Source organism: Sphingobium sp. RC1, from assembly GCF_059738765.1.
In genome coordinates, this window is record NZ_AP027306.1 from 187501 (window position 1) to 413627 (window position 226127).

General features: G+C 62.6%; 226 protein-coding genes, 1 tRNA gene and 1 pseudogene (1 of these 228 running past the window's edge). 118 read left to right on the forward strand and 110 right to left on the reverse strand.

Going from position 1 to position 226127, the window contains the following annotated elements:
- Positions 1–550, forward strand: the final stretch of a protein-coding gene (locus AC6JBC_RS00935; RefSeq protein WP_498024875.1) for a lipopolysaccharide biosynthesis protein. The gene continues 938 nt to the left of window position 1, outside the view; 550 of the gene's 1488 nt are visible here — the last part of the coding sequence; its start codon lies off the left edge, out of view; its stop codon occupies positions 548–550.
- Position 551: 1 nt separating this feature from the next.
- On the opposite strand, the gene AC6JBC_RS00940 is transcribed toward AC6JBC_RS00935, so the two are convergent.
- Positions 552–980 carry a CBS domain-containing protein gene (locus AC6JBC_RS00940; protein ID WP_498024876.1) on the reverse strand — a complete coding sequence of 143 codons (429 nt, stop codon included), beginning with the start codon at positions 978–980 and terminating at the stop codon, positions 552–554.
- A gap of 75 nt (positions 981–1055) precedes the next feature.
- Between AC6JBC_RS00940 and AC6JBC_RS00945 the strand changes: the two genes are divergently transcribed.
- Together AC6JBC_RS00945 and AC6JBC_RS00950 are read left to right on the forward strand one after the other, a co-directional pair.
- On the forward strand, positions 1056–1355 hold the full coding sequence (locus AC6JBC_RS00945) for a hypothetical protein (RefSeq protein ID WP_464801836.1): 300 nt from the start codon (positions 1056–1058) through the stop codon (positions 1353–1355).
- Entirely contained in the window at positions 1348–1725 is a 378-nt protein-coding gene (locus AC6JBC_RS00950) for an acyl-CoA thioesterase (protein WP_498024878.1), read from the forward strand. The genes AC6JBC_RS00945 and AC6JBC_RS00950 overlap by 8 nt, the downstream gene beginning before the upstream one ends.
- 91 nt (positions 1726–1816) lie before the next feature.
- Here the strand turns inward: AC6JBC_RS00950 and AC6JBC_RS00955 are convergent, their stop codons facing one another.
- From AC6JBC_RS00955 to hisS, 4 genes are all read right to left on the reverse strand, one after another.
- Positions 1817–2599 carry a DUF4167 domain-containing protein gene (locus AC6JBC_RS00955; RefSeq protein ID WP_498024880.1) on the reverse strand — a complete coding sequence of 261 codons (783 nt, stop codon included), beginning with the start codon at positions 2597–2599 and terminating at the stop codon, positions 1817–1819.
- 351 nt (positions 2600–2950) lie between these two features.
- A complete protein-coding gene (prmC, locus tag AC6JBC_RS00960; protein ID WP_498024882.1) occupies positions 2951–3778 on the reverse strand; it encodes a peptide chain release factor N(5)-glutamine methyltransferase in 828 nt (275 codons plus the stop codon).
- Positions 3775–4866, reverse strand: coding sequence for a peptide chain release factor 1 (gene prfA, locus AC6JBC_RS00965; protein WP_498024883.1), 1092 nt, complete (start codon positions 4864–4866; stop codon positions 3775–3777). Before prfA ends, prmC begins: the two co-directional genes overlap by 4 nt.
- The gene (gene hisS, locus AC6JBC_RS00970) at positions 4866–6167 is read right to left on the reverse strand and encodes a histidine--tRNA ligase (protein WP_498024884.1); all 1302 of its coding nucleotides are present in this window, start codon (positions 6165–6167) and stop codon (positions 4866–4868) included. The genes prfA and hisS overlap by 1 nt, the downstream gene beginning before the upstream one ends.
- A 152-nt stretch (positions 6168–6319) precedes the next feature.
- On the opposite strand from hisS, the gene AC6JBC_RS00975 reads away from it, so the two are divergent.
- Positions 6320–8233, forward strand: coding sequence for a M61 family metallopeptidase (locus AC6JBC_RS00975; protein ID WP_498024886.1), 1914 nt, complete (start codon positions 6320–6322; stop codon positions 8231–8233).
- A 39-nt stretch (positions 8234–8272) separates the two neighbouring features.
- On the forward strand, positions 8273–8815 hold the full coding sequence (gene ppa / locus AC6JBC_RS00980) for an inorganic diphosphatase (protein WP_449474486.1): 543 nt from the start codon (positions 8273–8275) through the stop codon (positions 8813–8815).
- 181 nt (positions 8816–8996) lie between these two features.
- On the opposite strand, the gene yczR is transcribed toward ppa, so the two are convergent.
- Positions 8997–10460, reverse strand: coding sequence for a MocR-like transcription factor YczR (gene yczR / locus AC6JBC_RS00985; protein WP_498024887.1), 1464 nt, complete (start codon positions 10458–10460; stop codon positions 8997–8999).
- A gap of 84 nt (positions 10461–10544) precedes the next feature.
- Positions 10545–11006, reverse strand: coding sequence for a hypothetical protein (locus AC6JBC_RS00990; protein WP_498024888.1), 462 nt, complete (start codon positions 11004–11006; stop codon positions 10545–10547).
- Between the two features lie 86 nt (positions 11007–11092).
- On the opposite strand from AC6JBC_RS00990, the gene gyrB reads away from it, so the two are divergent.
- Positions 11093–13600: a DNA topoisomerase (ATP-hydrolyzing) subunit B gene (gyrB, locus tag AC6JBC_RS00995; protein WP_498024890.1), complete on the forward strand. Its 2508-nt coding sequence runs from the start codon at positions 11093–11095 to the stop codon at positions 13598–13600.
- A gap of 33 nt (positions 13601–13633) precedes the next feature.
- Here gyrB and AC6JBC_RS01000 read toward each other — a convergent pair whose 3' ends face one another.
- The 3 genes from AC6JBC_RS01000 to AC6JBC_RS01010 form a co-directional block, all read right to left on the reverse strand.
- Entirely contained in the window at positions 13634–14944 is a 1311-nt protein-coding gene (locus AC6JBC_RS01000) for a pilus assembly protein TadG-related protein (RefSeq protein ID WP_498024891.1), read from the reverse strand.
- Positions 14945–15080: 136 nt separating this feature from the next.
- Positions 15081–15488 (reverse strand): TadE/TadG family type IV pilus assembly protein, encoded by a 408-nt coding sequence (locus tag AC6JBC_RS01005; RefSeq protein ID WP_449474491.1) that lies wholly within the window; start codon positions 15486–15488, stop codon positions 15081–15083.
- Positions 15485–15940 carry a TadE/TadG family type IV pilus assembly protein gene (locus tag AC6JBC_RS01010; RefSeq protein WP_498024892.1) on the reverse strand — a complete coding sequence of 152 codons (456 nt, stop codon included), beginning with the start codon at positions 15938–15940 and terminating at the stop codon, positions 15485–15487. Before AC6JBC_RS01010 ends, AC6JBC_RS01005 begins: the two co-directional genes overlap by 4 nt.
- Before the next feature lie 249 nt (positions 15941–16189).
- On the opposite strand from AC6JBC_RS01010, the gene AC6JBC_RS01015 reads away from it, so the two are divergent.
- Positions 16190–16681 (forward strand): membrane-like protein, encoded by a 492-nt coding sequence (locus tag AC6JBC_RS01015; protein ID WP_498024893.1) that lies wholly within the window; start codon positions 16190–16192, stop codon positions 16679–16681.
- On the opposite strand, the gene AC6JBC_RS01020 is transcribed toward AC6JBC_RS01015, so the two are convergent.
- Positions 16678–19089, reverse strand: a complete 2412-nt coding sequence (locus AC6JBC_RS01020) for a ligase-associated DNA damage response DEXH box helicase (RefSeq protein WP_498024894.1) — start codon at positions 19087–19089, stop codon at positions 16678–16680. The two genes, AC6JBC_RS01015 and AC6JBC_RS01020, sit on opposite strands and share 4 nt — an antisense overlap.
- A 161-nt stretch (positions 19090–19250) precedes the next feature.
- Between AC6JBC_RS01020 and AC6JBC_RS01025 the strand changes: the two genes are divergently transcribed.
- Together AC6JBC_RS01025 and AC6JBC_RS01030 are read left to right on the forward strand one after the other, a co-directional pair.
- Positions 19251–20576, forward strand: a complete 1326-nt coding sequence (locus AC6JBC_RS01025) for a cystathionine gamma-synthase family protein (protein WP_498024895.1) — start codon at positions 19251–19253, stop codon at positions 20574–20576.
- Positions 20573–21511: a 2-hydroxyacid dehydrogenase gene (locus tag AC6JBC_RS01030; RefSeq protein ID WP_498024896.1), complete on the forward strand. Its 939-nt coding sequence runs from the start codon at positions 20573–20575 to the stop codon at positions 21509–21511. The genes AC6JBC_RS01025 and AC6JBC_RS01030 overlap by 4 nt, the downstream gene beginning before the upstream one ends.
- Before the next feature lie 6 nt (positions 21512–21517).
- Here AC6JBC_RS01030 and AC6JBC_RS01035 read toward each other — a convergent pair whose 3' ends face one another.
- Complete coding sequence (locus AC6JBC_RS01035) at positions 21518–22192, reverse strand: HAD family hydrolase (protein ID WP_464801849.1); 675 nt, start codon at positions 22190–22192, stop codon at positions 21518–21520.
- A gap of 98 nt (positions 22193–22290) precedes the next feature.
- Here AC6JBC_RS01035 and AC6JBC_RS01040 point away from each other — a divergent pair, with 98 nt between their 5' ends.
- From AC6JBC_RS01040 to AC6JBC_RS01055, 4 genes are read left to right on the forward strand one after another with little or no spacing between them, the layout of a single operon-like run.
- Positions 22291–23400 carry an MlaE family lipid ABC transporter permease subunit gene (locus tag AC6JBC_RS01040; RefSeq protein ID WP_460988132.1) on the forward strand — a complete coding sequence of 370 codons (1110 nt, stop codon included), beginning with the start codon at positions 22291–22293 and terminating at the stop codon, positions 23398–23400.
- Positions 23400–24272: an ABC transporter ATP-binding protein gene (locus tag AC6JBC_RS01045; protein ID WP_196224883.1), complete on the forward strand. Its 873-nt coding sequence runs from the start codon at positions 23400–23402 to the stop codon at positions 24270–24272. Before AC6JBC_RS01040 ends, AC6JBC_RS01045 begins: the two co-directional genes overlap by 1 nt.
- 4 nt (positions 24273–24276) lie before the next feature.
- Positions 24277–25239, forward strand: a complete 963-nt coding sequence (locus AC6JBC_RS01050) for an MlaD family protein (RefSeq protein WP_449474499.1) — start codon at positions 24277–24279, stop codon at positions 25237–25239.
- Between the two features lie 11 nt (positions 25240–25250).
- On the forward strand, positions 25251–25865 hold the full coding sequence (locus tag AC6JBC_RS01055; RefSeq protein ID WP_464787735.1) for an ABC-type transport auxiliary lipoprotein family protein: 615 nt from the start codon (positions 25251–25253) through the stop codon (positions 25863–25865).
- 47 nt (positions 25866–25912) lie between these two features.
- Here AC6JBC_RS01055 and pepN read toward each other — a convergent pair whose 3' ends face one another.
- From pepN to AC6JBC_RS01090, 7 genes are all read right to left on the reverse strand, one after another.
- Positions 25913–28513 (reverse strand): aminopeptidase N, encoded by a 2601-nt coding sequence (gene pepN, locus AC6JBC_RS01060; protein WP_498024899.1) that lies wholly within the window; start codon positions 28511–28513, stop codon positions 25913–25915.
- Positions 28514–28746: 233 nt separating this feature from the next.
- Positions 28747–29673, reverse strand: coding sequence for a ParB/RepB/Spo0J family partition protein (locus AC6JBC_RS01065; protein ID WP_464787737.1), 927 nt, complete (start codon positions 29671–29673; stop codon positions 28747–28749).
- The gene (locus AC6JBC_RS01070) at positions 29670–30452 is read right to left on the reverse strand and encodes a ParA family protein (RefSeq protein ID WP_464787738.1); all 783 of its coding nucleotides are present in this window, start codon (positions 30450–30452) and stop codon (positions 29670–29672) included. The genes AC6JBC_RS01065 and AC6JBC_RS01070 overlap by 4 nt, the downstream gene beginning before the upstream one ends.
- Positions 30449–31090 (reverse strand): 16S rRNA (guanine(527)-N(7))-methyltransferase RsmG, encoded by a 642-nt coding sequence (gene rsmG, locus AC6JBC_RS01075; RefSeq protein WP_498024900.1) that lies wholly within the window; start codon positions 31088–31090, stop codon positions 30449–30451. Before rsmG ends, AC6JBC_RS01070 begins: the two co-directional genes overlap by 4 nt.
- Positions 31087–32937 carry a tRNA uridine-5-carboxymethylaminomethyl(34) synthesis enzyme MnmG gene (gene mnmG, locus AC6JBC_RS01080; protein WP_498024902.1) on the reverse strand — a complete coding sequence of 617 codons (1851 nt, stop codon included), beginning with the start codon at positions 32935–32937 and terminating at the stop codon, positions 31087–31089. Before mnmG ends, rsmG begins: the two co-directional genes overlap by 4 nt.
- A 60-nt stretch (positions 32938–32997) precedes the next feature.
- The gene (gene mnmE / locus AC6JBC_RS01085) at positions 32998–34275 is read right to left on the reverse strand and encodes a tRNA uridine-5-carboxymethylaminomethyl(34) synthesis GTPase MnmE (RefSeq protein WP_498024904.1); all 1278 of its coding nucleotides are present in this window, start codon (positions 34273–34275) and stop codon (positions 32998–33000) included.
- A gap of 7 nt (positions 34276–34282) precedes the next feature.
- A complete protein-coding gene (locus AC6JBC_RS01090; protein ID WP_196226641.1) occupies positions 34283–34537 on the reverse strand; it encodes a DUF6489 family protein in 255 nt (84 codons plus the stop codon).
- Positions 34538–34680: 143 nt separating this feature from the next.
- On the opposite strand from AC6JBC_RS01090, the gene AC6JBC_RS01095 reads away from it, so the two are divergent.
- Both AC6JBC_RS01095 and AC6JBC_RS01100 read left to right on the forward strand, forming a co-directional pair.
- Positions 34681–35379, forward strand: coding sequence for a dienelactone hydrolase family protein (locus AC6JBC_RS01095; RefSeq protein WP_498024905.1), 699 nt, complete (start codon positions 34681–34683; stop codon positions 35377–35379).
- A gap of 14 nt (positions 35380–35393) precedes the next feature.
- The gene (locus AC6JBC_RS01100; RefSeq protein WP_498024906.1) at positions 35394–36362 is read left to right on the forward strand and encodes a quinone oxidoreductase family protein; all 969 of its coding nucleotides are present in this window, start codon (positions 35394–35396) and stop codon (positions 36360–36362) included.
- A gap of 170 nt (positions 36363–36532) precedes the next feature.
- Here the strand turns inward: AC6JBC_RS01100 and AC6JBC_RS01105 are convergent, their stop codons facing one another.
- Both AC6JBC_RS01105 and rho read right to left on the reverse strand, forming a co-directional pair.
- Positions 36533–37255, reverse strand: a complete 723-nt coding sequence (locus AC6JBC_RS01105) for a YjbE family putative metal transport protein (RefSeq protein WP_498024907.1) — start codon at positions 37253–37255, stop codon at positions 36533–36535.
- A gap of 21 nt (positions 37256–37276) precedes the next feature.
- Entirely contained in the window at positions 37277–38533 is a 1257-nt protein-coding gene (gene rho / locus AC6JBC_RS01110; RefSeq protein WP_498024909.1) for a transcription termination factor Rho, read from the reverse strand.
- A 277-nt stretch (positions 38534–38810) separates the two neighbouring features.
- On the opposite strand from rho, the gene AC6JBC_RS01115 reads away from it, so the two are divergent.
- Positions 38811–39758, forward strand: a complete 948-nt coding sequence (locus AC6JBC_RS01115; RefSeq protein ID WP_498024911.1) for an aspartyl protease family protein — start codon at positions 38811–38813, stop codon at positions 39756–39758.
- Positions 39759–39762: 4 nt separating this feature from the next.
- Here the strand turns inward: AC6JBC_RS01115 and AC6JBC_RS01120 are convergent, their stop codons facing one another.
- From AC6JBC_RS01120 to AC6JBC_RS01145, 6 genes are all read right to left on the reverse strand, one after another.
- Entirely contained in the window at positions 39763–41838 is a 2076-nt protein-coding gene (locus AC6JBC_RS01120; protein ID WP_498024912.1) for a transglycosylase domain-containing protein, read from the reverse strand.
- 111 nt (positions 41839–41949) lie between these two features.
- Entirely contained in the window at positions 41950–42354 is a 405-nt protein-coding gene (msrB, locus tag AC6JBC_RS01125; protein WP_498024914.1) for a peptide-methionine (R)-S-oxide reductase MsrB, read from the reverse strand.
- Between the two features lie 39 nt (positions 42355–42393).
- Positions 42394–43419 carry a DNA polymerase III subunit delta gene (gene holA, locus AC6JBC_RS01130; protein WP_498024916.1) on the reverse strand — a complete coding sequence of 342 codons (1026 nt, stop codon included), beginning with the start codon at positions 43417–43419 and terminating at the stop codon, positions 42394–42396.
- Positions 43416–43913 (reverse strand): LPS assembly lipoprotein LptE, encoded by a 498-nt coding sequence (gene lptE / locus AC6JBC_RS01135; protein ID WP_498024917.1) that lies wholly within the window; start codon positions 43911–43913, stop codon positions 43416–43418. The genes holA and lptE overlap by 4 nt, the downstream gene beginning before the upstream one ends.
- A 99-nt stretch (positions 43914–44012) precedes the next feature.
- Positions 44013–46529 carry a leucine--tRNA ligase gene (gene leuS / locus AC6JBC_RS01140; RefSeq protein WP_498024918.1) on the reverse strand — a complete coding sequence of 839 codons (2517 nt, stop codon included), beginning with the start codon at positions 46527–46529 and terminating at the stop codon, positions 44013–44015.
- An 86-nt stretch (positions 46530–46615) separates the two neighbouring features.
- The gene (locus AC6JBC_RS01145; protein WP_498024919.1) at positions 46616–47065 is read right to left on the reverse strand and encodes a DUF3576 domain-containing protein; all 450 of its coding nucleotides are present in this window, start codon (positions 47063–47065) and stop codon (positions 46616–46618) included.
- Between the two features lie 226 nt (positions 47066–47291).
- Here AC6JBC_RS01145 and AC6JBC_RS01150 point away from each other — a divergent pair, with 226 nt between their 5' ends.
- Together AC6JBC_RS01150 and AC6JBC_RS01155 are read left to right on the forward strand one after the other, a co-directional pair.
- Positions 47292–48023 (forward strand): hypothetical protein, encoded by a 732-nt coding sequence (locus tag AC6JBC_RS01150; protein ID WP_498024921.1) that lies wholly within the window; start codon positions 47292–47294, stop codon positions 48021–48023.
- A gap of 350 nt (positions 48024–48373) precedes the next feature.
- A complete protein-coding gene (locus AC6JBC_RS01155; protein WP_498024923.1) occupies positions 48374–48892 on the forward strand; it encodes a DinB family protein in 519 nt (172 codons plus the stop codon).
- A 235-nt stretch (positions 48893–49127) separates the two neighbouring features.
- On the opposite strand, the pseudogene AC6JBC_RS01160 reads toward AC6JBC_RS01155, so the two are convergent.
- A pseudogene (locus AC6JBC_RS01160) lies at positions 49128–49676 on the reverse strand (thiamine phosphate synthase); the annotation flags it as partial.
- A gap of 23 nt (positions 49677–49699) precedes the next feature.
- On the opposite strand from AC6JBC_RS01160, the gene AC6JBC_RS01165 reads away from it, so the two are divergent.
- Positions 49700–50434 (forward strand): YggS family pyridoxal phosphate-dependent enzyme, encoded by a 735-nt coding sequence (locus AC6JBC_RS01165; RefSeq protein WP_498024924.1) that lies wholly within the window; start codon positions 49700–49702, stop codon positions 50432–50434.
- On the opposite strand, the gene AC6JBC_RS01170 is transcribed toward AC6JBC_RS01165, so the two are convergent.
- Complete coding sequence (locus AC6JBC_RS01170; protein WP_498024926.1) at positions 50412–53201, reverse strand: TonB-dependent receptor; 2790 nt, start codon at positions 53199–53201, stop codon at positions 50412–50414. The genes AC6JBC_RS01165 and AC6JBC_RS01170 overlap by 23 nt on opposite strands.
- A 185-nt stretch (positions 53202–53386) precedes the next feature.
- On the reverse strand, positions 53387–54046 hold the full coding sequence (gene pdeM, locus AC6JBC_RS01175) for a ligase-associated DNA damage response endonuclease PdeM (RefSeq protein WP_498024927.1): 660 nt from the start codon (positions 54044–54046) through the stop codon (positions 53387–53389).
- 65 nt (positions 54047–54111) lie between these two features.
- Here pdeM and trhO point away from each other — a divergent pair, with 65 nt between their 5' ends.
- On the forward strand, positions 54112–54927 hold the full coding sequence (trhO, locus tag AC6JBC_RS01180; RefSeq protein WP_498024929.1) for an oxygen-dependent tRNA uridine(34) hydroxylase TrhO: 816 nt from the start codon (positions 54112–54114) through the stop codon (positions 54925–54927).
- On the opposite strand, the gene AC6JBC_RS01185 is transcribed toward trhO, so the two are convergent.
- The 3 genes from AC6JBC_RS01185 to AC6JBC_RS01195 are packed head-to-tail and all read right to left on the reverse strand — an operon-like array spanning position 54924 to position 56701.
- Complete coding sequence (locus tag AC6JBC_RS01185) at positions 54924–55634, reverse strand: M48 family metallopeptidase (RefSeq protein WP_498024930.1); 711 nt, start codon at positions 55632–55634, stop codon at positions 54924–54926. The genes trhO and AC6JBC_RS01185 overlap by 4 nt on opposite strands.
- The gene (locus AC6JBC_RS01190; RefSeq protein ID WP_464787760.1) at positions 55615–56040 is read right to left on the reverse strand and encodes a YcgN family cysteine cluster protein; all 426 of its coding nucleotides are present in this window, start codon (positions 56038–56040) and stop codon (positions 55615–55617) included. Before AC6JBC_RS01190 ends, AC6JBC_RS01185 begins: the two co-directional genes overlap by 20 nt.
- A 4-nt stretch (positions 56041–56044) precedes the next feature.
- A complete protein-coding gene (locus AC6JBC_RS01195; protein ID WP_498024932.1) occupies positions 56045–56701 on the reverse strand; it encodes an SCO family protein in 657 nt (218 codons plus the stop codon).
- A 70-nt stretch (positions 56702–56771) separates the two neighbouring features.
- On the opposite strand from AC6JBC_RS01195, the gene AC6JBC_RS01200 reads away from it, so the two are divergent.
- Together AC6JBC_RS01200 and AC6JBC_RS01205 are read left to right on the forward strand one after the other, a co-directional pair.
- Complete coding sequence (locus AC6JBC_RS01200) at positions 56772–57371, forward strand: ankyrin repeat domain-containing protein (protein ID WP_498025970.1); 600 nt, start codon at positions 56772–56774, stop codon at positions 57369–57371.
- 142 nt (positions 57372–57513) lie between these two features.
- Positions 57514–57747, forward strand: coding sequence for a hypothetical protein (locus AC6JBC_RS01205; protein ID WP_498024933.1), 234 nt, complete (start codon positions 57514–57516; stop codon positions 57745–57747).
- Between the two features lie 24 nt (positions 57748–57771).
- Here AC6JBC_RS01205 and AC6JBC_RS01210 read toward each other — a convergent pair whose 3' ends face one another.
- The 11 genes from AC6JBC_RS01210 to AC6JBC_RS01260 all read right to left on the reverse strand — a co-directional run bounded on the left by AC6JBC_RS01210 (position 57772) and on the right by AC6JBC_RS01260 (position 64841).
- Positions 57772–58263, reverse strand: coding sequence for an MmcB family DNA repair protein (locus AC6JBC_RS01210; RefSeq protein WP_464787763.1), 492 nt, complete (start codon positions 58261–58263; stop codon positions 57772–57774).
- 110 nt (positions 58264–58373) lie between these two features.
- Positions 58374–59021, reverse strand: a complete 648-nt coding sequence (locus AC6JBC_RS01215; protein WP_498024935.1) for a cell wall hydrolase — start codon at positions 59019–59021, stop codon at positions 58374–58376.
- Positions 59022–59202: 181 nt separating this feature from the next.
- Positions 59203–59541 carry a DUF1491 family protein gene (locus tag AC6JBC_RS01220; protein ID WP_498024937.1) on the reverse strand — a complete coding sequence of 113 codons (339 nt, stop codon included), beginning with the start codon at positions 59539–59541 and terminating at the stop codon, positions 59203–59205.
- The gene (locus AC6JBC_RS01225) at positions 59531–59986 is read right to left on the reverse strand and encodes a PaaI family thioesterase (protein WP_464789212.1); all 456 of its coding nucleotides are present in this window, start codon (positions 59984–59986) and stop codon (positions 59531–59533) included. Before AC6JBC_RS01225 ends, AC6JBC_RS01220 begins: the two co-directional genes overlap by 11 nt.
- A 1-nt stretch (position 59987) precedes the next feature.
- Positions 59988–60455: a PTS sugar transporter subunit IIA gene (locus tag AC6JBC_RS01230; RefSeq protein WP_498024938.1), complete on the reverse strand. Its 468-nt coding sequence runs from the start codon at positions 60453–60455 to the stop codon at positions 59988–59990.
- A gap of 138 nt (positions 60456–60593) precedes the next feature.
- A complete protein-coding gene (gene hpf, locus AC6JBC_RS01235; RefSeq protein WP_449474533.1) occupies positions 60594–61199 on the reverse strand; it encodes a ribosome hibernation-promoting factor, HPF/YfiA family in 606 nt (201 codons plus the stop codon).
- 80 nt (positions 61200–61279) lie between these two features.
- Positions 61280–61972: a DNA polymerase III subunit epsilon gene (gene dnaQ, locus AC6JBC_RS01240; protein ID WP_498024939.1), complete on the reverse strand. Its 693-nt coding sequence runs from the start codon at positions 61970–61972 to the stop codon at positions 61280–61282.
- 34 nt (positions 61973–62006) lie between these two features.
- Positions 62007–62600: a dephospho-CoA kinase gene (coaE, locus tag AC6JBC_RS01245; protein WP_498024940.1), complete on the reverse strand. Its 594-nt coding sequence runs from the start codon at positions 62598–62600 to the stop codon at positions 62007–62009.
- Between the two features lie 5 nt (positions 62601–62605).
- The gene (gene aroE, locus AC6JBC_RS01250; protein ID WP_498024942.1) at positions 62606–63427 is read right to left on the reverse strand and encodes a shikimate dehydrogenase; all 822 of its coding nucleotides are present in this window, start codon (positions 63425–63427) and stop codon (positions 62606–62608) included.
- On the reverse strand, positions 63424–64017 hold the full coding sequence (locus AC6JBC_RS01255; RefSeq protein WP_498024943.1) for a Maf family protein: 594 nt from the start codon (positions 64015–64017) through the stop codon (positions 63424–63426). The genes aroE and AC6JBC_RS01255 overlap by 4 nt, the downstream gene beginning before the upstream one ends.
- Complete coding sequence (locus tag AC6JBC_RS01260) at positions 64014–64841, reverse strand: pyruvate, water dikinase regulatory protein (RefSeq protein ID WP_196224922.1); 828 nt, start codon at positions 64839–64841, stop codon at positions 64014–64016. The genes AC6JBC_RS01255 and AC6JBC_RS01260 overlap by 4 nt, the downstream gene beginning before the upstream one ends.
- Positions 64842–65129: 288 nt before the next feature.
- Between AC6JBC_RS01260 and hemE the strand changes: the two genes are divergently transcribed.
- The 3 genes from hemE to AC6JBC_RS01275 all read left to right on the forward strand — a co-directional run bounded on the left by hemE (position 65130) and on the right by AC6JBC_RS01275 (position 67108).
- Complete coding sequence (gene hemE / locus AC6JBC_RS01265; protein ID WP_498024944.1) at positions 65130–66191, forward strand: uroporphyrinogen decarboxylase; 1062 nt, start codon at positions 65130–65132, stop codon at positions 66189–66191.
- A complete protein-coding gene (locus AC6JBC_RS01270; protein ID WP_460987066.1) occupies positions 66191–66631 on the forward strand; it encodes a CopD family protein in 441 nt (146 codons plus the stop codon). Before hemE ends, AC6JBC_RS01270 begins: the two co-directional genes overlap by 1 nt.
- A 351-nt stretch (positions 66632–66982) precedes the next feature.
- Positions 66983–67108 (forward strand): hypothetical protein, encoded by a 126-nt coding sequence (locus AC6JBC_RS01275; protein WP_498024946.1) that lies wholly within the window; start codon positions 66983–66985, stop codon positions 67106–67108.
- Positions 67109–67133: 25 nt separating this feature from the next.
- Here the strand turns inward: AC6JBC_RS01275 and panC are convergent, their stop codons facing one another.
- On the reverse strand, positions 67134–67979 hold the full coding sequence (panC, locus tag AC6JBC_RS01280; protein ID WP_498024947.1) for a pantoate--beta-alanine ligase: 846 nt from the start codon (positions 67977–67979) through the stop codon (positions 67134–67136).
- Positions 67980–68081: 102 nt separating this feature from the next.
- On the opposite strand from panC, the gene AC6JBC_RS01285 reads away from it, so the two are divergent.
- The 11 genes from AC6JBC_RS01285 to AC6JBC_RS01335 all read left to right on the forward strand — a co-directional run bounded on the left by AC6JBC_RS01285 (position 68082) and on the right by AC6JBC_RS01335 (position 80683).
- On the forward strand, positions 68082–68891 hold the full coding sequence (locus AC6JBC_RS01285) for a division plane positioning ATPase MipZ (protein ID WP_498024949.1): 810 nt from the start codon (positions 68082–68084) through the stop codon (positions 68889–68891).
- Positions 68891–69334, forward strand: coding sequence for a DnaJ domain-containing protein (locus tag AC6JBC_RS01290; protein ID WP_498024950.1), 444 nt, complete (start codon positions 68891–68893; stop codon positions 69332–69334). Before AC6JBC_RS01285 ends, AC6JBC_RS01290 begins: the two co-directional genes overlap by 1 nt.
- A gap of 18 nt (positions 69335–69352) precedes the next feature.
- Positions 69353–70723 carry a phosphoglucomutase/phosphomannomutase PgmG gene (gene pgmG, locus AC6JBC_RS01295; protein WP_498024951.1) on the forward strand — a complete coding sequence of 457 codons (1371 nt, stop codon included), beginning with the start codon at positions 69353–69355 and terminating at the stop codon, positions 70721–70723.
- Between the two features lie 323 nt (positions 70724–71046).
- On the forward strand, positions 71047–72354 hold the full coding sequence (locus tag AC6JBC_RS01300) for an OmpP1/FadL family transporter (protein ID WP_498024952.1): 1308 nt from the start codon (positions 71047–71049) through the stop codon (positions 72352–72354).
- Between the two features lie 51 nt (positions 72355–72405).
- On the forward strand, positions 72406–73566 hold the full coding sequence (gene ispG, locus AC6JBC_RS01305) for a flavodoxin-dependent (E)-4-hydroxy-3-methylbut-2-enyl-diphosphate synthase (protein ID WP_498024953.1): 1161 nt from the start codon (positions 72406–72408) through the stop codon (positions 73564–73566).
- 182 nt (positions 73567–73748) lie between these two features.
- Entirely contained in the window at positions 73749–74672 is a 924-nt protein-coding gene (locus AC6JBC_RS01310; protein WP_498024954.1) for a DMT family transporter, read from the forward strand.
- Between the two features lie 143 nt (positions 74673–74815).
- A complete protein-coding gene (locus tag AC6JBC_RS01315; RefSeq protein WP_498024955.1) occupies positions 74816–77143 on the forward strand; it encodes an FtsK/SpoIIIE family DNA translocase in 2328 nt (775 codons plus the stop codon).
- A gap of 266 nt (positions 77144–77409) precedes the next feature.
- Positions 77410–78048: a LolA family protein gene (locus AC6JBC_RS01320; RefSeq protein WP_498024956.1), complete on the forward strand. Its 639-nt coding sequence runs from the start codon at positions 77410–77412 to the stop codon at positions 78046–78048.
- A gap of 268 nt (positions 78049–78316) precedes the next feature.
- The gene (locus AC6JBC_RS01325) at positions 78317–79114 is read left to right on the forward strand and encodes an exodeoxyribonuclease III (protein WP_498024958.1); all 798 of its coding nucleotides are present in this window, start codon (positions 78317–78319) and stop codon (positions 79112–79114) included.
- A gap of 13 nt (positions 79115–79127) precedes the next feature.
- Entirely contained in the window at positions 79128–80186 is a 1059-nt protein-coding gene (gene ribA / locus AC6JBC_RS01330; protein ID WP_498024960.1) for a GTP cyclohydrolase II, read from the forward strand.
- Positions 80183–80683 (forward strand): L,D-transpeptidase family protein, encoded by a 501-nt coding sequence (locus AC6JBC_RS01335; protein ID WP_498024961.1) that lies wholly within the window; start codon positions 80183–80185, stop codon positions 80681–80683. The genes ribA and AC6JBC_RS01335 overlap by 4 nt, the downstream gene beginning before the upstream one ends.
- A gap of 2 nt (positions 80684–80685) precedes the next feature.
- On the opposite strand, the gene AC6JBC_RS01340 is transcribed toward AC6JBC_RS01335, so the two are convergent.
- Together AC6JBC_RS01340 and mutS are read right to left on the reverse strand one after the other, a co-directional pair.
- Positions 80686–83448 carry a [protein-PII] uridylyltransferase gene (locus AC6JBC_RS01340; protein WP_498024962.1) on the reverse strand — a complete coding sequence of 921 codons (2763 nt, stop codon included), beginning with the start codon at positions 83446–83448 and terminating at the stop codon, positions 80686–80688.
- 15 nt (positions 83449–83463) lie between these two features.
- Positions 83464–86109 carry a DNA mismatch repair protein MutS gene (mutS, locus tag AC6JBC_RS01345; protein WP_498024964.1) on the reverse strand — a complete coding sequence of 882 codons (2646 nt, stop codon included), beginning with the start codon at positions 86107–86109 and terminating at the stop codon, positions 83464–83466.
- A gap of 127 nt (positions 86110–86236) precedes the next feature.
- On the opposite strand from mutS, the gene AC6JBC_RS01350 reads away from it, so the two are divergent.
- Positions 86237–88498, forward strand: a complete 2262-nt coding sequence (locus tag AC6JBC_RS01350) for an NADP-dependent malic enzyme (protein WP_498024966.1) — start codon at positions 86237–86239, stop codon at positions 88496–88498.
- Positions 88499–88510: 12 nt separating this feature from the next.
- Here AC6JBC_RS01350 and cofC read toward each other — a convergent pair whose 3' ends face one another.
- Genes cofC through cofE form a run of 3 tightly spaced genes read right to left on the reverse strand, consistent with a single transcriptional unit; the run spans position 88511 to position 90777 of the window.
- Complete coding sequence (gene cofC / locus AC6JBC_RS01355) at positions 88511–89089, reverse strand: 2-phospho-L-lactate guanylyltransferase (RefSeq protein WP_498024967.1); 579 nt, start codon at positions 89087–89089, stop codon at positions 88511–88513.
- A gap of 3 nt (positions 89090–89092) precedes the next feature.
- Entirely contained in the window at positions 89093–90025 is a 933-nt protein-coding gene (gene cofD / locus AC6JBC_RS01360; protein WP_498024968.1) for a 2-phospho-L-lactate transferase, read from the reverse strand.
- Complete coding sequence (gene cofE, locus AC6JBC_RS01365; RefSeq protein ID WP_498024969.1) at positions 90022–90777, reverse strand: coenzyme F420-0:L-glutamate ligase; 756 nt, start codon at positions 90775–90777, stop codon at positions 90022–90024. Before cofE ends, cofD begins: the two co-directional genes overlap by 4 nt.
- Positions 90778–90879: 102 nt before the next feature.
- Between cofE and AC6JBC_RS01370 the strand changes: the two genes are divergently transcribed.
- The 14 genes from AC6JBC_RS01370 (at position 90880) to AC6JBC_RS01435 (ending at position 108938) form a co-directional block, all read left to right on the forward strand.
- Positions 90880–91860, forward strand: coding sequence for a polysaccharide deacetylase family protein (locus tag AC6JBC_RS01370; protein ID WP_498024971.1), 981 nt, complete (start codon positions 90880–90882; stop codon positions 91858–91860).
- 1197 nt (positions 91861–93057) lie between these two features.
- Positions 93058–94065 carry a bifunctional Delta(1)-pyrroline-2-carboxylate/Delta(1)-piperideine-2-carboxylate reductase gene (gene lhpI / locus AC6JBC_RS01375; RefSeq protein ID WP_498024973.1) on the forward strand — a complete coding sequence of 336 codons (1008 nt, stop codon included), beginning with the start codon at positions 93058–93060 and terminating at the stop codon, positions 94063–94065.
- A gap of 294 nt (positions 94066–94359) precedes the next feature.
- Positions 94360–95517: a zinc-binding dehydrogenase gene (locus AC6JBC_RS01380; RefSeq protein WP_498024974.1), complete on the forward strand. Its 1158-nt coding sequence runs from the start codon at positions 94360–94362 to the stop codon at positions 95515–95517.
- A gap of 275 nt (positions 95518–95792) precedes the next feature.
- Entirely contained in the window at positions 95793–98330 is a 2538-nt protein-coding gene (locus AC6JBC_RS01385; protein WP_498024976.1) for a TonB-dependent receptor, read from the forward strand.
- A 182-nt stretch (positions 98331–98512) separates the two neighbouring features.
- Positions 98513–99769: an MFS transporter gene (locus tag AC6JBC_RS01390; protein WP_498024977.1), complete on the forward strand. Its 1257-nt coding sequence runs from the start codon at positions 98513–98515 to the stop codon at positions 99767–99769.
- Between the two features lie 44 nt (positions 99770–99813).
- Entirely contained in the window at positions 99814–101760 is a 1947-nt protein-coding gene (locus AC6JBC_RS01395) for a flavin-containing monooxygenase (protein ID WP_498024978.1), read from the forward strand.
- Positions 101761–101815: 55 nt separating this feature from the next.
- Positions 101816–102979: an NAD(P)/FAD-dependent oxidoreductase gene (locus AC6JBC_RS01400; protein WP_498024980.1), complete on the forward strand. Its 1164-nt coding sequence runs from the start codon at positions 101816–101818 to the stop codon at positions 102977–102979.
- A 14-nt stretch (positions 102980–102993) separates the two neighbouring features.
- On the forward strand, positions 102994–103776 hold the full coding sequence (locus tag AC6JBC_RS01405; protein ID WP_498024981.1) for an SDR family NAD(P)-dependent oxidoreductase: 783 nt from the start codon (positions 102994–102996) through the stop codon (positions 103774–103776).
- On the forward strand, positions 103773–104564 hold the full coding sequence (locus AC6JBC_RS01410) for a LamB/YcsF family protein (RefSeq protein WP_498024983.1): 792 nt from the start codon (positions 103773–103775) through the stop codon (positions 104562–104564). The genes AC6JBC_RS01405 and AC6JBC_RS01410 overlap by 4 nt, the downstream gene beginning before the upstream one ends.
- Positions 104561–105241 (forward strand): 5-oxoprolinase subunit B family protein, encoded by a 681-nt coding sequence (locus AC6JBC_RS01415; protein WP_498024984.1) that lies wholly within the window; start codon positions 104561–104563, stop codon positions 105239–105241. The genes AC6JBC_RS01410 and AC6JBC_RS01415 overlap by 4 nt, the downstream gene beginning before the upstream one ends.
- Positions 105238–106260, forward strand: a complete 1023-nt coding sequence (locus AC6JBC_RS01420; RefSeq protein ID WP_498024986.1) for a 5-oxoprolinase subunit C family protein — start codon at positions 105238–105240, stop codon at positions 106258–106260. The genes AC6JBC_RS01415 and AC6JBC_RS01420 overlap by 4 nt, the downstream gene beginning before the upstream one ends.
- 279 nt (positions 106261–106539) lie before the next feature.
- Positions 106540–107586 (forward strand): hypothetical protein, encoded by a 1047-nt coding sequence (locus tag AC6JBC_RS01425; RefSeq protein WP_498024988.1) that lies wholly within the window; start codon positions 106540–106542, stop codon positions 107584–107586.
- Between the two features lie 56 nt (positions 107587–107642).
- Positions 107643–107990, forward strand: coding sequence for a VOC family protein (locus tag AC6JBC_RS01430; RefSeq protein WP_498024989.1), 348 nt, complete (start codon positions 107643–107645; stop codon positions 107988–107990).
- A 207-nt stretch (positions 107991–108197) separates the two neighbouring features.
- Positions 108198–108938 (forward strand): GntR family transcriptional regulator, encoded by a 741-nt coding sequence (locus AC6JBC_RS01435; RefSeq protein WP_498024990.1) that lies wholly within the window; start codon positions 108198–108200, stop codon positions 108936–108938.
- A gap of 316 nt (positions 108939–109254) precedes the next feature.
- Here AC6JBC_RS01435 and AC6JBC_RS01440 read toward each other — a convergent pair whose 3' ends face one another.
- A complete protein-coding gene (locus AC6JBC_RS01440; protein WP_498024991.1) occupies positions 109255–109809 on the reverse strand; it encodes an FMN-dependent NADH-azoreductase in 555 nt (184 codons plus the stop codon).
- 135 nt (positions 109810–109944) lie between these two features.
- On the opposite strand from AC6JBC_RS01440, the gene AC6JBC_RS01445 reads away from it, so the two are divergent.
- The 3 genes from AC6JBC_RS01445 to AC6JBC_RS01455 all read left to right on the forward strand — a co-directional run bounded on the left by AC6JBC_RS01445 (position 109945) and on the right by AC6JBC_RS01455 (position 112556).
- Positions 109945–110376 carry a winged helix-turn-helix transcriptional regulator gene (locus tag AC6JBC_RS01445; RefSeq protein ID WP_498024992.1) on the forward strand — a complete coding sequence of 144 codons (432 nt, stop codon included), beginning with the start codon at positions 109945–109947 and terminating at the stop codon, positions 110374–110376.
- A 707-nt stretch (positions 110377–111083) separates the two neighbouring features.
- A complete protein-coding gene (locus AC6JBC_RS01450) occupies positions 111084–111443 on the forward strand; it encodes a hypothetical protein (protein ID WP_498025971.1) in 360 nt (119 codons plus the stop codon).
- Positions 111430–112556, forward strand: a protein-coding gene (locus AC6JBC_RS01455; RefSeq protein ID WP_498024994.1) for an IS3 family transposase whose coding sequence is annotated in 2 segments (ribosomal slippage) — positions 111430–111661 and positions 111661–112556 — 1128 coding nt in all. Because the reading frame shifts where the segments join, the coding sequence is not laid out codon by codon here. Before AC6JBC_RS01450 ends, AC6JBC_RS01455 begins: the two co-directional genes overlap by 14 nt.
- 285 nt (positions 112557–112841) lie before the next feature.
- Here AC6JBC_RS01455 and AC6JBC_RS01460 read toward each other — a convergent pair.
- The 5 genes from AC6JBC_RS01460 to AC6JBC_RS01480 are packed head-to-tail and all read right to left on the reverse strand — an operon-like array spanning position 112842 to position 115339.
- Entirely contained in the window at positions 112842–113873 is a 1032-nt protein-coding gene (locus tag AC6JBC_RS01460; protein ID WP_498024874.1) for an IS110 family RNA-guided transposase, read from the reverse strand.
- 33 nt (positions 113874–113906) lie between these two features.
- Positions 113907–114068 (reverse strand): hypothetical protein, encoded by a 162-nt coding sequence (locus tag AC6JBC_RS01465; RefSeq protein WP_498024995.1) that lies wholly within the window; start codon positions 114066–114068, stop codon positions 113907–113909.
- Positions 114049–114393: a hypothetical protein gene (locus AC6JBC_RS01470; protein WP_498024997.1), complete on the reverse strand. Its 345-nt coding sequence runs from the start codon at positions 114391–114393 to the stop codon at positions 114049–114051. Before AC6JBC_RS01470 ends, AC6JBC_RS01465 begins: the two co-directional genes overlap by 20 nt.
- Positions 114294–114593 carry a recombinase zinc ribbon domain-containing protein gene (locus tag AC6JBC_RS01475; RefSeq protein WP_498024998.1) on the reverse strand — a complete coding sequence of 100 codons (300 nt, stop codon included), beginning with the start codon at positions 114591–114593 and terminating at the stop codon, positions 114294–114296. The genes AC6JBC_RS01470 and AC6JBC_RS01475 overlap by 100 nt, the downstream gene beginning before the upstream one ends.
- Entirely contained in the window at positions 114533–115339 is an 807-nt protein-coding gene (locus tag AC6JBC_RS01480; RefSeq protein WP_498024999.1) for a recombinase family protein, read from the reverse strand. Before AC6JBC_RS01480 ends, AC6JBC_RS01475 begins: the two co-directional genes overlap by 61 nt.
- Positions 115340–115486: 147 nt before the next feature.
- On the opposite strand from AC6JBC_RS01480, the gene AC6JBC_RS01485 reads away from it, so the two are divergent.
- Positions 115487–115678, forward strand: a complete 192-nt coding sequence (locus AC6JBC_RS01485; RefSeq protein ID WP_498025000.1) for a hypothetical protein — start codon at positions 115487–115489, stop codon at positions 115676–115678.
- Between the two features lie 169 nt (positions 115679–115847).
- On the opposite strand, the gene AC6JBC_RS01490 is transcribed toward AC6JBC_RS01485, so the two are convergent.
- A complete protein-coding gene (locus AC6JBC_RS01490; RefSeq protein WP_498025002.1) occupies positions 115848–117029 on the reverse strand; it encodes an alpha/beta hydrolase in 1182 nt (393 codons plus the stop codon).
- A gap of 345 nt (positions 117030–117374) precedes the next feature.
- Here AC6JBC_RS01490 and AC6JBC_RS01495 point away from each other — a divergent pair, with 345 nt between their 5' ends.
- The 4 genes from AC6JBC_RS01495 to AC6JBC_RS01510 all read left to right on the forward strand — a co-directional run bounded on the left by AC6JBC_RS01495 (position 117375) and on the right by AC6JBC_RS01510 (position 120623).
- Positions 117375–118574, forward strand: a complete 1200-nt coding sequence (locus tag AC6JBC_RS01495) for an MFS transporter (RefSeq protein WP_498025003.1) — start codon at positions 117375–117377, stop codon at positions 118572–118574.
- Positions 118571–118906 (forward strand): alpha/beta fold hydrolase, encoded by a 336-nt coding sequence (locus tag AC6JBC_RS01500; protein ID WP_498025004.1) that lies wholly within the window; start codon positions 118571–118573, stop codon positions 118904–118906. The genes AC6JBC_RS01495 and AC6JBC_RS01500 overlap by 4 nt, the downstream gene beginning before the upstream one ends.
- A 62-nt stretch (positions 118907–118968) precedes the next feature.
- Positions 118969–119421, forward strand: a complete 453-nt coding sequence (locus AC6JBC_RS01505) for an alpha/beta fold hydrolase (RefSeq protein ID WP_498025005.1) — start codon at positions 118969–118971, stop codon at positions 119419–119421.
- 290 nt (positions 119422–119711) lie between these two features.
- Positions 119712–120623, forward strand: coding sequence for an oxidoreductase (locus tag AC6JBC_RS01510; RefSeq protein WP_498025006.1), 912 nt, complete (start codon positions 119712–119714; stop codon positions 120621–120623).
- 23 nt (positions 120624–120646) lie between these two features.
- Here the strand turns inward: AC6JBC_RS01510 and pgeF are convergent, their stop codons facing one another.
- On the reverse strand, positions 120647–121405 hold the full coding sequence (pgeF, locus tag AC6JBC_RS01515) for a peptidoglycan editing factor PgeF (protein WP_498025007.1): 759 nt from the start codon (positions 121403–121405) through the stop codon (positions 120647–120649).
- Positions 121406–121545: 140 nt separating this feature from the next.
- Here pgeF and AC6JBC_RS01520 point away from each other — a divergent pair, with 140 nt between their 5' ends.
- On the forward strand, positions 121546–123162 hold the full coding sequence (locus AC6JBC_RS01520; RefSeq protein ID WP_498025008.1) for an amino acid permease: 1617 nt from the start codon (positions 121546–121548) through the stop codon (positions 123160–123162).
- Positions 123163–123203: 41 nt separating this feature from the next.
- Here AC6JBC_RS01520 and AC6JBC_RS01525 read toward each other — a convergent pair whose 3' ends face one another.
- Positions 123204–124481, reverse strand: a complete 1278-nt coding sequence (locus tag AC6JBC_RS01525) for a multidrug effflux MFS transporter (protein WP_498025009.1) — start codon at positions 124479–124481, stop codon at positions 123204–123206.
- A gap of 198 nt (positions 124482–124679) precedes the next feature.
- Between AC6JBC_RS01525 and AC6JBC_RS01530 the strand changes: the two genes are divergently transcribed.
- Entirely contained in the window at positions 124680–124976 is a 297-nt protein-coding gene (locus AC6JBC_RS01530; RefSeq protein WP_460987013.1) for an SEL1-like repeat protein, read from the forward strand.
- A 3-nt stretch (positions 124977–124979) separates the two neighbouring features.
- On the opposite strand, the gene AC6JBC_RS01535 is transcribed toward AC6JBC_RS01530, so the two are convergent.
- The 5 genes from AC6JBC_RS01535 to AC6JBC_RS01555 are packed head-to-tail and all read right to left on the reverse strand — an operon-like array spanning position 124980 to position 128221.
- The gene (locus tag AC6JBC_RS01535; protein WP_498025972.1) at positions 124980–126101 is read right to left on the reverse strand and encodes a GNAT family N-acetyltransferase; all 1122 of its coding nucleotides are present in this window, start codon (positions 126099–126101) and stop codon (positions 124980–124982) included.
- A gap of 4 nt (positions 126102–126105) precedes the next feature.
- Positions 126106–126831, reverse strand: coding sequence for a glycerophosphodiester phosphodiesterase family protein (locus AC6JBC_RS01540; RefSeq protein WP_498025010.1), 726 nt, complete (start codon positions 126829–126831; stop codon positions 126106–126108).
- The gene (locus tag AC6JBC_RS01545) at positions 126812–127276 is read right to left on the reverse strand and encodes a RidA family protein (RefSeq protein ID WP_498025011.1); all 465 of its coding nucleotides are present in this window, start codon (positions 127274–127276) and stop codon (positions 126812–126814) included. Before AC6JBC_RS01545 ends, AC6JBC_RS01540 begins: the two co-directional genes overlap by 20 nt.
- The gene (locus AC6JBC_RS01550) at positions 127266–127928 is read right to left on the reverse strand and encodes an HAD family hydrolase (RefSeq protein ID WP_498025012.1); all 663 of its coding nucleotides are present in this window, start codon (positions 127926–127928) and stop codon (positions 127266–127268) included. Before AC6JBC_RS01550 ends, AC6JBC_RS01545 begins: the two co-directional genes overlap by 11 nt.
- On the reverse strand, positions 127925–128221 hold the full coding sequence (locus AC6JBC_RS01555) for a DUF3572 family protein (RefSeq protein WP_498025013.1): 297 nt from the start codon (positions 128219–128221) through the stop codon (positions 127925–127927). The genes AC6JBC_RS01550 and AC6JBC_RS01555 overlap by 4 nt, the downstream gene beginning before the upstream one ends.
- A gap of 71 nt (positions 128222–128292) precedes the next feature.
- On the opposite strand from AC6JBC_RS01555, the gene AC6JBC_RS01560 reads away from it, so the two are divergent.
- Together AC6JBC_RS01560 and AC6JBC_RS01565 are read left to right on the forward strand one after the other, a co-directional pair.
- On the forward strand, positions 128293–128655 hold the full coding sequence (locus AC6JBC_RS01560) for a response regulator (protein ID WP_196224854.1): 363 nt from the start codon (positions 128293–128295) through the stop codon (positions 128653–128655).
- A 247-nt stretch (positions 128656–128902) separates the two neighbouring features.
- Entirely contained in the window at positions 128903–130771 is a 1869-nt protein-coding gene (locus AC6JBC_RS01565; RefSeq protein ID WP_498025014.1) for a PhoX family protein, read from the forward strand.
- A gap of 196 nt (positions 130772–130967) precedes the next feature.
- On the opposite strand, the gene rpmG is transcribed toward AC6JBC_RS01565, so the two are convergent.
- A complete protein-coding gene (rpmG, locus tag AC6JBC_RS01570; protein WP_007687342.1) occupies positions 130968–131135 on the reverse strand; it encodes a 50S ribosomal protein L33 in 168 nt (55 codons plus the stop codon).
- A 207-nt stretch (positions 131136–131342) separates the two neighbouring features.
- On the opposite strand from rpmG, the gene AC6JBC_RS01575 reads away from it, so the two are divergent.
- The 3 genes from AC6JBC_RS01575 (at position 131343) to AC6JBC_RS01585 (ending at position 132881) form a co-directional block, all read left to right on the forward strand.
- Positions 131343–131675 (forward strand): hypothetical protein, encoded by a 333-nt coding sequence (locus tag AC6JBC_RS01575; protein ID WP_498025017.1) that lies wholly within the window; start codon positions 131343–131345, stop codon positions 131673–131675.
- Positions 131676–131690: 15 nt separating this feature from the next.
- The gene (locus tag AC6JBC_RS01580) at positions 131691–132257 is read left to right on the forward strand and encodes a TMEM165/GDT1 family protein (protein ID WP_498025019.1); all 567 of its coding nucleotides are present in this window, start codon (positions 131691–131693) and stop codon (positions 132255–132257) included.
- A 132-nt stretch (positions 132258–132389) separates the two neighbouring features.
- On the forward strand, positions 132390–132881 hold the full coding sequence (locus AC6JBC_RS01585) for a Dps family protein (protein ID WP_196224850.1): 492 nt from the start codon (positions 132390–132392) through the stop codon (positions 132879–132881).
- A gap of 66 nt (positions 132882–132947) precedes the next feature.
- On the opposite strand, the gene AC6JBC_RS01590 is transcribed toward AC6JBC_RS01585, so the two are convergent.
- The 5 genes from AC6JBC_RS01590 to cobS all read right to left on the reverse strand — a co-directional run bounded on the left by AC6JBC_RS01590 (position 132948) and on the right by cobS (position 137568).
- On the reverse strand, positions 132948–133418 hold the full coding sequence (locus tag AC6JBC_RS01590; RefSeq protein ID WP_498025021.1) for a GreA/GreB family elongation factor: 471 nt from the start codon (positions 133416–133418) through the stop codon (positions 132948–132950).
- 110 nt (positions 133419–133528) lie between these two features.
- Complete coding sequence (gene cobT / locus AC6JBC_RS01595) at positions 133529–135355, reverse strand: cobaltochelatase subunit CobT (RefSeq protein WP_498025023.1); 1827 nt, start codon at positions 135353–135355, stop codon at positions 133529–133531.
- Complete coding sequence (locus tag AC6JBC_RS01600; RefSeq protein ID WP_498025024.1) at positions 135355–136140, reverse strand: tyrosine-protein phosphatase; 786 nt, start codon at positions 136138–136140, stop codon at positions 135355–135357. Before AC6JBC_RS01600 ends, cobT begins: the two co-directional genes overlap by 1 nt.
- Entirely contained in the window at positions 136137–136556 is a 420-nt protein-coding gene (locus AC6JBC_RS01605; protein WP_196224846.1) for an OsmC family protein, read from the reverse strand. The genes AC6JBC_RS01600 and AC6JBC_RS01605 overlap by 4 nt, the downstream gene beginning before the upstream one ends.
- A gap of 4 nt (positions 136557–136560) precedes the next feature.
- Positions 136561–137568, reverse strand: coding sequence for a cobaltochelatase subunit CobS (gene cobS, locus AC6JBC_RS01610; RefSeq protein ID WP_464787698.1), 1008 nt, complete (start codon positions 137566–137568; stop codon positions 136561–136563).
- A gap of 177 nt (positions 137569–137745) precedes the next feature.
- On the opposite strand from cobS, the gene AC6JBC_RS01615 reads away from it, so the two are divergent.
- A complete protein-coding gene (locus AC6JBC_RS01615; RefSeq protein ID WP_498025026.1) occupies positions 137746–138015 on the forward strand; it encodes a DUF1294 domain-containing protein in 270 nt (89 codons plus the stop codon).
- Between the two features lie 10 nt (positions 138016–138025).
- Here the strand turns inward: AC6JBC_RS01615 and AC6JBC_RS01620 are convergent, their stop codons facing one another.
- Entirely contained in the window at positions 138026–138643 is a 618-nt protein-coding gene (locus tag AC6JBC_RS01620) for a DnaJ domain-containing protein (RefSeq protein WP_498025028.1), read from the reverse strand.
- 44 nt (positions 138644–138687) lie between these two features.
- Here AC6JBC_RS01620 and AC6JBC_RS01625 point away from each other — a divergent pair, with 44 nt between their 5' ends.
- Together AC6JBC_RS01625 and AC6JBC_RS01630 are read left to right on the forward strand one after the other, a co-directional pair.
- Positions 138688–138975: a BolA family protein gene (locus tag AC6JBC_RS01625; RefSeq protein ID WP_498025029.1), complete on the forward strand. Its 288-nt coding sequence runs from the start codon at positions 138688–138690 to the stop codon at positions 138973–138975.
- Between the two features lie 10 nt (positions 138976–138985).
- Positions 138986–139891 (forward strand): pirin family protein, encoded by a 906-nt coding sequence (locus tag AC6JBC_RS01630; RefSeq protein ID WP_498025030.1) that lies wholly within the window; start codon positions 138986–138988, stop codon positions 139889–139891.
- A gap of 119 nt (positions 139892–140010) precedes the next feature.
- Here the strand turns inward: AC6JBC_RS01630 and AC6JBC_RS01635 are convergent, their stop codons facing one another.
- Positions 140011–140829, reverse strand: a complete 819-nt coding sequence (locus AC6JBC_RS01635; protein WP_498025031.1) for an MJ0042-type zinc finger domain-containing protein — start codon at positions 140827–140829, stop codon at positions 140011–140013.
- A 169-nt stretch (positions 140830–140998) separates the two neighbouring features.
- On the opposite strand from AC6JBC_RS01635, the gene ftsE reads away from it, so the two are divergent.
- The 4 genes from ftsE to AC6JBC_RS01655 are packed head-to-tail and all read left to right on the forward strand — an operon-like array spanning position 140999 to position 143875.
- Positions 140999–141715, forward strand: coding sequence for a cell division ATP-binding protein FtsE (gene ftsE / locus AC6JBC_RS01640; RefSeq protein ID WP_498025033.1), 717 nt, complete (start codon positions 140999–141001; stop codon positions 141713–141715).
- On the forward strand, positions 141712–142614 hold the full coding sequence (locus AC6JBC_RS01645; RefSeq protein WP_498025035.1) for a cell division protein FtsX: 903 nt from the start codon (positions 141712–141714) through the stop codon (positions 142612–142614). The genes ftsE and AC6JBC_RS01645 overlap by 4 nt, the downstream gene beginning before the upstream one ends.
- Positions 142611–143141: a YdcF family protein gene (locus AC6JBC_RS01650; protein ID WP_460986996.1), complete on the forward strand. Its 531-nt coding sequence runs from the start codon at positions 142611–142613 to the stop codon at positions 143139–143141. Before AC6JBC_RS01645 ends, AC6JBC_RS01650 begins: the two co-directional genes overlap by 4 nt.
- A gap of 11 nt (positions 143142–143152) precedes the next feature.
- On the forward strand, positions 143153–143875 hold the full coding sequence (locus AC6JBC_RS01655; protein ID WP_498025037.1) for a lysophospholipid acyltransferase family protein: 723 nt from the start codon (positions 143153–143155) through the stop codon (positions 143873–143875).
- Between the two features lie 69 nt (positions 143876–143944).
- Here the strand turns inward: AC6JBC_RS01655 and AC6JBC_RS01660 are convergent, their stop codons facing one another.
- From AC6JBC_RS01660 to AC6JBC_RS01670, 3 genes are read right to left on the reverse strand one after another with little or no spacing between them, the layout of a single operon-like run.
- The gene (locus tag AC6JBC_RS01660; protein WP_498025039.1) at positions 143945–144850 is read right to left on the reverse strand and encodes a prephenate/arogenate dehydrogenase family protein; all 906 of its coding nucleotides are present in this window, start codon (positions 144848–144850) and stop codon (positions 143945–143947) included.
- Positions 144851–144852: 2 nt separating this feature from the next.
- Positions 144853–145950: a histidinol-phosphate transaminase gene (gene hisC / locus AC6JBC_RS01665; protein WP_498025041.1), complete on the reverse strand. Its 1098-nt coding sequence runs from the start codon at positions 145948–145950 to the stop codon at positions 144853–144855.
- Positions 145951–145991: 41 nt separating this feature from the next.
- Positions 145992–146939, reverse strand: coding sequence for a 2-hydroxyacid dehydrogenase (locus AC6JBC_RS01670; protein ID WP_498025042.1), 948 nt, complete (start codon positions 146937–146939; stop codon positions 145992–145994).
- Positions 146940–147005: 66 nt separating this feature from the next.
- On the opposite strand from AC6JBC_RS01670, the gene metX reads away from it, so the two are divergent.
- Both metX and metW read left to right on the forward strand, forming a co-directional pair.
- Positions 147006–148142 carry a homoserine O-acetyltransferase MetX gene (gene metX / locus AC6JBC_RS01675; RefSeq protein ID WP_498025044.1) on the forward strand — a complete coding sequence of 379 codons (1137 nt, stop codon included), beginning with the start codon at positions 147006–147008 and terminating at the stop codon, positions 148140–148142.
- Positions 148139–148732, forward strand: a complete 594-nt coding sequence (gene metW / locus AC6JBC_RS01680) for a methionine biosynthesis protein MetW (RefSeq protein WP_498025045.1) — start codon at positions 148139–148141, stop codon at positions 148730–148732. The genes metX and metW overlap by 4 nt, the downstream gene beginning before the upstream one ends.
- A 6-nt stretch (positions 148733–148738) precedes the next feature.
- Here metW and AC6JBC_RS01685 read toward each other — a convergent pair whose 3' ends face one another.
- The 7 genes from AC6JBC_RS01685 to rpmI form a co-directional block, all read right to left on the reverse strand.
- Entirely contained in the window at positions 148739–149356 is a 618-nt protein-coding gene (locus tag AC6JBC_RS01685; RefSeq protein WP_498025046.1) for a glutathione S-transferase, read from the reverse strand.
- Between the two features lie 19 nt (positions 149357–149375).
- Positions 149376–150941 (reverse strand): peptide chain release factor 3, encoded by a 1566-nt coding sequence (locus AC6JBC_RS01690; RefSeq protein WP_498025047.1) that lies wholly within the window; start codon positions 150939–150941, stop codon positions 149376–149378.
- 171 nt (positions 150942–151112) lie between these two features.
- A complete protein-coding gene (locus AC6JBC_RS01695; RefSeq protein WP_498025048.1) occupies positions 151113–151991 on the reverse strand; it encodes an aldose 1-epimerase family protein in 879 nt (292 codons plus the stop codon).
- A gap of 211 nt (positions 151992–152202) precedes the next feature.
- On the reverse strand, positions 152203–154617 hold the full coding sequence (gene pheT, locus AC6JBC_RS01700; RefSeq protein ID WP_498025049.1) for a phenylalanine--tRNA ligase subunit beta: 2415 nt from the start codon (positions 154615–154617) through the stop codon (positions 152203–152205).
- Complete coding sequence (gene pheS, locus AC6JBC_RS01705) at positions 154614–155702, reverse strand: phenylalanine--tRNA ligase subunit alpha (protein ID WP_498025050.1); 1089 nt, start codon at positions 155700–155702, stop codon at positions 154614–154616. The genes pheT and pheS overlap by 4 nt, the downstream gene beginning before the upstream one ends.
- Positions 155703–155949: 247 nt before the next feature.
- Positions 155950–156312, reverse strand: coding sequence for a 50S ribosomal protein L20 (gene rplT, locus AC6JBC_RS01710; RefSeq protein WP_022682430.1), 363 nt, complete (start codon positions 156310–156312; stop codon positions 155950–155952).
- A gap of 13 nt (positions 156313–156325) precedes the next feature.
- A complete protein-coding gene (gene rpmI / locus AC6JBC_RS01715; protein ID WP_183955972.1) occupies positions 156326–156529 on the reverse strand; it encodes a 50S ribosomal protein L35 in 204 nt (67 codons plus the stop codon).
- Between the two features lie 158 nt (positions 156530–156687).
- Here rpmI and AC6JBC_RS01720 point away from each other — a divergent pair, with 158 nt between their 5' ends.
- A complete protein-coding gene (locus AC6JBC_RS01720; RefSeq protein ID WP_498025053.1) occupies positions 156688–158868 on the forward strand; it encodes an AsmA family protein in 2181 nt (726 codons plus the stop codon).
- 40 nt (positions 158869–158908) lie between these two features.
- Positions 158909–159439, forward strand: a complete 531-nt coding sequence (locus tag AC6JBC_RS01725) for an O-acetyl-ADP-ribose deacetylase (RefSeq protein ID WP_498025054.1) — start codon at positions 158909–158911, stop codon at positions 159437–159439.
- Between the two features lie 19 nt (positions 159440–159458).
- Here the strand turns inward: AC6JBC_RS01725 and hisN are convergent, their stop codons facing one another.
- On the reverse strand, positions 159459–160244 hold the full coding sequence (gene hisN, locus AC6JBC_RS01730) for a histidinol-phosphatase (protein WP_498025055.1): 786 nt from the start codon (positions 160242–160244) through the stop codon (positions 159459–159461).
- 79 nt (positions 160245–160323) lie between these two features.
- On the opposite strand from hisN, the gene AC6JBC_RS01735 reads away from it, so the two are divergent.
- The gene (locus AC6JBC_RS01735) at positions 160324–160752 is read left to right on the forward strand and encodes a VOC family protein (RefSeq protein WP_498025057.1); all 429 of its coding nucleotides are present in this window, start codon (positions 160324–160326) and stop codon (positions 160750–160752) included.
- Between the two features lie 49 nt (positions 160753–160801).
- Entirely contained in the window at positions 160802–161041 is a 240-nt protein-coding gene (locus AC6JBC_RS01740; protein WP_498025058.1) for a hypothetical protein, read from the forward strand.
- A 27-nt stretch (positions 161042–161068) separates the two neighbouring features.
- Here AC6JBC_RS01740 and AC6JBC_RS01745 read toward each other — a convergent pair whose 3' ends face one another.
- Positions 161069–162004 (reverse strand): ribose-phosphate pyrophosphokinase, encoded by a 936-nt coding sequence (locus AC6JBC_RS01745; RefSeq protein ID WP_498025059.1) that lies wholly within the window; start codon positions 162002–162004, stop codon positions 161069–161071.
- 117 nt (positions 162005–162121) lie between these two features.
- Between AC6JBC_RS01745 and AC6JBC_RS01750 the strand changes: the two genes are divergently transcribed.
- Positions 162122–163777 (forward strand): NAD+ synthase, encoded by a 1656-nt coding sequence (locus tag AC6JBC_RS01750; RefSeq protein ID WP_498025061.1) that lies wholly within the window; start codon positions 162122–162124, stop codon positions 163775–163777.
- Between the two features lie 4 nt (positions 163778–163781).
- Positions 163782–165107 carry a glutamate--tRNA ligase gene (gene gltX / locus AC6JBC_RS01755; RefSeq protein WP_498025062.1) on the forward strand — a complete coding sequence of 442 codons (1326 nt, stop codon included), beginning with the start codon at positions 163782–163784 and terminating at the stop codon, positions 165105–165107.
- Between the two features lie 22 nt (positions 165108–165129).
- Here gltX and AC6JBC_RS01760 read toward each other — a convergent pair whose 3' ends face one another.
- The 4 genes from AC6JBC_RS01760 to hemC form a co-directional block, all read right to left on the reverse strand.
- Positions 165130–165879 carry an esterase/lipase family protein gene (locus AC6JBC_RS01760; protein ID WP_498025064.1) on the reverse strand — a complete coding sequence of 250 codons (750 nt, stop codon included), beginning with the start codon at positions 165877–165879 and terminating at the stop codon, positions 165130–165132.
- A gap of 115 nt (positions 165880–165994) precedes the next feature.
- Complete coding sequence (locus AC6JBC_RS01765) at positions 165995–166882, reverse strand: hypothetical protein (protein ID WP_498025065.1); 888 nt, start codon at positions 166880–166882, stop codon at positions 165995–165997.
- 10 nt (positions 166883–166892) lie between these two features.
- On the reverse strand, positions 166893–167561 hold the full coding sequence (locus AC6JBC_RS01770) for a uroporphyrinogen-III synthase (RefSeq protein WP_498025067.1): 669 nt from the start codon (positions 167559–167561) through the stop codon (positions 166893–166895).
- Positions 167558–168415 (reverse strand): hydroxymethylbilane synthase, encoded by an 858-nt coding sequence (gene hemC / locus AC6JBC_RS01775; RefSeq protein WP_498025069.1) that lies wholly within the window; start codon positions 168413–168415, stop codon positions 167558–167560. The genes AC6JBC_RS01770 and hemC overlap by 4 nt, the downstream gene beginning before the upstream one ends.
- Before the next feature lie 125 nt (positions 168416–168540).
- Here hemC and tsaD point away from each other — a divergent pair, with 125 nt between their 5' ends.
- Genes tsaD through AC6JBC_RS01790 form a run of 3 tightly spaced genes read left to right on the forward strand, consistent with a single transcriptional unit; the run spans position 168541 to position 172115 of the window.
- A complete protein-coding gene (tsaD, locus tag AC6JBC_RS01780; RefSeq protein ID WP_498025071.1) occupies positions 168541–169575 on the forward strand; it encodes a tRNA (adenosine(37)-N6)-threonylcarbamoyltransferase complex transferase subunit TsaD in 1035 nt (344 codons plus the stop codon).
- The gene (locus AC6JBC_RS01785; protein ID WP_498025072.1) at positions 169572–170543 is read left to right on the forward strand and encodes an NAD(P)H-dependent glycerol-3-phosphate dehydrogenase; all 972 of its coding nucleotides are present in this window, start codon (positions 169572–169574) and stop codon (positions 170541–170543) included. Before tsaD ends, AC6JBC_RS01785 begins: the two co-directional genes overlap by 4 nt.
- 48 nt (positions 170544–170591) lie before the next feature.
- A complete protein-coding gene (locus tag AC6JBC_RS01790; protein WP_498025073.1) occupies positions 170592–172115 on the forward strand; it encodes a lipopolysaccharide biosynthesis protein in 1524 nt (507 codons plus the stop codon).
- Positions 172116–172176: 61 nt separating this feature from the next.
- Here AC6JBC_RS01790 and AC6JBC_RS01795 read toward each other — a convergent pair whose 3' ends face one another.
- Positions 172177–173181, reverse strand: coding sequence for an adenosine kinase (locus AC6JBC_RS01795; RefSeq protein ID WP_498025074.1), 1005 nt, complete (start codon positions 173179–173181; stop codon positions 172177–172179).
- A 108-nt stretch (positions 173182–173289) separates the two neighbouring features.
- Between AC6JBC_RS01795 and AC6JBC_RS01800 the strand changes: the two genes are divergently transcribed.
- Both AC6JBC_RS01800 and AC6JBC_RS01805 read left to right on the forward strand, forming a co-directional pair.
- On the forward strand, positions 173290–173958 hold the full coding sequence (locus tag AC6JBC_RS01800; RefSeq protein ID WP_498025075.1) for an EI24 domain-containing protein: 669 nt from the start codon (positions 173290–173292) through the stop codon (positions 173956–173958).
- Positions 173955–174323 carry a hypothetical protein gene (locus AC6JBC_RS01805; RefSeq protein WP_464787662.1) on the forward strand — a complete coding sequence of 123 codons (369 nt, stop codon included), beginning with the start codon at positions 173955–173957 and terminating at the stop codon, positions 174321–174323. The genes AC6JBC_RS01800 and AC6JBC_RS01805 overlap by 4 nt, the downstream gene beginning before the upstream one ends.
- Before the next feature lies 1 nt (position 174324).
- Here the strand turns inward: AC6JBC_RS01805 and queG are convergent, their stop codons facing one another.
- On the reverse strand, positions 174325–175374 hold the full coding sequence (gene queG / locus AC6JBC_RS01810; RefSeq protein ID WP_498025076.1) for a tRNA epoxyqueuosine(34) reductase QueG: 1050 nt from the start codon (positions 175372–175374) through the stop codon (positions 174325–174327).
- Positions 175375–175396: 22 nt separating this feature from the next.
- Between queG and AC6JBC_RS01815 the strand changes: the two genes are divergently transcribed.
- Genes AC6JBC_RS01815 through msrB (AC6JBC_RS01825) form a run of 3 tightly spaced genes read left to right on the forward strand, consistent with a single transcriptional unit; the run spans position 175397 to position 178038 of the window.
- Positions 175397–176356 (forward strand): ABC transporter ATP-binding protein, encoded by a 960-nt coding sequence (locus AC6JBC_RS01815; RefSeq protein WP_498025973.1) that lies wholly within the window; start codon positions 175397–175399, stop codon positions 176354–176356.
- The gene (locus AC6JBC_RS01820; RefSeq protein ID WP_498025078.1) at positions 176356–177552 is read left to right on the forward strand and encodes an ABC transporter permease; all 1197 of its coding nucleotides are present in this window, start codon (positions 176356–176358) and stop codon (positions 177550–177552) included. The genes AC6JBC_RS01815 and AC6JBC_RS01820 overlap by 1 nt, the downstream gene beginning before the upstream one ends.
- 9 nt (positions 177553–177561) lie before the next feature.
- Positions 177562–178038, forward strand: a complete 477-nt coding sequence (gene msrB, locus AC6JBC_RS01825) for a peptide-methionine (R)-S-oxide reductase MsrB (RefSeq protein WP_498025079.1) — start codon at positions 177562–177564, stop codon at positions 178036–178038.
- Here msrB (AC6JBC_RS01825) and AC6JBC_RS01830 read toward each other — a convergent pair.
- The 9 genes from AC6JBC_RS01830 to htpX all read right to left on the reverse strand — a co-directional run bounded on the left by AC6JBC_RS01830 (position 178019) and on the right by htpX (position 188918).
- A complete protein-coding gene (locus AC6JBC_RS01830; protein ID WP_498025080.1) occupies positions 178019–179848 on the reverse strand; it encodes a hypothetical protein in 1830 nt (609 codons plus the stop codon). The genes msrB (AC6JBC_RS01825) and AC6JBC_RS01830 overlap by 20 nt on opposite strands.
- Positions 179826–180239: a GtrA family protein gene (locus AC6JBC_RS01835; protein ID WP_498025082.1), complete on the reverse strand. Its 414-nt coding sequence runs from the start codon at positions 180237–180239 to the stop codon at positions 179826–179828. Before AC6JBC_RS01835 ends, AC6JBC_RS01830 begins: the two co-directional genes overlap by 23 nt.
- Positions 180240–180249: 10 nt before the next feature.
- Complete coding sequence (locus AC6JBC_RS01840; RefSeq protein ID WP_498025083.1) at positions 180250–181776, reverse strand: NAD(P)/FAD-dependent oxidoreductase; 1527 nt, start codon at positions 181774–181776, stop codon at positions 180250–180252.
- 114 nt (positions 181777–181890) lie between these two features.
- Positions 181891–183480: a bifunctional phosphoribosylaminoimidazolecarboxamide formyltransferase/IMP cyclohydrolase gene (purH, locus tag AC6JBC_RS01845; protein WP_498025085.1), complete on the reverse strand. Its 1590-nt coding sequence runs from the start codon at positions 183478–183480 to the stop codon at positions 181891–181893.
- A gap of 96 nt (positions 183481–183576) precedes the next feature.
- Positions 183577–185346 carry a heparinase II/III family protein gene (locus tag AC6JBC_RS01850; protein ID WP_498025087.1) on the reverse strand — a complete coding sequence of 590 codons (1770 nt, stop codon included), beginning with the start codon at positions 185344–185346 and terminating at the stop codon, positions 183577–183579.
- Positions 185343–186005, reverse strand: a complete 663-nt coding sequence (gene rpe / locus AC6JBC_RS01855; protein ID WP_498025088.1) for a ribulose-phosphate 3-epimerase — start codon at positions 186003–186005, stop codon at positions 185343–185345. The genes AC6JBC_RS01850 and rpe overlap by 4 nt, the downstream gene beginning before the upstream one ends.
- A 91-nt stretch (positions 186006–186096) precedes the next feature.
- Positions 186097–186582, reverse strand: a complete 486-nt coding sequence (locus AC6JBC_RS01860; RefSeq protein WP_498025090.1) for a diguanylate cyclase — start codon at positions 186580–186582, stop codon at positions 186097–186099.
- Positions 186583–186615: 33 nt separating this feature from the next.
- Positions 186616–187902 carry an RsmB/NOP family class I SAM-dependent RNA methyltransferase gene (locus tag AC6JBC_RS01865; RefSeq protein WP_498025092.1) on the reverse strand — a complete coding sequence of 429 codons (1287 nt, stop codon included), beginning with the start codon at positions 187900–187902 and terminating at the stop codon, positions 186616–186618.
- 104 nt (positions 187903–188006) lie between these two features.
- Complete coding sequence (gene htpX, locus AC6JBC_RS01870; RefSeq protein ID WP_498025974.1) at positions 188007–188918, reverse strand: zinc metalloprotease HtpX; 912 nt, start codon at positions 188916–188918, stop codon at positions 188007–188009.
- A 109-nt stretch (positions 188919–189027) separates the two neighbouring features.
- Here htpX and AC6JBC_RS01875 point away from each other — a divergent pair, with 109 nt between their 5' ends.
- The 3 genes from AC6JBC_RS01875 to AC6JBC_RS01885 all read left to right on the forward strand — a co-directional run bounded on the left by AC6JBC_RS01875 (position 189028) and on the right by AC6JBC_RS01885 (position 190811).
- Entirely contained in the window at positions 189028–189201 is a 174-nt protein-coding gene (locus AC6JBC_RS01875) for a DUF1674 domain-containing protein (protein ID WP_449474410.1), read from the forward strand.
- 195 nt (positions 189202–189396) lie between these two features.
- A complete protein-coding gene (locus AC6JBC_RS01880) occupies positions 189397–189825 on the forward strand; it encodes a hypothetical protein (RefSeq protein ID WP_196224798.1) in 429 nt (142 codons plus the stop codon).
- A gap of 86 nt (positions 189826–189911) precedes the next feature.
- Positions 189912–190811, forward strand: coding sequence for a UTP--glucose-1-phosphate uridylyltransferase (locus AC6JBC_RS01885; protein ID WP_464787650.1), 900 nt, complete (start codon positions 189912–189914; stop codon positions 190809–190811).
- Positions 190812–191061: 250 nt separating this feature from the next.
- Here AC6JBC_RS01885 and ssb read toward each other — a convergent pair whose 3' ends face one another.
- The 4 genes from ssb to AC6JBC_RS01905 form a co-directional block, all read right to left on the reverse strand.
- Positions 191062–191628, reverse strand: coding sequence for a single-stranded DNA-binding protein (gene ssb / locus AC6JBC_RS01890; protein WP_464771473.1), 567 nt, complete (start codon positions 191626–191628; stop codon positions 191062–191064).
- A gap of 49 nt (positions 191629–191677) precedes the next feature.
- The gene (gene feoB, locus AC6JBC_RS01895) at positions 191678–193537 is read right to left on the reverse strand and encodes a ferrous iron transporter B (protein ID WP_498025094.1); all 1860 of its coding nucleotides are present in this window, start codon (positions 193535–193537) and stop codon (positions 191678–191680) included.
- On the reverse strand, positions 193534–193788 hold the full coding sequence (locus AC6JBC_RS01900) for a FeoA family protein (protein ID WP_464787647.1): 255 nt from the start codon (positions 193786–193788) through the stop codon (positions 193534–193536). The genes feoB and AC6JBC_RS01900 overlap by 4 nt, the downstream gene beginning before the upstream one ends.
- Positions 193789–193875: 87 nt before the next feature.
- Positions 193876–194541, reverse strand: coding sequence for a COQ9 family protein (locus tag AC6JBC_RS01905; RefSeq protein ID WP_498025096.1), 666 nt, complete (start codon positions 194539–194541; stop codon positions 193876–193878).
- Between the two features lie 151 nt (positions 194542–194692).
- On the opposite strand from AC6JBC_RS01905, the gene AC6JBC_RS01910 reads away from it, so the two are divergent.
- The 6 genes from AC6JBC_RS01910 (at position 194693) to ribH (ending at position 199319) form a co-directional block, all read left to right on the forward strand.
- Positions 194693–195367 carry an energy transducer TonB gene (locus tag AC6JBC_RS01910; RefSeq protein ID WP_498025097.1) on the forward strand — a complete coding sequence of 225 codons (675 nt, stop codon included), beginning with the start codon at positions 194693–194695 and terminating at the stop codon, positions 195365–195367.
- Between the two features lie 8 nt (positions 195368–195375).
- Positions 195376–195888 (forward strand): hypothetical protein, encoded by a 513-nt coding sequence (locus tag AC6JBC_RS01915; RefSeq protein WP_498025099.1) that lies wholly within the window; start codon positions 195376–195378, stop codon positions 195886–195888.
- A 38-nt stretch (positions 195889–195926) separates the two neighbouring features.
- Entirely contained in the window at positions 195927–196880 is a 954-nt protein-coding gene (gene ribD, locus AC6JBC_RS01920; RefSeq protein ID WP_498025975.1) for a bifunctional diaminohydroxyphosphoribosylaminopyrimidine deaminase/5-amino-6-(5-phosphoribosylamino)uracil reductase RibD, read from the forward strand.
- A gap of 32 nt (positions 196881–196912) precedes the next feature.
- Positions 196913–197524 (forward strand): riboflavin synthase, encoded by a 612-nt coding sequence (locus AC6JBC_RS01925; RefSeq protein ID WP_498025100.1) that lies wholly within the window; start codon positions 196913–196915, stop codon positions 197522–197524.
- 73 nt (positions 197525–197597) lie between these two features.
- The gene (gene ribB / locus AC6JBC_RS01930; RefSeq protein ID WP_498025102.1) at positions 197598–198881 is read left to right on the forward strand and encodes a 3,4-dihydroxy-2-butanone-4-phosphate synthase; all 1284 of its coding nucleotides are present in this window, start codon (positions 197598–197600) and stop codon (positions 198879–198881) included.
- A 15-nt stretch (positions 198882–198896) separates the two neighbouring features.
- Entirely contained in the window at positions 198897–199319 is a 423-nt protein-coding gene (ribH, locus tag AC6JBC_RS01935; protein ID WP_196224790.1) for a 6,7-dimethyl-8-ribityllumazine synthase, read from the forward strand.
- Between the two features lie 119 nt (positions 199320–199438).
- Here ribH and AC6JBC_RS01940 read toward each other — a convergent pair whose 3' ends face one another.
- From AC6JBC_RS01940 to AC6JBC_RS01955, 4 genes are all read right to left on the reverse strand, one after another.
- Positions 199439–200521: an alkene reductase gene (locus AC6JBC_RS01940; RefSeq protein WP_498025103.1), complete on the reverse strand. Its 1083-nt coding sequence runs from the start codon at positions 200519–200521 to the stop codon at positions 199439–199441.
- A gap of 99 nt (positions 200522–200620) precedes the next feature.
- Entirely contained in the window at positions 200621–201886 is a 1266-nt protein-coding gene (locus tag AC6JBC_RS01945; protein WP_498025976.1) for a DUF445 domain-containing protein, read from the reverse strand.
- A 67-nt stretch (positions 201887–201953) separates the two neighbouring features.
- Complete coding sequence (locus AC6JBC_RS01950) at positions 201954–205115, reverse strand: efflux RND transporter permease subunit (RefSeq protein ID WP_498025104.1); 3162 nt, start codon at positions 205113–205115, stop codon at positions 201954–201956.
- A gap of 24 nt (positions 205116–205139) precedes the next feature.
- On the reverse strand, positions 205140–206309 hold the full coding sequence (locus AC6JBC_RS01955; RefSeq protein WP_498025105.1) for an efflux RND transporter periplasmic adaptor subunit: 1170 nt from the start codon (positions 206307–206309) through the stop codon (positions 205140–205142).
- Positions 206310–206484: 175 nt separating this feature from the next.
- Here AC6JBC_RS01955 and AC6JBC_RS01960 point away from each other — a divergent pair, with 175 nt between their 5' ends.
- Positions 206485–206733, forward strand: coding sequence for a GlsB/YeaQ/YmgE family stress response membrane protein (locus AC6JBC_RS01960; protein WP_460986944.1), 249 nt, complete (start codon positions 206485–206487; stop codon positions 206731–206733).
- Positions 206734–206800: 67 nt separating this feature from the next.
- Here the strand turns inward: AC6JBC_RS01960 and AC6JBC_RS01965 are convergent, their stop codons facing one another.
- From AC6JBC_RS01965 to AC6JBC_RS01975, 3 genes are all read right to left on the reverse strand, one after another.
- Positions 206801–207055: a GlsB/YeaQ/YmgE family stress response membrane protein gene (locus AC6JBC_RS01965; RefSeq protein WP_449474394.1), complete on the reverse strand. Its 255-nt coding sequence runs from the start codon at positions 207053–207055 to the stop codon at positions 206801–206803.
- 210 nt (positions 207056–207265) lie between these two features.
- The gene (gene sciP / locus AC6JBC_RS01970; RefSeq protein ID WP_097092542.1) at positions 207266–207565 is read right to left on the reverse strand and encodes a CtrA inhibitor SciP; all 300 of its coding nucleotides are present in this window, start codon (positions 207563–207565) and stop codon (positions 207266–207268) included.
- A gap of 107 nt (positions 207566–207672) precedes the next feature.
- On the reverse strand, positions 207673–207969 hold the full coding sequence (locus AC6JBC_RS01975; RefSeq protein ID WP_196224785.1) for a hypothetical protein: 297 nt from the start codon (positions 207967–207969) through the stop codon (positions 207673–207675).
- 123 nt (positions 207970–208092) lie between these two features.
- On the opposite strand from AC6JBC_RS01975, the gene mnmA reads away from it, so the two are divergent.
- The 19 genes from mnmA to AC6JBC_RS02070 all read left to right on the forward strand — a co-directional run bounded on the left by mnmA (position 208093) and on the right by AC6JBC_RS02070 (position 225913).
- On the forward strand, positions 208093–209199 hold the full coding sequence (gene mnmA / locus AC6JBC_RS01980; RefSeq protein WP_498025106.1) for a tRNA 2-thiouridine(34) synthase MnmA: 1107 nt from the start codon (positions 208093–208095) through the stop codon (positions 209197–209199).
- A gap of 41 nt (positions 209200–209240) precedes the next feature.
- Positions 209241–209903 carry an ATP phosphoribosyltransferase gene (gene hisG / locus AC6JBC_RS01985; RefSeq protein ID WP_449474392.1) on the forward strand — a complete coding sequence of 221 codons (663 nt, stop codon included), beginning with the start codon at positions 209241–209243 and terminating at the stop codon, positions 209901–209903.
- Positions 209893–211215 (forward strand): histidinol dehydrogenase, encoded by a 1323-nt coding sequence (gene hisD, locus AC6JBC_RS01990; RefSeq protein WP_498025108.1) that lies wholly within the window; start codon positions 209893–209895, stop codon positions 211213–211215. Before hisG ends, hisD begins: the two co-directional genes overlap by 11 nt.
- 166 nt (positions 211216–211381) lie before the next feature.
- Positions 211382–211828 (forward strand): transcription antitermination factor NusB, encoded by a 447-nt coding sequence (gene nusB / locus AC6JBC_RS01995; RefSeq protein ID WP_460986942.1) that lies wholly within the window; start codon positions 211382–211384, stop codon positions 211826–211828.
- A gap of 9 nt (positions 211829–211837) precedes the next feature.
- Positions 211838–212752 carry a thiamine-phosphate kinase gene (thiL, locus tag AC6JBC_RS02000; protein ID WP_498025109.1) on the forward strand — a complete coding sequence of 305 codons (915 nt, stop codon included), beginning with the start codon at positions 211838–211840 and terminating at the stop codon, positions 212750–212752.
- Between the two features lie 252 nt (positions 212753–213004).
- Positions 213005–215128 carry a sodium-translocating pyrophosphatase gene (locus AC6JBC_RS02005; RefSeq protein ID WP_498025111.1) on the forward strand — a complete coding sequence of 708 codons (2124 nt, stop codon included), beginning with the start codon at positions 213005–213007 and terminating at the stop codon, positions 215126–215128.
- A gap of 216 nt (positions 215129–215344) precedes the next feature.
- On the forward strand, positions 215345–216025 hold the full coding sequence (locus AC6JBC_RS02010) for a DUF2490 domain-containing protein (protein ID WP_498025977.1): 681 nt from the start codon (positions 215345–215347) through the stop codon (positions 216023–216025).
- Between the two features lie 106 nt (positions 216026–216131).
- A complete protein-coding gene (locus AC6JBC_RS02015; protein ID WP_498025112.1) occupies positions 216132–217256 on the forward strand; it encodes an 8-amino-7-oxononanoate synthase in 1125 nt (374 codons plus the stop codon).
- Positions 217253–217867 (forward strand): dethiobiotin synthase, encoded by a 615-nt coding sequence (gene bioD / locus AC6JBC_RS02020; RefSeq protein WP_498025114.1) that lies wholly within the window; start codon positions 217253–217255, stop codon positions 217865–217867. Before AC6JBC_RS02015 ends, bioD begins: the two co-directional genes overlap by 4 nt.
- Before the next feature lie 102 nt (positions 217868–217969).
- Positions 217970–219991 carry a M13 family metallopeptidase gene (locus tag AC6JBC_RS02025; RefSeq protein ID WP_498025116.1) on the forward strand — a complete coding sequence of 674 codons (2022 nt, stop codon included), beginning with the start codon at positions 217970–217972 and terminating at the stop codon, positions 219989–219991.
- Between the two features lie 209 nt (positions 219992–220200).
- Entirely contained in the window at positions 220201–220575 is a 375-nt protein-coding gene (locus tag AC6JBC_RS02030) for a DUF4168 domain-containing protein (protein WP_498025117.1), read from the forward strand.
- Positions 220576–220639: 64 nt separating this feature from the next.
- Positions 220640–221929, forward strand: a complete 1290-nt coding sequence (locus AC6JBC_RS02035; protein ID WP_498025119.1) for an adenosylmethionine--8-amino-7-oxononanoate transaminase — start codon at positions 220640–220642, stop codon at positions 221927–221929.
- 58 nt (positions 221930–221987) lie between these two features.
- The gene (gene infA, locus AC6JBC_RS02040; protein ID WP_003049127.1) at positions 221988–222206 is read left to right on the forward strand and encodes a translation initiation factor IF-1; all 219 of its coding nucleotides are present in this window, start codon (positions 221988–221990) and stop codon (positions 222204–222206) included.
- 12 nt (positions 222207–222218) lie between these two features.
- Complete coding sequence (locus AC6JBC_RS02045) at positions 222219–222791, forward strand: Maf family protein (protein WP_498025121.1); 573 nt, start codon at positions 222219–222221, stop codon at positions 222789–222791.
- A gap of 5 nt (positions 222792–222796) precedes the next feature.
- A complete protein-coding gene (locus AC6JBC_RS02050; protein ID WP_498025123.1) occupies positions 222797–223786 on the forward strand; it encodes a ribonuclease in 990 nt (329 codons plus the stop codon).
- The gene (locus AC6JBC_RS02055) at positions 223776–223970 is read left to right on the forward strand and encodes a DNA gyrase inhibitor YacG (RefSeq protein ID WP_498025124.1); all 195 of its coding nucleotides are present in this window, start codon (positions 223776–223778) and stop codon (positions 223968–223970) included. The genes AC6JBC_RS02050 and AC6JBC_RS02055 overlap by 11 nt, the downstream gene beginning before the upstream one ends.
- Before the next feature lie 51 nt (positions 223971–224021).
- Positions 224022–224097: transfer RNA gene (locus AC6JBC_RS02060), tRNA-Phe, on the forward strand.
- A gap of 174 nt (positions 224098–224271) precedes the next feature.
- Positions 224272–225498, forward strand: coding sequence for a tyrosine-type recombinase/integrase (locus tag AC6JBC_RS02065; protein ID WP_498025126.1), 1227 nt, complete (start codon positions 224272–224274; stop codon positions 225496–225498).
- A gap of 223 nt (positions 225499–225721) precedes the next feature.
- Positions 225722–225913, forward strand: a complete 192-nt coding sequence (locus AC6JBC_RS02070) for a helix-turn-helix domain-containing protein (protein ID WP_498025127.1) — start codon at positions 225722–225724, stop codon at positions 225911–225913.
- Positions 225914–226127: the final 214 nt, after the last annotated feature.

The following is a 226127-nucleotide window of genomic DNA, read 5'->3' on the forward strand; positions in this document are numbered from 1 at the left end:
GGTGACGGCCGAGCCTCTGGTGGAAACGCTTTTCGGAACGAAATGGCTGGAGATGGCGCCCTTCGTTTCAGTGCTGGCGCTCGCCATGCCGTTCATGACGCTACAGGTGATGTTCGCGCCCGTCAGCAATGCGCTGGGACGGCCCGGCACGACCGCGCGAATCGCAGCGGTAGGAGCGATTCTCATGCCTGCGGCTTTCCTGATCGGCATTCAGTTTGGAGCGATTGGTCTGGCATGGGCGTGGCTGGGCGCCTTCCCCGTCCTGACGGTGGTTACGGCGCGCCTCGCCGGGGGGCCGATGGGGCTCCGGCTGTCCGACCTGATTCGGGCAGCGGCGCCGGGGCTGGGTTGTTCGATCCTGATGGCAGGTGCGGTCATGGCGATCGATTCGCAGCTTCCCCCCATGGCAGCGCTGGCGCGGCTGAGCCTGCTGGTCCCGGCGGGCGGTCTCGCTTTTCTGGCCGCCTTGATGCTGTGCGCGCGCGGCACGCTGATGGAACTGGTCAGCCTGGTGATTCGGCGAGCGCCGCCACTACCCGCAGCCGCCTGAATCAGGCCGACTGTATATAGTCGCGTAGCGACGCCGCTTCCGATTCGATGCTGTCGATCCGGAACTTGACGAGGTCGCCGATGGACACGAGCCCGATCAGAGTTCCATCGACAACGACAGGCAGATGACGCACCCGCTTCTTGGTCATCAGCGAAAGACAGTGGATCACCGGCGTCTTGTCGTCCGTGGTGATGGCAGGCGCCGTCATCACCTCACTCACTTTGCGTTGCAGCACGGCAGCCCCATCTCGCGCGATTTGATGGACGAGGTCCCGTTCCGAAAATATGCCCAGCACTTCCCCGTCACCGACGACAGGCACGCAGCCGATCCGCCGTTCCGACAATAATTGAACCACGGAAAGAACGCTGTCGTCGGGCCGGACTTGAGTGACTTCGCGTCCCTTGCCCTGCAGAATCGCGGTGATCGTCATGCCCCGTCTCCTTGCCGTTCAGACATTATGTCTCAGTCCCTTGATGATCCCACTTTCGTTCCCCAAAGAAAAGAGATGAGAGATAAACAGGGCCTCGATGATCCTCTGATTGCCGCAACCGCATGGGGGCGGTTCCGCCGCATCATGTTGTGGATGGCAGTCGGTGGCGCGCTGTGCGTCGGCGTTGCGCTTGTCTGCTTGCGGATATGGGCTGGACCGATGCCCTTCCACATGATCCTTGCCACCATCATCGGGGTCTGGTTGACCTTCATGCTGGGGACCGGATTGATGGCGCTCGTGTTCCTGTCGAGCGGGACAGGACATGACGATCAGGTCATGGACCCGCTGAAGGACGAGGTATCGATCGATGACTGAAAAAAGGGGCGAACTGGTTCTGCGGGTGGTTCCCGGCATCACCCAGATCAATACCAACGGCCATATTTTTGGTGGGTGGATATTAAGCCAGATGGATATCGCGGGTGGCATCGTGGCGGGCCGACTGGCCGAAGGAGCGGTGGCGACCGTCGCGATCGATGGGATGAAATTCATATCGCCCATGCTGCTGGGCGATATTGTGACGGTCTATGCGCATGAGGAACGCCGCGGGCGGACCTCGATGGGCATTCGTGTCGATGTGGTGGCAACGCGCGGGGCGGATCAGCAGCAGATCGACCTTACCAGCGGGCTCTTCACCTTCGTCGCTCTGGACGACCAGCATCGGCCCCGGGTTTTGCCCTCGCGCTGAATTGCCATTGGTCAAATATGAAAAAAGGGAGCGGCGCTAACGCCACTCCCTTTATTTCTGTTCCGCCGCCTGTCTCAAGCAGCAACTTAGATCATTCCGCCGCTTCGGCAGCCGGGCGCGCACGGCGAGTGCGCTTGCGCGGCGCTTCCTCTGCGGCTGGCTCGCTGTCATTGTCGGCACGCGCGATCGATGGCGGCAGGACGGAAAGATCCAGCCCTTCGCTGCCCTCAGACTTCGCTGTGTCGGCCTTGCGGGGGCGGCCCCGGCGGGCGCGGGGCGCTTCAGGCGCTGCCGCAGCTTCTACTTCGGGCTGAGGCTCGGGCGAACGTTCCGCCACAGGCGCGGGGGCTTCCGGCGCTTCCATTTCCTGTCGCTCGGCTGCTTCATAAGCAGGGCGGTCCCGGCGCGGCCGATCCCGACGATTCCGGTCGCGATTGTCCTGCTGGTCGCGCGGCTGATCCCGGCGACGATCGCCTTCATAGCCACGCTCGTAATGCTGCTGCTGCTGCGGCTCACCACGATTATCGTCGCCCGCATATTCCGGAGCGTCGAAATCATCGCCTTCATAATCGCCATTGTCTTCCGGACGGCGGTAGCGCTGCTGCTGCTCCTCCTGCCGGGCGCGATTGTCGGCAAGCACGCGGAAATAATGATCGGCAAACTGCAGATAATATTCCGCATTCACCCGGTCGCCCGCCATCTGGGCGTCACGAGCCATATTCTTGTATTTTTCCAGAAGCTGGACCGCATTGCCGCGTGCGCGGTTGTCAATCCGGTTGCCGTTGTCGCCACCACCCCGGTTACCGCCGCTGGGACGTCCGTTATTGTTGTTCCGGCCGCGATTCCGGCGACCGGCCTGCCTGTTGTTGATCAAGACCTGGTCCTTGCGTTCACTTTGCCATCATTCACTGAAATCATCGGTCAGTCGCTATCCTAAAGCACGGCCTGCTTATCAGGCCGGGTAGGGCTCCGCCGGACAGGGGCTGCGCGACAGCCCTTGCCCTTACGCTGCCAGAGGCGCCTGCGCAGCAGCGCCGTCGTGACTTTGAAGGAGCGGGAAAACGGCCTTTTCTCGGTTAAGCCCCACAGAGCAGATCCTCAGGATAATGCCGTCCCTGCTCCTCATGTAGTGTCTTTGGCGGGATAAACCAAGCGAATTTCACTTGCGCCCGAGCAATTCCGGCGCGTTCGGTTCGTAGGCTGATCAGCACGAGGATTGGAGCGCTCAAAGTTGTGGAGCACAAGTAACGACCAGGCAACGTTCATGTCCCGCCATGTCCTTGCGCGTGGCCACGCCAAGCCCCTGTTCCTGAAGCAGGGCGGACACACTTTCTCTTTGATCATGACCGATCTCGATCGCTGCCATGCCGCCCTCGGTCAGTAGCCGGGCGATCATGGGCGCGATACGTCGATAGTCGTCCAGACCGTCGACACCGGAGAAGAGGGCGCTTGCGGGTTCATGCAACACATCGCCCGCAAGGTCGGCATCGCTTTCAATATAGGGCGGGTTAGCCAGAATGAGGTCGAACCGTTCAGCTATCCCCTCAGCCCAGTCCCCCAGTTGAAAGGATGCGCGCCCGGCAAGCCCGAGATGTTGGGCATTGGCCCGGGCAACGGCGAGCGCGGCGGCGGAGCTGTCCACACCGATGCCGGTCGCCTGCGGCCAATGATCCAAGGCCGCGAGCAGCAGCGCGCCCGATCCGGTGCCAAGGTCCAGGACTCGTGCCGGTGCGCGCCCTTGGAAATGGTCAATCGCGGCCTCGATCAGCGTTTCGGTGTCCGGACGCGGGATCAGGACATCGGGCGTCACCCGCAGGCTGATCGTCCAGAAGTCACGCACGCCGGTAATATAGGCGATGGGTTCGCCTTCGACCCGCCGGTCAACCAGCGCGCCAAAGCCGGAAGGCACCGTGAGATCTTGCTGGCGAAGCAGCAACTCGTTGCGGCTGATGCCGAGCGCGTGGGCGAGAAGCAGTTCCGCGTCGAGACGCGCTGTACCGCTGACATTCTGGAGCCGGGCAGCCGCATCGCGAAGCGCCTGGGCGATGCTCACCCGATGCCATCCAGTTGCGCGAGGCGCGCCGCCTCATCCTCGGCGATCAGCGCGTCGATGATTTCGGCAAGTCCCGGCCCTTCCAATATTTCCGGCAGGCGGTGCAGGGTCAGGTTGATGCGATGATCGGTGACGCGGCCCTGCGGGAAATTATAGGTGCGGATGCGCTCCGATCGATCGCCGGAGCCCACCATCGCCTTGCGCGCGCCAGCCTGCTCGCTCTGCGTGCGCTCCCGTTCCGCCTCATAAAGGCGCGCGCGCAAAACCTGCATCGCCTTCGCCTTGTTCTTGTGCTGCGACCGTTCGTCCTGCTGCGTCACCACGATGCCGCTGGGCAAATGGGTGATGCGCACGGCGCTGTCGGTCGTGTTCACATGCTGGCCGCCCGCGCCGGAGGCCCGGTAAATGTCGATCTTGAGGTCGCCGTCGGCGATTTGCACATCGACTTCCTCCGGCTCGGGCAGCACCGCGACGGTCGCGGCGGAGGTATGGATACGCCCGCCGCTTTCGGTGGCGGGGACCCGCTGGACGCGGTGAACGCCGCTTTCGAACTTGAGCTTGGCAAAGACGCCGATGCCCGTGATGCTGGCGACGACTTCCTTGAAGCCGCCAACTTCGGACGCGTTGGCGGAGATCAGTTCCATCTTCCAGCCCTGCGCATCGGCATAGCGCTGATACATGCGGAACAGGTCACCGGCGAACAGCGCGGCTTCATCACCGCCCGTCCCTGCGCGGATTTCCAGCATGGCCGGGCGCGCGTCGGCGGCGTCCCGGGGAAGCAGTTGAAGCGCCAGGGCACGTTCGGCGTCCGGCAGCTGACTCTTGATCAGCTGCATTTCCTCCTGCGCCATCTCACGCATGGCAGCATCCGCCTCGGCATCCACGCCGCCCGCCATATATTCGAGCGCCTGAAGCTCCTGCCGAAGCCGCCGCACCTCATGCGCGGCGCGGGCTACGGGCTCGATCTCCGCATATTCCTTGGACAGCCGCACGAACTCCTCCGGCGCGAGGTCGGCACGCGTCATCGACGCCTGCACCTCATCCCGGCGCGCCTCGATCTGCGCGATACGTTCGGCGGAAATCTGCATTAGCTCTGCGTGACTTCCCGAATACGCTCAACTGCGGCCTCAAACGACAGGGCCGACTGCTCACCGGACAGCATATCCTTCAATTGCACCTCGCCATGCAGAGCACTCAAATTGCCCACGTCGGCCTCGAAATCACGTTCGCCAAATTCCACCGGAAACAAGACAAAGCGACTGTTTTGCGCTCGCTGCATTCGCTTCTTCGTGTTTCCGCGAAACGCCATGTCGCTTGGGATGCCTGCCCTACGCAGGTCGGCAAGGTACTTTGTAGATCGACTTTCCGTCGCAGGGCTTAGAGGAACGACCGTTACAACGGTTTGGGAAAGTGCGGGCGCATCCACCAACATCGCCAGCCGCTCAATCCCCGCAGCCCAGCCGACCGCAGGCGTCGAAGGCCCGCCCAGATTCTCGATCAGGCCATCATAGCGTCCGCCGCCCAGCACCGTCCCCTGCGCGCCCAGCCGGTCGGTAATGAACTCGAACGCGGTGTGGCGATAATAATCAAGGCCGCGCACCAGTCGCGCATTGCGCTGCCACGCCACGCCCGCCGCATCGAGGCCCGCCGTCACCTTGTCGAAGAAGCTGCGCGCTTCGTCGGTCAGATAGGCGTCAATATCCGGCGCGCTGTCCGCCACGGGGCGGTCGCGCGGGTCCTTGCTGTCGAGGATACGGAGCGGATTGCGGTTCAGCCGGTCGAGGCTGTCCTCGGACAGCTGTTCGCGGTGCGCTTCGAAATGCGCAACCAGCGCCGCCCGCCAGGCATCGCGGCTTTGCGCGTCGCCCAGCGTGTTGAGGTTCAGCGTCACGCCTTCCGATATGCCAAGCTCGCGCAGCAATTGATCGGCGAAGACCAGCAATTCGATATCCGCGCCCGGCTCGCCCGCGCCGATGATCTCGGCATCGAGCTGGTGAAACTGGCGGAAGCGGCCCTTTTGCGGCCGTTCATAGCGGAACAGCGGCCCATGGGTCGCTACTTTCAGCGGCGAATATTGCTGCCAGCCTTCAGTGACATAAGCGCGGGCGATGCCAGCGGTGAATTCGGGACGCAGGGTGATGCTGTCGCCGCCGCGATCGTCGAACGTGTACATTTCCTTGGAAACGACATCGGTGCTTTCGCCCAGCGACCGGGCGAATACCGCCGTGGCTTCGAAGACCGGCACTTCGACCCGGTGGAATCCATAGAGCCTGCGGACCTTGTCAAAGGTCGCGACCACATGGGCGAAACGTTCCTGAAACGCTTCTGTCGTGCCCCCCAGCATGTCTTGCGTGCCGCGCACCGGGCGCGGCGTTTCAATTTTCGCCATGGGGATGCGCCTTTAGCGGTAAAGAAGGCGCAAGGAAACGCGCTTTTTTGTCACATAATTTCTTAGCTCTTCTTACGGGTGGACGCGGACTTTGCCATTCGTCATGCTGACTTCATAAGGCATTCCTGCCTCGTCTTTTTTCGGAGACAGCCATGATCCGCAGCTTCGCTGCCGCCCTCCTGCTTTCCACCGCCATCATCAGCCCGCTCGCCGCCCAGAATGCCGTAAGGTCAAAGCCCGCCGCATTGCCCGTGAATCAGGCGAGCCCCGCGCCGCGCGACGTCCCCTACCCCGGCGGCACCATCCGGCTGGAGGTCGATGCCAGCGACACGACCCAACGTATCTTCCGCGTGAAAGAACATATTCCGGTCGTGTCGAGCGGCCCCATGACGCTGCTGGTCCCGGAATGGTTGCCGGGCAATCACGCACCGCGCGGACAGATTGAAAAGATCAGTGGCATGACCTTCACCGCCGATGGCAAATCGATCGGCTGGAAACGCGATCCGCTCAACGTCTATGCTTTCGTCATCGACGTTCCAGCAGGGACGCGCGAGATCACCGCTTCCTTTCAGTTCCTCTCGGCAACCCAGTCCAATCAGGGACGCGTGGTCGTCACGCCCAAGATGCTGAATATTCAGTGGGAGTCGGTCTCGCTCTATCCTGCGGGCTATTATACCCGGCAGATTCCGGTGCAGGCGACCGTGACCTATCCCGATGGTTGGCAGGCGGCGACCGCGCTGCGCGGACGGAAGAACGGATCGACCGTCGCTTATGAGACGATCGATTATGAAGCGTTGCAGGATTCGCCGGTGTTCGCCGGGCGTTACTTCAAGCCGGTGGACCTGGGCCATAACGTCACGCTGAACATCATCGCCGACGAAGCGGATGAACTCGACGCGAAACCAGACCAGATCGCCCGGCACAAGAAGCTGGTCGATGAAGCAGGCGCGCTGTTCGGCACCTATCATTTCGACCATTATGACTTTCTGTTCGCCATTACCGATGAGATGGGCGGCATAGGCCTGGAGCATCACCGATCTTCTGAGAATCAGGTCGAGCCGGGCTATTTCAAGAAATGGGGGGATGGCGAGGCCCTGCTGGACCGCAACCTTCTGCCCCATGAATTCACCCATAGCTGGGACGGCAAGTTCCGCCGCCCGGACCTGCTCTGGACGCCGGACTTCAACGTGCCGATGCAGGACAATCTGCTTTGGATCTATGAAGGGCAGACGCAATTCTGGGGCTATGTGCTGGGCGCGCGGTCGGGCCTGTTCACAAAACAGGAGACGCTGGACGCCTACGCCCATATCGCGGCCAAGCTGGACACGGCGCGCGGCCGTGAGTGGCGGCCGATGGAGGATACGACCCACGATCCGATCATTTCGGCCCGCCGACCCAAGGGATGGACAAGCTGGCAGCGGTCGGAGGACTATTATAATGAAGGGCTGATGATCTGGCTGGAGGCCGACGCAATCATCCGCAAGCAGACGCGCGGTGCAAAGGGCCTCGATGATTTCGCCAAGGCCTTCTTCGGCATCAACCCCGGTGACTGGGGTCAGGTCATCTATAATCGCGACGATGTCATAAAGACGCTCAACGGAGTGGCGCCCTATGACTGGGCCGGTTTCTTCGCCCGATATGTGGACGGCACGACGCGCGAGACGCCCAAGGGCGGCTTTGCCATGGGTGGCTACAAGCTGGTCTATGGCGACACGCCCAACGCCTTCACCAAGGCGGCCGAGGGCAAGAATATCGACCAGAGCTTTGGCATCGGCCTGATCGTGAAGGGCGATGGCGAAATCTCCAACGTCGTCTGGGATAGCGCCGCCTTCAAGGCTGGGCTGGCGGTCGGGACCAAGATCGTCGCGATCAATGGCGATGAATATTCAGGAGAGGTGTTCAAGGCCGCGCTGAAGGCCGCCAAGCCGATGCAGATCATCGTCAAGCAGGACAGATATTACCGCACTTTGACGCTCGCTTATTCCGGCGGCCTGCGCTATCCGCGCCTCGAAAAATCAGGAGAGGGTGAAGGCAGCCTCGATCGGCTGCTCAAACCAAGGACATAATCACCCGCAACGCCAATTTGCATTAAAAGGCTTAGTCCCATGAATATCGAACTGATCCCGGTCGGCGACGATCCGCCCAACAGCCTGAACGTCATCATCGAAGTGCCGATTGGCGGCGAGCCTGTGAAATATGAATTCGACAAGGCGTCGGGCGCGCTGTTCGTCGATCGCATCCTGCATACCCCGATGCGTTATCCGGCCAACTATGGCTTCGTTCCGCACACCCTGTCGCCCGATGGCGATCCGCTGGACGCGCTGGTCATTGCCCGTTCGCCCTTCGTGCCGGGATCGGTCGTGCGCGCTCGTCCGATCGCCGTGCTTAATCTGGAAGATGAAGCGGGTGGCGACGAAAAGCTGGTCTGCGTTCCCGACAACAAGACCTTCCCCTATTATAGCGACGTCGATGAAAAGGACGACCTGCCCGGCATCGTGATGGAGCAGATCGAACATTTCTTCACCCACTATAAGGATCTGGAAAAGCAGAAGTGGGTGCGCATCGGCACATGGGGCGGCGCAGAAGACGCGCGCCGCATCACATTGGAAGCGATCGAGCGCTATCAGGCTGACAAGAAGGCCGCGTAAGCGCTTTGCTTGAATGAGGGGCCGCGCGGGATATGTCCTGCGCGGCCCTTTTTTTGTTCATCCCTCAACAGCAAAGCCGTCATGCCAGCGAACGCTGGCATCTCAGGAGAGCGCGCGCGAGCAAGCCCGAGATCCCAGCTTCCGCTGGGATGACGTTTCGAGCAGAGGGAGTCTGCCCCCCCTAAATCAGCCGATCCGCCTCCAGCGCCGCCGCCAGCGAATCACGCCCGCGCGGCAGACGGGCGTGGAGCCGCGCATCCGCTTCCGCCAGCCGCTTCACCCCCACAGTCAGCTGCTCCTCAGGCAATGTAAAGGGCAGGCGCAGGAAGCGCTCGAACGCGCCACTCACGCCAAAACGCGGACCCGGCGCAACCCGCACACCGTGACTTTCGGCAATCGCGGCCAAGGCAGTCGCTTCGGCGCGCGGTAGCTCGGCCCAGAGCGACAGGCCTCCCGCAGGCGATTCGACCCGCCAGTGCGGCAGATGCCTGTCGATCTCGCTGATCAGATGGTCCCGGCGGGAACGCAGCAGGTCTCCGCGCGGGCCAAGACCTTCATCGCTGTCGACCAACTGCGCGACGGCAAGCTGCTCCACCACCGGACTGGCCATATCCATTGTCGTGCGCAGGCGGCCGAGCGCTGCGATCATTTGCGGATCAGCGCGAATCCACCCCACACGCAACCCGCCCCAGAAGATCTTGCTCGCCGATCCCATGGTGATGACCTGACGCCCCGACGGATCATGAATCGCCACCGGCGGCGGGGCGGGAAAGTCGAGTCCCATCGCCACCATGGTTTCATCAATAATCAATGGCGTGTGCGTACGCGTGGCCGCTGCGACCAAGGCGCGCCGCGTCGCCGGGTCCATGCTGCGCCCGGTCGGGTTGTGAAAATCCGCGATGACATAGGCAAAGCGCGGGCTTGTCTGGCGGAACGCCGCTTCCATGGCGTCAATGTCCCACCCTTGCGCGGGAAGGCCGACGGGCACCGGCACGACATGCGCGCGCTGCAACGCCTGAATGACATTATGATAGGTCGGGTGGTCGATCACGGCCCGGTCGCCTGGTCCAGTCAGCCATTGCAGCAACAAGGCAAAGCCCTGCTGGGCGCCGTTGGTGACGATGATCTGGTCGGGGCTGGTGGGGCAGCCGCGCCGTTCGAACTGCGCGGCAATCGCGCGGCGCAGCGGCGGCAGGCCGAGCGGATCATAACCAAGATCCCCCAGAAAGGCCGGCAGGGCTTCTACCGCCGCCTGGCAGGCGCGCCCCACCCCCGGCGCGGCGGGCAGTGCGGCATGAGTCCAGTTGAGGATATTCCCGCCAGTGGACATGTCCAATTCAGGCGGTTCGGGATGTATCCGACCGGGCGGCAGGCGCGTGACGCTGCCCGAACCCTGACGGCTTTCCAGATAGCCTTCATCGCGCAACCGGTCGAACGCAGCCGCGATCGTCGTGCGGCTGAGGCCCAGCGCGGCGGCCAGTTCCCGTTCGCCCGGCAGGCGCACGTTCAGCCCGACCCGCCCGTCCAGCACCAACATGCGCAGTGCATCGGCCAGTTGGCGATAGGCGGGTTCGGCGCTCTCCGCGACCCGCCAAGCGCCCAGCAATCGAAGCAGCGAGGGTGGACGAAGAGCAGAATTGGACATGGAAGCGACTCTTTCTGATCACAAACAGAAGTCCACTTAGAAAACACAGGTTATTTTGTAAAAGGCCAATATATCTTCAGCGTCTCAACCGGCCACCAACCGGATCGACGCGCTCGACACCCAGCCGCTAAGGCACGGCCCGGCATAGGCTTGCTTCCGGTCAACTGGCTCAGACAGGCCGCAGTCGGTCGGTGGCTGCGGCACGACGACCACCCCAAGCCACTTCTGGTCCAGACTGCGGGTGCATACCAGCGCTCTCGCTCCTTCCGCCAGACGTCCGACCTCCTGCGCCTCGGCAAAAGGCGCGGCACGGATAGCCAGACCCTGAGCGCCGACGCGAACCGCCTGCCCCATCGCGGCACAGGCATCCAGTCGCGGGCCATCCTCGCCAATGGTGACAGGGCGCGTAATCTTCGCTTCCAGCCGGGTTTCGGGCATGTCGTCGCGCGATGCTCCAGCGATGGAGCTGTTGGGCAACTGCTCCAGCACGTCGCTGCTGTCGGAACAGGCGCCAAGCATCAGAAACAGGGGGATGATAGCGCGCATGCGCCCCTGATAGACCGGCCCATCCTCAAGCGGAAGCAGGCATGTTTCGCTTTAGTTTCTTTGGGGCTTTCCCTATATGCTCGGGCATGAGCGAGGAAAGTCAAAACACCCCCAACGCCAACGCCTATGGCGCCGACAGCATCAAGGTCCTGAAAGGCCTGGATGCCGTGCGCAAACGGCCCGGCATGTATATCGGCGACACCGATGATGGTTCGGGTCTGCACCATATGGTGTTCGAGGTCAGCGACAATGCGATCGACGAGGCGCTGGCCGGACATTGCGATCGCATCCTGATCACGCTCAATCCCGATGGGTCGGTCAGTGTCGAGGACAATGGCCGCGGTATCCCTACCGATATCCACAAGGAAGAAGGCGTCTCTGCGGCGGAGGTCATCATGACCCAGCTGCACGCGGGCGGTAAGTTCGAGAACACATCGGACGACAATGCCTACAAAGTGTCCGGCGGCCTGCACGGCGTGGGCGTGTCTGTCGTGAACGCGCTCAGCGAATATCTGGACCTCAACATCTGGCGGGACGGCAAGGAGCATTATATGCGCTTCGCCTATGGCGATGCCGTCGCGCCGCTCAAGGTCATTGGGGACGCTCCCGCAGGTAAGAAGGGCACGAAGGTCACCTTCCTTCCCTCGACCGAAAAGGCCCCCGGCGACGGCGGCACCTTCAAGAACCACACCGAGTTCGACTTTGAAAAGCTGGAGCATCGCTACCGCGAACTGGCCTTCCTGAACTCCGGCGTACGGCTGTTTCTGGCCGATGCCCGGCATGAGGAGAAGAAGGAAGTCGAACTGTTCTATGAGGGCGGCATCGCGGCCTTCGTCAAATATCTTGATCGCAACAAGACGCCGCTGATGCCCGATCCGATCGCGATTTCGGGCAGTCGCGACGACGTGACCATCGATGTCGCTCTGGAGTGGAACGATTCTTATTATGAGAACGTCCTCTGCTTCACGAACAACATCCCGCAGCGTGATGGCGGCACGCACCTGGCTGCCTTCCGCGCGGCGCTGACTCGCACGCTCAATAATTATGCCGACAAGTCGGGCATGCTGAAGAAGGAGAAGGTGTCCCTGACCGGCGAGGACATGCGCGAAGGCCTGACCGCTATTGTATCGGTCAAGCTGCCTGATCCCAAATTCTCGTCGCAGACCAAGGACAAGCTGGTCAGTTCCGAAGTCCGCCAGCCGCTGGAAAGCCTGATGGCCGACAAGATGGCGGAATGGCTGGAAGAGAATCCGGGCCATGGCAAGATGATCATCCAGAAGGTGATCGACGCCGCCGCCGCCCGCGAGGCGGCGAAGAAGGCGCGCGAACTGACCCGGCGCAAGGGCGTGATGGACATCGCCTCCCTGCCCGGCAAGCTCGCCGACTGTCAGGAGCGCGACCCCGCCAAGTCCGAACTTTTCCTGGTCGAGGGTGATTCGGCAGGCGGTTCGGCCAAGCAGGGGCGCAACCGGCATAATCAGGCGATCCTGCCGCTGAAGGGCAAGATCCTGAACGTCGAGCGCGCACGCTTCGACCGGATGCTCTCATCGAAGGAAGTCGGCACCCTCATCCAGGCGATGGGCACCGGCATCCGCGACGATTTTAATCTGGAAAAGCTGCGCTACCACAAGATCGTCATCATGACCGACGCCGACGTCGATGGCGCGCATATTCGCACGCTGCTGCTGACCTTCTTCTACCGCCAGATGCCGCAGATCATAGAGGCCGGGCACCTCTACATCGCCCAGCCGCCGCTTTACAAGGCGACGCGCGGGCGTTCAGAAGTCTACCTCAAGAATGAAGCGGCGCTGGAACAATATCTGGTCGATAATGGCGTCGATTCCATGGCGCTGGAAACGACCGGCGGCATGCGTTCGGGCGAAGATCTGCGTTCGCTGATCGAGCATGGTCGACGGATGCGCGCAGTGATGCGTTATGTGCCGCGCCGCTACAATCCCGCCATCATCGAGGCGCTGGCCATCAACGGCGCGCTTGACCCGGAACTGGACCATGAGCGCCAAGCGGAACGGCTGACGGCGACCGTCAAGTGGATGGACGCGCAGGATGACGAGGGCCGCTGGAGCGGCCGCATCGCCGAAGAGGGCGGCTTCCATTTCGAGCGGCTCTGGCGCGGCGTAACCGATCACCACATGATCGAACATGGCTTCATCGGCTCCGCCGAAGCGCGCAAGTTGCACTCCATCGCTGCCGAGGAAGCCGACAGCTATCGCACCACCAGCCGCCTGGTCACCGCAAAGGCTGCGGCCGCTGCCGAAGAGGCGGGGGAAGACGATCTGCCCGTGCTATCCAAGGGCGCGGTGGTCGTCACCCGGCCCAGCGAATTGCTGGAAGCGGTGCTGACGGCGGGTCGCAAGGGCCTCGCCATTCAGCGTTACAAAGGCCTTGGCGAGATGAATGCCGAGCAGCTGTGGGAAACCACGCTGGACCCGGACAACCGCTCGATGCTGCGCGTCGAGGTTGAGCAGGCGGACGTCGCCGACGAGATCTTCACCCGTCTGATGGGCGATGTCGTCGAACCACGGCGCGAGTTCATTCAGGACAATGCGCTGAACGTCGCCAATCTGGACGTTTGATCCTGGTAGAGTGAAGCGGCTCTCCCAGCCGCTTCAACTTATCAGCCGGACAGCGGTCAATGACCATTTGGCCGCTCCACCCGGGGGGTCGCACGTGTTCGTGATCGTCGCGTTTCCGCTGAAGGACAGACGCAGCGCGACCATCTGAAAGCAGGTGAGCGACATGCCCGATGTGCCGTTGAATGTCAGCGTATCGTTCGGGAAATAGAATGCGCCACTGAGCGTCGAATTGGAATTGCCGTTGACCTTGCAACACTGATTGCTCGCCGCGGCCCTGCTGTCCCGATAGATGGTGATGCCGCTATAGGTGCCGCTGGTGGATTGAGAAAGATCGACCTCCGCCCCGCCGTTGATGTCCATCGTCGCGAAACTGTTCGCGTTGTTGGGCGTGGTGCTGGTCAGCACGAAAGTACAGCCCATGCAGGTAAGATGCCCCTGAGCGCCAACTTGCAGGCCCGCATTATTCGCTCCGTTGGCCAGATAGTAGACGCCCGGCTTCAGCGTCAGGGTGCCTTGGACATTGATCGTTCCATAGCAACCCGGTGCATAAGGACTTCCGCCGCTGCTATCGACCGTCGTCCCCGAAGAGACATTGATTTCATTCCAATTGCTTCCGTTCTTGCACTTCCCATTGGAAACGTCGTTGGTGCTAGGATCCAAGCTCATATCGGCAAAGGGATCGGTCAGCGCTGCATGATTGGGCATGAGCATGGTGCCAGCGGCATAGGCGGTGGATGACGGGATGCCGCCCATCGCGACGATCGGTGATACCTTCACGGTCGGCTGGCCGTTCACGTTGACCGCACTGCTACTGATCGAGTTGGTGCCCGCACCGCATCCCAGATCGAGTGTCGAGTTGCCTGCAAAGGTGATCCCGGTGTTGTTGCCATTCTCCTTGGCAAGGAAACAAACCTTGCCATCGGAAACGACTGCAGCCCGGGCCTCAGCGGCCACGGTGGACGTGGACATGCCAAGCAGGGCCATCAAGGCCGTGGGCTGAGTGCTGGTCAAACGGACATACATTGCCGAGGTGTAAGTGGTGCCACCACTGGTAGTATAAGCCCCCGGCGTGATCGTAGACGTGGCTCCGGGGACAAGAGCATTCTGTGTCAGCGCCTTGTTCGCCTGAGCCGTGGCCGCGCTATTGCCCTGGCTCTGGTAAAGCGAATAGGCGCCTGCCATCGCCGCGGAGTCAGCCTCCCGCTGCAATTCCCGCTTCACATGCGAAAGCTGCATGGTGTGGACGCCAAGCCCCGCCGCGCCGATCATGACGGGAAGCGCCAGCGCCGTCAGCATGAGCGCATTGCCCCGCGCGTCGGACCAAAGCGTGCGAAGACGGGACAAGCAATTGAGCAATGGCATCGTCAGCTCCTCGGCTTTAGAGCATTTTCGAAGCAGATGGCATCATCTGCTGGCTCGGAAAATGCGGAAACAAAAGACAAATGGAGCATGATTCGATTCAGTCTGATCGGATCATGCTCTAGCTCGTGACATAGGCTCTGCGCGTTTCGGACAGCGCGATCGTCTTGCTTCCAAGCAGGAAGTTGATGGTGACATTGTAGCCCATCGTTATGGTGACATAGTTGGGCTTCGAACTGGTCGTGAACGTAACGGTCGGCGCCACGATGTTGGCCGAGTTCATCCCGAACTGCTTCGACGCTATTCTTGCCTGTATGTCGGCCTCACTCGGCTTAGGCCACGTCGTTGCATAACGCGCCGCATCCTCAACGGTGCTCCTGAGCCCCGCCTGCGCATAGAAAAGTATCCCGAGCGCCGGGATCCCGATCAGCATGCCCAGCAGGACAGGCGCTACCAGCGCGAATTCGAGCACACCGGCGCCACGGCAATCGCACGCAAGCTGATGGAGAAGGCGAAAAAGCCGTGTCATTGGATTCTCAGAACCCCCGTCGCGGAAATCGGCACGACGCCATTCGAGTTGGCCAGCATCTTCGCCAGCGACCCCAGCGCAAAGGATGGCGTGAAGGTCGTTGAAATCTGAATCTGCGTGTAGCGAGCGGTTTCGCCGGAGGCGCAGGGATTGGCATTGGTGGTCCAGGTGGTCGCCGTGCCCCCGCACTCAAGTGTCTGGGTGACCGTCACGGCACTGGTCGGCACATTCGCCTGCGCTGCCGCCTGCGCCTGAATGTCGGTTGCGACAACGTCCGTGCCGCCCATCCATGACATCTCCAGACCGCGATTGACGGCTTGTTGGATTTTCATCTTGGCCGCGCCGTAACGGGCCGCATCGACCGTGCCCATGAGGATGATGGCCAGGAATGGCGCGACCAGCGCCGTTTCAACAAGCGCGATGCCTGATGCGTCGGCCCTGAACCTGGTCAAAAACGCCCGGAGAGACGCCCGGTCGACGGCAGACTTGGAACAACGCGGCGAATCAACGCTCGCCTCGCTGCACGACAATCGGCCAAACATAGAAGGACGCATCGAAAATCCCCTTCGCTCGGGAATTTTCTACTCAACACATGCTGTTCATTTGCCTAAACAACGTGGTTAATCATCTGCTAAGATGCTGTTTATTCTTCGGTATATATCCGACGCTATATTAATTAACGGTAAAGAGGCGAGGGAAATATGAAGGCATGGCTGGTCGTTGCAGGCGCCCTTTTGCTCGCGGGTTGCGGCCGGAAGGAAGACATGGGTGAACATCGTGCGAAAGACACGCCAGTCGCGGAGACGCCCATTTTAAATCAGCAGGCGGATCATGACGAACCAGCAAATGTCACTGACGCGCCAGCCCCGCAACCTGCGCCGGAAAGAGTAAGCACCGCACCTCTCAGCAACGAAACGCGTTATCGCGCTCTGGGGACCGAACCCTTTTGGGCGGTAACGGTCAAAGGTTCGGTTGCCACGCTGGAGCGCCCGGACAAGGCTCCCGTTCATGTCTCCGTCAACCGGACAGATGACGGCCGGGCCGTGCGGTATCTGGCGGACGGATTTTCGATGACCGTGACGGACGGACCATGCAACGACGGCATGAGCGACGCACATTGGGCCGATCGCGTCGCGCTGTCTTTTGGCGAAGGGACGTTGAAGGGCTGCGGCGGAGTGCGCGAAGACTTTTAATCCGTCCGCATCGCCTCTGCCACCAGCGCTTCGGCCTCCATCAGCAGGGCATCTTCGGCCGCCGCCTGCGCGACCTGTTCGCGGCCGATCAGGATCAGCACCGGCACCGCCAGCGGGCTTACCCTGTCCAGATCAATATGCAGCATCGTTTCCGAAGCGCGATCGATCAGGTCGCCCAGCCGCCCGACATCGGTCATGCGCGCGCGGGCATCGGCCCAGGCCGCCTTCAGCAGCAAATGATCCGGCTGATATTTGCGCAGCACGTCATAGATGAGGTCGGTCGAGAAAGTGACCTGTCGCCCGGTCTTTCGCTTGCCGGGATGCTGACGCTCGATCAGTCCAGCTATGACCGCAACGTCCCGGAAGGCGCGCTTCAACAAGCTCGATTGTTCGACCCATTCGACGAATTCATGATCCAGAATGTCGGCGGAAAACAGGCTCTGCGGGTCCGTCACAGGTTTGAGCCCATAGACGGCGAGCGCATAATCGTTGGACACGAAACCCAGCGGCATCAAACCCTGGGCATCCATGCGGCGGGTGAGCAGCATGCCAAGCGATTGATGCGCATTCCACCCCTCAAAACTGTAGCAGATCAGATAATGCCGCCCCTCATGCGGGAAGGTCTCGATCAGCAGCTGCCCCGGCTCCGGCAGGGCTGAGCGATATTTCTGCACCTCCAGCCACTCCCGAACATCGTCGGGGAAGCGGTGCCATTCTTCCGGTTCGGCCAGGAAGTGCCGCACCCGGTCGGCTAGGCGGGTGGACATTGCCATCCGCGTGCCACCCCAAGCGGGGACCCGCGCCTGCTTCGACGTCGCGCGCACGACCAGGTCGGTGACGTCCATCCGCACCACCTCCAGCGCCAGGCCTGAAAAGAAGAAGCTGTCGCCGGGCCGCAGCGTCGCGGCGAAGCCCTCCTCCACCGTCCCGAGCTTGCGGCCGTTGGCAAACCGAACATCCAGCACCGGCTGATCAACGATGATCCCGGCGTTCATGCGATGCTGCTGGATGAACCGGGGATGAGACACGCGCCATATCCCATCCGCATCACGGGTCAGCCGCTTGAACCGATCATAGGCGCGCAGGGCATAGCCGCCCCCCTCGATGAAGTGCAGGACGTTGGCAAAGCCCTCTTCGGTGAGCGCACTATAGGGCGTGGCCGATCGGATTTCCTCCAGCAACTCCTGTTCCGCAAACGGCGCGGCGCAGGCGAGCGCCATCACATGCTGCGCCAGAACGTCGAGGCTGCCGGTGCGAAAGTCGTCGGCGTCCCGCTCCCCTGCCTCCACCGCGTCGAGCGCGGCGCGCGCCTCAAGATATTCAAAACGATTGCCGGGAATGATGATGGCTTCGCTCGGCTGGTCCAGCCGGTGGTTGGCGCGGCCGATGCGCTGGAGCAGGCGGGACGATCCCTTGGGCGCGCCCATCTGGATCACGCAATCGACATTGCCCCAATCGACGCCCAGGTCGAGGCTCGCGGTCGCGACGAGCGCGCGCAGCCTGCCATCGGCCATCGCATTTTCCACCTTGCGCCGGGCCTCTACGGACAGGCTGCCATGATGAATGCCGATCGGAAGATTCGCCTCATTCGCGGTCCAAAGCTCCTGAAAGATGAGTTCCGCAAGTCCACGCGTGTTGCAGAAGACCAGCGTGGTCTGCCGCCGCTCGATTTCGGCCATGACCTGCTTTGCGGCATATTTACCGGAATGGCCGGACCAGGGGATGCGCCCCTCCGGAATCAGGATCGCGACCTCGGGATCAGCGCCCTGCTCCCCCATGACCGGCGTCACGCTGTTGATGTCGCCGTCAGGCGCAAGCCAGGCGCGATAGGCGTCGACATCCGCCACGGTCGCGGATAGCGCGACGCGACGCAGTCCGGGGTTGATCCTCTGCAAACGCGCCAGAGACAGGCTGAGCAGATCGCCGCGCTTCTGGGTGGCGAAGGCATGAACCTCATCGATGATCACCGTCCTCAACTGCGCGAACATCAGGAAACTGTCGGGATAGCTGAGCAGCAGCGATAGCGATTCGGGCGTGGTCAGCAGTATCTGAGGCGGCCGCGCCCGCTGCCGCGCCTTGCGATTCGAAGGCGTGTCGCCCGTGCGCGTCTCAACCCGGATCGGCAGGTCCATCTCCTCGATCGGGGTGAGCAGATTGCGGCGCACATCGACCGCCAGCGCCTTCAGCGGCGACACATAGAGGGTATGGAGACCCTCGGCCGGTTCTTCGATCAGATCGGCAAGGGTCGGCAGGAATCCCGCCAATGTCTTCCCCGCGCCCGTCGGCGCGACGAGCAGGGCATGATCCCCTGCCCGTGCGGCTGCCAGCATGTCGATCTGATGGCTGCGCGGCGACCACCCGCGCGCGGTGAACCATTGCTCCAGCGGTTCGGGAAGGCGTTGGTCCATATCGATAGATGTAGGAACGCGCGCAGGCCCTGTCACGATCCCGGCGCGATGTCATGGCGATAACATAATTGCCGGAATGGCTGGTCTCTTTCCCTTCGAAAGGCGTTACACTCCTGGCACCATAAGAGGCGGCAAAGGCCGCAAACGCAGGAGAAACAGCGATGACCGGCGAGACAGAGGCCGACCTTTCCGGGGCTGAGCCCCCGCGCAAGCGCCGCCGTGCCAAGCCAGCCATCATGGAGATCGGCGGACGCAAACTAAAGCCCGCGACGCTGATGATGGGCCATGGCTACGACCCGATGCTGTCGGAAGGATCGCTCAAGCCTCCGATCTTCCTGACATCGACCTTCGCCTTTGAAAGCGCCGCCGCAGGCAAGCGGCACTTCGAAGGCGTCACCGGGATCAGGCCGGGCGGCGCGGAGGGTTTGGTCTACTCCCGCTTCAACGGTCCCAATCAGGAAATCGCCGAAGACCGACTGGCCGTGTGGGAAGAAGCGGAAGACGCCCTGCTGTTTTCCAGCGGCATGTCGGCGATCGCGACCACGCTGCTCGCCCTCGTCCAGCCCGGCGATGTCATCGTCCATTCCGCGCCGCTTTATGCTGCCACCGAATCTCTGATCGGCCGCATTCTCGGCAAGTTCGGCGTGCAATGGCTCGATTTCCCCGCCGGTTCGACGGAGGAGGAAATCAGCGCCGTCATCGAACGGGCAAAGTCGCTCGGCCGCGTCGCCCTCATCTATCTGGAGAGCCCGGCCAACCCCACCAACGTGCTCGTCGATGTCGAAGCGGTCGTGGCCCGCCGCGACCATCTCTTCGCTGGAGAGGCGCATTTGCCCCCGGTCGCGATCGATAACACCTTCCTCGGCCCGCTCTGGCATCATCCACTCGCCCATGGCGCGGACCTCGTCATCTACAGCCTCACCAAATATGCGGGCGGCCATAGCGACCTTGTCGCGGGCGGGGTTCTGGGGCCAAAGGACCTCATCAACACCATCCGGCTGATGCGCAATACGATCGGCACGATCCTCGACCCGCACAGTGCCTGGATGCTCCTGCGCAGTCTCGAAACGCTGGAGTTGCGGATGAGCCGGGCTGGCGAAAATGCGGCGAAGGTCTGCACCTGGCTGAAAGACCAGCCGCAGGTTGAGAAGGTCGTCTATCTCGGCTTCCCCGAAACGGATCGCCAGGCCGATATCTACCACCGCCACTGCACGGGCGCGGGATCGACCTTCTCGCTTTATCTGAAGGGTGGTGAGGCTGAGGCTTTCGCCTTCCTCGATGCGCTGAAGATCGCCAAGCTGGCCGTCAGCCTTGGCGGCACGGAGACGCTCGCCAGCCACCCGGCGGCTATGACGCACCTGTCCGTGCCCGCCGATCGCAAGAAAGCTCTGGCGATCACCGACAATATGGTGCGCATCTCGATCGGCTGCGAGGATGCCGACGACCTGATCGCAGACTTCGCACAGGCGCTGCAGGCCGTTGGATGAGCGGCAGTCGCCCTGTCGTCCTGGTTGGACAGCCACTGCTGGCGCCGTTGCTGAAAATCCTTTCACCCTTCTATGACGCGCGGCCGCTGTGGGAAGATGAAGGTGCCCAGCGGCGAGCCGATGCCAAGGCCATAGTCTGGGCTGGCGAATTTCCACTTTCCGTTGCTTTGCTCGACGCGATGCCACAGCTCGGCCTCATCGCCTGCTTCACCGTCGGCTATGACGGCATCGATCTGGAGGAAGCGGAGAGGCGCGGCATAGCGGTCACGCATGGCGCTGATGCCAATGCGGAGGACGTCGCTGACCATGCCATCGGCCTGATGCTAGCGCATCGCCGCGCGATCGTCGAAGGCCACCGACGACTGCGCGCGGGCCTTTGGACAGCCGAGTCAGACAGGCTTACCCGTTCCATGAATCAGGCCCGGCTTGGCATCGTCGGCATGGGCCATATCGGGCAGGCCGTCACCCGGCGGGCGGAAGCGATGCGGATGCAGATCGGCTGGTGGGGTCCGCGGGAGAAGCCCGGCTTGCCCTGGCCGCGATCCGAAAGCCTGAAGGCTCTGGCACAGGACAGCGACATATTGCTGGTCGCCGCCCGCGCCGACAGCAGCAATTGCGGGATGATCAGTGCCGACGTCATGGATGCACTCGGCCCGGACGGTCTGCTCGTTAATGTCGCGCGCGGGCAACTGGTGGATGAAGAGGCCTTGAGACGGGCCTTGCGCCAAGGAAGACTGGGTGGAGCGGCGCTTGATGTATTCCAGCAGGAACCTACCCCCGCTGACCTCTGGAAGGATGTACCCAACTGCGTCCTGACGCCACATATCGGCGGCGCCACGCAGGAAGCAGTCGCGCGCATGGCCGCGATGGTGTTGTCGAATCTGGAAGCCTTTTTCGGCGGAAAAGCTCTGCCGAACCGGGTCACTTCTCGCTGAACCGGCCTACGCCCAATCCACCCGCGTCCACCCGCGCTTCGCCGCCAGCCTGGCGAGCGGCTTATGCGGATTGGAGGCGAAGGGCATGTCGGCGAATTCCAGCATCGGAGCATCGGACACATGGTCGGAATAGGCGCGGATCTGCGCATGGTCGCGGTCAATCGCTTCCGCCGCCATCCACGCCTTGATCATCCTCAGCTTGCCGGTGTCGTAGCAATTCTCGCCCGCGATCTTGGCGCGCACATAGCGCAGGTCCTGGCTCAGATGGTCGGTCGCGATCACCGCGTCGAACCCCAGCCTGCGGGCGATCGGTTCCACATAAAGGCGGTAGGATGCGGTGGCGAGCACCAGCCGGTATCCATCAGCCCTGTCCCGTGCGATCTGGTCGAGGGCGCCCGCGCGGACATTGGTCGCGACGACTTTGGCCGCATAGCTTTCGACATGCGGCATAAGCCTGGCGCGCTCGACATTGAAACCGATCATCAGCGCCTGATTCAGCTCCTTCAGCCGCTGCCGACTGATGAGCCTCATCACATAGGCGAGCATCAACAGGATGACGCAGGGCAGCAGCACCAGCCGCCATGGCGCCAGCCCCTTGGATACATGTATCAGGAAGCCAGTATAGGTGCCCGAAAAGGTCACCGTGCGGTCCATATCGTATATTGCCAGACGGTGCGTCATGCCGTTTCCGAAACTTTTGCGCCTTGCTATCGTTCTACCGTGCGGATGGGCCGTTTCGGCTTGCCGTGCAACCGATAATGGACCACTAAACCGCCTTGATGAACAAAGCCGCCGATCTTGCCGAAGAAACGCGCGATGGCGGTGCTGTCATTCGACTTCTCGGGCATTTTTCCATTGCCTGCCTGGGCGATCTGCCCGCCCGCCTCGACGCGGTGGCGGGTCCGGTCGCTGCCATCGACCTGTCCGGCATCGACCATATGGACACGATCGGCGCCTGGACCGTCCACCGTACCGCGAAAAGGCTGAGTTGCGAGCTTACCGGCAGCAATGAAGATGCGCGACGCCTGATCGAGGCCGTGGGCAAGCTGGACGAGCCGGTCAACATCAGGCCCGACTATGTTCCCCCGTTGCAGCGCGTGGTCGGCCAGATCGGCGAAGCGGTGGTCAACTCCTTCACCACGCTTCTCGGCCTCCTCGGCTTTTTCGGCGCGACCTTGGTGGCGAGCTGGAACGTTATCCGGCATCCCAGCAAATTCCGCGTCAACGCCGTCGTGCAGCGGTTCGAGGTTGTCGGCGTCTCCGCGCTCGGCATCATCGGCCTCATGAGCTTCCTGATCGGGATCGTCATCGCCCAACAGGGATCGGTGCAGTTGCGCCAGTTCGGCATGGAGATGTTGACGATCAACCTCGTCGGCCGCCTGACCTTCCGCGAACTGGGTGTGCTGATGACCGCAATCATGGTCGCGGGCCGATCCGGCTCGGCCTTCGCGGCGCAGCTCGGCACCATGAAGCTGACCGAAGAAGTGGACGCGATGCGCACCATCGGCGTGTCGCCCATGGAGGCACTGGTGCTGCCCCGGACGCTGGCGGTTGTCATCATGATGCCGCTGCTCGGCTTCTATTCCTCCATCGTCGCGGTGATCGGCGGCGGGTTCCTGTGCGCCGTCTCGCTCGACATCCCGCCGATCACCTTCATCCAACGGTTGCGAGAGGTGGTGCCGATCACAGACCTTTGGGTTGGCCTGCTGAAGGCCCCTGTCTTCGGTATCATCATCGCGCTGTCCGGCTGCTTCCAGGGAATGCAGGTGAAGGGTAATGCGGAGGAAGTCGGGCTGCGAACCACCGCTGCCGTTGTCCAGGCGATTTTCCTGGTGATCGTGATCGATGCGTTTTTCGCGGTCTTCTTCACTTGGCTAGGGTGGAACTGATGGCCGAGGAGGAAGAAGCCGCCGCCGAAGAGGCGCGCGTCGACAAGGCTGTTGAAAAAAGCGAGATCGCCATCTCCGTCCGGGGTCTAAAGAATAGCTTCGGCGATCAGGTCGTGCATGAAAATCTCGACCTCGACGTGCGCAAGGGCGAGATATTGGGCGTCGTCGGCGGCTCGGGCACCGGCAAGTCGGTATTGATGCGCTCGATCATCGGCCTTCAGACACCCGATGAGGGCGAAATCCACGTCTTCGGCGAATCAATGATCGGCCGCCTGGACGACGAGGCGCTGGCCATCCGCAAGCGCTGGGGCGTTCTGTTCCAGGGCGGCGCCCTCTTCTCCACCCTTACCGTGGCCGAAAATGTCGAGGTGCCGATCCGCGAATATTATCCCAATATCGGGCCGCAACTGCGCGACGAGATTGCCGCCTACAAGATCCGGCTGACGGGCCTCCCCGCAGAAGCTGGTCCCAAATATCCCGCCGAGCTTTCGGGCGGCATGAAGAAGCGGGCGGGCCTCGCCCGCGCGCTTGCGCTCGACCCCGATCTGCTGTTTCTTGACGAACCGACTGCCGGGCTCGATCCGATCGGTGCTGCCGCTTTCGATGATCAGACGCGCAAGCTTCAACGGACGCTCGGCCTCACCGTCTTCCTCATTACCCATGACCTCGACACGCTATATTCCATCTGCGACCGCGTGGCGGTGCTGGCGGACAGGAAGGTCATCGCGGTCGGCACCATTGATGAGCTATTGGCGACCGATCACCCCTGGATTCAGGAATATTTCAACGGTCCTCGCGGCCGCGCCGCAACGGCGGCCGTGACCCGCGAACGGGAAAAGACGGCGGCACAGCCATCGGACGGAAGGCGATAATATAATGGAAACCCGCTCCAACCATGTGCTGGTGGGCACGGTCACATTGCTGCTGCTGGCGGCGATCATGGTCGCCGCCTTCTGGTTCTCGCGCCTCTCCGAAGGCGACAACATGGAATATGACATCTTCTTCAAACAGTCGGTGAATGGCCTCGCCAAGGGGTCGAGCGTCAATTACTCCGGCGTTCCCTCCGGACAGGTCGAAAAGATCGAGCTGTGGAAACGCGACCCCAGCTTCGTAAAGGTGCGCATTTCGGTGAAGGAAGGCACGCCCGTCCTTCAAGGCACCACCGCCACCATCGCAGGCGTGGGCTTTACCGGCGTCAGCGAGATCGTGCTGGACGGCGCCGTAAAGGGCGCGCCGCCCATCGGCTGCCCCGAGGAAAATCCCCTGTCCGCCTGCCCCGACGGTATCCCGGTCATTCCGACCAAGCCAGGGGCGCTTGGCGAACTGTTGAACAACGCGCCGCAACTGCTGGAGCGACTCTCGACGCTGACGGAGCGGCTGACCGAACTGTTGAACGACAAGAACCAGCAATCGATCGCGGGCATCCTCGCCAATGTCGAGCGCGTGTCGGGCGCCCTCGCCGATCGCAGCCCGGAGATTGCAGCCACGCTCGCCGAAGCGCGGATCGCGGTCCAGCGCACGGGCATAGCGGCGGAACAGATCGGCAAGCTCGCCGCCACCACGGACTCGATGCTGACCGACGAGGGCAAGCCGCTGATGGCTGACTTGCGCAAGAGCGTGCAGTCCGCGACCCGCAGCATCGAAACGCTCGACAAGACGATTGCTGAGGCGCAGCCGGGCGTGCGCGCGTTCAGCAACCAGACCATGCCGGAAGTTAATCAGCTGGTGCGCGACCTGCGCGAAATGTCGCGCGCCTTCCGCGGCGTTGCCGAAAAACTCGATCAACAGGGCGCGGGGTCGATCGTTGGATCGCCCAAACTGCCCGATTACAAGCGATGAGAGGGACCGCGATGACGTTCCACAAGAAACCTGCCGCCCTTCCCCTCATGCTGGCGCTCGCCGCGGCACTGTCAGGCTGCGTTTCCTTCGGCGGGAAGCCGCCCGAACGGCTGCTGTCACTCGACGCGGCGCAGAAGGTCGCTCCCGGTACGCTCCGCAGCGCCACCGCAGGGACCACCCTCACGGTCGCCGATCCCGAAGCGCCCAAGCTCCTCGACACGGTGCGCGTGCCGGTGCGCACGTCGCCCACATCGCTCGCCTATGTCACCAAGGTGCAGTGGGCCGACACGCCGCGTCATCTATTTCAGAAGCTGCTGTCCGAAACCATCGCCGCTAGCAGCAACCGTATCGTGCTCGATCCCGGTCAATATTCGGCCGATGCGGGCCAGCGCCTGATGGGTGACTTGGTCGATTTCGGCCTGGATGAAGCAAGCAACAGCGCCGTGGTCACCTATGACGCTATCCTTGCCGGACCCGGCGGCACCGCGATCGCGCGCCAGCGGTTCACGGCAAGCGCCCCCATAGGCGGTAAGATCGATGCGACGACCATCGGCGCTCCGCTCAACAGCGCCGCGAACAAGGTCGCTGCCGACGTCGCGGCATGGGTGGCGGCCAGCGGGCGCTGAGGGACAGCACGCCATGCCGAACCTGTATCGGCATGGCGAATGCCGCCTTAATCCAGGCTTTTGCTCGCCTGCTCGGTAACGTCCTTCGACAGGCCCGGCTGACCCAAAATCCTCTGTAACTCGCTGCGCATCAGGCCAGCCCTTCCCTCATCGAAGCGCCGCCACCGCCCCAGTGGCGGAACCAGCCGCGCGGCGGTCTGCGGATTGAGCTTGTCGAGCGCAATGATGCAGTCGGCCACAAGTCGATAGCCCTTGCCCGACCTATGATGGAACGCCCATTGGTTTCCGGCGAACGCACCAAAAAGGGAGCGGACCCGGTTTGGATTGGCCAGCGTGAAATCGGGGTGCCGCCCCAGTTCCTCCACCAGATCGACGGTATCAGGGTGGGAAGCAAAAGCCTGCGTCTGGAACCATTTGTCCAGCGTCAGCGGATCATCCCGATAGCGGTTATAGAAGATGTCGAGCGCCGCCTCCCGCTCGTCACTGCGACCGTTGGCAAGGGTCGCAAGAGCCGATTGCCGCTCCGTCATGTTATCGGCTTCGTCAAATTGGGAAAAGGCCAACGCCGCCCCGTCCGCCGCGCCTGAAGCCGCCAGATAGACCAGGGCGCCGTTACGCAGCTTGCGCGCGCCCTTGGCTGCAGGAGAAAGCGAAAAGCCGTTCGCCCTATTTCGCGCGTGCACGTCGCGCCAGAGGGGCTCCAACTCGCGGCCGACCCGGCGTTGCAACGCATCGCGAGCCTCATGGATGGCATCCGGATCGACCTGCGCCATCTGATCGCCTAGATAGGCTTCGCTCGGCAGGCGAATGGCTTCCGCAATGAATGCCCCATCAAGATGCGGGTCGGTCACGGTATCCCGGATCGCCGTGATGATTGCAGCTGCGTCCAGCGCCTGCCCGGCCACATGGCCGACCAAGGCATTCACCATCAACTGCTGCATCGCTTCATAGCGGGCGAAGGGATCATCATCATGCGCGGACAGGAAAGCCAGATCGGCCTGACTCCTATCTGTTTCAACGATCACCGGCGCTGAGAAGCCACGATTGATGGACAGAATCGGCGCAACAGCAAAGCCCTTGAAGGTGAAGCGCTGCTGCTTCTGTGTCAGCATCAACAGCATCTCGCCCGCACTTCCGCCACTGCCGCGATCGAACAAGGCTGTACGAAGCGGCAGGGCGAACGGAAGCTTTTCCGGCTGGCCCGGTGTCGGCGGCGTGTTCTGCTCCAACAGCAGCTCAGCGGTCTGGGTGACGGGATCATGCGTCAGGCTGGCCCGGACATGCGGCGTTCCGGCCTGCTCATACCAGCGGCGGAACTGGGTAAGGTCCACCCCACCCCCCTCTTCCATCGCCCGGACGAAATCCTCGCAAGTCGCCGCCTCGCCATCGTGCCGCTTAAAATAAAGGTCGGTCGCGGCGCGGAAGCGGTCCGGCCCCAGCATCAGCGCGATCATCCTGATCAGTTCAGCGCCCTTGTTGTAGATGGTCGCCGTATAGAAGTTACTGATTTCCATATAGGATTCCGGCCTGACCGGATGGGCTAGCGGGCCTGCATCTTCCTGAAACTGCGCCGCACGCAGCACCCGCACATCCTCAATGCGCTTGACCGCCTCGCTACCCATATCGGCCGAGAAGTTCTGATCGCGAAAGACGGTGAACCCTTCCTTCAACGAGAGCTGGAACCAGTCCCGGCAAGTGACGCGATTTCCAGACCAGTTGTGGAAATATTCATGCGCCACCACGCCTTCGACGCCGTCATAGTCGGCATCCGTCGCAGTCTCGGGATCGGCCAGAATGTAGCGCGAATTGAATATGTTAAGGCCCTTATTCTCCATCGCCCCGAAGTTGAAGTCCGCCACGGCGACGATGTTGAAGACGTCCAGATCATATTCGCGGCCATAGACGCGCTCATCCCAGGCCATGCTGTTCTTCAACGCCTGCATGGCATGGCCCGTGCGCGTCAGGTCGGCTTCCTTCACCCAGATGCCCAGCTTCAGCTCGCGCCCGCTCATCGTCACGAAACTGTCGCTGTTGCAGGCAAGGTCCCCCGCCACGAGCGCGAAGAGATAGCAGGGTTTGGGGTACGGATCGGTCCATCGTGCCCAATGCCGCCCGCCGGAAAGTTCCCCCTGCTCGACCGGGTCGCCATTGGAAAGCAGGATTGGATAGCATCCCTTGTCCGCTTCCATACGGACGGAATAGCGTGACAGGATGTCCGGTCGATCCGGAAAGAAGGTGATCCGACGAAACCCTTCCGCTTCGCATTGGGTGCAAAGCAACCCGCCGCTGGCATAAAGACCCATCAGCTTGCTGTTATGCTCAGGAGCAAGCTCCACCAGCGTTTCCACCTGATGAACCTCGCCCGAAAGCAGGATAATCAAGGCGCCGCCATCCATCTTCCACTCGCCCGAGCCTAGGGCGCGGCCGTCCACCTTTACCTCGACGGGCGTTAGTTCATCTCCGTCCAGCCTCAGCGCGCGATCATGCGCACCATTGCGGCTGACGCTCAGCCTTGCCCTTACCGTCGTGCGCGCGGGGTCCAAAAGGAAGTCCAGCTCAATCTCGGGGATGAGCCAGTCGGGCGGCCTATAGTCCTGACGTTGAACGACAATGGGCGCGGAAGCATTTGCGGATTGAATGTCAGCCATTGCGGCAATCTAGAGCATTTTCCAGGCAGGTGGTATCACCCGCTGGCCCGGAAAATGCGGAAAACAAGAGTTAAATCGACCATTTTCAAGGCAGGGCGGCGGCGCCCGCTGACTTAGACAGCGCCGCAACAAAATAGAGCATGATCCCATGCAGTTTCGATCGGGTCATGCTCTGGGCAAGGCCCCTCGTCAGATGCCAGTGGCGCGCGGCGGATCATGCCGCGCTTGCCTTTTCAGATGCGCTCGCCGGACAGACGCTGGCACAGCATGTCAAGCTGGTCGAGGGTCGAATAGCGCAACGACAGCGTGCCGCCCGCACCCTCCCCATGTCCAATGTCCACTTTGACGCCCAGAATATCGGCAAGATGCTGTTCGAGCGCCGCAATATCGGGGTCTTTGCTGACCATCCCCGACGGAGTCCGGCCTCGGGGCGCCGCCCCTTCCCCCTTTTTCGAGCGGCGCACCAGGTCTTCGGTATCGCGCACCGACAGGCCCTTGGCTTCAATGGTCTTCGCCAGCGTCTCACAATCCGGCGCGCCGATCAGCGCTCGGGCGTGGCCCATGGACAGCTTCTGCTCAACGACCTGTTGCTGCACAGAGGCCGGAAGATCGAGCAGCCGGATAAGATTGGCGATGTGGCTGCGCGATTTCCCAACGATCCGCCCCAGCGCTTCCTGGCTGTGATTGAAGTCCGCGATCAACTTGCGATAGGCTTCCGCTTCTTCGATCGGGTTTAGGTCTTCGCGCTGGATATTCTCGACCAGCGCGATTTCCAGCGTTTCGGCTTCGTCAAAATCGCGGACGATCGCCGGAATACGGTGCAATTGCGCGCGCTGCGCCGCCCGCCAGCGTCGCTCCCCCGCAACGATTTGAAAGCCGCCGCCATGGGGGCGCACGATGATGGGCTGAATCACGCCGCGCTTGCCAATGCTATCCGCCAACTCGGCCAAGGCACCTTCGTCAAAATGACGGCGGGGTTGCTCCGGATGCGGCTGAATCAGCGCGACTTCGATGCTCTGGATAGCCTTGGTCGAAGCGGAAACCGCCTGTGGTGCGACCGGCTCTTCTCTCGTTACGTCGCCCAATAAAGCCGAAAGGCCCCGTCCCAGTCCATGAGGACGCTTAATGACCTTAAGCTTTTCATCATTCTCGTTGCTCAAGCCGCAACCTCCTGTGGGGGCAGACGCGAAATCAGTTCACGGGCGAGGCGCATATAGGCCTCCGAACCAGAACAGCGGAAGTCGTAGATGAGCGCCGGAACGCCATGGCTTGGTGCTTCCGAAAGCCGGACATTCCGCGGAATAACCGTTGAGAACACCAAATCGCCCAGACATGCCCGCACATCATCCGCGACTTGATCGGTAAGGCGATTACGCCGGTCATACATGGTGAGCGCCACCCCCATGATCGAAAGACCCGGATTGAAACGGCCGCGAATGCGCTCGACCGTCTGCAACAGCTGAGACAGGCCTTCCAGCGCGAAGAATTCACACTGAAGCGGAACGAGCAGCGATTGGGCAGCGACCATCGCATTGATGGTCAGAAGGCCGAGCGAAGGTGGACAATCGATGAGGCAGATATCCCACCTGCCCGCCTGCGCTTCACTCAGCACCCGCTCCAGTCGGTGGGTCCGTTCCTCATATTCGATCAGCTCGATCTCGGCCCCTGACAAATCCTGCGTCGCCGCGATGATGTCGAGTTTCGGCACACGCGTCGGAAGTATCGCATCCTCAATGCCGCAATTCCCGACGAGCAAGTCGTAGCTTGACCAGGTGCGATCGGATTGATGGACCCCCAATCCTGTGGAAGCATTTCCCTGGGGATCAAGGTCGATCAACAACACCCTCAGGCCAGTAGCGGCGAGCCCGGTTGCCAAGTTAATCGCAGTTGTGGTCTTCCCCACCCCACCCTTTTGATTCGCAATGGCGATACGGATCATTTGCGACCTTTCTTGCCCCTCGGCGCTACCGACTGCGCTATAATGATTGCGCTTTCCGGGTCGGTGATGCTGCGTTCCACGTGAAACACACCTTGCCACGAGGATCGCGCCGCCTCCAGTTCATTCTGCGCATTACGCCCCTTTGGCAACACCCAAAGGGTTCGTTTATCGGACAAGTGGAGCGCCGATGGGAAGAGGCGCTCCAATGGCGCATAGGCGCGCGCACTGATTACCGCCGCTACCTCTGAGGAAGCACCTTCCACCCGTCCGCCGTGAACTTGGGCATTCTTGATGCCGATCCTGTCGATCACCCCATTCAGGAAATCTATTCTCTTACGCCGGGATTCTATCATCAGCACAGGTCGGTCGCTCAAAATAGCGATCACGATAGCGGGCAAACCTGCTCCCGATCCGAGGTCAACCCAAAGACCATCACTCGCACTGTTGGCCAATGTGAGAAGCTGAGCCGAGTCCGCGATATGCCTCGCCCAGACATGATCACGCGTGGACTCTGCAATCAAATTCTGCTGATCCATCGCGGACAGCAGCATCTCAACATAGCTGTCCAGCTTCTCCCATGTTTCACGTGAAACGGGGAAATGCTGCTCCAGCCATAGCTTCGCTTCATCCTCCGTCATGCGGCTTGACGCCGAACATGTACCAGCAACGCCGCCAAGGCTGCCGGAGTGATGCCCCGAATACGGCCCGCCGCCGCCAACGTATCGGGTCGAGCCTTATCAAGCCTTTCGATCATCTCGCTCGACAGTCCACCAATTGTCCCAAAATCAAAGTCAGCCGGGATCGACACCCGCTCGTCGCGGCGCAAGGCAGCAATCTCTGTCGCCTGGCGTTCGAGATAAGGGGCGTAATGAGCGTCCTCCAGAATTTCGTCCCGCAGACTCCCGTCTACTGATGTGAGCGACGGCGCCAGAGCGAACAGCAATTCCCGCTGGACCTCCGGAAACCGCGCCCATTCAAACAGGGTTCGCCGCGAGCCATCCTGTCGAACATTCGCACCGGCGCGTGCAAGCTGAGTAGCGCTCAACTGCTGCCCCAACTCCTTATCCACACTGGCGCGCTGCGAAGCCCGCCGATCATAATGAGCCAGCCGCTTCTCGCCCAATATACCATGCACCCGGCCAACTTCTTCCAGCCTGCTTCCCGCGTTGTCCGCCCGCAGCCGCAACCGATACTCCGCCCGCGCGGTCAGCATGCGGTACGGCTCAGTCACGCCTTGCAGCACCAAGTCATCGACCATGACACCGATATAGCTGCTCGCCCGATCGAGTATCATCGGCGCATCCCCCTTGGCCCGCGCCGCCGCATTCACACCGGCAACCAGCCCTTGCGCCGCTGCCTCCTCATATCCCGTGGTGCCATTTATCTGCCCCGCACAAAACAGGCCGGGGACGTCTCGCATCTCCAGACTGTGGTCCAGCGCACGCGGATCGATATGATCATATTCCACCGCATAGCCGGGCACTACGATCTCGGCGCGTTCCAGCCCCGCCATCGACCTGACCATCTGCTCCTGCACATCGGTCGGCAGAGAGGTGCTGATGCCATTGGGATAAACCAGATGGCTTCCCAGCCCTTCCGGCTCCAGAAAAATCTGATGCCCATCGCGATCACCGAAGCGGATCACCTTGTCCTCGATCGAAGGACAGTATCGAGGGCCGCGCCCCTCGATCGCTCCGCTAAACAACGGCGAGCGCCCCAGCCCTCCACGGATGATCGCGTGGGTTGCCTCATTGGTACGCGTGATCGCACAACTCAACTGCGGAAGCTGCCGTCCTGCGGAGATGGCTGACATGGTCCAATCGCCATCGTCAGATGGCTGCTCTTCCAGCCCCCCCCAATTTATCGATCGCCCATCCAGCCTCGGCGGGGTTCCGGTCTTCAGCCGCGCGATTGGCAGGCCCAAACCACGAAGCTGGACACCCAGTGCCGTTGCCGCCTGTTCCCCGGTTCGCCCGCCTGTTAAGATTTCCTCGCCTCGGAACAATTTACCGCCCAGAAACGTGCCCGTTGCCAACACGATGGCTGGCGCGGATAAGCGGTGTCCGTCTGCCAGTTCCAGCCCTTCTACCGCGCCATTCTTCAGCAGCAGCGCCGCAGCCTCCCCCTCGATGATTTCGATCCCGCGCTGCGCGTCGATCATGCGGTGAATGGCGGCCCGATAATGGGATCGATCGGCCTGCACGCGCGGCCCCTGAACGGCCGCACCTTTGCTGCTGTTCAACATCCGGTAATGTATCGCAGCAGCGTCGGCGGCACGCGCTATCAAGCCATCCAGCGCATCAACCTCGCGCACCAGATGGCCTTTGCCCAACCCGCCGATCGCCGGGTTGCATGACATTGCTCCCACCGTTGCCTTTTCGAAAGTGAGCAGCGCGACCCGCGTACCCTTGCGAGCAGCCGCTGCCGCTGCCTCACATCCGGCATGGCCGCCGCCAACCACGATCACGTCAAAAGCTGTCTGCATGTCGGCGCCCTTATCAGAATTGGGGCCTCGCGGTCAAAACTGTTCCACGTGGAACAGCGCTCATTTGCCGATGCAAAATCCTGCAAAGAGCCGGTCGAGCATATGCTCTGTACTTGCCCGCCCCGTCAGCGCATCGATCGCCGCACGTGCATTCCGAAGTTCTTCCGCGACAATAAGAAGGTCTGACTGCGGCAAAGCATTTTCCAAATGGGCGAGCAGCAGCGCAACGCCCTCCCGCTGCCTTACATGCAATGCATAATCGCTCACTCCCGGCAGCAATGCAGCAGCTCGCTCCAGGAGCAAAGCGATGAGCGTCTCCATCCCCTCGCCTGTGACCGCCGATATGGGCAACCCTCTAGTCACCGCGTGCCGGTCACATTGGGCACCGACAATTATCGCGTCGGTGCGTGGCGCTTCATCCGGATCGCCAAGCCACAAAATGATGTCAGCACTGTTCAGCGCCGCGCGAGCCCGGTCCATCCCGATCGCTTCGATGACGTCCGATGTCGCCTCTCTCAGACCGGCGGTATCGGTGAACAGGAAAGCAGTCCCGCCAAGCGCTGCGGGCACTTCGATGCGGTCGCGCGTCGTACCCGCGACATCGGACACGATCGCTGCTTCCCGCCCCACCAGCGCATTCAAAAGCGTGGACTTCCCCGCATTGGGCGGCCCGGCCAGCACCACCCGAATGCCATCCCGCAAACGCTCCGCAGAAGGCGCCTTCAGTGCAGACCCCACCTCCCCAATAAGCGTAGCTATGCCGGAGTCGATGCGTTCCTCGGCCCCATGCTCAGGCACGTCATCCTCATCGGAAAAGTCGAGCGCTGCCTCCGCCATGGCGGAAAGGTCGAGCAAGCTCCTCTGCCACTGCTCTAGCCGACGAGAAAAATGCCCCTCGGACATGAGCAGAGCCGCGCGCCGTTGCTGCTGGGTTTCGGCGGCAAGAAGATCGGCCAGCCCCTCGACCTCGTTGAGATCCATCCGCCCATTCATGAAAGCCCGGCGGGTGAACTCTCCCGGCTGGGCCTGCCGCACGCCTTCAAAGGACCTGAGCGCATCCTCCAGCTCCGCAACCACGGCCCGCCCGCCATGGCAATGCAGCTCCGCCAGATCTTCGCCGGTCGCAGTGCCGGGGCCAGGAAACCACAGGATGAGCGCACGATCGAGGGGCACCCCGTTGCGGGGGTCCTTCAATAACGCCAGCCGCGCCCGCCGGGGTTGGGGAAGATGCCCCGCAAGGCCCTGCAAGGCGGCGGCGGCAGCAGGGCCACTTATCCGAATGACCCCAATCCCTGCCGGTGGCGCACCACTCGACAGGGCGAAAATCGTATCTGCCATTAAGGGTTCAAGACTTGTCGCCATTCTTCCCAGCAACGCCAGAAAGGCCGATGTCCATCATCTGCCGGAACAGGCGCATGCCCGCATCTCCCAAGGGAGAGAAGCTTTTGAACATCGTTTCCATCTGTTCAGCGCTGGCGATGCCATCAAAGCTGTCCAGCATCGTTTTCACATATTTGTCGTGAATGGGCGTGACATCAGGCAGGCCCAGAAAGGCCCGCGCCTCGGTTGGGGTGCAATCTACGTCGACGGTTACTTTCATCCTGCGCACCTTCAATTGCCAGCGATCGTCGTCATGCCGCAACATGGCCCCTGAACGCAAATAATTTGGCCAGAGCAGCGTTGGCGGTTCTGCAAAAGCCGCTTATCCTCAAACACAGTGCAGCGAACGAAAGGACATCCGCCATGGGATCATTTACGCCGATTTCGACCCTTGAGGGCGATGCGCAATTCGACACCTATGTCGCTCGGCCGGAAGGAACCCCGCGCGGGGCGATTATCGTCATTCAGGAAATCTTCGGCGTGAATGAAGGCATTCGCCGCAAATGCGACAATTGGGCCAACCAGGGATATCTGGCGGTTTCTCCTGACCTGTTCTGGCGTGACACGCCTCATGTCGAACTGGATGCGGATGTTCCAGAACAATTTCAGGCGGCAATTGGCCACATGCAAAAGCTGAATCAGGACCTCGCCATCTATGACATTGAATCGGCGATCAAATTCGCTCGGGCGGAACTGGGCGGCACGGGCAAGGTCGGCGTGGTCGGCTATTGCCTTGGCGGGCGGCTGACCTTCATGGCCGCCTGCCGGACGGATGGCGACGCCTTTGTGGGCTATTATGGTGTGGGCATCGACAATCTTCTGGGCGAGCAGCATGCAATCGGTAAGCCCGTCCTACTGCACATCCCCACCGCTGATGGCTTCGTGCCGCCGGAAGTCCAGAAGACGATGCATGACGGACTGAAGGACAATCGCCACGTGACCCTTCATGATTATGAGGGGCTGGATCATGGCTTTGCCGCTGAAATGGGCGCGCGCCGGGTCGAGGATGCCGCGCAACTGGCCGATCAGCGCACAGCCGATTTCTTCGCCACGCATCTCTGACCGACGCGCCGCCCATGACACAAGCCTGGCGCATGATCGTCCGCACAACCGGTGGTCCGGAGGTGATCGAGCGGGAGTATTTCGATCCCGCACCTCCGGCCGAGGGTGAGGTGCTGATCGCTCAGGACGCAATCGGCCTGAATTTCATCGACACCTATCATCGGTCTGGTCTCTACGAAGCCCCGCTACCCCTCACACTCGGCGTCGAAGGCGCGGGCTATGTCGCGGCCTTGGGACCGGGTGTCAGCGGGCTGGCGATCGGCGACAAGGTAGGCGCTGCTGGCGGCCTGGGCGGTTATGCCACCCATCGCACGGTCGCCGCCGACCGCGTCATAAGGATCCCAGACAAGATCGGCACGGATGAAGCAGCCGCGATGATGCTGAAGGGCATGACCGCCTGCTTCCTGGCGGAGGATATATTGCCCCTGCGACCCGGTCAGGTCGCTCTGGTCCATGCAGCCGCCGGTGGCGTAGGTTCCGTGCTGGTGCCCTGGCTTCGGGACAAGGGCGTCGTGGTCATCGCCCATAGCGGGTCGGCGGAAAAGGCCGCCACCGTGCCGGCCGACCACAGCCTGCACTGCCCGTTGACGGACCTTGCCGACCGGGTGCGCGCGCTCACCGACGGACAGGGTGTAGACGTCGTCTATGATGGCGTGGGGAAGGACAGCTGGAGCGCGTCGCTTAGCTCGCTCAAACGGCGCGGCATGATGGTGAGCTATGGCAATGCGTCTGGCCCAGTACCGCCGGTCAGCATACTGGAACTCAGTCGCGCTGGGTCCCTTTATGTGACCCGCCCCACCCTGTTCGACTATATCGTGACGCAGGAGGAACTGAAGCATGTCAGTGACCGCCTGTTCGATCGCATGTTGAGGGGCGTCGTTCGCGCCCATATCGGCCAGCGTTTCGCCCTTTCGGAGGCTGCGGAAGCACATCGGGCGCTGGAAGGGCGACAGACCGTCGGCAGCACCATCCTGGTGCCCTAAAGCATCGTGCGCAAAAGTGGGAACCGGTTTTGCGCTTAAAAGGATGCGATAACAAAAACTAGATCGCGCGACCTGCGTCCGATTAACGCAGCGCGCTCTAGGCCCGCTGAAGAAGTCTGAAAACGGGTCGAGCAGGTGACGGGCATCAAGCCCGCCCCTGCTCGCCTCAATCACACAAAGAGGGTCAGGATGCCGACCTGATGATCGACAACGCCCTCATAGATCATCTTGACGGCGACATAGATGATGACGGCTAGACCCAGATAAGCGATCCACCGGAAACGCTCGATATATTTGGCAATGATGTTCGCCGCGATACCCATCAGGGCTACCGACAGGATAAGCCCGATGATCAGGATGCCAGGGTGATCACGCGCCGCGCCCGCGACGGCCAGCACATTGTCCAGGCTCATCGACACGTCGGCAACGGCGACAGCCCAAGCGGCGGCTGCGAAGCTCTTTGCGGGACGCAGCCCCGATATGTCATCGTCGCTGGGATCGTCCGGCGTGTCCGCACCCCGCTTCGGGTGAAGTTCCCGCCACATCTTCCAGCTGACCCACAGCAGCAGCAGGCCACCGGCCAGGATCAGGCCGACAATCTGCATCAACTGCGTCACGACCAGGGCAAACCCGATACGCAGCACCAATGCGGCGATGATACCGATCATGATGACGCGCTGGCGCTGCTGCACCGGCAGGCCCGCCGCCAATGCGCCCACGACGATCGCATTGTCGCCCGCGAGCAGGATATCGATCATCAGCACCTGGCCAAAGGCCGCTAGAGCAGCCGGAGAACCGATATTGCTGAAATCGTTGACGATGTGCCCCCAAATGTCTGCGGGCGATCCCAAACCCTGCGCGGCGGCAGCGGCAGTCGTAAGAAGGTCGATCATAACGGCCTGATATAACTCCGCTTATTGGTTCATCGAGTCGAAGAAGTCTTCGTTGGTCTTGGAATCCTTCATCTTGTCGAGCAGGAATTCCATCGCATCGATCGTGCCCATCTGCATCAGGATACGGCGCAGCACCCACATCTTGGAAAGCTTGGCCTTGTCCACCAGCAATTCTTCCTTGCGGGTGCCCGACTTGCCGACGTCCAGCGCCGGGAAGATGCGCTTGTCGGCGACCTTGCGGTCCAGCACGATTTCGGAGTTACCGGTGCCCTTGAATTCTTCGAAGATGACTTCGTCCATGCGGCTGCCGGTGTCGATCAGCGCGGTGGCGATGATGGAGAGCGAACCGCCCTCTTCGATGTTACGCGCCGCACCGAAGAAACGCTTGGGACGCTGAAGCGCATTGGCGTCAACGCCGCCCGTCAGCACCTTGCCCGACGAAGGCACAACAGTGTTGTAGGCACGGCCCAGACGCGTGATCGAATCGAGCAGGATCACCACATCCTTCTTATGTTCCACGAGGCGCTTGGCCTTTTCGATCACCATTTCGGCAACCTGCACGTGGCGCTGCGCGGGTTCGTCGAAGGTTGAGGACACAACCTCGCCCTTCACGCTGCGCTGCATGTCGGTGACTTCTTCCGGGCGCTCGTCGATCAGAAGGACGATCAGGAACACTTCGGGATGATTGTCGGTGATCGCCTTGGCGATGTTCTGGAGCAGCACAGTCTTACCCGTGCGCGGCGGCGCGACGATCAGCGCGCGCTGGCCCTTGCCCTGTGGCGAGACGATGTCGATGACGCGGGCCGATTTGTCCTTGACCGTCGGGTCGAGCGTATCGAGCACCAGCTTCTGGGTCGGATAAAGCGGCGTCAGGTTGTCGAAGTTGACGCGATGCCGGACGACGTCCGGGTCATCGAAATTGACGGAGATAAGCTTGGTCAGCGCGAAATAGCGCTCGCCATCCTTGGGCGCGCGGATTTCACCTTCCACCGTATCACCGGTGCGCAGGCCGAACTTGCGGACCTGATTGGGCGACACATAGATGTCGTCGGGACCGGCAAGGAAGTTCGCTTCGGGCGAGCGGAGGAAACCAAAGCCATCGGCCAGCACTTCGATCGTGCCCTCACCCATGATCTGCTCGCCATTTTCCGCCTCAGCCTTGAGGATCGCGAACATCAGGTCCTGTTTGCGCAGGGTCGATGCGCCTTCGACCCCCAGTTCTTCCGCCGTGGTGACCAGATCGGCGGGTGATTTCTTCTTGAGGTCTTTAAGGTGCATTCGACTTGAGTCCGATGACGAGAGATGAAGATTGGAAATACGAAAAAGGAGAGTCGCCCGGTATGGAAAACACGGGACTCCGGCGCTGGACGGCCGGGATAGACCGTCCGCGTTTAGCGATCAGCCCCCCCCAAAGTCAAGGTGTCGCTTGGCTCTGCCTCGCTGGAAATGCTGGCTCCCGCCGCCTTCATCGGCAAATGGTGCAGCAGTTGCGGCAATGGACCGGCCTTGGCGATCCATGCTATGACTTGGCGCTCTAGCTGAAGAGGCGAAGGGCATGAGACGGCCTTATCTCGTCCCTGCAATGGCCATGCTGATGATCTGCCCGCCCGCCGCGGGTCAGCCGGTAACTGCGGCCGATCCGCCCGCCGTGGTCCGCACCCTCTCGACCAGCGACGACCGCGTCTCCATCCCCATCCACATTGATGGGCGCGGCCCGTGGAACTTCATCGTCGATACCGGATCGCAACGCACCGTCATTTCGCGCGACCTGGCCGACCGGCTCGCCCTGCCCGCGCGCCGCCAGGTCACCATCGTCAGCATGGCGGGTCGCCAGGAAACGCGCACCGTCGCCGTTCCGCGGCTCGGCTATGGCACGGAAACGGTCGATGGCATCGAAGCGCCTGTGCTGGAGGGTGACCATCTCGGCGCGGCTGGGCTGCTCGGGCTCGACAGTCTGCATGCCAAGCGGCTTCTCCTGAATTTCCGCACCGGCCGAATGGAAATCGGCGCCAGCCGTCCCTCATGGCGTGACCCCAACGCCATCATCGTCGAGGCACGGCGGCGCAAGGGGCAACTCATCCTGCTCCATTCCGACGCCAATGGATTGAAGGTCAACATCATCCTCGACACCGGCACGCATCTGAGCGTCGGCAATCTCGCGCTGCGCGACAAGCTGATCCGCAAGAAGCGCGCGCCTGTGATGAGCGAGGTCAGCCTGATCAGCGTGACGGGCGAGACCCTGACCGGCCAGCTCGGGCACATCGGCAGGATTCGCATGGGTCCGATCAACCTGACTGATCTGCCGGTCATGTTCGCCGATGCCCAGCCATTCCGGGAACTTGGCTTGTCGGACAAGCCGACCCTGCTTCTGGGCATCCAGGCCCTCAAGATGTTCGATCGCGTCGCCATCGACTTCGGCCGGGGCAGGGTAGATTTCCTGATGCCAGACGCGAGTGCGCTTGATCGGCAACGCTTTGCCGCCACCCGGCGCGAAGCGGGGTAGCCGATCAGCGCGGCGCGTTACGCTGCCGGTCGCGGCCCAGCACCTGGTCGATCCATTGCTGGTCCAGTCTTGGCGGCGTCGTGCGGGCTGGAGCAGCCTGATCGACGGACTGGTCGTCCTGCTCGGGCTGCTGATCCTGTTGCTGCGGGGCATCCTGACCGATCGGCAGGCCGTTTTCATCGACCATCATGCCCCCGCTCGTACCATTGTCGGGCTGGCCATAATAGGCTTCATCATCAGGCTCCAGCTGCCATTCGGGCAGCGTCACCTGCGTCTCAAACTGCTCGACCGGGCGACGGGATACCGCCACCTTCATATAGTCGGCAAAGGCATGGGCGGGTGCGCGGCCACCCTGTAGCACGCCGACGGCGCGCGCATCGTCCCGACCCATCCACACGCCTGTGGTGATGCCGCTGGAAAAGCCCAGGAACCAGCCATCCTTGTTGCTGCTGGTCGTGCCGGTCTTGCCCGCCACCGGTCGGCCGATCTGCGCCGCCTTGCCCGTGCCGGTGCTGACCGCCGTCTGCATCAGGTCGGTCATCCCCGCCGCCACCCAGGGCGCGACCAGCACGCGGCTGGTATCGTCCTGATGCTGATAGAGCATCCGGCCGTCAGCCGTCGTCACCTTCGTGATGCCATAGGGCGTCACCGCCACGCCCTTGCGCGCGATAGAGGCGAAGGCGCGCGTCATGTCGATCAGCCGCACGTCAGACGTGCCCAGCACCATGGACGGATGGGTATTGATGGGCGTCGTCACGCCAAAGCGCCGCGCCATGTCAGCCACCGTCGGAAAGCCCACCTCGACCCCCAGCTGCGCGGCAACGGTATTGATGGAATAGGCAAAGGCGGTGCGAACATCGATGTCGCCCGAAAAACGCCCGGAGCTGTTGCGCGGGCTCCAGCCATTGATCGTCACCGGCTTGTCCGTGACGCCCGTGTCAGGCGTATATCCCGCCTCCAGCGCCGCCATATAGACGAAGATCTTCCAGGCCGAACCCGGCTGCCGCGTGGCGGTCGTCGCACGATTATAGTTGGACGTCACATAGTCCAGACCCCCGACCATCGCCCGCACCGCACCATCGCGGTCGAGCGAGACCAGCGCACCTTGCGCACCCGATGGCACATTGGCCTGGATCGCCGCCGTCGCCGCCTTCTGCATCCCAAGGTCGATGGTGGTATAGACCTCCAGCGGCTCGTTGGGCTCATCCACCAGCAGATCGAGCTGCGGCAGCGCCCAATCTGTGAAATAGCGCACGCTGTTCTGCGGCGGCTCGGGCGCCATCTTGACGTCGTTCAGATCGACGCGCGCCCGCTCCGCGGCACTAATCGCGCCATTTTCCTGCATCAGCTCCAGCACGACGCCCGCGCGGCCGATCGCCGCCTCGGCATCTGCGGTAGGCGAATAGCTGGAAGGCGCCTTCACCAGACCAGCCACGATGGCGGCTTCCGGCAGGCTGAGTGCGTTAGCGGGATGGCCGAAGAATTTCCGGCTGGCGGCATCGATGCCATAGGCGCCGCCGCCGAAATACACCTTGTTGAGGTACAGCTCCAATATCTGCCGCTTGGAAAATTTCCGTTCCAGCGCCAGCGCCAGGACCATTTCCCGCACCTTGCGGCCCCAGCTATAGCTGTTGTTGAGGAAGATGTTCCGCGTGACCTGCTGGGTAATGGTCGATGCACCCTGCCAGCGGCGGCCCTTGCCCCGGTTCTCCAGTGCCACCCAGGTCGCGCGCGCCATGCCGATCGGATCGACGCCGGGATGCAGGTAAAAGCGCTTGTCCTCGGTGGAGACCATCGCATCCACCATGACCGTCGGGATCTGGTCATAGGCCAGCCATCGGCCAAAGCTCGGCCCCAACGACACGATGACGCTGCCATCGGCGGCATGCACGCGGATCATCTGCCCATTGGGCGATGATTTCAGCGATTCATAGCTGGGCAGCGACTGGTAGGCGATCACCACCGCCACGACGATCGCGAACAACGCGCCAAGCGTCGCGACCAGCCCGAACTTGATGCCCCGCATCAGCCACCGCTTCGCGCCTCCGGGCGTGTCCTTGCTCTTGCCTGATCGTGCCATCTATATCGCCCGGATACGCGCTAAGGGATCGGGCCGCCAGCGCAAATCAGGCGCGAACAACCCTGTGAGCTTGGTTCTCAAGAGAAGCGACGCTTTACCCGCGATGAATGATTATTCAACCTCGTCCCGCGGCTTGAAATCCAGCGATGCACTGTTCATGCAATAGCGCAGGCCGTTGACGCCCGGACCATCGGGAAAGACATGGCCCAGATGCCCTTCGCACTTGGCGCAACGCACTTCGGTGCGCATCATGCCATGGCTGATGTCGCGAATCTCCTCCACCGCGTCGATATCGACCGGCGTGGTGAAGCTTGGCCAGCCCGACCCGCTGTCATATTTCTCTTCCGCGTCGAACAGCTCCGCCCCGCAACCGGCGCAATAATAAACACCATCGGCCTTGTTGCCATTATATTTGCCGGTAAAAGCCCGCTCGGTCCCGGCTTCCCGCAGGACATGAAATTGTTCGGGGGAAAGGCGCTCGCGCCATTCGGCGTCGGTCAGGTTGAGCTTGTCCATGGCCGCAATATGGCGACCGCCCTTCCTGCGATCAAGCGCTTAGCGCTCCCGCGCCGCCTGCCGCGCAATGGCGAGCAGTTCGTGGCGCACCATAAGGTCGCCAAGGCCCCTGCCCGACCGGCTTGCCCGTTCCGCCTGCGCCAGCCGCTGGATTACCCGCGCGATGCCATGCGCATCCCACAGCCGCACCTGCCGGGTGACGACGCCCTTTTCCTTCCAGAACACCTGCTTGCCCGCCGCTTCGACGGCTGCCTCCAACCGACCGCTGTCATCGAAGGACGAACGGATATTGGCGAGCAGCATCGCACGGGTCAGAAGCGGCCGCAGCACCGCCGCCATCGCCGTTCCCGCCTCGGCCAGACGCCCCAGTTCCCGATGCATGGCGCGCAGGTCGCCCCCCAGCACCGCATTTACTAGCGGCGCCGCGTCCGAATCTGGATTATCGGCGGACAGGGCGTCCAGCGCTTCCGCCGTCGCCTCGGCTGGCCGATCCGGCGCGGCGTCGAGATAGAGGATCAGCTTCTCGATCTCGCCGCCCATCAATGCGCGGTCGCCATTGGCCAGGTCCACGATCCGCTTCGCCAGCTCGGCGGGCAGGCGCAGTCCCCCGTCCCGCGCGATCGCGACGGCAATCTGCTCTGCCTCCCGCGCATCCGGCTGATAGGAGGCGAACGCCATGGCCAGCGGACTGTCGAGCGCCAGCTTTAACAGCTTGGACGTAGCCTTCAGCGCCCCTGCGGTAGCGATCACCGGATTGCCTGCCGCCAGCGCTTCGAACAACGCGGTCACCGCCGCCAGCGATTCCTCGCCCATGCCGTTGACGCGTATCCAGCGCCGGTCACCGAACATGGAAAAAGACGCCGCCTCGTCCGCCAGCCGGGCGGGATCGTCTCGCAATGTCGGCCCATCCAGATCGACGCGCTCCGCCTCCGGCCCCATCGCCCGTTCGAGCCGCTTGCCCAGCGCCGCGCTGCCCGCCTCATCGGGTCCGTAGAGCAGGAAGAAACGGATGTCGGCCGGGGGTGCGTCCAGCGCCTTTTCAATCTGGCCGCGATTGGCCTTCAACGCTGCTGGTCCCTCGCCGCGAACAGCGCGAGCCGGGAGACGATCTGGTCCGCAATCGTCTGCGACAGCCGTTCCAGCGCGGTATCTTCCGCCGCGATGGTCGCATATTCGCTGGAGGTCACGTCAATGCCCGCGTCCGATCCCGCCGTATCGTCGATCACCTGCGCGCCGGTAGCCGCATCAATCAACTGATAGCGCGCCCGCAACGTCCGCCGTTCGCGCGTAATCGCCTGGTCAGCGCGCAAGCCAAAGCCGCTGATCTGGTCGTCCAGCTTCACCACCAGCTTATAGCTCGGCCCCGCGCCGCTCATCGCGGACAGGCGATCGTTGAGCGCATTGCGCACCAGCCAGCCGCCCTTGCCCTCGATCGGCGCAATCTCGACATTGCCCAGCTTCTGCGCGACCGCGCCATAACTGCCGCCACTATAGACGGGACGCAGGCCACAAGCGGAGAGGATGACGGTGGCAGCAAGCAGGGGCAAAATGCGCTTCATGGGACACTCTCTACCCGTTCGGACGGAGCCTGTCGAAGCCCTGTTCTTCTTTTGAAGAAAAGAGAGCCCTTCGACCAGCTCAGGGCGAACGGTTCGTTGTTAAATGACCAGGTTGACCAGCCTGTCGGGCACCACGATCACCTTCTTCGGGGTCGCACCGTCCAGCGTCCGCGCCACATTGGGCGCTGCCAGGGCGAGCCGTTCCAGCTCATCCTTGCTCGTCCCCTTGGGCACGGTGATGGTGTCGCGCAGCTTGCCCATGACCTGGCAGGCAATCGTCACCTCATCCTCGACCAGCAGCGCCGGATCGACCTGCGGCCAGGCGGCGTCGGCGATCAAGCCTTCCCCACCCATGTCCGCCCAGGCTTCCTCCGCCAAATGAGGCGTCATCGGCGCGACCAACAGGGCCAGCGCCCGGATCGCCGCGCTGCGGCTCGCCGACGGCTTCGCCTTCTCCACCGCATTTGTCAGCTCATAGATTTTCGCCACCGCCTTGTTGAAGGACAGCGCCTCAATATCCTTGGCAATGCCGTCGATCGTCTGGTGCAGCTTGCGGTCGAGCGCCTTGTCTTCACCCTCAGCCGCCTCGTCCGCCTCTCCAAACAGCCTCCACAGCCGGTTGATGAAGCGCCAGCTGCCCTCAATGCCGCTTTCGGTCCAGGGAAGGTCGCGCTCCGGCGGACTGTCGGACAGCATGAACCAACGCACCGCGTCCGCGCCGTATTGGGCGATGATGTCATCGGGATCGACGACATTCTTCTTGGACTTGGACATTTTCTCGACGCGACCAACCGTGACCGGACCACCGCCATCGACCATGACGATCTTTTCCCCCTGCCGCGCTACGTCGTGGGGGGCGAGCCACGTGCCTTCAGGCGACTTGTAAGTCTCGTGCGTCACCATGCCCTGCGTGAATAGGCCAGTAAACGGCTCAGCAAAGCCCAATTGCCCCATATGCTCCAGCGCCCGCGTCCAGAACCGCGCGTAGAGCAGATGCAGGATCGCATGTTCCACGCCGCCAATATATTGGCCGACCGGCAGCCACTTCTCGACCGTCTCACGGTCGAACGGCTTGTCCTTGGGCTGGCTGGCGAAGCGGATGAAATACCAGCTGGAGTCCGCGAACGTGTCCAGCGTGTCCGTCTCGCGCCGCGCCGCCTTGCCGCATTTGGGGCAATCGACATGCTTCCAAGTCGGATGCCGGTCGAGCGGATTGCCGGGAATGTCGAAGCTGACATCTTCGGGCAGCACCACCGGCAGCTGATCCTTGGGCACGCCCACCACGCCGCAATCGTCGCAATGGATGACCGGGATCGGCGTCCCCCAATAACGCTGGCGCGACACGCCCCAATCGCGCAGGCGGAACACGGTCGTGCCGGTCCCCCAGCCGCCCTCCTCTGCGCGGCGGATGATTTCGGCCTTGGCGTCCTCGACGCTCATGCCATTGAGGAAATCGGAATTCACCAGGCGGCCCGGCCCCGCATAGGCCTCGTCGCCGATCCCCTTGTCCTCATCACCCTCGGCCGCGACCACGCGCTCGACGGGCAGCATATATTTGCGCGCGAAATCCAGGTCGCGCTGGTCATGCCCCGGCACCGCCATGACGGCGCCCGTGCCATATTCCATCAGCACGAAGTTCGCGACGAACAACGGCAGCTTACGGCCGGTAAAGGGATGGATCACCGATCGCCCGGTATCATAACCCTTCTTCTCCTGCGTCTCGATCTCCGCAGCGGCAGTGCCGCTATGACGGCATTCCTCAGCGAACGCAGCCAGACCCGCATCCTTCGCCTCCAGCGCCAAAGCAATCGGATGGTCCGCCGCAATCGCCGCAAAGCTGGCACCGAAGATGGTGTCGGGCCGGGTCGAAAAGACCTCCAGTTCCCCGATGCCATCCACAGCCTCGTCGAGCTTGAACCGGAACTGCAAACCGACCGACTTGCCGATCCAGTTCTCCTGCATCAGCCGCACCTTTTCGGGCCACTGATCGAGCGTCTTCAGACCGCTGAGCAAATCGTCCGCAAACTGCGTGATCTTCAGGAACCACTGGCTGAGCTTGCGCTTCTCAACCAGCGCGCCCGAACGCCAGCCCTTGCCGTCGATCACCTGCTCATTGGCCAGCACGGTCATATCGACCGGGTCCCAGTTGACCGCGCTTTCCTTCCGGTAAACCAGCCCCGCTTCCAGCATGTCGAGGAACAGCGCCTGCTCCTGCCCATAATAATCAGGCTCACAGGTGGCGAGCTCACGGCTCCAGTCCAGCGCAAAGCCCAGCTTCTTCAACTGCGCCCGCATCGTCGCGATGTTGGATCGGGTCCAGTCGCCCGGATGCACCTTCTTTTCCATCGCGGCATTTTCCGCCGGCATGCCAAAGGCATCCCAGCCCATCGGATGCAGCACTTCATGCCCCGTCATCCGGCGGAAGCGCGCCAGCACGTCGCCCATCGAATAGTTACGCACATGGCCGATATGGATGCGCCCGGACGGATAGGGGAACATCTCCAACACGTAGGAACGTGGGCGGTCGCTCGTATCCGACGCCTTGAACGTCTGCTTCTCGTCCCATACGGCCTGCCAGCGGGCATCGGCCTCAAGCGGGTTGAAGCGCCTTTGCATTTGTTCACGTCCTCAAAATGCATGCGGGCTGAGCTCTTCCAAGCCCAGCCCCCGGTTGTTCAAGAAATTGGAAGAAAAGGAAGAGCTTATCCCGCGATCGCCATGCGGCGCAGGTCGCGCGCCTTGGTCAGGATGATCTCTTCCAGCTTCTGGACCGTTGCAGCCTGAACCGGCGCATCGACCCACTGCCCGCCCTGATTGACCTGGCGGCTGGCCGCAACGCGCAGCGCGTCGGCGCGCAGATCCTGGTCCAGGATCGATACGGTCAGCTTCATCCGCTCATTGGGCGTGTTCGGATTGGCGTACCAGTCCGTGACGATCACGCCGCCATTCGAATCCGTCTGCACCATCGGCATGAAGGACAGCGTGTCCAGCGTCGCGCGCCACAGATAGCTGTTGACGCCGATCGTCGTCACCTTGGACGCGGCCAGATCGGCTTTGGGGCGCTCCTTGGACCCGCCACCGCAAGCGGCAAGCGGCAAAAGTGCGGCCAGCAGCAGACCGGCGGAAACAGAAGCGGGTAGGCGGCGGACCATCAGGGCATGTCCCATATTGAATAAAAACGCCCCGCTTCTATAGAGAAGCCGTGGCAATGGGCAAGGGGGCCGTGGCAGCGGTTGAAACGCTTGGCCGCCAGCCGCGTTATTGGACTCTGTGTGTTCCGTGCAACAGCCCGGACAAAAAGGTCATGACGTACTACCCATCGCGGCCCGACGGGTGTACAGGTTTTGAAAATAAGTCGGTGGGGAAGAGATTCGCGTTATGCGCATGAATAGGGGATATTTGGCATTGGCAAGCGCGGCAGTTGCCGTCGCTGGCTTTATGCTGTCTCCCGCTATTGGCGCCGCAACCGATCTTGTCCGGCTCCGCGCCGATGTTCCCGTTTCGCTCGGCGCTCTGGGCAGCATTTCCTCCTTCACGCCCACGACCAAGGATCCGCGTCTGGCTGCTGCCTATGCCCGGATCGCTGCCTCGGCCGGGCGTCAGAATTTCCGCTTCACGCCGACCAGCGGCTCGCTCAGCGGGCAGCGTTCGGTGACGGTGATGGTCCGCGCCGCCGATCTCAACGATCGCGTCACCGTCAGCCGCACGATCGACCCGGTCGGGATTGCGCCCGTCGCCTTCAGCCTGAACAATGCGCATAACTGGCGCAAGTTCGCCCTGCCCGAAGCTGTCGGCCGCAAGGAGCTGGATCCGGTTTCGATCGAAGAGATGGCTGGCGCAAAGAATTTCTCGCTGGATCAGGGCAGCAAGAACCGCTTCAGCACCAAGGTGATGATCGAAAGCCGCCGCGATCCGGCCGCTGCGGTCAAGAGCCCCAATGCGGACAAGGATTATTCACTGGATCTCGCCAGCTCCTATTCGCTGACGCGCAACCTTAACGTCACCGCCGGCCTACGCTACAACAACAGCGTCATCGGCCGCCTGACCCCGATGACCGACGAGCGCCAGGATAACCAGGCCGTCTATCTGGGTACGGTGTTCAAGTTCTGATCCGAGCCCGGGTGCGGCCGTCCGGCTTCTGAAAATTTGAGTGTTTAGCCCGTGGTAGGCGGTCGCAACCGTCCCCCGCGTTCAACCTAAATCCTCCCTGCGCCAAAGGCGTGGGGAGGGGGACCGCCGTAAGGCGGTGGAGGGGGAACTGCGCGACCTCCGCCCACTCTTCCCCGCAACCATCGGCTATGCTCCCGGTCCCTGCCCAGGCGCGCGATGAAACCAGATGCCCTCTGCAAGCGACCAAAATGGACATTTACCAGCCACGCGACGCATTGTAGTTCAGCGGTATAAAGCGGATGATTACGCAGTATAGCTCGCTAATGGATGCAGGCATTTATGGGGGGATAATGACTGGATTGGCAAAAAGTCAGATCGCTCAAATGGCGCGATACCATGCATGGGCAACAGAGCGGCTTTTGTCTTCGGTCGAGCCGTTACCGGAGGAAACTTATAGGCAAGAGTGCGGCCTGTTTTTCGGATCGATCCACGGCACGCTGAACCATCTGCTGCTGACAGACAGCGAGATCTGGTATCCGAGATTTGCTCAGGATCACTCAACAAGTCTGTCGCTTGATGTTGAGCTGGAGAGTGACCGGGCAGTCTTGGCGTCGCGGCTTTCCGCTGCGGCCAGCCTATGGTCCGGATTCGTTGACGGTCTTACTGAAGCTTCGCTGGCTGGTGATCTTCGATACAGGATGACAACTGGACAGCCGCGTGTTCTCCCCATGTCGGCAGCGCTCCTCCATGTCTTCAACCATGCGACCCACCACCGGGGTCAAATCACCGCCGCCCTCTCTATCCTTGGCTTTGAATACCAGCCGCTCGATTTGCCTTTTCTGGTTTTTTCCGAATTGACCTCGTCGTGATGGCTGAGACGGCGGCATTCCAGCGATAACAAGGTCATGAGCCGGTCAAAGCAAGACATTCCCCTCCCGCTGGCGGGAGGGGTTAGGGGTTAGGGGTGGGCGCGGGCAGAACAAGCCTTCAGCTTAGGCCGTTGGAACCGCCGCTAATGTCGCGCCAACCCACCCCCCAGCCCCCTCCCGCCAGCGGGAGGGGGGGAGCGCACCCCCCAATCCCCGTCACCCCACCCAATCCCCCCGTCAAACCATCAATCGCCGCCCATCCCGAAGCCCCCAACCCTTTCAGCATCCGCCGATGCCCTGCCCTAACCCCGCCCAACGCGAAAACCGGCATCGTCGCCCTATGCGCCAACGCCGCAAATCCCGCCCGCCCCAGTACGCGTCCACCCGGATGCGAGCGCGTGACAAATAACGGCGACAGAAACACAAGATCCGCCCCCGCACACCCGGCCGCCTGCAACTCACGCGCATTGTGAACAGCCATGCTATGCAACATCGGCCGAGCAGCCCGCCCCGCATCCGGCCCATGCCAGCCATCGGCCCCCCAAGCCGCCGCCTGCCGCGCCGACCCAGCCAGCATCAGCATCAGCCGCCGCTCCCTGGCAACCTCTGCCACCTGATCAAACAATGCCCGCCGTTCCCCAGCCATCGTCCGGTAATGCCGGAAAACAATGCCCCCCCGCCCGCGTGGCAGCCGCTCCGCACTCGCCAGCAGCGCCGCCGCCGGGACCCGTTCGTCGGTCATCAGCCAAATCGAGGGATAATTTTTGCGGTGGCGGGCTCTCATCGCCCTCGCCTATAGCAGCCCCCATGACGACCGACAGCATCGATGCCGCGAACCGCCTGAACGCCGTGCGCGAAACCATGGGCCGCGCCGCCCGCCTCACTGACCGTACCGCTGATGACATCACTCTCATCGCTGTTTCCAAGACACAGGATGCCGCCGCCATCCAGCCGCTGATCGCCGCCGGGCAGCGCGTCTTTGGCGAGAACCGGGTTCAGGAAGCGCAAACCAAATGGCCTGCCCTCCGCGAGCAAACGCCGGACATCACCCTGCACCTCGTCGGCCAGCTTCAATCCAACAAGGCCGCCGACGCCGTCGCCCTGTTCGATGTCATCCATTCGCTTGATCGCCCTTCCCTGCTCACCGCCCTTGCCAAGGCGATGGACGCGGCGGGCAAGCAAGTCCCCTGCTTCATTCAGGTCAATATAGGCGCGGAAGAGCAGAAAGGCGGCTGCCCGATCGCGGAAACCCCGTCCCTGATCCGCGCCGCACGCGACGCTGACATCCCCTTGGCAGGCCTGATGTGCGTGCCGCCCGCCGACGTTGAGCCCGCGCCCTACTTCGCGTTATTGGCAAAGATAGCCCGCGATGAAGGCCTAGATCAGCTTTCCATGGGCATGTCGGGCGACTTCGAAACAGCGATCATGCTGGGCGCGACTCACATCCGGGTCGGCACCGCCCTGTTCGGAGAAAGGCCCTCCCCCGCCCGCCCTGTTCCGGCGAGCGGGAGAGGCATGATCAAAAACTCCCGCGAAGCGTAATGCCGTAGGTGCGGGGTTCAGCCAGATAGGCCGAGATCAGCTGGTTCGCCATCGGTGCGCCCAGCGCGAACTGGCCGGTCGTCGATGTCGATGGGCTGCTCGATTGCAGCGGGCTGCTGAAGGCCACCTGGGTATAATCCTGGTTGAAGATATTCTGGCCCCAGAATTCCACCGCCCAGCGCTGCTGCGGCCCGCGAACGCCCACCCGCGCGTTGAACACCGCATAGCCGTCCTGCCGCTTTTCGGGGAACAGGTCGGACCCGGTGTTAAAGTCACTGGTCATGCGCCCATCGATGTAGAAAAGCGCCGACAGCCCGCTAGTCCCGATCGCAGGCGTCCAGGACGCGCTGACCGTCGTCACGACCTCGGGCGCTTGGCTGTTGATCGACCCGGGCAACAGGAACAGCGCCGGATCGAGCGGCACCGATCCGTCGCCACTGCCCACCAGCCGGTTGGCGAACTTCGCCCGCGCATAGGTGAAGCCACCCGCCACGCGGACGTTGCGCACCGGGGATGCGGCCAGTTCCAGTTCGACGCCCTGACTGATCAGCCCCGGCCCGACATCGCCGCTGTCACAGGTGCGGCTTGCGGAAAGCCCGCCGTCACAGCCGTTGATATTCTGGACGACAAAGCTGGTGCCATTGAAGGTGTTCAGCTGGAAATTCTTAAACTCCTGCCGGAACGCCGCGATGTTCACGCTCCACTTGGGCTGCGTATATTTCAGGCCCACTTCGAACGCATCGACCTTCTCCGCCGCAAAGCGCAGGCTGGTCACATCCGCATTGCTACGTGGCGAAAAGACGGCAGGAACGGGGTTCAGGCCCGTCGATCCCAGCTGGAAGCGGTCCAGATTGTAACCGCCCGCCTTGTAGCCCTTCGAATAGCTGCCATAGACCAGCATCTCGTCCAAAGGCTTCCACGACAGCACGGCCGTGCCGGAAAACTCGCCATTGCTGATCTTGTCATTGAGGTTCAGCGCGTTGAGCCCGGTCGAACCGTTGCCCAGACAACCCAGCGTCAGGATGCCCTGCGCCAACGCAGCTGCGCTCCCCAGCGCAGGCGTGGTAGCGATCTCGAACAGATCGTTCAGCGCGCCTGGATTGCGCGTCTGCAACGCGGCACAGGTCCCATTATTATTGTTGAAATCCGCCGAGAAACGCTTGCTCTCATGCGTGTAGCGCAGGCCCAGGGTCAGATCGAGCTGCTTGGTGATGTGGATGATGTTGTGGGTGAAGAGTGCCCAATTCTCGCTCTTCTGGTGATAGAGCGAGGCAACATCGCCGGTGCCGCCGGGAATCGCCGCCAAGGCGCGCAGCCCATTCCCAAGGCCAGTTGAAAGTGCGCCCGCCGCGCCTGCTCCGATAGCGGGGGTCAAGCCAGCATTGAGCTGCGCCTGCGTCCCGGTGATCAGCGCCTGTGTCGCCAGACCACTGCCACACGCCGCCAACTGCTGCGCCGTCAGGTTGCTGTTGACCCCGGCCCCCGCCATCAGGCGGCAGGCGGCAAAGCGGCCATAGTCCTCGCCAAAGACGATATTGTCCTCCAGCGTCAGCTTCTCATGCGCATAATAGCCGCCGACCAACCAATCGAGCACCTCGCCAAAGGCCGAACCCTGCGCGCGCAATTCCTGCGTGAATGTGCGGAACTGCCGGTAGGTGTTGGGATCACGGTACAGCAGGTCCGCGCCGCTATAGTCATAATCGCCATAATCCTGGCTCTTATAATTGCGATAGGCCGTGATGCTGGTCAGCTTCGCACCGCCCAGATCATAATTGACCTCCCCGGACAGGCCCCAATCCTTGACCTTGCTGACATATTCGCGTCCCGGCGTGATCGTCAGCTCGCGATCATAGGGGTCGGACGCGAAGACGCTGCCCTGCCCGGCAAGGATCGCGGCGATGCGGTTGAACGGCGCCGTGCTGTACCCGCCACCAGCCACCGGCCGCCGCTCGCGCGTTTCGATATAGGCCGCGCCACAGCAGCTTTCGTCGCGATTGGTGTAATCGCCAATCAACCGGATCGACAGCGCGTCATTGGGCTCGAACAGCGCCTGTCCGCGCACGAAATAGCGATCGCGATCGTTGGTTTCGCCAACCTTGTTGCCGCTCGTGTCCACCAGGTCGTAAAAGCCGTCCCGCTTGGACCATACGCCATCCAGGCTCAACGCCAACTGGTCACTCACCGGGCCGGTGATACGCCCCGCCAGCCGCCAATAATCATAATTGCCGTAAGTGACCTCGGCCTTGCCACCCAGTTTGAATTCGGGTGCCTTGCTGATGACGTTGATCATACCCGCCGAAGCGTTGCGCCCAAACAGCGTCCCCTGCGGCCCGCGCAGCACTTCGACGCGCTCGATCTCACCCAGTTCATTAAGCCCCGCACCTGTGCGAGAGCGGTAGACGCCATCGATGAACAGCGCGACCGAGCTTTCAAGGCCCGGATTGTCACCCACCGTGCCGATGCCACGGATGCGGGCGGACGCATTGGCTTCCGACCCGGTCGATGACACGAGCAGCGATGGCGCCAGTTGGTTGAGCGCGCGGATATCGCTCGCGCCGCTATTCTGCATCGCCTGGGCCGTGACGGCCGACACGGCGATCGGCACGTCCGACAAAGGGCTGGCGCGGCGCGTCGCGGTAACGATGATGACGCCGCCATCCTCTTCGGCGGCGCCCTGGGGAGGCGCTTCCTGCGCCCCAGCATGAGAAACCGATCCTGCCAGCGCGATCATGCCAGCGGACAACAGCCATAGATTCTTCTTGTTCATGGGACCCTTCCTCTCCTGCAGCGCATGGCTTTCCCATGTCGGCTTTAGGAGTGCGATTATGCGGACACAGCAGGTCAAAGGCAAGACAAGCGAGCCTTCCCAACCCTTTGTATCCGGGCGTTGATCTTATTACAGACCCCTGTGGTATAGCAGCAACAGCTTAACACCTCGTTTCCGTAGCGTTGCTAGCCTAGCGGAAAGCGCAGCATCCTGTCCGCGACCGGCACCATCGCCATCGCGCCCGGCCCAACCGCGCGACGTATCTCGCCATGCCCCGCATCCAGTCCCCCGGTCAGCGATCCGAGCGCGGGCAGAATCAGCTTGGACGAAGATCCCACGAAGCAGCGCCGCGAAACGCGCCGCCCACGCAGGGAAAGGCGCAATTTGGGGTGAAAATGCCCCGAAATCTCGGGACGCGGGTCAACCGGATCAGCTTCATGCCGCAGCCAGACGCCATCAACTTCCGCTTCCGCCATGCGCCGCCCTCCCGGTGTCGCATCCATGCCAGCATCATGATTGCCGGTAATCCAAAGCCAATCGAGCCGCTCCGTCAGCGCTTCGAGCCGATCGCGTACGCGCGCTGGCAGCCTCGCCGCCCCATCCGCATCATGGAAGCTGTCGCCCAGCGACCAGACGGCACGCGCCCCCGTCCGAGCCACCAGCGCCTCGATCACGTCCAGCGTCGCCTGACTGTCATGGGGCGGCAGGAACTGACCAAAACGGCTGAACCAGCTCGCCTTCTCGAAATGCAGGTCCGCCACTAGCAACGCCGATCGCGCCGGCCAGAAGAGCGCCGCTTCAGGCAGTGCCAGAAACTCGTGACCCGCGAACGAAAAGGGAACCATGCCCCGCCTATGCGCGCTCGCGCCCGGCCTTTCAAGAGGAGCGTGAAGCGGCTATGGGCGCGGGCATGGCTCCGCCCTTCACCATCGCCGCGCTCTATCGCTTCGCCACCTTTTCCGAACCAGAAGGACTGGCGACCGAATTACGGACGTTGTGCGCGCAGCTCGGGACCTGCGGCACGCTGATCCTGGCGCAGGAAGGCATCAACGGCACCGTGGCGGGCAGTGAAGAGGCGATCGGCACGCTCATATCGCATATCCGCACGCTTCCGGGCTGCGCGGACCTCGACGTCAAATATGCGTCCACCGATGAACAGCCCTTCGCCCGAATGAAGGTAAAGGTGAAGGCGGAGATCGTAACGCTGGGCGCGGGCGATCTGGACCCCGCATCGCAGGCGGGGCGCTATCTCGATCCTGCCGAATGGAACGACCTGATCGCCGACCCCGCCACGATCGTCATCGACACGCGCAACGCCTATGAAGTCGCGGTCGGCAGCTTCGAGCGCGCGATCGATCCCGGCACCCGTTCCTTCCGTGATTTCCCCGCCTGGTTCGACAGCTTCGCGGCGCAACTCCGCGATCAGGGCCGCACCCCTCGCATCGCCATGTTCTGCACCGGCGGTATCCGCTGCGAAAAATCGACCGCGCTGGTGCGTTCGCGCGGATTTGAGGATGTCTATCATCTGCGCGGCGGCATCCTGCGCTATCTGGAGGAAATGCCGGAAGAACAAAGCCGCTGGCAGGGCGACTGCTATGTCTTTGACGAGCGGGTTTCGGTCGGCCACGGCCTCGCCCCCGGCCAGCATGTGGTCTGCCGCGACTGTGGCCTCGCTCATCAACAGGACGCCGCGCATGATTGCCCGGCGGGTGACGCCGCACCCTAAACCATATAGCGATGCAACCCCGCCCCATGCTCCCTTAACCAGGCACGGGCAGGCTTGGGGTCCTCCCCCAATATCTGCGCATGGGCGGCATGGAATGCCGGACTATGATCCATGTGCAGCAAATGAGCGAGCTCATGCGCCACCGTCGCCCGCCGGACATGCGGCGGGCACAGGATCAGGCGCCAGCTGTAGCGGATCGCGCCACTCGACGCGCAACTGGCCCAGCGGCTGCGCGGATCGCCAATGCCGACCGATGCCACGATCAAGCCATGATCGCGCGCCATCGCGTGGCTCTCCACTTCCAGCACTGCCCTCGCCCGCGCCTTCAGCCAGCGCAGCACGCGCGGACCAACCGACTCGCGCATCCCGCCCAGCAGCAGGCGATCACCCTCCACCCGGACGGTGCGGGACGCGTCAGCGACCCAACAGACACGCACATCCCGCCCCTCCAGCGGAAACAGCACGCCATCGTCCAGCATGACCAGCGCAGGCCGCGCCGCCATCTGCGTCCGAACCCACCCCTCATGCCCCTGCGCCCATCCCAGCGCGCGATTCAGATTGGCCCGCATCGGCAGCGACAGCCGCAACTCGCCACGCGCATGGTCCAGCGACAGCCGATAGGCCTTCGCCCTCGCCGAACGCCGGATGCGCACTGGAACGGCAATGCCGTCGATAACGATGCTGCTGTCAGATTTCCCGGTCGACAAGATGATTTTCCCAGTCGCCCGCGTCCGCCTCGGCAATCGTCCAGCCGCGCACAGACTCTTGCGCACGATGCACCGCCTCCCGATCGCCGCTGATCAGATAGTGCCAAGACGGCAGCGGCTTGCCTTCGCCACGCAGCCGATAGGCGCAGGTACGCGGAAGCCAGCTGATCGTCTTCACCTTCTGCGGGGTCAGCCTGACGCAATCAGGCACGAACCGCCGCCGTTCGCTGTAATTGCTGCACTGCCCACTATGCCGGTCGAGCAGGCGGCAGGCGACGTTAGTCGGGTAGACGCGGCCCGTATCCTCATCCTCCGCCTTGTGCAGGCAGCATTTGCCGCAACCGTCGCACAGCGCTTCCCACTCCGCGCGGTCCAGCTTGTCGAGGGGCTTTTCCCAGAAGTTCAAACCGTCACTTGACCCATTTTTCCAGGAAGGCGCGAACCTCGTCCGCTGTCCCTTCCTGCTTGTCCGCCGTTCCCGGATCGTCCACCGGAACCAGAGCCACGGGCTGGCCGTCCGGCCCGAAAAGATAGGGCGTGCGGCTATGGCCTACCAGATAGCCGCTGGCCCCTTGCGCCTTTTCCTTGGTGAAGATGACAACGAAATCCTTCGCCACCTTCGCGATTTCCTCGGGCGTGCCGGTCAGGCCGATCAGCCGCGGGTGAAATGCCGCCACATAAGTCTTCAGAACCGCAGGCGTGTCACGCTCCGGATCGACGCTGATGAAGATCGGCTGCACCTTCGCCGCCCGCGCCGCATCCGCCTTCTCGAACTGCGAAAAGCCCTGCATGATATGCTGCAAATCCAGCGGACAGACGTCGGGGCAATAGCTGTAGCCGAAATAGACCAGCCGGTACTTGCCCTTGAAATCGTCCCACCGCACCTTCTTCCCGTCCTGGTCGGTCAGGGTAAACGGCGCCCCAATCCGCGCTCCGGCGAGATCGCCGCGCGTCCCTTCCATCTCGCTTGATGCATTGCCGCCAGCGCCCATATTGCAGGCGGCCAGCAGGACGGTGAGCGGCAGGACGAAGGAACGGATCGCTTTGTTCATGGCGCCGCCAGCCATGCCCTGCTATGGGCGCTATTGCAAATGCCAACGGGGCTTAAGGACGATGATGAAGGCTTTTACGGCTTGGATGGGCGCAGGCCGCGCGGCTGCTCTGGCACTCGCGCTGCTGTCGCCGATTGCGGCTCAGGCGCAATTTTCGGACAGCTATAATTTCCTGAAGGCGGTCAAGGACGCCGACGGGCAAAAGGTCACCGATCTCATCCAGAAGCCCGGATCGACCGTCATCAACAGCCGCGACGTCACCAGCGGTGAAACCGCGCTGCACCTCGTCATCGCCCGTCGCGACAATACATGGCTGTCCTTCCTGCTTGCCAAGGGCGCCAATCCCAATCTTGCCGACAACCGGGGCAATACACCGCTCATGAACGCGGTGCAGGCCCGGTTCGAAGACGGGGTGCGCACCCTGCTTTCCGGCGGCGCGCAGATCGACAAGACGAATGGCAGTGGTGAAACCCCGCTGATCCGCGCGGTGCAGATACGGGACATCGGACTCGTCCGCCTGCTCGTCGCGCAGGGGGCGAATGCGGACAAGCGTGACACGATCGCTGGCATGTCCGCGCGCGACTATGCGGAACGGGACGCGCGCACCTCCGGAATTGTCGAGGTGTTGGCGGCATCGAAGCCGAAAGTCGCGCCTTCAGGACCGGTACAAGGACCGACTTTTTAAAAAACAATGGGCTTCGACAGGGCTCAGCCCGAACGGCCCTTTTAACGATTTCGGCAAGATAGATCTGGCCGCCATACGCCTTGTCTCACGCCCTCCGCCTTCCCATCTCCTCTCTATCATCCCAAGCCCGGAGAGGCAGGTTATGGAGCGCAAGAACGACATCGAGAAAGCTTGGGAACAGGCCCTCGGCAACATCTTCCAGCCCTATACGCGTGCGCCGCATGAAACGAAGAAGGCGCTGGAGTCATTCCATAGCGGCCTCACCAACAGCAGCTATGACATACGCCGTCACATGGCGCGGACAGCAGCGCGGCAGGGTTCAACGGCGCTCCATCGATTCCTGGCGGACGAATATTGGGGCAAGCACCCCCGCTAAGTGCATGGCGATGGCGGCTACCTGTCACCAGCCTAGTTCAGCGGCATGATCTGGGTCCGCCAATGCGGTCAGCCGCCGCGCCGCACGCCGCGCAAAGCGCAACGTCTCCGCTTTCCGCCGTGCCGCCGCCAGCGGTTCCACCGGCGCCGGCCGCAGCAATTCAGCATCATATTGATCAGCGACGATCAGGCCGGTGCGCGCAGGCCATAAAGCCTCGCTATCAAACAGCGACAGATCGAACCCCGAAGGCACCGCCCAGAAGAAACGATCACAATAGTCCAGATAATCCGGCCATTTCATGTCGCCCAGCAAGTCGGCGCGGCTGCACTTGATCTCGACGATGGTGATCCGCCCAGCACTATCCAGCGCCATGATGTCGGCGCGGCGGCCATTGGGCAACGGCACCTCCAATATCCCGCTCATGTCATGGCGGAAGAACAGCCGCAGCGTGCCCCGCGCGACGGCCAGCGCCGTGCCATCGGTCAGCGGGGAGCAGCCCCCCTGGGGAACTGGCATGGAAGAAACCGGACTCATTGCGCCATATTAGAACAATAAGGGAACAAAAGAAAAGGCCGATTCAGTTTCCTGAACCGGCCCCGCTGTCCTGATGTTTTGCGACCCGAGGATCAGCGATAGAAGATATGATTGTCGATCGCAGCCAGCTGGCGCTTGCCCCAGCTCGGCGAGACGCGGCGGGCATGGAAAAAGAGAGCGCCTTCGGCCTTGCTATCCCAGCTGTCCTGCATCGCGATCTGCGCGATCGCCACCGCTGAGCGCCAGCCCTGGCTGGCCATCGGGATCGCCGGCATGCCACGGCCACGCACGAAGCTGAACTGGCCCGGCTGATAGACGACGCCGCACAGGCTGTTGGCGAAACGGCCGGACTTCACCCGGTTGATGATGACACGGGCAACGGCCAGCTGGCCTTCCAGGCTCTCGCCCTTGGATTCGAAATAGACCGCTCCGGCTAGGCACTTCATGTCGCCTTCGACGGCTTCGGCTACGCCCTGTGCATCGACCAGAGCGGACAGATTGTCGGCGCGGACGTCGGGCGTTTCAGAAAGATTGGCCAGCGGCTGAGCGACTTCGCGCGGCGCGGCGAAAATAACAGCGGGCTTGGAAGCCGCCGGAGCTGCATTCAGCTCTGGATTTCCCGGAAGGGAGACGACCGAAGGAGCGACTTCGCTAGCGCTCGACATGTCGGCCGCAGTAACCGCTACGGTCGCGGTCAATGCAAATGCCGCGGCAGTCGCGGCCTTCAAACGAAAACTCATTACAACTCAGAAACATGCGGTTCTTGGCCAGAGACGTCGGGAAAAACCCCATCACATAATCGACGTCACGCCGCCCCCCGTCTGCGTGTTTACCTCGCCCGCCCCCCACGGGCGAATTTGGCAACCTGCGCGTTAAGCGTTGGGTGGGGCCAGTGCCTTTCCATCTGTTCAGAGTCAACGATCAACAGATCGTTTCAGCGGCGAACCGTTCCGCATCCGCGATATCGAGTTCCACGACCCACAGATCGGGGTCTGATCTGCGACGCCTCGCTATATATTGATTGAGGGAATCGCTTCCCTCATCCGGCGCGGGTCCGCAACGTTCCAACCTATATCCACCGGCAAAGTCGGAAACCCGCTCGAACAGGCCCATAGCCTGCCCTCTTTCAGCGGTTTCGATAAGGATTGCGCCGCTAATCTCATCGCCCTTCACCAGTACCGTGGCGAATCCGCCGACCCCGGCCGCGCGCCTTACCAGCACGCCGACCAGCATCGCGCTGGTCAGCCGGTCAGCCTGCATAGCCCGGCAGCGAAGACAGCGGAAATTGCGACCGCATGAAGGTGCCCGTTCCCCGGCCTACCTCTTCGCCGTCCATGTCGATCAAGCTCGCTTCGGCGACGAACACCCGCCGCTTGCCGCTAATCCACCGCCCTTCGGCCCGGATGCGGCCCGGCCCGATCGGGCGGGTGAACAACAAGTTGAAGGCAGTCGTCAGCAGAAATCGATCGCTGACAAGGCTGTTCGCCGCATAAAAGGCGGCATCATCCATCATCTTGAAATAGACAGTCCCGTGGACGGCGCCCGCCGCGTGGAATTGTTCTTCATCGACATCGAACTCGATGATTGAGCGGCCCGCTTCGGGAATCGTCAGCTCCGACCGGAACATCCGGTTGATCGGCGCGGAACGGTAGAGTTTCTCCAGCGCGCGGAAATGCGCCGCCTCGCCGCTCGGCGCGCCGTCCATCTCAGGCGGCGTCACGCGCTTCGCCACCGGCCAGCAGCGCGTGCAGCGCCTCGGCCGACTTCGCTCCGCGCAGCCGGGCGACATGCCCCTCATCACGCAGATAGCGCGACACGCGGGCGAGCGTCTTCAGATGTTCCGCGCCGCTATCGACCGGCGACAGCAGGGCGAAGGCGATGTCGACCGGCGCTTCATCGACCGCGTCGAAGGCAAGCGGGGGATTGAGCAGGACGACAACGCCCCTCATCCGGTCCAGACCGGGAATCTTTGCATGCGGGATGGCGACTCCGCCGCCGAAGCCGGTCGATCCCAGTCGCTCGCGCTCAAACAGCGCTTCCGATACAGCGTTCGCGTCCAGACCATAGGCGGACGCAGCCAGTAGCGCGATTTTCTGGAACAGCGGCTTCTTGCCATTCGCCGAAATGTCTGTTGCAAGTGCATGCGGCGCGACGATGTCGTTGAAATGAACCATGACCAACCTGGAACAGCCGGCATGCGCGCTGCCCCTTAAAAACCGCGCTTGTCCGGGGATATAAAGCCCGGCCCCATAGGCTGCCTGCCGCTCTGGGTCAATGGCAGCCCGGGGCCGGACCCCAGTGTCAGGCACCTGTCAGGCGCGCGCTTCCAACCGCGGTTCCACCCATCCGATCGTCCCGTCATGGCGGCGATAGACCATGTTATAGGCGGCCGTTCCGGCATTCAGGAACAGCAGCGCATTGGTGTTGCGCAGGTCCAGCATCATCACGGCGTCAGACACGCTGGCTTCAGGAATATCGACCCGCGTCTCCGCCACGATCAACGGCGCGTCGGCCGGTTCCTCCTCCTCCGGCGACGAAGCAAAGATGGTATAACCCGCGCCGTCCATGCCGTTCAGCTCATATCCATTGGCCCGCTGAGCCTCTGCCGCAATGGCTTGGGGGTGGCGGTCCTTCAGGCGGCGCATGTACCGCCGCAGCTGCCGTTCGATCTTTTCCGCGGCCTGGTCGAACGCCGGATGCGCTTCCTGCGCTTCACCGGACCCTTTCAGGATAAGGCCGGTCATCACATGGCAGACGATATCGCAATGGAAGGCGCCGTGCGGCGCGGGCCGGAACGTGACATGAGCGGAAATCGTGCGCGAAAAATATTTCTCGGCCATGGCCTCCAACCGGGTCGCAACATGCTCCTTAAGAGCGTCGCCCGTATCGACCTGATGCCCGGAAACACGAATATCCATATGCCTTCTCCTTGTTCTTGCCGGGCTGCAGGAGGCAGTCCGGGTGGGCGAAGCGTGAAGGGCAGTATGTCAGCCAGCCTTCAAGCCTCCTCCAGCCAGAGCGGCTTTTCCAGCGTCGCGACAAACGCTGCATGCCTCTCCAGTTCCATCGCGCTGGCCATGAAAACCCGCGCGGGACGAACAGGGCGAACCGCGATACCGCTCGCAAGTTCCACCCGAATGGCGTCTTTATCCTCCTCCTGTGCAAGACCGAGGCCGATCTGACGGCCTCCCTTCAGCTCGATATACAGTTGCGCCAGAAGTTCAGCGTCCAGCAAAGCACCATGCTTGATGCGATGGCTGCGATCGATGCCATAGCGTGTGCAGAGCGCATCCAGGCTGTGCTTCGCCCCCGGATGCATCTGCCGCGCGATCGCGACCGTATCGATCATCCGGTGCATGCCGACTTCCGGCAGGCCGCACAGTTTCAGCTCATGGTTGAGGAAGCCAAAGTCGAACCGCGCGTTGTGCGCCACCAGAGGGCTGTCCTCCAGAAACGCCAGCAGGTCCTCGACTCCATGAGCGAAGAGCGGCTTGTCCTTCAGGAATATGTCCGATAGCCCATGAATCGCTTGGGCCGCGGCGGGCATCGCCCGCTGGGGATTATAATAAGCATGGAAGGTGCGGCCGGAAGGCACCCGGTTCACGAGTTCGATGCAACCGATTTCCACGAGCCGGTCGCCCGATACAGGGTCAAATCCAGTCGTTTCGGTGTCGAAAATAATCTCGCGCATGGACCTCTTCACACCGACTCTGCCGGGTTTTTCCTTATCGACCTGTCTTTGATCCAAGGCAAGCCGCCAAGCGCCTCACCTGTGCCTGTGTGGCGGCAAATGTGGTGCCTGTATGGATGATATAGTCCGCCCGCCGCCGTTTTTCAGCATCAGGCGTCTGCAAGTGCAGGATTCGGCGAAATTTCGCCGCCGTCATGCCCTTGCGCGCCAGCACGCGCTTGCGCTGCTTCCATGCGGGCGCCGTCACCACAATGACGCCGGCCAGCGTCCGCTCCATATGGCCTTCGAACAGCAAGGGGATGTCCAGTACGACAAAGGCGCGCGACCGGTGACGGCGCAGGAAAGCCATCCGCTCTTCCTTGACCGCCGGATGGACGATCGCCTCCAGTGCCTTGAGTTCCTGCGGATGCCCAAACACCGCCGCGCCCAGCTTCCCCCGATCCACACCCTGCGGTCCCGTCGTTCCGGGAAAGCGCGCCTCGATCGCGGGCAGCAACCTGCCGCCGGGTCCCTGCAACCGATGCACCTCGGCATCCGCATCGAACAGTGGCACGCCTTCTTGGCCCAACATGGCGGCCACGGCCGATTTCCCCATGCCGATAGATCCGGTCAGCCCATAGATCTTCATGGCCTTCAGGCCGCCAGCAGCAACGCGCGCAATTCATCATCCCGGTCGCGCGGCGCCTGCGCGTCAAAGAAAATATCGAACGCCAGCGCCGCCTGCCCGATCAGCATCTCCAGCCCGTCCAGCGCTTTCAACCCACGCGCTCTGGCGGCCTTCAGCAGCGGAGTCTCCAAAGGTGCATAGACAATATCATAAACCGTCGCGCCACTGGCCAGCGGCGACAGATCAAGATCAAGCACCGGCTGCCCCACCATGCCGAGCGAACTGGTATTGACCAGCAGATCGGCCGCCGGAAGAGCATCACCCATGCCGATCACCCGCCCCTTCACCTTCGCCCGGTCCAGCAACGCCTGCCCCTTGGCCGCATCGCGCACCATGACGCTAATGTCCTCCACCCCCAGACTCGTCAGCGCAAACAGGATCGCCCGCGCCGCGCCGCCCGCGCCGACCAGTACGGCGCTTGTCCCCGTCCACTTGTCGCGCAGCAGCGGCTGGAGGAATCCGCCCGCATCGGTATTGGTGCCGATCAACGGCCCGCCGGTCTCGCTGGCGATCGTATTCATCGCCCCGATCCGCTCCCGAACACCGCCCGGATCATCGGTATAGTCCATCACCGCGATCTTGTGCGGAATGGTGACATTGCACCCCAGCCAATCGGGATCGGCCCGCCGCTCCAGAAAATAGGCGGAAAGCCCCTCCGCCGTCACATGAGTCTTGCGATATTCCGCCTCGATCCCCAGGCAATCGAGCCAGAAATTGTGGATCAGCGGCGATTTGCTGTGCGCGATCGGATCGCCGATCACTTCGGCATAGGGGAGCTTGTCGGTCATGCTGGCAAAACGCCCCGGACGCGCAGAAAGTCAAGCAATGGCAGCAGCGGCAGCCCCTGAATCGCAAACTGGCTACCCTCAACCTTGCTGAACAATTGCACGCCCGGACCCTCGATCCGGTAATTGCCGACGCACCAGCGGCAATGCTCCCATTCCTCGTCCAGATACTTAGCTATGAAACTATCCGACAGGAGCCGGACGGTCATCCGCACCCGCTCGACATACCGCCAGATCGGCTCGCCGTTCAGCGCGATCACCGCCGCGCTGTGCAAATGATGCACCCGCCCCGACAACGACCGCAAGATTTGCTCTGCATCGGCGCGGTCCACCGCCTTGTCGATCATGCTGCCATCATCCAGGCTCAACGTCTGATCGCAACCCAATATCAACCCGCCGGGCACCCGGCGCGACACCCGCAACGCCTTCAATTCCGCCAGCGCATCGGCCAAAGCGCGCGCATCCAGCCCATCGCCCCGCAGCGCTTCCTTCGCCGCCTCTTCATCGACACCGGGCGACAGGGCTTCGAACGGGACCCCCGCCGCCTGCAACAGCGCCCTGCGGCTCGCGCTTTGCGACGCCAGCACGATCATAGGTCACTCCCCTCCGCCAATACGCGGTCGTTGAATAGATTGATGATCGCCGCCGCCGCTTCCTCGATCGATCGCCGCGTCATGTCGATCACCGGCCAGCCATTGTCGGCGAACATCCGCCGGGCAAAAGCCAATTCCTCCTGCACCTTATCCAGATCGACATAGCTCGTCTCCGGCGCCTGATTCAAAGACAGCAGCCGGTTACGACGTATCTGCACCAGCCGCTCAGGACTGACGGTCAGCCCAACGACCATCGGATGCTTCAACCCATATAGGCTGCGCGGCGGCGGCGACTGCACCACCAGTGGGATGTTCGCCGTCTTGTAACCGCGGTTGGCCAGATAGATGGAGGTCGGCGTCTTCGACGCGCGCGACACGCCCGCCAGAACGATATCGGCCTCCTCCCAATTTTCATGCCCCACGCCATCATCATGGGCGATGGTGAACTGGATCGCCTCGATCCGCGCAAAATAGGCTTCGTCTAGGATATGCTTGCGCCCCGGCCGGTTGCGTGTTTCCTGCCCCAATATGTTGGACAGCGCGTCCGTCACGCTGTCCAGCGCCGCGACATGGGGCAGGCCGAGCGCCCGGCAACGCGTCTCCAGCCTCCGCCGCAACTGGTGATTGGACAAAGTGAACAGCACCAACCCCGGATTGGCGGAAATCTCCTCCATGATCCGGTCAAGATGGACATCCGACCGCACCATCGGCCAGAAATGGCGCACGGCTTCCACATTTTCGAACGCGCCGATCGCGGCCTTGGCGATATTTTCCAGCGTCTCGCCGGTGGAGTCAGACAGCAAATGCAGATGGATACGCGACATGACGCATATCTCTGTGGGGAGCCTGTGGATAAAGCAAGGGATAGGTTGCGGGCAAAACTACCCCTTTTGGATAGTACCCATTGGCCGGAATCTTATCCACACACCCTCAACAGGCCCTCATTTTCATCCACAGTCTGTGGATAGCGTGGATGACCCGCACTGACTCGGTCCCGAATCCGTAGGCCTGGAGAGTCAAGCTGTTGGCAAATCCGGGCGCTGCGCATAAACCCCGCTACCAACTGCCCTACTATCTCCATCATCCTTTTAAGAATCTAAATAAGAGAGTTTATGACGGGACCAGATATCGGCCTTTCCGCCGGGCCTTCCAAGCCGCTGCTTTCCGTCTTGAAGGGGGAATGCCTTAGCCCGCCGCCCATGTGGCTGATGCGCCAGGCGGGCCGCTATCTGCCCGAATATAGGGCGCTGCGGGCTCAAAAGGGCGGATTCCTCGAACTCGTCTATGACAGCCCGGCCGCCGCCGAAGTCACGCTTCAGCCGCTGCGCCGTTTCGGCTTTGACGGCGCGATCCTCTTTTCCGACATTCTGATTGTGCCCTATGCCATGGGCCAGGATCTCTGGTTCGAAACGGGGGAAGGGCCACGCCTCGCCCCCATCCTCAGCGAAACGGAGCTGTCGGCGCTCAAGCCTGATCTCAGCCGCTATGAGGCCGTCTATGAGACCGTTCGGCAGGTGAAGGCGGCGCTGGACCCGTCCGTCACCTTTTTGGGCTTTGCAGGCAGCCCCTGGACCATCTCGACCTATATGGTGGCCGGGCAAGGGAGCAAGGATCAGGGCGCGGCTCGTCGTCTTGCCTATCAGGACCCTGAACGCTTCGGCGCGATCATCGACGCGGTCATTGAATCTACCGTCACCTATCTTTCGGGCCAGATCGAGGCAGGGGTAGAGGCGGTGCAACTGTTCGACAGCTGGGCAGGCAGCCTCGCGCCGCTTCAGTTTGAACGCTGGGTGATCGAACCCAACCGGCGCATCGTCGAAAAACTCAAAAGCCTGCATCCCGATATCCCCGTCATCGGCTTTCCCAAGGGCGCGGGCGCCAAGCTCGCCGATTATGCAGCGGGCACCGGCGTCGATGCGATCGGCGTGGATGAAACCATCGATCCGCACTGGGCCAACCGCGTCCTGCCGCAAGGCTTGCCGGTACAGGGCAATCTCGATCCGCTGGCGCTCATCGCCGGGGGCAGGGCGGTCGAACAATCGGTCGACAATATCCGCGCTGCCTTTGCGGGCCGTCCGCATATCCTGAACCTCGGCCATGGCATTCTCCCCGACACGCCCATCGCCCATGTCGAAGCGTTGATCGCCTATGTCCGGCAAGGAAAGCAGAGCTGATGCCCTATCTTGGTGCCGCCTATCTGTGGGTGAAGGCCGCCCATGTCATCTTCGTCATCTTCCTGATGGCCGGATTGTTCATGATGCCGCGCTTTTTCGTCTATCACCACCAATGTGCCGTGGGATCGGATGAGGACCGCAAATGGATCGATCGCGAACGACGCCTGCTCAAGATCATCCTAAACCCCTCGCTGATCCTCGTCTGGGTCTTTGGCCTCATGCTGATGGTCGAAATCGGCGCCTGGCATTTCGGCTGGTTCCACCTGAAACTGCTCTTCGTCCTCGGCCTCTCCGCCTATCATGGCTGGATCGCGGGCTACGCAAAGAAGCTAGCCCGGGGTGAGCGCCCCTTGCCGGAGGGGAAGCTCCGTCTCATCAACGAAGTCCCGGGCATTGCCGCCGCGGTGATCGTCGTCGCGGTGATCGTCAAACCCTTCTGACACAAACCCCAACGCCGTCATCCCAACGCAGCCCTGATCACGGGCAATCACCCCACCCGTTCGGGCTGAGCTTGTCGAAGCCCTTCTCTTCTCTTGAAAGCAGGTCCAACGCGCACCGCATCTAGGGCCGATCGACATTCAGGAGATGGCGAGCCGAAAATGGTGGTTTTCCGTGAGCCGGAGCGCAGCGTACTCAAAGTACGTGAGCACCGGAAGCGCGGAGAACCGCCATTTGCAGGCCGCCAGAACTGAATGTCGATCGGACCTAACTAATTTCGCATGTCTACCGACATATTGTCCTGACGAAAGCCGACGTTAATTTCCCTCGCCAAAGAATAAGGAGAGAGGGTCGTGACCAGCTTCGTTTTGCGAGCTTTTGGCGTGTTTAGCCGTCGCCGCTATATTCGCCAGCGCCTTGAAGAGATCAGACGGGAAAATGCCGCCTCTGGCGCCAACAGTTTCACCGTGACCATGTAGGGAAGGGGACGGACGCCCCTACAGTTCAGGCCGGATCGACCGCGATATTGTCGATCAGCCGCGTCCGCCCCAATTTCGCCGCGCCCAGCAACCGACCCGGACGATCCAGCAAATTCATCGGCTCCAGCGTCACCGCATCGCACAGCGTCACATAATCAATGGGGTCAAAGCCATGCGCGGCCAGCATCGTGATCGCCTTGGCAATCGCAGCCTCCACGCTCGCGCCCTTCTCCATCTGCCGCGCCGCTTCACCCAGCGCGCGGGGCAGGGCGAGCGCATCCTTGCGCTCATCCTCGGTCAGATAGGCGTTGCGCGATGACAGGGCGAGGCCATCCTCCGCGCGCTGCGTCGGCACGCCGATGATCTCGACCCGCATATCAAGGTCGCGCACCATCTGCCGGATCGTCGCGAGCTGCTGATAATCCTTCTCCCCGAACAACGCGACATCGGGCTGCACCTGGTTGAACAGCTTGGTAACGACCGTCGCCACCCCATCGAAATGCCCCGGCCGCGCTGCGCCATCTAGGCCCTCGGTCACGCCCGAAACCGAGATATTGGTGGCATAACCCGCCGGATACATGACCTCGGCCGTCGGCGCCCACAGCGCATCGACTCCCGCCGCCTGGCACATCTGCGCGTCCTTGGCCTCTCGCCGCGGATAAGCGTCCAGATCTTCATTGGCGCCAAACTGCCGTGGATTGACGAAGATCGACACCACGACATGCCCGGCATGCCGCCGCGCTTCCTCGACCAGCGCCATATGCCCCTCATGCAGTGCGCCCATCGTCGGCACCAGCGCGACAGGTCGCCCATCGCTTTTCATCGTATCGATGGCGGATCGCAGGGAAGGAAGGTCACGCAGGGTTTGCACGGGACGAGGGGCTCCGATATGGCAGGGTCACGGGGACTATCCTGCTAAAGACACAGGCCCACAATAGGGTCAAGAATCGCTGCGGCAATAAACGGGGTTATCATGGGTCCGAACACCCAAACGCATCATATCGTCTTCGCCAATGAAAAGGGCGGGACCGGCAAATCAACCACCGCCGTGCACACCGCGATCGCCTTGACCGCGCTCGGCTACAAGGTCGGCATGATCGACCTCGATCCGCGCCAGCGCACCGTCACGCGCTACATGGAAAATCGCGCGGAAACGGCCCGCCGCCGCAACATCGACCTGCCCGCGCCTGACTTCGCGGTGCTGAAGGGCGACACGATCGAAGCGCTGGAGGAAGAATCCGCCGCCGTGGCCGAGGGCAAGGATTTCCTGGTCGTCGACACCCCCGGCCGCGACGATGCCTTCGCCCGCCACATGGCCGCCCGCGCCAACACGCTGGTGACGCCGATGAACGACAGCTTCGTCGATTTCGACCTCATCGGCCAGGTGGATGCGGAAACCTTCAAGGTCCGCCGCCTGTCCTTCTATTCCGAACTCATCTTCGAAGCGCGCAAGACCCGCGCCAAGGCGGATGGCGTCTCGATCGACTGGGTTGTCCTGCGCAACCGCGTCCAGCATCATGACGCCCGCAACAAGAAGCGCGTCGGCGATGCCCTGATGGAACTGTCCCGCCGCGTCGGTTTCCGCGTGATTCCGGGCCTGTCCGAACGCGTCATCTTCCGCGAACTCTTCCCCTCCGGCCTCACCCTGCTCGACAAGGGCCATCTGGGCGACCTTGGCGTCAGCCACATCGCCGCGCGCCAGGAACTGCGTGAGATGGTGTCCGGCCTCGCCCTCCCCGCCCGTGAGGAAAATTCGCCGGTCGATCTTTTCGGCGCGGCCTGATGGGCCTGTTCGCCTTTCTTCTTCTCGGGCTTGCCGCCTGGCTCATCTGGACGGGACGACTACAGCGCATGAGTATGAAGGATGGCATGGCGCTAGGCGGAGCGCTGGTAGGTGCCGTCATGGCGGCCAAGGGCAAACCGTTAGCTGGAGCGCCCCTGCTCTTGGGTGCGGCACTCTTCTTCCTGTCCCAATCGCAGCAGAAGAAAAGGCGATCCGCCGCTCCCAAAACAGCCCCCGAAGCCCCCAGCATAACAAGAGCGCGCGCCCTGCTCGGCGTGCCCGAAGACGCCGATGAGACCATGATCCGCTCAGCCCACCGGCGACTCATCGCCTCGGTCCATCCCGATCGCGGCGGCACCGAAGCGCTGGCGGCGGAAATCAACGCAGCCCGCGACCTGCTACTCGCCGAGCCCGAGAAAAAAGAGACCGCACGCCGCCGCTAAGGCTGTAGAACAGAGTCCATGTCCCACCGCTTCCATCCCTCGCTGCTGCGCGAATATGACATGCGCGGCATCGTCGGAAAAACCCTGGGAGAGGAAGACGCCTACGCCCTTGGCCGCAGTTTCGGCACGATCGTCAGGCGCAAAGGCGGATCATCGGTCGCGGTCGGCTATGATGGCCGCCTCAGTTCACCGATGCTGGAATCGGCCGTGGTCGATGGCCTTGCCGACAGCGGCATTGACGCGCTGTGCATCGGCATTGGCCCCACGCCAATGCTCTATTATGCCGAAGCGACGCTCGATGTTGATGGCGGCATCCAGATAACCGGCAGCCATAATCCCGCCGATCACAATGGCTTCAAGCTGGTACTTGCGCATGAAGCCTTTTTTGGCGCCGACATCGCCGGTCTGGGCGCCATCGCCACTGCGGGCGATTGGGAACAGGGCAGGGGCAGCCGCTCCACCATCGACATCATGGACCGTTATGTCGCCCGCGTGATGGAAGGGTTCGACGGTGCCCCCTGCCGCATCGGCTGGGATGCGGGCAATGGCGCGGCGGGTCCTGTCGTGGACAAGCTCGTCCAGCTGCTCCCGGGTGAGCATCACACGCTTTTCACCGAAATAGACGGCAATTTTCCCCATCATCACCCCGACCCGACAATCGAGGCAAATCTGCATGACCTGCGCGCCCTTGTCCTTGCCAACAACCTCCATTTCGGACTGGCTTTCGACGGGGATGGTGACCGGATCGGCGTGGTCGATGGGCAGGGGCGCACCATCTGGGGAGATCAGCTGCTTTCCCTGTTCGTCGAACCGGTGCTGATCGACCGGCCCGGCGCCACCATCGTCGCCGATGTGAAATCCAGCCAGGCCCTGTTCGATCGTGTGACGGCACTGGGCGGCACGCCGCTGATGTGGAAAACCGGCCACAGCCTCATCAAATCGAAGATGAAGGAAATCGGCAGCCCATTAGGCGGCGAAATGACCGGCCATATCTTCTTCGCCGACGATTATTACGGCTTTGACGATGGGCTTTACGCTGCCGTGCGCCTGATCCGGCTGGTGAGCCGCCTCGGCAAGAGCGTGACCGCCCTTTATGACGCGCTGCCGCTGCTGGTAAACACGCCTGAATTGCGGTTTCCGGTAGATGAAGACCAAAAATTCGCGATCGTCGCAGAGATAGTTTCGCACTTGCGGGCAGAAGGTGCGAACGTCAACGCCATCGACGGCGCCCGGGTCACGACCGAAGACGGCTGGTGGCTATTGCGCGCATCCAACACGCAAGCGGAGTTGGTGGCCAGAATCGAATCGACGAATCAGCAGGGACTCGATCGCCTGCGGGCCGATCTTTTCCGCCACTTATCCGAATCGGTGCCCGACTTCGACGCTTGAGTCGGGGCGCCACAGCCGATCCTTCCCAAATCTTCACCCAACGCCTTCCCCATTTCCGCTACGGCAATCCTGCCAATTGTTGACAGTTGCAATAAACGCAACCGTATACTTGTCTTTCGCAGTTGCGAAAGGAAGCGCCGCCCCGCAAAAGGAACGGGCCTTTCAGGCATCCTCTCCTAAAACTTTCCAAGCCGTCCTTCGGGGCGGCTTTTTTTTCGCCGGGCGCACATGCTGCCCGAACCGGAAATTAACCATATTGCTGCCATATCGCGGGATGATATTGCGTGCCTTGACGCCGCAACGGGATTTCAAAGGGGAATTGCATGTTTTCAAGCCGCCGCATTGCCACCAGCTTCTTGTCTGTTGGCCTTCTGGCACTTCCCCTGCCCGCGCTCGCCGGCGGCTTCTATCTTCAGGAACAATCGCCCAAGGAAACGGGCAGGGCGCTTTCGGGTGCCGGTGCGGCGGCAGATGACCCGTCGGCCATCTATTTCAATCCTGCCGCGATCACCGAACTTCCCGGCGTGCAATTGTCTGCTGGCGCCGTGGCGCTTTTCGCCACCGCTCAGCAATCGAACCAGGGCAGCAATCGCACCGTACCGGGCTTTCCGGGCGTCACTGTGCCGATCACCGGCAATTCGGGCGGCAATCCGTTCGACAAGGTCATTCCCGTGCCCAGCTTCTATGTCACGGGTCAGGTCACCGACCGGCTGTGGCTCGGCGCGGGCGTCAATGCGCCCTTCGGCCTGAAGCTGGATTATGACCCAGGCTTCTTTGGCCGCTATGAATCGCTCCACACCGACCTTAAGGCTTATAATGTTCAGGCGTCCGCCGCGTATAAGCTCGACGATCATTTCTCCATCGGCGGCGGAGTGGACGCCCAATATGTGAAGGTCACGCTGACTAACGCCCTGCCGCAGCTTTCCCCGTTGATCGCCACCGACGGCCTCGCCCGCGCAAAGGGTAAGGACTGGACCATGGGCTGGAATGCGGGTCTCTTCTACACCGATGGCGCCACCAATGTGGGTGTCTCCTATCGTTCGGGCATCGGCCATCACATTACGGGCACGCAGACCATTTCGGGGCTTCAAAGCCTGCTGGCGGCCTCAAACGGCAGCAGCGCCCTCACCGCGCCGCTTGAACTGCCCGATATCGTGACCGTCGGGTTCATGCATCGGCTCACGCCTCGTCTGCGCGCCCTGATCAGCGCGCGCTGGTATAACTGGTCGGTCTTCAAATCGATCGCGATCACGGCGGCTGGCCGCACCTCGGTCAAGGAACTGGATTACAAGGATAGCTACAGCGTCAGCCTGGGCGGCGAATATGACGTCAGCCCCGCGCTCACCCTGCGGGCGGGCACGATGTTCGATCGCTCGCCCACCAATCCTCAACATCTGACGACGCGGGTGCCCGACGGCGATCGCGCCTGGCTGTCGGCCGGGGCGACCTACAATGTCTCGCCCTCCATCGGCCTAAACCTCAGCTACGCGCATAATTTCGTGGAAAAGGCGAATATCATCCGCCCCGAAACCTATTATGCCGGGACTGCGGCGGCGACCACCGTCACCACCCTGTCTCGGACCAGCGGCAATGCGGACCAGATCGCCGCATCCGTGACGGCGCGCTTCTAACTTGGCTCGTGAATCACTATAGGGGCTCCATCAGCACGGAGCCCCCAGTTCATGTCCGACCATAATCCCGGCCTGCGTCCCTGGCGCGACATCGCCCGTCGCCCATGCCGCCAGATCATGGTGGGCAATGTGCCCGTCGGCGGCGGCGCGCCCGTCACCGTGCAGACGATGACCAACACGCCGACCTTTGATGTCAAGGCGACGATCGACCAGATTCGCCGTTGCGAGGAAGTGGGCGTGGACATCATCCGCGTGTCCTGCCCTGACGAGGAATCGACCGCCGCGCTGAAGCAGATCGTCCGCGCCGCCCGCGTGCCGATCGTCGCCGACATCCATTTCCACTATAAGCGCGCACTCGAAGCCGCCGATGCAGGCGCCGCTTGCCTGCGCATCAATCCCGGCAACATCGGCTCGGAAGCGCGCGTCAAGGAAGTGGTCGATGCGGCCAAATCCAATGGCTGTGCCATCCGCATCGGCGTCAATGCAGGCTCCCTTGAAAAGGACCTGCTCGAAAAATATGGCGAACCCTGCCCCGAAGCGCTGGTCGAAAGCGCCCTTGATCATATCAAGCTGCTACAGGATCAGGACTTCCACGAATATAAGGTCGCGGTGAAGGCCAGCGACGTCTTCCTCGCCGTCGCCGCCTATATGCAACTGGCCGAAGCCGTCGATTGCCCGCTCCACCTTGGCATCACCGAAGCGGGCGGCCTGATCGGCGGCACAGTCAAAAGCGCCATCGGCATCGGCAACCTCCTCTGGGCCGGGATCGGTGACACCATCCGCGTCTCCCTCTCCGCCGAACCGGAGGAGGAAGTGCGCGTCGGCTATGAGATCCTCAAATCCCTCGGCATCCGCACGCGCGGCGTCAAGGTCATCTCCTGCCCCAGCTGCGCGCGTCAGGGTTTCGACGTCATCCGCACCGTCCAGGCGCTGGAGGAGCGGCTCCAGCATATCCACACGCCTTTGTCGCTCTCGGTCCTGGGCTGCGTCGTCAACGGCCCCGGCGAAGCGCGCGAAACCGACATCGGCCTTACCGGCGGCGGCGCTGGCAAGCACATGGTCTATCTCTCCGGCCTCACCGACCACACGATCCAGGACGAAGGCATGATCGACCATATCGTCGGGCTGGTCGAAGCCAAGGCGGCGGAGATCGAAGCAGCCAAGATCGAGGCCGAAACCACCGACGCGGGCCGCGCGGAAGCGGCGGAGTAGGGGCGGGGAGGGCGTTTCGCCGCCCTGTCGCTCCCTTAGCTGCCATTTCCTCCAAAGGGCGAACCAACTTCCCTCGTACAACCCCACCCCCGTTCGGGCTGAGCCTGTCGAAGCCCTTTCCTTCTTCTCTTCACGCTCGAAAAAACCGAGCACCCCCACCGCCGCCGCTACGCCATGAACCCATGACCCAACCCCGCTCCCTCGCCATCCCCTTCGCGGTCTGCTGCGCCGCCGTCCTGCTCTTCGCCATCATGGACGCGGCGATGAAGGGGTTGAGCCTCTCCATCGGCCTCTTCAACGCCCTCTTCTGGCGCGCCGTCGCGGGAACGCTGCTCGGCCTTGCCATCATGCTGCCGGGCCGCCATCGCTGGCCGGGCAGGGCGGCTCTGCGCCTGCATGTCCTGCGCGGCTGTGTCGTGACCCTGATGGCCAGCCTTTTCTTCTTCGCGCTGATGCGCATGCCGCTCGCCGAAGCCATAGCCCTGTCCTTCATCGCGCCGCTCATCGCCCTTTATCTTGCCGCGCTGCTGCTGGGCGAACGGATCGGCAAGTGCGCTATCAGCGCCTCGCTCCTCGGACTCGTCGGCGTCGCGGTGATCCTGTCGGGCCGAATGCAGGACAGCTATAATTGGGACGCCCTGCTTGGCGCCGCCGCCGTGTTGATTTCGGCGGTTCTCTTCGCCTGGAACCTCATCATCCAGCGCCAGCAGGCGCAGCTTGCCTCTCCCGTCGAGGTTGCCTTCTTCCAGCACTGCGTCATGCTCATCCTCTTTGGCCTGTGCGCGGCCGCCGCATGGGCAGCGCCGACCCTGGTGCCGCTGCGCCTCGGTCTCCCCAGACCCGAATCCGCGCTTCTGATCGTCGCCTGCGCGGCCTTCGCCTTCACCTCGCTTGCCGCCTTCGCCTGGGCCTATGCGCGGGCGGAGGCGCAGCATCTCATCCCGGTCGAATATACCGCCTTCATCTGGGCAGCGATCATCGGCTGGCTCGCCTTCGGGGAACGGCTGACCCTCACCACCCTCGCAGGCGCGGCGCTGATCGTCGCCGGATGCCTCGTCGCCATGCGCGCATCTCCGCCAGCGCAAATGCATGAAGGAATCACATGATTCGTGTTTCGGCGGGAATCGCGTTTTTCTCGCCATTTCATTCATGACTTTCCCACGACCAGCCGAAACGCCGGACTCTTGACGCGGACTCCCCGCTCGGCGCATTGTGGCGGAACGGAACATTTGGGGGACATTCAAAAGCCATGGCTGTCAGCCGCGGAGCCAAGCGCACGCCGGAATGGCGCGAAATGCTGAAACGCAGCCTCATCCGCAGCGGCGCGCTGATCAGCGCGATCGCGCTGATGCTGGCAACCCTGTTCCTGGCGCTCGCGCTGCTCAGCTTCCGCCTGAGCGACCCGTCGATGATGACCGTCGCCGACAATCAGGTCCAGAATATCATGGGCTGGCCCGGCGCCTGGATCTCCGCCTTCCTCTTCACCCTGCTCGGCGTCCCCGTCGCGCTCGTCCTGCCGCTGCTTGCGATCACCGCCCGCCGCCTCTGGGGCGATCAGGACATGAGCGGCTGGAAAGGGCAGTTCGGCAAATGCTTCCTCGGCATCATCCTCATCGGCATCGCGCTCGCGATGTTCCAGCCTGACTCGCTCATCGATCTCCCTTCGGGCTGGGGCGGGCTCATCGGCCTCGCGACCGCCAACGGCGTACGCAGCCTGACGTCCGCCGCCCCCGCCGCGCAGGGCTGGATCACCGGCATTCTCGTGGTGCTGATGCTGCTCGCCGGATTCTTCACCTGGTATCGCAGCCTTGCGCTGGAAAAGCCGATCCTCGCCTTGCGCCGTCCAACCCTGCCGCGTCTCAGCCTGCCCAAACCGGCCCTCGCTTTCGCGGGCGGCGGGAACGCCTCTGCCGATGTGGACGAAGATGAAGATGATGTTGGGAATCGCGTCATCGCTCCCCGCCGCGCCGTGTCGAACGAGCCGAAGCCGCCGATCACCATCCAGACTCCGAAACCCGCGCCCGCCCAGCGGCAAATGGCGCCGGTGTCGCAGGATGACCTGTTCGGCCACAGCTCGCTGCCCTCGCCCGACCTGCTCAATCCGATCCCGGCTAGTCAGGCGCAGAAGATCGACAAGGCAGCGCTCGAACGCAATGCCCGCCTGCTCGAATCCGTGCTCGACGACTTCCATGTGAAGGGCAACATCGTCGAAGTTCGCCCCGGCCCGGTTGTCACCATGTACGAGCTTGAACCCGCGCCCGGTATCAAGGCGAGCCGCGTCATTGCTCTGGCCGACGACATCGCCCGCAACATGTCGGCCCTTTCCGCTCGCGTCGCGACCATTCCCGGTCGGACGGTCATCGGCATCGAACTCCCCAACGCCAATCGCGAGGGCGTGTCGTTCCGCGAACTGATCACTTCCGAACAGTTCGGCCAAGAAGCGACGCTGCCAATCATCCTGGGCAAGAATATCTCCGGCGAACCGATCATCGCCGACTTGGCCCCCATGCCGCATCTGCTGATCGCGGGCACCACCGGATCGGGTAAGTCGGTGGGTCTCAATGCTATGATCCTGTCGCTGCTCTACCGCATGACGCCCGATCAGCTGCGCCTCATCATGATCGATCCCAAGATGCTGGAACTGTCGACCTATGATGACATCCCGCATCTGCTGTCCCCGGTCGTCACCGAGCCTGCGAAGGCGATCCGCGCCCTCAAATGGGCGGTGGAGCAGATGGAGGACCGCTATCGCATGATGGCTTCCATCTCCGTCCGGAACCTCGCCAATTATAATGAGAAGGTTCGGGCAGCGAAAGCCAAGGGCAAGCCGCTCGGCCGCCGGGTGCAGACAGGCTATGACCCGGAAACCGGCAAGCCGATTTATGAGGAAGAACAGCTCGACTTCCAGCCGCTGCCGCAGATCGTGGTGGTGGTCGACGAACTCGCCGACCTCATGATGACGGCAGGCAAGGAAGTCGAGTTCCTGATCCAGCGCCTGGCGCAAAAGGCGCGCGCGGCGGGCATCCACCTGATCCTCGCGACGCAGCGCCCCTCCGTTGATGTGATCACCGGCGTCATCAAGGCGAACCTTCCGACCCGGATCAGCTTCTTCGTCACGTCGAAGATCGACAGCCGCACGATCCTGGGCGAACAAGGCGCCGAACAGCTGCTGGGCAAGGGCGATATGCTCTACATGCACGGCGGCAAGGGCCTGATGCGCGTTCATGGCCCCTTCGTGTCCGACGACGAGGTGCGCGTGGTCGCCGACCATTGGCGCGCGCAAGGGCAGCCGGACTATATCTCGGCCGTGACCGAAGAACCGGAAGAAGGCAGCTTCGCGCTAGACGGCGTGGATCTGGGCGATGACAGCCCCGACGCGCAGCTGTTCCGCAAGGCATGTCAGCTGGTGTTTGAAAATCAGAAGGCTTCGACCAGCTGGCTGCAGCGTCAGCTCCGCGTCGGCTATAATTCGGCTGCGCGCCTTATTGAGCGGATGGAAGAAGAAGGGCTGGTCGGCCCTCCGAACCATGTCGGCCGACGTGAGGTATTGCGCGACGAAAATGGCAATCCGCTATGACGGTTGCGTCAAACGCAATCGATCTGGCCGTCTATGCATTTGCGAAAAGGATCAGCGCCGTTCAATAAGAGCGGGCCTTTCAGGCATCCTCTCCTAAAACTTTCCGGCTGGTCTTCGGACCAGCCTTTTTTTTGTTCGCGGGGCGAGCTACCCCACGGCTGCAAAGCGACCCATGCAGGGCTCGGAGATCAGGAACGCATCAGTTCACAATGGGTTCAACGCCTGATCGCTACTCCTTGACCTCTCAACAAAGCGGAGAAGAATGCATGAAGCGCTTGTTTGCGCCACTCGCCCTGGTCCTGGCCGCCGCGCCGTTGTTCGTTCCAGCCGCGCCCGTTGCCGCGCAGCAGTCGCCGGGCGGCATGGACCGGGTAAATGCCTATATTCGCGGCGTTACCACGATGACCGCCGATTTCGTGCAGACCGACCGCGCCGGTCAAACCCTGACGGGCAAACTTACGATCAAGCAGCCCGGCAAGGTGCGGTTCCAGTATCAAAAGGGTGTACCGCTGCTGATCGTCGGCGACGGCAAGGCTCTGACCATGATCGACTATGAAGTCCGTCAGGTACAGCGCTGGCCCATCGGCAGCTCGCCTTTGGGCGCCTTGCTCGATCCAAAAAAGGACCTGTCCCGCTTTGGCAAGTTGATCCAGACCGGGGATCCGAAGGTGATTAGCGTTCAGGCACGCGATCCCAAGCGGCCCGAATTCGGCACTATCACGATGATCTTTGAACGGGATTCCGCCGGGCCGGCAGGTCTTCAGCTTTACGGATGGGTAGCGCTCGATTCTCAAAATAACCGCACTAGCGTGCGCTTGTCGAACCAGCGTTATGGCGTCCCGGTTGCGAATTCCGCCTTTCGTTGGACAGACCCGCGCCCGAAGGGTCGCGTAGCCGGGGGATGAAGCGGGCCTGGCATGAGATGGATGGCGGACTGCGGAATCCTGTTCATCTTCGGCTCATATCCGGGACCCTAATAAGAACTCCACGGCGCGAGACGAAGTCCGGGATTTCCCCCCTGTTACTCGGAACGCAGCTCCCGCCGCAAAGCGCTTCAAGGGCGCGATCGAGACCCCCGTTCCATGCCCCCGGAGCGGGGGTCTTACTTTGCCAGTGGCAGGTCGGTGCAGAGCCAAGCTTGCGAAGCCGTTCGCAGGCCCTTAGGGGATCAGCATGCCGAAAACACTGAGCATCGCATCCTGGAACATCAACAGCGTCCGCGCCCGGATCGACATCGTCGAACGTTTCCTGACCGAAGAAGCACCTGATCTTCTTTGCCTTCAGGAAACGAAGGTGGTGAATGACATATTCCCCACCGACATGTTCAGGCGTCTGGGCTATGTTCATCAGGTGCTGAATGGCCAGCGCATGCATCATGGCGTGGCGATCATGAGTAAAGTGCCCATTCATGAGGATGACCGGCTCGATTGGCAGGCCAATGGCGAAGCGCGTCATGTCGGCGTCCGCCTGGACAATGGCGTGCGGATAGAAAATGTCTATGTCCCTGCCGGAGGCGATATTCCCGACCGGACGGTCAATCCGAAGTTCGGTCAGAAGCTCGATTTCATTGAGCGCATGATTCAATGGTCGTCTCAGCTTGAGGACAAGCCGACAATCCTCACTGGCGATTTCAACATTGCGCCCATGGAATGCGATGTGTGGAGCCATAAGCAGCTGCTCAATGTCGTCAGCCATACGGCGATCGAATGCGAACTGCTGGCCCGGTTGCAGGAATCGAACAATTGGATCGATATCGGCCGCCAATTCTTTCCGGCTCCGGAGCGGCTTTATACCTGGTGGAGCTATCGCGCGCGGGATTGGGCGGAATCGGATCGTGGGCGGCGGCTGGATCATATGTGGATGACGCAGGATGTAGCGGCAAAGGCGATTGGGCATCGTGTTGTCGAACCGGCGCGCAGCTGGACCAAGCCATCGGATCATGTCCCGATCATCACGGAGTTCGCCTTCTGATGGACTGTCTGCCATGAACGGGCGCGCCGCCGCCCGCGCGATTGACGCTCTGCGCCGTGGTTGGGCGGTTACCGTTCGTGCGACCGACGGCGCAATACGCGTCATGGCGGTCGAGGGCGCGGATGCGGTGACGCTGAAGACTTTCGATCCTGCGGGTAAAGCCGACATACTGATCGCCGCTGCCCGGGGTGAGACATTGAAGCTCGCCAACCAACTGGCAGCGGCTGATCCCGACATGCCCGTGCTGATCGCCCGCGCGCCGTGGATCGATGGCGATGTTGCTACCGCGATCGCTGACCCGGTACTCGACCTCTCATCACCTTTGAAGGGACCGTTTGCGGCCAAACGCCTTGCCGCGCCGCTGGCGGCTAAGGCCACGCTCAAGCTCGCCCGGCTGGCGGGTATCCTGCCTGCCTTCTTTTTGGGACTGGAAGGAGAGACGGAGGCCGAAGTCAGTGCCGATGACATCGACGCTTATGATGACGCCGCTCATCTTGCCATAGCGACGCGCGCGCGGCTGCCGGTGTCAGCCTGCGAGACCGCCGAGATCATTGCCTTTCGCAGTCCGGACGAGCCACGAGAGCATGTCGCCCTGATCGTCGGGACGCGGGACTCCTCGCCGCCGATCATCAGGTTGCACAGCGAATGCCTGACGGGGGATGTGCTGGGCAGCCTCAAATGCGATTGCGGGCCTCAATTGCATGAGGCGCTGCACCGGATCGCCGATTCCCGCTGGGGCGTCCTGCTTTATCTTCGGCAGGAAGGCCGGGGGATTGGGCTTATCAACAAATTGCGGGCCTATGCCTTGCAGGATCAGGGTTTCGATACCGTCGATGCCAATGTCCGCTTGGGTTTCGCCATCGACGCGCGCGATTTCTCGGTCGCGGCGCGTATGCTGAAGCTGCTGGGCATCGAAGAGGTGCGGCTGCTCACGAACAATCCCAAGAAGGTGGAGGGGCTGGAAGGCGCGGGCATCAAGGTGGCCGAACGCCTGCCCATCATCCTGCCCGCCAACCCGCACAATGAACAATATCTGGCGACCAAACGCGATCGTACCGGGCATCAGCTGTGACCACGATCTATGTGGACAGCACCGCCGGGCGGTTGCGGTTCGGCACATTGGTCATGTCATGCACGCTCGGCCGTGGCGGCGTGTGCGCGGCGGCCGATAAGCGGGAGGGGGATGGCTGCACGCCGCTAGGGGCCTGGCCGCTGCGGGGCGTTCTGCTGCGGCTCGGAAAGGCGGAACCTAGCGCGATCCGGCTCCCATGGCGCTGGGTGAGAGAGGGTGATGGCTGGTCCGACGACCCTGCCGATCCCGCCTACAACCGGCCGGTGCATCTTCCATGCCGCTTTTCGGCGGAATCGCTCCTGCGCGGCGATGATGCCTATGATGTGATCGTCGTGCTGGGACATAATGATGCGCCGCCGGTGCCGGGTCAGGGCAGCGCGATCTTTCTTCACCTGTCCGAAGGGCGTCCTACGGCGGGCTGTATTGCTATCGACCGTGGCGACATGTTGAAACTGCTGCCGCTGCTGGCTCCCGGCGACGTTGTGGAGATAGTTTAGGTTCAGGCCTGCTCCAGAGCCTCGCCAATCTCACCGCCAGCCGATTCGAGCAACCGCCGCTCCAATGTCTGGATACGTGCCTTGCTCTCAATCTTGCCGCCCAAAAGATCGGTCACATAAAATGTATCGACCGCGCGTTCGCCATAGGTGGCGACATGGGCGCTATGCACAGTGACCTTCGACTGGAACAATGCGTTGGCAAGGCTGAAGAGCAGGGCCGGGCGATCGCGTGCATTGACCTCGATCACCGTGAACCGATTGGACGCCTTGTTGTCGATCAGCACATTGGGTTCGATCCGGAACGCTTCGGCGCGGGTGCGGGGCAGGGGGCGCGCTTCCAGCTTCGTGATCATGCGATGGCGATTCGCCAGCGAATCCTCGATCGCATTGCGGATACGGGTCAGTTGTTCCGGGCTATGGAATGCGCCGCCCAACGGGTCCTGCACAAGGAAGTTGTCGATGGCGACGCCGTCGCGCGTGGTATGGATGCGCGCATCGATGATATTGCCGCCCGCCAGATGGATCGCTCCGGCGATCCGGTAGAACAGGCCCGGATGGTCAGCGGCATAGACGGTGACCAGCGTGGCGCCGCGCTGCGGATAATATTGCGCAGCAATCGATAAGGGCGAATCGCCCGACGCCAGGATATGCTGCGCATTGTGGATCAGGATGTCCTCAGGCTCGGCGATCCAGTAGGATTCGGGCAGGCGCTTGCTGAGCTTCTGGAAGTCGGCCTTCGACATGCCGAGCGCCTTGCGCAGCGATTCCTGTTTGGCGGTGACGCGCTCACCGCGACCCTTTTGCTTGTGGCCAAGCCGCAGCACTTCCTCGGCAGCCTCATAAAGGTCGCCTAGCAGCTGTCGCTTCCAGCTGTTCCACACGCCGGGACCGACGGCGCGGATGTCCACGACGGTGAGGCAGAGCAGCAGGCGAAGGCGCTCGGGGCTCTGCACCACCTCGACGAAATCGAGGATCGTCTTGTAATCGGCCAGATCACGCTTGAACGCCGTGGCCGACATCAGCAGATGATGGCGCACCAGCCAGGCGACGGTTTCCGTTTCGGCCGGCGTCAGGCCAAGGCGCGGGCAGAGATGGTCGGCTACCTCGGCGCCAAGCACGCTATGGTCGCCGCCACGGCCCTTCGCGATGTCGTGCAGCAGAGCCGCGACATAGAGCACCCGGCGCGACACCAGCTTGCCCATGATCTCGGTGGACAGCGGATGGTCTTCCACCAGATCGCCCTTCTCCACCCGGGCCAGAAGCCCGACTGCGCGGATGGTATGCTCGTCCACCGTATAATGGTGATACATATCGAACTGCATCTGCGCCACGACGCGGCGGAAATCGGGAATGAACCGGCCGAACACCGTCGATTCATTCATCCAGCGCAGCACCGTTTCCGGATCACGGGGCGATGTCAGCACATCCATGAATGCGGCGTTGGCGCGAGCATCGCGGCGGATTTTTGCCGTGATCAGGCCCGCGTCCCTGCTGGCGGTGCGCATGGCGCTTGGGTGGATGCCCAATTCATGGCGATCGGCCACCGCGAATATTTCGAGTAACCGCACCGGGTCCTGTTGGAAAAAGTCGTCGCTTGGCAGCGCGAGCCGACCGCGGTCCAGCACGAACCCGTCCAGTTTCTTGGGACGACGGAATATGGATGGAATATAGCGCCGCCCTTTCGCCGCCATCTGGTCGTCCAGATGCGCAAGGAACACGGCGGTCAGGTCGCCCACGATTTTTGCGTTCAGGAAATAATAGCGCATGAAGCGCTCCACGCCGGAGCGGCCCTGCCGCCCCGTAAAGTGCATCCGCGTGGCAGTCTCCAGCTGTAGATCGAACGTCAGGCGATCTTCCGCCCGCCCTGTGATCATGTGCAGATGGCATCGGACGGCCCAAAGAAAATCCTCTGCCTTCTGGAATTGCCGCAGTTCCAGATCAGTCAGCAAGCCCACATCCACTAGTTCGGCGACGGACTTCACCCGATTCACATATTTGCCGATCCAGAACAGCGTGTGGAGGTCGCGCAGCCCTCCTTTGCCTTCCTTGACATTGGGTTCAACGACATACCGGCTATCGCCCATGCGCTTGTGCCGATCGTCCCGCTCCACCAGCTTTTCTGTGACGAAAGCGCGCGCCGTCCCCTGCATCACCTCAGCATCGAACCGCTTGGCGGTGTCCTCGTACAGCGCTCGGTCGCCCCAGACATAACGCGCTTCGAGCAGTGCCGTGCGCACGGTCAAATCCGCTTTGGCCATGCGCATGGTTTCATCGATCGACCGGCTCGAATGCCCGACCTTTAGGCCCAAGTCCCAGAGCGAATAGAGCATGGATTCGATGACCTGCTCGGTCCACCCGGTTGGCTTCCATGGCGTGATGAAGGCGATATCGACGTCGCTATGCGGCGCCATTTCACCACGGCCATAGCCGCCTACGGCCATCAGGGTGATGCGCTCGCCCGTGCTGCGATTGCTGGCAGGATAAAGATGATGCGTGGTTGCATCGTAGAGCAGGCGCAGAATCTGGTCGATCAGGAACGCAAAGGCGGTCACGGCCTCGCGTCCCCGCGTGGGCTTTGCCTCCAACCGCTTCGCGACATCGACGCGTCCGGCATCCAGCGCAGTCTTCAGTTCGCGAACCACCAACCCCCGCAGTTTCGCTGGGTCGCCCCTATGTTCCTGCGCCAGCGCGTTGATGCTGTCGGAAATCTCGCGCCGGTCGATGATGGAACGGCGAGAGCCAAGGGAGGGGAACTGCATGACCATAGGCTCAATCTAGTGTCAGCTGCTGGCGGCGGCCAGTTGTTTCAAGCGATAAAGCTGCTCCAGCGCCTCACGGGGAGAAAGAGCATCGGCATCGATCATGTCGAGCGCGGCGCGCAGAGCATCGACCGCTTCCTCTTCCTGCGCTGCGGCGGCGGCAAAGAGGGGAAGGTCATCCAGGCCCGCTGCGATGCCGCCAGTCTTTGCCCGGCCAGCCTCCAGTCGGGTCAGCACATCCTTGGCACGCTTCAGAACGGCGGGCGGCAGCCCGGCAAGCCGCGCGACGGCGAGGCCATAGCTGCGGTCTGCTGGCCCCTCCGCCACCTCATGAAGCAGGATAAGATCGCCTTTCCACTCGCGGGCACGCACATGATGTAGCGATAGCGACGAGAGAGACTCCGCCAACCGTGTCAGTTCATGATAGTGCGTCGCGAACAGGCACCGGCAGCGGTTGACCTCATGCACCGCTTCGACGACCGCCCAGGCGAGGGCCAGACCGTCATAGGTGGATGTGCCGCGCCCGACTTCATCCAGGATGACGAAACTGCGTTCCGTCGCCTGCGAAAGGATCGCGGCGGTTTCCACCATTTCGACCATGAAGGTCGATCGCCCGCGTGCGAGATTGTCCGATGCCCCCACGCGACTGAACAACCGATCGACCAATGTCAGCGTCGCCGATTGAGCAGGCACATAGCTGCCCGCCTGCGCGAGAATCACGATCAACGCATTCTGCCGCAGGAAGGTGGATTTGCCGCCCATATTTGGGCCGGTGACCAGCCAAAGCCGGTCTTCTGCACCTAGACAGCAATCGTTGGCGACGAAGGGCTGCCCTTCCTTCCGCAGCGCGTTCTCGACAACGGGATGTCGGCCGCCGATGATCTCAAGGCAGGGTTCACCGCCCTCCTGGGGTAGAAAATGCGGCCGCTGCCAGCCCCCTTCGGCTGCGCGTTCCGCCAGCGCTGCTCCAACGTCCAGCCGGGCCAGCGCATCAGCGGCCAGTGCGATCTCTGCCTTGCGAGCCAGGGCGGCCTCGACAAGATCCTCCAGATGCGCGGCCTCGGCCACCAGCGCATGGGCACCCGCCTGCGCGACCCGTCCGGCCTGTTCATGCAGATCGACCGAATTGAATCGCACCACGCCCGCCAGCGTTTGGCGGTGCGTGAAGCCGCTGTCCGGCTGCATCAACGGATCGGCGGCGCGTGCGGGCACTTCGACATGATAGCCAAGCACGCCATTGTGCCGGATCTTCAGCGATGCGATGCCGGTGCGCTCGCGATAGCTTGCCTCCAGAGCAGCGATCGCCCGCCGTCCGTCGCCTGCCATCCGCCGCAGCTCGTCCAGAGCCGGATCGTAACCGTCGGCAATATATCCGCCATTGGCCGTCTCGGTCGGCGGACTGGGAACCAGCGCCCGCGAAAGGCTGTCCACCAACGCTCCGTGGCCATCGAGGGCTGGCAGCAGTTGCTGGAGCAGCGGCGGTTGATCCGGCAATCGCCCAAGTCTTTCGCGGAGCATTCGCGCTTCATTAAGCCCGTCGCGCAGCTGTCCCAGATCGCGCGGACTGCCTCGGCCCACGGCGATACGCCCAAGCGCTCGCCCGACGTCGGGCAATGCCCTTAACGCGGCACGCAACTGATCGCGCAGCAGCGGGTCGTCATGGAGGAGTTGCACCAGACCCAGCCGCGCCTCGATCAGGCTCTGGTCCATCAACGGCGCCGACAGGTCCTGCGCCAGCAGCCGGGCGCCCGCGCCAGTGACCGTCCGATCCACCGCCCCCAACAGGCTCCCCGCGCGCGCGCCGCTCATCGTCGCGCTGATCTCCAGGCTTTCCCGGGTGGCGGCGTCGATCGCCACATGGGTGCCACTCGCCTTGCGAACGGGGGGCGCCAGAAAGGGCAGGGTGCCCTTGCCCGCATGATCGAGATAGGAGACCAGTCCGCCCATCGCGGCCAGCTCCGCCCGGCTGAATTGGCCGAATCCATCGAGGGTAGCTACGCCAAACAGCCGCTTGAGCGCTGACTCGGCCCGATTGCTGGAAAATGCCGCACGATCGAACGGGTGAGCTTCGGGTAGATCGAGGGCGAGGCCCTCGGGCACGACGATCTCGCTCGGCCGCAGCCGAGCCAGTTCGGCGGGCAGGTCGCTTATCCGCAGCGTCAGCGTTTCGAACCGTCCGGTGGAAATGTCGGCTGCGGCTATCCCGATCTCGCCTGCCCCATCGCCGCCCGTCTGGGCCAGCGCCACCAGCATGTTGTCGCGCCTGGAATCGAGCAGCGTCTCCTCGGTCAGCGTGCCCGCCGTGACATAGCGTACGATGGCGCGGGCCACGAGCGCCTTGCTGCCGCGCGCCTTGGCCTCCGCGGGGGTTTCAGTCTGTTCGGCGATGGCGACCCGGTGTCCGGCCTTGATCAGCCGCGCCAGATAATTTTCGGCGCTATGCACCGGCACGCCGCACATGGGGATTGGCGCGCCGCCATGCTCCCCCCGGCTGGTGAGTGCGATGTCCAGCGTAGCCGCTGCCGCCTTGGCATCGTCGAAAAAAAGCTCGAAAAAGTCGCCCATGCGGTAGAAGAGCAGGCAATCCTGCGCCTCAGCCTTCAACGCCAGATATTGCGCCATCATCGGCGTCGGCTGGGTCGCGGCGTTTTCCTTGGGGCTGTGCATGACCGACAGGCGATAGCCGCAAGCGGCAGTTCAGGAAAGGGCATGAAAAAACGTGCCGCTCGCGCTTGCCGACAGGTCGGGCTTGCCGCTAGGGCCTGTTTACTAGGTATAGAGGGGCGGATGCGTCATGGCTGATAAGTCGAGTGTGGAATTTTCCGAGCGCGAGGCGCTGTTCTTCCATTCGACTGGCAGGCCGGGCAAGATCGAAATCATCGCGTCCAAGCCAATGGCGACGCAGCGCGACCTCAGCCTTGCCTATTCGCCGGGTGTCGCCGTGCCGGTGCGCGCCATCGCCGCCGATCCGCAGACCGCCTATGACTATACGGCCAAGGGCAATCTGGTCGCGGTCATTTCCAACGGTACAGCGATCCTTGGCCTTGGCAATCTGGGCGCGCTCGCGTCCAAGCCGGTGATGGAAGGCAAGGCGGTGCTGTTCAAGCGCTTCGCCGATGTGGATTCGATCGATATCGAGCTTAAGACCGAGGACGTCGACAAGTTCATCGATGCGGTGGAACTGATGGAGCCGAGCTTTGGCGGCATCAACCTTGAAGATATCAAGGCGCCGGAATGCTTCATCATCGAGCAGACTCTGAAAGAGCGGATGAACATCCCGGTCTTCCACGATGACCAGCATGGCACGGCCATCATCGCCGCCGCTGGCGTCATCAATGCGGCGATGCTGACCGGGCGCGACCTTAAGGACATGAAGGTCGTGGTGAATGGCGCAGGGGCCGCCTCCATCTCCTGCACCGAACTGATCAAGGCGATCGGCGTCTCGCACGACAATGTCATCATGTGCGACAGCAAGGGTGTGATCTACCAGGGCCGCACCGAAGGAATGAACCAGTGGAAATCGGCGCATGCGGTGAAGACCGACGCCCGCACGCTAGGCGAAGCCATCAAGGGCGCTGACGTGTTCCTCGGCTTGTCGGTTGCCGGAGCGGTGTCGCAGGACATGGTGAAGGCGATGGCGGCAAAGCCGATCATCTTCGCCATGGCCAATCCTGACCCGGAAATCGCGCCTCCCGATGTTCTGGAAGTTCGCCCGGATGCGATCGTTGCTACCGGCCGCTCGGATTATCCGAACCAGGTCAACAATGTGCTGGGCTTCCCGTTCATTTTCCGGGGCGCTCTGGACGTGCGCGCAACGGGTATCAACGAACCGATGAAGGTAGCAGCGGCGCATGCCATTGCCGAACTGGCGCGCGAACAGGTGCCGGAGGAAGTCGCCAAGGCTTACGGCCGTTCGCACAGCTTCGGTCCCGATTATATCATCCCGGCGCCGTTCGACCCGCGTCTGATGGAGGTTGTTCCGGTAGCGGTCGCGCAGGCGGCGATGGAAAGCGGAGTCGCGCAAAAACCGATTGCCGACATGGCGGCCTATCGCCAGTCGCTCAAAGGCCGGTTGAACCCGACGACTTCGGTCCTCACCATGGCCTATGAGGTTGCCAAGGCCAATCCCAAGCGCGTTGTGTTCGCAGAAGCGGAGGAGGAAGTAGTGCTGCGCGCCGCCATCCAGTTCCGTGACCTTGGCTATGGCATCCCCGTTCTCGTCGGCCGGAACGAGGTCTATGACAAGCTGAAGGCGCTTGGCGTCCGCGATCCTGAAAGTTTTGAACTGCACAACAGCGTCAATTCGCCTCTGGTGCCCGAGATGGTGGATACGCTCTACAGCCGCTTGCAGCGGCGCGGTCATCTGCGGCGCGATTGCGAACGCATGGTCAATCGCGATCGCAATATCTTCGGCACCCTGCTTGTCAGCATGGGTCACGCAGATGCGATGATCACGGGCGTGACGCGGCCGTTCGCCCAGACTCTGCGCGAGGTGAAGCGCGTCATGGACCCGGTGGTGGGGCGCACTGCCTTCGGCATCCATATCATGGTGTCGAAGGACAAGACGGTGTTCCTGGCCGACACCACCGTCAATGAACGGCCATCGGCCAACGAACTGGCCGACATCGCCGAGGGCACTGTCGCGGTCGCACGGCGCATGGGCCATGACCCGCGCGTCGCCTTCCTGTCCTATTCCAACTTCGGCAACCCGCCGGGCGGCCATCTGGAAAATGTCCGCGATGCGCTGAAGGTTCTCGATGGCCGGAACGTTGATTTCGAATATGAGGGCGAAATGACCGCGGATGCGGCGCTTAATCCCGCCGTCATGAAAAATTATCCCTTCAGCCGCCTGTCCGGCCCCGCCAACATACTCGTCATGCCCGGCTTGCAGTCAGCCAACATCTCGGCGAAATTGTTGCGCGAACTGGGCGGCACGACGATGATCGGCCCGATGCTCGTGGGCATGGAGAAGTCGGTGCAGATCGCGACCATGGCATCCAACGCGTCCGAACTGCTGACGCTGGCGGTACTGGCTTCGGCAGGGGTGGCTCTCTAAGGGCGGTCAGGGCTAGCCCTGCCGCCAGAGCGCGAGCTCTTCCGGACGATCGATATCGAGTTCCAGTCCGGGCCGTTGCACGCTGCGAAAAGGCAGGTCGAGCCTGTCCGCTTCGGCCTTATGCGCGGTAAAACTGCCCTCTCCATAATGGAAGCGGAACTCGGCCGCGCCCGGCAGGGGGAGTGACAGAGCGTTGGTGCCGGTGCCCGCATGATCGGGCGCGATCGCGATGCCATCCCTCGGCAGGTTCAGCAGTGCCGTCACATCGTCAGGCTCGATCAAAGGAAGATCAGCCGACAATATCAACAGCCGATCAACCCCTTCCCCAATCGCCGCGTCCCGTGCGCTGGTCAGGGCTACGTTCAGGCCTTGCCCCGGATCGTTGAGCAGTGGAATATCCTCTGCCAGATCATGGCGCGACGGCCCCAGCAATAAAACCTCCTCCCGCCCCGCAACTGTTTGAGCGGCAGTAACCGTTCGGCGCAGCATCGTCGCCACCAGCCTTCGCCTCTCATCCTCACCAAGCACAGGGGATAGCCGTGTCTTGCACAATTGCGGCGCCTTGACCGGGATGACGATCCAGCAGCGCACGGTTCAGCTGGCGATCCGGTTCGCCAGCGTCAGAGCGCCACGCGCAACCCTTTCCCGGTCCTCCAGCGTCTTCATCAGCGTGTCGCAAACGTAATGCGGGATCGAAATGTCAGAGGCGTCGTCGCGTTCGTCGATTAGCAGTCCGTCGATCACATCCGCATAATGGGCCGCGATGCTTTTATTAGTCACGGTCAGGCCCAGCTCCTGCATCAGCTTGGCGGTGGGTCCCTTGACCGCCTGGCCCCCGACGATCGGCGACACCGCAACAATCGGCGCGCGAGCGGAGACCAATGCTTCCCGGATGCCAGGCACTGCCAGGATCGGATCGATGCTCAGCCAGGGATTGGACGGTGCTATCACAATGGCCCGTGTGTCAGGGGCGGTGATCGCTTCGATCACGCCTGCCGCCGGTTTAGCGCGCTCTGCCCCTTCGAAACGAATGGCCCGCACTTCTGGCGCGCAGCGGCGTTCGACGAAATAGCGCTGGAACGGCATGTCGCCTTCACTGGTGTTGAGATGCGTCGCAACCGGGTCATCGCTCATCGGCAGGATGGTAAGGTCCAGCCCCCATGCAGCAGCGAAGCGGGCGGTAATCGCGCTCAGCCTCTCTCCCCGCGCCAGCAGATGAGATCGCAGCACATGCAGCGCCAGATCGCCGTCGCCCAGCAGGAACCAATCTTCGCCGCCCAAGGATTTGAGGGCGTCCATGAAGCTCCAGCTCTCGCCTTCCCGGCCCCAGCCCTGGGCCGCATTGGCCTTACCGGACAGGGTGTAGAGAAGGGTGTCGATGTCAGGAGAGATGGCGAGCCCGAAGTGCCGGAAGTCGTCGCCCGTGTTCACAATGGCGATAATCTGTTCCGGCGGGCAAATACGCATGAGCCCCAGCACCAGCTTGGCACCGCCCACGCCGCCAGTCAGCGTCACGATACGGCTCATCGAAACAGATCCTCCTCCAGCGGCCGGACAAGCGCCGTTGCAGGCGCGTCGCCCTGGGGCAAGCGCAATCCCCGCATAAGCACGGCCGGAATGCCTTCGGCCCCTTCGCCTGTGACTAATGCGGCGGCGGTCGCAATCTGGTCCGCCAAGGCGATCTGCGTCACTTCCAGGCGGCGGCCATCCCTGTCCCTGTCTCCCCTTCGGTCGATCAGCGCAGGCAAGTGTGCCGCGCCTATGGCAACGCCAACCACCCCGTAGCGCCATGGCCGTCCGAAGCTGTCGGATATCACCACCCCAGGCGCGATCCCGCCGTCGGTAAGGGCATGGCTGATCGCGGCAGCTGAGCGATCAGGATCGAGGGGCAACAGCAACGCCCGTTCCGGGCCGCCCGGGCCGATATTCGACCGATCTATGCCGCTATTGGCCATGACATGGCCCAGCCTGTGACGAGTGATCAATATATGGGGCACGGCACGGACGACGGCGACGCTTTCCCGCAGCACAAGTTCGACAAGGCGCGGGTCCTTTCTGGTGATTGTCGCCAATTCCAGAGCCTCCGGCGTCGGCTCGACCTGGGCAAGATCGACCATGCGACCTTCCGCCTTGGACAATATCTTCTGCGTGACGACCAGTACGTCCCCGTCCAGCAACGGCAATAGCCCTGCCACCTTCAGAGTGTCTTGCAGCAGGACGGCCAAATCGTCACCGGCACAAATTTCAGCCATGCCGGTCAGCGGGTGAATTGAAATCATAAGGCGCTGTAGCGCGCGACTGGTCCAGTGGGTAGCCGCCCTGTCGTCATAATCAGGGCGGCGTTACTGCTCCTTAACATGGATGGGGTAGGAGCTTTGGCAATGACTGCCCTACTGATCACCGTGGACACAGAATTATCGTCACTGCTTCACGAGCGGGGAATAAGTCTGGAGGATAATATCCGCCTGTCCATCTGGGCAGAGGCTCGGGGGCAAGCCTATGGCATCGGCTGGCAGATGGCGGAGCTGGAAAGACATGGCCTCAAAGGGGTGTTCTTCGTCGATCCGATGCCCGCGCTGGTTTATGGAACCGAGTTTTTAAAGCCCATCGTCACCTCGATCGTGGACCGGGGGCACGAGGTGCAACTGCACGTTCACAGCGAATGGCTTCGCTGGGCGCGCCACTCCCCTGTCGAAGGGAGGCTGGGCCGCAATATCGGTGACTTTTCGATGGATGATCAGATCACCCTGCTGCGCTTGGGCAGGCAATGGCTGGAGGAGGCGGGTGCGCCTGCGCCCATGGCCTTTCGAGCAGGCAATTTCGGTGCCAATGACGATACGCTACGCGCCCTCGGTCATGTCGGCATGACGTGGGACAGCAGCGTAAACCCCGCCTATCATCGCTATGGTTGCCGCATCAGCGGTGCGCGCGATCAGGTCGCTCCCACGAGCAGCTTCGATGTCTGTGAGCTTCCCGTTTCGGGCATCACCGACCGGCCCGGCAGCTTTCGCCCTGCGCAAATCTGCGCGATGTCGGCGAAAGAGATGCGCACCGGCCTGCGCCACGCGGCGCGCGAGCGGCACGCCGCGTTCGTCGTCGTCACGCACAGCTTCGAAATGCTGACCCGCGACCGCCAACGTCCCAATCATGCCGTGATGCGCCGGTTCACCGCTCTCTGCCAGGAGGCCGCGAAGCTGACGGGCCTTCGTATTTGCGGCTTCCATGACCTGCTGCCCACCCTGGCGACAGAAGGTCGCGCCCTGCAAGACCGCGTCCCGCCCGATCGTCTTCGCACCACGAGCCGGATGGTTCAGCAGCTATGGGCCAGCTGGCGCTATGAACGTCGCTTCATCCCGGCCTGAACAGCGGCGGTGGAGGGGATTTTACGGAAGATGGCGGAGACGGAGGGAGGAGTATGTTCAAGCCAAAAGTGGCTAATATCCTGCGTTCCCTTCAGAACCGCTGAAGCTTTCCCACACTCATTCCCACGGTCATCTCTGCTGGCCGTTAAAGCACCAGCTTGATCACATTATGACGGACCAATTTGGACCTGTCCAGACGCTGCAGAGTTCGGAGCATTGGCGCCGTGCTGTCGGTTGCTGATCGGCCGGATCTGGTCGATGGGCGAATTTCCGATTCCGGACTGAGCCCCGGAGATAGCTGACATTCACGCGGCCGCGGCTGCCGACCAGATTACGACGTCGGGCCGACCGGGGATCCGTCGATATTTTGTTCATTGCCAGATTCTTTTTGCTTCTTCAAAACCTACGACCATTCGCTATCTGCGCTGGCATACGAGCCATAGCCTTGTTAAGGCTTGGCTATTCGATTTAGCTAACTAGTTGCGGGGTATCCCTGACCGATCCACGCGTAGAATTGGTGGGCGCGCGTCGCGATTTTACACAATTCATATTCACATCCAGAATACGCTGTGAAAAAATGAAACAATCGCCAAATTCTTCGCGCGCGGCCATGCGCAATATCGCTCGCTGCTAGGCATTGAGTGTATGATTAGTGTTTTGACCAGGCGCCATGTTTGTCGTGTAACTGCTGCCGTTTTTCTGTCAGCCAGGGTCTGTATGCTGGCGACACGCAAAGCTCTCTCAACGTTGGCGAGGTCAATCGATCTGCCGAGGGGAGGTGACCGCCAAATTCGTTCCGGCAGGCCTCCTTCTTCCGAGCGGCGGATCCTTGACTATCCATTAACTGCGCCGATTTAGTTTCGAGTGCCATTCTGCCACTTCGGTGAACCTAAATAGGTGGGTAAACCTTGTCTGCCGAACAGGGGAATCTCGATGTGGTACTTTGATAGAGTGTTATCCACTATAGACAAACGTACGGCACGGCTCAGATATTCTGCACCCGGATTACAGCGCCCGTTGCAGCGCTCCTGCTACGGACGTCGCCAAGCCATGCTCAACAGGAATTGACAGGATATTGTATACAACCCATGACGGGTGAGAGTTGTCGCCGACGACTGCTGGCCACCGTGCCCGATTGGGTTGATGGCCTGCTACCGATTCAGGCGTCTGCTGCCGCGAGTGTCGAGGGACGACCGAATGACCGTAACGATCAAAGATTTTCCACCAAGCGCCAGGGAAGATGCGCCGCTCTTCATCGATGCGGCGGCTGTGCGTCGCTATACGCCAATGACACCTCTTGTGGAGGCGCTTCACAACGCTTTTGTAGATGATCTGCGGTCGCCCGAGCGGCAGGGCTACGAACTTCCGGACAATGCGACTTTGCTGCTGATGCCAGCATGGCGGCGCGGCGCTCATTGCGGCGTGAAGATCATCACCGTTCAACCCGATACCCGGCCTACGATCCAGTCGACCTATTTTTTCATGGAGGCACGGACCGGCCGGTTGAAGGCGGTGATGGACGGGACGATGCTAACGCCACGCCGCACCGCCGCCGCGTCGGCGCTTGTCTGTCGGCATCTGGCGCGCGCAGATGCCTCAACGCTGCTGATGATCGGAACGGGCGCGCTGGCGCCGCACCTTATCGAGGCGCATGTCGCGGTCCGGCCCATCAGGCGTGTCATGATTTGGGGCCGCGATCCGATAAAGGCGCGGAGGATTGCCCATGATCTGCAGGGGAGCGATATCGCCATAGAGGTCGTCACCGATCTCAATCTCGCTGTACCCCAGGCCGACATCATCTCGGCGGCCACGTCGTCGCGCCGTCCTCTAATCCGAGGGGCTTTGCTAAAGCCCGGAACGCATGTCGATCTCGTTGGCGCTTTCAGGCCCGACATGGCGGAGGCGGATTCGGTCGCCATAGGCCGGTCGCGGATTTTCGTGGATGGCTATGACGCTGCCAAGGAAGAAGCGGGCGATCTCCTGCAAGCGATCGCTGCCGGGCAGATTGGGTGGGATGACATTTGCGGCGATCTTCATGCCCTCTGTTCAGGCCGCGTCGAGGGCAGGACGTCGGACAATGAGATCACGCTATTCAAATCCGTCGGCGTAGCGATGGAGGATCTGGTCGCTGCCGAACTCATTTTTGAAAGCTGTGCCGCCGAAGGCTTTGCCCATTGTTCCGGTTTCAGCCTGGCAATGTCGTGACTGTCCGCGCGTATCACAGTCCGCGGGGCGCCGTGTCCACAGTGGCAATCCCCTGCCGCACCAGGCGGCCGGTGCGAGTGAGCATTGGCGCGAGGTTGCTGAAGCGTCCGACACGGCTGTGAAACCTACCTCACACAGTGTTGCAAACGTTACATGTTTATGCTTGCACAGTTTTGTATATGATATACACGAAAAGGCGAAATTGGTGAATCGGGTCTTCCTGTAGGCCGCGCCTCCCGCTCAGAATACTCTGACGGGCACTCACTAACTTCAGAAGCCGATGGAGAGTATGGCATGAGTGAGCAGCAGGTAATCGAAGGAAAGGGCGCATGGCGCCTCAAGGACGGCGTAAACCGGGTCTGGCGCATAGGCCGTGCGATGGCCGGCATTCCCACGGTCGATGATTATAGGCTCGACGAGATCGCCATTCCTAAGCCCGGTGAGGGCCAATTGCTGATCCGCAATATCTACATCTCCATCGCTCCGGGCATCCGGCCGATCATGCCCTATGCGGGTTTCGAGCCGGAAGTATCCAATCAGCCGTCGAAGGGCCGCGTGGACGCCTCCGACGACGAAATCCTGATGAGCCATATGGTCGTGGGCGACCGGATGCGCTCGGGAATGGTGCCATCGATGTCGCCGCATACCGGCGGCAATGTCGGACGCGTCGTCGAATCCCGCCACCCGGATTTCAAGGAAGGCGACTATGTCTTCGGCGGCCGTTTCTGGCAGGATTTCGAAGTGGTGGATGGCGAAGCCACGCTGCGCCTCAACCCCGAAGAGCTGCCGATCGAATCCAATATGGGGATGGTAGGGCTTTCCGCCTTCACCGGTTGGGTCGGCTATCGTCGCTATTGCGACGCCAAGCCGGGTGAGACCCTCGTCATCTCGGCCGCTGCCGGCGCAGTGGGTATGATGGTCATCCAACTGGCCAAAGCGGACGGACTGCATGTAATCGGCATCGCCAGCGGCGCCGAGAAATGCCGCTTCGTCACCGAGGAGCTGGGCGCCGACGCCTGCATCGACCGGCTGAGCGCGGATGTCGGGGCTGAGCTCGACAGGCTCGCGCCCAAAGGGATCGATATTTATTACGATAACGCCGCCGGTAATCTGATGGCTCCCGTGTTTGATCGCTTCAAGCCGTTCGGCAGGCTGATCGTTTGCGGTATGACGGCGGAATATAATGGCTTCGAGCAGAGCAGCCTGTCCACTGGCATGATCCTAGGCAAGCGGCTGAGGATTCAGGGCTTTGTGGTGACGGACAGCGAGTCCGAAAATGATGCATTCCGCTCTGATATCTCCAAGATGTGGCGCGAGGGCAAGATCACCTACAAGCATCAAATGTATCATGGCCTGGAAAGCGCGCCGGACGCGCTCGCAGCATCGCTTTCGGGTGGATATGCCGGCGGCAAGATCATCGTTCAGCTCTCGGAAGACGAAACCAAGAACTGATGAGGGGCTGGGGCTGATATCCGGATATTCACGATCCAAATATCAGCCTTATCCATAATATCTCGAATATCTCCATGGGCACTGCTTCGGCGGTCATGGGAGGATTGCGCCATGCGCCATGGCGGAAATTGCCATAAAATACAATAATCAGAAGAACTTATGGTAGAATTGATAATCTGTGATTTAGCCGGAAAACGATAATCATCGGCTGTCTACCTAAGTGCTTCCTCATCCTGTCGATCGAAGTCAGCACATATATTTGGGGGAGACCGGAAATGCGCGATCGTACCAAGCACCCTTATCTTTATCACAGCACTGCTCTGCTGTCGGGCGCCTTGGCGCTCATCGGTTCGACGCCGACGTTTGCGCAGGCGGTCGGGTCCGGCGACCAGCCCCAAGCTGGCATCACTGAGATCATTGTCACAGCCAACCGCCGCGAAGAGCGCGGACAGGACGTACCGATCGCCATCACCTCTCTCTCGCCGCAGCGCCTAGAACAACAGGGCATCGCCAAGGAGCAGGATCTGCAAGCGAGCGTGCCGTCTCTGGTCGTCGGCCAGAATGGCCAGGGATCGCGCGAGTCCAACGCCATAACGCTGCGCGGTCAAGGCGCGACGTTCCAGGCTTCGCCTGGCGTAGTCGTCTATCTGAACGAAGTTCCGCTTCCTGCGGGCGTTTCGCTCAGCCAGCAAGGCGGCCCGGGCAATTATGTCGATCTGGAAAGCCTTCAGGTCCTCGCCGGTCCGCAAGGCACGCTGTTCGGCCGGAATACGACAGGCGGCGCGGTCCTGCTCGTGCCTAAAAAACCCACTGATATGTTCGGCGGCTGGATCAGGGGGGAGTTGGGTAATTACGACCGCACCAATATCGAGGGCGCGATCAACCTGCCGGTCAATGACAAGCTGGCCGTTCGCGTGGTCGGTGCCTATCATAATCGCGATGGCTATACCCGCGACGTGGTGTGGAACAAGGATCGCGACAACGAACATTGGTATTCCGGACGGATCGGCATACTGTTCCGGCCAACCGACGCCGTTACTAACTACACCATGGTCTATGGGGCTTATTCAAGCAACAATGGCGCCGGCCTGATTCACCAGGGATATAATGTCGACAGTCTGGCGGCGTTTCAGCTGTGCGCCAACCTGCCTGTGGACCTCGTGGGCGGCTATTCCTGCGACGTCTATCGCGCCGCATCGGCCCAGGCCCAGCAGCTTGGTCCGCGTAAGACGGCGTATTCCACCGATGTGTTCAGCAAGACCAAGACATGGGGCGCGAGCAACACGACCGACATCGAACTGTCGGACCAACTCACCTTGAGGAATATCGTCAGCTATCAGCAGATGAAGCTGAACTATAATTATGACAATGACGCGACCGTCCTTCAGCAGCACGACATCAGCCCGATCGACCTGCCTGCGCCGGGGGTAGTCAATCTGCCCGGCACGAATATTCCTGTAACCTATTTCAACGAGATCGAACGCAATAGCCTGCCTACTGACAATCTGAGGGTGTGGACGGAAGAGTTGCAGCTTCAGGGCCGGATGATCGACGGCAATCTAAACTGGACCGTCGGCGGCTTCTTTTTCGATCAAAGGCCGCGCGGCATCGAAGGATCGCGGTCGCTGGCCTATTGCCCGGCGGTGGCGACCGGATTGTGTGAGCCCTCGCGCGCCTTTTACGGCATCAAGACCCGATCGAAGGCGCTCTATGCGCAGGCCACGCTCGACCTTGGGGCGCTTTCGCCCTCGCTCTCCGGCTTGCGGCTGACCGGCGGTTATCGCCACACCTGGGATCGCGTCTCCGGATTTTCCACGCAATATAATTATGACCCCGCGCTGCCTGGATCGGTGATCTGCGCGAACACGGCGGAGACAGTTCCGGAAGCGACCGCCGCCGAGGCGTGCCGGTTCACAGGCATCCAGCGTTCGAACTCCCCGTCCTGGCTGCTGGGCGCGGACTATAAGATCACGCCCGACTTGCTGATCTATGGCAAGGTCAGCCACGGATATAAATCTGGCGGCTTCAATACCTTCGCTGTGCGCTTCGGGCAGGGCACAGACCCCGACACCCGCAGCTTCCTGCCCGAAAAGGTAACGACCTACGAAATCGGTATGAAGTCCGATTTCCGTTTCGGCTCCGTCCCGCTTCGCCTCAACGTGGCTGCTTATTCCACCGATTACAACGATATCCAGCGCACCGGGGGCGATCGCAACGCGACCACCGGCGCGGCTGGCGCCCAGACCTTGAACGCTGATGCTCGGATCAGGGGCATCGAAGTCGAAGCTACGATGCGGCCTTTCCCGGGGATCGAGGTTGGCGGCAACTTCAGCTACACCGACGCCAAATACACGAAATATCTGTACCAGTCGGGGTCGGGCACTGTCGACTGCAACGGGCCAGTCGCCCCGGGCGGCATAGCTGACCAGTCCTGCCTGCCGATGCAATATGTCGCTCCCTATATCTGGAGCGTCCATGTCGGGGCCGAACAGCCTCTTGGCGACGACAAGGGCACCTTGTCGCTGTTCGTCAACTATTCGCACACGGCGAGCCAATTTACGAACGCGGTCGGCCTTCCATCCACGGAGCCCGGTTCGATGCTCGAACCGTTCGGCTTGCTATCGGCGTCCCTCGACTGGCGCGGGGTGGCGGGGTCGCGGTTCGACATCGGCCTGTTCGCGACCAACCTCACGAACAAACTGTACCGTATTTCGGACACCAACAGTTACAGCAACTTCCTGTTTGCCTCGACGCTCTATGGCGAACCGCGCATGTACGGCCTCCGCCTGAAATACAGCTTCGGCGAAGAGTGAGCATAGCGGTGGTCTTGGGCGCCGCCGTGGGGCGCGGCATAGCTGATGGTGGCGCAGATCATCGTCCGTCGTCGGCGCGCCCTGCGCCGACGACGGACGAACGCCGCAGCCCGTGTTCACAGCGGCCGGATCGTCCATATCGATCGAAGACGCCCATCTTCAGTGCTGCGGGAGAGTTATGAATGAACAGTATATCAGACGCAACCATCGTCGGCGCACTCGTCGCGTCCTCCCGTGCAAAAGCGCGGATGATGGTGCTGCGCGCCTTTCTGGCCCAGAATGTCGCGGTCGGCAGCGCCTTTGGGGGGTTCGGCGTTTCGGTCCTCGCCTTGCAGGAAATGTACGGCGCGACCCGGGGCGAAACCGCGCTGGTGCTGTCGCTGTCCGTGCTGATGATGGGCCTCGCCAGCCCCCTCGTCGCCACGCTGATCGCGCGGATCGGGCTGCGCTGGACGATGACGATCGGCACGCTGGTGTCGGGCGGTGGCTACGCCCTGCTGGCAGTCGCGCCCACCATCCAGGCGGTCATGCTGCTCTACGCTTTTCCAATCGGCGTGGGCCTTGCGATGTTCGGTCCCTTCCCCGCAAGTGTGCTCGCAAGCAATTGGTACAGCCACCGTCCGGGCGTCGCGCTCGGCATCGCGAATATGCCGCTGCTCGTCGCTGTGCTGCCGATCGTCGGTTCGATCGTGATACGCGATTATGGGCTGGTGTCATTTTACCTAACGCTGGCGGTGATGCACATCGCCTTGTTGCCGCTGATGCTCGGCATATCGGACCCGGCGGTAAAGGAAGCCGACCAGACGGTGGCCGCGCCCGAACCAGGCGATGCCGCGCCTATCGCCATCGCTTCAGTGCTGCGTAGCCCGTTCTTCTGGGTCATGGCCCTAGGCGCGGGCTTTCTCAATGCCGTCGGCATCACGGGCGTCTCCCATCTTGCGGTCTTCGCAGCCGAACAGGGCGCAAGCATGCAGGAGGCCGCCGGACTTCTCTCGATCCTGGGCGGGGCGGCGATCATCGGCTCCATCGCCGCCGGCATCCTCAGCAACCGTCTGGGCGCGGCGACGACCTTGGCGCTCATCGCCGTCGGCATGGGGATCAGCTGGCTGCTTCTCCTCTCGACGCCCCTGTTCCCGGTGATGGCGTTGGCCTCTCTCACCCTGGGCGCGGGCGGCGCGGGCTTATTCCCAGCGGTCAGCATGGTATCCAGCCGCCTCTTCGGCCAGCATTCGCTTTCCCGCGTGATCGGCATCTACAGCCCGGTTACGTTGCCGTTGACCTTCTTCCTGCCACCGCTTGCGGGCGTGCTGCGCGACCAAGCGGGCAGCTACACGCCGGTTGCGGGCATAATCATCGCCGGTTGCGCCGTCGTGACTTTGGTCTTCCTGACGATGGAGCGGCGACGCGCTTATCGCACCGGAGGCCATCAGCCGGCCTGAAAGGCGCGTCAATTCATTCCCGGACATTTCAGGAGATCGCCCCCATGACCCTCGACATTGCCTCGCCCCGGACGGAAAGAAGCGTCCGCCTCGGCGCGCGGCCGCTGCCTCTGGCCGACACGCCGGAACTGCGGCAGGCGTTGCAGGAGGGGGAGATCCACACCCTGCTCATGGCCTATGTCCATATCAGCGGCGACGAGGCGATGCTGGACAGGTTCGCGCCGCACATTAAATCCCCCTTTGCCCAACCCCCCGAAGCGATCCCGCCCGCCTTGCAGGAGGCGCTGCGCGAAAAGCTGCTCGCCATCCTCACGACAGCGAGGGTAGGGCGCGCGGAACCCTCCGCGGCGCTCATGCACCGCATGATGTCGGTCGGGCTCGACGAGCAGGTGGACGAGGAATTTCTGCCGCTAATCCACGATCAGATCGGGTTCCGGAAAGAGACGCCGCGCAAGGCGCGAGCCGGTCGCGGGCCGGTCGACCCGGGCTTCAAGGTGCTGGTGATCGGCGCCGGCATGACCGGCCTTGCCGCTGGCATCAAGCTGGACGAGGCCGGCTACGACTTCGAGATCATCGAGAAGAATGAAGAAGTCGGCGGAACCTGGTGGGAAAACCGCTATCCCGGCGTCGGCGTCGATACGCCGAGCCATTTCTATTCCTTCTCCTTCGCGCTGAACCCCGAATGGAATGATTATCATCCGCGCGGCGACGATATGTTCGCCTATCTCAAGGGGATCGCCGACGAATACGGCCTGCGTGGGCGGACGAGGTTCGGCACCAGGGTCGAAACGCTGATCTGGGATGACGAGGCCCGCGTCTGGAACGTCACCGTGCGCGACAAGCACGGCGATGCCCATGTCATCCGCGCCAACGCCGTTATCAACGGCCATGGGGTGGTCAACCGCTTCAAATGGCCCGCCATCCCCGGCCTTGACGCCTTTGAAGGGCCGCGCGTCCATACCGCCACTTGGGACAGGTCGCTCGACCTTAAAGGCAAGCGGGTCGCCGTCATCGGCACCGGGGCGAGCGCGGCGCAGCTGATCCCCGCGATCGCCGACGAGGTGGGCGAGCTCCATATCTTCCAGCGCAGTCGCCACTGGGTCTTGCCGGTCCCCGGCGACGACGTGGTCAGCGACGGCGTCAAATATGCCATGCGGCACATCCCCTATTATCTGGAATGGTATCGTTTCCGCATCTACTGGTTCGCGGCGGACGGCCTCTATCCCAACGTGCTGCTCGACCCCGAATGGCCGCACGATTCCCTTTCGGTCTCGGCGGGCAATGAAGCGATGCGGCAATTCGCCAGGGGGCATGTCGAGCGCACGTTCGCAGACCGCCCCGACCTAAAGGAAAAGCTGACGCCTGCTTTCCCAATCTTCTCCAAGCGGATCATCCTCGATCGTGGCCCTTATTTCCAGGCGTTCCTGAAACCTCATGTCCATCTGGAGCAGGCGGGCATCGCCCAAATCAAACCCCATGGCATCGTCCTGGAGGATGGCCGCGAGATCGCGGTCGATATCCTGATCTGCGCCACCGGCTTCGACGTCGCCAACATGATGGGCGACCTCGACATCGTCGGCGAAGGCGGCAGGCGGCTGCGCGACGAATGGGGCACCGACGACGCGCGCAGCTATTTGGGGTTGATGGTGCCCGGCTTCCCCAATTATTTTCATACCACCGGCCCCAACAGCGCGCCCAACCATGCGGCGGGACAAAATCTGGTGTCGGAGCGGCAGGTCAACTACATCGTCGAATGCCTGGACTGGCTGCAGGCCGAGGGGAAGGCCGCGATGCAGCCCAGTCAGGAGGCGTTCGACGGCTGGCAGAACAAGGTCGAGACCCAGATGGCGAAAATGATCTGGAGCCACCCCAGGGCGTACAGCTATTATAATAACAGCAAAAAGCGCAATTACCTGTCGTGGCCATGGCGTCTGGTGGATTTCTGGAATGCGAGCCAGGGGCCGAAAAAGCGGGACTTCGTGCTGAAATGACGGGTATCGGACGGATGACGCCGCATTTCCTGCGCCGCGTCGTAGGGGGCTGTTGATGTCGCAGACGATCGCCATCATCGGCGGCGGCATCATCGGATGCTCGGCCGCCTGGTTTCTGCGCGAACGGGGCTTTGCCGGAGAGATCGTCGTCGTCGAACGCGATCCGAGCTATCAGCAGGCGTCGACGACGCTTTCGGCCGCGTCGATCCGCGTGCAGTTCGGCAGCCCCGTCAATGTGGCGCTGAGCCAGTTCGGCGCCACGTTCCTGCGCGGCCTGCCGGACCTGCTTGGCCGCGACGTCGATGTCGGCTTTGTCGAGCGCGGCTATCTGATCCTGTCGCCGCCCAATGCCGGGGGCGAAGCCGACCGGCTGCTGGCGCTTCAGCGCGCGCACGGCTGCATGGTCGAACGGTTCGACCCCGCCGGGCTCGCCGCGCGCTTCCCCTGGCTGGCGACGCAGGGCGTGGGCGCGGGCACGTTCGGGGTCAGGGACGAAGGATGGTTCGACGCCGCCTCGCTGCTCGCCGCGCTGCGCGGCGCGGCGATCGACCGCGACGTCCGTTTCCGTCACGCGCATGCCGCCGGGCTGCGCGAGGCGGGCGGGCGGATCGCCGCCGTCCGGCTGGACGATGGATCGGAGATCGCAACCGACTGGGCGATATGCGCGGCGGGCGCGCATTCCGGACGGCTGATGGCGTCGATCGGCATCGACCTGCCCGTCGCGCCGCGCAAGCGATGCGTCTATCATTTCAAAGGGCCGCTGGACGGGAAGGATATCCCGATGCTCTTCGACGTTTCGGGCGTCTGGATCCGGCCGGAAGGCGCAGGCTTCATCGGCGGCATCGCCCCCGATCCGGCCGACGACCCCGATGCCCATGACGATTTCCAGCCGGACATGGCCTTGTTCGAGGACCGTTTCTGGCCCGCGCTCGCCGCCCGCATTCCTGCGCTCGAACAGCTTCGCGTGCTCAACGCATGGGCCGGCCATTACGACATGAACCTGTTCGACCATAATGCGGTCATCGGCGCGCATCCGGATATCGACAATCTGGTTTTCGCCTGCGGCTTTTCCGGCCATGGCGTGATGCACGCGCCAGGCGCTGGCCGGGCCGTCGCCGAGCGGATCGTCCATGGCGGCTACCAGACGATCGACGTGTCGCCGCTCGCGTTCGAACGGATCGCGCAGGGGCGGCCCTATGTGGAATCCACCATCTATTGAAGGAAGTCGGAACGATGACGAAGAACAGGGTCGCGGTCGTGACCGGAGCAGCGCGCGGGATCGGTTTCGCCTGCGCCCGCCGTTTCGCGCAGGATGGCGCACAGGTCGTGCTGGGCGATGTGGATACCGATCATCTCGCCCGCGCCGTCGAAACGCTGGGCGCGGAAGGGTTCACGGTCAAGGGTTGCCTGGCCGACGTGAGCATCCGCGCCGATGTCGAGCGGCTGGTCGACAGCGCGGTGGAGGCGTTCGGCGGCATCGACATCATGCTCAACAATGCCGGCATCGCCATCAACAAGGACATGATGGCGATCACCGACGAGGAATATGACAAGGTTCTGGGCATCAACCTCAAGGGCGCTTTCCTGGGATTCCAGATCGCCGGTCGCCGGATGATCGACCAGGGGCGCGGCGGCGTCATCATCAACATGTCGTCGATCAATGCGCGCCTCGCCAACCCGTCGCTCGCGACCTACGCCATTTCCAAGGGTGGGATGAACCAGTTGACGACGACCGGGGCGGTGGCGCTCGCACCGCATGGGATCCGTGTCGTCGGGATCGGGCCGGGCACCATCGCCACCGAAATGCTCCAGCAGGGCCTGCTGACGAATGAGGAGCAGCGCCGCATGATCCTGTCGCGCACCCCGAGCGGTCGCCTCGGCGATCCGTCGGAGGTCGCGTCCGTCGCCGCATTCCTGGCGAGCGACGACGCGTCCTACATGACCGGGCAGACCATTTATCCCGATGGTGGCCGACTGGTGCTCAACTATGTGGTGCCCGTCGAGGAGGGGGCATGACGACCCCGTCCGGGGGCGCCGCGCGGCGGATCGACCTCAATGCCGATATGGGCGAGGGGTTCGGCCCATGGCTGATGGGCGATGACGAGGCGATGTTCGCGCTGGTCAGCAGCGCCAACATCGCCTGTGGCGGCCATGCCAGCGACCCGGAAACGATGTTCCGCACCCTGACCCTGGCGCGCGATCATGGCGTCGTCACCGGCGCGCATCCCAGCTATCCCGACAAGGAAGGCTTCGGACGCCGGCGGTTGCCGCACGGTCCCGGCGAGATCGAGCGGTTCGTCGCCGCGCAGGTCGGCGCGCTGATGGCGATCGGCGCGCTCGTCGGGCAGCCGATCACCTATGTGAAGCCGCACGGCGCGCTCGGCAATGTCGCCACGGTCGATACGTCCGTGGCCACCGCGATCGTCGCGGCGGTGCGCGCGGTGGACCCTGGCCTTGCGATGCTCGCCATTTCCGGCACCGTCCTGGAACAGGTCGCGCGCGACGCGGGCATGCAAGTGTTCAGCGAGATCTTCGCCGACCGGGGCTATACAGCCTCCGGCAATCTCGTCCCTCGCAGCGAACCCGGTGCGCTGATCCACGACGACAGATTTGCAGCGGATCGGCTGGTGTCTTTCCTCAAAGACGGGATGATGCCGACCGTATCGGACGCGCCCGTCGCGTTGCAGGCGCATTCGATCTGCGTTCATGGCGACAGCCCCGACGCGGTGGCGATGGCGCGCACCGTGCGCGACGCCCTGATGGAGCGCGGCGTCGAAATCGCCCCCTTCCTGCCCCGGCCATGAACGCCCCCGTCATGCGTCCGGTCGGCGAGGCCGCGCTGCTGATCGAACTGGGGAGCAGCGTGGGGGAGGAGACGCACCGGGCCGTGCTCGCCCTCGACGATGCACTTGGCGCGGCCGGGATCGCCGCCATTTGCGAGACGGTGTCCACCTATACGTCCGTGCTGGTCCGCTACGATCCCGACCTCATCGACTATGACGGCCTTCGCCGCCTGTGCGCGCCGTTGGTGCGACAGCCCGGCGCAGCGCCCCGCGCTGGCGCCTGCCATGACGTTCCGATCTGCTTCGACCCTCCTTTCGCGCCCGACCTCGACGCCGTGGCCGACGACCTCGGCCTCGCGGCGGAGACCGTCGCGGAGCGACTGCTGGAAGCGACGCTGCGCGTCTATATGTACGGGTTCGCGCCGGGCTATGCCTATATGGGCGGCGTGCCGCCCGCCTTACACCGGCCGCGAAAGCCCGCCGCCGTGCGCGGATATCCGGTCGGCAGCGTGCTGATCGCCGGGCCGCAATGCCTCATCTCGACGCTGCCGATGCCGACGGGCTGGTGGGTGGTCGGGCGGACGCCGCTGACAATCCTCGATCGCGCGTCCGACGCGCCGCCGCTCTTCCAGCCCGGCGACACGGTGCGCTTCCTGCGGATCGATGCGGACCAGTTCGCGCGGTGGACGGCGCCGTGACCCCGTCCGCCACCTTCGCCATCGAACAGGCGGGGCCGCTCACCACCACGCAGGATGGCGGCCGCCCAAGCCTGCTGCGCTTCGGGATACCACGCTCCGGCCCGGTGGACCGCTCCAGCTATGAAGCTGCAATACGCGCGTTCGGCGGGGCGGCCATGGCCAGCGCGATCGAACTGTCGCAGGGCGGCGCGACGCTGCGCTGCGTCGATGGCGAGGCGGCGTTCGCGCTTTGCGGCGGCGGCTTCATGGCCGAGCTCGACGGATACAACCTTGGCGACTGGGTCGTCGCGCGCATCTCCGCCGGCATGCGATTGCGGGTACGGCCAGGCACAGGCAACTGGGCTTATCTCGCCTTTGCCGGGACGATCGCGGCGCCTGCATGGCTCGGCAGCGTTTCAAGACACGTCCAGGCCGCGCTCGGCGGGCAACATCTTGTCGAGGGCGATGTGCTGAAGGTCGCCGACTGCCAGCCTTTCGTGACCCCGGAGCAGGGCACCCGAGGCGTGCCGCGCCCGCCCGAGAGCGATCGCCCCTTGACGCAGGCGCGCGTTATTCTCGGGCCGCAGGAGCGTTTCTTCAGCGCCGCGATGGTCGAAAAGCTGCTTGAGGGGACGTTTCGCGGTTCCGCCTCGTTCGATCGCATGGGTCTGGTGCTGGACGGGCCAGAGATTCCGCCCGAGGCTATCGACATGCCCAGTGAACCGGCGGTACGCGGGGCGTTGCAAGTCGATGGTGCGGGCCGGACAACCCTGCTGCTCGCCGACCATCAGACTGCCGGCGGCTATCCCAAGATCGCGGTCATGTTGGCGGGCGATGCGGATCGGCTGGCCCAGCTCCCGGCCGGACATGCATTCCGGATCGTGGCGATCGATGCGCTAGAGGCACATCGTGCTACCCTTGCCGACCGGCGCGCGCGCGACACCTATCATCAGATGCTGCTGCGGCCCTTCGACCTCGAAGCGCGCCTGTCGGACAGTAACTTGATCGATGGTGTGATCAACGCATTGGATTCGATTTAGGGATTCGCCTAGCCGGGTCCGTCATCGGGCCGGGCAGGTGATCGATATCGAAACATCAACACGACGCGGCTGGGAACACCCCTCCCAACGCACTAATTTCGTCTAAACCTCTGCTCAAACCCCTATAAATCGGGCGAAAAACGCCTTTCGAATGCAAGGCCAATAGCGCGACGCCAGTTGCCAAAAACATGACCCGCCTTTGCAATAACCCGGCAAGAAAGCTTGCAAGGAAAATCACGCTCATATACATTGGATAAATAATACGATGGGGGAGACAGTATGCCTAAGGACCTGGTTCGGCCGATCGCACCGCCGATGATCGTCGATGATATTTACACCGCTGAGTATTATCGCCAGCTCGTGGATGTGGCGCGCGGACGGGGGCCTTGGGAACTGACGGTTCGTCAGTTTTACACATCGTTGAAGGATATGGATGACTCCACGGCCGACAAGAAAGCCGCCGACCAGAAATCGGATGATCCTATCCTTCCCTATTTCACCGGTTATCTCGCAAGGGGCGGCGTGTGCCTGTATCCGGAAATGGAGGAATGTTTCTTCAACAAGAGGTTTCTGGATCTGGGCAGAAAATATTGGAAGGCCCAATATGCCCGGCCCGAAAATATGATCTTCAATCTGAACGGCCCGGCCATTAATTCCGACCAGGGCCATCTCGACGGGGCCGAGTTTCGCGGCCTGAACTTGGGCAATACTCCCAATTGGCTGCTCAATTCAATGATCCGCTCCGATTTGTTCAAGCCGTGGCAGATGAAAAAGGCGCAGGTCATCACCTGGTTCTATCAGGGCGACGTGGGTGGGGGGTTCACCTATTGGCCGCGTGGGCCCTATGGCACGCCTGAACGTATCGCCACGCCGGTCTGGAACCGGGGCATCGTCGCCGAAACCGAAAGAATGTATCATCGCGGCGAAGCGAACGGGCCACTGGACCAGCGTTGCCCAAGCGGCCTGACGATGGATTCGATGATCGGTCCTGACCCTGACGTTGCGGATGGCTGGCAGATCACGACCGGCTCAAGGGTGATCCAGAAGATTCCGGCGCGTGAACTGAGGATGATGGTACATTGGCGCGCGGACATCTACATGGATCTGGAAGAGCTCAAGAAGGTGGTCGATCATACCGACGACCTGACCCATGATGACGTTATTGATAGGTTCCTGAAGGATCTGCGCAAGAAGGGCCATGTCATCGAGACGCCCTCCGACCCGCTGCATGACCGCGCCTTCATGAACCTGCTGACCGAAGTCTATGATCCGGGGTTACCCCACATCTACCCCCCTGATGCGCCCTGTCCACAGAAGGCGGCTTGATCGTCCGAATGCCATCGTGCGAACCGGGCCGCCGACGCGGGGGGCAGGAGAAAGATATGACCACGCTCGCCTTTGCATTCACCAAGCTCGTTGTCACGGACCTGGCGCGCGAGACTGCATTCTACCGCGATGCGATCGGCCTCCACCCGGTCGGCCACGCCTGCACCGACGAGCATGAAGAGGCGATACTGGCCATTCCAGGCCAGCAGGGCAGTCCGCTTCTGATGCTGATGCGCTATCTCGATCGTCCGGCTCCGCCAGCCGGCTCGGCCTGTGTCGGCTTTGCCGTAAACGACCTGCCCACGACCATCGCCGCGGTCGAGGCGGGCGGCGGGCGCGTCGTCACCCCGCCGCAGGACGTCGCCGAGCATAGGTTGACGATCGCCATTGTCGCCGATCCCTAAGGCCATCCGGTCGAGTTGACTGCAAAGATGCACTGAAGCTTCGGGCAAAGGGCGGCGTCCCCGCACATGCCCGTCAATCCTACAACCGGCACCGTGCGCCAAAGCACTTGTTATGTATCCAAAATACGTCCAAGCCGGACGGGCCGCAATGGTGCGCGGCGTAAAAATAGGATATTAACGGCTGCAATGCCATCAAGAATTAAATCAGTGGGCGTCGCACGCAATACAATCACCGATGCGGTGACGGATCAGCTCCGATCATTGATCCTGTCCGGAGAGATCGCGGACGGCATGCCGCTTCGCCAGGACGCGATAGCAGAGGAAATGGGCACGAGTCGGATCCCCGTCCGCGAAGCGCTATCGCGTCTGGAGGGCGAAGGACTGGTCGCCAGCTATCCTCACCGCGGCTATGTGGTCACCGGCCTGTCGCGCGACGACATCCAGGAATTGTTTGATCTGCGCGCCATGCTGGAGCCTGAGCTGCTGCGCTATGCCATTCCCCGGCTCACGCCTGAAGATATCGAAACGGCCGAGAAGATAATCGAAGATTATGACGCCGCGATCGTTTCAGGCGACATCGCAAGCTGGGGCGAGTTCAATCGGCGCTTCCACATGACGCTCTACAATCCTTCTAACCGGATCAAGTCCTTGAGGATCGTGCGCGAACTGCTGGTCAATTCCGATCGTTATGCCCGGCTAGTGCTGACAGTCGGAAACAGCGTGCATCGCGCTCAGCATGATCATGGCGCGCTCCTGGACCTGTGTCGCCAGGGGCTCGTCAACCAGGCCGTCGATCTAACCCGCTATCATATCAGCCGGACAGGCGACGATCTGATTTCGCTCATCGACAAGAATGGATTGCCACATACGCGAGGCATGGTGGACATCGAACAGGAGCAACCGGTAAAGCCCGCCAGACAGCGACGGGTCCGAGCACCGGCTCGGTAGCGAGGGTGGGCCTTCGTTCCGACCAATACAGCGTCACGCCGGAACGACATGGGGCCGGGACAAGGCTGCAACAGGTCGAGGATTTTCGGCGCGGTCGATAGTGTGCCTGAGGTACGAGCCACCATGCCTGCCGCACGCTTAAGTGCTGGCGCCGCCGTGCAGGCGTGTGGAGCAGATGATCGCGCCGATTCCTTGAGCCGCTGAAAACACCGGATCATCCCGTCAATTGCCGGTTACGCATGTCGTCGCTTCTGATGACAAAACGTGAAAGGCGGCCCGCAAAGGCCGCCTTTTCATGCTGAGCCCTCGTGCATGCCTAGGCCGCGATCAGGTCTATCGCGTGCAGAGCAGCACCCATCGCTCTTTCGCGCTGTTCGGGTCCGATGGCGATGCCATCTGCAATCACGAATTGCGGCATGCTGCCGATAAAGCCGAAGACGTCGCGCAGATAGGTTTCCAGATGCTCGACCGCGGCTGCCGGCGTTCCCGCTGAATAGAAGTCGCCGCGCGCCAGAGCGACGATTACCCGCGTACCACCGGCCAGCCCCTCAGGAGAGCCTGCCTCCGTGTAGCGGAACGTCCGCCCGGGGACGAGAAGGCGATCGATCCATGCCTTAAGTTGGGTGGGCAGCGTAAAATTATACATCGGCGCGCCGACGACCACCGCATCGGCGGCAAGAAATTCATCGACCATCCTGTGATCGGCGGCATCTTCGAGCGTAAGGTGAGGCAATGGTTGCGCGGCAAGGTCGCGATGGATGATCGTTGCAGCCGGATCGGCCTCTGCCAGCCTTTTAACGATGGAGGCGGTTAAATGACGTGTGACGCTGGCTTCGCCGGAAATGCTGCTGTCAATCTGCAAGATGTTCATTGATGCCTCTCTGGTATTGATTAGTAACTGAAGCATTATAGGTAACTGACTGTCACGCCTCCGCAAGAAGGCACATGGTTGTGTCATAGGCACGCCGCTGTAACTACATTGCCGCGCCCCATCGGAGAACGCGATATGGAACCTCTTATCAATGGCCTGCAATGTCGCGGCATCAACGAAGTGCTGCAGCGCATCGGCGACAAGTGGAGCATGCTGATCGTGTCGAAGCTGAGCGAAGGCACGATGCGGTTCAGTGTATTGCAGCGCGCCATCCCCTTGATTTCCCGGCGTATGCTGACCTTGTCATTGCGGGGCCTAGAACGTGACGGGCTGGTGATGCGCACAGTGACGCCATCAATTCCACCGCGCGTCGATTATGAGTTGACCCCACTGGGTGAATCGCTCCGTGTTCCGATCTGCGCGCTTTCGAATTGGGCGGTAGAAAACATCGTCGCGATCCATTCAGCGCGGATGCGTTATGACGGGCATAGCGAGAAGTTGTCAGACGAGAGGGCTGCCGACCTTCCACCTGACCTCGAGCGATCTATGCGGCGGCAGAAACTGTAGTGGCTTCGGCCGCACATGATCTTGCGGATGGTCCGGCATGAGGCGCCAGCCACGCCCGCCATGGCGTTAATCGCACGCTGCGTGCGAACTGATCCACGATCTGGCGATTTATTGCTTTACGCAGTTAAGTGCCGTCCGCTGGCTGCGCGCAGAGCGGGGCATGGAGATGGCGGTTGTGGCCCGCTGGTCGGCGGCAGGTTGGTGACATTGATGCAGCTTATTTGGAATAAGATCGTAAGGAGGGCTTGGAATAGTTTATCGATCTAATTAGCGGAATCGATGCGCCACTTTTTTGGATTGAGCTGAAGGGCCATTTGTGAAGAAGTCCTCGTTCGTAGCGCCTTTGCGACCATGCGCGAAGTTCCAGTGCCGATCATTCGGTTCGCCAGCTTTTAAGTGAATGTAAGACCGTTTCCGGCGAGGAGATTTGGTCAGCGAACGTCAGCAATGCCGGCGTAAGCAGTCGGCCGAGCATACGCCATTCGATGTCAGCGATGGATACAGTGTAACCGGTGTTCTGGCGCCACCTTGTCTGATTTGGTGGCTCAGGCAGAGATGCGAGGATGGACGACGCCATCCTTACGACCGCATTGGACACCCACACTGGAGTGGCTCTGAAGCCAGTTCGACGGGTTGAAGTTCTCAGCGGGATGGCCGGACGACGGCGTTCCTGGACGCTAGAGCAGAAGCTGGCGCTGGTTGCGGAGATGGAGCGTTGCGACAATGTCGCTGCCTTTGCACGCGAGCGGGATGTCAGCACTGCGCTGCTATACACATGGCGGCGGGAGTTGCGTTACGCGGTAGAGGCCAGCAAGATTTCGCCCCGTCACGAGCCGATGTTCGTGCCCGTGGTTGGCGAGACATCGCCGCCGGGTTCGCACGATGGGGTTGTAGAGGTCGAGGTCAGTGGTGCCGTTGTCCGGATCGGGCAAGCGGCCCGGACCGATCTGGTGGTAGCCGTTATCCAAGCTCTGCAGGCCCCAGGCATTGGACTTGTAATGGTTTTGTGCCGGTCACCTGAGAGTTTAAGGCTCGTTCAAGGAGACCGACGAGATGATCAAGCATAGCGAAGAGTTCAAGCAGGAGGCGGTGCGGATTGCGCTGACCAGCGGGTTGCCGCGCGAACGTGTTGCGTCGGATTTAGGGATCGGCAAGTCGACCCTGAACAAATGGGTGTCGCACTATCGTCCATCTGACCTGGTGGCATCGCCGCAGGCAGATCTGGCGCGGGAGAATGAACGGCTTCGCCTGGAGAACCGTGTACTCCGGGAGGAGAGGGAAGTGCTAAAAAAGGCAACTCAGTTCTTCGCGAGCCAAAAGCCGTGAGGTTCGCCTTTGTGCATAGCTGGCGGCATCGCTGGCCGGTGGAGTTGATGTGCCGTGTCCTGCAGGTCAGTGAACGCGGCTATCGTTCCTGGCGTTCGCGTCCGATCAGTCATCGGGAGCGGACGGACATGAAGGTGCTGGCCCATATTCGGGAGCAATATAGCCTGAGCCTTGGCAGCTATGGTCGCCCGAGGATGACGATGGAACTCAAAGAGGCCGGCCTGGATGTCGGAGAGCGCCGCGTTGGCCGTCTCATGCGGATCAATGGGATTAAGCCGGTCCGCACGCGCAAGCACAAGGTTACGACGGACAGCCACCATCGCCTGGGCGTTGCGGCGAACTGGCTGGACGGCGACTTTGCCGCCGATGCGCCCAACCGCAAATGGGCGGGTGACATCACTTATGTCTGGGCGTCGGAAGGCTGGCTCTATCTCGCCGTCATCCTCGATCTGCATAGCCGCCGCGTCGTGGGCTGGGCGGTCAGCGACAGGATGAAGAAGGATCTGGCGATCCGAGCGCTGGATATGGCTGTACGCCTGCGCCAGCCACCTGAGGGCTGCCTTTTCCATTCGGATCGCGGCAGCCAATATTGCTCCTATGATTATCAGAAGAAGCTGCAGGCCTATGGCCTGCGTCCATCAATGAGCGGCAAGGGCAACTGCTACGACAACTCCGCCGTCGAGACCTTCTTCAAATCCCTGAAGGCGGAAATGATCTGGCGGCAGAACTGGCCAACCCGGCGACAGGCGGAAGCTGCCATCTTCCAGTACATCAACGGCTTCTACAACTCCCGGCGACGCCATTCATTTCTGGGCGGCATCAGCCCGCTCGCGTTCGAGGCCAAGGTGGCATAATGAGATAAGTGACCGGCACAAAACCGTTACATCTGTGGACGCCCCTTCGGACGCAAGCGGAAAATTGGGTTCGGCGCGTAGTCGGATGCTGCCATCTGTCCGGCCTCATTATGCAGGATGTACTGCGGGCCTGTATGGGAGTCCGCGGGTCAAATCCAAATCAAGTCCGCGTGCTTTGTGCACATTGTAACGGTCTGGTTTTTTGACCCCGTCTCGCCGACTGTTGTGCCATACCCTCCTTCGACCGACTGCGTCTTCCGACGACCTCTTGTGACTTTGGCGGCGCTATACCGCCATTATCACCGGAGCTTTGTAATCCTCTTCCTTCATGAGCAGTGCCCAAACGATCCGCGCTGTCTTATTCGCCTGGGCCACGGTCACCAGCATACGCGGCTTTCGAGCCAGCATTCGAGCAAGCCACGAACCTTCAGTCGCACCTCGTTTGCTGGCCTGACGCACAACAGCACTGCTGCCAATGATCAGCAATCGCCGCAGTGTGCGCTCGCCCATCTTGGACGTCCGCCCCAGCTTGGTTTTTCCGCCTGTAGATTTCTGCAGGGGCGTAAGGCCAAGCCAGGCGGCAAAGTCACGCCCCCGTTTGAATGTCGCTGCAGCAGGTGCGAGTGCTGCGATCGCTGTCGCAGCTATCGGTCCAACGCCGGGGATGGTCATCAGCCGACGAGCGACTTCATCTTCGCGGGCTCGCCGCGCGATTTCCTTGTCGAGTTCCGCTATCCGGTGATCAAACTCCTCAAGTATGCCGAGCATGACGCGGAACATCTCTCGCGCAGCCGACGGTAGCGACGCAGTGACCGCATCATCGATCAGCTCGCTAAGCTGCGCTACCCAGCTCGGCCCTTTCGGAGCAACCCAGCCATACTCAGCCATGTGCCCCCTAATCGCATTGATCGCTTGCGTGCGTTGCCGGACAAGTAGATCGCGGGTTCGGAACACCAATGCCGAGGCTTGCTGCTCCTCGCTCTTCACCGTCACAAACCGCATGTTCGGGCGCTGCGCAGCCTCGCAAATGGCCTCGGCATCAGTGGCATCGTTCTTTTGTCGCTTTACGAACGGCTTCACGTAGGCTGGCGCAATCAACCGAACATCATGTCCCATACGCACCAGCTCCCGAGCCCAATGATGTGCCCCGCCGCAAGCTTCCAGCGCCACCAGGCACTTTGGCTGAGCAGCAAAGAACGACAGCACTTTACCACGCGTAACCCGTCGACTGAAAACCTGAAGCCCGTTCGAATCGGCCCCGTGCGCATGAAACACATTCTTTGCGATATCCAAACCGATCGTGCTAATCTCCGACATGGACGCCTCCTCAAGTGGTGTTCAACACCTCCACTATGGCACATCGATGCCGTCGGGGGGCGTCCACCCCATCAAGTCCAATGAGTTCAGCGTTTCCGCGAGGCGGGCGACCTTCTGCTCGAAAAGCTGCACGAGAGCCGGATGGGCAAGGATGGTGCCGTCATTCGTCGATGCGCTACCGATTTCCCGGGGCAAGCGAGGCGCGCTCGATCTCCCGTTCACCGAGCATCCTCGCGATGGTGGGGCTTATCACGCCGACCAACATGTTCGCCGCGAGGTTCTCGATCTTGATGTCCAGCTCCGTGAGCCTCGCCCGTTGACGGCTCTCCCGCTCGTCCCGCGTGCTGGTGAGCTTGGCGACATCCCGTCCGAACTCGGCGATGAAGAGGTCGGCCATGTCGTCGGTGGGCAGCTGCTTCTTCAAGGTGAAGAGGGTGGCGGCTTCGACCGCGCCGGTACGGATCGTCGTCGAGTTGGCGCATGTGCCGCGCTCCCGATTGGCCACGCATTGGCCACGCACCGGTAGTAGTCCTTTCCGGTCAGCGTGAAGTTGGATCCGCACTTGCTGCACTTGATCAGCCCAGACAGGAGATGCCGCTTCCGGTTCGATCGCGACATGTCAGAATGCTGAGGCAGGGCGCGCGTAGCGAACTCAGCATCTACCGAAGCCACCAGCGCCTCGTCCACCATCCAAGGATCTGGCATTGCTCTCGCCCCCATTTGGCTTCATCGCGCATTCGATAGCGGCGCTCGGAATCGGAATCGCGCCGCCATTCGCGGCGGCCCCATATCAGGATGCCGCGATGGAGCGGGTTGTTCAGGATGCCGGTGAACTTCTTCGGATCGCCGCGGATCGTGGATGCGCCCCATTCTCCTCCACGTGGTGAAGGGATGCCGTCGGCATTTAGGCCCTTGGCGATGTCGATGGCGGATCTGTCGGCAGCGAATTCGGAGTGGATGCGCCGCACGATGGGCGCGAGCTCGTCGTCGATCTCGAACGCACCGCGAACCGGAGTGCCCCGTTCGTCGTACCGGACGACCCGCCGGTAGGCGTACGTTTTGGCACCGGCGATGCGGCCGACGAGCACGGCCGCCTTCATCCCACGCAGTGTTTTCTTCTGGAGATTGGTCAGGAACATCGAACCGAGCAGTCCTGCGACTGCCAGCTTGACTTCGTCGATCTCTCCTTCGGTTGAGGTCACGAGCCGTACACGGTCGAAGCGCAGCTTCTTGCCGAGCCAGCTGATGTCCTTCCCGTCGCGGGCAATGCGATCGAGCGCCTCGCAGACCGCGAGGTCCACCCGACCGGCCCGCACATCGGCGAGAAGTTGCAGCAGGCATGGACGGTCCCTGCGATAGCCTGAGATGTAGGTATCGACGACCTCCGCGCCGATGCGGGCGATGGCGCCAAGTGCGAACAGTCGGCAAATCGGGGGCGCACGCGATAGGTCGAACGGCCGATTCAACAAACCTCCTCCGGCCTACGTGTGACGCTCCCGGATAATGGTAGGTTATCAAGGCATGCACAACATATCGAATGATCGATGAGGGCTTCGCGACCTTGGTGGTCGGCTTAGCCGTCCTTTCCGTCCTAACCCAGTTGGTTGCGGGGCGTGGCCGGGAAATTCGTCGCCATGGCGCTGCTCTTTGTGCACCTCCACGCCAATCAGCGACTGGATCCGGCACGATCGGCCGAGCCGTCAAGAATGCGTCGGCTCGGCCGTATTGCGATTTGCAGCCTGATCGGTGTCGCGACCGCCATCTCGATCCTGCTCATTGCATTCGTCATATCCATCTGGCCGTAGGCATCCGTCCTCCAGCACGTGACCGGCAGCCAGCTTGATCCCGCTGGTGGGCTGCCAGGGTATTTTACGCGGAGGCCGAAGGACTGTGGAGATTGCCAAACAAGGCTCCTCTAAAGCGGCAACAACCTGACCACCAAAGACATTGGTCACCTTCTTCAAGCTCATCGGTTCACTTCTCGTCAAGAAACCTCAAGCTTGCCTCTCGAAAGATCGCGTTCCCGATGCCCGCTGCGTCGAAGACGTGCCCACCATAGGGAATTTTGACACTGCGGACGTCGATTCCTGCAGCCTTGGCGCGCTTTTCGAACGCCTGCATGCTGCTCACAGGCACGAGGTGGTCGCTTTCGGTTATAAATATGAGGGTCCGCGGCGCTCCGGCACGAATATAGGAGTCGGAGGCTACGGCCGCGTAGCGCTGAGGAAATTGCTCCGGTGTTCCGCCGGTGTAGCCGGTAACCATCCCGCGCACCTGATCACCAATCCACGGGTAGCTGTTCCGATGGATCGCAACCAGGTCGACGCCAGGATAAACGGCGACGACTGCGCGCGGTGTGGGCACCACGCCGCCGCACGACGACGGTGCCCTTTTGGCGCTCGCTAGGTAACCGACGTTGAGGACTAGATTGCCTCCCGCCGAGTCGCCCAACAGCGCCAGCCGATCGATGTTGCCGCCGCGCTTGCCAATGTTGGCGGCGGTCCAGGTGAGAGCACAGCCAAGTTGACCTGTGACGCGATCCCAGAGGTGTCGACGTTCATTAGAGAGCGAATAGGCTACAGAGACCACCATCCATCCCTGATCCGTGAACCAGCGCCAGTCCGGACTCCGCTGCTCGTTCGTTCCTGCGATCCATCCACCACCGTGGACGTAGACCAACGTCGGCCAGCCCCCGGCAGGCGCCGCGCCGCGTGGCCGATAAATGCGCGCGGTCAGCGCTTCTCCGAGGTCCTTGGTGTAAGTCACGAACTCGTCGGCAGGACTTGTTCCGAAGAACGTGGGTCGCCCAAAGAATTCGGCGCCGGTCATTTTTACACCATTTTCGCCAGCCGTCCTGCTGAGCGCCCAAATTGGTATGACGAGCCCGACAGCGGCTAACGCGCTGATCGAAAGGGCAATCGCGCGGAACCGGCCCGGCGTGCCCAGCCAGACCATCACCGAGCCAACAATGAGCGCTAGCCAGACATAGCCGGGAAAACTTGCCGCGAGCGCGGTCCCGAGAATTCCTACATATGGCAGCGCAGGAACGAGGATGCCGACCACGAGCAGAGTGGCAGCGAGTATCAGCACAACGCCGAGACCCGCGCCAATCGTCGAGGCACGCCGGAACTTACGAACCCTTACCATCGTCCACATCCCCTAGTTTCCATGCGGGCATCTTGGGCTTCACCCTGCATTGATGGCTGAAACATACCTTCACGACGTTCCGTGCCCCCCGCGCGGGGGTATAAAATATCTACTCGACACATCTCACATTTGGAAGGTGTATTCCACCATCGGGCCGCGACAAACTGCGGATTACAGATCGCGGACGGTTGAGCTGCATCACCACCGACGACAAACGAAGTCATCCGCGCCGAAAAAGGCGTGGTGGAGAGGATGTACATGTTGAAAGAGGCGGCACGTTTACCGACCAACGCTGCGGAACATGAAGCGGCTATGGACGTCGGGTCACCTCCAGGGCCGAACCTGGCGCGCCTGTTGATCGTCCTGGTTCCAGCTACGTCCATCATGTATGCGCTATTCAACGGTCTCCAGCAGATACTCATCCCCGCGCGGCTGGAAGCCCTCGATCCATCTTCGAAGGTTGCCAATCTTGCTTTGCTAACCTCAGCGTCGGCAATCGCCTCGATGCTCGCGACGCCTATCGGCGGCGCGATCTCCGATAGAACGGAGTCACGTTTCGGAAGGAGGACGCCCTGGCTGATCCTTATGTCCTTGCTATCGGCCGCGATGATCGTAGCGATGGGCTATGCGGGGACGATCGCGGCCTTCGGCACGGCCTATGTTCTTCTCTGGTTCACGGCGAACTTCTATGCTGGCAATATTTCAGCGATCCTACCCGACCGGGTGCCTGCCGCTCGTCGGGGCGCGGCGTCTTCGATCATTGGATTGGCGACACCAGTCGGCATCCTTCTTGGCGTCAACATTGCCAGCCGTTTCTCCATCATCGAGGTATGCTGGATCATAGCTCTGACCCTTGTGCTGGCCACAGCGGCGCTAGCCATCATAGCGCCTGAGGCTTCGTCTCTTGGCCGCAACTCAATGCCGCGCCGCAGATCCAAGGCGACGCAGGCGCTTCGCGAGTTCTTCGCCGCTTTTAAGTCCCGGGATTTTAGCCATGCCTTCGCGAGCCGATTCATGCTGTTCCTCGCTTACTTCGTGGTGGCAGGCTACATGTATTACACTCTGCAGGACTATGTGGGCATAGAGAAGCTGCCATTTGACAGTGTAGCGATGGCCGTCGGCACTCTTTCTTCCCTTAATGTGGTCGCTTGGCTCGCGGCGTCGCTATTCTGCGGATATCTCGCCGACCGGCTCGACCGGCGAAAACTCTTCGTCGGCATCAGCGCACTCGGGGTAGCCGCCTGCATGGCTGTCCCGATCCTATTCCCCACTTGGCACGGGATGCTCGCATATGCGATTCTGTCTGGCGCGTTCATTGGGGTCTACTTCGCTGTGGATTTGGCGCTGATGTCCTTGGTCCTCCCGGACAAAGCCAATGAGGGTCGGGACTTCGGCCTTCTTGCCGTCGCAACCGGATTGCCTCAGATCATGTCGTCGGCCATTGCGGCGGGCATTATTTCTTGGGCTGGCGGATACCAGGCGCTCTATGGTTTCGCCGCGATGTGCGCTGTCCTCTCCTGTGTCTTTGCGCTGAAAATCAGGGGCGTTCGATGAGCGGCGCGTCATCAGCAATGGGTTTCAACACTGTCACGACGCCAGGAGGGACATCCCTCGCATATGAGACGTTCGGAGACCGTCGTGCAGAGCCCCTGCTCCTTATCCAGGGTCTCGGTGCGCAAATGCTGGGCTGGCATGCGGATTTTTGCCAGGCGTTAGCGGACAGCGGCTGCTTCGTAATACGGTTCGACAACCGCGACGTAGGAGCATCTCAACATTTCTCCGGCCAAAACTATCGCATTTCCGACATGGCTAGCGACACCGCAGGGCTGATCGAGGCCCTCGGGTACGAATCTGTGCATATCGCTGGACAATCGATGGGGGAATGATCGCTCAGAGACTCGCCGTCGAACACGCAACCAAGGTCCGCTCTCTTTGCCTTATCTACACAGTGCCATCGCTTGAGCACTTCGTCGGTTGGGACGTGATAGCGCAACGGGACGCGGCTCCGATTCCGACCAGCCGGGAGGAAGCTGCCGACCTGTATGTCCGGAGTGAAGAGCCTTGCGGATCGCCGGCGTACGAGACTGACGTGGCATGGCTACACGAACTGGGCGGATTGGCTTGGGATAGAGGACACGATCCGCAAGGGGTTGAACGTCAGACCAGCGCCATCCAGTCTCAACCTGATTTTTCCGATGGCCTAGATCGCATCGACGTTCCTACTCTTATCCTCCACGGCGACTCCGATCAGTTGCTTTCCCATCACGGCAGTGAGGAGCTGGCCGAAACGATCAAGGGCTCTAAACTGAAGATCTATCCCGGCATGGGTCATCAGTTACCGCGAGCTCTGTGGCCAGACATGATAACGCGGATCGGCGCGAACATCCGAGCAGCTAGCTAGCTCCCTCTTATCGGTCTCCCGCAACCAAGGACGTACGACATAAACCCCCAGCGTGAATACGCTGGGGGTTTTGTCGCTTATGTGGCGCGCGAGCCCAAAGGCGCCAGAGCTTTTTCCGAACATCTCTGACAATGTCGAGACGTTCAGCACCGATTCCGCCAGCACCTTCCGCAACTTGCGCTTCTCCTCCTCCGACACCTCCATGCCATTCGCCAAGCGGATCAGCCTTGTCTTCTCGTCCACAATTGGGGACTAAGGATGGATAAGGCGGAAAAAGGGGGGAGACTGGAATGGGGTTTTCCAATGGGCAGGTGCCGGATCAGGACGGGCGCACAATCCTGGTCACCGGCGCTAACACCGGTATCGGCTTTGAAACCGCCAAGCTTCTGGCAGCAAAAGGCGCGCGGGTTCTGCTCGGCTGTCGCGACGCAGCCAGAGGCGCGGATGCAATGGCGCAGATTGCGGCCGCAACTCCAGGCGCGAAACTCGATCTCATTCTACTTGATCAGGCAGATCTGGAAAGCGTCCGAACCGCAGCCGAAAGGGTCGCCAGCGAACCCAGGCTTGACGTGCTGATCAACAATGCGGGCGTGATGATACCGCCCCTTACCCGAACGGCCCAAGGGTTCGAGCTTCAATTTGGTGTGAACCATCTGGGGACCTTCGCGCTGACGGCGCTTTTATTGCCGAAGCTAGCCGAAACTGCGGGTTCAAGGGTGGTCGTTACGTCCAGCCTGGCACATCGTCAGGGGCGCATGCTGTGGGACGATTGGAACGCCGAGAAAGGCTACAGTCCCAATGTCTATTATGCTCAGAGCAAGCTGGCCAACCTGCTATTCGCCCTTGAACTCGACCGAAGGCTAAGGGCTGCGGCATCTCCGGTGAGCGCGATCGGCTGTCATCCCGGCGTTTCCCTGACCGAACTCATGCGCCATCTTCCCCGATGGACAAAGCCGTTGTTGCCGATTGTACGGCCTCTCTTCAATCCGGTGGCGGCGGCGGCGTGGCCGACTCTTCAGGCTGCTACCGATCCGAATACAAAGGGTGGCGACTATTTCGGACCCCAGGGACGATGGGAAATGCGCGGCGAGTCAGGACCTGCGCTGATCGACAAGCGCGCCAGCGGTACTGAGGATGCCCGGCGGCTTTGGGATCTTTCGATTGAGTTGACCGGGATCGATCCACAACTGTCGGCCGACTGACCCGGCCGACGCAGGCTGCTGCATCAGCCGACGGCAATCATGGAAATCTGCCGTCCATAGCTTGGCTCGCCCAGATGGCAGGAACGGCGATAGCTGAAAAAGCGATCGGGCTGGCTATAGGTGTCCTCATCCAGCATCTCGACCCGGCCGATCCCTGCTTGCGCCAACCGCGCCGCGACATAAGCCGCGATGTCGAACTGGCAATGACCTTCGCGCCCCGCGGAGAAGAAGCGGCCATTTTCCACATCTTCTTCCTCGAAATTGCGGGCGAAATCGACCGTCACCTCATAAGAAGCGCGACCGATACAGGGGCCGATCGCGGCGCTAATCCGCTCACGCCGGGCACCCAGTTTCTCCATCGCCACCAACGTGCCGTCCGTGACTCCCGATATGGCGCCTTTCCAACCCGCATGTGCCGCGCCCACCACCCCAGCTTCCGGGTCCGCGAGCAGCACCGGCACGCAATCGGCGGTCAATATGCCGAGGACAAGCCCCGGACGATCCGTCACCATGGCATCCGCTGCGGGGCGATCCGCCTCATCTATTGCGCCAGTGATGGTCACCACGTCCGGCGAATGGACCTGCCGCACGGTGACCAGCGCCGCGCCGGGCAGCAACGCATCCCTCGCCAGGTCGCGGTTGCGCAGTATTGCCTCTCGCTCGTCCATTGAACCCAGGCCCACGTTCAAGCCAGCATGCACCCCGCCCGACACACCGCCGCGGCGCCCGGCAAAGCCATGCGGCACATCGTGCAGGCTGGCGGCGCGCAGCAGTTCGATCATCAGTAGCTCCTTTGGACAAATGTGCCGAAGTCGCGCAACATACTTGCGCGGGCCACAATAGGCGATAGTCTCTGCGTCAGATATAACGGGTCGGCTTCGCGGCTGATCGGGGACAAGATGACAGGCAAAGGGCTCCACGCATGATCTTCGGGCGCATCAAGCCATTGGACGCCATATTGGCGACCGCGGAAAAAAAGTCGCTCGTTCGGACATTGGGGCCGATACAGCTCACGCTGCTGGGTGTCGGTGCCATCATAGGGACCGGCATTTTCGTACTGACCGCCGCCGCCGCGCAAAAGGCCGGGCCGGGCATGATGTGGAGCTTCGTCATTGCCGGAGCAGTCTGCGCCTTCGCCGCGCTTTGCTATTCGGAACTGGCATCGATGGTGCCGGTGTCAGGCTCAGCCTATACCTATACCTATGCGGTGGTGGGCGAATTGCTGGCCTGGATGGTGGGTTGGGCGCTGATCCTGGAATATGCCGTGGCCGCCAGCGCCGTTTCGGTGGGCTGGTCCGGCTATTTCATGGGTTTGATGAAAAGCATGACCGGACTGGAGCTACCCCGCGCCCTGTCAGCAGGGCCTGGCTGGAGCTTCAACGGCTTCATCCCGCATGCCGATTTTTCGCATGGCGTCATCAACATTCCGGCCATCGTCGTTGCGCTGGCAGTGACCACCTTGCTCGTCATTGGCACGACGGAAAGCGCGCGGGTCAACGCCGTGCTGGTCGCGATCAAGGTCGCGGCGCTGACCGCCTTTATCGCGCTGACACTGCCCGCGCTGGACAAGGGCAATTTCTCCCCCTTCACGCCCAACGGATGGTTCGGACCTCAGGGAACGACCGGGATGGGCGTTGTTGGTGCGGCGGCCTCTATCTTCTTCGCCTATGTGGGCTTTGATGCCGTTTCGACCGCGGCGGAGGAAACCAAGAACCCCCAACGCAACGTGCCCATCGGACTTATCGGCAGCCTCGCGATTTGCACCGTCTTCTACCTGCTGGTCGCTGCGGGCGCGATTGGTGCCATTGGCGCCCAGCCGGTTCTTGGTCTGGACGGTTCGATCGTCGCACCCGGATCGGTCGGTTTCGCTCAAGCCTGCGCGACCGCCGCTCATGCCGGGGATCTGGTCTGCTCGAATGAAGCGCTGGCCCATGTTCTGCGCTCGATCAACTGGACCGTGGTCGGAAACGCCCTGGGCCTCGCGGCCAATCTGGCGCTCCCGTCGGTCATCCTGATGATGATGTTCGGCCAGACCCGCATCTTCTTCGTGATGGCGCGCGACGGGCTGCTGCCGGAAAAGCTTGCCAGCATCCATCCGCGTTTCAAGACGCCGCACATCGTAACCATGGTGACGGGCGTCTTTGTTGCCATCGGCGCGGCGTTGCTGCCCGTGGGCCAGCTGGCCGACATTTCCAACTCCGGAACGCTCTTCGCCTTCTTCATGGTGGCGATCGCCGTGCTGGTGCTGCGCGTGCGCGATCCCAATCGCCCGCGCCCCTTCCGGACGCCCGCCATCTGGTTCATCGCGCCAATGGCGGCATTCGGCTGCCTCTTCCTCTTCTTCAACCTGCCCGTGGATGCGCAGCTCGTGCTTCCGGTCTGGGGCGGAGTGGGGCTGCTGCTCTATTTCCTCTATGGCTATCGCAAGAGCCATGTCGCGCGCGGCGTTGTCGAGATGCATGAGCAGGATGCCGATGTCCCCCCGATGCCGGTGCCACCGATGCCCGGTGCCCATACGCCGGGCGGGCGCGACGCTTGAATCGGGTGAGGAAGGCGGCGGCGTGATCGCCGCCTTTCTTTTCAGTGGACGGGATCGAATTCCGGCTCTCGCAACGCATCATGATGCGGGCGGGTGAAGAGCTTCCCGCGTTCGGCGAACAGGACGATCAGAAGCGCCGCGATCCCGAACGCCAGCATGCCGATCGTCAGAGGTACGGTCGTCCCGTTGAACGCCCGCCCGACCACGCTACCCAAGGCGCTGGACAGCGCTGTGGTCATAAACGCCTGAAATGAAGACGCCGCGCCCGCTCCCTTGGCAAAGGGCTCCATGGAAATCGCACCGAAATTGGACGCGGTGAAAGCGACGGCCATCATGGTTGCCGACTGGAAGAACATGAAGGTGAACATGCTTTCCCGACCAGACGCGATCACGACAAGATGGACGGCGCTCGTCGCGATCATGGACAGAACCGCACCCTGGCTCAGCCGCCGGGCGCCGAATCGCGATACAAGGCGGCTGTTCAGCAGGCTGCCGACCCCCATGCTGCCCGCTATGATCGCAAAAGCTATCGGGAAGAATGACTGGGCATGAAACAGGTCGAAGAAAATCTGCTGCACTGACAGGATGAAGCCGATGAGCCCGCTCATCACCACGCCGCTCGCCAGCATATAGCCTGCCGAACTGCGATTGGTGAGCACCACAGCCATGGTGCGAAAGATCGTTGATGGGTTCATCCGCAGCCTGTTTTCCGGCTTCAGCGTCTCGGGCATGCGTATGACCATCCAGATCAGGATAAGCGCCGCCTGAATAGCCAGAATCCAGAATATCCATCGCCATGGCGCGAACCAGAGGATCGCCTGCCCAAAACTGGGCGCCATCACGGGTATCAACATGAATACAGCGAGGATGAGCGACATGACCCTGGCCATGGCGTCGCCCTTGAACCGGTCGCGAATGATGCCCACGGCGATCACCCGACTCGCTCCGGCAAAGAAGCCTGCCGACGCCCGGCCGAACAACATCAGGGGAAAGCTGTGCGCCACCGCGCACCCTATTGTGGACAGGATGAACATCGCCAATGCGCTGCCCATCACGGGTTTACGCCCGAACCGATCGGACAGGATGCCGAACAGCAGAGATCCAGCGCCCAACCCCAGGAAATATACGCTGATAATAAGCTGCCGGTCATTGGCATTCGCGATTCCCAGATCGTGGCCCATCGCGGGCAGCGCGGGCAACATCGGGTCGGTCGACAGCGCATTCATCGCCATCAGGCAAGCGCTCAGCATCACGAATTCGCGAAAGCCGATGTCTTTTTTGGGATGTCCAAGAGCGACCGGGGGAGAAGGGTTGGTCATGGCGCGGCTATGGGATCAATCCGGCTGCTATGCCAGCCAAAGATCACGCGGCCTGCCGCATTAACCTTGTACCATCCAGGACTTTCGGGCGCTGATGCATAAACCCTCAAACCAGCGTTAACCATTTTTTATCCCCTACCGGTGCACCGTGCGGCCTGTCGAAAACCATTATCTCGAAATCCACAGGGGGATTCGGTCGTGGCAAACAGTCTGAAAAGTGCTCAGTTTCTGATGGAAAGCCGCCTGCCAGTAGCGGGCTGGGAATCGGCGGAGGCCTGCTTCGATCTGGGCGTCGCCTATAGCTGCGGAACTGGCGGCAAGTCGGTCGATCTGATCGAAGCGCATAAATGGTTCAACCTCGCCGCGCTGCGTGGCAATGAGGAAGGGCAGGTGATGCGCGCCGAGATAGCCGAAGAAATGACGGCCCGCGAAATCGCCGAGGCGCAGCGTCAGGCGCGCGCCTGGATCGCCGCAAACCAGCTGCGCGCCGCCTGATCGTCAGCCTTGCTTGCGGAACGGCGCCCGTTCGCTAAGCCAGATCCGGTCCTGTTGCACGCCAGTCCGTTCGGCAGCGAGAAATTCAGCGACGGCCCGGCGGAACGAAGCGTTGGGCAGGAAATGCGCCGAATAAGTGGGCTCCGGTCCATATCCCCGCGCCAGCTTGTGTCCGCCTTGGGCTCCGGCCTCGACACGGGACAGTCCAAGCGCGATGGCGACCTCGATCGCCTGATAATAGCATAGCTCGAAATGCAGATTGGGCACGTCCTCGGCGCAACCCCAATAGCGGCCATATAGCGCTTCCTCACCAATCAGGTTGAGCGCTCCCGCAATCGGCCTGCCCTGACGCTGTGCCAGCATCAGCAGCACCCGATCCGCCATGCTTTCCCCCAGCATCGAGAAAAAGGCCCGCGTCAGATAGGGCCGTCCCCATTTGCGCGATCCGGTATCCTGGTAAAAATGCCAGAAGGCGTCCCAATGCGACTCCTTGAGGTCGCGGCCGGTCAGGTGAACGATCTCCAGACCCTCGACGGCACGCGCTCGTTCCTTGCGGATATTCTTGCGCTTCGCGCTCGACAGGCTGCTCAGGAAATCGTCGAAGTCGCGATAGCCGCGATTGATCCAGTGGAACTGGCTGTCTTCGCGGATCAGCCAGCCCGCCGCTTCGAACAACGGCACCTGCGCTGGCTCGATGAAGGTTGCGTGGGCGGATGACAGGTCGTTGCTCTCGACAAGGCTTTCGATCCCCGCGATCAGGGCGGAGGCCAGCGTCGGTTCCCGCAACAGCAATCGTGGCCCCGGCACAGGGGAAAAAGGCGCTGCGAGCTGAATCTTGGGATAATATTGGCCCCCCGCGCGCTCCCACGCTTCGGCCCAGCCATGGTCGAACACATATTCGCCCTGGCTATGGGTCTTGCCATAAAGAGGCGCTGCGGCTGCGATCCATCCGTCGGCACCATCGATCAGCATCGGCAAGGGCTGCCACCCGGTTCCGGGACCAACACTGCCCGACCGTTCCAGCGCGGCCAGAAAATCCCAGCTCATGAACGGGTTGGCGGTCCCGGCGCAGGCGTCCCATTGATCGCGTGGCAGTTCCGCAACCCCGCCAGCTACCCGCACCAGGCATTCAGTCACGCTGGATCTCGAATATGATCTGGTCGGCATACGCCTCGGCCGCAGCATGTTCGGCCTCCGTGCGAACCGTCCATGTCAACACGGCCAGACCGCGCTCGCGCGCCCGCGCTGCAAAACGAGAAGGGAAGTCACGAACATCACAAGCGATGAAGTCGGGTCTTGCCACCCAAAGTGCAAGCCCGCGCCGGGCGACGCCGCGCCATCCCGTGTCACCTTGCTCCGTCACCACCAGGCCTCGCGCCGCCTGCGGCATGTGCCGGGCAAACCAGCGCATCGCGACGGGGTTGAAGGACATGACGGCGGCCAGAGCGTGTGGATACTTTGCCAGATCGCGTGCTACCGCTGCACAGAGGGGCGCCACATGGCGGCCCGTGACCTTCAATTCAATCAGCAGCGGGACCGTTTGCCCGCATGCCTGCAACAGCGTGTCCAGCCGTGGAATGCTGCCACTATCTCCTAGCTTAATCTGCTCAAGGCGTTCGGCCCGATGGTCCGACAGCATTCCCTCGGCACCAGTCATTCGTGAGAGGGCGGCGTCGTGAAAGACCATCGCGACGCCATCCCCGCTCAGCCGGACGTCGCATTCGATGCCATAGCCTTGCGCAATGGCCGCGCGAAAAGCGGCCATGCCATTTTCGCTGATGCCCGCCCGATGCAGCCCGCGATGGGCGAAGGGGCGGGCGGTCAGGAAGGAAAGATCAGGCCGCCGACCGGACAAGGACGACCGCGTCGATCTCAACCACGGCGCCCAGCGGCAGCACCGGCACGCCCACTGCGCTGCGGGCGTGCTTGCCTGCCTCGCCGAAGACCTCGACCATCAGTTCCGATGCGCCATTGGCCACCTTGGGCTGGTCCGTGAAGCTTGGGGCGCTGCTGATGAAAGCGCCCAGCTTCACGATCCGCTCAACCCGGTCCAGGCTGCCCAGCGCCGCCTTGATCTGGGCAATGAGGTTAAGGCCGCAGGCCCGCGCTGCCTTGACGCCATAATCAAGGTCGCGATCTTCGCCCAGACGGCCCGTCATCAGCTGTCCTTCGGAAAGCGAAATCTGGCCGGAAATATGCAGCAGGCCATTGGCCTCGACAGCCGCCACATAGGCGGCCACCGGGGCGGCGGCTGCGGGCAGGGTGATGCCAAGTTCGGTAAGGCGGGCTTCAACGCTCATTTGGTACTCCATCTGGGTTATCAATGTTTAAAGGTGCGGGGCCGTCGGCAAGCCGATCGGCGATCCACCTCTCCGCCGTTGCCCAGTCGTCTATCCGGGCGTGGGCATAGGGGGCGGCATCGACATCAGCCGAAATTTCAGGTTCGCCCACCATATGCAGTCTCCACACGCCCGGCGCATGCTCGGTTACGGATTCATGATGCTCGGCCAGGTCGTCGATGAACAGCGCGGCTGACGGATTGCGCTCGGCGACGATCGCGGCCAGCGGCGCGCCCTTGGGTCCATGGTTCCAATGCACCGGGAAATCTAGGCCATGCGCCGCCAGCTGCTCCACACGCTGCTGATGATGCCGCTCCCCGATATTGGTGAGCACGACGATATCGGCCATGCGCGACAGCCTGCCCATCGCTTCGACGGCCCCGGCGATCGGCATCTGGCGGTGCATCTCGGTATCGAAAAAGCCCACCAGCAGCTGCCAGACCAGTTCACGCTCCAGCGGAATGCCGCTGTCCTTGTGGCGCAGCGCCTCGGCAAAGCCGCGCTCGCGCATATCGAAATGCACGGCATGATGCTCGTCCAGCCATTCGCGGAAGGGAACGACCATGTGCAGCAGCACCTCGTCGCAATCCGTGATGATCAGGGGACGGCTCATCGGCCCAGCGCCCGCCGCGCCGTGATCAACGCCTCTGCTTTGGTATCAAGCGCCTCGGCACAGGCAATCAAATCCGGTTCATGATCGGCCAGAAAATCCAGCACCGCCCGCAACACGGAAGGATTATTCACGCCAGCGCGCAACGCGTCCGCGTCCAGTCCGGTAAGCGCCAGCAGCCGATCCGCCCGCTGCTCATCGCCCAGCGTCCAGGCAAGCGCCATCAGGGCCAGCGTCAGGGCCTCTTCGCCATCGGCCGGGCCAAGTTGCTTGCTATCGGGGCTGTCGGAACGCATGATTGATTCTCGGCAAGGGGCAATTGTATCAGCGCGCTTTTAATATGCGCATCATTTAACGCGGGTGACTGGTGGCAAAGCGCGTGCTCGTTGTCGAGGACAACGAACTCAATCTCAAACTTTTTTGCGATCTTCTGCGCGCGCATGGCCATGAAGTGCTGCCGTTGCGGGATGGGCGCGACGTCGTTTCGCAAGCGCTGGAGTTCCGCCCGGACCTGGTGATCACTGACATTCACCTGCCCCATGTCAGCGGGCTTGACCTGATCGTCTCGTTGAAGCGCGATCCGCGTTTGGCATCCGTCCCTATCATGGCGGTGACCGCCTATGCTGGAAAGGGCGACGAAGACCGGATTCGCGGCGCGGGGGCGCAGGCCTATGTGTCGAAGCCCATTTCGGTGCTGCGCTTTGTCGAGCAGGTGAATGCCCTGCTGTAACGGCTAGAGCATCGTGCGCAAAAGTGGGAACCGGTTTTGCGTCTACAACGATGCGAAAGCAAAACTAGAGCGCGCGACCTGCGTCCAATTAAACGCAGCGCGCTCCATCTGTGATCGTCATCAGACCGTCATCGGTCTTTCATGCCCATGTCCCTGAAATGAAGCGCTGCTTTCACGCAGCGCTGCCAAGCCCCGGGCCAGGGACGCGGCATTCTGCCGACGGTCCGATCTGGAACAGGGGTAATTCATGTCTCACCTTACTGACGAGGCGCGCGCGCCATTTCGCGATGCGGAACCCAGGATCGACGCGGGCAGCAACTGTCTGGAAGCCATCGTCGCCGCCAATCCCGGCCGCCGTTCCGTACTGAAGAACGGTCTGCTGGGTCTTTCCATTCTGCCGATGCTCGGCACTCTTGCGGCCTGCGGCGATGATGATGATTCCGGTTTCCCAACCCCGACGCCTGGCCCCACGCCTACTCCCACGCCCGCGCCCAGCTATGCGATCGCCTTTGCCCCGGTTGCCGCCAACCAGAATGATACAGTCACGGTTCCGGCTGGCTACACCGTCGATGTGCTGCTGAAAGCGGGTGACTCCGTTGAAGCTGGCACCCCCTATTCGGGCAGCTTCCCGACGCCAGCCGACGCTGAAAAATGGGCAGGCGGCAACCATGACGGGATGGAATATTTCGCGCTGTCGGGCACCGACGCCAACATAGGCGGACTGATCGCGATCAATCATGAGCTACCCGACTACAACATCCTTTTCACAGGCAGCTACAATGCGGCCACGGCAACCGCTGACCAGAAAGCGCTGGCGCTTTCGGCAGTCGGCATCTCGGTGGTGGAAGTCGCCAAGGGCACCGACGGCAAATGGACGGTGAAGGCAGGCTCGCGCTTCAACAAACGCTACACCGGCAACAGCAGCTATCGCGCGGGCGGCCCCGCTGCGGGCCAATTGTCCGGCACGATCAAGGGCATGCTCAACAATTGCTCGTCCGGCCGTACACCGTGGGGCACTTATCTGACCTGCGAAGAGACTACGGACAATTATCTCGATCCGACGCAGCCCGCGCAAAATTACGGCTGGGTGGTTGAGATCGACCCCTATCAGGAACTGGCCGATCCGACGAAGCGCACCGCCATGGGCCGGTTCGACCATGAAAATGTCGCGCATATGGCCGACAGCAACAACCGCGTCGCCTTTTACATGGGTGACGACAGCACGCCGGGCTGCATCTACAAATTCGTGCCCGATCGCGCCTTCAGCACATCCAACCGCGCCGCCAATACCGGCCTGCTGGATTATGGCACGCTCTACGTCGCTCGCTTCAACGCCGATGGAACGGGCGAATGGCGCGCGCTGGTGCAGGGGCAGAACGGCCTGCTGCCCGGCGCTTCGGACCCCGGCAATATCAGCCAGAGCACGACGCCGCCCACGCCCGTCATCGTCAACTTCAACAGCCAGGCGGATGTGCTGATCAACACCAAGTCGGCCGCACGTGTCGCGGGCGGCACCGTGATGGATCGTCCGGAATGGCTCACCGTCGCGCCGGACAACAGCGCCATCTATTGCACGCTGACCAACAATAGCGGCCGTCAGGTCACCGATGCGGCCAATCCGCGCACGCGCAACCTCCACGGTCACATCATCAAGTTCAAGGAAAAGGATAATTCGCCCCTGGCGGCGACCTTCACCTGGGAAATCTTCCTGCTGGCGGGCGATCCCGCTCTGGCATCCGGCGGAGCGAATCTGGTGGGCAATATCAATGGCGACACTTTCTCCAGCCCTGACGGCATCCGCATCGATCCGCAGGGTCGCCTGTGGGTGCAGACGGACCACAGCGTGCCCGGCAATTCGGGCGTGACCGGTACGACCATCGATCAGGCCTTTGGCCATAACGCGATGTTCTACGTCGATCAGACCAGCAAGCAGTCCAAGCGCTTCCTGGTCGGTCCCGCTGGCTGTGAGATCACCGGCATCGCGTACACGCCGGACCTCAAGACCTTCTTCGTGAACATCCAGCACCCCACGGGCAACTGGCCGGTCGCGGGACAGCAGCCGCGCTCATCGACCATCGTCGTGACGCGCACCGACGGTCAGCCAGTCGGCAACTGATGGGTGGGAGGGCTTTACGCCCTCCCCCGTTCACTTCGAGCAAAGTCGAGAAGCCTCTCACGCCGTTTCTCGACACGCTCGAAACGAACGGAAGACGCAGTTGCAATGACACAAGGAAAGGCCCGCTCCCTGACAGGGGCGGGCCTTTTCCATCGAAGCCATCAAATGGATCGAAGCGACCGAAGCCGCCTTCAGATCACTTGATCTTGGCTTCCTTGAACTCGACATGCTTGCGCACGACCGGGTCATACTTACGGAAGCTCAGCTTCTCGGTCTTCGTGCGCGGGTTCTTCTTGGTAACATAGAAGAAACCGGTGTCAGCCGAGCTGACGAGGCGAATCTTGACGGTTGCTGGCTTGGCCATGGCCCTGGTTCCTGGTCGTGAATATCGTGAAAAAGAGAAGCGGCCCCGTGAAGGGCCGCCCCGTTTCAGCAGCCGCCCATGAGGGAGATTCGGGATAATGTCAAGACGCGCGTGGCGGCTGAACGGGCCGCGTGCTAGACTTTACGCGGCCTTAACAGGTTCCGATGCATCTTGTCATCGGAGCGACAGGACAGGGGGATGCTTCCCATGCGACATGATCCGATGCTGGCCATTCTTGCAGACATGCTGCGCCGCGTGGACGGCCTTGCGGGGCAGCGCGGGCAGGTGAGCCTGCTGCGATTGAGCGATGAAGTTGACCAGATTCGCCATGTCGCCCGCGCCTATCATCTCGATAGTGTTGAAGGACTGGCGGACACGTTGCAATCCGCCTTGTCGTTGCAGGGAACCGGGCCGGTCATACTTTGCTACCTCGACCTCATGCGGGATGCCATCGCGGCGGAAATGTCCGATGCGCAGGTGATACCGATCCTCATGGCAGCGAAACCGGCAGCGATCGCCGGAACGCCGCTTTCCTGCTGACGACCGCACCTGCCGATGGATGCATTGCTGACCGCGCTGCTCGGATGCTTCCTGGCTGAGATTGGCGACAAGAATCAATTGCTGGTGCTGGCGCTTGCGACGCGTTTCAGCCGCGATGGCGCGATCATTGCGGGCATCATGCTGGCCGCCGCCGCCAATGCGGCGATCGCCGCCGTCGCGGGCGCGTTTCTGGCGCCAATGCTGGGCTCTGATGCGCGGCTGCTGTTTCTTGCCCTGGCGGTGCTGTTTTTGGGCATAGGCCTCCTTTGGCGGGTGAAAGCCCCCGATCCTCTCGCGGAATGGCCGACAGGGCCGTTCCTCACCACGGCGCTGGGGCTGTTCATCCTTGGCTTTGGCGATGGCTCTCAGTTCCTGATCCTGGGCATCGCGACGCGGACGGCGGAACCGCTGCTGGCCGGAATTGGCGGCGCGCTCGGCGTGACGGCGGCGCTTATTCCGGTCGTCTTGCTCCGTGACAGCATCCTTCGTCCGGGGCCGATCAAGGCGATCCGCCTGACCGCCGCCGCATTGATGCTGATCATCGCCTTGATACTGGGCGTAACCGCCATGGGGCTGGTGTAGGCGCTCCCACTGATCGACGGAATGGATCAGTCTGAGCGATGATTTCGTCGGGCTATTCCCGCCCTGCCATGGCACCTTATCGCCATCAGATCATTGTAAGCGCGAAACCATTTCACGAGCCAGGAGCAAGATATGACAGCCCCCGACCTCAAGACTCCCACCGACCTGCGCAGCAACGCGACCAAGTCGGTGGCGCAAGCGCTCAACGGCGTGCTTGCGGACAGCTATGCGCTGTATTTCAAGACCAAGAATTTCCACTGGCATGTGTCCGGCCCGCATTTCCGCGACTACCATCTGATGTTCGACGAGCAGGCGGCGCAGATTCTGGCCGTGACCGATGCCATTGCCGAACGCGTGCGCAAGACCGGCAATACGACCCTGCGGTCGATCGGCGACATTGGTCGCCACCAGTCGATCAAGGATAATGATGCGGAATATGTCAGCCCCGCCGACATGTTGAACGAACTGCGCGAGGATAATCTTCGCCTCGTCGAATCGCTGCGGGCCGCCAAGTCCGCCGCTACCGAAGCTGGGGACAACGCGACCGAAGGCATTGTCGATGACTGGACCGACCAGGCCGAGGAACGCGCCTGGTTCCTGTTCGAGGCTGGCCGCAACGGCTGACACAAAAAAAGCCCTCCAGCATCGAACTGGAGGGCTTTTTTATTGCAAGGCATCGGATGACCGGCGCTATTCTTCGTCGATTGTTTCGATGGCGACTATTGTGATTGCGCCCGGCTTGCCAGCGAAGTCGATTGTCTCATCCACTTCCGCATCCATCATCGCGCGCGAAAGCGGTGCGGTGAAGGCGATCCGCCCCTCCGCCGGTGCCGCCTCATCGTCGCCGACAATATCGATCCGCTTTTCCGCGCCATTCAGCCGGTAAGTCACGCGCGAACCAAAGGTCACCGCGTCCCCTGCCGCCGCAGGCTGAAGATGCGCCGTCGCCAGCCGCGTGCGCCAGTAACGCAACTCGCGCTTATGCTTTTTCGCATCCTCTTCAGCCATGGCCGCCGCATCAATCGCTTCCAGCGTCTCGACCTTCTCGCGCGTCAGCCGCAGCCCGCGCGTCGTCACCCAATTGGGGCCAGGTGGAATCGGAATCTCGAACGTCGGCTCCAGATGCTCCTCGTCGCTCTCGCGGCGAAAGGCGACACTCATGGCACACTCCTCAACAAACGCCTGCTCCCCCCTGTCCCAAGGTCGAGATCGCCGATCTTCTTTTCAAGGGACGGCTGGGTTCAGATGCCCAGGCCCGAGACAGGCTCGGCCTAATCTTCGTCGAACAGCCCGGCCAGCTGCTCCACCATCGTCCCGCCAAGCTGTTCAGCATCCATGATGGTGACGGCCCGTCGATAATAGCGGGTGACGTCATGACCGATGCCGATAGCCACCAGCTGCACGGGCGATCGGTTCTCGATCCACTCGATCACCTGACGCAGATGGCGCTCAAGATAGGTGCCGCTGTTCACCGATAGGGTCGAATCATCGACCGGAGCGCCGTCGGAAATCACCATCAGGATACGGCGTTCCTCATTGCGCGCGATCAGGCGTTGATGCGCCCAAAGCAGCGCCTCGCCGTCGATATTCTCCTTCAGCAGCCCCTCGCGCATCATCAGGCCGAGATTGCGGCGCGCCCGCCTCCACGGCTCGTCCGCCTTCTTGTAGATGATGTGGCGCAGGTCATTGAGGCGGCCCGGCATTGGTGGCCGTCCGGCGGCCAGCCAGGCTTCCCGGCTCTGACCGCCCTTCCAGGCGCGCGTCGTGAATCCCAATATCTCCGTCTTGACGCCACAGCGTTCCAGCGTGCGCGCCATGATGTCCGCGCTGATCGCCGCGATGCTGATCGGCCGCCCGCGCATGGAGCCTGAATTGTCTATCAGCAGCGTCACGACCGTGTCGCGAAATTCGGTATCCCGCTCGATCTTGTAGGACAGCGACCGCGTAGGATCGATCACGATCCGCGCCAGCCGTGCCGCGTCGAGCAGCCCTTCCTCCTGGTCGAAGTCCCACGACCGCGACTGTTGCGCCATCAACCGCCGTTGGAGCCGGTTGGCGAGTTTCGTCACTGCACCCTGTAAACTCACCAACTGCTGGTCCAGAAAACCGCGCAGGCGGTTCAGCTCATCCTCGTCGCACAGGTCCTCGGCGGTCACCACCTCGTCATGCGCGACCGTATAAGGCTTATAGTCGAAACCGGGCGGCAAGTCGGACATCGGCCGGTTGGGACGGACAGGCATCATGCCTTCCTCGCCCATATCATCGGCGCCTTCATCGCTGTCGGCGTCGAAATCGTCGCTATATTCGGTCTCGCCTTCCTCCGTGTCGCCGCCCGTGTCTTCGGCGCGCGCTTCAGCATTCATGTCGCTGTCGCCGGATTCCTCCTCGCCCGAATCGCCTTCATCCTGATTCTGCTCTTCGTCCTCGCCTTCCTCCTCCGACTCATCCTCATCGGTTTGAGGCGGCACATCGCTTTCGACAAGCTGGAGATGCTCCAGCATCGCCTGCGCCAGCTTCTGGAACGCCCGCTGATCGTCTATCGCCAATCCCAGGGCATCGAGATCGGCGCCCGCCTTCTCCTCGATCCAGGCATCGACCATCGCCATGCCGGTGACGGCATCCTTGGGGATCGGCTGGCCGGTCAATCTCTCGCGCACCTTCAACGCCAGCGCAGTCGAAAGCGGCACTTCATCGGCCGATCGCGCCCGGCGGAGCGGGTCCGACTTCAGCCGCAAGTCCAACGCATGATTGAGATTGTCGCGAACGCCTTCCATCGCCCGCGATCCAATCGCCTCTACCCGCGCCTGCTCGACTGCGTCATAGACCGCGCGCGCGGTCGCGTCGGCTGGGGCAGCGGCCGTATGCATACGCCCATTATGGTGACGCAGGCGCAGTGCATTGGCGTCAGCGAAACCGCGAGCAAGTGCCACCTGATCGGGCGGCAGGTTCCGGCCCGGAGTCGGCACCTTGATCGCCTTGCCCGCCATATGCGGCGCGTCGGCGGTGAAGCCCACCTCGACCTCGGCATCGCGCGCGATCGATCGGGCCGCGCCCGACAGCACGTCCTTGAATGCATCCAAAGGCGACCGCTCCGCCATCAGTCGAGCAGCCTTTCGCGCAAGATCCCGCGCGCAGCCTCGTCAATACCAAGCGATCCGGCCAGATACCCCTCAATCCCGCCATGGTTGGCGTCCAGCTCCGCGAACAGGCTGTCCAGATAAGCCACATCGACCGTCAGCACCGGCTCCAGCGCCACCGCACGGGTCGACCATGCCCGCGCAACCAGCGAATTGCGCTGGTTCAGCAGCCAATTCCAATCGGCATGCTCTTTGGTCAGCAGATAATCCTCGACGATCGTCTCACGCGGTACGCCCAGCGCCGCCAATATCAGCGCCGCGCCGACGCCGGTGCGATCCTTGCCAGCCGAACAATTGATGATGATCGGCAGGCGTCCGGCCGAAATCTGCGCGAACATCGCCCGATAGGATGCGGCGTGGTCCGCCGGAATGGCGCGATAGAGCGCGATCATGGCGTCACGCATGTCCTGCGCGGTCGCATCCTTCCGCTTCAGCATCTCGCCCAGAATACCGCTGCTCTCGCTATAATCGCGGCAGAAATAATCGACCTCCGCCCCATGCCAGATAGTGGGTTCGGCGCTGCGCTCATTGCCCCTGCGGAAATCGCAGATCGCCCGGATGCCGATCGACCGCAGATGCGCGGCGTCCGCATCGCTCAGCAGCGCCATCGTCCCCGAGCGGAAAAGCGCGCCCCGACGAACGACGCGCCCATCCGCCGTCGCATAACCACCAAAGTCGCGCAGGTTGAACGCGCGCTCCAAGGGCAGGCGGCGCTGATCAGCGACCAGAGCGCTGGCGTCCGTCACGGCCGTTCGCCCTCGCCAACTGGCGGAACGGCGATGGTCTCGATCCGCGTCTCGACTTCGCTCATCAGCTTGTGGACAGGACAACGCGCGGCGACGCCGATCAGCGTGTCGTGCTGCTCCGGCGACAAAGGCCCGCTCAGCGCGATCCGCGTCGTCAGCCGATAGATGCCGTCCCGTTCCTCGCTCGCATCCCGGATCACGCCGACATGGATGCCCTCGACCGGAATGCCCTTGCGCTGCGCATACCACAGCATCGTCATCGCCTTGCACGCGCCCAGCGCCGAATCATACAGGTCATGCGGATCAGGTCCGGCATCATGCCCGTCAGGCGGCGTCATATCGACGATCAGCTCATGGCCCCGGATGTTGACCCGGTGCGCGCTGCCATCCGGCGCGATGCGCTCTACGACTATCATTGCGTCAGGCCGCCCGGTGGGCGACGCTTTCGGGCAGGTCCTTGCCGAACACGCGCTGATAATATTCCGCCACCAGCGGCCGTTCCGCCTCATCGCATTTGTTGAGGAAGGACAGGCGGAAGGCAAAGCCGATATTCTTGAAGATCAGCGCATTCTGAGCCCAGCTGATAACGGTGCGCGGGCTCATCACGGTCGAGATGTCGCCGTTGACGAAGCCCTGACGGGTCAGTTCCGCCACCTTGATCATATTCTCGACTTCCTTGCGGCCGCCCTCATGATCATATTCGCCCGACTTGGCGAGGACGATCTGCGCCTCGGTCGCGGCAGGCAGATAGTTCAGCGTCACGACCAGATTCCACCGGTCCATCTGGCCCTGATTGATCTGCTGCGTGCCGTGATACAGGCCGGTCGTATCGCCCAATCCGACCGTGTTGGCGGTCGCGAACAGGCGGAAATGCGGGTTGGGCCGGATCACGCGATTCTGGTCGAGCAGCGTCATCTTGCCATCGGCTTCCAGCACACGCTGGATCACGAACATGACGTCCGGGCGTCCCGCATCATATTCGTCGAACACCAATGCTACCGGACGCTGCAACGCCCAAGGCAGCAATCCTTCGCGGAACTCGGTAACCTGCTGCCCGTCGCGCAGCACGATCGCATCACGGCCGACCAGGTCGATACGGCTGATATGCGCGTCCAGGTTGATGCGGATACAGGGCCAGCGCAGCCGCGCCGCGACCTGCTCGATATGGCTCGACTTGCCGGTGCCATGATAGCCCTGCACCATGACGCGCCGGTTATAGGCAAAGCCCGCCAGAATCGCGAGCGTGGTGTCCGGGTCGAACACATAAGCGGGGTCGAGATCGGGAACGCGCTCGTCCGCTTCGGAAAAGGCGGGGATTTTTAGATCGACGTCGATGCCGAACACCTCCCGCGCATCCACCTCACGGTCGGGCGCGGCCAGCAGCGTCTCTGAACGGGTATCGGGCTGGACGTTGGGAATGTCGGTCATGCGAACGGGTCTTTCTGAATGATCTTTATGGCCCCTAACCGATCCAGGAAGGGCGTGTCGATATAGTGGGGCCTCCCTTTGCCCCGATCAAGCGGCCCATTTTCGCGAAATGGCCTGACGCCCGGGCCGTAACCGTGTCTTCAGACCAACTTTACGAAAAATATATAGGCCATCGAAATGACCTATCTGATTCTGGCATTGGGCTTCGTGGCCATCAACCTTTGGACCATTCTGTGCTTTGGCCATGACAAGGCGCGGGCAAGGTCTGGCGGCCGTCGCGTCAGGGAAGCTGACCTCCTTGGCCTCGCCATGATCGGAGGAACGCCGGGCGCACTGATCGCTCGTCAGCTATTCCGTCACAAGACCCGCAAGGAACCATTTTCTACCCAGTTGATGCTGATCGCGGTTGTGCAATGTGGCCTGCTGATCGGCTGGTTTATCTTCTGATTCACGCCCTTCAGGCGAAGGCAGCTGCCTTGCGCAGCAGGCCATAGGCCTCGATCACGCTCTGCAATGCGCTTTCGTGGCTGCGGTCGCCGCCATTATGATCGGGATGATAGCGCCGCAGCAGTTCGGTATAACGCTGTCGCAACGCCTTGCGATCCGCATCGATCGGCAGCCCCATGGTGGACAGGGCCTTGCGGTCCTCGTTGGACAGGAACTTGCCATCCTGCCGCATCTGGCTGTCTGCCCGCGCCTTCGCCACCCGCTCCTTGAACTTGGCGCCGATCGCGTCGAGCGGGTCCTGAAAATCCGACCATTTGGGGGGCGGGCTGGCGGCGTTCGATGAAAAGGCGCGCGTCTCCCGCTCCCATCCCGCAAAGGGACGCTGGGCGGCGGCGATCTCATCCGGGCTCATGCCGGTGAAGAAATTATAGCCCTGATTGAATTCGCGCACATGATCGAGGCACAGCCAGCGCCAGCGCGGGCCTTCCTGATTTGGTGACGCGCCCTCCAGCGGCGGCGCACGAAACTCTCCGGGTTCGACGCACCCATCGACCGCGCAGGGGCGGTCGCTTTCCACGCGGCCATGGAAGCGGTTGAAACGGCGGGTCGAGTACGGGTCGGTAGACAAGATTGCCCTGATGCATGATGGAACAAAGGGCCTATATAGGGGCGATGAGCACCCAACTGAAAGGCCCGGTGGCCACAGAGATTGAGGCGCGGCTGCGCGCCGCCCTGTCGCCAGAGCATCTCGCCGTGATCGATGACAGCGAGAAGCATCGCGGTCATGCGGGGCATGACGGATCGGGCGAAAGCCACTTCACGGTGGAGATCGTCTCGGCCGGGTTCACTGGCAAAAACCGCGTCGCCCGCCAGCGCCTCGTCAACGCCGCGCTCGCCGATCTGCTGCGCGACAAGGTCCACGCGCTGGCCATCAAGGCCCGCGCGCCCGGCGAAGCATAAGGGAACATCCATGACCCTAGACGACCTCGTCATCCAGACCGTTAGCCCGACCACCCATGATCTGGGCGACTTCCGCGTCCATCGTTCACTGCCCGCGCCGGGCCGGACGATGGTCGGCCCCTTCATCTTCTTCGATCAGGCCGGACCCGCCAAGATCGGCGCGGGCCAAGGCATCGACGTGCGCCCGCACCCGCACATCAATCTCTCGACGGTCACCTATATGTTCGAAGGCGCCTTCCTGCATCGGGACTCCTTGGGCACGGAGCAGTTAATCGAGCCGGGCGCGGTCAACCTGATGACTGCGGGCAGCGGCATCGTCCATTCCGAACGCTCCCCCGACAGCGACCGTGCACGCGAGTCCAAAATCTCGGCCATTCAGACATGGCTCGCCCTGCCCGATGGCATTGAGGAAATGGCGCCAGCCTTCGAACATGTCAGCGAAGGGGGCTTGCCCGTCATCGACTGCGGCCGGGCGAGCGCGCGCGTCATCATGGGCAGCCTCTGGGGCGCATCCTCGCCGGTCACGACCTATGCCGACACCATCTATGCCGATATTCAGCTGTCACCGGGCGGGAACGTGCCGATCGATACCGATGCGGACGAGCGCGCCATCTATGTCGCTGGCGGAGACGCCGCGCTCGATGGCGTCGCCCTCCTGCCCCAGACGCTCTACGTCCTGCGTCCCGGCACCCGCGCCACGTTAATGAGCGTCGATGGTGGCCGCGTAATGTATTGCGGGGGCGAAGCCTTCAAAACGCCGCGCCATGTCTGGTGGAACTTCGTCTCTTCATCCACCGACCGCCTCTATCAGGCGCGCGAGGATTGGGAAGCCATGCGCTTCCCCCTCATTCCCGGTGACGATCAGGAATTCATCCCCATCCCGCAGGGGCGGCCCAAGACGGTCAGCTATCCGTGAAATCATCCGCCCCACAATGAACGTTCGCCCTGAGCTTGTCGAAGGGCTTACTTTCTTGAAAAAGAAGGGGCTTTGACAGGCTCAGCCCGAACGGAGATGGGGTAATCGAGGCTGGCCGCTCACTGAACAAAGGTCAGCGATAAATTCTCGGCATTTTTCGGAATATCGATCCGGCTCTCGTTGATCGACGCTTCCTCGCCCGGTTTCAGGCTGGTGCGGTCGGCCTTCGTCGTCCAGCTGAACACCAGCCGGTTCTGCTGATCGCGCAACTGCACCAGCACCGGCGGCACCGGCAGCGTCTGCTTGCCGCTGTTCACGATCCGCGCGCCGAATGCGAAATATTCCTCGCCCGTAGGCAGCTTGCGCCGCTCCGCAGGCTTGGACAGGTAGAATAGCAGGTCCGGATCGCCTTCCTCGGAAACAAGGCCAAGATTGACCGCCCAGCTTGGCGTGCCAAAATACCAGAGCGCGCCACCCACGCCGACAACCGCCAGGCCGAACAGCACCGCCGCATAGGTCCACAGCTTCAGGTAATTGCGGCGCGGCCTGACGGGCGCGGCATAGCTTTCCGCAGGCTCCTCGTGGCTCCGGCCGTAAATATCATCGACGCGATTATCGACTGGCGCTGCCGCCACTGGCTCAGGCGCCGGTGCGGCAACCGCTTCTGCCACAGGCGCCGGATCAGCCTGAACCTCGGCGGGCGCAGAGGGTGGAGGCGGAGCAGCGGCAACAGGTGGCGGCGGAGGCGGGGCAGGGGGTGCCTCAGCGGCAATGGGCGCTTCCGCCATCGCCACGGCCTCTTCCCTGACGGCCAGCGCCGGTCCTTCTTGGAACCAGCTATGTTTGCAGGAGGCGCAGCGAACCTGGCGGCCATTGGGGCCGACGGCGCTGTCCGGCACAATATAGCGCGTGGCGCAATTGGGACACACCAGGATCATGATGCTTCATAGGCATGGCTTGGACTCGAGGGCAAGCGGCATTGAAGAGGCACGCTGAAGATGCCGCGACTCGGCGGATGATGGCGCTTGGCGCTTTACGCCTGCCTGCTCGCTGTGCCATGGCTGCACCCAAGGGGCAGCAGGGAGCGCGCGGGCGCATAATCGAAGCATGTCGGCGATCGTCCAGTTCGAAAATGTCGGCCTGCGCTATGGTCTGGACAGCGAAACCCTGTCCGACGTCAGCTTCTCGCTGCATGGCGGCGGCTTCTATTTCCTGACCGGCGCGTCGGGCGCGGGCAAGACCTCGCTGCTCAAACTCCTTTACCTCGCCCAGCGTCCCAGTCGTGGCGTCATCCGCCTGTTCGGGGAAGATGTGGTGACCCTTCCGCGCAAGCGCCTGCCCGGCTTCCGCCGTCGCATCGGCGTCGTCTTTCAGGATTTCCGGCTGGTCGCGCACCTGTCCGCCTACGATAATATCGCCCTGCCGCTCCGTGTCGCGGGCATGGCGGAAAGCGAGATCGACGCCTCGGTATCCGAAATGCTCAACTGGGTGGGGCTCGGCGACCGGGGGCAGGCGCGCCCCGCGACCCTGTCGGGCGGAGAGCAGCAGCGCGTCGCCATCGCCCGCGCCGTCATCGCCCGGCCCGAAATCCTTGTCGCCGACGAACCGACCGGCAACGTCGATGCCGACATGGCCCGCCGCCTGCTCACTCTGTTCGAAGCGCTCAACCGCCTCGGCACCACCATCGTCGTCGCCACCCACGACCTGCCGCTGATCGGCCAGGTCGAAGGCGCGCAGATGATGCGGCTGGACAAGGGCCGCCTATCCGATCCCACCGGATCGCTGCGCTACCCGCCCCGTCCGCAAGGGGCCGCCGCGTCATGACCGGCGCAGACCGCCGCGCCGCCGCTGCCGCCCGACACCGCCTGCTGCCAGAAGGCCGCGTCGCCGGGCCGATGCCCTGGGTGATCGCGATCATGATGTTCCTGACCGTCCTCGCGGCGGCATCAGGCCTTGGGCTGGCCGCAGCGGTGCAGTCGGTCGGCGCCGACCTTGCCGGACGCGCCACGGTCCAGATCGTAGAAGCCAATGCCGACCGCCGCGAGGAACTGAGCGGCGCCGCGGCCCGCCTGTTGCGCAAATCCGCTGACGTGCACGCCGTCCATCCCGTCGATCCCGCAACACTCGCCGAGCAGATCCGGCCCTGGCTGGGACAGGATGCGGCCAGCGGCGACCTGCCGATCCCCGCCCTGATCGACGTGGAACTGACGCCTGGCGCGACCGGAGCCAAGGCGCAGCGGTTGGGCCGCATGCTCGCCACCCTTTCGCCGAACATCCGCGTGGAGCCGCACGCCGCCTTCCTCCAGCCGCTCGGCAGCCTGCTCGCGGCACTGGGCGGACTTGCGGCAGGAATCGTGCTGCTGATGGCGCTCGCCACCGCCGCCATCGTCGTGTTGGCCGCGCGCGCGGCGCATGACAGCCATCGCGGCACGATCGACGTGTTGCACCTGATGGGTGCCACCGATGTGCAGATCGCCCGCCTCTTCCAGCGGCGCATGGGCCTCGACGCGCTGTTCGGCGGCCTGCTGGGCTTTGTCACCGCCTTGCTGGTCATCATCCTGCTTGGCACCCGGCTCGCGGCGACAGGGTCCGATCTGCTGGCGGCGATCAGCCTGCCGTGGAGCAGTTGGCTGATCCTTGCCACCCTGCCTATAGGCGGCGTCCTGCTCTCGACGCTGGCCGCACGGTGGACCGTGCTGCGATCCCTGGGGCGGCTGCTATGATCGTCCGCCTCTTTGCGGTGACCTTGCTCGCCTGGATGCTGGGTTTCGCCTGGTTCGCGATCTTCCTGCCCCAGCCGCTCGACGGCCGCCCGACAGACGCCATCGTCGTGCTGACGGGCGGCGCGGGCCGGATCGACCGCGGCCTTGCCCTGCTTGAAGAGGGCGCGGCAAAGCGAATGCTGATCTCCGGCGTCGATCGTTCCGTCCGCCCGGCGGAGCTGGCGGCGCAATATGAAAGGCCCGAACGGCTATTTTCCTGCTGCATCACTCTGGGCCGTGAAGCGATCGACACCCGCTCCAACGCCATAGAAACCGCGCATTGGCTGGAGCGCAGGGACTTCCGCACCGTCCGCCTCATCACAACGGACTGGCACATGCGCCGCGCCGCGCTTGAACTGCGGCAAGCGGTGCCGGGCAATCTGACGATCGTCTATGACGCCGTGCCGAGCCGACCCAGCCTCAGGATGCTGATGCGGGAATATAATAAATATCTCCTCCGCCGTGCCGCCGCGCTCGTCGGGATTTGAAGAACGGCCTTATGATCACCGCCCTGCGCTCGCTCGTCTTCATGCTGATATTCTACAGCGGCTCATTGCTGCTGGTTCTTGCCGCTCTGGCTGTGGCATGGCCATGGCCTGCAGGGGTTCCGGTCGTAGCGACGGCATGGGGCCGCTTTCACCGATTCTGCGCGCGTTGGATTCTCGGGCAAAAGGTGCGGATCGAAGGCGAACTGCCGCTGGGCAACTATCTCTATATCGTCAAGCATGAGTCGATGTTTGAAACGATCGACCTGCTCTGCATTTTCGATCGCCCGGCCATCGCCGCCAAGCGCGAATTGCTCGACATTCCGTTGTGGGGCCGTATCGGTCGGCTGTACGGCCTTATTCCGGTCGAGCGCACCGCTGGGGCCAGCGCCCTGCGGACCCTGCGAGCCGCCGCCCGCGCCGCAAACGATCAGGGCCGTGCCGTCTGCCTCTTTCCAGAAGGCACGCGCGTTCCTCATGGCGAAACGCCCCCCCTGCGGGCGGGCTTCGCGGGCCTCTATTCCCTCCTTCGCCTGCCGGTCGTTCCGATCGCGATCGACAGCGGCCGCCTGTCCCCGCGCGGCAAATTCATGAAACGGGCAGGCACGATCACCTACAAGGCGGGCGAGATCATTCCGGCGGGCCTCGATCGCCGCGAGGCTGAATCCCGCGTCCATGCCGCGATCAACGCGCTGAACCAACCGTCGGCGCCCCAACAGCACTTCCGTTCGCCCTGAGCGCCTGCTGCAAGCAGGCAGTCGAAGGGGACTCTACTTCTTTTTGAAGAGGGCCACAGAGCAATTGGATTAATGACGCCGCCCAAAGTCGGGCTTGGGATCATCCTGCCCCTGCTCGATGATCGACCGCCGGATCGCCCGGGTCTTCGTGAACAGGTTGAACAGCGCGTCTCCGTCATTCCAACGGATCGCCCGCTGCAACGCCGACAGGTCCTCGGAAAAACGCTGTAGCATCTCCAGCACCGCGTCCTTGTTCGCCAGGAACACGTCGCGCCACATGGTGGGATCGGATGCCGCGATGCGAGTGAAGTCGCGAAAGCCGCCTGCGGAATATTTGATGACCTCCGACTGGGTCACATCCTCCAGATCGCTGGCCGTGCCGACGATCGTATAGGCGATAAGGTGCGGCAGATGGCTCGTCACGGCTAGCACCAGGTCATGATGCTGCGGGTCCATGGTTTCGACGTCTGCGCCAACCCGGTGCCATAGTTCGGAAATACGCTCGACGGCGGCCGGATCGGCACCGGCAGGCGGTGTGATGATGCACCAGCGGCCTTGGAACAGGCTGGCGAAACCTGCTTCAGGTCCGCTGTTTTCCGTCCCCGCAACGGGATGCGCAGGAATGATGACCCGACCCGGCAGGGCGGCCGTCAACTGCGCCAGCACATCGGCCTTGCAGGACCCCACATCGCTGACGATCGCCTCGGGCGGAAGGTCCGCCGCAATCTCCGCCGCCGCAGCGCCCATCGCCCGCACGGGCACGCACAGCACCACCAGATCGGCGTCAGTCACGCTTGCGCCCGCCGTGTCGGTCACATCGTCGCACAGGTCGATCGCCCGCGCGATCTGCCGCACATTGGGATCGGCATCATGCCCCGTAACCCGGACGGTCGGCATATATTCGCGGATCGCCCGCGCCAGCGAAGAGCCGATCAGGCCAAGGCCGATGATGGTGACACGCGCGAACGGCAGCATGTTCAGGCAGCCTCTACCATGGCGAGCAGCTTCGCCGCGACCGCGCGCATTTGTTCCTCGGTGCCGATGGTGATGCGCAGGCCGTTGGGCAATCCTTGCCCCGGCAGCCATCGGGTCGCGAAGCCTTCGTCCCACAACCCTTTCATCGCCGCCTCCGCCGTCAGCTTGCCTTCGAACAGGATGAGGATGAAATTCGCCTTGCTCGGCACCGCGCGCAGCCCATGATTGGACAGCGAAGCCACCTCATCAGCCAGCCATGCACGCCACTTCCGGTTATGCGTCCGGCTCGCCTCGACCCAGGCCTGATCCTTTACCGCCGCGATCGCCGCCGCCTGTCCGGCATTGGTTACATTGAACGGCGCGCGGATGCGGTGCAGCGCGTCGATAATCTCCGCACTCGCGTAGCCCCAGCCGATCCGCTCCGCCGCCAGCCCGTAAATCTTGGAGAAGGTGCGCGTGACGAAGACGTTCGCCGCCGACTTGGCCAGCTCCAGCCCCGCATCATCCTCATCCGCGTCCAGATATTCGGCATAGGCCTGATCCAGCACGAACAATATGTCGGGCCGCAGCGCCGCATGCAGCCGCGCAATCTCCTCACGCGACGTCATCGTGCCGGTAGGGTTATTGGGGTTGGCGAGAAAGACGACTTTCGTCTTTTCCGTCACGCAGGCCAGCACCGCATCGACGTCCGTCGCATAATCCTTGTCCGGAGCGATGACCGGCGTGGCACCCACGCGCCGCGCGGCGATGTCATAGACCGAAAAGCCATAATGGACGTACAGCACTTCGTCGCCCGGCCCGGCATAGGCGCTCGCCGCTATGTGCAGCAGCTCGTCCGACCCCGTGCCATAGATCACCCGCGCCGGGTCCAGTCCATGCACGGCGGCGATTGCCTCGCGCATCTTCGCCGCGCCCGGATCGGGATAGGTCGCAAGGTCCGCCGTCGCCGCGATCAACGCTGCCCGCGCTGCTTCCCCCGTGCCCAGCGGGTTCTCATTCGCGCTCAGCTTGATCAGCGGGCGCCCGTCATCGGCTGCCGCCTTGCCGGGCACATAGGGCGAAATGCCCAGTATCCATTCTTTGGGTGCAGGTTTCGTCATGGCTGGGCTTTAGCGTCATCCGCATCAAAGGCAAAGCGCTGCTATAGCACCGGCGTCACCAGCGGCTGGCCCGCCGCCCATGCGTCCAGATTGGCCAGCACCAGGTCCGCCATCGCCCTGCGCGTGCTTTCCGTGGCGCTCCCCTGATGCGGTTGCAACACGACATGATCCATCGTCAGCAGCGCCTCGGGCACATGTGGCTCCTGCGCAAATACGTCCAGTCCGGCCCCGCCGATCCGGCCATCGACCAGCGCCGCCACCAGCGCATCCTCGTCGATCACGCTCCCCCGGCTGATATTGATCAGCACGCCCTGCGGCCCCAACGCGTCCAGCATTGCCGCATCGACCAGTTTACGCGCTTCCGGCCCGCCCGATGTCGCGACGATCATTACCTCGCTTTCCCGCGCAAATGCGTTCGGGTCCGCAACATAACGGTAAGAAGTTTCGGAGGCAGCTTTGCGATTGTGATAGATAATCTCGCCCGCGACCGGCTCCAGCCGCCGCGCAATCGCGCGCCCGATACGCCCCAGACCCAAAATCCCGATCCGTCGCCCGGTGACGCTACCGCTCAGCGGCACTTTCCCACCGCGCGCCCAACTGCCCGACCGCACCATCCGGTCATTGGCGGCGATATTGCGCACCGTCGCATAGAGCAGCCCCACGGCCAGATCCGCCACATCATCGGTCAGCACATCGGGCGTATTGCTGACGCTGATGCCCTTGGCCCGCGCATGGGCGATGTCCACCTTGTCATAGCCGACCGAAAACAGGCCGATCATCTCCAGCCGGGGCAGCGCGTCCATGATGGCGGCAGATGCGCCAACCGCCCCGAAAGACACCAGCGCCCGTGCCTCCCGCACCTCTTCGGGCAACGCTTGGGGATCAGCCTCCGCCGCCACCGCCCGGACGATGAACCGGGCCTTCAGCTGCTCCTCCAGATAGGGCGACAGGGGACCATAGGCGACGATGGGAATGCGGCTTTGGCTCATGCCCCCGTCCTAGCCCATCCCCAGCCGATTGACAGCATCCCTCCACGGTCCTAGCCCGCTTGCACCATGGCCAGCGCCTCCATCCCCGACGACAGCCGTTTCGGCCTCCGCCGCCAGGTCCGCCTGCCCGGACCCCTGCGGCTGGACAGCGGCGCGGCGCTCAGCCCCGTCGATATCGCCTATGAAACCTATGGCGCGATGAATGAGGACGGGTCGAACGTCATCCTCATCTGCCACGCGCTGACCGGCGACCAATATGTAGCGTCCGACCACCCCGTCACGGGCAAGCCCGGCTGGTGGTGGCGCATGGTGGGGGAGGGGAAGCCCATCGATCCAGCGCGACATTTCATCGTCTGCGCCAATGTCATTGGCAGCTGCATGGGCTCCAGCGGCCCCGCCAGCCTCGATCCAGCGAGCAACGCCCCTTACGCCATGCGCTTCCCGGTGCTCACCATCGCCGACATGGTGCGCGCGCAGGCGCTGCTGCTCGATCATCTGGGCGTCGGCCGCCTCGCCGCTGTCATCGGTGGCTCCATGGGCGGCATGCAGGCCTTGAGCTGGCCGACCATCTTCCCCGATCGCGTCGAAAGCTGCATCGTCATCGCCTCGACCGCCCGCCACAGCGCCCAGAACATCGCCTTCCACGAAGTCGGGCGGCAGGCGATCATGGCCGATCCCAACTGGCGCGGCGGCGACTATTATGCCGACGCGCAGGTGCCGAGCGCTGGCCTTGCCGTCGCCCGCATGGCCGCGCACATCACCTATCTGTCCGAAGCGGGCCTCACCGAAAAATTCGGCCGCCGCTTGCAAGGCCGCGATGCCAAGACCTTCGGCTTCGACGCCGACTTCCAGGTGGAAAGCTATCTGCGCCATCAGGGCCTGAGCTTTGTCGAGCGGTTCGACGCCAACTCCTACCTCTACATCACCCGCGCGATGGATTATTATGACATTGCGGAGGATCATGGCGGCAGCCTCGCCACTGCGTTCGCCCCGTCCAAGGCGCGCTTCTGCCTGGTCAGCTTCGACACCGACTGGCTCTACCCCACGGCGGAATCCCGCATCATCGTCCACGCCCTCAACGCCAGCGGCGCGCAGGCGAGCTTCGTCGAGCTGTCCAGCCCCTTCGGCCATGACGCCTTCCTGCTCGAATGCCCGGAACTGAACCGCGTCGTCGATGGCTTCCTCAAAGGCGGCCGCGCGTGAGCGAGACGCTTCGGCCGGACCTCGCCCTGATCGCCCGCACCGTAACGCCGGGCGCGCGCTTGCTCGACGTCGGCTGCGGCGACGGCGCCCTCATGGCCGCGCTGCGCGACACGAAACAGGTGGACGCGCGCGGGCTGGAACTGGATGCCGGTAATGTCGCCGCCGCCGTTGGCCGGGGCCTGTCCGTAGTGCAGGGCGACGCCGACACGGACCTTGCCTATTATCCCGACGCCAGCTTCGACTATGCGATCCTCAGCCAGACGCTGCAGACCACCCGTCGGCCGGATCTGGTCGTCGAGGAACTGCTGCGCATCGGCCGCCAGGCCTTCGTGTCCTTCCCCAACTTCGCCCATTGGCGCGGAAGGCTGTCGCTGCTCTGGGGCGGCCGCATGCCGGTGACGCGCCTGCTGCCCGACACCTGGTACGACACGCTCAACATCCACCATGTCACGGTCGATGATTTCCGCGCCCTGGTGAAGGATCGCGGCTGGACCATCGATGGCCAATGGTTCCTGAAGGGCGACAAGGAAACCACCCACGCGAACGCCAATCTGTTCGCCGAACACGCCGTCTTCCTGCTGCGCCGGTAAGGCGAGTTAAAGCCAGACCGCCGCGTCGCCCGGCTGCCACGCGGGCCTGCGCGTCATGACGCGGGCAAACAACTCCGACCCCACCAGAACCCGCAGCCATGCCTGCACCCGAGGCAGGGGTTGCGCGTCAAACCATTCCGGCTCCGTGCGGGCAAATTGCCGCACAAAGGGAAACAGGGCGATGTCGGCCAATGTCCTGCCCGGCCCGCACAGAAAGTCACCGTCCCCCAGCCGTCCCTCCAGCGCACCCAGCAAATCCATCGCCGCCGCGCGATGCTCCAGCGGGTCCGAACCATAGCGCCCCGCATATTTATAGCGATCGAGATGCTGCTTGAATGGCCCGTCATTGGTCGCGATCAGCGCGGCGTCATCCCCATCCAGCCACCGCTCCGGATCGTGCTCCCGGAGCGCCCAGTGCATGATGTCCAGGCTTTCGTCGATCACCTCCCCGCCGGGCAGCACCAGCACCGGCACCGTGCCCTTGGGTGAGAGCGCCAGCATGGAGGATGGCTTGTCGCGCAGCACCACTTCGCGCACCTCGACCTGCCGCCCGCTGATCATCAAGGCCATCCGCGCCCGCATGGCATAGGGGCAGCGCCGGAAACTGTAGAGAATGGCGGTCATATCGCGTCCGCCCTTGCCCTCAACGCTCCTTGGTCGCGCTGAACCTGACCTTCGGATGCCGTTCCTGCTGGTAACTCACGTCCCAGGCGCTCTTCGCCATGAAGACCAGATTGCCATCCCGGTCCTTCGCCATATTGGCGACGTTGAACGACGCCAGATCCTTCACCGCCGCCTCCTCCCCGGAAATCCAGCGCGCCGTATCGAAGGGGGAGGGTTCCAGCCCCGCCGCCACCTTATACTCCGCCTCCAGCCGCGAAATCAGAACGTCCAGCTGCAACTGCCCGACCACGCCGACCACCCAGCTGCTGCCGATTTCCGGATAGAAAACCTGGATAACGCCCTCTTCGGACAGATCGTCCAGCGCCTTCCTCAACTGCTTGGTCTTGGTCGGGTCCTTCAGCGCCACGCGCCGCAATATTTCCGGCGCAAAGTTCGGCAAGCCCGTAAAGCGCACCCCCGCCTTCTCGCTGAGCGTATCGCCGACCCGCAACGTCCCATGATTGGGAATGCCGATAATGTCGCCGGGAAAAGCCTCATCCGCAATCTCGCGGTCCTGCGCGAAGAAGAGGATCGGCGAATGCACCGCGATCGGCTTGCCCGACCCGCTCGGCGTCAGCTTCATGCCCCGCCGGAACTTGCCCGAACACAGCCGCATGAAGGCGATCCGGTCACGATGCTGTGGGTCCATATTGGCCTGCACCTTGAAGATGAAGCCGGTGACTTCGCTATTCTCCGGCTCCACCGGCGCGGGCTCAGCGGGCTGCGCGCGCGGCGGCGGCGCATGGGCCGCGAGCGCGTCGATCAGCTCGGTGACACCGAACAGCTTCAGCGCCGACCCAAAATAAACCGGCGTCAGGTCGCCATGCCGATAGGCGGCAAGGTCGAAATCGGCATAGCCACCGACCGCCAGCTCGGCCTCTTCCCGCAGCTTCTCCAGCCCTCGAGCGGAAATATGCTCGGCCAGCGCATCGTCATCGATGCCCTCGACAAACACTTCCTTGCCCTCAAACTCCTTGGAAGCGCCGGACGGCTGGCGCAGCCGGTTCTTGGCGAAATCGTAAATCCCCTCAAACTCGCCGCCCATGCCGACCGGCCAGCTCATCGGGCACACGTCCAGCGCCAGAGCGTCCGCGACCTCGTCCAGCAGGGCAAAGGTGTCGCGACCCTCCCGGTCCACCTTGTTGACGAAGGTGATGATCGGCACGTTGCGCAACCGGCACACTTCGAACAGCTTGCGCGTCTGCGGTTCGATGCCCTTCGCGGCGTCGATCACCATCACCGCCGAATCGACGGCGGTCAGCGTGCGATAGGTATCTTCGGAAAAATCCTCGTGCCCCGGCGTATCGAGCAGGTTGAAGGTGATCCCGTCCCGCTCGAACGTCATGACCGAACTGGTCACGGAAATGCCGCGCTGCTGCTCGATCTTCATCCAGTCAGATCGGGCGCGCCGGTTCGCGCCGCGCGCCTTGACCTCACCGGCCAGATGGATCGCGCCACCTTCCAGCAACAGCTTTTCGGTGAGGGTCGTCTTACCCGCGTCAGGGTGAGAGATGATCGCGAAGGTACGGCGGGATGGGATGGTCATGGCGCGCCATATAGCGAGTCCGTCGGGATTCGCCAGCGGTGCCTCTTGGCGTCACCGCGCTCCTGCGCAGGCACTCGAACGAGACAAGTGGCTCGTGAGAGCCCAGATCAGACGGGGAGACTAGGCTCCTGCCTTCGCAGGAGCACGATAGACGTCAACAAAAGCACCCGCTCAATCGACCACCGTCACGTCCATGCGGAACCGCCGCTCATCGCCCGGCAGCAGGCGCATGACGCCTTGCTTGTCCCAGACATCACCCTCAAACCCGACCAGGTCCGCCATCCCGGCCCAGGGCTCGACACACAGATAAGGCGCCCCCGGCTTCTGCCACAGCCCCAGCCAGGGCGTATCGGGAAAATCGATCTTCAGCCGCGCCCGCCCCGGCACACCCCAAAGCAAACTATGGCTCTCCAGCTCATCCCAGATCAGCGCATCGCCCTCGAACATCGCATGGATCGGCTTCAGCACATTGCCTTCGACCGGAGAAGCCACGCTTTCCCGCGCGATCAGGCCCGGCTCGTCCCCCACCTTCCGGATCGGCGCAGTCTCCGCCGTCTCAAACTCCACGACATGCGCCTCGACCGCACCGCCATAGGGCAGCGGCCAGGCAAAAGCCGGATGATAGCCAAAGGAAAAGGGCATGTCCGCCTCGCCACGGTTCGCAACGGTGGCCGTCATCATCAACGTGCCGCCCGCGACCGCGAACTGCATGTCCAACCGAAAGTCGAACGGATAGACCGCCCGCGTCGCCGCATCCGCCTCCAGCCGGAAGACCACCGATTCCGGCAGATGCTCAATCTGCGCAAAGGCCATGCGCCGGGCAAAGCCATGCTGCGGCATCGGAAAGTCACGCCCGTCCAGCCGATATACGTCGCCGCGCGAGCGCCCGACAAAGGGAAAGAGCAAAGGCGCATGCCCCGTCCACCAGCGCGGATCAGCATCGGTCATCAGCTCGCGGCCCTGCGCGTCCGTGAGCGACCACAGTTCCGCACCCAAGGGATTGATGCTGGCGGTGAGCCCATCCGAAGCGATCGTCACCAACTCGTCCACCGCACACCCCCTGTATGATGTTCACTGGGTCCATCAAGATCGTCACCCCGGACTTGATCCGGGGTCCCGCTTCCTCGCTCGCATGGCTGAAGACAAGCGGGGTCCCGGGTCAAGCCCGGGACGACGGCAAGGGAACTGCCGCAGGTTCAGCCCTTCCCTACCCCGTTCGTTTCGAGCGAAGTGGAGAACCGCTCAACTGCGAGCCGCCGAGTTACCCCCGCAACGCTGCCCCAAGCTTCTCCGCAGCCTTCACAACCGCAGCGCTGATCGCATCCAGCTCCTCCTGAGAAAAGCTCTTCTCCCCAGGCTGTAACGTCACCTCAATGGCCAGGCTCTTGCGCCCCTCGTCAACGCCCGGCCCGACAAACACATCGAACAGCCGCGCATCGAGAATCGCCTTCTTGTCCGCACCCCTGACCGCGCGAACCAGCGCATCCGCCTCGACCGCCTCATCCACGACAAAGGCAAAGTCCCGCTTCACCGCCTGCAGCGCGGGCGGCGCATAGGGCGCCCGCATGAAGCCATTCTTCCGCTTCGCTGGAATCGCGTCGAGGAAAATCTCGCCCGCAACCACCACGCCGGTCAAACCAAATTGCTTAGCCAGCGAAGGATGCAGCACGCCGAATTCGGCCAGCACCACCTTAGGCCCCAGCCGCAACGTCCCCGACTGCCCCGGATGATAAGCACCCGAAGCGTCGCCAAAGCTCTGCAGGTTAGCCACTGGCGCTCCAGCGGCGGCAAGCAGTGCGATCACTTCAGCTTTCGCATCAAAGGCGGTGAAGGCCTGCGCCTTCCCCGTCTCCCATCCACGCGGCGTCTTCTCGCCTGCCAGCACGAATCCAGCCGTCGCCCGCTCCTTATCGGAGAAATAGCGCCGCCCCAGTTCGAACAGCCGCACCGAAGCCGCGCCCCGGTCCATGTTCCGCCGCGCCGCTGACAGCAGCCCCGGAAGCAGCGAAGGCCGCATGACCTTCAGATCTTCGGAAATCGGATTGGCGAGCGTCCAGTCGCCGCCGCCCACGGAAGCCGCTTCCTTTTCCGAAATGAAGGACCAGTTGATCGCCTCGGCCAGCCCGCGCGCCGCCGCCGTCCGGCGCACCCGCCGTTCGACCAGCTGTTCCGCTGTCGCCGTCGGCCGGGCCACACCAGGCATGCGGGGCAGGGGAGTGGACGGCACCTGATCCAATCCGACGATCCTTACGGCCTCCTCGACCAGATCGGGCCAGCCATCGACATCCCGCCGCCAGCTTGGCACGCTGACCATCCAATGCGCCGACGTCGTCACCGGCATGCCATCTTCATATTCGAATGTGGCGTCATGCACTTCCACGCCAAAGCCCAGGCTTTCCAATATGCGGCGCTGCTCATCGTCGCCGACATAAACGCCAGCCAGCGTCAGGCATTGCGATGGTTCATAGCGGATGACTTTGTTAGCGGCAGGCGGCGTGCCCGTGCGCGTAGCCTCGCTGGCGCTGCCACCGCACAGTTTCACGACCAGGTCGGTGGCGATCGACAGGCCGTCGTCGAGGAAAGCCGGGTCCACCCCGCGCTCGAACCGTCCACGCGCATCGGAGGTAAGGGCGAGCTTCTGCCCCGTCACCGCGATCCGCTCCGGCGTGAAATAGGCGCATTCGATCAGCACATCGGTCGTGGCTTCTGTCGCGCCCGAATGTTCGCCGCCCATGATGCCGCCAATGTCATGCACCGCCTCATCATCGGCGATGACCGTCATCGTCTCATCGACCGTATAAGTCTTGCCGTTGAGCGCCAGCACCTCTTCGCCCGCCTTCCCCCGGCGCGCCGTCAGCGGCCCCTTCAGCGTCGCCATGTCATAGACATGCAGCGGTCGGCCAAGGTCGATCATCAGATAATTGGTGATATCGACCAGCGTGCTGATCGGCTTCTGCCCAATGGCCTTGAGCCGCTTCGCCATCCATTCGGGTGACTGGCCATTGCTGACGCCCTTGACCGTCCGCGCGAAGAAAGCCGGACAACCCTCTGCATCCTCAACCCGCACATCCGGCCCCGGACCGACGCCCTCTACAGCCGGTACGATGATAGGATTGAGCGTCCCAAGGCCCGCCGCCGCCAGATCCCGCGCAATCCCCCGCACGCCCATGCAGTCCTGGCGATTAGGTGTTATACTCACATCAATCACCGGGTCATCCAGCCCCGCCCACCGGGCATAGACCTCACCCACCGGCGAATCCTCGTTTAATTCGATGATTCCGTCATGATCTTCGCCCAGTTCCAGTTCCCGGAACGAACACATCATGCCGTTGGACTCGACCCCGCGAATGGCGGTCTTCTTCAAAACCATGCCATTGACCGGCACCACCGCGCCCTCGGTCCCGAACACGCCGACCAGCCCCGCGCGCGCATTGGCCGCACCACAGACAACCTGCAAAGCGCCATCGCCCGCATCCACGGTCAGCACCTGCAACTTGTCCGCCTGCGGATGAGGCTCCGCCGTCAGCACCCTGGCGATGCGGAAGGGCGCGAGCTTTTCCGCCGGATTCTCCACGCCCTCGACCTCAAGGCCGATATCATTGAGCGTTTTGAGAATCGTCGGCAGATCGGCATCGGTATTGAGATGCGTCTTGAGCCAGCTCAGCGTGAACTTCATGCGCCGACTCCCCCGCTCAGCGTCGGCACGTCCAGCGCCGAAAAGCCATAATGTCTCAGCCAGCGCAGATCGCCGTCGAAGAAAGCGCGCAAGTCGTTCATCCCATATTTCAGCATCGCCAGCCGATCGACGCCCGTGCCAAAGGCAAAGCCCTGCCACTCATCCGGGTCCAGCCCACATGCCTCGATCACCCGGCGGTGGACCATGCCGCTGCCCAGCACTTCCAGCCAGCCGCCGCCCGGCGCATCGCCATCGCCGCCAATCACCCGCTGGCCATTGGTGAGGGTGTAACCCACGTCCACTTCGACCGAAGGCTCAGTGAAGGGGAAGTAGCTCGGCCGCAGGCGCAGCACGATATCGTCCCGCTCGAAGAATGCCTTGAGGAAGGTCTCCAGCGTCCATTTGAGATGGCCAAGGGTGATCCCCTTGTCGATCACCAGCCCCTCGATCTGGTGGAACATCGGCGTATGCGTCGCATCGCTGTCCGACCGATAGACCCGTCCCGGCGCGATGATGCGGATCGGCGGCTCACCATTCATCATCGTCCGAATCTGAACCGGCGAGGTGTGGGTGCGCAGCAGCATTTTCGTCCCCTCGGAATCAGGGAAATAGAAAGTGTCGTGCATCGCCCGCGCCGGGTGCGTCTCGGGAATGTTGAGCGCGGTGAAATTATGCCAGTCGTCCTCGATCTCTGGCCCTGTCGCGACGGAGAAGCCAAGGTCCGCGAAAATCTCCGCCAGTTCGTCCATGACCTGGCTCACCGGATGCACCGACCCGTGCGCGCCGAGATCAGCGGGCAAGGTCATGTCGATCTTTTCCGCCGCAAGCTTCGCATCAAGCGCCGCCTGCTCCAGCACCGCCTTCCGCTCGGCCAGCGCAGCCGTCACGCTTTCCCGCAAATCCTGGATCGGCGGTCCCTTCTCCAGCCGCTCCTCAGGACTCATCGGCCCCAATGTCTTGAGCAGCCCCGTCACCACGCCATTCTTGCCCATTGCCCCCACGCGCAAAGCTTCCAGCGCGTCGAGCGTGTCGGCGGCATCGATGTCGGCGATCAGGCCGGCTTTCAGATTGGCAATTTCACTCATGAGTATTCATCATTCCCGCGAAGGCGAAATATTGAGCGCGCCTTAGCCGGGCGCGAGCGCCAAGGAAAGGGTCAGACCCGCGCGCCTAGCAGCGCACCGCCAAAGCCGATGAACAGCAAGCCTGTCCCCCGATAGCGCTAGCTTCCCGACTTCGCTCGAAGCGAACCGGAGATGCTGAACAAAACAAAAAGGGCGCCGGAAGCATCTGCCCCGGCGCCCCTTGGACGATCTTTCGACCGTTCTATGCTCAGGCCGCGGGCAGCGCAGCCTTGGCCTGGGCGATGATGGCGCTAAACGCCTCGCCTTCGTGCATCGCAATGTCGGCCAGGACCTTGCGGTCCAGATCGACGCCGGCCAGCTTCAGGCCGTGCATGAACTGCGAATAGGTCAGACCCTCGGCGCGGACGCCAGCGTTGATGCGCTGGATCCACAGGCCACGGAAGGTGCGCTTCTTGACCTTGCGGTCGCGATAAGCGTACTGGCCGGCCTTTTCGACGGCCTGGCGAGCGATACGGATCGTATTCTTGCGACGGCCATAATAGCCCTTCGCCTGATCCAAAATCCGCTTATGCTTCGCCTTGGTGGTCGTACCACGTTTTACGCGTGCCATGTGCCTCTACTCCTTACTTCAGGCCGTAGGGCGCCCAGAGGCGCACGTGAGCGACATCGGAATCCGACAGCACGGACGTACCGCGGTTCTGGCGAATATATTTTGCGTTGTGGCTGATCAGGCGGTGACGCTTGCCAGCGACGCCGTGCTTGACCTTGCCGGAAGCGGTGAACTTGAAGCGCTTCTTCACACCGCTCTTCGTCTTGAGCTTGGGCATTTTCGTCTCCTTTTTCAGCGCGACGATTACGGACAGCCACGGCAGCCCTAGTTAGCCGGGCGGTCCTTCCAAATATCGCGAAGGGGCGCGCATAATCGGCCAGCCGCCGGAAAGCAAGGTGATTCGGACCCAAAGCAGGGGAAGGGCGTTCTTGCGCCATGGCCGACGCCGATCCCCTGCGGCCGGGCACCCCGGCGACATCGGCTCCTGCGCCCGACAGCGGGGCAGGAGGCGTTGGCCATTATTGGTCCTGCGCGCGTCAGAAATGGGGCGATGTTCCCCTGCCGCTGCGTATCATCGCCTATATCGTCGGGCTGATCTTCGTGCTGTGGCTGATCCTGTTCATCACGAAGGGCCGTTTCCTCAAACATCCGTTCGAGCGCTTCCTCACCAGTCGGCTGGAGCGCCCGGTCAAGGTTGGTGGTGACTTCCAACTCTATTTCGCGCCCATCATGATCAAGTTTCGCGCCGAAGGAATGACGATCGCCAATACGCCCTGGGCGAGCAGGCCGCATTTCTTCCATTCCGATCTTATCGATACCCGGATCGCGCCGCTTAGCCTGATCTTCGGCGAAAAATATCGATTTCGTTGGCTTGAGCTTCGCAACGCCGCCACTGACCTGGAATGGTCGAGGGATGGCAAGAGCAATACATGGACCTTCGGTGACCCGAATAAGAAGGGAGAACCGCTCAATCTGCCGCTCGTGCGCCGGGCGCTGCTTGCCGGAACGACGTTGCGCTATCGCGACCCCCGGATGCAGTTGTCCACCGACATAAGCTTCGAAACGGTGAAGGCGCAGGACACGCGCTTCGCGAGTGACATCCGCTTCTCCGGCGACGGCACCATGCGCAACCGCCCCTTCACTCTGCGTGGCGGTCTGCTCTCGCCCAACGAAACCGTCACGGGCGGAAAGAACAGGCTCGCGCTCCACGCACAGTCCGGGCCGACAATCCTGGAGGTCAGCGGAACCTTGCCGGGCGCGACCGAAATTGAGGGAGCCGACCTGCTGCTGCTGACGCGCGGTCCCAATCTTGCCCTGCTGTTCGACTTTCTGGGCGCTGCCATCCCCGAAACCCGCACTTACCGCTTCACCTCCGCGCTTACCAAGCAGGGTGGAGAATGGCGCTTCACCCATCTTAAGGGCCGGTTTGGAGACAGCGACCTTTCCGGGCGCATGACTGTATCGCTGCCTGACAATCGCCTGCGCTTAAAGGCTGACCTCGCCACCCGCACCCTCGATATTATCGATGTGGGTCCCTTCATCGGCTATAATCCTCAAAAGTTGGAAGCGCAGGGCGCCAGTGGCGCGATCGAAAATGTCGGCGGCAGGCCGCGCGTCCTGCCGGACGCACCGCTCAGGGTAGAGGCACTGCGCAACTTCGACGCCAATGTCCGTTACGATGTGCGTCAGGTCAGGGCGCCCAACGTGCCTATTTCCAATATCGGTCTTACGCTAGCGCTGGAGCGCAGCCTGCTTACGCTTTCGCCGCTCACCTTCGACATGTCCGGCGGGCATGTCAGTTCGGACATAGAGATAAACGCGCGGGCTCAGCCGGTGCGTACGCGCTACGATGTGCGCCTGTCGCCGACACCCATGGGCAAGCTCCTCGGCCGTTGGGGTGTCGAGGAATCGGGGACCACCGGCATTATCAAGGCGCGGGCGCAAATGACGGGCATGGGCAATACGGTGCATGATTCGCTTAGTACCGCCAATGGCAGGATCGCGGTCATCCTGCCTGCTGGCACCATGTGGGCGCGCAATGTTCAGCTTGCCGAACTGGACGTGGGCACCTTCATCACGAAAATGTTCGAGAAGAAGCTGAAGCAACCTGTCCAGATCAATTGCGGACTCATCGCCTTCACCGTTCGCGATGGCATCGCGGCGGCGGACCCGATCATCATCGATACCAAGAAGAACGTCATGCTTGGACGAGGCGGCTTCTCCTTCCGCAACGAGAGCCTCGATCTCGCTTTCCGCGCTGACGGCAAGAAGTTCAGCCTGTTTTCCGGCCAGTCGCCTGTCGGCATCAGGGGCTATTTCGCAAAGCCGGGCATCAACGTCATCAGTCCTGAATTGATCGCGCGCGGCGGTGCGGCGGCGGCGCTGGGGATCGTGGCGAGCCCACTCGCTGCCGTGCTGGCCTTTGTCGATGTGGGGGACGCCAAGAGTGCGGCGTGCGGCCCCGTCCTGGCGGGCGCGACGGCCACGGCGCAGAGGACGAAGGGCGGGAAGCCCCGAGATGACGTAGGCCGGGGCACAACGTCAAAGGAAGAGTCCGGCAAGGCCAGCGCTACGGAAGAAAAGAAGCAGAAGAAGAAGTTTCTGGGGATTTTCTAGGGTACTGCTGCGAAGGTAATTCATCGAGAGGGGCTGCGATATGATCTTCGGCACAGCCTGCTGGCAAATCCGAACTGGCGACATCACCCGTTGCGCGACGGACGCGATCGTCAACGCCGCCAATAGTTCCCTGCTGGGGGGCGGCGGTGTGGATGGTGCGATCCATCGGGCGGCCGGGCCTGAACTGCTCGCCGAATGCCGCAGGTTGGGCGGCTGTCCAGTAGGGGAGGCGCGGATCACGCGCGGCTACAGCCTGCCTGCTGCGCATGTCATTCATACCGTCGGTCCGGTATGGCGGGGCGGGGCTTCGGGCGAGAGCCAGTTGCTCGCCAATTGCTACCGATCATCGCTTGATCTGGCGCGGGAGCATAGCCTCCGCAGTATAGCCTTCCCGGCCATCTCCACCGGCATTTATGGCTATCCGAAAGAACGGGCCTCTCGGGTCGCGGCCCAGGCGGTGCGGGGCCAGCTTGCTGCTTTCCCGTCGGCCTTCGACCTCATCCTGTTTGTCTGCTTCGATGACGAGAGCGCGCGCATATATGCCGAAGCAGTGACGGCGCTGGCCGCCTGAAACATCAATGCCTGAAACATCAATGAGCGTGATGTCCTTCGGCAAGCGCTTCCAGCACATCGTCCAGCCGAGCAGGATCGCCGATCGCGATAACCTGCCCGTCGCTTTCCGCCGTGATGGGGTCGCCCGCCCAATCGCACATCCGTCCACCTGCGCCTTCCACGACCGGGACGAGCGCAGCAATGTCGTGCAGCTTCAACCCGGCTTCCACGACGATATCGACATGGCCCGACGCGATAAGGCCGTAATTATAACAGTCGCCGCCCCACACCGTGTCGCGGCACTGGCCCGCCAGCCGCGAGAAATGCTCGCCGGTGCAGCCCGGGAAATATTGCGGCCCGGTGCTGGCGACGATCGCTTCTTCAAGCGATCGGCAACTGCGGGCGGTGACTAGTGCGCCGTTGAAGGTCGTGGGCTGACCCATCATACCTGCCCAGCGCTCTTGCGCGATCGGCTGGTCGATGATGCCGATGGTCGGCCATCCCGCCTCAGTCAGCGCGATCAGCGTGCCAAAGATCGGCCGTCCCGCAATGAAGCTGCGCGTGCCGTCGATCGGGTCGAGGATCCAGACGCGCTCCGCGTCTTCGCGTATCGCTCCATATTCCTCCCCGATGATGCCGTCCTGGGGGCGTTCCTTTTCCAGGATGGCTCGGATCGCTGCTTCCGCCGCCCGATCAGCCTCGGTCACCGGCGACTGGTCCGACTTGAATTCCATGTCGTATCGCGCGCGGAAAAAGGGCCGGATCGCCGCTGCGGCGGCGTCGGCGAGGCGGTGGGCAAGGGTCAGGTCATCGCGGGTCGTCATCGCTCCCGCCTAGCCGGAAAGCACTTGCTGCGCTAGGCTTTGCCAACCTGTTCCTGATCGCGATGAAGGAGGGAAAAACATGCCTGGCTCCCCACTGATCCCCGGCCTGCGCTATGCCGATGCTCCAGCGGCTATAAACTTCCTGCAAGACGCTTTCGGCTTTGCATTGCACGCCTGTTATGAGGACGAAGCGGACTCGCACATCATCCACCATGCGCAGCTCATATTGGGCGAAGGCATGGTCATGCTGGGCAGCGCGCGCGATGGCGAGGCCGAGTCGCTCTACAGTTGGACGACGCCGCGCGATCTGGGCGGTGTCACGGCCTGCATCTATGTGGTGGTCCCGGATGCCGACGCTCACTGCCTGCATGCCCGCAATCAAGGTGCGGTGGTGGTGAACGAGCCGCATGATAATCAAGGCTATCCCGGACGCGGCTACGAGGCGCTCGATCCGGAAGGCAATCTCTGGAGCTTCGGCACCTATGATCCTTGGGCAGCCGTCGTTTAAGCTTCGTCAATCCGCGCCGTTTATCGTTTCGTATCAGAAGGGAATCGTTGTGGCGCTGATCGGCTGGATCTTGAGTTTCGCGGCCTTGTTGGGCGCTCTCGCCATGCGGCAGGACGCGCCCGTCGGCGGGTCAGCTATCCTTTCCAACATGCTCCTGCTGCTGGCGCTGCTCGCCTGCCCGATGCTCTGGCGGGAAAAGCCGCTTGGCATTTCCCGCGCTCAGAGGGTCGTTGGCGGACTGATTCTGCTATTCTGCTTGCCCATAGTGTTGCTGCCGGGCGCCTCTTAGAAGTCGCGCGGCGCAACTTGTTGGCGCTTAGTCGAACAGGCTGGAAACCGAGCTTTCGTCCGCAATCCGCTTGATCGCTTCGCCCAACAGCGGGGCAATCGGCAGGTGACGGATGCTCTTGGCAGTGCACACCGCGTCCGTGCCCTGGATCGAATCGGTGATCACGAGTTCCTTGAGTTCCGACGCTTCGACGCGCGCAACCGCGCCACCCGACAGCACGCCATGGCTCACATAGGCGACCACTTCTTCCGCGCCCGCAGCCTTCAGCGCCCCGGCCGCGTTGCACAGCGTACCGGCCGAATCGACGATATCGTCGATCAGGACGCAGAAGCGGCCCTTCACGTCGCCGATGATGTTCATCACCTCCGATTCGCCAGCACGCTCGCGGCGCTTGTCGACGATGGCGAGCGGGGCGTTGTCCAGCCGCTTGGCGAGGGCGCGGGCGCGCACCACGCCGCCCACGTCCGGCGACACGACCATCAGGTTGCGATCGCCAAAACGTGCCTGGATATCGGCCGACATGACCGGCGCGCCAAAGAGATTGTCGGTCGGGATGTCGAAAAAGCCCTGGATCTGCCCCGCGTGCAGATCAACCGACAGAACGCGGTCAGCGCCCGCCGTCGTGATCAGGTTCGCCACCAGCTTGGCCGAGATCGGCGTGCGCGGGCCGGGCTTCCGGTCCTGCCTTGCATAGCCGAAATAAGGAACCACCGCAGTGATTCGCTTGGCCGACGCGCGCTTCAGCGCATCGATCATGATCAGCAATTCCATGAGATTGTCGTTGGTCGGATAAGCCGTCGACTGAATGACGAACACGTCCTCACCACGGACATTCTCGTGAATTTCCACGAAAACTTCCTCATCCGCGAAGCGGCGGACGCTCGCGTCGGTCAGCGGGATCTCGATATAATCTGCAATTGCGGCCGCAAGCGGCTTGTTGGAATTGCCGGTCATGAGTTTCATGGCCAAACCCCTGTGACGATTGGATGACGGTGCGCGAAACGCGGCCCCTTTAGCCGCGCTTGCCCTCACTGGAAAGGCGCTTTTGCGCAGGGGGGCAAAATGGACTAGGGCGCGGGCATGACCGATAAACTCGTGATCGCCCTTGCCCAGATGACACAAAGCGTGGGCGACCTGAAGGCTAATGCGGACGCGATGCTCGAATGGCGAGCGCGCGCGACCGGCGCCGACCTCATCGTCTTCCCCGAGCTTCAACTGATTGGCTACCCGCCCGAAGACCTGGTGTTGAAGCCAGCATTGGTCGATCGCGCCAACCATGAACTGGATCGTCTGGCCCAGGCGACAGCGGACGGCGGCCCCGCGATGCTGGTCGGCACCGTGGTCGCGTCGCAAGGCGTGTTGTTCAATGTCGTCGCCCTGTTGGAAGATGGCGCCGTCACCGCCATCCGGCAAAAGCGCGAACTGCCCAATTATGGCACGTTCGATGAAAAGCGCCTGTTCGCGCCCGGCCCGCTGCCTGCGCCCATCGATTTCCGCGGCGTGAAGATCGGCGTGCCGATCTGCGAGGATATCTGGTTCCCCTTCGTCACCGCGCATCTGCGGGCCGAAGGGGCGGAAATCCTCATCAGCCCCAATGGCAGCCCATTCGAAGTCGACAAGGACGACCGCCGCATTAACGCCGTCGCAGGTACACGTGTGCGCGAAACCGGCCTGCCGCTCGTCTATCTGAACCGCGTCGGCGGCCAGGATGAACTGGTGTTCGACGGCGCCTCCTTCGTCATGGGCGCCGACCGCAGCATCGCCCACCAACTCGCCGACTGGGAGGAAGCGCTCGTCCTCACCCATTGGGAAAAATGGGAAGGCCAGTGGGTCTGCATTCCCGGCGATCGGCATGAACTCGATAGCCGCCCGGCCGACATCTATAATGCGATGGTACTCGGCCTGCGCGACTATGTGAACCGCAACGGCTTTCCCGGTGTCGTCCTTGGCCTGTCAGGCGGCATCGACTCAGCGCTGTCGGCAGCGGTGGCCGTGGACGCCCTGGGGCCGGAGCGCGTCTGGAGCGTCATGATGCCGTCGCGCTTCACCAGCCAGGACAGTCTGGACGATGCCGTCGAATGCGCCCGCTTGCTCGGCATCCGCTACGACACGATCCCGATCGAGCCTGCCGTGGCGGCCTTCGATACGATGCTGGCCGATGCTTTCGCGGGGCGGCAGCGCGACCTTACCGAAGAAAATCTCCAGTCCCGCATTCGTGGCGTGACGCTCATGGGCCTGTCGAACAAGTTCGGCCACATGCTGCTGACCACCGGGAACAAGAGCGAGATGTCGGTCGGCTACGCCACCATCTATGGCGATATGGCGGGTGGTTATTCGGTGCTGAAGGACGCCTACAAGACCACCGTCTTCGACCTCAGCCGTTGGCGCAACGAGAATGTCTCTTCGCTCGGCCTTGGCCCATCTGGTCCAGTCATGCCCGAACGCGTGATCACCAAGCCACCGAGCGCGGAATTGCGTGAGGATCAGAAGGATGAGGATAGCCTGCCACCCTATGAGGTGCTGGACCCGATCCTGTACGGCCTGGTGGAGGAGGAGCTGTCGGTAGAAGAGCTTGTCGCGCGCGGGTTTGACAAGGATGTGGTCGCCCGCATCGAACGCCTCCTCTATGTCGCCGAATATAAGCGGCGCCAATCCCCTCCGGGCGTGAAGCTCGGCATGCGCAATTTCGGCCGTGATCGCCGCTATCCGATCACCAACGCTTTCCGGACCCTTTAAGCTCATGACCGTCATCACCCGCTTTGCCCCGTCGCCAACCGGCAACCTTCATGTCGGCAATATCCGCGCCGCGCTCCACAACTGGCTTTGGGCGCGCAAAAGCGGCGGCAGGTTCCTCCTGCGCCTTGATGACACCGACCTTGAGCGCTCTCGCGCGGAATATGCCGACGCGATCCGGGCGGACCTGACATGGCTCGGCCTGAACTGGGATGGCGAGGAAAAGCAGTCCGACCGCTTCGCCCTGTATGAAAGCCGGTTCGAGCAATTGAAGGCGTCGGGCCATGTTTACCCGGCCTATGAAACGCAGCAGGAACTCGAACTGCGCCGGAAGGTCCTGCTGGGCCGGGGCCTTCCGCCGGTCTATGACCGCGCCGCCCTGTCGCTCACCGCCGATCAGATCGCCGCCCATGAAGCTGAAGGCCGCACACCCCATTGGCGCTTCAAGCTCGATCATGATCAGCCGATCCTCTGGACCGACCTTATCCGTGGCGAGCAGCGCTTTGACCCCAAGCTGCTATCCGACCCGGTGATCCGCCGTGCCGATGGCAGCTGGCTCTATATGCTCCCATCCGTGATCGACGATGTGGACATGGGCGTAACCCATGTGCTGCGCGGCGAAGATCATGTCTCCAACACGGCGGTTCAGATCCAGATGTTCGCAGCGCTGGGTGTGAAGCTGCCCTCCTTCGCGCATGAGGCGTTGCTGACCGGAAGCGAAGGCAAGCTCTCGAAGCGCCTGGGCTCGCTAGGCGTCGCCCATTTCCGCGAGATCGGCCTGGAGGCCATGGCTGTCTTGTCGTTGCTCGCCCGCCTTGGCACATCACTGCCGGTAGAGCCGTTCGCGAATGTCGAGCCGTTGGTCGAAAGCTTCGACTTCGCGCATTTTGGACGAGCGCCCGCCCGCTTCGACGAAGCGGAACTGGCCGCACTCAACCAGAAGATCGTCCATCTTCTACCCTATGGCGAAGTGTCCGGCCGCCTGCCTGCCGGGATGGATGAAGCAGGCTGGAACGCCATCCGGCCGAACCTCGAAAATGTTGGGCAAGCCGCCGATTGGTGGCGCATTGTAACCGGCCCTATCGAAGCGCCCACTCCGGATGAGGATGATCGCGCCTTCCTCGAGACTGCCCGGGGGATACTGCTGGAGTTGGACTTCAACGCGGACATCTGGCCCGCGCTCACCGGCGCGCTCAAGGAGCGTACAGGCCGTAAGGGCAAAATGCTGTTCCTGCCCTTACGCCGTGCCCTCACCGGGCTGGATCACGGCCCGGACATGGCTCAACTCTTGCCGCTGATCGGCAGAGACGAAGCACTACGTCGCCTGAGTTGAGCCGGACGACGCCCTGAGCAAATCAGGCGCGCAGACCTTCCAGCGCCTTGCCCACGGCCAATATGCCTTCGGGCGCGACAGCAAAGCCCATATGTGTGCAATCCACCTCGATGGCCCTGTCGCGCTCGCCGGGCCTGCCCTTTGCGCATTCCGGCACGATGACCCCGTCGCGCCGCGACCAGAGGGCAATGGTGGGGACCTGCGGCTTTACCTCCCGGTCGCAGGCAAAAGGGGGGCAATCGACAGGATGACCCGAAACCAATTGATATAGCCGCCAAGCATGATTGGCGCGGGGATCGCCTGAAAAGGGCGTGCCCATGGTGATGACGCCAGCAACTTTCTCCTGCGCGACCTTGGCATATTCTCGTGCGAACAGCCCGCCCAGGCTCCAGCCCACCAGGGTCACTGGTGCATCGGCCTCCCTGCGAATCCTCTCCACTCGCCGGTCGATTTGCTCCAGCGTGTCTGGCCGGGGACCCAGATTGCGTCCCATGTCCCAGCTGTGAGCGCTATATCCCGCAGCCTGAAGGATCGCGCGCATCATCTCCATCCGCTGCTCTGAAGCGAGCAGGCCGGGGATCAGCAGGACGTGGCGCCCATCGCCCTTTATCGCTCGCGACAAGGCACCGGCTCGGGCACGGCTGCGCGCCAGATCAATCGGCATGGACGCGTTGCCCAGCAAATGCCGCAAGGAAGGCCGCACCGCATCGTTAGGATGCTGCGCTAAGCGACCCTTCCAGAAGCTGGTGATCGAATCGACATAAGGCGGCACGAGAAAACAGTCTCCAAGGCCCAAAGGCGAAAGATGACATTCTCATGACAAATGCGCCGCGCGTCCAATGGTTTCGCGCGGCCGTCTCAACGGCTGGTCGATTATGACAGGTGGATCAAGGCGCTAGGGGAGAGGTTTGGGTGACTGGCCCACCACTGACGCCGTGCAATTGGCGCGGCTCCAATATGGCTGCGGTTTCGATCAGGTCCAGCGCTCGCCGTGCTTCGATATAGCGGCGGGCGAACTGCATCCACCTGTCGGCGGCCGCCCTGCCGGGCATTTTCTCCACCTCGGTGAGAGCCGGACCTACCCGCCCCGCATCGATATAACGCAGCGCCCGTTCCATCGCAGCCTCCGGGCGCGGAGAGGGTGTGGATGTCCGCCTGATGGTGACGAGTTCGCGGGCCTCATGCTCCACAGACTCCCACCAGCTCGTTTGCGGCCCGGGCGTCGTCAATTGATCGGCGACGCCGGAAAGTCCGGCGCGCAGGTCGGTAATCGTGACCGGCTCGCGCGCCGCATTGATGATCGTCGCCACGGCTCGCGGCTGCGCCTGGCCAAAGCGCAACCTCAATTGTCCTTCGATATAGCCGAGAGGCATCCCGCTATCGAGCGCACGGCGCGCGGCAAAGGCGACCAGCAATCCCTCGGCGCGGGCTGCATTTCCGGACGCTGTCTGAGCCTCTACGGTAATGCGATTGAGCCGATCTTCCAGCTGGACCACCCTTCCGTCCAGCATCTGCGCCGCGTCTGCGGACAGTGGGCGTAGCGCGACGCCGGGGCGCAAATAGGGGTCGGCGGTGGGGACCGGCGGTTGCGCGCGATCATTCCAGCGGCCCTGGAAATAGAGCATCGTGCCGATGGCAAGCGCGACGCCGATCACAAAGGCAAGCAGCAGGGACGGGAAGATCGGCCAGGAACTCCGTTTGCGCGGAGGAACCGGCGCAATCGCCGTGACGCTTGTCGCGCCGCCTTCTTCGCTCATTGAGGACCTTTCTTCCATCTTGGCGGGATCATTCGCACAATCGTGTCGCGAGGGCCAGCATCCTCTCGTCATCGGGCCTGTCGGGCGCTTCGCCGCTGGCCCAGCCGGGGCCGCAGGCTGAAAGAGTCGCCGGGCTGATGGCGATGACATGGAGATCGCGCCGCCGCTCCGGCGCGATCATTTCTGCAAGCTTGGCGCCCGCACGCGGGGAATGAACCAGCAATATCGCGTCAGGCTCCAGCTGAGGATCAAGCTGCGCCTGCGGCCTCGCGCCAATCGTGTAGACGGCCACCCGCTCGATACTCAACTGCCCCGCCTCTATCGGGGCGAGGGTCGTGCCTCCCAGATGCAGCACCCGCCGGTGTCCGTCCGCAGCGATGCGGGCCGCAATGGCGCTGCCATCCTGATCGCCGCTGACGACATTTGCGAAACCATGCTGTGCCATCGCCTGGGCGGTAGCGCTCCCGACCGCGTAGGCGGGCAGCGCCCGGTAACGGACAAGCTGCGATCCGCCGAGCCGCGCCGCCTGCGCACTGGTCATCAACAGTGCATCGAACCGCTCGGGGAGAGGGGCGTCCCAGCTGACCGGCCGTGCCTCGAACAATGGGCAAAGGCGGGGCTGGAGACCAAGCTTCCTTGCCCGCGCAGCAGTCTCGCTCGCGCCCGGTTCGGGCCGCAGGATGATGACCGGCCTCACGCCTCGAACAGAGCGCGCAGCTCCGCGCTGGCACGGTCGAGCAGGGAGTGGCCCAGCGCCTCCGCCGCGCTGAGATCGCCGCGCGCGATGACCCTTATGTCATCCACCCGCTCGCGCCCGTCAGCGCTCAATATCTCGGCTGCGAGGCGGATATTCCCATTCTCCAGCCGCCCCAGAGCCGCGATCGGCGAATGGCACGTCCCGCCCAGCCCTTTGAGGACTGCTCGCTCGGCCATCACGCAATCAAACGTATCGCTATCGTTGATCCCGGCCAGCAGCGCCTGCATTTGCGCATTGTCGCTCAATGTCTCAATGCCCACCGCGCCCTGCGATGGCGCTGGCAGCATGACGTCAAGCGGGATGCATGTCCCGACGTCCGGCTGCCCCAGCCGGTCGAGGCCAGCCGCTGCAAGCAATGTCGCATCGACTTCCCCTGCGGCAAGCTTTGCCAGCCGCGTTGCGACATTCCCCCTGAACAGCACGACCTGCGCATCAGGCCGCAGCCGCTTGACCTGCGCCGCCCGCCGGGGGGAACTTGACCCCACCACCGGGTTCTCGGGCAGGGCCGCAAAGCTCTCCGCGCCGACCAGCCGATCCCGGACATCGGCGCGGGGCAGCATGGCGGCAACCATGATTTCCACGGGCCGAATAGTCTCCACATCCTTCATGGAATGGACGGCAAAATCGATCTGACCTTCCACCAGCGCCCTATCCAGTTCCTTCGTCCACAGCGCCTTGCCGCCGATTTCCGCCAACGCCCGGTCTTGAATCCGGTCGCCGCTTGTCTGGACGATCACCGTCTCGATCGCGTCCGGCCCCCAGCCATGTCGGGTGCACAGCGCCTCGGCCGTCATGCGCGCTTGTGCCAGCGCAAGGGGCGAACCTCGCGTGCCAAGACGGAGCGGGCGATCAGGTGTGAAAGATTGCGATGTCATATGCCGCTTGCTCTAATATCCGTGGCCATTAGATGGAAGCAGCAATGACGATCATCCTCGGCCTGGAATCTAGCTGCGACGAAACTGCGGCAGCGTTGGTGACGGCTGATGGGAAGATACTCGCCCACCGTCTCGCCACGCAGGAGGAGGCGCACCGCCCTTATGGCGGCGTCGTACCTGAAATCGCCGCCCGCGCCCATGTCGAGGCGCTAGCTCCGCTGATCGAAGCGGCACTCGCCGACGCGGATCTGACCCTGGATCAGGTTGACGTGATCGCCGCGACGGCAGGTCCCGGATTGATCGGCGGCGTGATGGTCGGTCTGGTGACTGGCAAGGCGCTCGCCCATGCCGTCAACAAGCCGCTGATTGCCGTCAATCATCTCGAAGGCCATGCGCTTTCGCCCCGGCTTGCCGACCCGACGCTGCAATTCCCTTACCTCCTGTTGCTGGTTTCCGGCGGACATTGCCAGTTGCTCCATGTCCGCGGGCCGGGTGATTATGCCCGCCTTGCCACCACGATTGACGATGCCAGTGGGGAGGCGTTCGACAAGACCGCCAAGCTGCTTGGCCTCGGCTACCCGGGAGGTCCGGCAGTCGAGCGGGCTGCGGCAAGCGGCAATCCCAAGGCCGTTCCCCTGCCGCGTCCGCTCGTCGGCACGGCTGAGCCGCATTTCTCCTTTGCCGGTCTCAAGAGCGCGGTGATGCGCGCTGCGCAATCGGGACAATATTCGACCGAAGACATTGCCGCGAGCTTCCAGCAGGCAGTGATAGATTGCCTCGTCGATCGGACTGAAAAGCAGCTTGCCGCGCTGGACGGGATAACCGCTCTGGTCGTCGCGGGTGGCGTTGCCGCCAACCAGTCGATCCGCGCGGGGCTTCAGGCACTCGCCGCGCGGCATGATCTTCCCTTTGTCGCGCCCCCGCTTTGGCTTTGCACGGATAATGCCGCGATGATCGCCTGGGCAGGGGCTGAACGCTATGCAGCCGGTCTCGTCGATGATCTTACCGTTCCAGCCCGGCCGCGCTGGCCGCTGGATCCGGATGCCGAAAAAGCGCGCGGGGCAGGAGTGAAGGCATGAAGGCGGGTGTCATAGGAGCGGGCGCCTGGGGCACGGCCCTTGCGCAAACCCTTTCGTCGCAAGGCGAGGATGTTCGCTTGTGGGCGCTTGAACCGGACGTAGTCAGCGCCATCAATCAGGATCATCTCAATCCCCTTTATCTTCCCGGTATTCCTCTCAATCCAGCCGTGCAGGCGACGGAGGACATGGGGGCCATGGTTGATCGGGAGTTGCTGTTGATCGTCAGCCCGGCTCAGCACCTGCGCGCTGTCGTGGCGGGACTCCCCGCCGGTATCCCCCTCATCCTGTGTTCGAAGGGGATCGAAGCTGGCTCCGGCCTGCTCATGTCGGAAGTCGCCAAGCAGGCCCAGCCCAGTTCGCCGATCGGCGTTTTGTCAGGTCCAACCTTCGCTCATGAGGTCGCGCGGGGGCTTCCCACCGCCGTCACCTTGGCTTGCGATGATGCACAGCTTGCCGGGCGTATCGCGGCGCGCGTCGCCCGCCCTGCCTTTCGTCCCTACCTGTCCGATGACATCGTAGGTGCGGAGATTGGCGGGGCGGTCAAAAATGTGCTCGCCATCGCTTGCGGCGTTGCAGACGGAGCGGGCCTCGGCCTGAACGCTCGCGCATCGCTCATCAGCCGAGGCTTTGCCGAAATGACGCGTTTTGGCCTCGCACGCGGCGCCCGCGCCGAAACTCTCTCGGGCTTGTCAGGTTTGGGTGATCTGGTTCTCACCTGTTCCTCGACCAACTCGCGCAATTTCTCGCTCGGCAAGGGACTGGGCGAAGGCCGATCGGCTGCCGAACTGCTCGCCAATCGCCGCACCGTTGCCGAAGGCGCCTTTACTGCGCCCGTGCTGCGCGAGGCTGCACGCGCGGCCTCTGTCGAAATGCCGGTGGTGGAAGCTGTCTGTGCCCTGCTGGAAGACGCGGCCCCTCTGGGCGAAGTCATCGACGCGCTGCTCGCGCGTCCGCTGCGTCCCGAATAATCCGTCGCCCTTCGATCATTTATTGTTTACCGTCCGGCAACAGAGAATATGACGCGACAGGGGGATCCACTTTCTTTGCCGACTGAGCAGGCTTCCTCCGCGCAACAGGATGACATCGCGGCGCTTGCCAGAGGTGGCCGGACGAACATTTTCGGCTTTCTTCTGCGCCTGGCTGCTCGCCTCCCTTTCCTTTTCATCGCTGGCCGCTGGTATGGTGCCGATGCGCTAGGCCGTTTCGCCTATGCGGTCCTAGTCGTCGAATTCATCGCGCAACTGGCGACGCTGGGGCTGAAACGCGGTCTGGCTGGAGCGCTGGCTCAAACCGAGCGTCCTCACGGCCATGTCGTCACGGACGCGATGCTGGTGACGCTGATCGCCGCCTCGATCGGCAGCTGCATATTGGTTGCCTTCCCGCAAGCGATGTTCCCCAACAGCGGGATCAATGGCCTTGACCGCTTGCTGGCGCTCATCGTGATAGCCGTTGCAGGGTCAGACGTTGCGCTGGCCGCCTGTGCCTATCGTTTTGACATAGGGGCCACTGTTCGTGCCCGGTCCATCATAGAACCCTGGGCTATCAGCATCGGCGCTTTCGCTTTTGCTTTTTATTCCACACGCGATGGCCTTATCCTCTCTTACGTCGTTTCCATGATCGCGGCGTTTGTCGCCTCTATCATCCCCATGACCCGCCACTATGGCATACCCTATGGATGGCGCCCCGACTTCGGCAGGCTTTGGCGTCTCGCGCGCCGCAACTTGCCGCTCGCCGCTGCCGACGGCGTGGAATGGGGATCGCGTCGCCTCGACCTCGCCATTCTGGGCCTGTTCGTCAGTCCCGCGATCGTCGGCGTCTACTATGTAGCGCAGCAGGTTGCCTCATTGCCGCAAAAGCTGAAAACCAGCTTCGATCCGATTCTGGGGCCGGTCATCACCCGCAACCTTGCCGAGGGCAATCTTGCCGCCATTGCGCGGCAGGTCAGTCAGGTGGGCTTCTGGATCATCGCCGCGCAGGCCGGTATCGCCCTTGCGCTTGGCATACCCGGCGAGGCGGTGATGGGGCTAGTCGGGCCGCATTTCGTTGGCGGCACCGGAGCGCTCGCCTTTCTCCTGCTGGCGGAGGTCGTCGCGGCCACTGCCGTGGTCAGCGAATCTGCGCTGGTATATATCGCTCGCCACCGCAACCTGATGATTTCGCTGTTCATGATCGGATTGCAGGCCGCACTCAGTTTCGGGCTCATATTGCTTGCGCGCCGGTTTGATCTGTCTCCGATGGCGATAGCAGCGGCACCGGCTCTCGCGCTCACCATCGCGCTGGGGGTTGGCGCGCTGGTGAAGGCGCGCCTTTTGTCTCATCTGCTCAAGGCTAAAGTAAATGCGTGGCGCTGGCCATTGCTCAGCGCATGTGGCGCTGCCTGCATTGTGGGCGCCGCCTTCGTCGCTCTGCCGCCCGCGCTGGAATGGATCGAACTTGTTTTCGGAGTGGGGACGATTCTGGCCGTCTACGGCTTTGTCATTTGGCGATGGGGCTTCGGCCCCGATGACCGGGCCTTGTTCCGGCGCCAGAAAGCCGCCTGATCTAAGTAGAGCTTAGGCGGCTTGGATCTTCCCGGTCGATGCGGATGAGTGTTTCGCGGTCTTACCGCCCCAGCTTCGCCCGGATCAGCTTCAAATCCTGCTCGGGCCGCGCACCCCAATGGGAAATCACTTCGGCTGCGGCTGCTGCGCCCAGTTCGAGGCAATGATGCACGTCCAGTTCCTCGATATGACCGGCAAGGAACCCTGCGGCGAACAGGTCGCCCGCGCCCGTGGTGTCGATCACCTGCGCAACAGGCGCTGCGGGCACTTCATAGCGAACCCCGTCCACAACAGCGATCGCGCCCTTTTCGCTGCGCGTCGAGATCAGCACCGGCACACGCCCGGCGAATGACGCCACCGCTTTGTCAAAATCATCGATCTGCGTCAGCGACTGAATTTCATGCTCGTTGGAAAAGAGGATGTCGATCAACCCCTGATCGATGAGTTGCACGAAATCATCCCGATGCCGTTCAATGACGAAGCCATCTGACAGCGTGAAGGCAACCTTGCGGCCCGCCCCTTTCGCGGCATCGATGGCGGCACGCATGGCAGCGCGCGGCTGTTCAGGATCCCACAGATAGCCTTCCAGATAGAGGATCGATGCTGAACGGATCAGGTCGAGGTCGAGGGCCGATTCCGGCAGAAACTGCGACGCGCCCAGGAATGTGTTCATCGTGCGTTGAGCGTCCGGCGTCACCAGGATCAGGCAGCGCGCGGTGGGCACCTCGCCCCCCACCGCTGGCGTGTCATAGCGGATACCGAGGGCGCGTACGTCATGGGTGAACACATCGCCCAACTGGTCGTCGCGCACTTGCCCGATGAAGGCGCAGCGCTTGCCCAGTGCCGCGAGGCCAGCCAGCGTGTTCGCCGCTGATCCACCGCTGACCTCTTTGCCCGCGCCCATATCGGCATAGAGCGCCTCGGCCGTCTCCGCGTCGATCAGCTGCATCCCGCCCTTGGTCAGCGCATGTTCGGCAAGGAACGCGTCATCGCTAGGGGCAAGGACGTCGACAATGGCATTGCCGATCGCGACAACATCTAGCGAGGGAACAGCAGCAGCGGTCACGCGATATCCTTACTCAATGGCTCAAAATCGCGCCGTGTCTATCGAGCCGCGCTGCTGCGTGCAATGTTGCAGATTGACCATGCGTGCAGAGCGCGGAATAGCGTGCCCATGGTGATCGCCGCCGCCCTTCGTGCCTTTCCCGTCATATTTCATCGGGCTGCTCTGCGCCTCTTGGCCAAGACGCTCATGCTGACGCTGCTGATTTTCGCGCTGGCCGGATTGGGTCTTTGGACGGCAGTCCACGCAATGCGCGCATATTTCGGCTGGAGTGGTGGTGGCCTAGCGGAAGCAGCCGTAACGGCTATGAGCCTCGCCGCGCTTGCATGGCTGCTCTTCCGGACCATCGCCATGGCAGTCATGAACCTGTTCGCCGACGACATCGTGGCTGCGGTCGAACGGGACAGCTATCCCGCCGCCGCAGCCGCCGCGCGGCCCCTGGGCTTCGCGCCCAGCTTGCGGCTTGCCCTCGCTTCGGCCGCGCGAACGGCGGGCTGGAACATGCTGGCGCTGCCGGTCTACCTCCTTCTTCTGGTCACTGGCGTCGGCACGGTCCTGCTCTTCCTGGCGCTTAACGCCTATCTGCTGGGTCGCGATCTCAGCGATATGGTGGAGCAGAGGCATCCGGGGCTTTTGCCGATCCCCCGCCTCGGCCGGTGGCTCATGGGCCTCGTCTCGGCGCTTATGTTCCTCATTCCCTTCATCAACTTGCTTGCGCCCGTTTGGAGCGCGGCTATGGCGGTGCACATGCTGCACGGCGTCCGGAACAAGTCACGATGAAAGCTTCCCAACATATCCTTTCGGTCTTGCTTGCGTTGCCATTGGCGGCTTGCGGCGGCTCGATTGTGCCGCCTGCGCCGATGCGCCCATCGCCAGCTGGTCCGCCCGCCAGCGCCTTCATGAAATCGGGTCCGCTCATGGGAATGGACGCGCGCCACCTCGTCCAGCAATTCGGTACGCCTCGACTTGATATCCGGGAAAGCACCATGCGTAAGCTCCAGTTCGCTAACGGACGCTGCGTTCTAGACGCCTATCTTTACGCACCGGCTCGCGGTAAGGAGCCTGTCGTCACCCATGTCGATGCGCGCACCCCCGCCGGCATCGATATCGATCCTGGCGCCTGCGCTTCAGCGCTGGGGCGGTAGGTCACGGCGCAGATAGCCGCTCCACGGCCCACGCCGCCGCTTCCGCCACTACGGGATCGTCATCGCTCAGCAACGGGTGCAATCGCGCCAGCAGGCTGGGGTTCCCGCTATTCCCTGCCGCTATGGCCGCGTTGCGGACCATCCGGTTGCGCCCGATCCGCTTGATCGGCGACCCTGAGAAAACCTCCCGAAACACTGCATCATCCAAAGCCAGCAGGTCGCCAATTTCAGGCGCAGCCAGTTCGGCACGTCCGATAAACGCCCGGTTTGCCGCTGCCGCATCAGCGAACTTGTTCCACGGACACACCGCCAGGCAATCGTCGCAGCCGTAGATGCGATTGCCAATCTTCTCGCGAAACTCGGGCGGGATCGGCCCCTTATGTTCGATGGTAAGGTAAGAGATGCACCGCCGCGCATCCACGACATAGGGAGCGGGAAAAGCATCAGTGGGGCAGGCCGACTGGCAGGCCGTGCAACTGCCGCAATGATCCACTTCGGGCTGGTCGGGTTCCAGGGCCAGTTCGCTATAGATCGCGCCCAGGAACAGCCAGCTGCCATGCGCCCGGCTGACCAGATTGCTGTGCTTCCCCTGCCAGCCCAGACCTGCGGCCATCGCCAGCGGCTTTTCCATCACCGGCGCGGTGTCCACGAAGACCTTAAGGGCGCTCGCCTGCTCCTCGACCAGCCAGCGAGCGAGGCTCTTTAGTCCCTTTTTCACGACGTCATGATAGTCGCGGCCCTGTGCGTAGACGGATATGCGTCCACGATCGCCTTCCTCCGCCAGCGCCAGCGGGTCGCGGCCCGGAGCATAGCTCATCCCCAGCATGATGACGCTGCGTACGTCGGGCCACAGCGCGCTGGGTGAACCACGCTGGTCTGCGCGCTCCTCCATCCACAGCATCTCGCCATGGCACCCATCATCCAGCCATTTGCGCAGCCGTCGCCCAGCCTCGGGCGCGGCGTTCGCGCGAGCGATCGCACATGCGGCAAAGCCCAGCCGCTGCGCCTGCGCCTTCAGGCGCTGTTCCAAGGTTTCGGTTTGCGTTGGCATGCTGTGCGACTATCAGGAGTGGATGATCCGTAACAATCCGGCTCCCCCTTCGGCCTATGCCGTCGAAGGCCATGCTCTTGTCAAGACATTCGGTAAATTCCGGGCAGTCGATGGCATCGACCTCGCCGTTCCCACCGGCTCCATTTACGGCATTCTCGGCCCTAACGGAGCGGGCAAGACGACCTTGCTCCGTACGCTGCTCGGCATCATCGATCCCGACGAGGGTTCTCGCCGACTGCTGGGCGATGATGTTCCGCTGCGTCAGGCGCGGGCCATCGGCTATCTGCCCGAGGAGCGGGGCCTTTATCCCTCGATGAAGGCGGCGGAAGCGATCGCGTTCATGGGCGCCCTGCGCGGGCTGCCGCTGAAAACAGGGCGTCAGCGGGCACGCGAGATGCTGGCCGAACATGGCATGGGCAGTTCGATCGACAAGCCGATCCGTCAATTGTCCAAGGGCATGGCCCAGACTGTTCAGCTGTTCGGCACGATCGTCCACGAACCTCGGCTGATAGTTCTCGACGAACCTTTCTCCGGACTTGACGCCATCAACCAGGGCAAGTTGGAGCTATTGATCCGCGATCAGGCGCGGCGGGGCGTCACCATCCTCTTTTCCACCCATGTCATCGCGCATGCCGAACGCCTCTGTGAACGCATCGCCATCGTCGCAGGCGGCCGCATCAGGTTCGAAGGATCAGTGGGTGAGGCGCGCGACAAGCTGCGCCCTCAGGTTCGCCTGCGGACCCGCGCGAGCGATGGTAACTGGCGCCGTGCCTTGCCTGCTGAAACGCTCGCGGCCGATGGCGCATGGCATTTTGATCTGCCGGATGAGGGGATCGAACCGCTGCTCCGGGCTTTGCTCGACGGGCAGGCGGGCATCGAAAGTCTCTCGATCGAACGACCCGGCCTGCATGACGCGTTCGTCTCCATAGCGGGTGCCGCCGCTGCCCAGCAGATGCAGGATGCGGAAGAGGAGGTCGCCTGATGAGCGAAGTCCTTCGCGCGGCCCTGGTTATCGCCCGCCGCGATTTTTCCGCCGTGATCTTCTCAAAGACCTTCATCCTGTTCCTGCTCGGCCCCTTGTTCCCGGTCGTGATCGGCATGGCGTTTGGCGGTCTGGGTGAAAAGATCACGACTGAAAGCCTGCGCCCCACCGTCGGCATCGCCATGGCGAGGGAGGATGCGGTGCGCATGGAACGTGCCCATGACATTCTTGCCGCCCGCTTGGGGGCGGACAACCTTCCTCGCCTACAACGCGCGCCCAAGGGAGCGCCGCGCGCCTTGCTCATGCGGCCCGACGCCCGCTTCATCGCCATCGTGTCGGGCACGATCACCCATCCCGTGCTCACCGGCAAAGCCGACGATCTCGCCATGCTGGAAGGCGATATCAGCCTGCTCGCAAGCGCGGCCGTCGCTGGCGAACAGCTCCCCCATGTGCGGATCGAGAAGCAGCTTGTTACGGCCAGCGCGGGCGCCGAGGCGCAATCGCGACTGCTGACGGGTCGTGCCGCGCAGGTCCTGATATTCCTGCTGACCATGCTTCTCGCGGGCATGGTTCTTTCCAACCTTGTGGAGGAAAAAACCAACAAGGTGATCGAAATCCTCGCCGCCGCCGTCCCGATCGACTCCGTTTTTCTGGGCAAGCTGATCGCCATGCTGGGGATGAGCTTCGTCGGCATCGGCTTCTGGGGGGCGGGGGTCGTGCTGGGCGTCCGGATTTTCGCGGGGCCGGACATCGCCCCGCCTACCCCTGCCGTCGGATGGCCCATGTTCCTGCTGCTTGGCGGCGTCTATTTCACCATGGCCTATGCCTTGCTGGGCTCGTTATTCCTGGGCATCGGTGCGCAGGCCGCAACCGTGCGGGAGGTGCAGACGCTCAACATGCCGGTCACCATGGCGCAGATGGGCGTCTTCTTTTTCGCGACCTATGCGGTTGATCATATGGGCTCCGCTCCAGAGATTGGCGCGATCATCTTTCCCTTCTCCTCGCCATTCGCGATGATCGCGCGGGCGGCTCAGGACGCCGCGCTATGGCCCCATATTCTTGCGATCGTCTGGCAGGCCATTTGGGTTGCCGCCATTATCCGTCTGGGCGTCTGGCTGTTCCGTCGGCATGTGCTTAAATCAGGCCATGGCAGCAGCCGGAAATTGTTCAGGCGGCGCTCAGCCCCGGTTGGATAGGTAGACGGGATGACACGGCGGGATCTTCTCAAAAGTGGCGCCTGTGCGGTAGCTGCTCTGGCCTTCTGGCGATTGGGAATGGAAGAGGCCGCTGCCGCTTATCCCTTTACCCTCACCGATGCTGAATGGCGCAAGCGTCTCAGCCCGCTTGCCTATAATGTGCTGCGCAAGCAGGCCACCGAACATCCCTTCACCAGTCCGTTGAACAAGGAACATCGCGCGGGCACCTTCAAATGCGCAGGTTGCGAGCAGGCCTTGTTCAGTTCGAAGACGAAATTCGACAGCGGCACAGGCTGGCCGAGCTTCTGGGCGCCCTTGCCCCGTGCCACGGGCACATCGCGAGACATGTCCCTGCTCTATCCAAGGATCGAGGTTCATTGCGCCAGATGCGGCGGCCACTTGGGCCATGTTTTCGACGATGGACCGCCGCCCACTGGGAAACGCTATTGCATGAACGGCGTGGCGCTCAGTTTTTCGGCGGCATGATCCTGTAGACACGCAAGGACGTCATCCCTTGAAGCCTGACTGGCTTCAGCCAGTCGGGATGTCCACCCTTGTCCAAAATCATTGCCAGACTGCCCGGATGCTCCTCCGCATAATGTCTGAACTCATTTAGGCTGGGACAGGTCACCAGATAGTCTGGTCCCTTGCCACTATTCAAAGCCGTCAGAATAGCCCGCGCCTTTGTTGGCGACGCGGTAAAGCCCTCGACCACCGCCGTGATTCCGGCCGCATTCCGGTGATGCGCCGTGCCGATGACATCGTGGGGGGTGCGTATCAAAATGTCGGGACCTATATCCAGGGGCGCAAACAGCGTCGATCGGGGCAACTGCCGCAATGGTTCTAACGCCGCGGCAGTCCGGCATTCACCCGCAGGCGTTGGCGATTTCTCATCGTTCTCCGCGCCCGCCGTCGCCGCGATCCAGAGCGCGCACAAGGCCGCTGGTGTGAGCAAGGCGACCGCCGAGGACGCGAACACCCTCGGGATCGTCGCAGTTTTCTGCTGCGCCCGGCGGAAGAGCAGTAACATCAACCAGGCGACCCCCGGCAACGCCAGTACATGGGCGACCGACATCGCCCGCATCACCAGCAAGGCGACCAGCGTCGCCCCGGTCAGAAGAAGCGCCACAGCCAGCCAGCGGTCGCGCGCCTTGGCCGTATCGGCAATTCGCGCCGCCATGATTGATCCGGCCAGTCCCGCGAGCGGAGGCAGCAGAATGAGCCCCATCATCGATCGGCCCTGTTCCCAGATCGGGCGGCCTTCCATGACATGCAAATACCAGAGTTTATAGGCGACGGGTCCCAGCGACTGGAAAGGATCGCCGGTCAGGCAAGACTTGCCAGTGATGATGAACAGCGCAGCGGCGGCCAATGCACCGGTTCCTGCGGCGGCGAACCGCCCAGTCGCGGAAACGGGGGCGGCGATGCGGAAGACAATCGGCGTCACGATCGCAAAGGCGATCAATGGCCAGATATAGGCCGCTGAAATGGCATCGCATTGCGCGTGCGCCAGCGGCGCCATGCCGCGCAGGACAGCCAGCAGCAGCAGCGCGGCACTGCCCAAGGTCAGCGCATAGGCCACAAAGCGGGGCGTCTCATCTCGATCTCGCCACTGCCGCAACGCCAATACAGCCGCGAACAGGGCGGCGTAGGGCAGTCCTTCGCTCGAAATCTGTAGCCACACGGCCATGGCAGCGCCTGCGACCACGCCGCCGCGTGCAGGCCGCGTATCCATTGCACCCGCAAGAGCGATCGTCGCCATCAGGATCTGCCAGCCATGGTGATCGATCCGCAGCGGCCCGAACTGCACAAGGATGGTCGGCGTCGTCAGCATAAGCACCGGCGCAAGCATCGCCGCCGGTTTGCCAGCAATACGAACGACGGCGACATGGAGTGCCCATGCCAACGCACCTAACAACAGCAGTGGAACTGTCGAGCAGGCGATTACTTCGGCCAGGTGGCCGCCCAGCACCGGTCGCAACAGCAGGATTATCGCCGCGATCGGCATGTCGACGATGCGCGACCAATGCATGGGTCCGCCAAAGGGCGGGTTCACCCGATGCTGACTGACATCCAGAAAGGCTTGGCCGCCGAGCCAGTCGCGCGCTTGCTGAAGGCGCATTGCGTCATCCGGATCACGAAAGCCCAAAATGTCTAGCTGGTCGCGGGCCAGCCACAACAGAATGATGGAACAGCAAATCCAGGCAAGGATGAGCCAGCGGGCATTGGGGGTGGTTGTCCCCCCAATGTCTCGGGTGAACTCCGTGCGGATCTTAGCGAGCGGCGAAGACGCCATATTTCCGGATCGCATATACAGATAGAAAACTTGCTGGAATGGCGAACAGCTTCGCAAGCGCCGGAGCCATTCCGGCGGCTCCCAAAACGCTGATAAGGCCGGATGTCACGGCGATGCCTACCACGGCGCTGACCGCAAAGCCCAGACGCTGCCGGTTCGTCGGGCCGACAGCCGAAGGAAAAACGAAACGGACGCTGATCAGCCAGTGTAACAGCAGGCCCGATGCATAGCCGATGGCTCCCGCTATCGTAGGCGGCACATCGAACCGCAGCAGCGTCAGGAACAGCAGCATGTCGCCGCAAAGCGCGCAAAGGCTGGCGAGCAAATAGCGGACTATGGTGAAGCGGACGGTGAAAGCGCTGCTCAGATGGCCAAGGTTCATCAATGCCATGACTGCCGGTTTACGCGGCCTTCAGGCGGCCGGGCACCCGTCGCACGCTACCCAGCGCCGCATTCTGCCCCATGGCTTCTTCGCCTTCCTCGCCAGCTTCATGATATTCGGCATCCTCGTTGACCGCCCAGATGTCGAACTGCCGTTCGTCAGCTTCGATGTTCCGCACCGTCAGCATGGCGGTCATCATGGCATGATCCTGATTATTATAGCGGTGCATGCCGTTGCGGCCCACCAGATGCAGCGTCGGGTAGAGCTGCTCCAGTTCCGTCCGCATCTTCAGCACATTGGCGGCATAGTCGTCGTCATAGACGGGATAGGCTTTTTCCTGACGGACAACCGCTCCCCCGACCACATCGGCAGGATCGCACAGCCCCAGGATCGCCATTTCGCGCTTGGCAAGCTCGACCAGAGCATCGTCACTCGATGACCACAGGCCGTCGCCCTCGAAGCAGAAATATTCAAGGCCGACGCAGGCGAGGGACGGATCGGGAACCATTTCCGGAGACCAGCTGCGGAAATTCTGGATGCGGCCGACCTGAACCTTCGAATCATGGATATAAATCCAGTTGTCAGGGAACAGATCCTCCGACTTGATCATCAGCGCCACGGTCAGGAAGTCGCGATACTTAAGCTCCATCGCATTGCCGAGCGTCGCGGGCAAAGGATGAATGCGTCCCGCCAGTTCACGCATCGGCGCCGAACTGATGACATGACGCGCCTTCAGCAGCACCTCGCCCTCGGGACCCTGAGCGACCATGTGCCATTGGCCGGAGCCCTGGTCGTGCGACAGCTGCTTGAGGCTATGCGCCATCAGCACCTTGTTGCCGCCCTTGACGACGAAGTCCCGTGCGGCTTCCCACATCATGCCGGGGCCAAGCCGTGGATAGCGAAAGCTTTCCAGCAAGGTCTTGGTCGCCATGCCGTCATTGGGCCGCTTGTTAAGACCCAGCGAGCGCTTCAGCCCATCCTTTACCGCGCCCCAGAGCGACAGGCCCTTGATCCGCTGCGCCGCCCAATCAGCCGACATTTCGTTGCAGGGCATGCCCCAGACCTTTTCGGTATAGGTCTTGAAGAAGATGGAGAACAGCTTGTGACCGAAGGCATTCACCGTCCAGTCCTGAAAGGATCGGACATTGCGGTTCGGCCGCAGCCTGGCCTTCGCGAAACTCGCCATGCATAACGTCGATCGCCACACGCCAAGGTTCCACAACGCCTCAAAGGCACGCAGCGGATAGCTGTAGAATTTGCCCTCATAATAGATGCGGCTCATCCGGGGACGCTGGATGAAATCATTGGGCAAAATCTCGTTCCAGAGATCGACCACCTCTTTCGACTTGGAAAAGAAGCGGTGGCCGCCAATGTCGAAGCGGAATCCGTTCAGTTCAACGGTACGGCTGATCCCGCCGACATAGCGGGGGTCCTTTTCGATAACGGTGACCGAATAGCCCTTTTTGGTGAGCAAATAGGCCGCAGTCAGGCCTGCCGGACCCGCGCCAATGATGGCGACATCCACATTCTGGTCGATTTCCGGCATGCAATGCCCCCCGATAGGCTAACTTCTATCATCGGAATTGGCGGAAATCATCTAAGGAATGGTTAACGATCAGGTAAGCATGGCGGGGCAGGTGCACCGCCCCGCCGGCCGGTCTCAATGGCGGAAGTGCCGCATGCCGGTGAACACCATGGCGAGGCCCGCTTCATCCGCCGCCGCGATGACTTCCTCGTCGCGGATCGATCCGCCCGGCTGGATCACCGCCGTCGCGCCTGCTTCGACCGCCGTCAGCAGACCGTCGGCGAAGGGGAAGAAGGCGTCGGAGGCCACCGCAGAGCCGATGGTGCGGGCTTCGCTCCACCCCGCCTTATCAGCGGCGTCCTTCGCCTTCCACGCGGCGATGCGCGCGGATTCGAGACGGTTCATCTGCCCCGCGCCGATGCCAGCGGTGCTGTTGCCCTTGGCATAGACGATGGCGTTCGACTTCACATGCTTGGCGACGGTCCAGGCGAACAGGCAGTCATTCAGCTCCTGATCGGTGGGCGCGCGCTTGGTCACGACCTTCAGTTGATCGCGCGAGACGCGGCCATTGTCGCGGCTCTGCACCAGCATGCCGCCAGCGATGCTCTTCATCATCAGGCCAGTGCGCGCCGGGTCGGGGAGTTCGCCGGTCAACAGCAGCCGGAGGTTCTTCTTCTTCGCGAAGATCGCCTTGGCTTCTTCGTTAGCGTCGGGCGCGGCGACGACTTCGGTGAAGATGCCGCTGATCGCCTCGGCGGTTGGGCCATCCAGCGGACGGTTGACGGCGATGATGCCGCCAAAAGCAGACACGCTGTCACAGGCGAGGGCGGCTTCATAGGCTTCGATCAGCGTATCGCCGGTGGCGACCCCGCAAGGATTGGCATGCTTGACGATCACGACGGTTGGCGGGCCGTCGCGGAACTCGCTGACCAGCTCCAGCGCGGCGTCGGCGTCATTGTAATTATTGTAGCTCAATTCCTTGCCCTGGATTTGCTTGGCCTGGGCGATGCCATTGGCGGAAGGACCGACGGGCAGATAGAGCGCGGCCGACTGGTGCGGGTTCTCACCATAGCGCAGGGTCGCGCCCAGCTTGCTCGACACCGCCAGCGTTTCGGGGAAATCGACGCCCTGATCGGCAAAGGCGAACCAGCTGGCGATCATCGAATCATAGGCGGCGGTGGCGGCATAAGCCTTCGCCGCTAGCATGCGGCGGAAATCATAGCTGGTCGCGCCGCCCTTTTCCATCATCTCCGCGATCAGACGGGCATAGTCGGCGGGATCGGTGACGATGGCGACGCTCTCATGATTTTTCGCGGCGGAGCGGACCATGGAGGGGCCGCCAATATCGATATTCTCGATGATCTCTTCGCGCTCGGCGCCCTTCGCGACCGTGGCGGCAAAGGGGTAGAGGTTGACGATGACAAGGTCGATGGCGCCGATCTCATGTTCGTTCATCGAGGCGACGTGATCGGGATTGTTGCGCACGGCGAGCAGGCCACCATGAACCTTGGGATGCAGGGTCTTGACCCGGCCGTCCATCATTTCCGGGAAGCCGGTGAGGTCCGAAATATCCTTCACGTCCAGCCCGGCATCGCGCAGCGCCTTGGCGGTGCCGCCTGTGGACACCAGTTCGACGCCATGTTTGCCCAGCGCCTGGCCCAGTTGGATGAGGCCGGACTTGTCCGACACGGAAAGAAGGGCGCGTTTGATGGTGACGTCTGACATGATGCTTCCTGCTGTTCGGGTTGCCGCTCAGGCTTGCCGCATGCCTCTAGTCCTGCCGGGCCGATGCGGCAAGGATAGGATTGGGGGTAAGGGGCCTTAGCTCATCCGCTTGAAGAGCCAGCCGATGGTCGACCCGCCGGGCAGTGCTTCGGCGGTGATGACAAGCTGGCGGGTCTCATGCGGGCGGCCTTCTCCATCCACCCAGAGGCTTTCCTCGATGGCGAGCTTCCCGGCATTGGCGCGGAACTGCCAGATAGGCCCCATCTCGATGCGCAACAACGCGCCCATGCCGTCCGCCGTGGCGGTGGGTTCCACTCCGGGCGCGAGGTGGAAGCGTAGCTCGGCGGGCAGCTTTACCGGCCGACGGCGGCGCGCGGCGGGCGTCAGCATATCTTCGCCCCGGATTTCGCGGCCATCGATGCTGACGAGCAGCAGGCGCCGATGGACATAGCCCATGCGCCGCACATAGCCGTCATGGCTGATCTCTATCCGGCTACCGCTTTCCTGCTCCTGCCGGTGAAATTCGACTTCGGTCACGCCGCGTCCCAGCGTGCCGTCGGGGAGCAGGGCGGTGGAATTGCTGTCGTTCAGCACCAGCGTGCTGTGCGCCGCCGTGGTGCGCAGGCCCTGTGCGAGGCCGCCGGGCATCCATGCGCCCTCAAGCGCCGCGCCGCCGCAATTGACGATCAGCCGCTGCGGCCCGTCACTGATCTCGATCGCGGTGGTGGAGGCGCATCCTGCCTCGGCCAGGCGAGCGACCGGTGGCGGCGCGGCATCAATCTGTACGATGGTCGTGCCCGCGACAAGCCGCTGATAGCCCCAGTCGCTCGCCTGCCGCAGCGGGCGTGCCCGCACGCGGCTGGCCCGGATCACGTCTTCTATGATGGCGGGGTCGATCGCGCCCGTGCCCTGCCAACTGCCAAGCCCGCCATCGCCATGGGTAAGGCCCAGCAGCGCGGGAACCATTCGCCCCTGCGCTTCGGTAAGGAAAGGCGGCACCTGTTCGCGACGAACATCGTAGACGGCCCGAACCATCGCCAGCAGCATGATGGCGTCCAGTTGGTCCAGTGGCGAGCGCGAGACAATGCCGCCATCGCCATGAACCGTGTTTTCGATGGCGCGCTTGAGACCCGCTTCACCGAAAATCTTGCGTGCAGCGCCGCCCGGCAGCAGCATCGAAGCCGCGACGATTCCGCCCCAGGCCACCAGACGCGGCAGGCCAAGGGGTGCCTTGTCCGCGCCGCGATCCAGATGTCGGGCCGTGCGGGCGATGCAGTTCAGTACCAGCGAGCGATAGACCAGATCGCTGGATGACAGGATAAGCGGCGCGTGGGCCGACCAGAAGAGCAGCCGCCAACCGGCATTGTCGGCACGCCACGCTGGCTCGCTTGGCGTTTCGGCATGCACGTCCAGCCATTTGCGCAGCACGGCTTCGGCAATGGGCGCGCCCTGTTCCCGCGTCGCCGCCGATGACAGGTCGCGCAGCCACGCAAAGCTGTGCAGATAATCGGCGAAGGCGGGGATGACCGTCAGACGATCGAAATCCAGCGTGTTGACCGGCTGCTTCAACCCACGAAACTGGAAGTAACCGGCGCGGATCGCCTGACCCGCCTTGCCATCGCCCGCAATTTCATCATCGGGCACGGCGAGCAATTTGAGCGGATATTTCCCCTTGAGCCGCCGTCCGTGGATCGGCGTTTTCCAGCTCATCAGGTAAAAGCGGTTGGCGACCCGTTGAGCCAGCGACAGGCCCTTGTCATCCGCGACGCGGATGAGGCGCTTGCCCTGTTCGATTCCGTTTTCGGCTGGTTCTGATTCCGCCGTATCCGCAAGCGATGGGCTGGGGATGCGCCGCCTGTCGCTCACCCGCCCTTGAGCTTCCGGATATTGTCGGCATAGGCCGAAGGTCCGCCACGGAAGGTTGCGGTGCCAGCGACCAGCACGTCCGCGCCCGCTTCGATCGCGCGCGGGGCAGTGGTGAAATCGATGCCGCCATCGACCTGCAGGCGAATGTCGCGCCCGCTCTTGTCGATCATCTTGCGGATCGCCTCGATCTTGCGCAGCTGATTCTCGATGAAGCTCTGCCCGCCGAAACCGGGGTTGACGCTCATCACCAGGATCAGGTCGACATCATCGATCAGATAATCGAGCATCTTGGCCGGGGTGCCAGGGTTCAACACCACGCCCGCCTGCACCCCCAGCGACTTGATATACTGGATGGAGCGGTGAATGTGCGGCCCGGCTTCCGGATGGATGGTCAGGATATCGGCGCCCGCCTGAGCAAAGGCGTCGAGATATTGGTCCACCGGAGAGATCATCAGATGGACGTCGAACGGCTTCTGGCTGTGCGGACGCAGCGCCTTCACCACAGCCGGACCGATCGTGATGTTGGGCACGAAATGGCCGTCCATCACATCGATGTGTATCCAGTCACAGCCCGCCTCGTCAATCGCGCGGACCTCCTCGCCCAGGCGGGCAAAGTCGGCGGAGAGGATGGAGGGCGAGATAAGGATAGGGCTGGTCATCAACAGTCGGCTCTACCCGCGCCTTGGGTCAAGGGCAACGGCGCAGTTGGACCTTATCCACAGCCTTTTTCGACAGTCATGGGCGGGGAGTTCAGGGCAGGTTGAAAATAGTTGGATCCAGGCCGCGTGACGCCATCGACCCGCGCGGCAAAAACTGCTTCACGCCGTGGAGCGCGACGACATGCGCGCCCTCCAATATCGGGGCGGCGATGAGGCGCATGGTGCATTCGCCGCCGTCGAGTGGTCGTATATCGACATCCAGGGTGAAGCCGCGGCGATGGCGAATGGCGTAGGCGCGCAGTTGTTCCATCGCATCGCGAGAGTCAGGCCGGTAGAGCGATGTGGCGAGCGGGCGTGGAACCGTCATGCCCCGCTCCAGGCCGAACAGGTCATAGACGCCGCTGGTCCATGACAAGCCATTGTCGCTGAGGTCGCAATGCCATAGGCCGATGCCGCGCTCCGCTAGCGCCTGGTCATCGCGGGAGGTGCGGTCGTCGAGCGACACCGACGCGAGATGCTGGTGCAGGTCGTACATCGGCCAGCTGTGATGCAGGGCAAGAGGCTCGGTCGGGCGCAATCGGGGCCTTTCTGACGTCCGCCTGATCTTAGTTCATTGTGGCGCGCGGGCAAGCCGGGCGATGAAGAAACCATCCGTCCCGCCATGGTCGGCCAGCGTATCCGGCAAAGTGCGCAGCCAGCCTTCCGGGTGGGGCACGATGCTCTGCGGCAATTCGGCCGGGTTTGCCTTCTGGATGCTGAAATCGGGATGGGTGCGGAGGAAGGATTCCAGCTGGTCCTCTCCCTCCGCCTTTTCGAGCGAGCAGGTGGCGTAGATCAGGGTGCCACCGGGCTTTAACCATTGGGCTGCGCGGTTGAGCAACTCAGTCTGCAACTCGGCAAGTTCGGCGATCTGGCGCGGGCCGATGCGATGCAGCACGTCGGGATGGCGGCGATAGATGCCGGTCGCAGTGCAGGGCGCGTCGAGCAGGATGGCGTCCGCTGGGATAGCGGGTTCCCACTGGCGCAGGTCGGCCTGAACGATCGTGGCGGAAAGGCCGGTGCGTGACAGGTTTTCGCTCAGCCGTTCCAGCCGCTTCTTCGACTGGTCGATGGCCGTCACCTGCCATCCTGCGGCGGCGAGCTGCATCGTCTTGCCACCGGGTGCCGCGCAAAGGTCCAGCACCGTGCGGCCCTTGCCCTGGCCAAAAAGGCGTGCGGGGCAGGAGGCAGCGATGTCCTGCACCCACCATGCGCCCTCCGTGAAGCCGGGAAGCTCCGTCACCGATCCGTGATCGGGCAGGCGGACATGGCCGGGCGCGAAACTTTCGCCGCCAAGCTTCTCGGTCCAGCTGGCGGTTTCTGCCGGGTCGCGCAGGGTGACATCGACAGGCGGGCGCACGGCATAGGCGCGCGCGGCGGCAGCGGGCATGTCACTGCCCCACTGGCTTTCCCAGCGCGCCACGACTTCGTCCGGCAATTTGGGTGGATCGGGGAGAGTGGGTGTAGCGCGCGTGACCGTGCCGAAGACGCCATGGACCAGCTTGCGCGGGCCGCCATCAACCAGGGGCAGCGCGGTCGCAATGGCGGCATGGGGCGCGGTGCCGAGCGCCAGCACCTGAATAAGGGCGATGCGCAGGACCATGCGGGCCTTGGCATCTGAGGGCAGCGGCTGGCGGGTAGCGCCGTCGATCAGCGCGTCGAGATCGGGCAGGTGGCGCAGCGTCTCGGCTGCGATGGCATGAACGAGCGCCCGGTCGGGAGCTGGCAGGCCCTGCGCAACACCGTGCAGCGCCAGCTCTAGCGGATCGCCCCGGCGCAGGACGGCGTCGAGCAGGCGCAAGGCGGCGCGACGGGCGGGGAGGCCGGGAATATCTGTGGGTTGGGAAGGTTTCGCCATCGCCTGCGCCTAGGCCAATTGGCGGGAAAAGTAATCACCGTTCGGCACCCCGCCACAACATTCGTCATCCCAGCTTCCGCTGGGATGACGGCAGAAGGCGGCTCTCAGTCCCGTCCCAAAGGATCAAGCGCGCTCGACCGCCGACGCGTCGGCGCTGCCACCGGGCTCAACGCCGAGGCCCGCGCCGCAGGAGCCATCGGCACGCCCATATCTCCCGCCATTTCCTCCAGCGCCGCGATGCGCTTTTCGGTCGCGGGGTGGGTGGAGAAGAGTTCGCTCACATGCACGGGGACGATGTAGAGCTGGGCGGCGGCGGGATTGCGCTCGGCCACTTGGTTCGGGATCATCTCTGCCTTGCCGGAAATCTTGGCGAGCGCGGATGCGAGTGCGCGGGGATTGCCGCTGATCTGCGCTCCGGCGGCGTCGGCGCCATATTCGCGTGTGCGGCTGATCGCCATCTGCACGATCATCGCGGCAAAGGGCGCAACGATCACCGCCATCAACGTGGCGAGGATGTTACCATGACCATTCTCCTGATTGCCGCCACGGAAGAAGAGGCCGAAATTGGCGAGCATCGAAATGGCACCCGCGATCGTCGCGACCATGGTCATGATCAGCGTATCGCGATTCTTCACATGGGCCAGTTCATGCGCCATCACGCCCGCCACCTCCTCACGGGTCAGCATCGAGAGAAGGCCAGTGGTCGCGGCGACGGCGGCATGTTCGGGATTGCGGCCCGTGGCAAAGGCGTTGGGATGCGGCTGGTCGATCAGATAGACGCGCGGCATGGGAAGACCCGCCCGCTGGGCAAGGTCGCGCACGAGCCCGTAATATTCGGGCGCACTCCGGGCATCCACTTCTTGGGCGTTGTGCATCGACAGCACGATCTTGTCGGCGTTCCAGAAGGTGAACAGGTTCATGCCCGCCGCCACGACCAGCGCGATCATCGCCCCGCCGCTGCCGCCCAGCGTATAGCCCAGCGCCATGAACAGCGCCGTCATCGCCGACAACAGCATCACCGTCTTCAAACCGCTCACTTGTCTTCCACTCCTTTGCAGCCCAGATAGCGGACCATGCATGAATATGGGGTTGCCGGTGCGGCGCCACAATCGAAAGGCTTTGGACATGGGAACATATAACGGCAAGCGTCCCGCGCATGTGAAGCCGCCCGCGCATCTTTCGAAGAGCCCGCCGGTGCCTGCGCCCGACCCGATCGACACCCCCTCACGCCATGAGGAAGAATTGAGTCCCGTCCGCTACGGAGACTGGGAACGTAAGGGAATCGCTATCGATTTTTGAATGTCGGCGGCTGCCCCTTGATCGGTTCATCGCTGATTATGCACGTCTTCCGCTGGCCTGTGCCCTCGCTGCGAGCGGCGCGGCGTGTTCCTCTAGCCTTTGCTACCCTCTTCCGTGCAGGATTCAGCGGGGCAAAGGAAGAAAACAAAGCCGGGGTGGGTCGTGAATCATATAGCCGAGATAAAGGTGAGGGCGGTGTCTGAATATGCGCCGGAAGATGCGGCGCTGCTCTGTGCCGTGGGTCGTCTGGTCTGTGCCTGGACGATGCTGGAACAGAGTCTGGAGGCGAAAATCGCCATGATGCGGGAAGCGATGGGTGACGTGCGAACCGTCGGCACCCGGATGCGCCCCGGCATGGCGAAATTGATGACCGAGCTTCGGACGATGGTGGCGATGCGCGACAAGCGCAACGCCAGCGCGCTCAAGGAGATTTCGGATATCGAGCGACACATGCAGAGGATCGATCGCTTCCGATCGCTCATCATTGGCGGCTTTCAGCAGCCCGCGCCTGGCGGTTTTACGTGCCGCGATGCTCGGAACAATCACACGCATGTCTCACTTGATCATCTCGATGCGGAGATATCTTCGCTCGAAACGGTGGCACAGCGCTTGCTGGCCGTCTGACCGGGCGAGGTAATCCTCCCGCTATGCTTGACCTTTGACGCGTGGGGGGCGAAGCCTGTCCGCGCGTCTAGCGAGAATGGAATATCATGCCCTACAAACCTATCCGCAAAGCCGTGTTTCCTGTCGCAGGCCTCGGCACGCGCTTCCTGCCCGCCACCAAGTCGGTGCCCAAGGAACTGCTGCCGGTCGTCGATCGGCCGCTGATCCAATATGCCGTCGATGAGGCGCGCGAAGCCGGGATCGAGCAGATGATCTTCGTGACCGGGCGCGGCAAAGGCGCGATCGAGGATTATTTCGACATCGCCTATGAAAGCGAAGCCACCCAGCGCGAGCGCGGCAAGGACCTGTCAGCCCTGGACGGCACACGCCTTGCGCCCGGTAACGCGGTGTTCTTGCGTCAGCAGGAGCCGCTGGGCCTCGGCCACGCGATCTGGTGCGCGCGCGACATCGTTGGGGACGAGCCCTTCGCTATCCTGTTGCCCGACGAGTTCATGAAGGGCGCGCCGGGACGGGGCTGCCTCAAGCAGATGGTCGATGCTTATAATCAGGTCGGCGGCAACTTGGTGTGCGCGCTTGAAGTGCCGATGGCCGATACGCCGAGCTATGGTGTGATCGATCCGGGCCAGCGCGATGGCGCGCTGACCGAGGTAAAGGGGCTGGTGGAAAAGCCCGCGCCCGGCACCGCGCCTTCCAACCTCATTCTTCCCGGCCGCTACATCCTGCAACCTGAGGTCATGAAGATTCTCGCGACCCAGGAAAAGGGCGCGGGGGGCGAGATTCAGCTGACCGACGCCATGGCGTCGATGATCGGGCAGCAGCCCTTCCACGGCGTGACCTTCGACGGCCGCCGCTTCGACTGCGGGTCAAAGGCTGGTTATATCGAAGCGAACCTAGCGCTAGCGCTCGAGCGCGAGGATTTGGGCGAACATATCCGCAAGTTCGCGCTGGCGGAATTGGGCGCGACGACGATCGCCGCTGCCGCCTGAAGGCAAACCCCTTCCTTTATCTCCCCTCCCGCAAGCGGGAGGGGCCGGGGGTGGGCCAGCGCAACATCAGCCTTATTGAGCAGACGCTAATGCAGAAGCTCGCTCTGCTCGTACCCACCCCTAACCCTTCAAACGAGTCGCGTGGCTCGTTTGAACGCTTGCGGGAGGGGAAGCTTCTGACGGTTCCACTATGCATAAAAAAAGGGCGGCCCTCCCAGAGCCGCCCTTTACGTCATGCCAAACAAAACCCTCAGAACGGCACTTCATCATCCAGGTCATTGTCGAAATTCGGCCCGCCAGCGCCGCCCCGGGCACCACCGGACGAGCGTCCACCGCTGCCGCCGCCAAAGCCGCCACCGCCGCTGCCACCGCCGAAATCATCATAATCGCCGCCAAAGCCGCCCGAGCTGGCGCCCCAATCACTGCCGCCGCCCTGCGAGCGACCACCGCCCTGGCCACCACCAGGCGCGCCGTCGAGCATGGTCAGCACCGCGCCCGGACCCTGCAAAACGACTTCGGTGGTGTAGCGGTCGTTACCCGACTGGTCCTGCCACTTACGCGTGCGCAACTGGCCCTCGACATAGACCTTCGATCCCTTGCGCAGGAACCGCTCGGCGACGCCTGCCAGACCTTCGGAAAAGATCGAGACGCTATGCCATTCGGTGCGCTCCTTGCGCTCGCCGGAATTGCGGTCCTTCCAGCTTTCGGAAGTGGCGATGCGAAGATTGCACACCTTGCCGCCATTCTGGAAGCTCTTCACTTCCGGGTCAGCGCCCAGATTGCCTACCAGAATGACCTTGTTGACCGAACCCGCCATATTTCCTCCGATGCTTTGGAGGTTCTTATAGTCGGCTGGCCTGCGGGCGCTACCCTAAACCTAGGGCCGTTGCGGTCCAGTAAGTGACTCCCGCAGCCGCATAAGCAAGAGCGAAAAGATAGCCGATCATGAAGAGCGGCCATTTCCAGCCGTTGGTTTCCCGCTTCGTCACGGCGATCGTCGATATGCACTGCGGCGCGAACACGAACCAGGCGAGGAAGGCAAGGGCGGTCGGCAGCGGCCAGTTATCCTTCAATCGATCGCCCAGGCTCCGTTCCAGCTTGGTCTCCTCTTGATCCGCATCGAGCGAATAGACGGTCGCGAGCGCCGACACCGCTACTTCCCGCGCGGCCATTGCCGGGATCAGCGCGAGGGAAATGTCGCGGTTGAAGCCGATCGGCTCCAGCACGACGTTGAGCCCGTTGGCGATCCGTCCGGCGACCGAATAATTGACCTGGCTGACGCTGCTGTTCTCGGGCGCCTTGGGAAAGCTGAGCAGCACCCACAGGATCACGGTCGATGTAAAGATGATGGTGCCTGCGCGCTTCAGGAAGATGACGGCACGCTGCCATAAGCCGAGCAATATGTCCTGCGGGCGCGGCCATTGATATTTGGGCATTTCCATCAGGAAACTGCCGCTTGCGCCCTTGGTGACGGTGGCGCGCAGGATCAGCGCGACCAGCATCGCGCCGACAATCCCGGCGATGTACAGGCAGAAGAGGACGAGTCCCTGAAGGCCGATGCCCAGCCCCACGTTGCGCGCCGGGATGAAGGCGCCGATGATCACCGCATAGACCGGCAAGCGGGCCGAGCAAGTCATGAGCGGCGCGATCAATATGGTCGTCAGCCGGTCCTTCGGATCGGCGATGGTGCGCGTCGCCATGATGCCTGGCACGGCGCAGGCGAAGGAGGACAGCAGTGGGATGAAGGCGCGGCCCGACAGGCCGACGCGGGCCATCAGCCCGTCCATCAGAAATGCCGCGCGGACCATATAGCCGGTCGCTTCCAGCATCAGGATAAAGAAGAAGAGGATGAGGATCTGCGGCAGGAAGACGACCACCGATCCGACGCCGTTGATGACGCCATCGACCAGGAATGAACGTAGCAGGCCATCCGGCAACGTGTTGGTGACGATCGTGCTTGCCGTTTCGGCCAGCCCCTCGATCATGGCGATGGGTGCCGCAGACCAGGCATAGACCGCCTGGAACATGATGAAGAGCAGCGCGAGCAGCAAGAGCAGACCCGCCACCGGATGGAGCGCAACCCGATCGACCGCAGCCGTCAGGCGGCGGGAGGGCGTTTCGCGAACCACTGCCGCGCGTGCGATCCTCCGCGCCTCGCTGCGCAACGCATCGAAGTCGAGAGCCGCGGCGGTAGACCGGACCTTGGCGCTGCCGTCGAAAAGCGTGTCCAGTTCGGTGCGGAGATGGTCGAGCCCGCGTTTGCGAACCGCCACGGTCGAAATGACCGGCACCCCCAGCTCGCGCGAAAGGATATTTGCGTCCAGTTCCAGCCCGTCGCGGGTGGCAAGGTCCACCATGTTGAGCGCCACGACCGTCGGCAGGCCAAGGGCGATCAACTCAAGCGCGAAGCGAAGGTGATTGTCGAGGTTGGAGGCATCGACCACCACCACCAGCGCGTCCGGCAGCCGCTCGCCATGCTGCTTGCCAAGGACCACGTCGCGGGTCACCTGCTCATCGGGGCTGGTAGGATTGAGGCTGTACGTGCCGGGCAGGTCGACCAGTTCGAGCGGGCGGCCATCGGACAGCGACAGCCTGCCTGCCTTGCGCTCCACCGTGACGCCGGGATAGTTGCCCAGCTTCTGTCGCGCGCCGGTCAGCGCGTTGAACAGGGCGCTCTTGCCGGCATTGGGGTTGCCGACCAGCGCGACCAGTGGCAGGCCACTCATGCCGCCTCCGCCGGACCCGTGCGGACGGTAATCGCCGCTGCATGATTGCGGCGCATCGCAATGGTCATGCGCCCGACCTTGCAGGCGATCGGACCACGGCCGAGTAAACCGCCATGATGCAGCGCTTCGACGCTGGCGCCTTCGCACAGGCCGAATTCGCGCAAACGCTGGCCGTCCGACGCGGAAAGCGCGTCCCAGTCGATCAGGTCCACAGAGGCTGGCTGGCGCAACGGCAGTTCGGACAGGCGCAAGGAAGTAAAACTCGCTGAGATCACCTGCGAGTGACTATCAATATAGATAGGAAAAGGCCAGCCGGAATCGCGGCCTTTCGCGGGCAGTCAGATTGCGGGGTAGCGGAGCCTGCCCACGAAGCGAGCAAGGCTCAACCGCTCGCCGCCGCCTATGCCTTTCCACCTCGCCTTGGCCCGTTCGAAGCGCATCACGCCTTCGATGCGCCGATCGAGGAAAGTGCGGCTATCCGCCCAATCTTCGCTTTCATCGTCCACGAACACCAGCAGTGTCGCGGCATAGACCGCCGCGAGCGTGAGGCGCTTGCTATAATGATTGAGGTCGGTCGCGCTGTCGCCAGCCGCGCGCCACATCACGTCGGCCGATCGCCAGCCCAACCGGGCAGCGCGGACGCTGTTTTGTGGCAGGGCCATGACGGCGAGCGCGCGGCGCAGGGCTTCCCGGTCGCGCGCCAGCAGTGTCAGCCGTGCCGTGACCAGCGCGATGATGCGCTGGCGGATAGACATGGTGACGAGCTTCTCTGGCGTCAGCGCCTCCAGCATGCGTGTGTCGATGCTGGCGAACCAGGCATCGATCATGTCCATGGCGCCCGCCGAAAAAGCGAGATGCGCGATGTCGGCATCCACACCGCCCTCCGATGCAGCCATGGTGACCGCTTCGGCGCGCCAGCCGTCAAATGCGGCATGACGCGGCAGGATCGGCGCGAGAAACGCCCGCACTTCATCAAGGGTCGGGTCTTCTGGCAAGGTCGTCATGTCCCCTATGGTAGGGCGCGGCACGCCCGCACACAAGCGCCAGACGATATTCAAACATGATGTTGCAACATATCATTAGATATGATGTAACATCATGTTTGTGACGGCCAGAAGGTCGCACAGATTTAGGATGGAGGATGCGATGGCAGTAATGGCAATGCATGCAACTGGAGGTCGGCAGCCCGGATATGCTGGCGGGGGCGGATCGCCCGTCGCGATCGGAGCAACCATCGCCCTCCACGCGCTGGTGGTGGGTGCGTTCATCCTTATACCCAAGGAGGTGATCGCCCCCTATGTGCCGCAGATCATGATCGGCAAGCAGATTCCGATCGACCCGCCCCCGCCGGAAGCGCAACCGCAGCCCCCCGAAAGCAGGATGCCGGTGCGACCGACGACCGACCCGACTCCGACAAATCCCGATGATCTGGTGGAGCTGCCTGACAGCGGAACGGGGCCAATCGTGCCCGCCGGTGGCACTGGTACTGACACGGGCGGCGGCGTCATCCTGCAACCCTTTGAGCCGCCGCATGAGCCCGTCCTCGTCGAACCCGGCATTGACCCGCGCGCCATGTCCGCGTTCCAGCCCGACTATCCCGGATCGATGATCCGCCAGGGGATGGAAGGCTCAGTCACGGTCCGCGTCAGCATCGGCGCGGATGGCAAGGTGACGGCCATCGAACGGTTGTCCGCCACGGACGAAGCCTTCTGGATCGCCACCCAGCGGCACGCGATGCGCAAATGGCGCTTCCGCCCCGCGACTCGGGACGGCGTGGCTGTGCCCGGCATCAAGGTGCTGACCGTCCATTTCAAGCTGACCGACCGTTGAATGTCGCCATGCCGGATGCAAGGCCCGGCTTTGCATCCGGCGGCGCCCTATCCTATATAGCGGCGATGGCGATCTTCCCCCGTCCTGTCTCTCCCAGAAGCGCGCTAGGCGACCTGTGGAGCTATTTTCGCGAGAATCGGCCGCATAAATGGCCGCTGCTCGGGCTGTCGATGGCGATCACCTGGGTGATCATGTGGGTGTTCATGGTCGACGCGAACACCAACACGATGCCGACCCGCAACAAGATCATCTACGTCCAGAGCTGGGACGCGAGCCGGTCGGACGCGGCGATCATCCTGCAACAGAAAATCGACCTGGCGAAGAGCGAAGCGGCGCTGCAAAAGCGGCAGAAGCAGATGCAGGGATGGGCCGACTCATTCGGCATCGACTGGCGCACCGAAGAAGCCCGCAACAGCGCTCGCCGCAAGGAAGCGTTGAAGCAGATCAATGCCCAGCTCGATTCGCGACTGGCCAAGGCGGAGGCGGCGGAAAAGGCCGCGCCCCAGACCAGCCAGAATTGAATTTCCCGATGGCCGACCCCGCCGACGACCGCCGTTTCATGGCAGCGGCGATCGCCCTGTCCGAACGCGGGCGGGGTCTGTCCACCCCCAATCCCAATGTCGGATGCCTGATCGTCCGCGACGGTGCGGTGGTCGGCCGTGGCTGGACCCAGAAGGGTGGTCGCCCCCATGCCGAAGCGCAGGCGCTCGATGAAGCAAAGGATCAGGCGCGCGGCGCGACCGCCTATGTGACGCTGGAGCCCTGCTTCCACCTGTCCGCTCGTGGGCCGCGCTGTGCCGACCTTATGGCGCGAGCAGGCGTCGCGCGCGTAGTGATCGCACTGCGTGATCCCGATCCGCGCACTGATGGGCAGGGCGCAGGGCATCTGCGCGCGCGGGGTATCGAGGTCGAAATGGGCCTGATGGCGCAGGAGGCCGCTACAGTCATGCGCGGCTTCGTCCTGCGGCAGACGCTGGCCCGCCCGGCCGTCACCCTGAAGCTTGGCCTGTCGCTCGACGGCTGCATCGCGCTCAAGGACGGGTCGAGCCGCTGGATCACCGGCGAGGCGGCGCGCGCCCATGCGCATCTGGAGCGGGCGCGGCATGACGCTATCCTGGTCGGCGGCGGCACATTACGCGCCGACGCCCCGCGCCTCGATGTCCGGCTACCGGGACTGGAGGATCGCTCACCCCGCCGCCTGCTGCTGACTCGCGGCCGGGCGCCCAAGGGGTGGGAAGCTATCGCGCAGCCGGAGGATATTGCCGCGCTCGATCATGTGGACCATCTGATGGTGGAGGGCGGCGCGGCAGCGGCAGCGGCCTTCCTGCGCGCCGATCTGGTCGATCGCCTTCTGCTCTACCGCGCGCCGATCATCATCGGCGACGGCCTTGCGGGCATCGGCGACATCGGCCTGTCGGACCTCGCTCAAGCGCACCAGCGCTGGACCCTGACCGACGAGCGCCAGCTGGGCGAGGACCGGCTGGAGGTTTACGAACGGCGGCGCGGCGCTTAGGAGCGTCACGGAACCAGCAGGATCGCACACCCATGTTCACCGGCATCATCACCGACATCGGCACCATCCGCTCCGCCGAGCAGCGCGGAGACCTGCGCCTCGTCATCGGCACCGCCTATGACATGGACGGCGTCGCGATTGGCGCTTCGATCGCCTGTTCGGGGGCGTGCCTGACCGTGGTGGAAAAGGGCGCGGACTGGTTCGCCGTCGATCTGTCCGCCGAAACGGTCGAGCGTACCGCGTCCGGCCTGTGGGCGCAGGGCGGCAGGCTGAACCTGGAACGTGCACTCAAAGTGGGCGACGAACTGGGCGGCCATATCGTCACCGGCCATGTCGATGGCGTCGGCACATTGGTGTCCGCTACGTCCAAAGGGGATTCCACCCGACTGGTGATCGCCGCCCCCCCGGCGCTGGCGTCCGCACTTGCCGCCAAGGGGTCTGTCACGGTCGATGGCATCTCTCTGACCGTGAACAGCGTTGAGGATCAGCCGGACGGGTCCGTTCAGTTCGGTCTGAACATCATACCGCATACGGCTGCGGCTACGACGCTGGACGATCTGACGACCGGCCGGACGTTCAATCTGGAGATTGACGTGCTGGCCCGTTATCTCGACCGCATGCAGAGCCTTCGCGCATCGATGTGATTGGTGCTTGAAATAATCACATCATAATGTGATAACTGCGTCCCGAGGCCGATCTGGTCAAGGAGTCGCAGTCATGTCTTCCGCGCTTATCGATACCGTTCGCACGCTGGTCAATGAAGGGGGCATGTCCCGGTCGGGACTCGCGCGCGCTGCGGGCCTTCATGCCAATTCCCTGCGGAAGCTGGGCGAAACGGACTGGAATCCCACCGCCGAAACGCTGGGCAAGCTCGAAAATTATCTGGCACGGCGCGAGGGCGGCACTGCGCTTGCCTCCCCGGAAGAGATCATCAACGAAGCGCGTAACGGCCGCATGTTCATCCTGGTCGATGATGAAGATCGGGAAAATGAAGGCGATCTGGTAATCCCGGCGCAGATGGCGACACCCGACGCGATCAACTTCATGGCGACGCATGGCCGTGGCCTCATCTGCCTTGCGATGACCAAGGATCGGGTCGATCATCTGGGCATCGACCTTATGAGCCGCAACAACGGCACGCGGCATGAAACCGCCTTCACCGTGTCGATCGAAGCGCGTGAGGGTGTGACCACCGGCATCAGCGCCGCCGACCGCGCGCGCACCATTTCCGTGGCGATCGACGGCTCCAAGGGCCGCGACGACATCGTGACCCCTGGCCATGTATTCCCCCTGGTCGCCAAGGATGGCGGCGTACTGGTGCGCACTGGCCATACCGAGGCGGCTGTCGATGTGGCGCGTCTCGCCGGCCTCAACCCGTCGGGCGTGATCTGCGAAGTGATGAAGGACGACGGCACCATGGCGCGCCTCGACGACCTCATCCCCTTCGCGCAGAAGCACAAGATGAAGATCGGCACGATCCGCGATCTAATCGCCTATCGCCGCCGTCATGATCATATGGTTGAACGCCGCGCCGAAACCGTCTTCAACAGCAAGTGGGGCGGCGACTGGAAGGCGATCAGCTTCTATAACAAGGCGACGCAAAGCGAACAGCTGGTGCTGCAAAAGGGCCATGTTTCGCCCGACGAACCGACGCTGGTGCGTGTGCATCAGCTCTCGCTGCTCGACGATGTTTACGGCGCCAGCGGCCCCCGCTGCGAAATTCTGCGCAAGTCGATGGAGATCATCGCCAAGGAAGGCGCGGGCCTCATTGTCGTCCTGACCAGTAATTCGCCAACCGATTTCCTGACCCGCATCCTGCGCCACCATGCTGGCCAGCCTGTCAGCGGCATGGACGAATTGCGCGACTATGGCGTGGGCGCGCAAATCCTCGCGGAACTCGGCGTGCACGACATGGTCCTGCTCACCAATTCCAGCCACAGCCTCATCGCGCTTGACGGCTATGACCTCGCCGTGGTTGGGCATCGACCCGTCGAGCTATAAAAAAGGATATCGGCCGTGGCGAAATTCCTGATCGTTGAAGCCCGCTTCTACGAACATCTCAATGACCTGCTGATCGAAGGTGCGGTGGCCGCGCTGGAGGCGGAAGGGCATAAATATGAAGTCGTGACGGTGCCCGGCGCACTGGAAATCCCCGGTGCGGTTGCGCTGGCGGCAGAGTCCGGACGCTATGACGGTTTCGTGGCGATCGGCGTGGTGATCCGCGGCGAAACCTATCATTTCGAAGTGGTCTCGAACGAAAGCGCTCGGGGCCTTATGGCGCTCAGCATGGACGGCATTCCCATCGGCAATGGCATCCTGACCGTCGAGAATGAGGCGCAGGCGCTGACCCGCGCCAAGCCGGATGAGAAGGACAAGGGCGGCGAAGCGGCCAAGGCCGCGATCGCCATGCTGGGCCTGCGCGAGAAATTTGGCGCCTAGGCGCTTCTCGCTCTACCTGGGCACCGCCTCTTAATCCGTTCGCCCTGAGCTTGTCGAAGGGCTTCACTTCTTTTTTGGAGAAAGGGCCGACCCTCGGAGCGGCCCTTTCTCCTTAAGGCTCAGCCCGCCTTGGCGAGAACCGGATAATCCACATAGCCCTCGCGGCCCTGCGTGTAGAGCGTATCGGTGCTCAAGGGGTTAAGCGGAGCTCCTAGCGACAGGCGATCGGGCAGGTCGGGATTGGCTATGAACGGACGGCCAAAGCTGATCGCCTGGGCAAGGCCGCTGTCCAAATCCTCCTGCGCCCGAGCCGCGTCATAATCGCTGTTCAGGACGAGCGGGCCGCTGAAATGACGGCGGATGAGCGGCGACTGACGCGCGACGTCGCTCGCGCCCCGGCTACCGTCCGGACGCAGCTCGCGCATCTCCAGAAAGGCGATGCCAATCGGGTCCAGCGCCTTGGCGATGGCGATGGCAAGGCTGGCGGGATCGCTGTCGTCCGTACCCTGCGAGGCGCCATTGATCGAAATCCGCACCGCCGTCCGGTCGGCGCCAACGGCGTCCGCTACGGCCTGCGTGATCTCGCGCAGTAGCCGGACGCGGTTGTCGGGGCTGCCGCCATAAGCATCCTGCCGCTGGTTGACGCCGTCGCGAAGAAATTCGTCGAGCAGATAGCCGTTGGCGGCGTGAACCTGAACGCCGTCAAATCCGGCTTCGCGAGCATTGCGCGCGGCTGTGACATAGGTGGCGATCAGGGCCGGGATTTCCTCTGCGTCCAGCGCACGGGGCTGCTCATAGGGCTTGTTGCCTTCATAGCTATGGGCGTGGCCGGGCGCGGCGATCGGACTGGAAGACACGGGCTGCTGCCCGCTGACGCTCGAATGGACGAGGCGTCCCATGTGCCAGAGCTGCGCGAAGATGCGGCCTCCAGCATCATGCACGGCCTTCGTGATCGGCTTCCAGGCCTCCGTCTGCTCAGCCGTCCAGATGCCCGGTGCGAAGGGCCATCCAAGCCCCTGACGCGACACGCCTATGCCTTCGCTGATGATCAGGCCGGCCGAGGCACGCTGGCGATAATAGTCGGCCATGATTGGCGTCGGCACATGATCGCGGCTGGCGCGGGCGCGGGTGAGCGGCGCCATCAATATGCGATTGCGGGCCTTGATGGTGCCCAACTGAACAGGATCGAAGAGGCTGGTCATGAAAATCCCCTTATTACGGTTGCAATTTGCAACGCATAAGCTTGCCGACGCCAGCTAGGGATCGGTGATCAGGCTTTCAAGCCTGTTCGCGGCAAGATGTCAAAACAGTGTGTCGACCGCATGAATGGCCAATCCTACAAGGCCACCGACCAAAGTACCGTTGATCCGGATATATTGAAGGTCGCGACCGACAGCGCTTTCGAGGCGGCTGGTCACGGTTCCCGCGTCCCAGCCGCGCACGGTTTCGCTCACCAGCTTCACGATGGAATCGCCATAGGCGGCCGTCGCACCAACGGCGGCGCGGCGTACGAAGCGGTTGATCAGCAGCCGCAGGCGGGCATTGTCCTGAAGCGTGGTGCCCAGCTGGCGCAGCGCCTCGCCCAGCCGCCCCGCCATCGCCTTGCCCGGATCGCGGATGGCGCGCAGCAGGCCGGATCGTGCCTGTTCCCAAAGGCCGTCTATCCACCGTTGCATTGCGGGATTTTCCACGATCTCGTCGCGGATGCGGGCCACGCGTTCCTGCATGGCGGCATCGAATTGCAGGTCGCTTGCCAGCTTCGCCATGCCTTCTTCGGCCTTGAGGCGCAGGCTATGATGCGGGTCAGCTGACATCTCGGCCAGCAGCCGCCGCAGCCCGTCGATGATGGTGTTGGACAGATTTTCATCCAATCCCGTCCAGCGCAAAATCTTGCCCGCCCGGTCATGCACCATCTGGCGGATAAGGTGGTCATTGGCCTCCAGCGTACGATCGGCCCAATGGATGATGCCGTCCATCACCGGCGCATGGCGGCCATCGCGCATCGCCGCCTCTATGGCCTGCCCGATCAGCGGCGCGATGTTCATGCCCCGCAGCCGTTGAGCGATCGCACCCTTGACCATGCCGCCAAGCCGTTCCTGATCAAGCGCCTCCAGCATGTCCGCCACCAGCCGCGACGCGCCTTCCCGCAAGCGGCCGTCGCCTCCTGACGGGCTGGCGAGGAAGCGCCCTGCGGCGGCGGCGACGTCCAGCCGCTGCATTCTGCGCGCAACGACAGCGGGGGTTAGGAAATTGTCGCGCAGGAAGAAGGCTAGCGTATCGCCGATCCGGTCTTTGTTGCGCGGGATGATCGCCGTGTGCGGGATGGGCAGGCCCAGCGGATGCCGGAACAGCGCGGTGACGGCGAACCAGTCGGCAAGGCCGCCCACCATCGCGGCTTCCGCAAAAGCCTGAACGAAACCGATAGCTGGATGCAGATGGACGGTAGATCGCGCGGCGAGGAACAGCAGCGCCATCGCGATCAACATGCCCGTCGCAACCACCCGCATATCGCGCGGCACCCGGACAGGCACGTCGGCGGCGATCGGGGGAACGGGAAGCTGCTTCATCGTCCGTCCAACGGTTACGCCGCCGTTTCGTTCAGCCATGCGCTTCTTTCAGGCGATCCGACTGCCATCATTCCGCCGGTTGTGCATTTCCCTCATGCTTTGCATCGTCCCCCGGCTTGTATGTGAGCAGACGGCGGCTGAGGCGCGGACCCGCCCATCCTTCGATCTGTAGCGCCAGACTGAATGTCGCGGGCACGATCACAAGGGTGAGGAGCGTGGAGAGCAGCAAACCGCCGATCACCGTTATGCCCATGGGCGCGCGCCATGCGCTGTCGCCTCCCAGCGAGATGGCGGTGGGGACCATGCCCGCAACCATCGCGACGGTGGTCATGACGATGGGCTGAGCGCGCTTGTGCCCCGCATCGATGATCGCGTCGAACCTTGGCACGCCCTTCTGGATTTCCTCCAGCGCGAAGTCGATCACCAGAATGGAGTTCTTCGCGACGATCCCGAGCAGCATCAATATGCCGATCATCACCGGCATCGAGATGGGGTGCCCGGTAAGATGCAGCGCCAATGCCCCGCCAAGCGGCGCCAGCAGCAGCGATCCCAGATTGACGAACGGCGGCATCAACCGCTTGTAGAGCAGTGTCAGCACCGCGAGCACGAGCAGGATGCCGGAAATAACCGCGACGGCGAAATTCTTCAGCATTTCCGCCTGCCATTTCGACTCGCCGGTGTTGATCTTCTCAATGCCGGGGATGCGGCCTTCGTTGATCTCCTTCATCGTGGGCAGGGCGTTGATCTTCTTCATCGCCTGACTGCTGACGATGCCTGGCGCGAAGTCGGCATCGACGACGATCCGGCGGATCTGGTTATAGCGACGGATCTGCGTCGGCCCGGCACCGAATTCGATATCGGCGACGACCTTGAGCGGCACAGAGCCACCGCTGACGGTCGGCACGGGCATATTCTCGATCGTCGCGATGTCGCTGCGGCTGTCCTCCGCCATCGCGACCCGGATGGGAATCTGCCGGTCAGAAAGCGAGAATTTGGCGGTATTCTGGTCAATGTCGCCGATCGTGGCCACGCGGATGGTCTGGCTGAGCGCGACGGTCGTGACCCCCAGGCTCGCGGCTAGGTCGAATCGGGGTTTGATGATGATCTCGGGCCGATTCATGTCGCCCTGGACCCGGGGCGACCGGACTTCCTTCACGCCGCTCATTTCGGAAACCAGCTTGTTAGCGACACGATCCAGCAGCGCGGCATTGTCGCTGCCCAGCATGATCGTAACGTCACGGCCCATGCCTCCACCCGCTTGCGACTGGAAGTTCACACGGGCATCCGGAATTTGCTGGAAGCGGGGCGCCATGCTGCGTTCCCACTCGACCGAGGAAGCGGGCCGGTCCTTCTTCAGTGTAAGATAGATGTTGGCGCTGGTCGGTTGGATGTCGGCGAAGGCCGCGTTGACGAACTTGGTGTCGGCCGTCAACATGTCCGCAACGCGCCGGGCGACTGCCGTAGTTTGCTGTAGCGTGCTTCCCGGCACGGTTTCGATCTTCACCTGGCTATAATCGGTGTTCATCGATGGCTGGAATGCCATTGGCAGCGTCCCGAAGGCGAGCAGCGTAGCGATGAAGGCTAGCCCCCCGATGCCGACGGTCCAGATGCGGTGGTCGCGCAGCCACGCGGCGAAGCGGGGTCGGGTGCCTGATGCGCGATAGGCTTTGGCCCGGCTTTCATCGAGCGACCAGTGCAGCACACGCATATAGACGTCCATCAGCCAGCCTTCACCATGACTTTCCTGACCGTGCGCCTTGAGGAAATAGGCGGCGATCATCGGCGTGATGAGGCGGGCGACCGCCAGGCTGAGCAGCACCGCGACCACGACGGTCATGCCGAACTGGATGAAGAACTGGCCCGAAACTCCGGGCATCAGCGCAACTGGCAGGAATACGGCGACAATAGCCATCGTCGTCGCCAGCACGGCCAGGCCAATCTCGTCGGCCGCGTCGATCGATGCCTGATAGGCTGTCTTGCCCATGCGCATGTGGCGCACGATATTTTCGATTTCCACGATGGCATCATCGACCAGCACACCCGCGACCAGGCTGAGTGCCAGCAAGGAGGTCACGTTGAGCGTGAATCCCATCATATCCATGAACCAGAAGGTCGGAATGGCTGACAGCGGGATTGCCGTGGCGGCAATGATCGTCGCGCGCCAGTCACGCAGGAACAGGAACACGACGACGACCGCCAGCACGGCGCCCTCGATCATGGACTGCATCGCCGCATGATATTGGCTCTTGGTATAATCGACGCTGTTGAAGAGTTCCTTGTAACGGATCTTCGGATTTTCTTTCTTAAGCTGGTCCAGCACCTTGATCGCATTGTCGAACACGGTGACGTCGGATGATCCCTTTGCCTTTTCCATGCTGAAGCTCGTCACCTGCATGCCATTCATCAGCGAAAGCGACCGTTGTTCGCCATACATGTCGCGCACATCGGCAAGGTCGGACAGCTTAACGGTGCGGCCGCCGGAGATGGCGATCTGGGTCTGGCTCAGGGCATAAGCGTCCTGTGCATTGCCGAGCACGCGGATCGCCTGCTCGGCTCCCGCGATTTCGGTGCGGCCGCCCGCCGCGTTCAGGTTGACCTGTTGCAACTGCCCATTGACCTGCGCGGCGGTGACGCCGTGCGACTGCAGCTTGGCGGGGTCAAGAATGACGCGAATTTCGCGGGTAACGCCGCCGCCACGCCTGACCGCCGCCATGCCCGGCACGGCAAGCAGACGCTTGGCGACAGTATTGTCGACATACCATGACAATTGTTCGAGCGTCATGTCGGTCGCTTCGGCACTGAAATAGGCGATCGGACGATCGGCATCGAGCCGCGTCACCTGCGGTTCCAATATGCCTTCTGGCAATTCGCTACGGATCTGGTCGACAGCGTTCTTGACGTCGGCAACGCCCCGATCGATCGGCGTTCCAATCTGGAACTGCACGATCGTCATCGAATTGCCTTCGGAGACGGTCGAGGTGATCTCGTCAACGCCGCTGATGCCGCGCACGGCGGCCTCGACACGCTGCGTCACCTGGGTTTCCAGTTCCGGCGGCGCGGCGCCCGGTTGTAGTACCAGCACCTGCGCAATGGGAAAGGTGATGTCGGGCTGCTGGTTGATGTCCATGCGGCCAAAGCTGACCATTCCCGCGAGAAGCAGGGCGACGAACAGCACAAGCGGGGACACCGGGTTGCGGATGGCCCAGGCCGACATATTACGAAAACTCATGACGGCTTCCTCGCCTGCGCGGGCTTACCCGGCCTTTTGAACTTGCGGCCGCACCTTCTGCCCCGGCCGCAGAAAGGCGCCTGCCGATGCGACAATGCGTTCGCCGCCATTCAGGCCGCGCGTAACCGCAACGCCCTTCGGGGAGACCTGTCCGACCTCGACGCCGCGCCGTTCGGTCTCATCCCGCGCGTTGACGATGTAGACAAACTGTCCCTTGGCATCGGTCTGCACGGCGGACTCCGGCAGCAGCGGGGCCGTTGCCGTGCCGCTGACGATGCGGGCGGCGGCAAATCCGCCCGGGCGGATCGCCTTGTTATAGGGTATGGAGATGCGCGCGATGCCCTGCCGCGTCTGTGGATCGACGACCGGCGAAACCTGCCAAATGTGTCCGGTGAATTCCGTCTGGCCGCCGACAGGGGTGACCGTCGCGCTGTTGCCCGGCCGCAACGTGGCGAGATCGCTCTCGCTCAGTTGGGCCAGAAGTTCCATCTCGCCATCCTTGGCCATGCGGAAAAGCACGCCGCTGCCCGAACCGACAATCTGGCCGGGTTCGACATCGCGAGTCAGGATCAGCCCGGATGCAGGGGCACGAATATCAAGCCGTCCCGTCCGGGCGCGCTGTTCGGCCAATTGCGCGACCGCGACATTCACGCGGGCGTTGGCGGCATCACGCGTGGCGGTACGCTGATCGATATCAGCCCGGCTGATGAAGCCGCGCTTCACAAGGGCCTGGGCACGGTCGAGCTGCGCCTGCGCCAGCTTCGCATCGGCGCGGTTCACTTCTACCTGCGCCGCGAGCGAGCGAACCTGCTCAGTCTGGACCGACCGTTCGATCACCGCAAGCACCTGCCCGGCGCGAACCCAATCACCCGGTTGCACCAGGACGCGCGTCACCTGCCCGCCCTCACCGACGACTCCGACAGGCATTTCCACACGCGCGGCCAGCGATCCCGTGCCGCTGACGGTGCGGGCCACGACGGACTGGCCCGGCACGAGGACGGTGACGACCGGGGCCTCTTCCGCAGGGGCTGCCCCGTCTCCGCTCTTGCCATGCATGCTGATCCAGGCTGCAACGGCAATCAGGATGATCGCAATCACCGCGCCAATCGTCAACGCCCGCCGCCTTGAAGGGCGCGGTTCTTCGCCAAAGACGCGCGCCGGAACATCTCCGGCCACCTGAGTTTCGTAATTCATCCTGATTCCATCATTCGGCCGACGGGCCGACCGGCGCTGTGTTATATAAATACATCACCCGGCTCAACCCTCAATACACTTTGCGCACCGACGGAGCAACGCGGGCGGGCCGCCTTTGCTTGCCAAATTCATGCGCCTATGGCGCTATGCGGCATGAAGTGGATGGGAGGCTAGGATGGAATTACTAGGTTGGATCATCGTCGGCCTGTTCGCAGGAGCGATTGCGCGGTTCGTGATGCCGGGCAGAAATCCCGGTGGATGCGTGGTTACGATCCTGCTGGGAATAGCTGGAGCATTATTCGCCGCTTATGTCGGCCGACTGTTGGGTGTCTATGAAGCGGATGAACAGGCGAGCTTTCTTGCGGCCGTATTGGGCTCGATAGCGGTTCTGGCGATCTATCGCTGGTTTGCGGGACGCGGCTGAACGAACGGCAAAAAGGGCCGCGTCGAAACGCAGCCCTTCATACCCGCCAGCGTAGCTTCCGGGGTGGTTAACGCATCGATCCGCGACGGACCAGATTGACGATGGCAAGCAGCACGATCGCACCCACGAGGGACACGAGGAAGCTGTACAGCGTCAGACCCTCATTGATCGAACCGCCACTGAAGATCAGGCCGCCGATAAAGGCGCCGACTATGCCCACCACGATGTTTAGAAGGATGCCCTGCTGCGCATCGGTGCGCATGACCATGCTGGCAAGCCAGCCGATGATACCGCCGACAACAAGCCACAAAATGATACCCATTTCACACTCTCCTTGGACCACCGCCCCCAGCGGGTTGGCTGATGTATTTAACGGCGAAGTCGGCTTCGCGTTCCCTGGGAAATGTTTCTGGCTTGACAATGGCTGGTGAATCGGTGCGCGATCCAAGCGAAAGGGCCGCCGGATTTGCATCCGGCGACCCTTGATGTGCCTGCATCCTTCGCTATCCGGCGTTGAGCCGGACAAGGAGGATCAGTATTTCTGCTGCCGTTCGTAGAGCGACTTGTAATATTGGATCCGCGTAACGCGCAGGCCGTGCATGCCCGATCGATCGACAGCGCGCTGCCAGCCCGCAAATTCCTCAAGCGTCAACGAATAGCGCGCGCAGGCTTCATCGACGGTCAACAAACCACCATTGACGGCGGCGACCACCTCAGCCTTGCGACGGACGACCCAACGCGTCGTATTCGCGGGAGGCAAGCTCTCCAGAGTCAAGGGTTCCCCGAGCGGCCCGACGACCTGAGCAGGTCGGATTTTCTGATTTTCTATCATTCTCACCCTCAAAAAGCGGCACTGGCGTTGCCGAATTCAGCAGCGGCAACCGGTATGCGCGTCAGCCCTGAAGATCAGCTAAAGCGCCACGGTAAACGCCCCCTTCATCATCCTTGTCCCACTCTTAAATGCTGTGCGATCAACGGGTTGAAACTTCCCGTTGGGCGTGCGGCCTCGATCATGCCGCCCGGACGTGGCGCGAAAACTTCGGCCAAATCCTGGATCCAGTCGCTCGTCTCGTCCTGCCCCCGCAGGACCCCGGCCACCGCCCGCGCGGTCGGGCTGGCCGCCTGCTCCGCCGCCGAAGCGGCGCGCAGCAGCGGCCAGACCGGCGCATGCGGCCGACTGACGGGTCTGGCATTGGCGGGTTTGAGCCCGCCTGCCCGAAGGAAACCAAAATCCATGTGAGAGGAGGTAGCGAAAAAAGGATAAGGTCCGGTAAACTCGCACGGCCGAAACGACGCTTTGCAGCGCGCGGCGTGGAATCCCGCTGGAATGCAACGGCGCGGACGATTATATGCCCGGCCATGCAGCCCCAGTTCCAGTTGCCCGAACCGCTTGCGAAGCGGCGAATCGTCGTTGCCATGTCTGGCGGCGTCGATTCGAGCGTCGTCGCCGCCCTTGCCGCGCGTACGGGCGCCGAAACCATCGGCGTCACGCTACAGCTTTACGATCACGGCGCGGCTGTCGGTCGCACCGGTAGCTGCTGCGCGGGGCAGGATATACGGGACGCGCGCGCTGTCGCCGACCGTATAGGCATCGCCCATTATGTCTTCGATTATGAAAGCCGTTTCAGGGATTCCGTCATCGCCGGTTTTGCCGATGAATATATGGCCGGACGGACGCCCATACCCTGCGTCAAATGCAATATGGGGGTGAAGTTCACCGACCTGTTCCAGATCGCGCGCGATTTGGGCGCCGATTGTCTGGCGACCGGCCATTATGTCCGCCGCGTCGAAGGCGCGCAGGGCGCCGAACTGCACCGCGCGGCCGATCCCGCGCGGGACCAGAGCTATTTCCTTTTCGCCACGACGCAGGCACAGCTTGATTATCTGCGCTTTCCGCTGGGCGGCCTCCCCAAGCCGCAGGTGCGGGAAATTGCAGCAGAACTTGGCCTGTCGGTGGCGCTGAAGCCGGACAGTCAGGACATCTGCTTCGTACCCGATGGCGATTATGCTGGCGTGGTTCGCAAGCTGCGCCCGGATGCGGACGAAGGTGGCGATATCGTCCATATCGACGGCCGCATCATGGGCACGCATAAGGGGCTGATCCACTACACCGTAGGCCAGCGTAAGGGGCTGGAGATCGGCGGGCAGGCCGAGCCGCTCTATGTCGTCCGTCTGGACGCCGATGCTCGGCGGGTGATCGTTGGACCCAAAGCAGCGCTTGCGGTGTCAGCGGCGCGGCTGAGCGACATCAACTGGCTTGGCGGCAACTTCAGCGGGCCGCTGACGGCCAAGGTGCGGTCGATGGCAAAGCCTGTTCCGGCAAGGCTGGAGGGTGATCGCCTGATGTTTGACGCCCCCGAATATGGCGTGGCGCCGGGTCAGGCCGCCGTGCTCTACGCGGGCGACCGGGTGCTGGGCGGTGGCTGGATCGAGGCCACCGAGGCTGCACTGGCGCAAGCTGCATGAATATTGTCCTTTGCGGCGCGCGCGGCTAAGGCCCGCCGGTCATGACTCGTCCGCTCACACTCGCCATTCCCAAGGGCCGCATCCTCGATGAAGCGCTGCCGATGCTCGCGCGCGTCGGTATCGAGCCTGAAGCGGAATTTCATGACAAGAAAAGCCGGGCGCTGCGTTTCGCCACCAACCGGCCCGATATCTCGATCATTCGCGTGCGCGCCTTCGACGTCGCGACCTTCGTCGCCCATGGCGCGGCGCAGATCGGCATCGTCGGGTCGGACGTGGTTGATGAGTTCGACTATTCGGAACTCTATGCGCCGGTCGACCTCGACATCGGTCATTGCCGTCTGTCGGTCGCTGAACCCGTTGACCTTGCGGGCGAGGATGAGGCGGCGATGAGCCATGTGCGGGTTGCCACCAAATATCCTTACCTCACGCGCCGCTATTATGAGGCGCGCGGCATCCAGGCCGAATGCGTCAAGCTGAACGGGGCGATGGAACTCGCGCCCTCCCTCGGCCTGTCACGCCGGATCGTTGATCTTGTTTCATCAGGCGCGACGCTCAAAGCGAACGGGCTGGTCGAAACCCATGTCATCATGCAGGTGTCGGCGCGCCTTGTCGTCAATCGCGCTGCCTACAAGATGCGATCGGCGGAACTGGCGCCGCTGGTGGAAAGCTTCCGCAAGGCCGTGGGGAAGCGCGATGCCGCTTAGGCTCGACAGCCGCGACGCTGATTTCCCCGCCGCCTTCACGGCGCTGGTCGACGCCCGGCGCGAGGCGGATGAAGATGTGTCGCGCGACGTCGCGGCAATCCTGAAGCGCGTCCGCGCCGAAGGCGACGCCGCGCTGGCCGATTACACCAGCCGGTTCGACCGGCACGATCTGGAGGCAAGCGGCTGGGCGGTTACACCCGCTGAGTGCCGCGCCGCGCTGGATGGCATCTCGCCTGAGTTGCGCGATGCGCTGGAACTGGCAGCGGCGCGGATCACCACCTATCACGAAAAGCAGCGGCCGCAGGACAGCGACGGCACCGACAGCGTCGGCGTACGGCTGGGCGCGCGCTGGCAGCCGGTGGATGCGGCCGGGCTTTACGTGCCGGGCGGCCGGGCGGCCTATCCCAGCTCGCTTTTGATGAACGCCATTCCCGCCAAGGTGGCTGGCGTGTCACGCATCGCCATGGTGACGCCGACGCCCAATGGCGTGATCAACCCGCTCGTCCTTGCCGCTGCCAGCATTGCCGGTATCGAGGAAATCTGGCGAGTGGGCGGCGCGCAGGCCGTGGCTGCGCTCGCCTATGGCACGGATCGGATAAATCCGGTCGATGTCATCACAGGCCCCGGTAACGCTTGGGTCGCCGAAGCCAAGCGTCAGCTTTATGGCGTAGTCGGCATCGATATGGTCGCAGGACCGTCCGAGATCGTCGTCGTCGCCGATGGGAAAAATGATCCGGATTGGATCGCCGCCGACCTGCTGAGCCAATCCGAACATGATCCGACCAGCCAGTCGATCCTGTTTACAGACGATGCCGCTTTCGCCGATGCGGTGGCGGCGGCCGTCGAAAAGCGACTGCCGCTATTGTCGACGCAGGCAGTCGCCACGACCAGCTGGGCGGCAAACGGCGCAATCATTCTCGTGCGCGATCTGGAAGAAGCGATGCCGCTGGTAAACCGTCTCGCTGCCGAGCATCTGGAACTGGCGGTGGATGATCCCGACGCCCTGTTTACGCAGGTCCGCCATGCCGGGTCGGTGTTTCTGGGCCGCATGACGCCCGAAGCTGTGGGCGATTACGTCGCAGGCCCCAACCATGTGCTGCCCACGGGACGGCGCGCGCGCTTTTCCTCAGGACTCTCGGTGCTCGACTTCATGAAACGCACCAGCTTCCTCAGCCTGGATCAGGCTGCGATCGACGCCATCGGCCCGGCGGCGGTCGCGCTGGCGGAGGCGGAGGGGCTACCTGCCCATGCCGCCTCGGTGGCGGTGCGGCTTCGAGCGATTGCCAAGCGATCGGAATCGATCGCTGGTTAAGAAATCGCGGCAAACAAAGGGTTAGAGCGGTTTTCGATCTGATCCTATCAGATCGAAAACCGCTCTAAATAACTTCCGTTCGCCCCAAGCTTGTCGAAGGGCAGTATTTTCTTCAAGAAGGGCAGGGCTTCGACAGGCCCAGCCCGCACGGCTATATGGAATCCCGATGACCGAACGCTCCAAATCCCGCTCCGCAGCCCGGCTTGCCGCGGTGCAGGCGCTGTACCAGCTGGAAATGGAAGGGACGCCCCTCGCCACCCTGCTGCATGAATTTCATCAGCACCGGCTGGGCGCGACGATCGAGGATGTGACCTATGCCGATGCGGAGGAAAGCTTTTTCGACGATGTCGTGACCGGCGTGGACAAGCGGCGCGGCGAAATTGACGCCATGATCACCGCCCGCCTGTCCAAGGGCTGGAGCCTTGAGCGGCTCGACAAGCCGATGCGCCAGATTTTGCGGGCAGGCGCCTATGAACTGATCGCGCGCAAGGATGTACCGACCGGCACGGTCATCAGCGAATATGTCGATGTTGCTCATGCCTTTTACGACAAGCGCGAGGCGGGTTTCGTCAACGGCCTGCTGGACGGCGTGGCGAAGGACGTGCGCCAGTAACAGTCAATTATGTCCGCTGAAACCCGCTTCCTGACCCTCCTGCGCCTGCTGGCCAATGATCCCGCCGCGCGCGGCTTGCAGGACGATGTGGCGGTGTTGGACGTGGGCGGCGCCCGCCTGATACTCACCAGCGACACGATGGTGGAGGGGGTGCATTATCTCCCCGTCGATCCCCCTGCGGACATTGGCTGGAAGCTTGCCGCCGTGAACCTCTCCGACCTTGCCGCCAAGGGTGCGCGGCCAGTGGGTTGCCTGCTCAATTACGCGCTGTCGGGCGACGATGGCTGGGACGCGGCCTTTCTGGAGGGGCTGGGCGAGGCGCTCAGCCGTCATGCCATGCCGCTATTGGGCGGCGACACGGTGCAGATGCCGCACGGCAGTCCGCGCAGCTACAGTCTGACGGCGATTGGTGAGACAAGCGGTGCCGTGCCCGCCCGTAGCGGCGCGTGCGCAGGTGATCGTCTCTATCTGACGGGTCCCGTTGGCGATGCCGGAGCGGGGCTTGAACTGATCCGCGCGAACGCCGCCGCATCAGGGCCGTTGGTGGAGGCTTATCGCCGCCCCCGGCCCCGGCTCACCGAAGGCGCGCTGCTTGCAGGCCAAGTCCATGCGATGATGGATGTGTCCGATGGCCTGCTGATCGATGCCGCCCGCATGGCGCAGGCTAGCGGATTGGCTGTCACCATCGATCATGTTCCGCTTTCCCCGGCGCTGGAGTTGGTGAGCGGCGGCAGCACTGCCGCTCAGATCGCAGCGGCGCGGGCGGGCGATGACTATGAACTGCTGTTCGCACTGCCGCCCACGACAAAGCCGCCAGTACGGGCCATTCCGGTGGGTCGTTTCTCATCGGGGTCGGGGCTGAAGCTGATCATCGACGGCGCAGATATGCCGTTGCCCGACCGGCTTGGCTGGGAACATGGCTAAGCCGGGACGCCGCAAGGCCCTGATTCGGATGCGTTTCGTAACGGCTTGACGTCGCCCGTCCTGTCTGTAGCTTCCGTCCATCCTTTTCTCAGCCCGGTTGGACGCCCATGATGCGCGTAACCTTGATGCTGATTGACGCTGTGCATGATGCCGGATGCGTGAATTCCGGCCGCCCGCGCTTATGCCTTTCGCCCGCCCGTTTTTCCCTGCGGAGCGGCCGATGACAGCAAAAACAGGGGGAGAGGAACATCCATGCAGATTGTCTATATCGCCATAGGGTGCGGGCTATTAGCCCTGCTCTACGGCCTGATAACCAGTCGTCAGGTATTGGCGGCCTCCGCCGGTAATGAAACCATGCAAGCTATCGCGGGGGCGATCCAGGAAGGGGCAAAGGCCTATCTCAGCCGCCAATATATGACCATCGGCATGGTCGGGGTCGTGGTTGCGGCGATCGTCTTCTTCTTTTTGGGCGCAACGTCCGCAATCGGCTTCCTGATCGGGGCGATCCTGTCCGGATCGGCTGGCTTCATCGGCATGAACATTTCGGTGCGCGCCAATGTCCGCACCGCCGAAGCGGCACGCACGACGCTGCAGAGCGGCCTCACCGTCGCCTTTCGTGCTGGCGCGATCACCGGCATGCTGGTGGCGGGTCTGGCGCTGCTCGCGATCAGTGTCTTCTTCTGGTATCTGACCGGACCCGCAGGTCATGCGCCTGACGATCGTCTGGTGATTGACTCTCTGGTCGCATTGGCCTTCGGCGCCAGCCTCATCTCTATCTTCGCGCGCCTGGGCGGTGGCATCTTTACCAAGGCGGCGGACGTCGGCGCCGACCTCGTGGGCAAGGTGGAAGCAGGTATACCCGAGGATGACCCACGTAATCCCGCCGTGATCGCCGACAATGTGGGCGACAATGTCGGCGACTGCGCCGGCATGGCGGCCGACCTGTTCGAAACCTACGTCGTCACCGTTGGTGCGACCATGGTGCTGACGGCACTGCTGGTGAGCGGGGTCGATAACATCTTCCTGCAACGGCTGATGGCGCTGCCGCTGATCGTCGGCGGGGTGTGCATCATCACGTCGATCATAGGCACCTATATGGTGCGCCTTGGTTCCAACCAGTCGATCATGGGGGCGCTCTACAAAGGCTTCTGGACAACGGCGATCCTTTCGATCCCCGCGCTGTATTTCGTCACGCAGTTCACGCTGGGCGACCTCAACGTGCGCTTTGGCACCGATCTGGACGGGGCGGGCGGCTACACCGGCATGGCGCTGTTCTGGTCGATGATGGTGGGCCTTGCCGTTACGGGCCTGATCGTCTGGATCACGGAATATTATACCGGCACCAACTATCGTCCGGTGCGCAGCATCGCTCGCGCGTCGGAGACCGGTCATGGCACCAACGTGATCCAGGGGCTGGCAGTCAGTCTGGAAGCGACCGCGCTGCCGACGCTGGTGATCGTCGCCGGGATCATCGTGGCGCATCAGCTGGCGGGCCTGATCGGCATTGCCTTTGCGGCGACAGCGATGCTGGCGCTGGCGGGCATGGTCGTGGCGCTCGACGCCTATGGCCCCGTCACCGACAATGCGGGCGGCATCGCAGAGATGGCGCATCTCGACGACAGCGTGCGGGGCAAGACCGATGCGCTGGACGCTGTGGGCAATACGACCAAGGCGGTGACGAAGGGCTATGCCATCGGATCGGCCGGGCTTGCCGCGCTGGTGCTGTTCGGCGCCTACACGGAGGATCTGAAATTCTACAACTCGGCCCTCGGCCTGACCGAGCCGGTCGATTTCAGCCTGTCCAATCCCTATGTCATCGTCGGCCTGCTGCTGGGCGCGCTGCTACCCTATCTGTTCGGCGCAATGGGCATGACCGCAGTCGGTCGCGCGGCGGGCGACGTGGTGAAGGACGTTCGCGATCAGTTCGCCACCAACAGCGGCATCATGGAAGGGACCTCACGGCCCGACTATGCCCGCACTGTCGACCTTGTCACCCGCGCGGCGATCAAGGAGATGATCATCCCCAGCCTGTTGCCGGTGCTGGCGCCGATCGTCGTCTATTTCGCGATCTCTGCCGTTGCCGGAACACCCAATGGCTTTGCGGCGCTGGGTGCATTGCTGCTGGGCGTGATCGTGTCCGGCCTCTTTGTCGCCCTTTCCATGACATCGGGCGGCGGCGCATGGGACAATGCCAAGAAATATATCGAAGATGGCAACCATGGCGGTAAAGGGTCGGAAGCGCACAAGGCAGCTGTGACCGGCGATACCGTGGGTGATCCCTACAAGGACACCGCCGGGCCTGCGGTCAATCCGATGATCAAGATCACGAACATCGTCGCGTTGCTCTTGCTCGCCGCGCTGGCGCACGGCGTCTGACGGCATTTCGCAACGAAAAGGATATGACCCCGCCCTGTCATGGGGCGGGGTCATTTTTTATGCGGAAGTCGGAAGGCCGATCAAATCGGCTTTGACGGTTGCCGCTATCGGTCATGATACAGAAACAATAGTCACAAATTTTACATAAAAGAGAATGACGTTGTCACATAAAGGTCATAGTCGCGCCCCGACGCCATGGGGCGGAGGGAGACTATGATGCGACCGATTTTGAAACTGGCGCCTGCGCTGGTGGCTTTGGCCATTCCGGCTGTGGCGCATGCCACGGAGGATGACCAGCTTTGGACCGGCGTTAGCGCCACTGTGAAACTGAGCGACAAATGGCGCTTCTCGCAGGAGGTGATCGCCCGGTTCAGCAACGACCGCGACGGTCTCTACGAGGTCGAGATGAACTCGTTGATCGGCTACAAGGTCAGCAAGAAGGTGACGGTTTGGGCGGGTTATACCCATGATCCGAATTACAATGCCGGTGACTTCTCGGTGATGGAACATCGCGGCCGGCAGCAGGTGACGTTCGACAATATCGTGAAGATCGGCCCCGGCCAGCTCAGCGCCCGCCTGCGCCTTGAAGAGCGCTGGCGCGAAGGCGTCGATGGCACGGCCTGGCGCGTCCGCCCCTATGTCAAATATGTGCTGCCCTTCAAGGAAGGCGGCAAGACCGCGCTGGTGCTGAGCCATGAAAGCTTCATCGACCTTAACACCACCAATTTTCAGCGGGTCGAGGGCGAGGAGCGGATGCGGAACATGATCGCCATCACGACCCCGATTGCGAAGAATGTGAATGCGGAAATCGGCTATTTGCATCAGCATGGCTTCCGTCCGCATGCCGACGACGCCAACGACAATGTGGCGTCGCTTTCGCTGAGCTTTTCCTTCTGATTTTCGCACCGGAGCGGGGGAGGGCGGTGCCTTTCCCCCGTCCGACGGATGAAGCGGCGGCGCTCCAGCTTGCCCCTCTACCCCTCGCGGGCCTATAGGGCGCGCCATGACCAGCGAACCCTTCCGATCGCAACTGGCGGCCCTTGAAAAGCGCGGCCGCCTGCGCCGTCTGGTGCCGCGTGCCGGGCGCGACTTCGCCTCCAACGACTATCTGGGCCTCGCGTCCGATCCGCTGATCGGGCAGGCGGTTGCCGACGCGGTGGCGCGTGGCGTGCCTGTAGGATCGGGCGGCTCCCGCCTGCTGCGCGGCAATGCGCCCGAGCATGAAGGGCTGGAGGCGAAGGCGGCTGCCTTTTTCCGGACGCAGGCGGCGCTGTTTCTCGCCAATGGCTTTGCCGCCAACTGCGCCTTGTTTTCGACATTGCCGCAGCGCGGCGACCTGATCGTCGCGGACGAGTTGATCCACGCCAGCGTCCATGACGGCATCCGTTTGTCCAAGGCCGCCACTATCTTTGCCCGGCATAATGATGTGCAGAGCTTCGCCGACCTGATCATCGCCTGGCGCGAGGAAGGCGGCAAGGGCCGCATATGGATCGCGGTTGAAACGCTTTATTCGATGGACGGCGACACGGCTCCTCTGGCCGATCTCGCAAAACTGGCCGCGCAGCATGACGGGATGCTGATCCTGGATGAAGCGCATGGAACGGGCGTGTTTGGTCCCAGCGGCCGGGGTCTGTCCGCCGGGTTGGACGGGCTGCACAATGTCGTGACGCTTCACACATGCGGCAAAGCCATGGGCGTGGAAGGCGCGCTGATTTGCGGGCCGCAGATCATCATCGACTATCTGATCAACCGAGCGCGCCCCTTCATCTTCTCCACGGCGCCCTCGCCGCTGATGGCGGTGGCGGCGTCGGCCGCGCTCGATCGGATCGAGCAGGCGGATGACTTGCGCGCGCGGCTGAAGACCCTGTGCGTCGATGCCGCCGAAGTCATCTGCGCGCCACTGGGCTTGCCTGCGCCGCGCACCCACATCGTCCCCGTGCTGCTGGGCGAAGACCGACGCACCATGGCCGCCGCCGCTGCGCTGCAGGAGGCAGGCTTCGACGTGCGCGGCATCCGGCCGCCGACGGTGCCGCCGGGCACCAGCCGTCTGCGGATCTCCCTGACATTGAATGTCGGCCGCGCCGATGTGGCGGCTCTTGGTGAAGAGCTGCAAAGGGTGATGGCATGACGCGCTTCGCCGTCACCGGGACCGATACGGACATCGGCAAAACAGTCTTCGCTGCCGGGCTCGCAGGCGCACTCAGCGCGCATTACTGGAAACCGGTGCAAGCGGGCGTTGATCCCGAAGGAGACAAGGAAACGGTCGCACGGCTAAGCGGCATCCCCAATGCGCTCATCCTGCCGGAAGCCTACCGGCTCACCACCCCCGCTTCGCCCCATCTCGCGGCGCGGATCGACGGGGTTGAAGTGCGTCTCAACAAGCTCGCCTTGCCCCAGGTGGACGGGCCGCTGGTCGTAGAAGGCGCAGGCGGCGTGCTGGTGCCCGTCAGCGAAACCTTGCTGATGGCCGATCTCTTCGCCCATTGGCAGCTGCCGGTCATCCTTTGCGCCCGCACCGCGCTCGGCACGATCAACCACAGCCTGCTCAGCATTGAAGCATTGCGCAACCGGGGCGTGCCCCTCGCGGGCATCGCGTTCATCGGCGATCCCCATGAGGAAAATGAGCGGATCATCCCTCTGCTTGCCAAAGTGCCAAGCCTCGGCCGTCTCCCGCGCCTCGACCCGCTGGATGCCGCCAGCCTGAAGGCCGCTTTCGCCGAGAATATCCGCCTGCCCTGAAGACGGTCGCAGCCGCTTTTGCACGATTTTCGACAATTGACATGGACTTGTCGCCCTGCGCCGGGTCAACTGCCATGATCAGATCAAGCAAGGGATGCTTCGATGAAAAATCTTCTGATGAGCGCGGCGATTGGCGCTCTGCTGCTCGCGACCAACGCCGCGCAGGCAGACCAGGCGCCGCCTGCCAAGCCGACCTATGGCAGCTACGGCTTTGACGAAAAGGGCATGGACCCGGCCATCAAGCCGGGCGATGATTTCTACCTTCACGCCAATGGCGGCTGGGCCAAGGCCACGCCGATCCCGGCCGACAAGTCCAATTATGGCGCGTTCAACGTCCTTGACGACCTGTCGCGCGAACGCACCCGAAGCATATTGGAGGAAGCAAGGAAAGGCCCCGCCAGCCGTATCGGCACCGCCTATGCCAGCTATCTGGACGCCCCCACCGTCGAAGCGAAGGGCCTGACCCCCATCAAGCCCTGGCTCGCGAAGATCGCGGCGGTAAAGGATAAGGTAGGGTATGCCCGTTTGGCGGCAGAGGCTGCGCGGGCCGGTATCGCCGGACCCTTCACCTTCCATGTGGGACAGGATGACAAGGCGCCCGACACTTACATCCTGAACCTCCGCCAATCCGGCCTCGGCCTGCCGGATCGTGACTTCTATCTGCAATCTGACGAGAAGATGGCGGCGATCCGTACCGCCTATCTCGCCCATCTCGAACAGATGCTGACACTGGCGGGCGCGAGCGACGCAAAGGCGCGCGCCGCTGCCCTGATGGCGTTCGAAACGGAAGTGGCAAAGGTCCACTGGACCCAGGTCGATAGCCGGGACGCGGACAAGACCTACAACCGCATGACACTCGCCGATTTGCAGAAAGCCGCGCCCGGCTTCGACTTCCCGGCCTATTTCGCCGCCAACCGTCTGAAACCGCAGGCGCTGATCGTCGCGCAGCCGACGGCGATCACGGGCGAAGCAGCACTGATCGCGCGGACGCCGATAGGCGTGCTGAAGGACGCCTTGCTCCTGCGCAGCCTGCACAGCTACGCCACTTACCTCCCCGACCGGATCGCCGACGCCGACTTCGCCTTCTACGGCACCACCCTATCCGGCACGCCACAGCGCGAAGAGCGGTGGAAGCGCGCCGTCGGTTTCGTGAAAGAGGCGATGGGCGAGGAAGTCGGCAAAATCTATGTCGCCCGCTATTTCCCGCCGGAAACCAAGGTGGCAATGGACCAGCTCGTCCAAAATGTGATCGCCGCCATGGGCCGTCGCATCGACGGCCTCGGCTGGATGAGCGATGGCGCGAAGGCACGGGCGCACAAGAAGCTGGCCGCCTTCACGCCAAAGATCGGCTATCCTGAAAAATGGCGGGATTATAGCGGGCTCCAGACGAAGCCGGGCGACCTGTTCGGCAATGCGCTGCGCGCGAACCGATATGAGTTCGACTATCAGATGGGGAAGCTGGGCAAACCCATTTATCGCTGGGAATGGCAGATGACGCCGATGGAGATAAACGCCTATGCGGACTTCTCTATGGTGGAGATCGTCTTCCCGGCCGCCATCCTCCAGCCGCCCTTCTTCGATCCCCATGCCGATCCGGCGGTGAATTATGGCGGCATCGGCGCGGTGATCGGCCATGAACTCAGCCACCATTTCGACGATCAGGGCGCCAAATATGATGAAACCGGCAAGCTCAATCAGTGGTGGAGCGATGCCGATGTCGCTGCCTTCAAGGCTCTGACCGGCAAGCTCGTAAAGCAATATGACGCGTATGAACCGTTCCCCGGCGCGCATGTGAAGGGCGACTTTACCCTGGGCGAGAATATCGGCGATCTGGCAGGCGTTGCGGTGGCGCTAGACGCCTATCATGCGTCGCTCGGCGGCAAGCCTGCGCCGGTGATCGACGGCACCACCGGGGACCAGCGCTTCTTCCTCGGCTGGGCGCAGGTATGGCGGCGCAACTATCGCGAACCGAATTTGCGACAGCGGCTGGTGACCGACCCGCATTCGCCGTCGCAATATCGGGCGGATACCGTGCGGAATTTCGATCAATGGTACGCCGCCTTCAACCCTGCGCCCGGCAGCAAGCTTTATCTCGCGCCTCAGGATCGGGTGAGAATCTGGTGAACGATGAGGATCAGTAACGATTCTGTCCTGCGATGAGCCGTGATGATGCGAGGGATGAGCTGCGCCGCCCCACGCCGTCATCCCTCAAATCTCACGCTTCGCCGGAACACTCTTTAAACCTCGTGCGCTCTTCCACAGCTTTGAGACATCAAATCGCAAGGAGAAGCATGTTGACGGGTTTTCGTTCATCACTGGTTTTGAAGACGGCAATGGCATCGGTCGCTCTGTTGGCAGCGGCTCCAGTTCTGGCTCAGGGCGCCGCCCCGGCTACGCCAGCGACGCCCGCCACTCCGGCGGCCCCTTCGGCAGCTGCGGGCAAATTTAGCGATGCAGACATCAAGCTGTTTGCGGCAGCTGCGGTCGAAGTTACCAAGATCCAGTCTGACGCCAGCATCGCTGATTCGGAAAAGCAGCCCAAGATGCTCGCCGCGTTGCAGGCATCGGGCATCGCACCGGAAAAGTTCAATGAGATCGGCCAGGCCGCAGCCGCCGACCCGGCGTTGCAGCAGCGTATCCAGGCCGCCGCGCCTGCGACACCGGCGACGCCAGCCGCCCCTGCTGCCCCGGCCACCCCGGCCAAGTAAGCGGAGCGCATAATATAGGGGAGGGTGCTTGGCCTGAAGCTTGGGCTAATCTAAGCGTCGCGCCATGACCTCCCCTATATGGCACCCCTTCACCCAGCACGGCCTCAACGAACCCATCCCGCATGTCGTTCGTGCGGAAGGCGCCTTGTTGCATCTCGTGGATGGCGGCACGTTGATCGACGCCATTTCCAGCTGGTGGGTGACGACGCACGGCCACTGTCACCCCCGCATCGCTGCGGCCATCGCGGCGCAAGCCGGGCAGCTCGACCAGCTGATCTTCGCAAATTACACGCATGAGCCCGCCGAAGAGGTTGCGCGCGGCCTGATCGAACTCGCCCCCCGCGCGAAAGGGCGCGACCCGCTCGCCTATGTCTTCTATTCCGACAGCGGATCGACCTCCGTCGAAGTCGCGCTGAAGATGGCGCTCGGCTACTGGCACAATCGCGCGCTGGATGGTTTGTCCGCGCCCCGGCATCGTATACTTGTCCTTGAACATGGCTATCATGGCGACACGATCGGCACGATGTCGGTCGGCGAACGCGGCGTGTACAATGCCGCATGGACGCCCTTGCTGTTCGACGTCGGCACCATTCCCTTCCCCGCGCCGGGTACGGAGCAAGAGACGCTCGACGCGCTGGAAGCGGCTTGCAAGGAGCATCCGGCGGCCTTCATCGTTGAACCTTTGGTGCTGGGTGCTGGCGGGATGCTGATCTACTCGCCTGCCATTCTGCGGCAGATGGCGGAAATCTGTACGCGGCATGATGTTCTCTTCATTGCCGACGAGGTGATGACCGGTTGGGGCCGTACTGGCACCATCTTCGCTTGCGAGCAGGCGGGCGTCGTGCCGGACATCATGGCCGTTGCAAAAGGGATCACCGGCGGCTCCGTCCCGCTTGCGGCGACGCTGGCCACGGCCCGCATATTCGACGCGCACAAGTCGCAGGACCGGGCACGGCTTTTCTACCATTCCTCCAGCTATACGGCGAATGCCATCTCCTGCGCGGCGGCGGCGGCCAACCTCGCCATCTGGCGCGAGGAGGATGTGCTCGGCCGCATCGCCGCGCTTGAACAGAATATGGCGGAGCGACTCGGCAGGCTCGCGCTTCATCCCGCCTTCGAAAATGCCCGGCAGCTTGGCACGATCGTGGCGATCGACCTCATCGCGCAGGACGCAGGCTACCTGTCCGACCTGGCTCCCCGCCTCCGCGCCTTCTTCCTTGATCGGGGCATTTTGCTGCGTCCTTTGGGCAACAGCATCTACCTGATGCCGCCCTTTTGTACGGATGTGGATCAGCTGGATCACATCTTTGCGGCCTTGTCGGAAGCAGGCGATGTATTCGGCGTAACAGCCTGACTTTCATTTTCCGCATTTTGCCGCTATGGCGGCGCGATTTTTGGTTTCCCAGGATATTATGGCAAAAGAAGAACTGCTTGAAATGCGCGGACAGGTTGTGGAGCTTCTCCCCAACGCCATGTTCCGCGTCCGGCTTGAAAATGATCACGAGATCCTTGGCCACACGGCGGGCAAGATGCGGAAAAACCGCATCCGCGTGCTGGTGGGCGACGAAGTGCTGGTCGAACTGACCCCCTACGACCTGACCAAGGGTCGGATCACTTACCGCTTCAAATAAGCCGCTTTTTCGATGCGGCTTATCCTAGCTTCGGCTTCTCCCAGACGGTGTGAACTTCTGGGTCAGATCGGCGTGCGTCCACACGCTGTGGACCCCGCCGATCTTGATGAAACCCCTTTGAAAGGCGAATTGCCCGCCGCCTATGCCGCGCGAGTGGCCGCTGAAAAGGCTGCGCTGGTGGCTGCCCGTCATCCCGGCGCACTAGTGCTTTCAGGCGATACGGTCGTCGCGGCAGGCCGCCGCATCCTGCCCAAGGCAGAGGCGGAGGACGACGCGCGAGCCTGTCTTTCGCTGCTCTCCGGCCGCCGCCACCGCGTACTGAGCGCCATCACGCTCATCGATGGCGAGGGCAGGGCAAGGCATCGCCTTTCCACCAATATCGTCACCTTCAAACGTCTGGAGCGCGCCGAGATCGATGCCTATATCGCCAGCGAAGAATGGCACGGCAAGGCAGGCGGCTACGCCATCCAAGGCCGCGCCGCCGGACTTATCCGTGCGATACAGGGCAGCCATAGTGCGATTATGGGCCTGCCCCTTTACGAAACCCGCGCGCTGCTCAAGGCAGCGGGCTATCGACTGGACTGACCGACATGGCCGAATGGCTCTATGAAGAAGGGATCGGCGAAGCCCGCGCCGCGCTGATCGAAAAGGGCCGTTTGGTTGAGGCACAGATCGAGCGTGAGGGCGATGGCGCCCGCGCCGGTGCAGTCATGCAGGGTAAGCTCGTCCGCACCATCATCCCCAAGAAGCGCGGCATCGCCCGCCTGATCTCGGGTGAGGAAGTACTGGTCGAACCCATCCCGCCAAAAACCGCAGAGGGCGCGACCGTCTTTCTCGAAATCCTGCGCGAAGCCATCCCGGAGGAAGGCCGCCCCAAGCTGACCAAGGGCCGCATCGCCCAGCCGGGTTCCAAGGTGCATCCGGCCCCCAGCCTCCTCCAGCGCCTGCGGACGACGGGTCTGCCCATCACCCCATGCCCCGCCCATGGCGAGGATCGCTTCGAAGCCCATGGCTGGAGCGAACTGATGGAAGAGGCGGTGTCCGGCGAGATCGGCACGGAGGAAGCGGCGCTCCGCATCTTCCCGACGCCCGCGATGATCCTGATCGACGTAGACGGATCGCTGCCGCCCGCGAAGCTCGGCCCCAAGGGCGCGAAACTGGCGGCGCAGGCGATCCGTCGCATGGGTCTGACCGGATCGATCGGTATCGACCTGCCGACCATGAACAACAAGGATGAGCGCGCCGTCGCCTCGGCGCAGATCGACAAATATCTGCCGCTTCCCTTCGAACGCACGGCGGTCAACGGCTTCGGCTTCGTCCAGGTCATCCGCCGCCGCGAGCGAATGAACCTCATGGAGTTGTTGCGGGCTGATCCGATCGAAACCGCGGCTCTCGCCTTGCTCCGCCGTGCCGAACGGGAAGGCAATGGCGGGCCGGTGACGATCACCGCTGCACCTCCCATCATTGACCGCCTGTACAAGGCGACCGACTGGCTGGAGCAACTCGCCCGCCGTCGTGGCGGCGCCGTCAGCTTGAAGGCGGACCCGGCCCTTGCCATATCGGCGGGCCATGTCGCCTAAATCATCCTCCTGCCCGATCTGCGGCCAGCCAGCGCATCCCGACACGCGGCCCTTCTGCGGAAAGGCCTGCCGTGACCGTGACCTGCTGCAATGGCTGGGCGAAGGCTATTGCGTCCCTGGAACCCCCGCCGCCGCCGAGATGAAAAAAAGCGACGATGATGGGGTGGACAACCCCCCGGATTGATGCCTATAGGCACGCCTCTCAACGCCGCCGGTGGTCCTCCCCGGCGCTCGTGCCCGGGTAGCTCAGTTGGTAGAGCATGCGACTGAAAATCGCAGTGTCGGCGGTTCGACTCCGTCCCCGGGCACCATTTTCCTGTTCCTGACAGTCCGCTGATGGCTTCAAAAAGTCAGGAAATCCGCTATATATTGGCCATCCCCCGTTCGTCGGTGCACGCGTTTGTTCGCCTCTAGCCGGTAAATTTGGGGGCCAAACTGGGGGCCATTTTTGCCGTGGCCCCCGCTGGACAGGGAAAGTGGCCCCCATGGCACTGACAGACACGGCGGTTCGTAATGCGAAGCCGAAGGACAAGCCCTACAAGCTGAGCGATTCACAAGGGCTGTTTCTGCTGGTGCAACCCGGCGGGGGCAGATTGTGGCGGCTGAAATACCGGATCGACGGCAAGGAAAAGAAACTTGCCTTGGGCTTCTATCCTGACACCAGCTTGGCGCAGGCGCGACTGGGCCGTGACGAAGCGCGCAAGTTGTTGGCGGCTGGCATAGACCCCGGATTGGAAAAGGCGCGTCGGAAATTGCAGGCCACGGCGGACGCGGGCAACACGTTCGACCTGATCGCCAAGGAGTTCATTGCCAAGCGCACTGCCGAGGGCTGGAGCGAAGCGACCATCGGCAAGGCGCATTTCTTGATGAAGTATCTCACTCCAGCCTTGGGCAAGATGCCAGTGGCGGAGATTGTGCCAACGGACATCCTGGCCGTGCTCAAACAGGCCGAACGACGCGGGAAGCTGGAAACGGCCCGACGCCTGTTACAGCTTGCCAGCAATGTTTTTCGCTATGCCGTGGCGACGGCGCGGCTGGCTTCTGATCCGACGCGCGACCTGCGCGGTGCGTTGATCGCTCCGAAGCCGAAGCATCACAGCGCAATTACGGAGCCTGTGGAAGTCGGCGCGCTGCTACGCGCAATTGATGGCTATGACGGCCATATTATCACCCTTTACGCTTTGAAGCTGTCTCCACACGTATTTGTGCGTCCCGGCGAACTACGGTTTGCGGAATGGTCGGAAATCGACTTTGAAGAGGCGGTTTGGAAGATACCGGCTGGAAGGATGAAGATGCGCAAGCCGCATCATGTTCCCCTGTCTCGACAGGCTATCGCGCTGTTCAGAGCGTTGCGCGTGGAGTGTGGCGATCGTGAGGGGCTGATATTCCCGTCCGTGCGATCAACGGCGCGCCCAATGTCTGAAAACACCGTGAACGCCGCGCTACGCCGACTGGGCTACGCGAAGGAGGACATGACGGCTCATGGCTTCCGCGCAATGGCATCCACTCTGCTGAACGAAAGCGGGAAGTGGCATCCTGACGCGATCGAACGTGCTCTAGCGCATCAGGACGCTGACAATGTTCGTGCGGCTTATCATCGTGGGGCGCATTGGGAGGAACGCGTGCGGATGGCCCAATGGTGGAGCGACTATCTGGATTCCCTGCGGAGGGGCGGCGAGATTGTGCCTATTTCCCGTGCGTCCGCCGCCTAGGGAAATTTATTTTCGTTCGCACATTGTCCCTCTTGCCGATTTCGTGAGTGCGATAATTCCATGAGTCAGGGCAACCGTTGCGACACAGCGATAATATTTCTGTGTATAAACCTGTGGAGAACTCTGCGCGAAACCCTTGCCGCCGCCGTCCGGCGCATTAGGAGGGTTGTTGGCGAACAAACAATAAACGGTCGCCGAATCCTCAACAGCAGGGAGACGCCAGTTGTATTACACGGTTCGGGAATTCCTGGACGAATACCCAATGGGTCGAACGACCTTCTACAAGTTGGTCAATGACGGACATCTGCCCATAACGAAATTCGGTCGCTCCACCCGCATATCCAAGGCGCACGCTCGCGCATGGGCGGAAACGCTGCCGACTTATTTGGGCGGCGCGGCGAACGACAATAACTGAGCTTGAAGAGTGCTCCCCTGACCGCTGGAATCGGCCAAGGGAGCGGGTAGCATCGGTTTCAAGCACGTTGCTGGGTCGGGCGGCTATACGCGTTAGTTGCGTGTGGCAATCCGAAATTCGGACCCGGCATTCCGTTTGTCGCAAACATCATCCTCTAACGGGTGACAAGGCGCAGGGTGGCGGCCGTGAGGCTGTCACCCCGCTTCCGCACGGT

Coding starts and splice junctions, on each gene's coding strand:
- AC6JBC_RS00940 (WP_498024876.1), bottom strand. CDS start 980: ATGACGATCACCGCGATTCTGCAGGGCAAGGGACGCGAAGTCACTCAA.
- AC6JBC_RS00945 (WP_464801836.1), top strand. CDS start 1,056: ATGAGAGATAAACAGGGCCTCGATGATCCTCTGATTGCCGCAACCGCA.
- AC6JBC_RS00950 (WP_498024878.1), top strand. CDS start 1,348: ATGACTGAAAAAAGGGGCGAACTGGTTCTGCGGGTGGTTCCCGGCATC.
- prfA (WP_498024883.1), bottom strand. CDS start 4,866: ATGCAGATTTCCGCCGAACGTATCGCGCAGATCGAGGCGCGCCGGGAT.
- hisS (WP_498024884.1), bottom strand. CDS start 6,167: ATGGCGAAAATTGAAACGCCGCGCCCGGTGCGCGGCACGCAAGACATG.
- AC6JBC_RS00975 (WP_498024886.1), top strand. CDS start 6,320: ATGATCCGCAGCTTCGCTGCCGCCCTCCTGCTTTCCACCGCCATCATC.
- ppa (WP_449474486.1), top strand. CDS start 8,273: ATGAATATCGAACTGATCCCGGTCGGCGACGATCCGCCCAACAGCCTG.
- yczR (WP_498024887.1), bottom strand. CDS start 10,460: ATGTCCAATTCTGCTCTTCGTCCACCCTCGCTGCTTCGATTGCTGGGC.
- AC6JBC_RS00990 (WP_498024888.1), bottom strand. CDS start 11,006: ATGCGCGCTATCATCCCCCTGTTTCTGATGCTTGGCGCCTGTTCCGAC.
- gyrB (WP_498024890.1), top strand. CDS start 11,093: ATGAGCGAGGAAAGTCAAAACACCCCCAACGCCAACGCCTATGGCGCC.
- AC6JBC_RS01005 (WP_449474491.1), bottom strand. CDS start 15,488: ATGACACGGCTTTTTCGCCTTCTCCATCAGCTTGCGTGCGATTGCCGT.
- AC6JBC_RS01015 (WP_498024893.1), top strand. CDS start 16,190: ATGAAGGCATGGCTGGTCGTTGCAGGCGCCCTTTTGCTCGCGGGTTGC.
- AC6JBC_RS01020 (WP_498024894.1), bottom strand. CDS start 19,089: ATGGACCAACGCCTTCCCGAACCGCTGGAGCAATGGTTCACCGCGCGC.
- AC6JBC_RS01025 (WP_498024895.1), top strand. CDS start 19,251: ATGACCGGCGAGACAGAGGCCGACCTTTCCGGGGCTGAGCCCCCGCGC.
- AC6JBC_RS01030 (WP_498024896.1), top strand. CDS start 20,573: ATGAGCGGCAGTCGCCCTGTCGTCCTGGTTGGACAGCCACTGCTGGCG.
- AC6JBC_RS01035 (WP_464801849.1), bottom strand. CDS start 22,192: ATGACGCACCGTCTGGCAATATACGATATGGACCGCACGGTGACCTTT.
- AC6JBC_RS01040 (WP_460988132.1), top strand. CDS start 22,291: ATGAACAAAGCCGCCGATCTTGCCGAAGAAACGCGCGATGGCGGTGCT.
- AC6JBC_RS01045 (WP_196224883.1), top strand. CDS start 23,400: ATGGCCGAGGAGGAAGAAGCCGCCGCCGAAGAGGCGCGCGTCGACAAG.
- AC6JBC_RS01050 (WP_449474499.1), top strand. CDS start 24,277: ATGGAAACCCGCTCCAACCATGTGCTGGTGGGCACGGTCACATTGCTG.
- AC6JBC_RS01055 (WP_464787735.1), top strand. CDS start 25,251: ATGACGTTCCACAAGAAACCTGCCGCCCTTCCCCTCATGCTGGCGCTC.
- pepN (WP_498024899.1), bottom strand. CDS start 28,513: ATGGCTGACATTCAATCCGCAAATGCTTCCGCGCCCATTGTCGTTCAA.
- AC6JBC_RS01070 (WP_464787738.1), bottom strand. CDS start 30,452: ATGATCCGTATCGCCATTGCGAATCAAAAGGGTGGGGTGGGGAAGACC.
- rsmG (WP_498024900.1), bottom strand. CDS start 31,090: ATGACGGAGGATGAAGCGAAGCTATGGCTGGAGCAGCATTTCCCCGTT.
- mnmG (WP_498024902.1), bottom strand. CDS start 32,937: ATGCAGACAGCTTTTGACGTGATCGTGGTTGGCGGCGGCCATGCCGGA.
- mnmE (WP_498024904.1), bottom strand. CDS start 34,275: ATGGCAGATACGATTTTCGCCCTGTCGAGTGGTGCGCCACCGGCAGGG.
- AC6JBC_RS01090 (WP_196226641.1), bottom strand. CDS start 34,537: ATGAAAGTAACCGTCGACGTAGATTGCACCCCAACCGAGGCGCGGGCC.
- AC6JBC_RS01095 (WP_498024905.1), top strand. CDS start 34,681: ATGGGATCATTTACGCCGATTTCGACCCTTGAGGGCGATGCGCAATTC.
- AC6JBC_RS01100 (WP_498024906.1), top strand. CDS start 35,394: ATGACACAAGCCTGGCGCATGATCGTCCGCACAACCGGTGGTCCGGAG.
- AC6JBC_RS01105 (WP_498024907.1), bottom strand. CDS start 37,255: ATGATCGACCTTCTTACGACTGCCGCTGCCGCCGCGCAGGGTTTGGGA.
- rho (WP_498024909.1), bottom strand. CDS start 38,533: ATGCACCTTAAAGACCTCAAGAAGAAATCACCCGCCGATCTGGTCACC.
- AC6JBC_RS01115 (WP_498024911.1), top strand. CDS start 38,811: ATGAGACGGCCTTATCTCGTCCCTGCAATGGCCATGCTGATGATCTGC.
- AC6JBC_RS01120 (WP_498024912.1), bottom strand. CDS start 41,838: ATGGCACGATCAGGCAAGAGCAAGGACACGCCCGGAGGCGCGAAGCGG.
- msrB (WP_498024914.1), bottom strand. CDS start 42,354: ATGGACAAGCTCAACCTGACCGACGCCGAATGGCGCGAGCGCCTTTCC.
- lptE (WP_498024917.1), bottom strand. CDS start 43,913: ATGAAGCGCATTTTGCCCCTGCTTGCTGCCACCGTCATCCTCTCCGCT.
- leuS (WP_498024918.1), bottom strand. CDS start 46,529: ATGCAAAGGCGCTTCAACCCGCTTGAGGCCGATGCCCGCTGGCAGGCC.
- AC6JBC_RS01145 (WP_498024919.1), bottom strand. CDS start 47,065: ATGGTCCGCCGCCTACCCGCTTCTGTTTCCGCCGGTCTGCTGCTGGCC.
- AC6JBC_RS01150 (WP_498024921.1), top strand. CDS start 47,292: ATGCGCATGAATAGGGGATATTTGGCATTGGCAAGCGCGGCAGTTGCC.
- AC6JBC_RS01155 (WP_498024923.1), top strand. CDS start 48,374: ATGACTGGATTGGCAAAAAGTCAGATCGCTCAAATGGCGCGATACCAT.
- AC6JBC_RS01165 (WP_498024924.1), top strand. CDS start 49,700: ATGACGACCGACAGCATCGATGCCGCGAACCGCCTGAACGCCGTGCGC.
- AC6JBC_RS01170 (WP_498024926.1), bottom strand. CDS start 53,201: ATGAACAAGAAGAATCTATGGCTGTTGTCCGCTGGCATGATCGCGCTG.
- pdeM (WP_498024927.1), bottom strand. CDS start 54,046: ATGGTTCCCTTTTCGTTCGCGGGTCACGAGTTTCTGGCACTGCCTGAA.
- trhO (WP_498024929.1), top strand. CDS start 54,112: ATGGCTCCGCCCTTCACCATCGCCGCGCTCTATCGCTTCGCCACCTTT.
- AC6JBC_RS01195 (WP_498024932.1), bottom strand. CDS start 56,701: ATGGCTGGCGGCGCCATGAACAAAGCGATCCGTTCCTTCGTCCTGCCG.
- AC6JBC_RS01200 (WP_498025970.1), top strand. CDS start 56,772: ATGGGCGCAGGCCGCGCGGCTGCTCTGGCACTCGCGCTGCTGTCGCCG.
- AC6JBC_RS01205 (WP_498024933.1), top strand. CDS start 57,514: ATGGAGCGCAAGAACGACATCGAGAAAGCTTGGGAACAGGCCCTCGGC.
- AC6JBC_RS01210 (WP_464787763.1), bottom strand. CDS start 58,263: ATGCCAGTTCCCCAGGGGGGCTGCTCCCCGCTGACCGATGGCACGGCG.
- AC6JBC_RS01215 (WP_498024935.1), bottom strand. CDS start 59,021: ATGAGTTTTCGTTTGAAGGCCGCGACTGCCGCGGCATTTGCATTGACC.
- AC6JBC_RS01220 (WP_498024937.1), bottom strand. CDS start 59,541: ATGCAGGCTGACCGGCTGACCAGCGCGATGCTGGTCGGCGTGCTGGTA.
- AC6JBC_RS01225 (WP_464789212.1), bottom strand. CDS start 59,986: ATGGACGGCGCGCCGAGCGGCGAGGCGGCGCATTTCCGCGCGCTGGAG.
- AC6JBC_RS01230 (WP_498024938.1), bottom strand. CDS start 60,455: ATGGTTCATTTCAACGACATCGTCGCGCCGCATGCACTTGCAACAGAC.
- hpf (WP_449474533.1), bottom strand. CDS start 61,199: ATGGATATTCGTGTTTCCGGGCATCAGGTCGATACGGGCGACGCTCTT.
- dnaQ (WP_498024939.1), bottom strand. CDS start 61,972: ATGCGCGAGATTATTTTCGACACCGAAACGACTGGATTTGACCCTGTA.
- coaE (WP_498024940.1), bottom strand. CDS start 62,600: ATGAAGATCTATGGGCTGACCGGATCTATCGGCATGGGGAAATCGGCC.
- aroE (WP_498024942.1), bottom strand. CDS start 63,427: ATGACCGACAAGCTCCCCTATGCCGAAGTGATCGGCGATCCGATCGCG.
- AC6JBC_RS01255 (WP_498024943.1), bottom strand. CDS start 64,017: ATGATCGTGCTGGCGTCGCAAAGCGCGAGCCGCAGGGCGCTGTTGCAG.
- AC6JBC_RS01260 (WP_196224922.1), bottom strand. CDS start 64,841: ATGTCGCGTATCCATCTGCATTTGCTGTCTGACTCCACCGGCGAGACG.
- hemE (WP_498024944.1), top strand. CDS start 65,130: ATGACGGGACCAGATATCGGCCTTTCCGCCGGGCCTTCCAAGCCGCTG.
- AC6JBC_RS01270 (WP_460987066.1), top strand. CDS start 66,191: ATGCCCTATCTTGGTGCCGCCTATCTGTGGGTGAAGGCCGCCCATGTC.
- AC6JBC_RS01285 (WP_498024949.1), top strand. CDS start 68,082: ATGGGTCCGAACACCCAAACGCATCATATCGTCTTCGCCAATGAAAAG.
- AC6JBC_RS01290 (WP_498024950.1), top strand. CDS start 68,891: ATGGGCCTGTTCGCCTTTCTTCTTCTCGGGCTTGCCGCCTGGCTCATC.
- pgmG (WP_498024951.1), top strand. CDS start 69,353: ATGTCCCACCGCTTCCATCCCTCGCTGCTGCGCGAATATGACATGCGC.
- AC6JBC_RS01300 (WP_498024952.1), top strand. CDS start 71,047: ATGTTTTCAAGCCGCCGCATTGCCACCAGCTTCTTGTCTGTTGGCCTT.
- ispG (WP_498024953.1), top strand. CDS start 72,406: ATGTCCGACCATAATCCCGGCCTGCGTCCCTGGCGCGACATCGCCCGT.
- AC6JBC_RS01310 (WP_498024954.1), top strand. CDS start 73,749: ATGACCCAACCCCGCTCCCTCGCCATCCCCTTCGCGGTCTGCTGCGCC.
- AC6JBC_RS01315 (WP_498024955.1), top strand. CDS start 74,816: ATGGCTGTCAGCCGCGGAGCCAAGCGCACGCCGGAATGGCGCGAAATG.
- AC6JBC_RS01320 (WP_498024956.1), top strand. CDS start 77,410: ATGAAGCGCTTGTTTGCGCCACTCGCCCTGGTCCTGGCCGCCGCGCCG.
- AC6JBC_RS01325 (WP_498024958.1), top strand. CDS start 78,317: ATGCCGAAAACACTGAGCATCGCATCCTGGAACATCAACAGCGTCCGC.
- ribA (WP_498024960.1), top strand. CDS start 79,128: ATGAACGGGCGCGCCGCCGCCCGCGCGATTGACGCTCTGCGCCGTGGT.
- AC6JBC_RS01340 (WP_498024962.1), bottom strand. CDS start 83,448: ATGGTCATGCAGTTCCCCTCCCTTGGCTCTCGCCGTTCCATCATCGAC.
- mutS (WP_498024964.1), bottom strand. CDS start 86,109: ATGCACAGCCCCAAGGAAAACGCCGCGACCCAGCCGACGCCGATGATG.
- AC6JBC_RS01350 (WP_498024966.1), top strand. CDS start 86,237: ATGGCTGATAAGTCGAGTGTGGAATTTTCCGAGCGCGAGGCGCTGTTC.
- cofD (WP_498024968.1), bottom strand. CDS start 90,025: ATGAGCCGTATCGTGACGCTGACTGGCGGCGTGGGCGGTGCCAAGCTG.
- cofE (WP_498024969.1), bottom strand. CDS start 90,777: ATGATTTCAATTCACCCGCTGACCGGCATGGCTGAAATTTGTGCCGGT.
- AC6JBC_RS01370 (WP_498024971.1), top strand. CDS start 90,880: ATGACTGCCCTACTGATCACCGTGGACACAGAATTATCGTCACTGCTT.
- lhpI (WP_498024973.1), top strand. CDS start 93,058: ATGACCGTAACGATCAAAGATTTTCCACCAAGCGCCAGGGAAGATGCG.
- AC6JBC_RS01380 (WP_498024974.1), top strand. CDS start 94,360: ATGAGTGAGCAGCAGGTAATCGAAGGAAAGGGCGCATGGCGCCTCAAG.
- AC6JBC_RS01385 (WP_498024976.1), top strand. CDS start 95,793: ATGCGCGATCGTACCAAGCACCCTTATCTTTATCACAGCACTGCTCTG.
- AC6JBC_RS01390 (WP_498024977.1), top strand. CDS start 98,513: ATGAACAGTATATCAGACGCAACCATCGTCGGCGCACTCGTCGCGTCC.
- AC6JBC_RS01395 (WP_498024978.1), top strand. CDS start 99,814: ATGACCCTCGACATTGCCTCGCCCCGGACGGAAAGAAGCGTCCGCCTC.
- AC6JBC_RS01400 (WP_498024980.1), top strand. CDS start 101,816: ATGTCGCAGACGATCGCCATCATCGGCGGCGGCATCATCGGATGCTCG.
- AC6JBC_RS01405 (WP_498024981.1), top strand. CDS start 102,994: ATGACGAAGAACAGGGTCGCGGTCGTGACCGGAGCAGCGCGCGGGATC.
- AC6JBC_RS01410 (WP_498024983.1), top strand. CDS start 103,773: ATGACGACCCCGTCCGGGGGCGCCGCGCGGCGGATCGACCTCAATGCC.
- AC6JBC_RS01415 (WP_498024984.1), top strand. CDS start 104,561: ATGAACGCCCCCGTCATGCGTCCGGTCGGCGAGGCCGCGCTGCTGATC.
- AC6JBC_RS01425 (WP_498024988.1), top strand. CDS start 106,540: ATGCCTAAGGACCTGGTTCGGCCGATCGCACCGCCGATGATCGTCGAT.
- AC6JBC_RS01430 (WP_498024989.1), top strand. CDS start 107,643: ATGACCACGCTCGCCTTTGCATTCACCAAGCTCGTTGTCACGGACCTG.
- AC6JBC_RS01440 (WP_498024991.1), bottom strand. CDS start 109,809: ATGAACATCTTGCAGATTGACAGCAGCATTTCCGGCGAAGCCAGCGTC.
- AC6JBC_RS01445 (WP_498024992.1), top strand. CDS start 109,945: ATGGAACCTCTTATCAATGGCCTGCAATGTCGCGGCATCAACGAAGTG.
- AC6JBC_RS01450 (WP_498025971.1), top strand. CDS start 111,084: ATGGAGCGTTGCGACAATGTCGCTGCCTTTGCACGCGAGCGGGATGTC.
- AC6JBC_RS01460 (WP_498024874.1), bottom strand. CDS start 113,873: ATGTCGGAGATTAGCACGATCGGTTTGGATATCGCAAAGAATGTGTTT.
- AC6JBC_RS01475 (WP_498024998.1), bottom strand. CDS start 114,593: ATGGGGGCGAGAGCAATGCCAGATCCTTGGATGGTGGACGAGGCGCTG.
- AC6JBC_RS01490 (WP_498025002.1), bottom strand. CDS start 117,029: ATGTGGACGATGGTAAGGGTTCGTAAGTTCCGGCGTGCCTCGACGATT.
- AC6JBC_RS01500 (WP_498025004.1), top strand. CDS start 118,571: ATGAGCGGCGCGTCATCAGCAATGGGTTTCAACACTGTCACGACGCCA.
- AC6JBC_RS01510 (WP_498025006.1), top strand. CDS start 119,712: ATGGGGTTTTCCAATGGGCAGGTGCCGGATCAGGACGGGCGCACAATC.
- pgeF (WP_498025007.1), bottom strand. CDS start 121,405: ATGATCGAACTGCTGCGCGCCGCCAGCCTGCACGATGTGCCGCATGGC.
- AC6JBC_RS01520 (WP_498025008.1), top strand. CDS start 121,546: ATGATCTTCGGGCGCATCAAGCCATTGGACGCCATATTGGCGACCGCG.
- AC6JBC_RS01525 (WP_498025009.1), bottom strand. CDS start 124,481: ATGACCAACCCTTCTCCCCCGGTCGCTCTTGGACATCCCAAAAAAGAC.
- AC6JBC_RS01545 (WP_498025011.1), bottom strand. CDS start 127,276: ATGAGCGTTGAAGCCCGCCTTACCGAACTTGGCATCACCCTGCCCGCA.
- AC6JBC_RS01550 (WP_498025012.1), bottom strand. CDS start 127,928: ATGAGCCGTCCCCTGATCATCACGGATTGCGACGAGGTGCTGCTGCAC.
- AC6JBC_RS01555 (WP_498025013.1), bottom strand. CDS start 128,221: ATGCGTTCCGACAGCCCCGATAGCAAGCAACTTGGCCCGGCCGATGGC.
- AC6JBC_RS01565 (WP_498025014.1), top strand. CDS start 128,903: ATGTCTCACCTTACTGACGAGGCGCGCGCGCCATTTCGCGATGCGGAA.
- rpmG (WP_007687342.1), bottom strand. CDS start 131,135: ATGGCCAAGCCAGCAACCGTCAAGATTCGCCTCGTCAGCTCGGCTGAC.
- AC6JBC_RS01575 (WP_498025017.1), top strand. CDS start 131,343: ATGCGACATGATCCGATGCTGGCCATTCTTGCAGACATGCTGCGCCGC.
- AC6JBC_RS01580 (WP_498025019.1), top strand. CDS start 131,691: ATGGATGCATTGCTGACCGCGCTGCTCGGATGCTTCCTGGCTGAGATT.
- AC6JBC_RS01585 (WP_196224850.1), top strand. CDS start 132,390: ATGACAGCCCCCGACCTCAAGACTCCCACCGACCTGCGCAGCAACGCG.
- AC6JBC_RS01590 (WP_498025021.1), bottom strand. CDS start 133,418: ATGAGTGTCGCCTTTCGCCGCGAGAGCGACGAGGAGCATCTGGAGCCG.
- cobT (WP_498025023.1), bottom strand. CDS start 135,355: ATGGCGGAGCGGTCGCCTTTGGATGCATTCAAGGACGTGCTGTCGGGC.
- AC6JBC_RS01605 (WP_196224846.1), bottom strand. CDS start 136,556: ATGATAGTCGTAGAGCGCATCGCGCCGGATGGCAGCGCGCACCGGGTC.
- cobS (WP_464787698.1), bottom strand. CDS start 137,568: ATGACCGACATTCCCAACGTCCAGCCCGATACCCGTTCAGAGACGCTG.
- AC6JBC_RS01615 (WP_498025026.1), top strand. CDS start 137,746: ATGACCTATCTGATTCTGGCATTGGGCTTCGTGGCCATCAACCTTTGG.
- AC6JBC_RS01625 (WP_498025029.1), top strand. CDS start 138,688: ATGAGCACCCAACTGAAAGGCCCGGTGGCCACAGAGATTGAGGCGCGG.
- AC6JBC_RS01630 (WP_498025030.1), top strand. CDS start 138,986: ATGACCCTAGACGACCTCGTCATCCAGACCGTTAGCCCGACCACCCAT.
- AC6JBC_RS01635 (WP_498025031.1), bottom strand. CDS start 140,829: ATGATCCTGGTGTGTCCCAATTGCGCCACGCGCTATATTGTGCCGGAC.
- ftsE (WP_498025033.1), top strand. CDS start 140,999: ATGTCGGCGATCGTCCAGTTCGAAAATGTCGGCCTGCGCTATGGTCTG.
- AC6JBC_RS01645 (WP_498025035.1), top strand. CDS start 141,712: ATGACCGGCGCAGACCGCCGCGCCGCCGCTGCCGCCCGACACCGCCTG.
- AC6JBC_RS01650 (WP_460986996.1), top strand. CDS start 142,611: ATGATCGTCCGCCTCTTTGCGGTGACCTTGCTCGCCTGGATGCTGGGT.
- AC6JBC_RS01655 (WP_498025037.1), top strand. CDS start 143,153: ATGATCACCGCCCTGCGCTCGCTCGTCTTCATGCTGATATTCTACAGC.
- AC6JBC_RS01660 (WP_498025039.1), bottom strand. CDS start 144,850: ATGCTGCCGTTCGCGCGTGTCACCATCATCGGCCTTGGCCTGATCGGC.
- hisC (WP_498025041.1), bottom strand. CDS start 145,950: ATGACGAAACCTGCACCCAAAGAATGGATACTGGGCATTTCGCCCTAT.
- AC6JBC_RS01670 (WP_498025042.1), bottom strand. CDS start 146,939: ATGAGCCAAAGCCGCATTCCCATCGTCGCCTATGGTCCCCTGTCGCCC.
- metX (WP_498025044.1), top strand. CDS start 147,006: ATGGCCAGCGCCTCCATCCCCGACGACAGCCGTTTCGGCCTCCGCCGC.
- AC6JBC_RS01685 (WP_498025046.1), bottom strand. CDS start 149,356: ATGACCGCCATTCTCTACAGTTTCCGGCGCTGCCCCTATGCCATGCGG.
- AC6JBC_RS01690 (WP_498025047.1), bottom strand. CDS start 150,941: ATGACCATCCCATCCCGCCGTACCTTCGCGATCATCTCTCACCCTGAC.
- pheT (WP_498025049.1), bottom strand. CDS start 154,617: ATGAAGTTCACGCTGAGCTGGCTCAAGACGCATCTCAATACCGATGCC.
- pheS (WP_498025050.1), bottom strand. CDS start 155,702: ATGAGTGAAATTGCCAATCTGAAAGCCGGCCTGATCGCCGACATCGAT.
- rplT (WP_022682430.1), bottom strand. CDS start 156,312: ATGGCACGCGTAAAACGTGGTACGACCACCAAGGCGAAGCATAAGCGG.
- rpmI (WP_183955972.1), bottom strand. CDS start 156,529: ATGCCCAAGCTCAAGACGAAGAGCGGTGTGAAGAAGCGCTTCAAGTTC.
- AC6JBC_RS01720 (WP_498025053.1), top strand. CDS start 156,688: ATGGCCGACGCCGATCCCCTGCGGCCGGGCACCCCGGCGACATCGGCT.
- AC6JBC_RS01725 (WP_498025054.1), top strand. CDS start 158,909: ATGATCTTCGGCACAGCCTGCTGGCAAATCCGAACTGGCGACATCACC.
- hisN (WP_498025055.1), bottom strand. CDS start 160,244: ATGACGACCCGCGATGACCTGACCCTTGCCCACCGCCTCGCCGACGCC.
- AC6JBC_RS01735 (WP_498025057.1), top strand. CDS start 160,324: ATGCCTGGCTCCCCACTGATCCCCGGCCTGCGCTATGCCGATGCTCCA.
- AC6JBC_RS01745 (WP_498025059.1), bottom strand. CDS start 162,004: ATGAAACTCATGACCGGCAATTCCAACAAGCCGCTTGCGGCCGCAATT.
- AC6JBC_RS01750 (WP_498025061.1), top strand. CDS start 162,122: ATGACCGATAAACTCGTGATCGCCCTTGCCCAGATGACACAAAGCGTG.
- gltX (WP_498025062.1), top strand. CDS start 163,782: ATGACCGTCATCACCCGCTTTGCCCCGTCGCCAACCGGCAACCTTCAT.
- AC6JBC_RS01765 (WP_498025065.1), bottom strand. CDS start 166,882: ATGGAAGAAAGGTCCTCAATGAGCGAAGAAGGCGGCGCGACAAGCGTC.
- hemC (WP_498025069.1), bottom strand. CDS start 168,415: ATGACGGCCGAGGCGCTGTGCACCCGACATGGCTGGGGGCCGGACGCG.
- tsaD (WP_498025071.1), top strand. CDS start 168,541: ATGACGATCATCCTCGGCCTGGAATCTAGCTGCGACGAAACTGCGGCA.
- AC6JBC_RS01785 (WP_498025072.1), top strand. CDS start 169,572: ATGAAGGCGGGTGTCATAGGAGCGGGCGCCTGGGGCACGGCCCTTGCG.
- AC6JBC_RS01790 (WP_498025073.1), top strand. CDS start 170,592: ATGACGCGACAGGGGGATCCACTTTCTTTGCCGACTGAGCAGGCTTCC.
- AC6JBC_RS01800 (WP_498025075.1), top strand. CDS start 173,290: ATGGTGATCGCCGCCGCCCTTCGTGCCTTTCCCGTCATATTTCATCGG.
- AC6JBC_RS01805 (WP_464787662.1), top strand. CDS start 173,955: ATGAAAGCTTCCCAACATATCCTTTCGGTCTTGCTTGCGTTGCCATTG.
- queG (WP_498025076.1), bottom strand. CDS start 175,374: ATGCCAACGCAAACCGAAACCTTGGAACAGCGCCTGAAGGCGCAGGCG.
- AC6JBC_RS01815 (WP_498025973.1), top strand. CDS start 175,397: ATGATCCGTAACAATCCGGCTCCCCCTTCGGCCTATGCCGTCGAAGGC.
- AC6JBC_RS01820 (WP_498025078.1), top strand. CDS start 176,356: ATGAGCGAAGTCCTTCGCGCGGCCCTGGTTATCGCCCGCCGCGATTTT.
- msrB (WP_498025079.1), top strand. CDS start 177,562: ATGACACGGCGGGATCTTCTCAAAAGTGGCGCCTGTGCGGTAGCTGCT.
- AC6JBC_RS01830 (WP_498025080.1), bottom strand. CDS start 179,848: ATGGCGTCTTCGCCGCTCGCTAAGATCCGCACGGAGTTCACCCGAGAC.
- AC6JBC_RS01835 (WP_498025082.1), bottom strand. CDS start 180,239: ATGGCATTGATGAACCTTGGCCATCTGAGCAGCGCTTTCACCGTCCGC.
- AC6JBC_RS01840 (WP_498025083.1), bottom strand. CDS start 181,776: ATGCCGGAAATCGACCAGAATGTGGATGTCGCCATCATTGGCGCGGGT.
- purH (WP_498025085.1), bottom strand. CDS start 183,480: ATGTCAGACGTCACCATCAAACGCGCCCTTCTTTCCGTGTCGGACAAG.
- rpe (WP_498025088.1), bottom strand. CDS start 186,005: ATGACCAGCCCTATCCTTATCTCGCCCTCCATCCTCTCCGCCGACTTT.
- AC6JBC_RS01865 (WP_498025092.1), bottom strand. CDS start 187,902: ATGGCGAAACCTTCCCAACCCACAGATATTCCCGGCCTCCCCGCCCGT.
- htpX (WP_498025974.1), bottom strand. CDS start 188,918: ATGCTGTTGTCGGCGATGACGGCGCTGTTCATGGCGCTGGGCTATACG.
- AC6JBC_RS01875 (WP_449474410.1), top strand. CDS start 189,028: ATGGGAACATATAACGGCAAGCGTCCCGCGCATGTGAAGCCGCCCGCG.
- AC6JBC_RS01885 (WP_464787650.1), top strand. CDS start 189,912: ATGCCCTACAAACCTATCCGCAAAGCCGTGTTTCCTGTCGCAGGCCTC.
- ssb (WP_464771473.1), bottom strand. CDS start 191,628: ATGGCGGGTTCGGTCAACAAGGTCATTCTGGTAGGCAATCTGGGCGCT.
- feoB (WP_498025094.1), bottom strand. CDS start 193,537: ATGAGTGGCCTGCCACTGGTCGCGCTGGTCGGCAACCCCAATGCCGGC.
- AC6JBC_RS01905 (WP_498025096.1), bottom strand. CDS start 194,541: ATGACGACCTTGCCAGAAGACCCGACCCTTGATGAAGTGCGGGCGTTT.
- AC6JBC_RS01910 (WP_498025097.1), top strand. CDS start 194,693: ATGGCAATGCATGCAACTGGAGGTCGGCAGCCCGGATATGCTGGCGGG.
- AC6JBC_RS01915 (WP_498025099.1), top strand. CDS start 195,376: ATGCCGGATGCAAGGCCCGGCTTTGCATCCGGCGGCGCCCTATCCTAT.
- ribD (WP_498025975.1), top strand. CDS start 195,927: ATGGCAGCGGCGATCGCCCTGTCCGAACGCGGGCGGGGTCTGTCCACC.
- AC6JBC_RS01925 (WP_498025100.1), top strand. CDS start 196,913: ATGTTCACCGGCATCATCACCGACATCGGCACCATCCGCTCCGCCGAG.
- ribB (WP_498025102.1), top strand. CDS start 197,598: ATGTCTTCCGCGCTTATCGATACCGTTCGCACGCTGGTCAATGAAGGG.
- AC6JBC_RS01940 (WP_498025103.1), bottom strand. CDS start 200,521: ATGACCAGCCTCTTCGATCCTGTTCAGTTGGGCACCATCAAGGCCCGC.
- AC6JBC_RS01945 (WP_498025976.1), bottom strand. CDS start 201,886: ATGAAGCAGCTTCCCGTTCCCCCGATCGCCGCCGACGTGCCTGTCCGG.
- AC6JBC_RS01950 (WP_498025104.1), bottom strand. CDS start 205,115: ATGAGTTTTCGTAATATGTCGGCCTGGGCCATCCGCAACCCGGTGTCC.
- AC6JBC_RS01955 (WP_498025105.1), bottom strand. CDS start 206,309: ATGAATTACGAAACTCAGGTGGCCGGAGATGTTCCGGCGCGCGTCTTT.
- AC6JBC_RS01960 (WP_460986944.1), top strand. CDS start 206,485: ATGGAATTACTAGGTTGGATCATCGTCGGCCTGTTCGCAGGAGCGATT.
- AC6JBC_RS01965 (WP_449474394.1), bottom strand. CDS start 207,055: ATGGGTATCATTTTGTGGCTTGTTGTCGGCGGTATCATCGGCTGGCTT.
- sciP (WP_097092542.1), bottom strand. CDS start 207,565: ATGATAGAAAATCAGAAAATCCGACCTGCTCAGGTCGTCGGGCCGCTC.
- AC6JBC_RS01975 (WP_196224785.1), bottom strand. CDS start 207,969: ATGGATTTTGGTTTCCTTCGGGCAGGCGGGCTCAAACCCGCCAATGCC.
- mnmA (WP_498025106.1), top strand. CDS start 208,093: ATGCAGCCCCAGTTCCAGTTGCCCGAACCGCTTGCGAAGCGGCGAATC.
- hisG (WP_449474392.1), top strand. CDS start 209,241: ATGACTCGTCCGCTCACACTCGCCATTCCCAAGGGCCGCATCCTCGAT.
- hisD (WP_498025108.1), top strand. CDS start 209,893: ATGCCGCTTAGGCTCGACAGCCGCGACGCTGATTTCCCCGCCGCCTTC.
- nusB (WP_460986942.1), top strand. CDS start 211,382: ATGACCGAACGCTCCAAATCCCGCTCCGCAGCCCGGCTTGCCGCGGTG.
- thiL (WP_498025109.1), top strand. CDS start 211,838: ATGTCCGCTGAAACCCGCTTCCTGACCCTCCTGCGCCTGCTGGCCAAT.
- AC6JBC_RS02005 (WP_498025111.1), top strand. CDS start 213,005: ATGCAGATTGTCTATATCGCCATAGGGTGCGGGCTATTAGCCCTGCTC.
- AC6JBC_RS02010 (WP_498025977.1), top strand. CDS start 215,345: ATGCGACCGATTTTGAAACTGGCGCCTGCGCTGGTGGCTTTGGCCATT.
- AC6JBC_RS02015 (WP_498025112.1), top strand. CDS start 216,132: ATGACCAGCGAACCCTTCCGATCGCAACTGGCGGCCCTTGAAAAGCGC.
- bioD (WP_498025114.1), top strand. CDS start 217,253: ATGACGCGCTTCGCCGTCACCGGGACCGATACGGACATCGGCAAAACA.
- AC6JBC_RS02025 (WP_498025116.1), top strand. CDS start 217,970: ATGAAAAATCTTCTGATGAGCGCGGCGATTGGCGCTCTGCTGCTCGCG.
- AC6JBC_RS02030 (WP_498025117.1), top strand. CDS start 220,201: ATGGCATCGGTCGCTCTGTTGGCAGCGGCTCCAGTTCTGGCTCAGGGC.
- AC6JBC_RS02035 (WP_498025119.1), top strand. CDS start 220,640: ATGACCTCCCCTATATGGCACCCCTTCACCCAGCACGGCCTCAACGAA.
- infA (WP_003049127.1), top strand. CDS start 221,988: ATGGCAAAAGAAGAACTGCTTGAAATGCGCGGACAGGTTGTGGAGCTT.
- AC6JBC_RS02045 (WP_498025121.1), top strand. CDS start 222,219: ATGCGGCTTATCCTAGCTTCGGCTTCTCCCAGACGGTGTGAACTTCTG.
- AC6JBC_RS02050 (WP_498025123.1), top strand. CDS start 222,797: ATGGCCGAATGGCTCTATGAAGAAGGGATCGGCGAAGCCCGCGCCGCG.
- AC6JBC_RS02055 (WP_498025124.1), top strand. CDS start 223,776: ATGTCGCCTAAATCATCCTCCTGCCCGATCTGCGGCCAGCCAGCGCAT.
- AC6JBC_RS02065 (WP_498025126.1), top strand. CDS start 224,272: ATGGCACTGACAGACACGGCGGTTCGTAATGCGAAGCCGAAGGACAAG.